This is a genomic window from Pseudoxanthomonas dokdonensis (genome assembly GCF_001431405.1).
Lineage (GTDB): Bacteria > Pseudomonadota > Gammaproteobacteria > Xanthomonadales > Xanthomonadaceae > Pseudoxanthomonas_A > Pseudoxanthomonas_A dokdonensis.
Map to the genome: position 1 here is coordinate 1 of NZ_LDJL01000007.1, position 230,686 is coordinate 230,686.

At 65.0% G+C, this 230,686-nt stretch carries 193 protein-coding genes, 1 tRNA gene, 1 other RNA gene and 3 pseudogenes (1 of these 198 cut by a window edge); 104 read left to right on the forward strand and 94 right to left on the reverse strand.

Translation table 11 applies throughout. The features are described from left to right. A partial coding sequence (locus ABB29_RS06750) for an NRDE family protein (RefSeq protein WP_057657864.1) occupies positions 1-770 on the reverse strand: 770 nt, incomplete at its 3' end. Between the two features lie 318 nt (positions 771-1,088). Here ABB29_RS06750 and mraZ point away from each other — a divergent pair. The 15 genes and pseudogenes from mraZ (at position 1,089) to lpxC (ending at position 17,952) form a co-directional block, all read left to right on the forward strand. Next, complete coding sequence (gene mraZ / locus ABB29_RS06755) at positions 1,089-1,535, forward strand: division/cell wall cluster transcriptional repressor MraZ (protein ID WP_057657865.1); 447 nt, start codon at positions 1,089-1,091, stop codon at positions 1,533-1,535. After that, a complete protein-coding gene (gene rsmH, locus ABB29_RS06760) occupies positions 1,532-2,506 on the forward strand; it encodes a 16S rRNA (cytosine(1402)-N(4))-methyltransferase RsmH (protein WP_281177428.1) in 975 nt (324 codons plus the stop codon). Before mraZ ends, rsmH begins: the two co-directional genes overlap by 4 nt. Next, positions 2,503-2,766, forward strand: a complete 264-nt coding sequence (gene ftsL / locus ABB29_RS06765) for a cell division protein FtsL (protein ID WP_057657867.1) — start codon at positions 2,503-2,505, stop codon at positions 2,764-2,766. Before rsmH ends, ftsL begins: the two co-directional genes overlap by 4 nt. Beyond that, a complete protein-coding gene (locus ABB29_RS06770; RefSeq protein ID WP_057657868.1) occupies positions 2,763-4,643 on the forward strand; it encodes a peptidoglycan D,D-transpeptidase FtsI family protein in 1,881 nt (626 codons plus the stop codon). The genes ftsL and ABB29_RS06770 overlap by 4 nt, the downstream gene beginning before the upstream one ends. Further along, positions 4,640-6,130: a UDP-N-acetylmuramoyl-L-alanyl-D-glutamate--2,6-diaminopimelate ligase gene (locus ABB29_RS06775; RefSeq protein ID WP_057657869.1), complete on the forward strand. Its 1,491-nt coding sequence runs from the start codon at positions 4,640-4,642 to the stop codon at positions 6,128-6,130. The genes ABB29_RS06770 and ABB29_RS06775 overlap by 4 nt, the downstream gene beginning before the upstream one ends. Continuing rightward, a complete protein-coding gene (locus ABB29_RS06780; protein WP_057657870.1) occupies positions 6,127-7,494 on the forward strand; it encodes a UDP-N-acetylmuramoyl-tripeptide--D-alanyl-D-alanine ligase in 1,368 nt (455 codons plus the stop codon). Before ABB29_RS06775 ends, ABB29_RS06780 begins: the two co-directional genes overlap by 4 nt. Continuing rightward, on the forward strand, positions 7,484-8,569 hold the full coding sequence (gene mraY / locus ABB29_RS06785; RefSeq protein WP_057657871.1) for a phospho-N-acetylmuramoyl-pentapeptide-transferase: 1,086 nt from the start codon (positions 7,484-7,486) through the stop codon (positions 8,567-8,569). Before ABB29_RS06780 ends, mraY begins: the two co-directional genes overlap by 11 nt. After that, on the forward strand, positions 8,569-9,885 hold the full coding sequence (ftsW, locus tag ABB29_RS06790) for a putative lipid II flippase FtsW (RefSeq protein ID WP_057657872.1): 1,317 nt from the start codon (positions 8,569-8,571) through the stop codon (positions 9,883-9,885). The genes mraY and ftsW overlap by 1 nt, the downstream gene beginning before the upstream one ends. Further along, positions 9,882-10,967 (forward strand): annotated as a pseudogene (gene murG, locus ABB29_RS06795) (undecaprenyldiphospho-muramoylpentapeptide beta-N-acetylglucosaminyltransferase); the annotation flags it as partial. The gene ftsW and the pseudogene murG, both read left to right, overlap by 4 nt. Before the next feature lie 20 nt (positions 10,968-10,987). Then, positions 10,988-12,439 (forward strand): UDP-N-acetylmuramate--L-alanine ligase, encoded by a 1,452-nt coding sequence (gene murC / locus ABB29_RS06800; RefSeq protein WP_057658123.1) that lies wholly within the window; start codon positions 10,988-10,990, stop codon positions 12,437-12,439. Beyond that, positions 12,436-13,404: a D-alanine--D-alanine ligase gene (locus ABB29_RS06805; RefSeq protein ID WP_057657873.1), complete on the forward strand. Its 969-nt coding sequence runs from the start codon at positions 12,436-12,438 to the stop codon at positions 13,402-13,404. Before murC ends, ABB29_RS06805 begins: the two co-directional genes overlap by 4 nt. Continuing rightward, positions 13,401-14,174 (forward strand): cell division protein FtsQ/DivIB, encoded by a 774-nt coding sequence (locus tag ABB29_RS06810; protein ID WP_057657874.1) that lies wholly within the window; start codon positions 13,401-13,403, stop codon positions 14,172-14,174. The genes ABB29_RS06805 and ABB29_RS06810 overlap by 4 nt, the downstream gene beginning before the upstream one ends. Beyond that, on the forward strand, positions 14,171-15,406 hold the full coding sequence (gene ftsA / locus ABB29_RS06815; RefSeq protein ID WP_057657875.1) for a cell division protein FtsA: 1,236 nt from the start codon (positions 14,171-14,173) through the stop codon (positions 15,404-15,406). Before ABB29_RS06810 ends, ftsA begins: the two co-directional genes overlap by 4 nt. Before the next feature lie 148 nt (positions 15,407-15,554). After that, positions 15,555-16,805 carry a cell division protein FtsZ gene (ftsZ, locus tag ABB29_RS06820; protein ID WP_057657876.1) on the forward strand — a complete coding sequence of 417 codons (1,251 nt, stop codon included), beginning with the start codon at positions 15,555-15,557 and terminating at the stop codon, positions 16,803-16,805. A gap of 232 nt (positions 16,806-17,037) precedes the next feature. Further along, the gene (lpxC, locus tag ABB29_RS06825; protein ID WP_057657877.1) at positions 17,038-17,952 is read left to right on the forward strand and encodes a UDP-3-O-acyl-N-acetylglucosamine deacetylase; all 915 of its coding nucleotides are present in this window, start codon (positions 17,038-17,040) and stop codon (positions 17,950-17,952) included. Between the two features lie 203 nt (positions 17,953-18,155). Here lpxC and ABB29_RS16090 read toward each other — a convergent pair whose 3' ends face one another. Continuing rightward, positions 18,156-18,635, reverse strand: coding sequence for a DciA family protein (locus ABB29_RS16090; protein ID WP_083487597.1), 480 nt, complete (start codon positions 18,633-18,635; stop codon positions 18,156-18,158). Between the two features lie 8 nt (positions 18,636-18,643). Between ABB29_RS16090 and ABB29_RS06830 the strand changes: the two genes are divergently transcribed. The 3 genes from ABB29_RS06830 to ABB29_RS06840 all read left to right on the forward strand — a co-directional run bounded on the left by ABB29_RS06830 (position 18,644) and on the right by ABB29_RS06840 (position 23,834). Beyond that, positions 18,644-19,594, forward strand: a complete 951-nt coding sequence (locus ABB29_RS06830) for a peptidoglycan DD-metalloendopeptidase family protein (RefSeq protein WP_057657878.1) — start codon at positions 18,644-18,646, stop codon at positions 19,592-19,594. A 264-nt stretch (positions 19,595-19,858) separates the two neighbouring features. Further along, positions 19,859-22,609 (forward strand): preprotein translocase subunit SecA, encoded by a 2,751-nt coding sequence (secA, locus tag ABB29_RS06835; RefSeq protein WP_057657879.1) that lies wholly within the window; start codon positions 19,859-19,861, stop codon positions 22,607-22,609. Between the two features lie 250 nt (positions 22,610-22,859). Then, complete coding sequence (locus tag ABB29_RS06840) at positions 22,860-23,834, forward strand: Nudix family hydrolase (protein ID WP_057657880.1); 975 nt, start codon at positions 22,860-22,862, stop codon at positions 23,832-23,834. 11 nt (positions 23,835-23,845) lie between these two features. On the opposite strand, the gene coaE is transcribed toward ABB29_RS06840, so the two are convergent. The 9 genes from coaE to ABB29_RS06890 form a co-directional block, all read right to left on the reverse strand. Beyond that, entirely contained in the window at positions 23,846-24,487 is a 642-nt protein-coding gene (gene coaE, locus ABB29_RS06845) for a dephospho-CoA kinase (RefSeq protein WP_057658124.1), read from the reverse strand. An 81-nt stretch (positions 24,488-24,568) separates the two neighbouring features. Next, the gene (locus tag ABB29_RS06850) at positions 24,569-25,432 is read right to left on the reverse strand and encodes a prepilin peptidase (protein ID WP_057657881.1); all 864 of its coding nucleotides are present in this window, start codon (positions 25,430-25,432) and stop codon (positions 24,569-24,571) included. A gap of 9 nt (positions 25,433-25,441) precedes the next feature. Further along, complete coding sequence (locus ABB29_RS06855; RefSeq protein WP_057657882.1) at positions 25,442-26,698, reverse strand: type II secretion system F family protein; 1,257 nt, start codon at positions 26,696-26,698, stop codon at positions 25,442-25,444. A gap of 637 nt (positions 26,699-27,335) precedes the next feature. After that, entirely contained in the window at positions 27,336-29,072 is a 1,737-nt protein-coding gene (gene pilB / locus ABB29_RS06865) for a type IV-A pilus assembly ATPase PilB (protein WP_057657884.1), read from the reverse strand. A 72-nt stretch (positions 29,073-29,144) separates the two neighbouring features. Further along, positions 29,145-30,854 carry an ArnT family glycosyltransferase gene (locus tag ABB29_RS06870; RefSeq protein WP_057657885.1) on the reverse strand — a complete coding sequence of 570 codons (1,710 nt, stop codon included), beginning with the start codon at positions 30,852-30,854 and terminating at the stop codon, positions 29,145-29,147. A 7-nt stretch (positions 30,855-30,861) separates the two neighbouring features. Further along, positions 30,862-32,772, reverse strand: a complete 1,911-nt coding sequence (locus ABB29_RS06875) for a sulfatase-like hydrolase/transferase (RefSeq protein ID WP_170185854.1) — start codon at positions 32,770-32,772, stop codon at positions 30,862-30,864. A gap of 175 nt (positions 32,773-32,947) precedes the next feature. Next, positions 32,948-33,340 carry a pilin gene (locus tag ABB29_RS06880; protein ID WP_057657887.1) on the reverse strand — a complete coding sequence of 131 codons (393 nt, stop codon included), beginning with the start codon at positions 33,338-33,340 and terminating at the stop codon, positions 32,948-32,950. Positions 33,341-33,853: 513 nt separating this feature from the next. Then, entirely contained in the window at positions 33,854-35,236 is a 1,383-nt protein-coding gene (locus tag ABB29_RS06885; RefSeq protein WP_057657888.1) for a sigma-54-dependent transcriptional regulator, read from the reverse strand. A gap of 419 nt (positions 35,237-35,655) precedes the next feature. Next, positions 35,656-37,281, reverse strand: a complete 1,626-nt coding sequence (locus tag ABB29_RS06890) for a sensor histidine kinase (RefSeq protein ID WP_057657889.1) — start codon at positions 37,279-37,281, stop codon at positions 35,656-35,658. Positions 37,282-37,460: 179 nt separating this feature from the next. Here ABB29_RS06890 and sucC point away from each other — a divergent pair, with 179 nt between their 5' ends. From sucC to ABB29_RS06905, 4 genes are all read left to right on the forward strand, one after another. After that, positions 37,461-38,621 carry an ADP-forming succinate--CoA ligase subunit beta gene (sucC, locus tag ABB29_RS06895; RefSeq protein WP_057657890.1) on the forward strand — a complete coding sequence of 387 codons (1,161 nt, stop codon included), beginning with the start codon at positions 37,461-37,463 and terminating at the stop codon, positions 38,619-38,621. Positions 38,622-38,643: 22 nt separating this feature from the next. Beyond that, complete coding sequence (sucD, locus tag ABB29_RS06900; RefSeq protein WP_057657891.1) at positions 38,644-39,519, forward strand: succinate--CoA ligase subunit alpha; 876 nt, start codon at positions 38,644-38,646, stop codon at positions 39,517-39,519. A gap of 189 nt (positions 39,520-39,708) precedes the next feature. Next, entirely contained in the window at positions 39,709-40,107 is a 399-nt protein-coding gene (locus tag ABB29_RS16095) for an endonuclease domain-containing protein (RefSeq protein WP_083487601.1), read from the forward strand. A 311-nt stretch (positions 40,108-40,418) separates the two neighbouring features. Then, positions 40,419-42,077, forward strand: coding sequence for an NAD+ synthase (locus ABB29_RS06905; RefSeq protein ID WP_057657892.1), 1,659 nt, complete (start codon positions 40,419-40,421; stop codon positions 42,075-42,077). Between the two features lie 90 nt (positions 42,078-42,167). On the opposite strand, the gene ABB29_RS06910 is transcribed toward ABB29_RS06905, so the two are convergent. The 4 genes from ABB29_RS06910 to ABB29_RS06925 all read right to left on the reverse strand — a co-directional run bounded on the left by ABB29_RS06910 (position 42,168) and on the right by ABB29_RS06925 (position 47,725). After that, positions 42,168-43,184, reverse strand: coding sequence for an HAD family hydrolase (locus tag ABB29_RS06910; protein ID WP_057657893.1), 1,017 nt, complete (start codon positions 43,182-43,184; stop codon positions 42,168-42,170). Positions 43,185-43,249: 65 nt separating this feature from the next. Then, a complete protein-coding gene (locus ABB29_RS06915; RefSeq protein ID WP_245622564.1) occupies positions 43,250-45,124 on the reverse strand; it encodes an arylsulfatase in 1,875 nt (624 codons plus the stop codon). 88 nt (positions 45,125-45,212) lie between these two features. Beyond that, positions 45,213-46,367: a formylglycine-generating enzyme family protein gene (locus tag ABB29_RS06920; RefSeq protein ID WP_211260700.1), complete on the reverse strand. Its 1,155-nt coding sequence runs from the start codon at positions 46,365-46,367 to the stop codon at positions 45,213-45,215. A 476-nt stretch (positions 46,368-46,843) separates the two neighbouring features. Then, a complete protein-coding gene (locus tag ABB29_RS06925) occupies positions 46,844-47,725 on the reverse strand; it encodes an outer membrane protein assembly factor BamD (protein WP_057657894.1) in 882 nt (293 codons plus the stop codon). A 97-nt stretch (positions 47,726-47,822) separates the two neighbouring features. On the opposite strand from ABB29_RS06925, the gene rluD reads away from it, so the two are divergent. Genes rluD through ABB29_RS06940 form a run of 3 tightly spaced genes read left to right on the forward strand, consistent with a single transcriptional unit; the run spans position 47,823 to position 50,430 of the window. Next, positions 47,823-48,815, forward strand: coding sequence for a 23S rRNA pseudouridine(1911/1915/1917) synthase RluD (rluD, locus tag ABB29_RS06930; protein ID WP_057657895.1), 993 nt, complete (start codon positions 47,823-47,825; stop codon positions 48,813-48,815). Then, positions 48,812-49,564: a peptidoglycan editing factor PgeF gene (pgeF, locus tag ABB29_RS06935; RefSeq protein ID WP_057657896.1), complete on the forward strand. Its 753-nt coding sequence runs from the start codon at positions 48,812-48,814 to the stop codon at positions 49,562-49,564. Before rluD ends, pgeF begins: the two co-directional genes overlap by 4 nt. Then, positions 49,564-50,430, forward strand: coding sequence for a PA3715 family protein (locus tag ABB29_RS06940; RefSeq protein ID WP_157062538.1), 867 nt, complete (start codon positions 49,564-49,566; stop codon positions 50,428-50,430). Before pgeF ends, ABB29_RS06940 begins: the two co-directional genes overlap by 1 nt. Positions 50,431-50,536: 106 nt before the next feature. On the opposite strand, the gene ABB29_RS06945 is transcribed toward ABB29_RS06940, so the two are convergent. Continuing rightward, a complete protein-coding gene (locus ABB29_RS06945) occupies positions 50,537-52,969 on the reverse strand; it encodes a TonB-dependent receptor plug domain-containing protein (protein WP_057657898.1) in 2,433 nt (810 codons plus the stop codon). 215 nt (positions 52,970-53,184) lie between these two features. Here ABB29_RS06945 and ABB29_RS06950 point away from each other — a divergent pair, with 215 nt between their 5' ends. The 4 genes from ABB29_RS06950 to ABB29_RS06965 all read left to right on the forward strand — a co-directional run bounded on the left by ABB29_RS06950 (position 53,185) and on the right by ABB29_RS06965 (position 60,468). Continuing rightward, on the forward strand, positions 53,185-53,646 hold the full coding sequence (locus ABB29_RS06950) for a DUF3574 domain-containing protein (protein WP_057657899.1): 462 nt from the start codon (positions 53,185-53,187) through the stop codon (positions 53,644-53,646). Positions 53,647-53,702: 56 nt separating this feature from the next. After that, the gene (locus ABB29_RS06955; protein WP_057657900.1) at positions 53,703-55,292 is read left to right on the forward strand and encodes a SulP family inorganic anion transporter; all 1,590 of its coding nucleotides are present in this window, start codon (positions 53,703-53,705) and stop codon (positions 55,290-55,292) included. 200 nt (positions 55,293-55,492) lie between these two features. After that, the gene (gene clpB, locus ABB29_RS06960; protein ID WP_057657901.1) at positions 55,493-58,084 is read left to right on the forward strand and encodes an ATP-dependent chaperone ClpB; all 2,592 of its coding nucleotides are present in this window, start codon (positions 55,493-55,495) and stop codon (positions 58,082-58,084) included. Between the two features lie 170 nt (positions 58,085-58,254). Further along, complete coding sequence (locus ABB29_RS06965; RefSeq protein ID WP_057657902.1) at positions 58,255-60,468, forward strand: EAL domain-containing protein; 2,214 nt, start codon at positions 58,255-58,257, stop codon at positions 60,466-60,468. Between the two features lie 18 nt (positions 60,469-60,486). On the opposite strand, the gene ABB29_RS06970 is transcribed toward ABB29_RS06965, so the two are convergent. From ABB29_RS06970 to ABB29_RS06985, 4 genes are all read right to left on the reverse strand, one after another. Further along, positions 60,487-62,205, reverse strand: a complete 1,719-nt coding sequence (locus ABB29_RS06970) for a cation:proton antiporter domain-containing protein (RefSeq protein WP_057657903.1) — start codon at positions 62,203-62,205, stop codon at positions 60,487-60,489. Between the two features lie 175 nt (positions 62,206-62,380). Then, the gene (ybaL, locus tag ABB29_RS06975) at positions 62,381-64,057 is read right to left on the reverse strand and encodes a YbaL family putative K(+) efflux transporter (RefSeq protein WP_057657904.1); all 1,677 of its coding nucleotides are present in this window, start codon (positions 64,055-64,057) and stop codon (positions 62,381-62,383) included. 101 nt (positions 64,058-64,158) lie between these two features. Continuing rightward, positions 64,159-64,701 carry an adenine phosphoribosyltransferase gene (locus ABB29_RS06980; RefSeq protein WP_057657905.1) on the reverse strand — a complete coding sequence of 181 codons (543 nt, stop codon included), beginning with the start codon at positions 64,699-64,701 and terminating at the stop codon, positions 64,159-64,161. A 19-nt stretch (positions 64,702-64,720) separates the two neighbouring features. After that, positions 64,721-66,250, reverse strand: coding sequence for a phospholipase D family protein (locus ABB29_RS06985; protein ID WP_057657906.1), 1,530 nt, complete (start codon positions 66,248-66,250; stop codon positions 64,721-64,723). A gap of 170 nt (positions 66,251-66,420) precedes the next feature. Between ABB29_RS06985 and ABB29_RS06990 the strand changes: the two genes are divergently transcribed. From ABB29_RS06990 to ABB29_RS07005, 4 genes are all read left to right on the forward strand, one after another. Further along, the gene (locus ABB29_RS06990) at positions 66,421-66,888 is read left to right on the forward strand and encodes a low affinity iron permease family protein (RefSeq protein ID WP_057657907.1); all 468 of its coding nucleotides are present in this window, start codon (positions 66,421-66,423) and stop codon (positions 66,886-66,888) included. 64 nt (positions 66,889-66,952) lie between these two features. Then, positions 66,953-67,858 (forward strand): phosphogluconate dehydrogenase (NAD(+)-dependent, decarboxylating), encoded by a 906-nt coding sequence (gnd, locus tag ABB29_RS06995; RefSeq protein WP_057657908.1) that lies wholly within the window; start codon positions 66,953-66,955, stop codon positions 67,856-67,858. Between the two features lie 175 nt (positions 67,859-68,033). After that, positions 68,034-68,723, forward strand: coding sequence for a type 1 glutamine amidotransferase domain-containing protein (locus ABB29_RS07000; protein ID WP_057657909.1), 690 nt, complete (start codon positions 68,034-68,036; stop codon positions 68,721-68,723). A gap of 68 nt (positions 68,724-68,791) precedes the next feature. Then, complete coding sequence (locus ABB29_RS07005) at positions 68,792-69,079, forward strand: DUF3247 family protein (protein WP_057657910.1); 288 nt, start codon at positions 68,792-68,794, stop codon at positions 69,077-69,079. Positions 69,080-69,125: 46 nt separating this feature from the next. On the opposite strand, the gene ABB29_RS07010 is transcribed toward ABB29_RS07005, so the two are convergent. Next, complete coding sequence (locus ABB29_RS07010; protein WP_083487607.1) at positions 69,126-71,066, reverse strand: prealbumin-like fold domain-containing protein; 1,941 nt, start codon at positions 71,064-71,066, stop codon at positions 69,126-69,128. Between the two features lie 231 nt (positions 71,067-71,297). On the opposite strand from ABB29_RS07010, the gene ABB29_RS07015 reads away from it, so the two are divergent. The 3 genes from ABB29_RS07015 (at position 71,298) to ABB29_RS07025 (ending at position 72,397) form a co-directional block, all read left to right on the forward strand. Then, positions 71,298-71,492 (forward strand): CPXCG motif-containing cysteine-rich protein, encoded by a 195-nt coding sequence (locus ABB29_RS07015; RefSeq protein WP_057657912.1) that lies wholly within the window; start codon positions 71,298-71,300, stop codon positions 71,490-71,492. Positions 71,493-71,572: 80 nt separating this feature from the next. Beyond that, positions 71,573-72,007: a hypothetical protein gene (locus ABB29_RS07020; protein WP_083487609.1), complete on the forward strand. Its 435-nt coding sequence runs from the start codon at positions 71,573-71,575 to the stop codon at positions 72,005-72,007. A 15-nt stretch (positions 72,008-72,022) separates the two neighbouring features. After that, positions 72,023-72,397, forward strand: coding sequence for an iron chaperone (locus tag ABB29_RS07025; RefSeq protein WP_057657913.1), 375 nt, complete (start codon positions 72,023-72,025; stop codon positions 72,395-72,397). A gap of 30 nt (positions 72,398-72,427) precedes the next feature. Here the strand turns inward: ABB29_RS07025 and ABB29_RS07030 are convergent, their stop codons facing one another. Further along, complete coding sequence (locus ABB29_RS07030) at positions 72,428-74,290, reverse strand: ABC transporter ATP-binding protein (protein ID WP_057657914.1); 1,863 nt, start codon at positions 74,288-74,290, stop codon at positions 72,428-72,430. 138 nt (positions 74,291-74,428) lie between these two features. On the opposite strand from ABB29_RS07030, the gene soxR reads away from it, so the two are divergent. Continuing rightward, positions 74,429-74,860 (forward strand): redox-sensitive transcriptional activator SoxR, encoded by a 432-nt coding sequence (soxR, locus tag ABB29_RS07035; RefSeq protein ID WP_281177429.1) that lies wholly within the window; start codon positions 74,429-74,431, stop codon positions 74,858-74,860. A gap of 9 nt (positions 74,861-74,869) precedes the next feature. Here the strand turns inward: soxR and ABB29_RS07040 are convergent, their stop codons facing one another. Beyond that, the gene (locus ABB29_RS07040) at positions 74,870-75,907 is read right to left on the reverse strand and encodes an oxidoreductase (protein WP_057657916.1); all 1,038 of its coding nucleotides are present in this window, start codon (positions 75,905-75,907) and stop codon (positions 74,870-74,872) included. Positions 75,908-76,055: 148 nt separating this feature from the next. On the opposite strand from ABB29_RS07040, the gene ABB29_RS07045 reads away from it, so the two are divergent. Continuing rightward, entirely contained in the window at positions 76,056-76,424 is a 369-nt protein-coding gene (locus tag ABB29_RS07045; RefSeq protein ID WP_057657917.1) for a BON domain-containing protein, read from the forward strand. A gap of 147 nt (positions 76,425-76,571) precedes the next feature. Further along, the gene (locus ABB29_RS07050; RefSeq protein WP_057657918.1) at positions 76,572-77,114 is read left to right on the forward strand and encodes a lipocalin family protein; all 543 of its coding nucleotides are present in this window, start codon (positions 76,572-76,574) and stop codon (positions 77,112-77,114) included. Positions 77,115-77,186: 72 nt separating this feature from the next. Here the strand turns inward: ABB29_RS07050 and ABB29_RS07055 are convergent, their stop codons facing one another. From ABB29_RS07055 to ABB29_RS07075, 5 genes are all read right to left on the reverse strand, one after another. Further along, positions 77,187-78,617, reverse strand: coding sequence for an efflux transporter outer membrane subunit (locus ABB29_RS07055; RefSeq protein WP_057657919.1), 1,431 nt, complete (start codon positions 78,615-78,617; stop codon positions 77,187-77,189). Further along, positions 78,611-79,345, reverse strand: coding sequence for an SDR family oxidoreductase (locus ABB29_RS07060; RefSeq protein WP_057657920.1), 735 nt, complete (start codon positions 79,343-79,345; stop codon positions 78,611-78,613). The genes ABB29_RS07055 and ABB29_RS07060 overlap by 7 nt, the downstream gene beginning before the upstream one ends. A 37-nt stretch (positions 79,346-79,382) precedes the next feature. Beyond that, positions 79,383-82,547 carry an efflux RND transporter permease subunit gene (locus ABB29_RS07065; RefSeq protein WP_057657921.1) on the reverse strand — a complete coding sequence of 1,055 codons (3,165 nt, stop codon included), beginning with the start codon at positions 82,545-82,547 and terminating at the stop codon, positions 79,383-79,385. A 117-nt stretch (positions 82,548-82,664) separates the two neighbouring features. Next, positions 82,665-83,867, reverse strand: coding sequence for an efflux RND transporter periplasmic adaptor subunit (locus ABB29_RS07070; RefSeq protein WP_057657922.1), 1,203 nt, complete (start codon positions 83,865-83,867; stop codon positions 82,665-82,667). Between the two features lie 174 nt (positions 83,868-84,041). Beyond that, positions 84,042-84,851, reverse strand: a complete 810-nt coding sequence (locus tag ABB29_RS07075) for an SDR family oxidoreductase (RefSeq protein WP_057657923.1) — start codon at positions 84,849-84,851, stop codon at positions 84,042-84,044. A 391-nt stretch (positions 84,852-85,242) separates the two neighbouring features. On the opposite strand from ABB29_RS07075, the gene ABB29_RS07085 reads away from it, so the two are divergent. Further along, positions 85,243-86,319, forward strand: coding sequence for a LysR family transcriptional regulator (locus ABB29_RS07085; protein WP_057657925.1), 1,077 nt, complete (start codon positions 85,243-85,245; stop codon positions 86,317-86,319). Between the two features lie 549 nt (positions 86,320-86,868). On the opposite strand, the gene ABB29_RS16655 is transcribed toward ABB29_RS07085, so the two are convergent. Together ABB29_RS16655 and ABB29_RS07090 are read right to left on the reverse strand one after the other, a co-directional pair. Continuing rightward, positions 86,869-87,270, reverse strand: coding sequence for an OmpA family protein (locus tag ABB29_RS16655; RefSeq protein ID WP_245622575.1), 402 nt, complete (start codon positions 87,268-87,270; stop codon positions 86,869-86,871). After that, positions 87,265-89,289, reverse strand: a pseudogene (locus ABB29_RS07090) (sodium-translocating pyrophosphatase); the annotation flags it as partial. The pseudogene ABB29_RS07090 and the gene ABB29_RS16655, both read right to left, overlap by 6 nt. 243 nt (positions 89,290-89,532) lie before the next feature. On the opposite strand from ABB29_RS07090, the gene ABB29_RS07095 reads away from it, so the two are divergent. Continuing rightward, on the forward strand, positions 89,533-90,066 hold the full coding sequence (locus tag ABB29_RS07095; protein WP_057657927.1) for a hypothetical protein: 534 nt from the start codon (positions 89,533-89,535) through the stop codon (positions 90,064-90,066). 454 nt (positions 90,067-90,520) lie between these two features. On the opposite strand, the gene ABB29_RS07100 is transcribed toward ABB29_RS07095, so the two are convergent. Both ABB29_RS07100 and ABB29_RS07105 read right to left on the reverse strand, forming a co-directional pair. Beyond that, complete coding sequence (locus tag ABB29_RS07100) at positions 90,521-90,988, reverse strand: GyrI-like domain-containing protein (RefSeq protein WP_057657928.1); 468 nt, start codon at positions 90,986-90,988, stop codon at positions 90,521-90,523. A gap of 93 nt (positions 90,989-91,081) precedes the next feature. Continuing rightward, a complete protein-coding gene (locus ABB29_RS07105; RefSeq protein WP_057657929.1) occupies positions 91,082-92,341 on the reverse strand; it encodes a 6-phosphofructokinase in 1,260 nt (419 codons plus the stop codon). Positions 92,342-92,463: 122 nt separating this feature from the next. Between ABB29_RS07105 and ABB29_RS07110 the strand changes: the two genes are divergently transcribed. From ABB29_RS07110 to ABB29_RS07125, 3 genes are all read left to right on the forward strand, one after another. Further along, positions 92,464-93,042, forward strand: coding sequence for an adenylate kinase (locus tag ABB29_RS07110; protein WP_057657930.1), 579 nt, complete (start codon positions 92,464-92,466; stop codon positions 93,040-93,042). Positions 93,043-93,587: 545 nt separating this feature from the next. Further along, complete coding sequence (mpl, locus tag ABB29_RS07120; protein WP_057657932.1) at positions 93,588-94,967, forward strand: UDP-N-acetylmuramate:L-alanyl-gamma-D-glutamyl-meso-diaminopimelate ligase; 1,380 nt, start codon at positions 93,588-93,590, stop codon at positions 94,965-94,967. A gap of 9 nt (positions 94,968-94,976) precedes the next feature. Next, the gene (locus ABB29_RS07125) at positions 94,977-95,561 is read left to right on the forward strand and encodes an LON peptidase substrate-binding domain-containing protein (RefSeq protein ID WP_057657933.1); all 585 of its coding nucleotides are present in this window, start codon (positions 94,977-94,979) and stop codon (positions 95,559-95,561) included. Here ABB29_RS07125 and ABB29_RS07130 read toward each other — a convergent pair. Further along, a complete protein-coding gene (locus ABB29_RS07130) occupies positions 95,550-97,592 on the reverse strand; it encodes a bifunctional DedA family/phosphatase PAP2 family protein (protein ID WP_057657934.1) in 2,043 nt (680 codons plus the stop codon). The genes ABB29_RS07125 and ABB29_RS07130 overlap by 12 nt on opposite strands. Before the next feature lie 102 nt (positions 97,593-97,694). Between ABB29_RS07130 and ABB29_RS07135 the strand changes: the two genes are divergently transcribed. The 3 genes from ABB29_RS07135 to ABB29_RS07145 are packed head-to-tail and all read left to right on the forward strand — an operon-like array spanning position 97,695 to position 99,594. Beyond that, complete coding sequence (locus ABB29_RS07135) at positions 97,695-98,513, forward strand: SDR family oxidoreductase (RefSeq protein WP_057657935.1); 819 nt, start codon at positions 97,695-97,697, stop codon at positions 98,511-98,513. A 46-nt stretch (positions 98,514-98,559) separates the two neighbouring features. Further along, entirely contained in the window at positions 98,560-98,997 is a 438-nt protein-coding gene (locus tag ABB29_RS07140) for a VOC family protein (RefSeq protein ID WP_057657936.1), read from the forward strand. A 27-nt stretch (positions 98,998-99,024) separates the two neighbouring features. After that, positions 99,025-99,594, forward strand: coding sequence for a cysteine hydrolase family protein (locus ABB29_RS07145; protein WP_057657937.1), 570 nt, complete (start codon positions 99,025-99,027; stop codon positions 99,592-99,594). A gap of 565 nt (positions 99,595-100,159) precedes the next feature. On the opposite strand, the gene ABB29_RS07150 is transcribed toward ABB29_RS07145, so the two are convergent. Then, positions 100,160-101,032: an ion transporter gene (locus ABB29_RS07150; RefSeq protein ID WP_057657938.1), complete on the reverse strand. Its 873-nt coding sequence runs from the start codon at positions 101,030-101,032 to the stop codon at positions 100,160-100,162. A gap of 85 nt (positions 101,033-101,117) precedes the next feature. On the opposite strand from ABB29_RS07150, the gene ABB29_RS07155 reads away from it, so the two are divergent. Further along, positions 101,118-102,350 carry an acetylornithine transaminase gene (locus ABB29_RS07155; protein ID WP_057657939.1) on the forward strand — a complete coding sequence of 411 codons (1,233 nt, stop codon included), beginning with the start codon at positions 101,118-101,120 and terminating at the stop codon, positions 102,348-102,350. A gap of 74 nt (positions 102,351-102,424) precedes the next feature. Here the strand turns inward: ABB29_RS07155 and hemL are convergent, their stop codons facing one another. Next, positions 102,425-103,717 carry a glutamate-1-semialdehyde 2,1-aminomutase gene (gene hemL, locus ABB29_RS07160; protein WP_057657940.1) on the reverse strand — a complete coding sequence of 431 codons (1,293 nt, stop codon included), beginning with the start codon at positions 103,715-103,717 and terminating at the stop codon, positions 102,425-102,427. Beyond that, positions 103,714-104,340 carry a thiamine phosphate synthase gene (gene thiE, locus ABB29_RS07165; protein ID WP_057657941.1) on the reverse strand — a complete coding sequence of 209 codons (627 nt, stop codon included), beginning with the start codon at positions 104,338-104,340 and terminating at the stop codon, positions 103,714-103,716. Before thiE ends, hemL begins: the two co-directional genes overlap by 4 nt. 63 nt (positions 104,341-104,403) lie before the next feature. On the opposite strand from thiE, the gene ABB29_RS07170 reads away from it, so the two are divergent. Continuing rightward, positions 104,404-104,592 (forward strand): rubredoxin, encoded by a 189-nt coding sequence (locus ABB29_RS07170; RefSeq protein ID WP_057657942.1) that lies wholly within the window; start codon positions 104,404-104,406, stop codon positions 104,590-104,592. Positions 104,593-104,673: 81 nt separating this feature from the next. On the opposite strand, the gene ABB29_RS07175 is transcribed toward ABB29_RS07170, so the two are convergent. The 3 genes from ABB29_RS07175 to ABB29_RS07185 all read right to left on the reverse strand — a co-directional run bounded on the left by ABB29_RS07175 (position 104,674) and on the right by ABB29_RS07185 (position 106,759). After that, complete coding sequence (locus tag ABB29_RS07175) at positions 104,674-105,519, reverse strand: SirB1 family protein (protein ID WP_057657943.1); 846 nt, start codon at positions 105,517-105,519, stop codon at positions 104,674-104,676. A gap of 304 nt (positions 105,520-105,823) precedes the next feature. After that, positions 105,824-106,279, reverse strand: coding sequence for a DUF192 domain-containing protein (locus ABB29_RS07180; RefSeq protein WP_057657944.1), 456 nt, complete (start codon positions 106,277-106,279; stop codon positions 105,824-105,826). Between the two features lie 66 nt (positions 106,280-106,345). Next, positions 106,346-106,759: a hypothetical protein gene (locus ABB29_RS07185; RefSeq protein ID WP_057657945.1), complete on the reverse strand. Its 414-nt coding sequence runs from the start codon at positions 106,757-106,759 to the stop codon at positions 106,346-106,348. A gap of 182 nt (positions 106,760-106,941) precedes the next feature. Here ABB29_RS07185 and ABB29_RS07190 point away from each other — a divergent pair, with 182 nt between their 5' ends. Beyond that, positions 106,942-107,328, forward strand: coding sequence for a hypothetical protein (locus ABB29_RS07190; RefSeq protein ID WP_057657946.1), 387 nt, complete (start codon positions 106,942-106,944; stop codon positions 107,326-107,328). 138 nt (positions 107,329-107,466) lie between these two features. Here the strand turns inward: ABB29_RS07190 and rpiA are convergent, their stop codons facing one another. From rpiA to ABB29_RS07205, 3 genes are all read right to left on the reverse strand, one after another. After that, complete coding sequence (rpiA, locus tag ABB29_RS07195; RefSeq protein WP_057657947.1) at positions 107,467-108,120, reverse strand: ribose-5-phosphate isomerase RpiA; 654 nt, start codon at positions 108,118-108,120, stop codon at positions 107,467-107,469. An 85-nt stretch (positions 108,121-108,205) separates the two neighbouring features. After that, entirely contained in the window at positions 108,206-108,676 is a 471-nt protein-coding gene (locus ABB29_RS07200) for an EVE domain-containing protein (protein WP_057657948.1), read from the reverse strand. Then, positions 108,673-109,266, reverse strand: a complete 594-nt coding sequence (locus ABB29_RS07205) for a 5-formyltetrahydrofolate cyclo-ligase (RefSeq protein ID WP_057657949.1) — start codon at positions 109,264-109,266, stop codon at positions 108,673-108,675. Before ABB29_RS07205 ends, ABB29_RS07200 begins: the two co-directional genes overlap by 4 nt. 215 nt (positions 109,267-109,481) lie before the next feature. Here ABB29_RS07205 and ABB29_RS07210 point away from each other — a divergent pair, with 215 nt between their 5' ends. Continuing rightward, positions 109,482-109,925, forward strand: coding sequence for a cupin domain-containing protein (locus ABB29_RS07210; protein WP_057657950.1), 444 nt, complete (start codon positions 109,482-109,484; stop codon positions 109,923-109,925). Positions 109,926-110,391: 466 nt separating this feature from the next. On the opposite strand, the gene ssrS is transcribed toward ABB29_RS07210, so the two are convergent. The 4 genes from ssrS to ABB29_RS07225 all read right to left on the reverse strand — a co-directional run bounded on the left by ssrS (position 110,392) and on the right by ABB29_RS07225 (position 113,599). After that, positions 110,392-110,576, reverse strand: a non-coding RNA gene (gene ssrS, locus ABB29_RS16100) — 6S RNA. A gap of 141 nt (positions 110,577-110,717) precedes the next feature. Continuing rightward, positions 110,718-111,014 carry a cell division protein ZapA gene (locus tag ABB29_RS07215; RefSeq protein ID WP_057657951.1) on the reverse strand — a complete coding sequence of 99 codons (297 nt, stop codon included), beginning with the start codon at positions 111,012-111,014 and terminating at the stop codon, positions 110,718-110,720. Next, positions 111,011-111,232 carry a TIGR02449 family protein gene (locus ABB29_RS07220; protein WP_057657952.1) on the reverse strand — a complete coding sequence of 74 codons (222 nt, stop codon included), beginning with the start codon at positions 111,230-111,232 and terminating at the stop codon, positions 111,011-111,013. The genes ABB29_RS07215 and ABB29_RS07220 overlap by 4 nt, the downstream gene beginning before the upstream one ends. A gap of 66 nt (positions 111,233-111,298) precedes the next feature. Further along, positions 111,299-113,599: a putative bifunctional diguanylate cyclase/phosphodiesterase gene (locus ABB29_RS07225; protein ID WP_057658128.1), complete on the reverse strand. Its 2,301-nt coding sequence runs from the start codon at positions 113,597-113,599 to the stop codon at positions 111,299-111,301. A gap of 145 nt (positions 113,600-113,744) precedes the next feature. Between ABB29_RS07225 and ABB29_RS07230 the strand changes: the two genes are divergently transcribed. Together ABB29_RS07230 and pepP are read left to right on the forward strand one after the other, a co-directional pair. Next, positions 113,745-114,293: a UPF0149 family protein gene (locus ABB29_RS07230; protein ID WP_057658129.1), complete on the forward strand. Its 549-nt coding sequence runs from the start codon at positions 113,745-113,747 to the stop codon at positions 114,291-114,293. Continuing rightward, entirely contained in the window at positions 114,293-115,615 is a 1,323-nt protein-coding gene (pepP, locus tag ABB29_RS07235) for a Xaa-Pro aminopeptidase (protein WP_057657953.1), read from the forward strand. The genes ABB29_RS07230 and pepP overlap by 1 nt, the downstream gene beginning before the upstream one ends. Positions 115,616-115,732: 117 nt before the next feature. On the opposite strand, the gene pepQ is transcribed toward pepP, so the two are convergent. From pepQ to rph, 6 genes are all read right to left on the reverse strand, one after another. Beyond that, the gene (gene pepQ / locus ABB29_RS07240) at positions 115,733-117,067 is read right to left on the reverse strand and encodes a Xaa-Pro dipeptidase (protein ID WP_057657954.1); all 1,335 of its coding nucleotides are present in this window, start codon (positions 117,065-117,067) and stop codon (positions 115,733-115,735) included. 95 nt (positions 117,068-117,162) lie between these two features. After that, positions 117,163-117,558: a PilZ domain-containing protein gene (locus ABB29_RS07245; protein ID WP_057657955.1), complete on the reverse strand. Its 396-nt coding sequence runs from the start codon at positions 117,556-117,558 to the stop codon at positions 117,163-117,165. Next, a complete protein-coding gene (locus tag ABB29_RS07250; protein ID WP_057657956.1) occupies positions 117,555-120,008 on the reverse strand; it encodes a DUF1631 domain-containing protein in 2,454 nt (817 codons plus the stop codon). The genes ABB29_RS07245 and ABB29_RS07250 overlap by 4 nt, the downstream gene beginning before the upstream one ends. 123 nt (positions 120,009-120,131) lie before the next feature. Continuing rightward, positions 120,132-121,292, reverse strand: coding sequence for a radical SAM family heme chaperone HemW (gene hemW / locus ABB29_RS07255; RefSeq protein ID WP_057658130.1), 1,161 nt, complete (start codon positions 121,290-121,292; stop codon positions 120,132-120,134). Positions 121,293-121,367: 75 nt separating this feature from the next. Beyond that, the gene (gene rdgB / locus ABB29_RS07260; RefSeq protein WP_057657957.1) at positions 121,368-121,961 is read right to left on the reverse strand and encodes an RdgB/HAM1 family non-canonical purine NTP pyrophosphatase; all 594 of its coding nucleotides are present in this window, start codon (positions 121,959-121,961) and stop codon (positions 121,368-121,370) included. A 49-nt stretch (positions 121,962-122,010) separates the two neighbouring features. Beyond that, positions 122,011-122,751 carry a ribonuclease PH gene (gene rph / locus ABB29_RS07265; protein ID WP_057657958.1) on the reverse strand — a complete coding sequence of 247 codons (741 nt, stop codon included), beginning with the start codon at positions 122,749-122,751 and terminating at the stop codon, positions 122,011-122,013. Between the two features lie 110 nt (positions 122,752-122,861). Between rph and ABB29_RS07270 the strand changes: the two genes are divergently transcribed. The 5 genes from ABB29_RS07270 to ABB29_RS07290 all read left to right on the forward strand — a co-directional run bounded on the left by ABB29_RS07270 (position 122,862) and on the right by ABB29_RS07290 (position 127,535). Continuing rightward, on the forward strand, positions 122,862-123,722 hold the full coding sequence (locus ABB29_RS07270) for a YicC/YloC family endoribonuclease (RefSeq protein WP_057657959.1): 861 nt from the start codon (positions 122,862-122,864) through the stop codon (positions 123,720-123,722). Next, entirely contained in the window at positions 123,715-124,335 is a 621-nt protein-coding gene (gene gmk, locus ABB29_RS07275) for a guanylate kinase (RefSeq protein WP_057657960.1), read from the forward strand. The genes ABB29_RS07270 and gmk overlap by 8 nt, the downstream gene beginning before the upstream one ends. Before the next feature lie 143 nt (positions 124,336-124,478). Further along, a complete protein-coding gene (gene rpoZ / locus ABB29_RS07280) occupies positions 124,479-124,778 on the forward strand; it encodes a DNA-directed RNA polymerase subunit omega (RefSeq protein ID WP_057657961.1) in 300 nt (99 codons plus the stop codon). A gap of 100 nt (positions 124,779-124,878) precedes the next feature. Beyond that, positions 124,879-127,050 carry a RelA/SpoT family protein gene (locus ABB29_RS07285; protein WP_057657962.1) on the forward strand — a complete coding sequence of 724 codons (2,172 nt, stop codon included), beginning with the start codon at positions 124,879-124,881 and terminating at the stop codon, positions 127,048-127,050. A 101-nt stretch (positions 127,051-127,151) separates the two neighbouring features. Beyond that, the gene (locus tag ABB29_RS07290) at positions 127,152-127,535 is read left to right on the forward strand and encodes a RidA family protein (RefSeq protein WP_057657963.1); all 384 of its coding nucleotides are present in this window, start codon (positions 127,152-127,154) and stop codon (positions 127,533-127,535) included. Between the two features lie 55 nt (positions 127,536-127,590). On the opposite strand, the gene ABB29_RS07295 is transcribed toward ABB29_RS07290, so the two are convergent. Further along, entirely contained in the window at positions 127,591-128,631 is a 1,041-nt protein-coding gene (locus tag ABB29_RS07295; RefSeq protein ID WP_083487616.1) for an AraC family transcriptional regulator, read from the reverse strand. A gap of 147 nt (positions 128,632-128,778) precedes the next feature. Here ABB29_RS07295 and ABB29_RS07300 point away from each other — a divergent pair, with 147 nt between their 5' ends. From ABB29_RS07300 to recG, 4 genes are all read left to right on the forward strand, one after another. Continuing rightward, positions 128,779-130,029, forward strand: coding sequence for a parallel beta-helix domain-containing protein (locus tag ABB29_RS07300; protein WP_083487618.1), 1,251 nt, complete (start codon positions 128,779-128,781; stop codon positions 130,027-130,029). A 5-nt stretch (positions 130,030-130,034) separates the two neighbouring features. Next, complete coding sequence (locus tag ABB29_RS07305; RefSeq protein ID WP_245622565.1) at positions 130,035-131,177, forward strand: SO2930 family diheme c-type cytochrome; 1,143 nt, start codon at positions 130,035-130,037, stop codon at positions 131,175-131,177. Positions 131,178-131,253: 76 nt separating this feature from the next. After that, positions 131,254-133,692 carry a TonB-dependent receptor gene (locus tag ABB29_RS07310; RefSeq protein WP_057657966.1) on the forward strand — a complete coding sequence of 813 codons (2,439 nt, stop codon included), beginning with the start codon at positions 131,254-131,256 and terminating at the stop codon, positions 133,690-133,692. 94 nt (positions 133,693-133,786) lie between these two features. Further along, a complete protein-coding gene (gene recG / locus ABB29_RS07315) occupies positions 133,787-135,889 on the forward strand; it encodes an ATP-dependent DNA helicase RecG (RefSeq protein WP_057657967.1) in 2,103 nt (700 codons plus the stop codon). Positions 135,890-135,919: 30 nt separating this feature from the next. On the opposite strand, the gene ABB29_RS16660 is transcribed toward recG, so the two are convergent. The 11 genes from ABB29_RS16660 to dgcN all read right to left on the reverse strand — a co-directional run bounded on the left by ABB29_RS16660 (position 135,920) and on the right by dgcN (position 149,990). After that, positions 135,920-136,486, reverse strand: coding sequence for a hypothetical protein (locus ABB29_RS16660; RefSeq protein ID WP_245622566.1), 567 nt, complete (start codon positions 136,484-136,486; stop codon positions 135,920-135,922). 27 nt (positions 136,487-136,513) lie between these two features. Next, on the reverse strand, positions 136,514-137,458 hold the full coding sequence (locus tag ABB29_RS16665; RefSeq protein WP_157062541.1) for a lytic enzyme: 945 nt from the start codon (positions 137,456-137,458) through the stop codon (positions 136,514-136,516). Beyond that, on the reverse strand, positions 137,458-138,108 hold the full coding sequence (locus ABB29_RS07330; RefSeq protein ID WP_157062542.1) for a hypothetical protein: 651 nt from the start codon (positions 138,106-138,108) through the stop codon (positions 137,458-137,460). The genes ABB29_RS16665 and ABB29_RS07330 overlap by 1 nt, the downstream gene beginning before the upstream one ends. 109 nt (positions 138,109-138,217) lie before the next feature. Continuing rightward, entirely contained in the window at positions 138,218-139,036 is an 819-nt protein-coding gene (locus tag ABB29_RS07335; protein ID WP_157062543.1) for a hypothetical protein, read from the reverse strand. A gap of 372 nt (positions 139,037-139,408) precedes the next feature. Then, a complete protein-coding gene (locus ABB29_RS07340) occupies positions 139,409-140,782 on the reverse strand; it encodes a serine hydrolase domain-containing protein (RefSeq protein ID WP_170185855.1) in 1,374 nt (457 codons plus the stop codon). A 60-nt stretch (positions 140,783-140,842) separates the two neighbouring features. Next, positions 140,843-143,674 (reverse strand): TonB-dependent receptor, encoded by a 2,832-nt coding sequence (locus tag ABB29_RS07345; protein ID WP_157062544.1) that lies wholly within the window; start codon positions 143,672-143,674, stop codon positions 140,843-140,845. Between the two features lie 308 nt (positions 143,675-143,982). Further along, positions 143,983-144,885 carry a LysR family transcriptional regulator gene (locus ABB29_RS07350; RefSeq protein ID WP_057657973.1) on the reverse strand — a complete coding sequence of 301 codons (903 nt, stop codon included), beginning with the start codon at positions 144,883-144,885 and terminating at the stop codon, positions 143,983-143,985. A 97-nt stretch (positions 144,886-144,982) separates the two neighbouring features. Further along, the gene (gene gltS / locus ABB29_RS07355) at positions 144,983-146,194 is read right to left on the reverse strand and encodes a sodium/glutamate symporter (protein WP_057657974.1); all 1,212 of its coding nucleotides are present in this window, start codon (positions 146,192-146,194) and stop codon (positions 144,983-144,985) included. Positions 146,195-146,251: 57 nt separating this feature from the next. Continuing rightward, positions 146,252-147,850, reverse strand: a complete 1,599-nt coding sequence (locus ABB29_RS07360; RefSeq protein ID WP_211260701.1) for an N-acyl-D-amino-acid deacylase family protein — start codon at positions 147,848-147,850, stop codon at positions 146,252-146,254. 92 nt (positions 147,851-147,942) lie between these two features. Then, the gene (dgcA, locus tag ABB29_RS07365) at positions 147,943-148,932 is read right to left on the reverse strand and encodes an N-acetyl-D-Glu racemase DgcA (RefSeq protein WP_057657975.1); all 990 of its coding nucleotides are present in this window, start codon (positions 148,930-148,932) and stop codon (positions 147,943-147,945) included. Next, positions 148,917-149,990: an N-acetyltransferase DgcN gene (dgcN, locus tag ABB29_RS07370; protein ID WP_083487620.1), complete on the reverse strand. Its 1,074-nt coding sequence runs from the start codon at positions 149,988-149,990 to the stop codon at positions 148,917-148,919. The genes dgcA and dgcN overlap by 16 nt, the downstream gene beginning before the upstream one ends. Positions 149,991-150,232: 242 nt before the next feature. Between dgcN and ABB29_RS07375 the strand changes: the two genes are divergently transcribed. The 3 genes from ABB29_RS07375 (at position 150,233) to ABB29_RS07385 (ending at position 153,045) form a co-directional block, all read left to right on the forward strand. Then, the gene (locus ABB29_RS07375) at positions 150,233-151,174 is read left to right on the forward strand and encodes a nucleoside hydrolase (RefSeq protein WP_057657976.1); all 942 of its coding nucleotides are present in this window, start codon (positions 150,233-150,235) and stop codon (positions 151,172-151,174) included. Between the two features lie 72 nt (positions 151,175-151,246). Then, the gene (locus ABB29_RS07380) at positions 151,247-151,489 is read left to right on the forward strand and encodes a type B 50S ribosomal protein L31 (RefSeq protein ID WP_057657977.1); all 243 of its coding nucleotides are present in this window, start codon (positions 151,247-151,249) and stop codon (positions 151,487-151,489) included. A 266-nt stretch (positions 151,490-151,755) separates the two neighbouring features. Beyond that, positions 151,756-153,045, forward strand: coding sequence for a citrate synthase (locus ABB29_RS07385; protein WP_057657978.1), 1,290 nt, complete (start codon positions 151,756-151,758; stop codon positions 153,043-153,045). A 423-nt stretch (positions 153,046-153,468) separates the two neighbouring features. On the opposite strand, the gene ABB29_RS07390 is transcribed toward ABB29_RS07385, so the two are convergent. Together ABB29_RS07390 and ABB29_RS07395 are read right to left on the reverse strand one after the other, a co-directional pair. Further along, a complete protein-coding gene (locus ABB29_RS07390; protein ID WP_157062564.1) occupies positions 153,469-154,095 on the reverse strand; it encodes a hypothetical protein in 627 nt (208 codons plus the stop codon). 71 nt (positions 154,096-154,166) lie between these two features. Then, on the reverse strand, positions 154,167-156,644 hold the full coding sequence (locus ABB29_RS07395; protein ID WP_057657980.1) for a penicillin-binding protein 1A: 2,478 nt from the start codon (positions 156,642-156,644) through the stop codon (positions 154,167-154,169). Between the two features lie 216 nt (positions 156,645-156,860). Between ABB29_RS07395 and ABB29_RS07400 the strand changes: the two genes are divergently transcribed. The 15 genes from ABB29_RS07400 (at position 156,861) to ABB29_RS07465 (ending at position 175,109) form a co-directional block, all read left to right on the forward strand. Continuing rightward, positions 156,861-157,919 carry a pilus assembly protein PilM gene (locus tag ABB29_RS07400; RefSeq protein ID WP_057657981.1) on the forward strand — a complete coding sequence of 353 codons (1,059 nt, stop codon included), beginning with the start codon at positions 156,861-156,863 and terminating at the stop codon, positions 157,917-157,919. Further along, the gene (locus ABB29_RS07405; RefSeq protein ID WP_057657982.1) at positions 157,919-158,779 is read left to right on the forward strand and encodes a PilN domain-containing protein; all 861 of its coding nucleotides are present in this window, start codon (positions 157,919-157,921) and stop codon (positions 158,777-158,779) included. The genes ABB29_RS07400 and ABB29_RS07405 overlap by 1 nt, the downstream gene beginning before the upstream one ends. Then, on the forward strand, positions 158,776-159,444 hold the full coding sequence (locus ABB29_RS07410; protein WP_057657983.1) for a type IV pilus inner membrane component PilO: 669 nt from the start codon (positions 158,776-158,778) through the stop codon (positions 159,442-159,444). Before ABB29_RS07405 ends, ABB29_RS07410 begins: the two co-directional genes overlap by 4 nt. Beyond that, positions 159,441-159,983: a pilus assembly protein PilP gene (locus tag ABB29_RS07415; protein WP_057657984.1), complete on the forward strand. Its 543-nt coding sequence runs from the start codon at positions 159,441-159,443 to the stop codon at positions 159,981-159,983. The genes ABB29_RS07410 and ABB29_RS07415 overlap by 4 nt, the downstream gene beginning before the upstream one ends. A 14-nt stretch (positions 159,984-159,997) precedes the next feature. Next, on the forward strand, positions 159,998-161,911 hold the full coding sequence (locus ABB29_RS07420) for a type IV pilus secretin PilQ (protein WP_057657985.1): 1,914 nt from the start codon (positions 159,998-160,000) through the stop codon (positions 161,909-161,911). Positions 161,912-162,064: 153 nt separating this feature from the next. Then, complete coding sequence (locus ABB29_RS07425) at positions 162,065-163,084, forward strand: AAA family ATPase (protein ID WP_057657986.1); 1,020 nt, start codon at positions 162,065-162,067, stop codon at positions 163,082-163,084. Between the two features lie 11 nt (positions 163,085-163,095). After that, positions 163,096-164,022, forward strand: a complete 927-nt coding sequence (locus tag ABB29_RS07430; RefSeq protein ID WP_057657987.1) for a DUF58 domain-containing protein — start codon at positions 163,096-163,098, stop codon at positions 164,020-164,022. A 2-nt stretch (positions 164,023-164,024) separates the two neighbouring features. Then, on the forward strand, positions 164,025-164,468 hold the full coding sequence (locus ABB29_RS07435; RefSeq protein WP_425414741.1) for a DUF4381 domain-containing protein: 444 nt from the start codon (positions 164,025-164,027) through the stop codon (positions 164,466-164,468). Positions 164,469-164,470: 2 nt separating this feature from the next. After that, complete coding sequence (locus tag ABB29_RS07440) at positions 164,471-165,484, forward strand: vWA domain-containing protein (RefSeq protein WP_425414742.1); 1,014 nt, start codon at positions 164,471-164,473, stop codon at positions 165,482-165,484. Further along, the gene (locus ABB29_RS07445) at positions 165,484-167,325 is read left to right on the forward strand and encodes a VWA domain-containing protein (RefSeq protein WP_057657990.1); all 1,842 of its coding nucleotides are present in this window, start codon (positions 165,484-165,486) and stop codon (positions 167,323-167,325) included. Before ABB29_RS07440 ends, ABB29_RS07445 begins: the two co-directional genes overlap by 1 nt. Then, entirely contained in the window at positions 167,322-169,022 is a 1,701-nt protein-coding gene (locus ABB29_RS07450; RefSeq protein ID WP_057657991.1) for a BatD family protein, read from the forward strand. Before ABB29_RS07445 ends, ABB29_RS07450 begins: the two co-directional genes overlap by 4 nt. Positions 169,023-169,077: 55 nt before the next feature. Further along, positions 169,078-170,385 carry a dicarboxylate/amino acid:cation symporter gene (locus ABB29_RS07455; RefSeq protein WP_057657992.1) on the forward strand — a complete coding sequence of 436 codons (1,308 nt, stop codon included), beginning with the start codon at positions 169,078-169,080 and terminating at the stop codon, positions 170,383-170,385. A 165-nt stretch (positions 170,386-170,550) separates the two neighbouring features. Then, entirely contained in the window at positions 170,551-172,557 is a 2,007-nt protein-coding gene (gene tkt / locus ABB29_RS07460; RefSeq protein ID WP_057657993.1) for a transketolase, read from the forward strand. Between the two features lie 56 nt (positions 172,558-172,613). Beyond that, positions 172,614-172,991: a hypothetical protein gene (locus ABB29_RS16335; protein ID WP_157062545.1), complete on the forward strand. Its 378-nt coding sequence runs from the start codon at positions 172,614-172,616 to the stop codon at positions 172,989-172,991. A gap of 162 nt (positions 172,992-173,153) precedes the next feature. Beyond that, positions 173,154-175,109, forward strand: a complete 1,956-nt coding sequence (locus tag ABB29_RS07465; RefSeq protein WP_057657994.1) for a hypothetical protein — start codon at positions 173,154-173,156, stop codon at positions 175,107-175,109. A 54-nt stretch (positions 175,110-175,163) separates the two neighbouring features. Here ABB29_RS07465 and ABB29_RS07470 read toward each other — a convergent pair whose 3' ends face one another. Then, positions 175,164-177,119 carry an acetyl-CoA hydrolase/transferase C-terminal domain-containing protein gene (locus tag ABB29_RS07470; RefSeq protein ID WP_057657995.1) on the reverse strand — a complete coding sequence of 652 codons (1,956 nt, stop codon included), beginning with the start codon at positions 177,117-177,119 and terminating at the stop codon, positions 175,164-175,166. Between the two features lie 195 nt (positions 177,120-177,314). On the opposite strand from ABB29_RS07470, the gene ABB29_RS07475 reads away from it, so the two are divergent. Genes ABB29_RS07475 through ABB29_RS07485 form a run of 3 tightly spaced genes read left to right on the forward strand, consistent with a single transcriptional unit; the run spans position 177,315 to position 179,600 of the window. Next, complete coding sequence (locus ABB29_RS07475) at positions 177,315-177,683, forward strand: BlaI/MecI/CopY family transcriptional regulator (protein ID WP_057657996.1); 369 nt, start codon at positions 177,315-177,317, stop codon at positions 177,681-177,683. Then, entirely contained in the window at positions 177,673-179,034 is a 1,362-nt protein-coding gene (locus tag ABB29_RS16745) for a TonB family protein (protein ID WP_057657997.1), read from the forward strand. The genes ABB29_RS07475 and ABB29_RS16745 overlap by 11 nt, the downstream gene beginning before the upstream one ends. Further along, positions 179,031-179,600 (forward strand): hypothetical protein, encoded by a 570-nt coding sequence (locus tag ABB29_RS07485; protein ID WP_057657998.1) that lies wholly within the window; start codon positions 179,031-179,033, stop codon positions 179,598-179,600. Before ABB29_RS16745 ends, ABB29_RS07485 begins: the two co-directional genes overlap by 4 nt. A gap of 23 nt (positions 179,601-179,623) precedes the next feature. Here the strand turns inward: ABB29_RS07485 and modC are convergent, their stop codons facing one another. The 5 genes from modC to ABB29_RS07510 form a co-directional block, all read right to left on the reverse strand. Beyond that, complete coding sequence (modC, locus tag ABB29_RS07490) at positions 179,624-180,241, reverse strand: molybdenum ABC transporter ATP-binding protein (RefSeq protein ID WP_057657999.1); 618 nt, start codon at positions 180,239-180,241, stop codon at positions 179,624-179,626. After that, positions 180,241-180,924, reverse strand: coding sequence for a molybdate ABC transporter permease subunit (gene modB / locus ABB29_RS07495; RefSeq protein WP_425414743.1), 684 nt, complete (start codon positions 180,922-180,924; stop codon positions 180,241-180,243). The genes modC and modB overlap by 1 nt, the downstream gene beginning before the upstream one ends. Before the next feature lie 37 nt (positions 180,925-180,961). Beyond that, positions 180,962-181,774, reverse strand: coding sequence for a molybdate ABC transporter substrate-binding protein (modA, locus tag ABB29_RS07500; protein ID WP_211260703.1), 813 nt, complete (start codon positions 181,772-181,774; stop codon positions 180,962-180,964). Positions 181,775-181,841: 67 nt separating this feature from the next. Beyond that, positions 181,842-182,666 (reverse strand): S1/P1 nuclease, encoded by an 825-nt coding sequence (locus ABB29_RS07505; protein ID WP_057658002.1) that lies wholly within the window; start codon positions 182,664-182,666, stop codon positions 181,842-181,844. Positions 182,667-182,721: 55 nt separating this feature from the next. Beyond that, positions 182,722-183,342, reverse strand: coding sequence for an OmpW/AlkL family protein (locus tag ABB29_RS07510; protein ID WP_057658003.1), 621 nt, complete (start codon positions 183,340-183,342; stop codon positions 182,722-182,724). A 158-nt stretch (positions 183,343-183,500) separates the two neighbouring features. Between ABB29_RS07510 and gap the strand changes: the two genes are divergently transcribed. Further along, a complete protein-coding gene (gap, locus tag ABB29_RS07515) occupies positions 183,501-184,505 on the forward strand; it encodes a type I glyceraldehyde-3-phosphate dehydrogenase (RefSeq protein WP_057658004.1) in 1,005 nt (334 codons plus the stop codon). Positions 184,506-184,603: 98 nt separating this feature from the next. Here the strand turns inward: gap and ABB29_RS07520 are convergent, their stop codons facing one another. Continuing rightward, complete coding sequence (locus tag ABB29_RS07520; RefSeq protein ID WP_083487621.1) at positions 184,604-185,761, reverse strand: cytochrome-c peroxidase; 1,158 nt, start codon at positions 185,759-185,761, stop codon at positions 184,604-184,606. Between the two features lie 168 nt (positions 185,762-185,929). Here ABB29_RS07520 and ABB29_RS07525 point away from each other — a divergent pair, with 168 nt between their 5' ends. The 3 genes from ABB29_RS07525 to pyk all read left to right on the forward strand — a co-directional run bounded on the left by ABB29_RS07525 (position 185,930) and on the right by pyk (position 189,464). Further along, a complete protein-coding gene (locus tag ABB29_RS07525; RefSeq protein ID WP_057658005.1) occupies positions 185,930-187,105 on the forward strand; it encodes a phosphoglycerate kinase in 1,176 nt (391 codons plus the stop codon). Continuing rightward, a complete protein-coding gene (locus tag ABB29_RS07530) occupies positions 187,102-187,746 on the forward strand; it encodes an HAD hydrolase-like protein (protein ID WP_057658006.1) in 645 nt (214 codons plus the stop codon). Before ABB29_RS07525 ends, ABB29_RS07530 begins: the two co-directional genes overlap by 4 nt. A 251-nt stretch (positions 187,747-187,997) precedes the next feature. Next, positions 187,998-189,464, forward strand: a complete 1,467-nt coding sequence (gene pyk, locus ABB29_RS07535; protein WP_057658007.1) for a pyruvate kinase — start codon at positions 187,998-188,000, stop codon at positions 189,462-189,464. Between the two features lie 162 nt (positions 189,465-189,626). On the opposite strand, the gene ABB29_RS07540 is transcribed toward pyk, so the two are convergent. After that, positions 189,627-189,968, reverse strand: coding sequence for a cupin domain-containing protein (locus ABB29_RS07540; protein ID WP_057658008.1), 342 nt, complete (start codon positions 189,966-189,968; stop codon positions 189,627-189,629). A 448-nt stretch (positions 189,969-190,416) separates the two neighbouring features. Here ABB29_RS07540 and ABB29_RS07545 point away from each other — a divergent pair, with 448 nt between their 5' ends. Beyond that, positions 190,417-191,421 (forward strand): class I fructose-bisphosphate aldolase, encoded by a 1,005-nt coding sequence (locus ABB29_RS07545; protein ID WP_057658009.1) that lies wholly within the window; start codon positions 190,417-190,419, stop codon positions 191,419-191,421. A 32-nt stretch (positions 191,422-191,453) separates the two neighbouring features. Beyond that, positions 191,454-193,790 carry a hypothetical protein gene (locus ABB29_RS07550; protein ID WP_157062547.1) on the forward strand — a complete coding sequence of 779 codons (2,337 nt, stop codon included), beginning with the start codon at positions 191,454-191,456 and terminating at the stop codon, positions 193,788-193,790. 193 nt (positions 193,791-193,983) lie between these two features. Here ABB29_RS07550 and ABB29_RS07555 read toward each other — a convergent pair whose 3' ends face one another. Further along, positions 193,984-195,261, reverse strand: coding sequence for a lactonase family protein (locus ABB29_RS07555; RefSeq protein WP_083487623.1), 1,278 nt, complete (start codon positions 195,259-195,261; stop codon positions 193,984-193,986). A 257-nt stretch (positions 195,262-195,518) separates the two neighbouring features. On the opposite strand from ABB29_RS07555, the gene gloA2 reads away from it, so the two are divergent. Further along, a complete protein-coding gene (gene gloA2 / locus ABB29_RS07560) occupies positions 195,519-195,914 on the forward strand; it encodes an SMU1112c/YaeR family gloxylase I-like metalloprotein (RefSeq protein ID WP_057658012.1) in 396 nt (131 codons plus the stop codon). A 69-nt stretch (positions 195,915-195,983) separates the two neighbouring features. On the opposite strand, the gene cysK is transcribed toward gloA2, so the two are convergent. Together cysK and cobA are read right to left on the reverse strand one after the other, a co-directional pair. Then, positions 195,984-196,943, reverse strand: a complete 960-nt coding sequence (cysK, locus tag ABB29_RS07565) for a cysteine synthase A (RefSeq protein ID WP_057658013.1) — start codon at positions 196,941-196,943, stop codon at positions 195,984-195,986. A 67-nt stretch (positions 196,944-197,010) separates the two neighbouring features. Next, the gene (gene cobA, locus ABB29_RS07570) at positions 197,011-198,192 is read right to left on the reverse strand and encodes a uroporphyrinogen-III C-methyltransferase (protein ID WP_083487625.1); all 1,182 of its coding nucleotides are present in this window, start codon (positions 198,190-198,192) and stop codon (positions 197,011-197,013) included. Positions 198,193-198,398: 206 nt separating this feature from the next. Here cobA and ABB29_RS07575 point away from each other — a divergent pair, with 206 nt between their 5' ends. From ABB29_RS07575 to ABB29_RS07585, 3 genes are all read left to right on the forward strand, one after another. Continuing rightward, on the forward strand, positions 198,399-199,385 hold the full coding sequence (locus ABB29_RS07575) for a LysR family transcriptional regulator (RefSeq protein ID WP_057658014.1): 987 nt from the start codon (positions 198,399-198,401) through the stop codon (positions 199,383-199,385). 19 nt (positions 199,386-199,404) lie between these two features. Further along, a complete protein-coding gene (locus ABB29_RS07580) occupies positions 199,405-200,115 on the forward strand; it encodes an aspartate/glutamate racemase family protein (protein WP_211260704.1) in 711 nt (236 codons plus the stop codon). 80 nt (positions 200,116-200,195) lie between these two features. Continuing rightward, a complete protein-coding gene (locus ABB29_RS07585) occupies positions 200,196-200,525 on the forward strand; it encodes a hypothetical protein (RefSeq protein WP_157062548.1) in 330 nt (109 codons plus the stop codon). 107 nt (positions 200,526-200,632) lie between these two features. Here the strand turns inward: ABB29_RS07585 and ABB29_RS07590 are convergent, their stop codons facing one another. From ABB29_RS07590 to ABB29_RS07620, 7 genes and pseudogenes are all read right to left on the reverse strand, one after another. After that, positions 200,633-200,851 carry a hypothetical protein gene (locus tag ABB29_RS07590; RefSeq protein WP_057658016.1) on the reverse strand — a complete coding sequence of 73 codons (219 nt, stop codon included), beginning with the start codon at positions 200,849-200,851 and terminating at the stop codon, positions 200,633-200,635. Between the two features lie 63 nt (positions 200,852-200,914). Continuing rightward, positions 200,915-201,295: a hypothetical protein gene (locus ABB29_RS07595; RefSeq protein ID WP_157062549.1), complete on the reverse strand. Its 381-nt coding sequence runs from the start codon at positions 201,293-201,295 to the stop codon at positions 200,915-200,917. 48 nt (positions 201,296-201,343) lie between these two features. Further along, the gene (locus ABB29_RS07600; RefSeq protein ID WP_057658018.1) at positions 201,344-202,114 is read right to left on the reverse strand and encodes a LytR/AlgR family response regulator transcription factor; all 771 of its coding nucleotides are present in this window, start codon (positions 202,112-202,114) and stop codon (positions 201,344-201,346) included. Next, entirely contained in the window at positions 202,107-203,396 is a 1,290-nt protein-coding gene (locus ABB29_RS07605; RefSeq protein WP_057658138.1) for a sensor histidine kinase, read from the reverse strand. Before ABB29_RS07605 ends, ABB29_RS07600 begins: the two co-directional genes overlap by 8 nt. Positions 203,397-204,166: 770 nt before the next feature. Next, positions 204,167-204,889 (reverse strand): phosphoadenylyl-sulfate reductase, encoded by a 723-nt coding sequence (locus ABB29_RS07610; RefSeq protein WP_057658019.1) that lies wholly within the window; start codon positions 204,887-204,889, stop codon positions 204,167-204,169. Next, a pseudogene (gene cysI / locus ABB29_RS07615) lies at positions 204,886-206,616 on the reverse strand (assimilatory sulfite reductase (NADPH) hemoprotein subunit); the annotation flags it as partial. The pseudogene cysI and the gene ABB29_RS07610, both read right to left, overlap by 4 nt. A 24-nt stretch (positions 206,617-206,640) precedes the next feature. Further along, positions 206,641-208,509, reverse strand: coding sequence for an assimilatory sulfite reductase (NADPH) flavoprotein subunit (locus ABB29_RS07620; protein ID WP_057658021.1), 1,869 nt, complete (start codon positions 208,507-208,509; stop codon positions 206,641-206,643). Positions 208,510-208,733: 224 nt separating this feature from the next. Here ABB29_RS07620 and cysD point away from each other — a divergent pair, with 224 nt between their 5' ends. The 7 genes from cysD to ABB29_RS07655 all read left to right on the forward strand — a co-directional run bounded on the left by cysD (position 208,734) and on the right by ABB29_RS07655 (position 219,087). Then, entirely contained in the window at positions 208,734-209,645 is a 912-nt protein-coding gene (gene cysD, locus ABB29_RS07625; protein WP_057658022.1) for a sulfate adenylyltransferase subunit CysD, read from the forward strand. Further along, positions 209,645-211,600 carry a sulfate adenylyltransferase subunit CysN gene (gene cysN, locus ABB29_RS07630; protein ID WP_057658023.1) on the forward strand — a complete coding sequence of 652 codons (1,956 nt, stop codon included), beginning with the start codon at positions 209,645-209,647 and terminating at the stop codon, positions 211,598-211,600. The genes cysD and cysN overlap by 1 nt, the downstream gene beginning before the upstream one ends. 264 nt (positions 211,601-211,864) lie before the next feature. After that, the gene (locus ABB29_RS07635) at positions 211,865-212,923 is read left to right on the forward strand and encodes an efflux RND transporter periplasmic adaptor subunit (RefSeq protein ID WP_057658139.1); all 1,059 of its coding nucleotides are present in this window, start codon (positions 211,865-211,867) and stop codon (positions 212,921-212,923) included. Continuing rightward, on the forward strand, positions 212,920-216,045 hold the full coding sequence (locus ABB29_RS07640; RefSeq protein ID WP_057658024.1) for an efflux RND transporter permease subunit: 3,126 nt from the start codon (positions 212,920-212,922) through the stop codon (positions 216,043-216,045). Before ABB29_RS07635 ends, ABB29_RS07640 begins: the two co-directional genes overlap by 4 nt. Beyond that, on the forward strand, positions 216,038-216,634 hold the full coding sequence (locus ABB29_RS07645) for a GNAT family N-acetyltransferase (protein WP_057658025.1): 597 nt from the start codon (positions 216,038-216,040) through the stop codon (positions 216,632-216,634). The genes ABB29_RS07640 and ABB29_RS07645 overlap by 8 nt, the downstream gene beginning before the upstream one ends. A 107-nt stretch (positions 216,635-216,741) precedes the next feature. Further along, entirely contained in the window at positions 216,742-218,190 is a 1,449-nt protein-coding gene (locus tag ABB29_RS07650; RefSeq protein WP_057658026.1) for an alanine/glycine:cation symporter family protein, read from the forward strand. 24 nt (positions 218,191-218,214) lie between these two features. Then, the gene (locus ABB29_RS07655; protein WP_083487629.1) at positions 218,215-219,087 is read left to right on the forward strand and encodes a TrmH family RNA methyltransferase; all 873 of its coding nucleotides are present in this window, start codon (positions 218,215-218,217) and stop codon (positions 219,085-219,087) included. Between the two features lie 225 nt (positions 219,088-219,312). Here the strand turns inward: ABB29_RS07655 and ABB29_RS07660 are convergent, their stop codons facing one another. The 6 genes from ABB29_RS07660 to ABB29_RS07685 all read right to left on the reverse strand — a co-directional run bounded on the left by ABB29_RS07660 (position 219,313) and on the right by ABB29_RS07685 (position 223,575). Then, on the reverse strand, positions 219,313-219,735 hold the full coding sequence (locus ABB29_RS07660) for a hypothetical protein (protein ID WP_057658027.1): 423 nt from the start codon (positions 219,733-219,735) through the stop codon (positions 219,313-219,315). After that, positions 219,732-220,370 carry a DUF5671 domain-containing protein gene (locus ABB29_RS07665; RefSeq protein ID WP_057658028.1) on the reverse strand — a complete coding sequence of 213 codons (639 nt, stop codon included), beginning with the start codon at positions 220,368-220,370 and terminating at the stop codon, positions 219,732-219,734. Before ABB29_RS07665 ends, ABB29_RS07660 begins: the two co-directional genes overlap by 4 nt. Positions 220,371-220,475: 105 nt before the next feature. After that, positions 220,476-221,903: a M28 family peptidase gene (locus ABB29_RS07670; RefSeq protein ID WP_425414744.1), complete on the reverse strand. Its 1,428-nt coding sequence runs from the start codon at positions 221,901-221,903 to the stop codon at positions 220,476-220,478. 90 nt (positions 221,904-221,993) lie between these two features. Continuing rightward, positions 221,994-222,401 carry a large-conductance mechanosensitive channel protein MscL gene (gene mscL, locus ABB29_RS07675; protein WP_057658030.1) on the reverse strand — a complete coding sequence of 136 codons (408 nt, stop codon included), beginning with the start codon at positions 222,399-222,401 and terminating at the stop codon, positions 221,994-221,996. A 94-nt stretch (positions 222,402-222,495) separates the two neighbouring features. Further along, positions 222,496-223,206 (reverse strand): fumarylacetoacetate hydrolase family protein, encoded by a 711-nt coding sequence (locus ABB29_RS07680; protein WP_057658031.1) that lies wholly within the window; start codon positions 223,204-223,206, stop codon positions 222,496-222,498. Between the two features lie 75 nt (positions 223,207-223,281). Then, on the reverse strand, positions 223,282-223,575 hold the full coding sequence (locus tag ABB29_RS07685) for a hypothetical protein (RefSeq protein ID WP_057658032.1): 294 nt from the start codon (positions 223,573-223,575) through the stop codon (positions 223,282-223,284). Positions 223,576-223,666: 91 nt separating this feature from the next. Here ABB29_RS07685 and ABB29_RS07690 point away from each other — a divergent pair, with 91 nt between their 5' ends. Beyond that, complete coding sequence (locus ABB29_RS07690; RefSeq protein ID WP_057658033.1) at positions 223,667-223,999, forward strand: Rieske (2Fe-2S) protein; 333 nt, start codon at positions 223,667-223,669, stop codon at positions 223,997-223,999. A 4-nt stretch (positions 224,000-224,003) separates the two neighbouring features. Here the strand turns inward: ABB29_RS07690 and ABB29_RS07695 are convergent, their stop codons facing one another. The 4 genes from ABB29_RS07695 to thiS all read right to left on the reverse strand — a co-directional run bounded on the left by ABB29_RS07695 (position 224,004) and on the right by thiS (position 227,807). Next, complete coding sequence (locus ABB29_RS07695) at positions 224,004-225,857, reverse strand: SLC13 family permease (protein ID WP_057658034.1); 1,854 nt, start codon at positions 225,855-225,857, stop codon at positions 224,004-224,006. 42 nt (positions 225,858-225,899) lie between these two features. Next, complete coding sequence (gene trmB / locus ABB29_RS07700) at positions 225,900-226,634, reverse strand: tRNA (guanosine(46)-N7)-methyltransferase TrmB (RefSeq protein ID WP_057658035.1); 735 nt, start codon at positions 226,632-226,634, stop codon at positions 225,900-225,902. 76 nt (positions 226,635-226,710) lie between these two features. After that, a complete protein-coding gene (locus tag ABB29_RS07705; protein WP_057658036.1) occupies positions 226,711-227,505 on the reverse strand; it encodes a thiazole synthase in 795 nt (264 codons plus the stop codon). Positions 227,506-227,606: 101 nt separating this feature from the next. Continuing rightward, positions 227,607-227,807 (reverse strand): sulfur carrier protein ThiS, encoded by a 201-nt coding sequence (thiS, locus tag ABB29_RS07710; RefSeq protein WP_057658037.1) that lies wholly within the window; start codon positions 227,805-227,807, stop codon positions 227,607-227,609. Positions 227,808-227,985: 178 nt separating this feature from the next. On the opposite strand from thiS, the gene ABB29_RS07715 reads away from it, so the two are divergent. The 3 genes from ABB29_RS07715 to rimK all read left to right on the forward strand — a co-directional run. After that, a complete protein-coding gene (locus ABB29_RS07715; RefSeq protein WP_057658038.1) occupies positions 227,986-229,806 on the forward strand; it encodes an autotransporter domain-containing esterase in 1,821 nt (606 codons plus the stop codon). Between the two features lie 104 nt (positions 229,807-229,910). Continuing rightward, a tRNA-Gly gene (locus ABB29_RS07720) sits at positions 229,911-229,984 on the forward strand. Positions 229,985-230,107: 123 nt separating this feature from the next. Next, positions 230,108-230,686, forward strand: partial view of a 30S ribosomal protein S6--L-glutamate ligase gene (gene rimK, locus ABB29_RS07725; RefSeq protein WP_057658039.1) — the 5' portion only. The gene runs 333 nt beyond the window's last position; 579 of the gene's 912 nt are visible here — the first part of the coding sequence; its start codon is at positions 230,108-230,110; its stop codon lies beyond the right edge, outside the window.

A 230,686-nucleotide genomic window follows, 5' to 3' on the forward strand; every position in this document is an offset into this window, starting at 1 on the left:
CGACTGGGGGGCGCTATCTCCAGCCTCGTCTCGCCCTCGAACACGCCATCCGGACCAAACCGGCGTTCGGCGATCCAGCCGTGGCCTTGCTGGTCGATGGCAATCAAGGTGCTGGTGCGGGTGCCGTAGTCGCGGCTGCGGATGAATGCCGGTGACAGCATGCGTTCCCATTCAAGGCTGACGCCGGTGCTGGGCAGATCCCGATCGCTGGCGGTGGTTTCATCGGCCAGCGCCTGCCACAACGGAGTTACATCTTCGTCACCGGCTTCAATCCAGGCATTCATTCGTGCCCGCAGCTGGCGGGTTTTCGGCCAGGGCTCATCCAGATCGCCATTCGACAGCGCATGCACACCCGGCAGGACTGGCCTTTGCCGGGGCCGCGGGTGGTTGCTGACAAACCGGCAAGCACCTGCATCGGCCAGGATCAGGTTGAACGGGGCATAGGCCGAGGCCCGCTCCAGCAGTTCCCGTGCGTGCGTGTCGGCATCGTTGCCGCCAGCCAGGAAGTCCACCGGCAGTCCGCCCCGACTGGGCGCAGCGGCCAGCGCAATCGAGGGGTCGCGGACGTTGGTGACCACCGCGACCCGGCCGTGTGCATCAACGCCCGCCCAGGTGCCGCCCGAACGCAGGTCGCGGCCGGCTACCAGAGCCGGACGATCAGCCCATTCCGCCAGCGCGGCGGTCGGCCGTTCATGGAACTCGTCGCGGTTGCCGGCCAACAGGAAACGCCAGCGCGGGTGGTGTTGGTGGGCGAAAGCGAGCAGACACATTGCGCAATTGTGCACCGTGACCACCATCACTGACTGCTTCCGTCTCACCTAAGCTTGAGAGAGTGTGAAGGTTCGCTCACACCGCTTAACGACGCCTCAATCTCAAATATTGAGACGAAACAGCAACTTGTGGATAAGCCTTGAACAAGTCTCTGAAGTTCGTTGCAACTTGTTGATACTTCGAATGATTTTCCTCTTATTTGCCTGTTGACAACCTTATGCGCGGTGCTAAGGTGGGTATCCGAGGGGAAACCCGGTTTTTCGTGGTTTTTCGTGGTTCAATTACCGCTCGAAGCAGATTGCAGGATGTAGCCGCCAGTGTTCCAGGGTGAGACCGCCATCACAGTTGACGACAAGGGCCGGTTAGCGGTGCCCACCGCTTATCGCGAGCTCGTCGTGCGTGAGTGCGACAACCGGCTGGTGATTACCTACAACCCGTTCGAGAGCGGTTGCCTGTACCTGTACCCGGAACGCGAATGGCAGCGGGTGCGCGACGAGGTCAACAAGCTGCCAAGCACCCAGCGCGCGCATCGCGCCATGCAGCTCAAGCTGGTGGGCGCGGCAACCCCGGTCGAGCTGGACGGCAACGGCCGCATCAGCGTGCCGGCCAGCATGCGCAGCGCGGTGGGCATCGAGAAGAAAGCGGTGCTGCTGGGGATGGGCGGGAAATTCGAACTGTGGAGCGAGCAGGCGCATCACGCGCAGATCCGTCAGACCCTGACTGACGAGGATCTGAGCGCGCAAATGCTCGAGTTGAGATTGTGAGGCAGGGTGACGGCACGCGGCAGTCCGCGCCGGCCGGTCACCTTCCCCCGCTGCATTTGCCGGTGATGTATGCGCAGGTCATGGAAGGGCTGCAGGTGAAGGCGAACGGATGCTACCTGGATGGCACGTTCGGGCGTGGAGGTCACGCGCGCGGCGTGTTGCAGCAACTGGGCCCGGGAGGTCGGCTACTGCTGATGGACAAGGATCCCGAAGCGATCACGCATGCCGGACAGATGTTCGCAGGCGATACGCGGGTGGCCATTCATCGTGGCAGCTTTGCCGACCTCGCTCGTTGGCAGCAGACCGCCGCCGGACTGGACGGCATCCTGCTGGATCTGGGGGTTTCATCGCCGCAACTGGACGTGGCCGAGCGTGGTTTCAGCTTCGGCAAGGACGGCCCGCTGGACATGCGCATGGATCCGGACAGCGGCCAGAGCGCGGCGCAATGGCTGGCCAGTGCCGACGAGGGCGAGATTGCCGACGTGTTGTGGACCTACGGCGAAGAACGCATGAGCCGGCGCATCGCCCGCGCCATCGTCGCCCGTCGCCAGGAACAGGCCCTGACCCGCACCGCGCAGCTGGCCGAGCTGATTGCCTCGGTGGTGCCGCGCGGCAAGAAACACGACATCAACCCGGCTACCCGCAGCTTCCAGGGCATCCGCATCCACATCAATCGCGAGCTGGCGGATCTGGAAGCCGGACTGGACGCGGCGCTGGCGCGCCTGAAGCCCGGTGGACGACTGGCGGTGATCAGCTTCCATTCGCTGGAAGACCGCATCGTCAAACGTTTCATCAGCAGCCACGCCAAGGCCCCGCCCGGCAACCGCCGGCTGCCCGAGGACACCAGCTTCGTGCCGGCGCTGAAGGCCATCGGCGGCGCCCAGCGCGCCGAGCCGGAGGAAACCGCCAGCAATCCGCGCGCGCGCAGCGCGGTGCTGCGGGTGGCCGAAAAGCTGGAGGTGGTGGCATGAGCCGGCTGTTGCTGGTGGTGTTGCTGCTGGCCAACGTCGGCACGGCGATCGGCGTGGTCTATGCACGCCATCTGCACCGGCAATCGTTCATCGAACTGGCGCGGCTGGAAAAAACCCGCGACGAACTGAACATTGAATTCGGCCGCCTGCAGCTGGAGCAGGCGACGGTGGCCGAAAGCAATCGCATCGACGCGATCGCGCGGACCCGGCTGGGAATGAAGTTCCCCGAAGCCAGCGACGTGGTGGTGATCCAGCCATGAACACGCGCAGCAACCCGATCAAGAACCGCAACCGCGCACGCTTCAACCTGCGCGGCCGGCTGGCGCTGGTGCTGGGCGCGCTCGGCTTGTGCTCGGTCACCCTGGTCGGTCGTGCCGCCTATGTACAGCTGATCGACAAGGACTTCTACCAGCGCCAGGGCGATGCGCGCTTCCTGCGCGAAATTCCGATTCCGACCTCGCGCGGCATGATCACCGACCGCAATGGCGAGCCGGTGGCGGTGTCCTCGCCGGTAGAGTCGGTCTGGGGCAATCCGCAGGAACTGCTGAAGTACCCCGAGCGCCTGCCGGAACTGGCCAAGCTGCTGGGGGTGCCGGTCGACCACCTGACCAATCGCCTGTCGCAGCGTGCCGACAAGGAGTTCCTGTACCTCAAGCGCCGGATCAACCCGGACGAAGCACGCGCCATCCTCGACCACAAGATCCCCGGGGTGTTCTCGCAGCGCGAGTTCCGTCGCTTCTACCCGCAGGGCGAAGCGATGGCGCACATCCTCGGCTTCACCAACATCGATGACCGCGGCCAGGAAGGACTGGAACTGACCTTCGACGAATGGCTGCGCGGCAAGCCCGGCGCCAAGAAGGTCATCCGTGACAACCGTGGCCGGATCGTCGAGAACGTCGACCTGGTGCGGTCGGCGCAGCCGGGCAAGGACCTGACCCTCAGCATCGATCGCCGGATCCAGTTCCTGGCCTATCGTGAGCTGAAGAACGCGATGGTCGTCAACGGCGCCGCCAGCGCTTCGATCGTGGTGCTGGACGTCGCCACCGGCGAAGTGCTGGCGATGGCCAACCTGCCGACCTTCAATCCCAACGCGGCCAACCTCGGCAAGCCCGACGCCCATCGCAACCGCGCGGTGACCGACGTGGTCGAACCGGGTTCGACGATGAAGCCGCTGACCGTTGCCACCGCGCTCAAGGCCGGCGTGGTCACCCCGGACACCGTCATCAATACCTCGCCCGGCTATCTCGGGCTGGGCAAGTACACCATTCGCGACCACCGCAACTACGGTGCGCTGACGGTCACCGGCATCATCACCAAGAGTTCCAACATCGGCTCGGTGAAGATTTCAGAGAAGCTGCCCAACGACTATTTCTACGAGTCGATCCGCAGCTTCGGCTACGGCCGCGCGCCGGGCAGTGGTTTTCCCGGTGAATCCTCTGGCGTGTTGATGCCGCCGGCTCGCTGGAATGGCCTGCAGAAGGCGACGATGGCCTACGGTTATGGCCTGTCGGCGACGCCGTTGCAGATCGCGCAGGCGTATGCCGCGCTCGGCAACAACGGCCTGCTGATCCCGCCGACCTTCGTCAAGGGCCAGCTCAACGAAGGCCAGCAGGTGGTGTCGCCGGACATCGCCCACGAAGTGGTGCGGATGATGGAAACCGTTACCCGTCCGGGCGGCACCGCCACCCAGGCGGCGATCCTCGGCTACAACGTCGCCGGCAAGACCGGCACCGCGCGCCAGGCCAGCGGTGGTGGCTATTCGCGCCGCTACATCTCGCTGTTTGCCGGGCTGGTACCGGCCGAACACCCGCGCTTTGCCACCGTCGTGGTCATCAATGATCCGCAGAATTCGATTTACGGCGGCGCGGTCGCCGCGCCGGTGTTCCACAACGTCATGGAAGGCGCGCTGCGCTTGATGGACGTGCCGCCGGACGACATCGAAACCTGGCTGGCCGCGCAGGCCGCCGCCGACAGGAAACATGCTGCCAGCCAACCGGCCCATGCCCCGGCCAAGGTACCGGCGCAACCGCAGCCGGCCGCATTGCCGGAACCGATTGACGAAGGCGACGACGAGGAAACCGTTGCCGTCTCGCGGCCGGTCAACATCAGCGCGCCACGACTGGCGGTGAAGCAATGAGGCGGATGATGTCGCTTGCCGAACTGCTGCCCGACGTGGACGTGCCGCGTGGCATCGTCGTGCGTGGACTGGTCCAGGACAGTCGCCAGATCGAAGCCGGCGACGCCTTTGTCGCCATCGCCGGATTTGGCGCGCATGGCCTGGGCTTCGTTGACCAGGCACGCCGGCAGGGCGCCAGTGCGATCCTGTTCGAGCCACCGGCACCGGCGGATCTGCCGGCGCCGGCCGACGCGATCGCGGTGCCAGGCCTGCGTGCACGCATGGGCGCGATGGCCGACCGTTTCCATGCCTACCCATCGCGCGACATGACCGTGGTCGGTGTCACCGGCACCAATGGCAAGACCTCGACCGTGCAACTGCTGTCGCAGGCCTGGCATATCCGCGGCACCCGCTGCGGCACCATCGGCACGCTCGGCGCCGGCATGTACGGCGAGATCCGCCACACCGGTTTCACCACCCCGCTGGTGCTGCAGATGCATGCCTTGCTGGCGCAGTTGCGCGACGCCGGCGCCAAGGCGGTGGCGATGGAAGTCAGCTCGCACGCCCTGGATCAGGGCCGGGTCGATGCGGTGCACTTCGATATCGGTGTGTTCACCAATCTGACCCGCGATCACCTCGACTACCACGGTGACATGGAAAGCTACGGCGCGGCCAAGGCCAAGCTGCTGGCATGGCCGGAACTGTCAGCCGCGGTGATCAACCTGGATGATGACTACGGTCGGCGCCTGTACCAACAGGTGCAGGGCCCGCGCAAAATCGGGGTCAGTTCGCGCGGTCAGGCGCAAGCCGACCTGCGTGCCGACGCGTTGCAGCTGGATGCCTCGGGCATTGGCATGCAGTTGACCGCCGAAGGCGAAAGCCATCCGGTGCAGTCGCGCCTGCTCGGTCGTTTCAACGTTGACAATCTGCTGGCCGTGGCCGGCACGCTGCATGCGCTCGGCGAACCGCTGCTGGAAATCGCCCGTACGCTGTCGCGGCTGCAACCGATCCCCGGCCGGATGAATCGCCTCGGCGGCGACGGTAGCCTGCCACTGGTGGTCATCGACTACGCCCATACCCCGGACGCGCTGGAACAGGCGCTGGCCAGCCTGCGTGATCACGCCCACGGCCAGGTCATCTGTGTGTTCGGCTGCGGCGGCGAGCGCGATGTCGGCAAGCGGCCGCAGATGGCCGCGTTGTCCCAGCGGCTGGCCGACCGCGTGATCGTCACCGACGACAATCCGCGCAATGAAGATGGTGACGCCATCGTCGCCGACATCCTTGCCGGTTTCAGCGACAGCGCCGCGGTCGAGGTCATGCGTGACCGCCAGCGTGCGATCCAGCACGCCATCGGCATCGCGCAGGCCAACGACATCGTGTTGATCGCGGGCAAGGGCCACGAGCCTTACCAGGAAATCATGGGCGTGCGCCATCCATTCGACGATACCGCCGTGGCCCGCGAAGCGCTCGAGGCAACGCGACCGCAACAACGGCAGGAGCAGGCATGAAAAGGTTGCCACTGTCACTGCTGGCGCACTGGGCCGAAGGCGAGCTGCACGGTGACGATGCCGTGGTCGGCGCACTGACCCAGGATACCCGTGCCTTGATGCCCGGCAGTCTGTACGTCGCCCTGCGCGGAGACCGCTTCGACGGTCACGACTTTGCCTACGACGCTGCCATGCGCGGCGCCAGCGCATTGCTGGTGGAACATCCGGTCGCGGTCGAGCTGCCACAGATCGTTGTCGCCAACAGCGAGCTGGCACTGGCGCGCATCGCCACCGCCATCCAGCTGGAGAACCAGGCCAAGGTGGTCGCGATCACCGGCAGCAATGGCAAGACCAGCGTCAAGACACTGGTGCTGTCGATCCTGCAGCGGGCCGGCGTGACCTATGCCAACCCGGGCAATCGCAACAACGAAATCGGCCTGCCGCTGGCGGTGATTGACGCCCCCGAGGATGCCGATTTCTGCATCTACGAGATGGGCGCTGGGAAGCCCGGCGACATCCGTTACCTGACCGACATCGTCAACCCCGACGTGGCACTGGTGAACAACGTGGCCGCCGCGCATCTGGAGCGCATGGGCAGCCTGCTCGGCGTGGCGACCACCAAGGGCGCCATCTATCAGGCACTGGGCGACAAGGGCGTGGCGATCATCAACGCCGACGATGCCTTTGGCGAGTTCTTCGCCGACATGGCTGGCGAGCGTCGCATCGTCCGCTTTGCCCTGGATGCCAGCGCCGACGTCAGTGCGCGCGACATCGAACTCGACCATGCCGGATCGCGGTTCACCCTGGTCACGCCGCAGGGCGAGAGCGTGGTGAACCTGCAGCTGCCGGGCCGGCACAGTGTGCTGAATGCATTGGCCGCCGCCGCGGTGGCGATGGCCTGCGGAGTTTCGCTGGTCACCATTGCCGAGGGCCTGGCCGCCGCGCAACCGGTGCCCGGTCGCCAGATCGCGCATCGGCTGGCCAATGGCGCGGTGCTGGTCGACGACAGCTACAACGCCAATCCGGGTTCGCTGCAGGCCGCCATTGGCACCCTCGCCAGCAGCGGGGCCGAGGCATGGCTGGTACTGGGTGACATGCGCGAGCTGGGCGATGACGCCATCGCCCTGCACGCGGAAGCCGGACGCCAGGCCAAGGCCGCTGGCTTACGCAGGCTGTATGCGCTGGGCGAATTGAGCGCACACGCGGCCCAGGCATTTGGCGAAGGCGGCCAGGTGTTCGACAGCCATCAATCATTGAGCCAGGCGCTGCGCGCGGATCTGCATGCCGGCGTGCGTTGCCTGGTCAAGGGTTCCCGTGGCAGCGCCATGGACCGCATCGTCGCCGCGCTGCTGGCGGAGAAGGAGAACAAACACCATGCTGCTTGAACTGACCCGCTGGCTGCAGCAACTGGAAAGCCTGTTCGGGCTGTTCGGTTATCTGACCTTCCGCGGCATCCTGGCGGCGTTGACGTCGTTGTTCCTGTCGCTGTGGCTGGGTCCGGCGCTGATCCGCCGGCTGGCCCAGTTCAAGGGTGGCCAGCCGATCCGCCAGGACGGTCCGCAGAGCCACTTCTCCAAGGCCGGCACGCCCACCATGGGCGGCGCGCTGATCCTGTTGACGGTGCTGCTGTCGGTGCTGCTGTGGGGCGACCTGCGCAACCGTTACGTGTGGCTGGTGCTGGCGGTCATGCTGTGCTTCGGCGCGATTGGCTGGTACGACGACTGGATCAAGATCGTGCGCCGCGATCCGAACGGCCTGAAGTCGCGCTGGAAATACCTGCTGCAGTCGATCTTCGGATTGGCGGCGGGCCTGTTCCTGTTCTACAGCGCCGACGTGCCGGCGGCGACCACCTTCTACATCCCGATGTTCAAGGCGATCGCGCTGCCACTGGTCGGTTTCAGCTTCGTCGCCCTGGCGTACTTCTGGATTGTCGGCTTTTCCAACGCGGTCAATCTGACTGATGGTCTGGACGGCCTGGCGATCATGCCGACCGTGCTGGTGGCCTGCGCGCTGGGCGTGTTCGCCTATGCCTCGGGCAATGCGGTGTTCTCCAGCTACCTGCAGATTCCGCAGATTCCCGGAGCCGGCGAACTGGTCATCATCTGCGCGGCGATTGCCGGCGCGGGCCTGGGCTTCCTCTGGTTCAACACCTATCCGGCAATGGTGTTCATGGGAGACATCGGCGCGCTGGCGCTGGGCGCGGTGCTGGGCACCATCGCGGTGATCGTGCGCCAGGAACTGGTGCTGGTGATCATGGGCGGCATCTTCGTCATCGAAACCCTGTCGGTGATGATCCAGGTCGCCTCGTTCAAGCTGACCGGCAAGCGGGTGTTCCGGATGGCGCCGATCCATCACCACTTCGAACTCAAGGGCTGGCCGGAGCCACGCGTGATCGTGCGCTTCTGGATCATCTCGGTGGTGCTGGTGCTGATCGGCCTGGCAACGTTGAAGGTGCGCTGATGAACGACTTCGCGTCCTCGCATACCCCCAGCCAGGCGACCCGCCTGGAAGCCATCGGCGGTCGTTTCGACCCCTGGTTGCTGGGTGCCTCGCTGGCGCTGGCCTGCCTGGGCGTGGTGATGGTCGCGTCGAGTTCGATCGCGCTCAGCAGCAGCCCGTTCTATTTCCTCAGCCGCCACGTCGTGTTCCTGCTGATGGGCCTGGGACTGGCGTACTGGATGATGCGCACCGAACTGAAAACGGTCGAGCGCTACAACCAGTGGCTGCTGCTCGGTTGCTTCGTGCTGCTGGCGCTGGTGTTCGTGCCGGTACTTGGCGTCAGCGTCAATGGCGCGCGCCGCTGGGTCAACCTGGGCGTGTCGCGCTTCCAGGCGGTGGAAGCGGTCAAGGTGCTGTACATCGTCTGGCTGGCCAGTTACCTGGTCCGCTTCCGCGATGAAGTCAACGCTACCTGGCCGGCCATGCTCAAGCCACTGGGTGTAGCCGTCCTGCTGGTCGGCATGCTGCTGTTGCAGCCGGACTTCGGTTCGTCGACGCTGATCCTGGCGATCACCGCCGGCATGCTGGTGCTGGGTGGGGTCAACCTGCCGCGGATGTCGATGCCGATTGTGTTCGGCCTGCCGATCTTCGCCTTCGTCGCCATCCTCGAACCATATCGCCTGCGCCGCATCACCTCGTTCGTGGATCCGTGGAAGGACCAGCTCGGTTCCGGCTATCAGCTCAGCAACGCGCTGATGGCGCTGGGGCGTGGCGAGTTGTCCGGCGTAGGACTTGGTGGATCAGTGCAGAAGCTGAGCTATCTGCCCGAAGCGCATACCGACTTCATCTTCTCGGTGATCGGCGAGGAACTTGGTTTCGTCGGCGTCTGCCTGGTGGTCGGCCTGTATGCGCTGCTGGTCGGACGCGCGTTCCAGATTGGCCTGCGCTGCGTCGAACTGCGCCGTCACTTCGCCGGCTACGTCGCCTTCGGTGTGGCCTTGTGGATCGGCATGCAGAGCTTTGTTTCGATGGGGGTCAACCTGGGCATGCTGCCGACCAAGGGACTGACCCTGCCGTTGATTTCGTCTGGCGGTTCCAGCGTGCTGATGACCTGCATGGCATTGGGCCTGCTGCTGCGCGTGTCGTATGAGCTCGAACGTACCCAGCGCCAGGTCGCCCTGCGTGGGGAAACCCTGCAGGCGCCCGTCGAGTCGAGCGCACCGGCCGCCGAAGCGGCGCCGGTGGCCAGCGTCAGCTCCGCCGGTATCGCCCGCAGCCTGCGCGGCACCAGCCGCCTGCAGGCACGGGTCGAACCGACTTTCGAGAGGCTGGCATGAGCGCGTCGGCATCCCGTCCGGTGATGATCCTGGCCGGTGGCACCGGCGGCCACATCTTCCCGGCGCTGGCTGTGGCCAAGGTGCTGCGTGCGCGCGACGTGCCGGTGGTGTGGCTGGGTGCCAGCAACGCAATGGAAACCCGGCTGGTGCCGCCGCATGGCATCGAACTGGACACCATCGCCATTTCCGGTCTGCGCGGCAAAGGCAAGCTGGCACTGCTCGCTGCGCCGTGGCGGGTGCTGCGCGCCATCGTCGCCGCGGTCTCGGTGCTGCGCCGGCAGCGACCGCGTGCGGTGATCAGCTTCGGTGGCTTCGCCGCCGGCCCCGGTGGCGTGGCCGCCAGGCTGCTGGGCAAGCCGCTGCTGGTGCACGAACAGAACCGCGCTCCGGGTTTCACCAACCGGGTGCTGGCGCGTTTCGCACGCCGCATCCTGACCGGTTTCCCGGGCAGCTTTGCCGAGCACGAAGAATGCGTCGGCAATCCGGTGCGCGGCGAAATCGCCGCCCTGCCATCGCCGCAGGAACGCCTGCAGCCGCTCGAAGAACACAGTGAACGCCTGCACCTGCTGGTGCTGGGTGGCAGCCAGGGCGCACGCGCGCTGAACCTGGCGGTGCCGCAGGCATTGGCCGGACTGGCCGATCCGGGCGTGATTGAAGTACGCCACCAGTGTGGCGAGAAAATGCTCGCCGAGACCCAGCAGGCTTACCAGCAGGCGAATATCGAAGGCCGCGTCGAGCCTTTCATCGCCGACATGGCCCAGGCCTATGCGTGGGCCGATCTGGTGGTCTGCCGCGCTGGCGCTTCGACCCTGGCCGAGTTGTGCGCGGTCGGCATCGGCAGCGTGCTGGTGCCGTTCCCGCAGGCGGTCGATGATCACCAGACCCGCAATGCGCAATACCTGATCGCCAGCGACGCGGCGGTGCTGCTGAAGCAGGACGACTTTCTCGATGAGCGCCTGCGCGGCGTGCTGGCCGACATGGCCGCGCATCCCGAAAAGCGCCTGGCGATGGCGCGTGCCGCCCGTTCGCTGGCCAAGCCCGATGCCGCCGAGCGCATCGCCGACATCATTCTTGAGGAATCAACCATGAAGGACCGGGCATGATGATGGCCGCCGCCCGCGAACGCCGACTGCGCCATACCGGCAACCTGGCCAATGAATTCCGCCGCGTGCATTTTGTCGGCATCGGTGGCTCCGGCATGAGCGGCATCGCCGAAGTGCTGTGCACGCTGGGCTACGAAGTTTCCGGTTCCGACAACGCCGATTCGGCCGCCACCCGCCGGCTGGCGTCGCTCGGTGCACGGGTCATGCGCGGCCACAACGCCGCCAACGTGCTCGGCACCGACTGCGTGGTCGTGTCCAGTGCGATCAAGCACGACAATCCGGAGCTGATGGAAGCGCGTTCGCAGCGCATTCCGATCGTGCCGCGGGCGGCGATGCTGGCCGAGCTGATGCGCTTCCGCCGCGGCATCGCGGTGGCCGGCACCCATGGCAAGACCACCACCACCAGCCTGACCGCGGCCGTGCTCAGCGAAGCCGGGCTCGACCCGACCTTCGTCATCGGTGGCCAGCTGCTGGCGGCCGGTGCCAACGCCAAGCTGGGCGACGGTCAATGGCTGGTCGCCGAAGCCGATGAAAGCGACGGCAGCTTCCTGCGCCTGAATCCGCTGGTGGCGATCGTCACCAATATCGATGCCGATCACCTGGAGAACTACGACAACGATTTCGAACGGGTCAAGGAAGCCTTCGCCGAGTTCATGCAGCGGCTGCCGTTCTATGGACTGGCGGTGTTGTGCATTGATGACCCCGAGGTCGCCGCGCTGGCCAGCACGACCCCGCGCCACGTGATGAGCTACGGCTTCGCCGACAATGCCGACGTGCGCGCGGAAAACGTCAGCCAGCAGGGCGGTCGGATGCATTTCACCCTGCGCCTGCCGGAAGACGTCAGCCTGCCGATCACGCTGGCCCTGCCGGGCCGCCACAACGTGCAGAACGCATTGGCGGCCGCCGCGGTCGGCTGGCAGCTGGGCGTGGCCCCGGAAGCGATCGCCACGGCACTGGAAAAATTCGAAGGCATTGGTCGTCGTTTCAACGATCTGGGCGAAGTGGCGTTGCCCGCTGGCGGCCACGTACGCGTGGTCGACGACTACGGCCATCACCCGCGCGAACTGGCCGCGGTGTTCGCCGCCGCGCGTGGCGGTTGGCCGGAAAAACGCCTGGTGGTGGCATTCCAGCCACATCGCTACAGCCGTACCCGCGATCAGTTCGATGCGTTCGCGGCGGTGCTGGCGGATGTCGACGCGCTGGTCCTGAGCGAGGTCTACCCGGCCGGCGAAGCGCCGATTGCCGGCGCCGACGCCAAGGCACTGGCACGCGCCATCCGCGCCCGCGGCCGCAATGAGCCGGTGGTGGTCAGCCAGGTCGCGGAACTGGCCAGCGTGTTGCCGGACGTATTGCAGGACGGCGACCTGTTGTTGCTGATGGGCGCCGGTGACATCGGCCAGGTGCCGCAGCAACTGGCAAGCAAGGGATTCGAAGGAAAGCCAAACGAATGAAAGCGTACTCGTTCCCGCCACCGCGCATCACCGACCCGCAGGCCTTTGGCCGGGTCGCGGTGCTGCTGGGCGGCACCTCCAGCGAAGCGGAAGTCTCGCGTGATTCGGGCCGCAACGTGCTCGAAGCACTGCGTGCGCGCGGCATCGATGCGACCGCCGTGGATGGCATCCCGGCACTGGCCGAGGCACTGGTGCAGCGTCGCTTCGACCGCGTGTTCAACATCCTCCACGGCCAGAAGGGCGGTGGCGAGGATGGCGTGGTGCAGGGCCTGATGGAAGCCTTCGGTACGCCTTACACCGGCTCGGACGTGCTCGGCTCGGCCTTGAGCATGGACAAGATCCGGACCAAGCAGGTGTGGCTGTCGATGGGCCTGCCGACGCCGCGCTACCTGCGCCTGCAGCGCGGTGCCGACGTCCATGCCGGCGCCCGTGAGCTGGGCCTGCCGGTGATCGTCAAGCCATCCTGCGAAGGTTCCAGTGTCGGCGTCACCCGGGTCCATGGCGAAGCCGACCTGGATGCCGCGCTGGCCCTGGCCGCACGCTACGAAGGCGAACTGCTGATGGAGCAGTTGATTGAAGGCGATGAACTGACCGTGGCCATCCTTGGTGATGTCGCGCTGCCGTCGATCCGGATCGTGCCGAAGGGGCAGTGGTACGACTATCACGCCAAATACGTCGCCGATGACACCCAGTACCTGTGTCCTGGCCTGGAAGGCGTCGACGAGGATGAAATCGGCCGCCTGGCGCTGGCCGCATTCCGCGCTGCCGGTTGCCGTGGCTGGGGCCGGGTCGATGTGATGCGTGACCGCGCCACGGGCGCGTTCCACCTGCTCGAAGTCAACACCGCCCCGGGCATGACCAGCCATTCGCTGGTACCCAAGTCCGCGGCCCAGGCCGGCATCGACTTCCAGCACCTGTGCTGGCGGATCCTGGAAACCACGCTGCCGGAGGTCCGCCACGGATGAACGCGGTGCTGCGCATCTTCGCCTGGTTGCTGGCCCTTGCCCTGGTGGCATTGCCGGTGGTGGCGGTGGTCAACGGCTGGATCGGCACCGAGCGCTGGCCGTTGTCGCGGCTGCGCGTGCAGGGCGAGTTCAAGCGCGTGGATACCGACAGGCTGCGCGCGGTGCTGTTGCCGTATGCGCAACGCGGCTTCTTCGCGGTGCGCCTGCAGGACGCGCAGGATGCGATCGAAAAACTGCCGTGGGTGGAGAAAGCCGAAGTCCGCAAGCGCTGGCCGGACGTGATGGAAGTGCAGGTGATCGAACACAAGCCGTTCGCGCGCTGGGGCAAGGATCGCCTGTTGTCCGAACAGGGCAGCCTGTTCCCGGTGCCGAAGGATCTGGACGCGCTGAGCCTGCCGCAGCTCGGTGGTCCCGACTCGCAGGTGCAGGCGGTGGTCAGCCTCTACAACGAATCCCGCCAGCTGTTCGCGCCGATGGGCCTGGATGTCGACAGCCTGGTGATGGATGCACGCGGCAGCTGGACGCTGCAGCTGGACAACGGCACCGAGGTGATTGTCGGCCGCAACGATGCCCGTCCGCGGCTGACCCGCTTCGCCCGGATGTTGCCGCAGCTGCTCGACAAGCAGGCGCAATGGCTGCAACGCGCCGACCTGCGCTACACCAACGGCTTCGCGCTGTCGTGGGGTGACCCCGTCGTGCAGCCGGCCCCTCTTACAAACCTGTATGCACCGGCCGTCGCCGGGGCAGGCATCACACGGAAAAACACATGAATCGCAAGGGCGATAAATCGCTGATCGTCGGGCTCGATATCGGCACCTCCAAGGTGACCGCGTTGGTCGGTGAGTATTCACCGGGCAGCCCGATTGAAGTCATCGGCATCGGCTCGCACGAATCGCGCGGGCTCAAGCGCGGCGTGGTCGTGGACATCGAATCGACGGTGCAGTCGATCCAGCGTGCGGTCGAGGAAGCCGAACTGATGGCCGGTTGCGAGATCCGCTCGGTGTATGCCTCGATTTCCGGCAACCACGTGCAGTGCAAGAATTCGCCCGGCATCGTGCCTATCCGCGACGGTGAAGTGACCTGGGGGGATCTGGACCGGGTGCTGGAAGCGGCCAAGGCAGTGGCAATTCCGGCCGACCAGCGCATCCTGCATGCGATTCCGCGGGAGTACGTGCTCGACGATTCGCAGGAGGGCATCCGCAATCCGGTCGGCATGACCGGCGTGCGCCTGGAGGTGCATGCGCACCTGGTGGTGTGCGCGCAGTCGGCCGCCGCCAACATCAGCAAGTGCGTGCAGCGCTGCGGCCTGCAGATCGATGACCTGATCCTGTCATCACTGGCCTCCAGCGTCGCCGTGCTGACCAGCGACGAGCGCGAACTGGGCGTGGTGCTGGTCGACATGGGCGCAGGCACCACCGATCTGGCGGTGTTCGTGCAGGGCGCGATCTGCCACACCGCATCGCTGCCGATTGCCGGCGACCACGTCACCAACGACATCGCCCACATGCTGCGCACGCCGACCCCGGAGGCCGAGCAGATCAAGGTGCGCTACGCGTGCGCGCTGGCGCAGCTGGCGACCGCCGAGGAAAGCATCCAGGTACCGAGCGTCGGCGACCGTCCGCCGCGGCGGATGCCGCGCCATTCACTGGCGCAGGCGGTGCAGGGACGCTACGAGGAAATTTTCGAAATGGTCCAGGCCGAGCTGCGCCGTTCCGGTTTCGAGGAACTGGTCCGCGCCGGCATGGTGCTGACCGGTGGCGCCTCGAAGATGGAAGGGGTGGTCGAACTGGCCGAGGAAATGCTGCAGATGCCGGTTCGCGTCGGCATCCCGCAGCACGTCACCGGCCTCGGCGAAGTGGTCGGCAATCCGGTCCATGCGACCGGCGTCGGCCTGTTGTTGATGGGCAGTCAGATTGAACACCCGCGCCGGCCGTCGCTGCCGACCGGCAAGGCGGGGAGTTTCTTCAAGAAATTGAAGAACTGGTATCGCGGCGAGTTTTGATGGCAGGCAGTAACAGCAACAAGTGGCAAACGCCTCGCGCAGGAAGCGATGGTGGATCGATGCAGGGCAGGCGGGCAGTAGGGCAGTAGAGCAGGCAGGCAAGCAGTAGTGCGGTAACCAACATAATTAAATAACGAGGACAACGGACATGGCACATTTTGAACTGGTAGAAAAGATGGCTCCGAACGCAGTGATCAAGGTCATCGGCGTCGGCGGCGGCGGCGGCAATGCAGTCGCGCACATGGTCAGCAGCAGCGTCGATGGCGTTGAGTTCGTCACCGCCAACACCGACAGCCAGGCGATCAAGAACTGCGGCGCCAAGCTGCAGTTGCAGCTGGGTGGCAACGTCACCAAGGGCCTGGGCGCAGGCGCCAATCCCGAAGTCGGCCGCCAGGCCGCGCTGGAAGATCGCGACCGCATCATCGAGGCCCTTGAAGGTGCCGACATGGTCTTCATCACCGCCGGCATGGGCGGTGGTACCGGTACTGGTGCGGCACCGGTGGTGGCCCAGCTGGCCAAGGAAATGGGCATCCTGACCGTGGCCGTGGTGACCAAGCCGTTCCCGTTCGAAGGCCGTCGCCGCATGCAGGTGGCACTGAAAGGCATCGAGGAACTGTCGGCGCACTGCGATTCGCTGATCACCATTCCCAACGAAAAACTGATCACCGTGCTCGGCCGCAACGCCACCATGATCCAGGCGTTCCGCGCCGCCAATGACGTGCTGCTGGGCGCGGTCCAGGGTATTGCCGATCTGATCGTGCGCCCGGGCCTGATCAACGTCGACTTCGCCGACGTGCGCACGGTGATGAGCGAGATGGGCCTGGCGATGATGGGCAGCGGCAGCGCCCGTGGCGACGACCGTGCCCAGGCCGCCGCCGAAGGCGCCATCCAGAACCCCCTGCTGGACGACGTCAACCTGGCCGGTGCCAACGGCATCCTGGTCAACATCACCGCCGGTCCGGACTTCACCATGTCCGAGTTCGACGAAGTCGGCCGCACCATCGAAGGCTTTGCTTCGGAAGACGCCACCGTGGTGGTCGGCACCGTGCTGGACCCGGACATGAAGGACGAAGTGCGGGTCACCGTGGTCGCCACCGGCCTCAACCGCGCCAGCGTCCGCGCCCCGGTGCGTGGCGATCTGGGTGGCAGCCAGCGCGAGCCGATGCGCGCGCCGATCAAGCTGGTGCGTGATGCCACCACCGGGTTGCCGATCGACGATGCAATCTCGACCCCGGTCAACCCGATTGCCGAAGCGGTCGGTGGCCTGGGCCTGCGCCGTCATGCCGCGGCATCCACCGCCCCGGCCAGCTCCAGCAACAGCAGCAACGCCACTCCGGCGGCGGAACTGCCCAGCGACTACCTGGACATCCCGGCGTTCCTGCGCCGCCAGGCGGACTGAGCAGACAGCAGTACGCCGGCCGCCCGCTGACCCGGGCGCCGGCAAAACGCGCACCGGCTGTGCGCGAGCAGCACCGTTGTCCTGTCCTTGGCTGCCGGGCTTGTCCGGCCCGGCAGCTTTTTCAGGGACTTGCAGCACCGGGAGGCGTGCAAGCTTCCGTTAAGATTCAGCAAAACGCGTGTTATTCTCCGTCCCCTTGCAGGTTCCCGCCGCCGGTTTCCCCATCCCATCCATGGTCCGACAACGCACACTGAAAAACGTCATGCGCGCTACCGGCGTGGGGCTGCACAGCGGCGAGAAGGTTTACATGACCTTGCGCCCGGCCCCGGTCGATACCGGCGTGGTGTTCCGTCGCGTGGATCTGGATCCGGTGGTCGAATTCGTCGGCGCCGCCGAACTGGTCACCGAAACCACGCTGTGCACCGGGCTGACCTGCGATGGTGCCAAGGTGCAGACGGTCGAGCATCTGATGTCGGCATTGGCCGGCCTGGGCATCGACAACATCTACGTCGAACTGTCATCGGCCGAGCTGCCGATCATGGATGGTTCGGCCGGACCGTTCGTATTCCTGCTGCAGTCGGCGGGCATCGTCGAACAGGACGCGGCCAAGCGTTTCATCCGCATCCTCAAGCCGATCCAGGTCAGTGAAGGCGACAAGGTCGCCGGCTTCACGCCCCATGACGGCTTCCGGGTCGGGTTCACGGTCAAGTTCGACCATCCGATGATTCCCGATTCGCAATCGCGGGCCGAGGTCGAGTTCTCCACCGCGACCTACATCAAGGAAGTCTCGCGTGCGCGCACGTTCGGCTTCATGCGGGATCTGGAATACATGCGTGACCTCAATCTGGGCCTCGGCGGTTCGATGGACAATGCCATCGTGCTGGACGAATTCCGGGTCCTGAACGAAGACGGCCTGCGCTACGCCGATGAATTCGTGCGTCACAAGATCCTCGACGCCATCGGCGATCTGTATCTGGCCGGGCATCCGATCCTGGGCGCCTACGAAGGCTACAAATCCGGCCATGCGCTCAACAACAAGCTGGTGCGTGCGTTGATGGCCCAGCCCGAGACCTGGGAACTGGTCACCTTTGAAGGCCAGAGCCAGCCGGCGCCCGTGAGCTATGGCTCGCCGCTGCTGGCGCATTGATTGCCTGCCGGCGGCCGGGTCAACGCCGCGGGTCAATGCCGGATATCCAGCCCAGCTGAACGGCTGATGCGCTCGCCGGCTGACGCCGGATGTTTTCAGATCTGTGAACCCCGCCTTCTGCCGGGCTCTCGCCTTAACTAATATTTAACGTTTGCCTAACGATTGGTCGGGCCGACGCCAGTACCATGCCTGAGGTTCGCGCGTCAGGGGTTGTCTTCTTCTCCGTCGCGGTGACTGCCAGGAGTGGTTCCCCGATCCAGGGAAGGGGGTTGGGTCAGGGATGCAAGGGCAGCCGCCAGCGCTTTGCGTGCGACTTCCGAAACAGGCTTTTCCGTACTTCTGGCTGGTCGACCGGCCTGCAGAGGTGCGGTCGTGATTTTCACGGTGACTTCGGTGACCGTGAGTCCGATGGATCGGGCAGCGTTGAGGAGTTCGGGTGCGGCCAGGCGGAGTTTCGCTTTCCACACCGGGGAATCGACGAGAAAAACGATCCGTTCGCCCGCCACGTTGGCCAACCGGCAATGTGGGGAAAGGGCGGGAGGAATACAGGGGCGAAGTTGTTGTTCCAGCGCGTCGAGCCACATGGCCCGGCGCACCGGGTCAGACGCGGCAGGTGTCATGGCGGCCTCCAGGGCCATCCGTGGAATGCCAGCGCGGCGCGGTTTGGACTTCGAATCAGACATCGGTATTTATGACCTTTCAAAACATCGTAAACAATTCACACGCCTGGCTGGCGAAAAAGCTGCAACGCAGCACGCAGTTGGCCGGCGACGCCCTCCATCATCGACCATTGACCAGCCTGGGTGTGGTTCTGGCCACCGGCCTGCTGCTGGGTGCCGGCGGCCGCAGTGCAGTAGGGCTGGCCGAAGTCTCGATGCTGCGCAGTGACGTGCAGCAGCAGAAGACCCAGCTGGCGGAAGTGCAGCGCGGCGCGCAGCAGGAAATCAACGCCATGGCCGCGCGCCTGGCCGAGCTGCAGGCACAGGCCAACCGGCTGAATGCGCTGGGCGAGCGGCTGACCCGGGTCGGCCAGCTGCAGGACGGCGAGTTCAATTTCGACGAACCGGTCGGCGTTGGCGGTGACGAAATCGCCCACGACATGTCGCCGGCCGATCTGGACGCTGGCATCGGCAAGATGTCGGCGCAGCTGGATGCTTCCGGCCAGCAGCTGTCGGTGCTGGAAGCGCTGCTGTTCAATCGCGCGCTGGACCAGAACGCGACACCTTCGCGGATGCCGATCGCCAACAGCTACATCACCTCCGGCTTCGGCGGTCGTGCCGATCCGTTCAGTGGCGGTGCGGCCAATCACAAGGGCATCGATTTCCACGCCCGCGTCGGTGACCCGGTACTGGCTGTGGCCGATGGCGTAGTCAGTTATGCCGGCGTCCGTGGCGGTTACGGCAACGTGGTCGAAGTCGACCACGGCAACGGTTACGTGACTCGCTACGCCCACAACTCAAAGCTGGTGGTCAAGCCCGGCGATCTGGTGCATGCCGGCCAGCAGGTGGCCAAGGCCGGTTCGACTGGCCGCTCGACCGGGGCCCATGTGCATTTCGAAGTCTGGGAACATGGCCGCGTGGTCAATCCGCGCAAGTTCCTCGGCACCGGCCCGACTCCGGTCAAGGCGGCCAAGCGCGGTTGAGTTGCAGCATCGGCGGTATCACTACCTGCTGGCGCCTGTCGCGGAACTTTTCGCGCCCGGCGCGGGTCAACCCTCGACGGTGACGCGGGGAGCCACCGGCCGTGCCGGCGATGTGGCCCGGGCAGCGACTTGATTCCGGGTGGGGCGCCCCAAGTTACAATATGCTGTTGCCAGACAGGGCGCGCCGCGCCCTGTTCTGTTTTTGTGCTGCGGAACTGCTCCAGCTGACCGCGCCCGACGCTCCTTCCAAATTCGGTTCCTTACATGATCAACAACTTGCTTACCCGTGTCTTTGGCAGTCGCAACGAACGCCTGCTCAAACAGCTCCAACGCAGCGTCAGCAAAATCAATGATTTGGAACCCCAGCTGCAGGCGCTGTCGGACGACGAGCTGAAAGCCAAGACCCCCGAATTCCAGCAGCGCATCCGCGATGGCGAGTCGCTGGACAAGATTCTTCCCGAAGCCTTCGCGGTCTGCCGCGAAGCCTCGCAGCGCGTGCTCGGCATGCGCCACTACGATGTCCAGCTGATCGGCGGCATGGTCCTGCACCTGGGCAAGATCGCCGAAATGCGCACCGGTGAAGGCAAGACCCTGGTCGGCACCCTGCCGGTGTACCTCAACGCGCTGGAAGGCAAGGGCGTGCACGTGGTCACCGTCAACGACTACCTGGCCCGCCGCGACGCCGCCTGGATGGGCCGGCTGTACAACTGGCTGGGGCTGAGCGTGGGCGTGGTCTATCCCAACATGCCGCACGGCGACAAGCACGCCGCCTATGCCGCCGACATCACCTACGGTACCAACAACGAATTCGGCTTCGACTACCTGCGCGACAACATGGCGATGTCGCAGCAGGACCGCTTCCAGCGCGGCCTCAACTACGCGATCGTCGACGAAGTCGACTCGATCCTGATCGACGAAGCGCGCACCCCGTTGATCATCTCCGGTCCGTCCGATGACTCGCCGGAGCTGTACGTCAAGGTCAACCGCATCGTGCCGTCGTTGGTCAAGCAGGAAACCGAGGAAGGCGAGGGCGACTACTGGGTCGACGAAAAGGGCAAGCAGGTGCATCTGTCCGAAGCCGGCCAGGAACACGCCGAGGCGCTGCTGCGCCAGGCCGGCATCCTCGAAAGCGAAGAAGACGAGCTGTACGCGCCGCAGAACCTGAGCGTGGTCCACCACCTCAACGCGGCGATGCGCGCGCATGCGATCTACCAGCGCGATGTCGATTACATCGTCCGCGATGGCGAAGTGATCATCGTTGATGAATTCACCGGCCGTACCCTCGCCGGCAGGCGCTGGTCCGATGGCCTGCACCAGGCGGTGGAAGCGAAGGAAGGCGTGCCGGTCCAGCGCGAAAACCAGACCCTGGCCAGCATCACCTTCCAGAACCTGTTCCGCATGTACAACAAGCTGTCCGGCATGACCGGTACGGCCGATACCGAAGCCTACGAGTTCCAGAGCATCTACGGCCTGGAAGTAGTGGTGATCCCGACCAATCGCCCGATCCAGCGCAAGGACACGCCCGACCAGGTGTTCCTCAACCGCAAGGGCAAGTTCAATGCGGTGCTGGCCGATATCCAGGATTGCTACGCGCGCGGCCAGCCGGCGCTGGTCGGCACCACCTCGATTGAAACCTCCGAACTGCTGTCCGAACACCTGCGCAAGGCCGGCGTGCCGCACGAAGTGCTCAATGCCAAGCAGCACGAACGCGAAGCGCACATCGTCGCCAACGCCGGTCGTCCGGGCGCGATCACCATCGCCACCAACATGGCCGGCCGCGGTACTGACATCGTGCTGGGTGGTTCGGTCGAAGCCGAACTGGCCGCGCTCGGCGAAGATGCCAGCGACGCCGACAAGGCCAAGGTCAAGGACGAATGGAAGCAGCGCCATGAAGCGGTCAAAGCCGCCGGCGGCCTGCACATCATCGGCACCGAACGCCACGAATCACGCCGCATCGACAACCAGCTGCGCGGCCGTTCCGGTCGCCAGGGCGATCCGGGTTCGTCGCGCTTCTACCTGTCGCTGGAAGACAACCTGATGCGCATCTTCGCCTCTGACTGGGTGCAGAAGGCGATGAAGATGATCGGCATGAAGGAAGACGACGTCATCGAAGACAAGCTGGTCAGCCGGCAGATCGAGAAAGCCCAGCGCAAGGTCGAAGCGCACAACTTCGACATCCGCAAGAACCTGCTCGATTTCGATGACGTCAACAACGACCAGCGCAAGGTGATCTACAGCCAGCGCGACGAACTGCTGGAAGCCGACTCGGTCAAGGACAACATCGACGGCATCCGCGGCGACGTGGTTGCCGACATCGTGCTGCGCCACGTGCCGGCCAACTCGATCGACGAGCAGTGGGACCTGCGTGGGCTGGAGGCCGAACTGGCCGAGGAAGCCGGGCTGGCACTGCCGGTCAGCCGCTGGCCGGAAGAAAGCACCGAACTGGACAGCGAGCAGATCGAACAACGCGTGCAGGAAGCGATGGACCAGCATTTCGCCGCCAAGGAAGCCGCCATCGGCGACGAAACCATGCGCGCGCTGGAAAAGCACATCATGCTGACCGTGCTCGACAAGAACTGGAAGGAACACCTGGCCCGCATGGATTACCTGCGCCAGGGCATCCACTTGCGCGGTTATGCCCAGAAGCAGCCGAAGCAGGAGTACAAGAAGGAAGCCTTCGAACTGTTCTCCAGCATGCTGGAAACGGTCAAGCGCGAAGTCATCACCCTGCTGGCCCGCGTCCGCATCCGCAGCGAAGAAGAAGTGGCCGCACTGGAAGCGCAGGAACGCGCCCAGGCCGAAGCCAAGGCCCGCCAGCTGCAGTTCCAGCACGAAAGCGCCGGCGGCTACAGCGCCGACGAGGAGGCCGAACAGGTCGCCGCCGCCCAAGCCGGTGGCTACATCCAGTCCGGCCCGCAACCGGTGCATCGCGAAGGCCCCAAGGTCGGCCGCAACGATCCCTGCCCGTGTGGCAGCGGCAAGAAGTTCAAGCACTGCCACGGCCAGCTGGAATAACAGCCGCCCCGGTCAACAGTAACGAAAACAGGACGGGGGAACCGTCCTGTTTTCATTTGTGGATCCGGCTTCCGGCCAGCCAGCCTGGGTCGAACCCCGCCAACCCACTTCCCCCGCCCGCGGGGGAAGGTGGCGCAAAGCGCCGGATGGGGGCCGCTCGTGCGTCGCCAACCTCGGCTCAACCAGCACCGCGCCAGAACATGACTTCGGTAATTTGCGTCGATGGCACATTTACCGGCAAGCTGGCCGCATGTCTTTCACTCCACAACGCTCCATCCATGTTGTCGCCGGTGTCATCACCGACGCCCGCGGACGGGTGCTGCTGACCCGGCGCACCGAGGGCCGCGACCTGGCCGGACGCTGGGAATTTCCCGGCGGCAAGCGCGAAGCCGACGAGTCCGCGGAAGCGGCGCTGGTTCGCGAGCTGCAGGAAGAACTGGGCATCAGCGCGGTGGTTGGCGAACCGGTCATCAACGTGCCGCAGCAATACCCGGACAAACGCCTGCGGCTGGACGTGCGGCAGGTGCCACGCTGGACCGGGCAGGCCAAAGGCCGCGAAGGGCAGGCGCTGGCCTGGGTGCTGCCGGAAAAACTGCCGCTGTACCTGATGCCGCCAGCCGACCGCCCGGTGGTGGCGGCGCTGCTGTATCCGGATCGCTATCTGGTGACGCCCGCACCGGGCAAGGACGACCACGCCTGGCTCGACGCGCTGGACGGCGCCCTGCGGCAGGGCGTGCGCCGGGTGCAGCTGCGCCTGCCCGACATCGAAACCAGCCGCCGCGAACGCCTGATACGCAGCGCGGTGCTGCAATGCCAGCGCGCCCACGCCGATGTCCTGATCAACGGCGACATCCGCCTGGCCCGCGAGCTTGGCGTTGGCGTGCATCTGCGGGCCGCGCAACTGCCGGAGCTGGAGCGACGACCGCTGCCGGACGGGCAGTGGGTCGGCGTCTCCTGCCACGGCGCCGAAGAATTACGCCACGCCGAAGACCTGGGATGCGATTTCGCGGTGCTTGGCAGCATCCACGACACCCCCAGCCATCCGGGCGGCACCACTCTGGGCTGGGATGCCTTTGCCCGCCTGCGCGAAGGGGTGTCGCTGCCGCTGTATGCCATCGGCGGGGTCGGCCCGGAGGATATAGGGCATGCCCGCCAACACGGTGCCCAGGGCATCGCCGCCATCCGCGCGCTGTGGCCGCAGGTGCGCACCGCGCAACCGGTCTAGTCCGGCCACCGCTAGCGAGGTGGCATGACCTCGGCGCCCGGGGCTGCGCCGGCGAGCTGCCGGTAAAGCCGGTCCAGATCGGCGACCAGCGCCGGCAGTTCCTCCAGTGAGCCATCATTGACGATGATGTCATCGGCCAGCGCCAGGCGTTGGTCACGACTGGCCTGTGCCGCCAGCATCCGTTCGGCCAGTGGCTGGTCGACCTCGTCGCGCTGCATCAGCCGCGCCAACTGGGTGGCCACCGGCACATCGACCACCAGGATGCGGTCCAGCCATGGATAGGCGCTGCGGCCGCCACCTTCGGTCAGCAGCGGAATCGTGGCGATGGCATAGGCGCCGGTCGCCGACTGGCAGGCCTGCCGAAGGCCCTGGCGGATCCGCGGATGCAGGATCGCTTCCAGCGCCTTGCGCTCGACCGGGTCGGCAAACACCCGCTGGCGCATCGCGGCGCGATCCAGCCGGCCATCGGCATCCAGCATCTGTGCGCCGAAGCGCTCGACCACCGAAAGCAACGCTGGCTGGCCGGGTTCGACGATGTCGCGGGCAATCAGGTCAGCGTCGGCAATCGCCACCCCAAGCGCGGCAAATGCGCGCTCGACCGTGCTCTTGCCCGACGCGACGCCACCAGTGAGTCCAATCAGAAAGTCGGCCATGGCGCCATTATCGCCGCAGCCATCGGGCGGGAAGCAAGCATCCTGCCCGCCGGGTGCAGCGCCGACCCGGCGCATCAGTGCCTAGCGCATGCCGGCAAAGCGCAGATAGGCATCAACGATGCCTTCGCCCCAGAAAAATACAATCCAGCCGGCAATTGCCAGATACGGGCCAAACGGAATCGGGGTGGCGCGGTCGCGGCCTTTCATCGCCAGCCAGATCGATCCGATGATGGCACCGACCAGCGATGAGAACAGGATGGTCGGCAGGATGCCTTTCAGGCCGGTCCAGGCACCGATCGCCGCCAACAGCTTGAAGTCGCCGTGGCCCATGCCTTCCTTGCCGGTGATCTGCTTGAACAGCCACCACACCACCCACAGCGACACATAGCCGGCAATCGCGCCCAGCACCGCCGGCTTGGCCGGCATGTACAGGCTGTCGAGGCTGCCAATCAGGCCCAGCCACATCAAGGGCAGGGTCAGCTGGTCCGGCAGCAGGCGGGTGCGCAGGTCGATGCCCGACAGCGCAATCAGGAAGCAACTGAACAGCGCCGCGCCAAAGCCCTGCCAGCCAAAGCCGAAGTGCCACACCGACACCAGCACCGCCAATGCGGTCAGCAGCTCGACCAGCGGATACTGCGGCGAAATCGGCGCGTGACAATGGCGGCACCTGCCGCGCAGCGCCAGCCAGCTGATGACCGGGATGTTCTCGAACCACGACAGCTTGTGCTTGCAATGCGGGCAGTGCGAACTCTCGACCACGATGCCGGGCGGTGGCGGGTCGTACATGTCGTCCTGCTCGAGGATTTCACGCGCGTCGCGCTTCCACTGCCATTCCAGCCGCCGCGGCAGGCGCAGGATGACCACGTTGAGGAAACTGCCTACCAGCAGGCCGAGCCCCGCGGCCAATGGATAGCCCAGGGCGGTGTGTTGATCGAGAAATGCCATGCCGACAGTCTAAACGGTCGCCGCCAGCTTGAAGATGGGCAGGTACATGCCGATCACCATGCCACCGACCAGAACGCCGATGACCACCATGATCATCGGTTCGATCAGGCTGGACAGCGCATCGACGGCGTTGTTGACCTCCTGCTCGTAGTACTCGGCGACCTTGAACAGCATGGTGTCCAGCGCGCCGGCTTCTTCGCCGATGGCGGTCATCTGGATCACCATGTGCGGGAATACCGCGGTCTGCTTCATCGCCATGTTGACCGGATAGCCGACTGCGACGTCATCACGCATCCGCAGCACCGCCTTCTCGTAGACCAGATTGCCGGTGGCGCCGGCAACGATGTCCAGCGCTTCGACCAGCGGCACACCGGCCTTGAAGGTCACCGCGGTGGTACGGGCAAAGCGGGCGATGGCACTGTTCTTCATGATCTCGCCAATCACCGGCACCTTCAGTATCCAGCGGTCCACGGTGTGCTGCAGTGCGGGCGAGCGCCTGAAGGCGAACATGAAGCCGAAGACGCTGCTCACCACCAGCAACAGGATCACCCACCAGTACGAGACCATGAACCGCGAGGCGCCGACAATCAGCTGGGTAAAGGCCGGCAGATCCGCGCCAAAGCCCTTGAAGGTCTCCTCGAACTGCGGCACCACGAAGATCAGCAGGATCGCGCTGACGATGATCGCCACCGCGATGGTCATCGCGGGGTAGAACATGGCCTTCTTGATCTTGCCCTTCAGGGTTTCCAGGTTCTCCTTGTAGTTGGCAATCGTCTCCAGCACGGTTTCCAGCACGCCGGCGCCTTCACCGGCCTTAACCAGGTTGCGGTACAGCTCATCGAACTGGACCGGGTGCTTGCTGATCGCCTCGGTCAGCGACGAGCCGCCCTCGATATCGAAGCGGATCTGCTGGACCATCTTCTGCATGCGCACGTTCTTCTGGCCGCCTTCGATGATCTCCAGCGCGCCGACGATCGGCACGCCCGATTTCATCATCGTCGCCATCTGCCGGCTGAAGAAAGCGATTTCCTTGGCCGTGATCGGTTTGCCGGCGCTGCCGAACAGCGGTTTGGGCTTGGCCTTGACCACCCCCGGGGTTATCCCCTGCTTGCGCAGTTCGGCGCGCAGCATGTTGACGTTCTTGGACGACTGCTCGCCCTTCATCTTCACGCCACGCTTGTCCACCCCCTCCCAGACAAACAGGCTGAGTGGATTCTCGCGTACGGGCGTAACAGTCTTTTTTGCAGCGGATCGGCTGATGGCCATAGTGGTTTCCCCGTCCGGCTTCCCCCACCGGACAACTCCTGCATGGTAGCGGTTTATCAGCGGAAGGGAACTCCCCCGGTGTGACGCCCGGCAGGGTTCGGCAATCAGCCCGTGTTTGCTGACCCGATGTGTCCGTCCCGGTCCCCGCATCGGCATGCCTTGCCTGGATGCAGGGGAAGGGCTCAGCAATGCGCACTGACAGGGCAGGGGCGGGGCTCGGCAATGCGCACCGACAGCTTCAACGACGTTACGGTTTACTACTCCCTCCCCGTTTACGGGGTAGAGCCCGCCCCGTACTTGATACGGGGGCCGGGGTGGGGGCAGCAAGCGTCAGTACTGCTCAGCCAAGCCCCCATCCCAACCCCCGTATCGAGTACGGGGCATGCCTACCCCGCAAGCAGGGGAAGGGCTCAGCAATGCGCACTGACAGGGCAGGGGCGGGGCTCAGCAACGCGCACCGACAGCTTCAACGACGATACGGTTTTCACTCCCTCCCCCGTTTACGGGGAAGAGCCTGCCCCGTACCTGATACGGGGGGCGGGGTGGGGGCAGGACGCGTCAGGACACTTCCAGTAACACCCATGCCAGTTCGCAGGACGCTGCCCGGCTGGACGCAGAGATCCCAGCACCCCCCCACTCAGTCCTTGGTGACGCGATTTATCTCGGCCAGGCTGGTCACGCCGTTGCGGACCTTCATCAGCGCGGACTGGCGCAGATCGCGGACACCGGCTTTCTGCGCCACTTCGGCAATCTGGATGGCGTTGCCGCCTTCCAGCACGATTTCGGCAATGGCGTCAGTCATCGGCATCACCTGGTAGATGCCGGTGCGGCCCTTGTAGCCTTCGGTGCATTCCTCGCAGCCGACCGGCTCGTACAAGACAAAGCCGGCATCGACCTCGGCCTGACTGAAGCCTTCGGCCAGCAGCGCATTGCCCGGCAGCTCGACCGGGCGCTTGCACTTGTTGCACAGGCGGCGGGCCAGGCGCTGGGCGATGACCAGGGTCACCGAGCTGGTGATGTTGTATGGCGCGATGCCCATGTTCATCAGGCGGGCGATGGTCTGCGGCGCGTCGTTGGTATGCAGCGTCGACAGCACCATGTGGCCGGTCTGGGCCGCCTTGATCGCGATTTCGGCGGTTTCCAGGTCGCGGATTTCGCCGACCATGATGATGTCCGGATCCTGGCGCAGGAAGCTGCGCAGCGCGGCGGCGAAGGTCATCCCGCGCTTGGTGTTCTGCTGCACCTGGTTGACCCCGGGCAGGCGGATTTCAACCGGGTCCTCGACCGTGGAGATGTTGCGCTGCTCGTCGTTGAGGATGCCCAGCGCGGTATACAGCGACACCGTTTTGCCCGAGCCGGTCGGGCCGGTAACCAGGACCATGCCGTAAGGCTTCTGGATCGCCTCTTCGAACAGCTTCTGCTGGTCCGGCTCATAGCCCAGCTTGTCGATGCCCAGCTTGGCGGCGCTACCGTCGAGGATGCGCAGCACCACTTTTTCACCGAACAGGGTCGGCAGGGTGCTGACGCGGAAGTCGATCTGCTTGGTCTTGGACAGGTTGAGCTTGATGCGGCCGTCCTGCGGTACCCGCTTTTCGGCGATGTCCAGCTGCGCCATCACCTTCAGGCGCGCGGCAATGCGCTGGCTCAGCTTGACCGGCGCCTTGGCGACCTGCTTGAGGATGCCGTCGATGCGCAGGCGCACCCGGTAGTCGGTTTCGTACGGTTCGAAATGGATATCCGACGAACCGCGCTTGATCGCATCCACCAGCACCTTGTTGACGAACTTGACCACCGGGGTGTCGTCGCCCTTGGAGTCCACACCGGTATCGCCGCTGCCGCCCAGATCCTCGTCGGTGCCGACCTCCAGGTTCTCCAGCCCGTCATCATCATCGCCAAACGCACCCGACAGATTGCTGTTGGCATTGAGCCACTGGTCCAGCGCACGCCGCAGCGAATCCTCGTCGACCAGGATCGGCTCGACCACCAGGTTGGTATGGAACTTGATTTCATCCAGTGCGTGGGTGCGGGTCGGGTCGGAGACGCCGACAAACAAGCGGTTGCCGCGCTTGAACAGCGGCAGCACCTGGTGCTTCTGGATCAATTCCTCGCTGACCAGCTTGATCGCACTCTGGTTGGCATCGAACGCGGTGACATCCAGCAGCGGCATGCCGAACTCGATGGCGTTGGCGGCGGCCAGCTGCGGCGGACTGACCAGCTTCTTCTCCGCCACCCACTGCGCCAGCGGCACCTTGGCGTCGGTGGCGTTGGCCATGGCGGTACGGGCGACGGTTTCATCCAGCGCCCCGTCCTGGACCAGGCGGCGGGCGATGCCGGTGATACCGACCAGATTGGTGTTGGTAAGTGCTGCGTTCATGAGGTCTACCTGCGGCAAGTCTACAGATGGCAGCAAGAATCAGGCCAGAGCCCTAGACTAACGAAACCGTCTTCAAAACAAAACATACGGAGCCTTGGTCGGCGGAGCCTGCGAAGGCGGCGGTCCGGCGGCGGCCCACATCAACTGCAACTCAAGCGCCCGGCCCTGGGATCCCGCGTCCAGCGGGGATATCGCCAGACGGGTGGCATCATCGGCGACTTCCAGAATGTCGCCAGTCTGGCGCTTTTCTCCATTCACCATGACGTCCTGATTGGTAGTCAGTCGGTAGCGTCCGCCAAATGGCAAGCGCAGTAAATGTTCATCCCGGTCGGTGACCCGTAACCGCCCCCCGGCAACGAAAATCGGCCCCCAGTAACGCAGATAGTGTTGCTGGATAAGAGCGCGATCCGCTGGCAGCAGCTGCTGGAATGCGGACTTGTCTGGATCCAGCAAGGGTCTGTTCGCAAGCAGAAGCGGCGGATGATATCGAGCCAGGGCCATCGGCATGAAGGGTTCACCGCGCGCGCGATAGTCCCCCATGCCCCATCGCGTCATAAAGAAATTGGCTTTGGAGAAAGAAGCGATCATGCCGCTGTGGTCGATGTAGCTGACGGTCTGCGGGAAGATCTGGTGCACAGCGCTGATCAACTGCCGTTGCCTGGCCAGGGTGTCTTGCTGCAATTGCAGATAGGTTCCCCGTGCCTGCAGCAACAAAGGAATCGCCAGCAGTAGCGGTAGCAGATATCCGAATCGTCCAAATTTGCTGACTGTGGTGCGGGTCAATGCATCGACCGCCAATGGAATCAACGCTGAAGCAGTCGCGAGCATGACGACAAAGTAGTAAGGAAATGCGTTGCGATATAACACGATTGGCAGCAACGAGAGTGCGCAGGCCAGAGCACTAGAATTACGGCGGATGACAGCTGCAACGGCACCAGCCAGGAGCAGCAGCCAGTAGAACCTGTTCTCGAACCACAGCCTGGTCAGATAGCGTGAGCCGGGCAGCGGCTCGGCCTCCAGCAGTGTCGTCGTGACCGCATTGTTGACGGTTGTGTGTGCCAGGGCGATATCGACGCCAAGCGATTGCGAATGGGCGGCCAGCAAGACCAGGAAAACACTGGCTGAAATCAGCCCCAGCAGAAACAATGCCTTTACCCTTCGCCACCAAGGTGTGCGTTGGCCGGGAGCCTCCGCTCCTTCGAAAAGGATGATTCCAGCGAGCACGGGGATGAGGAACGCCGCCTTGATCGTGATGGTCCCGGCGAGGCCCAGCAGTACGGCGGTGATCACCAGTCTGGCGGGTTTCACTCCTCGGGATATGACGCCCGTCGCAGCGCAACCCAGCAGTACCAGCATCGAATCTGATCGAAACGATGCACCATGCAGCATGACCGGTAGTGTCGATAGATACGCCAGGGGTGCGATGAGCGAGGTTGACCGACTGGCCCAGCGACACGCCAGATACCAGAGTGAGACACAGGTCAGCGCCAGCAGGCAGACCATGGCGACGCGGGCTGCAAGAATCTGTGCCACTTCATCGCCTTTGATATGGACCAGCCAACCAAAGAGATGCACGTACTGGGTCTGTAATGGACTGGACAACTCGTGTCGATGAAACTTCATCAGCTCGGACAGGAAGTAGAACTCGTCCCAGTTGATGTTGATGCGTGACAGCAGTACGGCCTTGGCTGCCAGTAAAAGCAGACACGCGACCAGCAGGCATGCAATGACAAGCCGTTGTAGCATCAGGTCTGAACGAAAGGCGTGCGACTTCAGGATCATTGCCCGCTCACTGGCAGAGTGCCGTCAGCGCGTGATCGTCCCGCCAGTGCAGGCATGCCTGTTGCTTGAGATACGCCACAGGCGCCTGGGTTGGTGCGTTCTTCACTGGCCACCAACGCAGCTGGCGTCGATCTATGATCAGCGGATGGCCGTCCTGTGAAGCACCGATAGCGAGGATCCAGTTATCGAGGTAAACAGCACGCTGGCGATACCTGATTCTTTCGGGCATGGACAACTCGTCGACAACGACGCGCCCCTCGTCGTCAAGCCTGAACATATGCATCATCTCGTTTGCCACTTGTCCTTCGTTGATGTCATCAGTGTTCAGGGACTTGGGGAAGTAGGATGACTCGACGAATCGAATGCGGTTCGGAGAGGACGTATCAGGCAACGCCGCCAGTTGTGGCGCCAGGGATACGCCATCAAAGCCCTGGGCACGCTCCGGCAGGCCGGCCAACTGGGCCAGCGTTGGCGCGACGTCGATCAGACTGGCCGGAAATTCCCGCTTGCCGCTGATCACCCTGGACCTGCCATATTGCCGAAACGCGAGCAGGACCTGGACTTGAGGGGCACGAAAAGCAGAGCCGCCGTGACCGTGCACTCTGTTTGTGGCCTCATCGCCGGAAGCATTGTGCAGTCGATCCTTGCGCATGCCAAAATCCTCGCCGTGGTCTGACAGCAAAACCATGATGGCGTTGTCCAGTCGACCCTGCTGCTTCAACGCGGCCAACAGCCGACCGATCTGGTCATCGACCTGGGCAAGCGCGTTGAGATAGTTGTTGCGACTGTCGCTGAATGCAGCGTGCCGGGTGCGGAAATCCCTGGCCGGGTGAAAAGGCGACTGGCGACGATAGGGCCAATGTGCGCCGCAGTAGTGGGCATAGAAGAACAACGGACGTTCACGATCCGCATCAGCCAACGCTTTGTCGATGCTGTCCGAGAAAGTTGCTGGCTGGTAAGCGTAGTCCAAGGCGCGATTGCCGCGAACAGCGGGAAACAGCCAGCCACCCACAGGCGTGCCGGCGATCAGATTGACCAGTACGTTGTCCGCGGCCAGCGACATGACAAAGTCGACAATGCCCATCGGCGGACCGATGACGCGGTCAAATCCGTAGCGCTGGTCGATATTGGCGAAGCGTGTTTCGTCCATGGCGAGCAGCGTGCGGTAACCCGCTGCGCGGAACTGATAGGCAACACTGTCCTGGGTGGCGACACGGGAGGGGGGATAGAGATTGTCGCGTCCGCCATGGTGGTTGGGCCAGCGACCGGTCAGTATGCTGACGGTCGCCGGGAATGTATGCGGCTGGGTGGTCAGTGTGTCGTTGAACACTACGCTGTCTTTCAACAGGCCTTCCAGATGCGGCATCAGATACAAGGGTGAGTCGAAAGCCTGGAGGTGGTCCGGCCTCAATGAATCCACCCCGATGACGATGATGTCAGGGCGATCACGTAGTGAGCCACGGCCGGATTTGCCCGCAAATACGGTCAGCGCTGTCATGACAGTCGCCCCCATGACCAGCGCGCCGAAGGTGTAGCGCTTGGCCCGGCGTGCTTGCTTCAACCAGAAAATCAATGCGATCAGCAGATAGCTGGTCACCGCGAACGCGAGCAGTGACCCGATAAGCCTGCCTGAGCCACGCGCCAGGACGGGTATCAACCAGTGGCCCGTGGTGGAATCAGGATATAGCCAGCTGTTGCCCAGATGAAGGATGGCCGTCACCAGAATAAGTTGGGCAAGCAGCACGGTTAACTGTATATCGCGGGAAATTCGCGGTGCGAGAAGCGCATTGAACGCAGCTGCGTTCAGTACAGCAAACAGCAGATGGACGGCGACCCATGCCAGGAAAAATAATCCAAGTTCCAGCCAGGCAGGGTTTGGCCGCAGGATGGCTTGCCATTGCTCAGTGGGTGCGGCCAACTCGCTCAGGACATGCGAGTGAAGTAACGCATAGCATTGCAGCGCCAGCCACAGGAGTGCCCACGTAAAGCAGATTGTGCGTGTGCGCAGGACTGGCATTGGAAAGGAATTTCAAGACGGTTTAAAAAAAAGAAACCCCGCAAATGCGGGGTTTCTTGTACGCATCTGTGCTTGCTTATTCGCGGCACTCAGACGGCACGTACTTAACGTCGCTGGGGTTATTACAATCCCAAGTGACGCCGGCGCTGGTTTCTGTGGGGACCAGGTCAAATGTCACCGGGGCATCCGCACCTGCCTCAACCGAGATGCCGATGGTGCCGGCATCGCAAGTAAGAGTCGTACGGCCGATCTCAGCTTCGTTCACGCCCAAGCAATCGTCACTTGCGTCGGAGGCCATGTTTTCTGCAACAGTCGCTTTGGCGCCGCTTGCAACAGCAACACCTTCACTGACACGTGCGCGGACGGTGTAGTCCTTGTAAGCCGGCAGTGCGATGGCGGCCAAGATGGCGATGATGGCGACCACGATCATCAGTTCGATGAGGGTGAAGCCCTGCATGTTCTTCTTCATTACGTTTTCCCCTTCAGGAGTGGCATGGTTGGTAGGTGACACAGGACCCGCGTGTGCACATGCAAGCCCCGTATCCCCGTGTACTGGAACCGTGGGCGCCGAGCTGTTGCCCTGCAACGGAGAGTGATGCATGTAACGTGCCAACTTGGTCACCGCTCGAGCCACCCTGTGTCCCCACGATGGCCGAGCGCTGTGTGACCGAAGTCGGGGCGAACTATGGCATCAAAATTTTGACTTGTGTATCGGGGAAACGGCCGTCAAACAGGTAAGTGGTCACAGTCCCGGCGATTGATGGATTTATCGCCAAGGTGGCGGAGTCAAGAAAATGACACCTTGGGTCAGAAAGTGACGCAGTGTGTCAGTTGGGCCGGCTGACATGGTGGCCAAAGCGGTGATGGTTGTTGTGGTTCGGATGCCCGAAGCGCGTTGAGAAGATCGTGAGCGTGCGACGGGGCAGCGGAGCAAGCTCCGCTCTACGTTTGGGGTTGGGATTGGGTGTGGCGGCGTTGCCGGTTATTCGATGCCGAGTTTCTTGAGCTTGTAGCGCAGGGCGCGGAAGGTGATGCCCAGTTGCGCGGCGGCCTTGGTCTTGTTCCAGCGGTTGTCTTCCAGCGCTTTGTGGATGGCGCTGCGCTCGAGCTGCTCGATGTAGGACGGCAATGGGCCGTCGGGGGCGTCATCGTTGATGTCGTGGACCACGCCGTTGCCGGCAGCCGTCGCCCTGGCGTGGCCGTTGGCCTGCGGCAGGTACAGATCATCGGCGTTGATGATGTCGCCATCGGCCATCGCCAGCGCGCGCTCGAGGATGTTTTCCAGCTCGCGCACGTTGCCGGGAAAGCCGTAGCCGGCCAGCGCCGCCATCGCCGCATCCGACAACGCCGGGGTGTCGCGGCCGTGCTGGGCGGCCAACCGCGCCAGGATCGCCTGGGTCAGTTGTGGCAGGTCGCCGGTGCGTTCGCGCAGCGGCGGCACCCGCAGCTCGATGACGTTGATGCGGTAGTACAGGTCGTGGCGGAAGCGGCCATCGGCGGCCAGTTCGCCCAGGTCCTTGTGGGTGGCCGAAAGGATGCGCACGTCGACCGGGATCTCGGCCGAGGCGCCGACCGGGCGCACGCTTTTTTCCTGGATCGCGCGCAGCAGCTTGACCTGCATCGGCAGCGGCAGTTCTGCCACCTCGTCGAGGAACAGGGTGCCACCGCTGGCGGCCTGGAACAGGCCCGGCTTGTCGGCATGGGCGCCGGTGAAGCTGCCTTTCCTGTGGCCGAAGAATTCGCTTTCCATCAGCTCGGCCGGGATCGCGCCGCAGTTGACCGGGATGAACGGCCCGGCCGCGCGTGCGCCCTGTTCGTGGATGGTGCGGGCCACCAGCTCCTTGCCGACGCCGGACTCGCCGAGGATGTAGACCGGGGCCTGGCTGCGGGCGACCTTGGCGATGGTCTCGCGCAGCACGCCCATCGCCGGCGACTGGCCGAGCAGGCGGCTGGCCTGTTCCGGCGGTGGCGGGGCAGGCGCGGGGCGTTCGGCATTGTTGAGCTCCAGCGCGTGCTTGACCAGCCCGCGCAGCACCGCGATGTCGACCGGCTTGCTGACGAAATCGAAGGCGCCGGCCTTCAGCGCCTCGACCGCCAGTTCGACATTGCCGAAGGCGGTGATCATGGCGACCGGGGTGCGCGGATGGTCGCGGGCGATCTCGGCAACCAGCTCGATGCCGTTGCCATCGGGCAGGCGCATGTCGGTGAAACACAGGTCGTAGCGGTTGCGGGCCAGTTGCTCGCGGGCATCGCCAAGATTGGCGGCGGTATCGATACGCAACCCCATGCGCCCCAGGGTCAGTACCAGCAATTCTCGGATGTCCCGCTCGTCGTCGACGACCAGGGCGCTACGGTTTTCGCTCATGAATCTCCCCTTGACCCCTGTGAGAACAGTGTAACGGGAGAATGTGAATGTGTTCCAGCCGCGCCGCATCATGGCATCGGCGACCATTGCGCTGAGGCTGCCGCCGCGGCGCGCCGCATGAAACCATCGGCGCCATTACGGTCATGCCGTCGCCCCGGCGCGGCGCAGGAAGGCACTGGTCACCATGACGCCTGGGCCGCCGCCGCGGCGCGCTGCATGAAACCATCGGCGCCATTACGGTCATGCCGTCGCCACGGCGCGGCGCAGGAAGGCACCGGTCACCATGACGCCTGGGCTGCCGCCGCGGCGCGCCGCAGGAAGGCATCGGTCAGGGTGACGTTTGGGCCGCCGCCGCGGCAGGCGGTAGTACGGCGTCGGTTGTACAACCACACAGACCGCCCGGATCAGCCGCGCGATAGCTACATCGGTGTGGACTGCAGCGCGTGCGGGCCGGGCAGGGTGATGCGGAAGCAGCTGCCGCCGCCGGGGACCGGTACGTATTCCAGCGTGGCCTGGTTGGCGCGGCACAACTCGCGGGCGATGTACAGGCCCAGCCCGGTGCCATGCTCGGAAGTGGTGAAGAACGGCCGGAACAACTGCGCCGCGACCGCCTCGGGGATGCCGGGGCCGCGATCCATCACATCGATGATCGGGTGGTGCTGGGCATGGGCCACACGCAGCCGCACCCGCGCCGACTCGCCCGGCAGCCGACCATAGTTGAGGGCGTTGTGGACCAGCACGGTGACGACCTGCTGCAGGTGGCGGAGGTCGGCCATCGCCGGCACCGCGCTGGCGCCGGTCACCGCTACCAGCGAATCGGTCTCGATCGACAGGCTCTGCTGGTAGTCCTCGACGAAACGGCGGGCAAAGCTGTTGAGCTCGATATGTTCGGGGCTGGCCCGCTCGCGCCGGGCCAGGCCGAGCACGCTTTCGACGATGCCGTTGGTGCGCTGGCATTGCTGGTGGATGATCTGCAGCAGGCGGCGGTCGCCATCGACAATCTGCTGCGACTCTTCCAGCAATTGCACCGCGTAGTTGATCGCGGCCAGCGGATTGCGGATTTCGTGGGCCAGGCTGGCCGAAAAGCGGCCGAGCGCGGCCAGGGTCAAGGACTCGGCGCGGCGCGAGACCACGGTGGCGTCGTCGAGGAATACCAGCGAGGTGTCGCTGTCGGCCAGCAGCCGGGCAAAACGCGGCTGCACTTCGGCCTGGTCCGGGCTCAGCTGCAGCGGGCTCTCGTCGTGGGTCCAGCCGTTGCGCCAGGCCTGCAGGCGGCGGTACAGCTCCGGCGCGGCATGGACCAGGCTGCTGGCCTGCGGGTCGCCTTCGGGCTCGCCCGAGTCACCGAGCAGCAGCGAGGCGGCTTCGTTGGCCAGCTTGATGTGGTTGTCGGCATCGACCACCAGCACGCCGGTACGCATGCGGCGGATGATCAGCTCGTTGATTTCATACAGGTTGGCGACCTCGGCGCCGCGCTGTTCGGCCAGCTCATGCCCGCGTCGGGCGCGGGTGCCGGCCCGGTGCGCCAGGTAGCCGACCGACAGATAGGCCACGCTGAACATGATCAGGTCGGGGATGGTGCGCTCGACGCTGCCATCCAGCTCGTCATGCCAGAAATACTCGCCAAACAGCACGCCGATGGCCAGCAGGGTGATCGCCAGCGACAGATTGGCCGACGGCAGCAGCAGCGAGGCGGCGGCGACGTTGAACAGCAGCATCATCGCCACCCCGGCGGCGGCGGCGGGCAGGGCATGGGTGATCAGCCCGGCGACGGCGATGTCGACGCAGACGCCGATCAGCACGATCGGCACCAGCCAGCGCACGTTGCGGCCAAACACGTACAGACCCAGCGCCAGCAGCAGGTAGCTGACGCTGGTGCAGATGGCCAGGTCCGGATGCGGTGGGTCGGCCAGCATGCTGGACAGTGGGCTGAAGATCAGCCCGGCCAGTACCCCGGCCTCCAGCAGGCGGAACAGGGCGAAGTAGTACAGCTCCCGGCGCGGGGCTGATTCCAGATGCGAAAGGATCGAAGGACCTGGCCGCAAGCGCTTGTTTCCCCTTGGCTGACTTAACAGTATAGGCACAGACCGGGGCCGCGGTTTTGCGCCACCCGCCGCTGTGCGCGACAATAGGGGGCTGGCTGACGCAGGAAGCGTACCTCGTACCCCCCACCCGGTACGCGACAGGCGCCAGCTTCTATTTTGTTCCCTACCCACGGTGACGCATGAATTTCCACGAATATCAGGCAAAACAGTTGTTTGCCGACTACGGCATCCCGGTGCCAGCCGGACGCGTTGCGTCCACTCCCGACGAAGCCGTCGAAGCGGCCCAGGCCCTCGGCAAAGGCCCCTGGATGGTCAAGGCCCAGATCCACGCGGGCGGCCGCGGCAAGGCCGGCGGGGTCAAGTTCTGCAAGACCACCGATGACGTCAAGACCGCTGCCGCCGGCATGCTGGGCACCAACATGGCGACCTACCAGTCCGCTGGCGTGGCCCTGCCGGTCAACCTGGTGCTGGTGACCGAGGCCGGTGAAATCGCCAAGGAACTGTACCTGTCGGTGCTGGTTGACCGTGGTACCAAGTCGATCACCTACATCGCGTCCAGCGAAGGTGGCGTCGACATCGAGCAGGTTGCCGCCGAGACCCCGGAAAAAATCCAGACCCTCAACGTCAGTTTCGTTGAAGGCCTGCAGCCCTACCAGGGCCGCGAAATCGGCTTCAAGCTGGGCCTGACCGCCAAGCAGTCCAACCAGTTGGCCAAGATCATGGGTGGCCTGTACACCCTGTTCAACGAAAAAGACCTGTCGCTGGTCGAACTGAACCCGCTGGCGATCCTGGACAGCGGCGACCTGTACGCGCTGGACGGCAAGGTCAATTCCGACGACAACGCCACCTTCCGCCACAAAGACCTGGCGGCGATGCGCGACACCTCGCAGGAAGACGAAACCGAAGTGCTGGCCTCCGAGCACGATCTCAACTACGTGACCATGGACGGCAACATCGGCTGCATGGTCAACGGCGCTGGTTTGGCGATGGCGACGATGGACGTGATCTCGCTCAACGGCGGCAGCCCGGCCAACTTCCTTGACGTCGGCGGCGGCGCCACCAAGGAACGCGTGACCACGGCGTTCAAGCTGATCCTGTCCAGCGACAAGGTCAAGGCGATCTTCGTCAACATCTTCGGCGGCATCGTCCGCTGCGACATGATTGCCGAAGGCATCATCGCCGCGGTCAAGGACGTCGGCGTCAAGGTGCCGGTGATCGTGCGGCTGGAAGGCACCAACGTGGAAGCCGGCAAGAAGCTGCTGGCCGAATCGGGCCTGGCCATCCAGTCCGCCGACGACATCAACGACGGCGCCAAGAAAGCCGTCGCTGCTGCCGCCTAATCACGAGATCCAAGGATTCCCAATGAGCGTTTTGATCAACAAGAACACCAAGGTGATCGTGCAGGGCTTCACCGGCCAGCAGGGCACCTTCCACGCCACCCAGATGGTGGAATACGGCACCCAGGTCGTCGGCGGCGTGACCCCCGGCAAGGGCGGCACCACCCATATCGAGCTGCCGGTGTTCAACACCGTCGCCGAAGCCGTTGAAGCCACCGGCGCCGACGCCTCGGTCATCTACGTGCCACCACCGTTTGCCGCCGATGCGATCCTGGAAGCGGCTGCTGCCGGCATCAAGGTCATCGTCTGCATCACCGAAGGCATCCCGGTGCTGGACATGCTGCGGGTCAAGAACGTGCTGAACGGCCATCCGGACGTGACCCTGATCGGTCCCAACTGCCCCGGCATCATCACCCCGGGCGAGTGCAAGATCGGCATCATGCCGGGCCACATCCACCAGCCGGGCAAGATCGGCATCGTCTCGCGCTCCGGCACCCTGACCTACGAAGCGGTCAAGCAGACCACCGACGTCGGCCTGGGCCAGAGCACCTGCATTGGTATTGGCGGTGACCCGATCAACGGCCTGAACTTCGTCGACTGCCTGAAGCTGTTCAACGAAGATCCGCAGACCGAAGGCATCATCATGGTCGGCGAAATCGGCGGCAGCGCCGAGGAAGAAGGCGCTGAGTACATCAAGAACCACGTCAAGAAGCCGGTCGTCGGCTTCATCGCCGGTGCCTCCGCCCCTCCGGGCAAGCGCATGGGCCATGCCGGTGCCATCGCCTCCGGTGGCCAGGGCACGGCCGAAGGCAAGTTCGCGGCGATGGAAGCCGCTGGCGTCACCACCGTCCGTTCACCGGGCGACCTGGGTGCCGCGATTGCTGCCCGCTTGAAGAAGTAAGCATTGGTCACCGGCGAGGTGTCGGTGATGTCGAGAAGAAAGCCGCCTTCGGGCGGCTTTTTTTTTGGCTGGATGTTGATGAAAGTCGCGTGACCTTGCCCCCACCCCGGCCCCCGTACCTGATACGGGGGCTGGGGTGGGGGCAAAATAGCGACAAACCAAGCAAGGCAAAGCACAGGAGGTGCAACGATGCGACAGGGACAGAAACGCGACCGCGCGCGGCAACTGCGCCGGGACATGACGACCGCGGAACGACGCTTATGGGGTGTGCTGCAGAAACGACAACTGGACGGATGCCGCTTCCGGCGCCAGCATCCGATTGGCCGGTACATCGCCGATTTCGCCTGTCTTGAGGTGGGGCTGATTGTGGAAGTCGACGGTGGCCAACATATGGACGCACGCAGCGATCGCGTGCGTGATGCATTCCTGCAAGAGCAGGGTTTCCAGGTTCTGCGCTTCTGGAATGACGAGGTGTTGACCAATCTGGATGGTGTGTATTGTCGATTGGAAGCGTGGTTGAACGAATATCGCGAGCGTTGCCCCCACCCCAACCCCCGTATCAGGTACGGGGCAGGTTCTACCCCGTAAACAGGGGAGGAAGCTAGGCGACAGGGCCAGGGAGTGGACCGCATAGTGTTTGAATTGTCGTGCATCTGTGACAGATAAAGATCTGTTTTTGCCCCCTCCTCCGCTTGCGGGGGAGGGTTGGGGTGGGGGCAGGCTCCTGGCCGTGAACAGCGACGCGGCTGGATTGGTGCCGGCACTGCACCGCAAATGAACGCCGCCGGACGCCTGTTGCGGCGCTTCTGGAATAATGGGCGCCAGCGATCCATACCGCGTCCGCGTACACGGACGTCGCCCAGCCGCCTGCCTCGCAGTGACAGATCCAAAGGACATCCATGCCAAGAACTCTTCGCATCGCCATGGCCCAGTTCGACTTTCCGGTCGGGGCGGTGGCTGGCAATCTCGAGCGCATCCAGCAGATGATCGCGCAGGCGCGGGATGAATACGGCGCCGACGTAGTGATGTTCCCGGAATTGGCCATCAGTGGTTATCCGCCGGAAGACCTGCTGATGCGGCCGCGCTTCCTGGCTGATTGCGAAAGCGCGTTGCGGCAGATTGCGGCGACCACCACCGGCATCGTCGCGGTGGTTGGCTGGCCGGAGTCGGCCGGCAGCGTGGTCTACAACTCCGCCAGCGTGCTGCGCGACGGGCGGCTGGAGCGGACCTACCGCAAGCGCGAGCTGCCCAACTACAACGTGTTCGACGAGCGCCGCTACTTCGACGTCGATCCCGATGGCGGCTCGTGCGTGTTCACGGTCAAGAGCGTGCAGGTCGGATTGCTGGTCTGTGAGGATCTGTGGTTTGCCGAGCCGATCCATGACACCGCGATGCAGGGCGCCGAAGTGGTGGTGGTGCCGAACGCCTCGCCGTTCGAGCGCGACAAGCACGCACAACGCGATGCGCTGATCAGCCAGCGGGTGGCCGATACCATGCTCGACGGCAGCCAGCTGGGCGTCGGCCTGGCATACCTGAACGTGGTCGGCGGCCAGGACGCGCTGGTGTTCGATGGCTCGTCGGTGGTTGCCGACGGCGATGGCAGCGTGCATCCGGCCGCAGCCGCGTTCAGCGACCAATGGCTGGTGGTGGACTTCGATGCCGATACGCGCCGGTTCTCGCCGGTGGTATGGATGGACGACGGTGATGAAAGCCGCGATGCCCTGGCCTGGCGGGCGATCGTGCGCGGGCTGCGCGACTACTGCGGCAAGAACGGCTTCAGCAAGGTCTGGCTGGGACTGTCAGGCGGCATCGATTCCTCGATCGTACTGGCGCTGGCGGTCGATGCGCTGGGCGCGGACAACGTCACCGCGGTGCGCCTGCCCTCGCGCTACACCGCCGAACTGTCCAATGATCTGGCCCAGGAACAATGCGATGCATTAGGCGTCAAGCTGCTGACGATTCCGATCGAGGCGCCGTTCAAGGGCTTCCTGGAGGCCCTTGGGCCGAGCTTCGAAGGCCTCGCCGCTGACACCACCGAAGAGAACCTGCAGTCGCGCAGCCGCGGCGTGATCCTGATGGCGTTGTCGAACAAGCTCGGTGGGCTGCTGCTGACCACCGGCAACAAGAGTGAATACGCGGTCGGCTACGCCACCATCTATGGCGACATGTGCGGCGGTTATGCGCCGATCAAGGATCTGTACAAGACCGAGGTGTTCGAGCTGGCCCAGTGGCGCAATACCGTTGGTGGCGCGCCGGTGATCCCGCCGGCGGTGATTTCGCGGCCGCCATCGGCGGAACTGCGGGAGAACCAGAAGGACCAGGATTCACTGCCGCCGTACGATGTGCTCGACGCGATCCTGTACCGCTACATCGATCAGGAGCAGTCGCGCGATGAAATCGTCGCCGCCGGTTTCAATGCTGAAACGGTCGACCGCATGCTGAAACTGGTACGCACGAATGAATGGAAGCGCCATCAATCGGCGCCGGGGCCGAAGATCTCCAAGCGCGCGTTCGGCCGCGAGCGACGGTACCCGATCAGCAACCGCTACGGCAGTTGACCCACTGCCCGGCGGATGCCCGTCTGGCGGCGTGAAGCGTAAAAAAAGGGCCCAGCGGGCCCTTTTTTCGTTTCAAGCATCTGACGGCGCTTACTTGCTCTGCTGGGCTTCGCACTCGAACTTCATCACGCATTTCCACTCCGACTTCATGCTGATGAGGCTCCAATTGCGTTCCTTGGACTCTTCGATACCGTGGTCGAGTTTGCCGAACGGCGACTTGCGGTCATAGGCGAATTCACGCTTGCCATCGTCGTGATGCAGCAGCATGCCCAGTCGCGGTCCGGCACCGGAAGTCGTCCATTCCAGCATCTGGATGTCGCCATCGGAATTGCCGAAGGCGGCGATCGGGCGGCGGCCAATGTGGTACTGGATCATCACCGGCTTGCCGGTCTTGTCATCCAGGAAGTTGAGCGCCGGCTGGCGTACCAGCGTGGGCTTGCCGTCCTTGAGCTGGTATTCGACCTTGATGGTGCTGCCGATCACCTGCTCCGGCGGGATGCCGTAGATCGACTCCGTCCACGGCCGCATGAAATCAATGCCACCGCCGGAGACGATGAAGGTCTTGAAGCCATTCTGGCGCAGGAAGTACAGCAGCTCCAGCATCGGCTGGTAGACCATTTCGGTATACGGCTGGCCGGTCTTGGGATGGCGTGCCGTGCGGATCCAGTCGCTGGCGATCTGGTTGAACTCATCGGTGCTCATGCCGGCATGGGTGACCATCACCATTTTCAGCAGGCCTTCCTCACCGGATTGTGCCAGCGCGGCCATGTCGTTCTCGAGCACGGCCTTGAACGGCTGCTCGGTTTTCCACTCTGGATGTTGCGCTGCCAGCGCCTTGACCCGATCCAGGGCAAAGGCCAGTTGCACGTACATCGGCTGTTCGGCCCAGAGGGTGCCGTCGTTGTCGAACACGGCAATCCGTTCGTCCGGGGCGACATAGTCCGCGCCACCCTGCTGGGTCACACGGTTGACGAAATCAATGATCGCGGTGCGGCTGGGGCCATCGTTCCATGATGGCAATGGCTCGGCGCCGAACGCCGCGCCGGCAGCCAGCGCCAGCGAGGTGGCCAGCAAGGCGCTGGCAAGAGGTTTGAAGACCAGGTTCATGGTGTCTCCTGCGCTTTAAGCGAGCCGCCCCGCATGATGCGGGGCGGCGTTGGGGTTGGCGTCAATCAGTTTCCGCTTGGCATCGGAATACTGAAGCCTTCTTTTTCCAGATTCTCTCGTACGTACTGGAACCGCTGGTACTGGCTCAACGTGATCGGTCCGGTATACGTCTCGCTCTGCAACTTGCGCGGCGGGTACTTGATGTAGCTCTTCATCTTCTCCTGGGTCGCGGCGTTGATTGCCACCAGCATCCAGGTACGTTCCGTGTAGTTGTTCATGAAGATGTCGTAGCGTTCCTGCGGGTCCTGCCAGAGATCGAAGATCTGCGGCACGGTCGCCACGTATTTCTCCGGACCCTTCCAGCCCTGGTTGGCATCCACGGCCAGGCCGCCGGTGGAAGCCCCGTTGTCACCGCGCAGGTTGAACACGGCCTTGTAGTTGCCTACGCGCACCGCACCCGGGGTCAGCTCGTTCTCGGTGAAGTAGAACCAGGAATTGCGCAGCGGCTTGCCGGTGGCGAACAGGACCGGCGACATGTCGATGCTGTCGAAGATGATCGGCTTGCCGTCGCGGTCGTTGCCCGGCAGTTCCACGCCGGCCACGTTGGCGAAGGTCGCCATCAGATCCAGGCCACCCATGACGTCGTGGTTCTTGACGCCGGCCTTGATCTTGCCGGGCATCCAGGCAATGGCCGGGACGCGGTTGCCGCCTTCACGCACGGTACCCTTGGTGCCCCGGAACGGGGTGTAGCCGGCGTCCGGATAGACGTCCTGCCATGCACCGTTGTCGGTGGTGTAGAACACCAGGGTGTTCTTGTCCAGGCCGGTCTCGCGCAGCTTGGCCATGATCGCGCCGATGCGTGCATCCAGTTCGACGATCGAGTCGGCGTACTTGGACTTGGACAGTGACTTGCCCTGGAATTCCGGGTCCGGCATGTTCGGCTGGTGGACCTTCATGAAGTTGATGTTCATGAAGAACGGTTCGGCCGGCTTGTCCCTGGCGACCTGGTCCAGATAGTCCAGCGAGGCTTTTTCGACATAGGCGTCGAAGAACGGGATACCGACCACGCCGGTCGGGTATTCCTCGCTGTTCTCGTCAGGCTTGTTGACGTACTGGCCGTTGATTGCGAAATCCTCGACGGCTTCCTCGCCGGCATTGGCCGACAGCGAACCGCGGGTGACCTTCTTGAACATGGCGCGCATTTCCGGCGTCATGTCCGGGAACCAGGTCGGGTCCGCGTAGGTGTAGGCATTGAGGTGGTACAGGCCGGCGTACTTCATGACGTCGTAGCCTTGTGCATTGGGCAACGCGTAATCGGATTCGCCAAGGTGCCACTTGCCGGTGAAGAACGTGTGGTAACCGGCCTTCTTCAGCATCGATGCCAACGTCCACTCGGCGGCCGGCAGACCGCCACCCTGACCCTGGAAGGCCACGGTGGTCATGCCGCTGCGGTTGGGGATGCGACCGGTCTGCATGGCGGCGCGGCCCGGGGTACAGCTGGCCTGCGCGTAGAACGAGAACATGGTCATGCCTTCGGCTGCCAGGCGGTCGATGTTGGGGGTCGGCATGCCCCGGCCTTCGCCGCCGCCGTATGGGCCCAGATCGCCGTAGCCGGTGTCATCGGAGACCAGCAGGATGATGTTCGGCTTGGAACCGGCGACCGCGGAGGCGGCCTGCGGATCGACCGGCACCGGGGTCGGGTTGGCATCCAGCGCGGCATGGATGCCGACACCGACCGCGCCGGTGGCGTCGGTCGATGGCGCCATGGCCGCGGAGCTGGGGCCAGCGGCGGCGACAGCGGCGGAACTGCCGCCTGCGGGAGTGTCGTCGGCGTTGTTGGCGACGGGGGCGTCACCCTTGCCGCACGCTCCCAGCATCGCTGCCATCGCGATCAGTGGTACGTACCTCGTGAGTATTTTTCTCTTTCGACTGCTGGACATGCCGTTCTCCTGTGACGTTTGGTTCCAACCTTGTGTGCGGAGCGTTTCCTGGCTCCGCGGGATTTCCCGGTCGATGCAACAGCCCGCGTCAGCGGCGCTGTCCCGCATCGGCCAGGGCAATGCTTCGGGCCGGCGGCGGTGCGTCCTCGACCAGCCGGAAGCCGACATGGCTCATGGCGTTCATCGGGTCGTTGCCGCGGCGCGCGCTGGGCCGGTAGCTCAAGCAATATTCGACATTGCAAAGAAATGAGCCGCCGCGGATGGTGCGGCGGGGAGCGGCAGGCACGGCGCCGCTGTCCAGCGGATCCCAGGAATCATCAGGGCCGGTCGGGTCGACGATGACCTGGTCCGGATGGGCCTTGGCCTGCAGTTCGAAATAGTCGGAGCGGTAGTTGTCGGCGGTCCACTGCCAGGCATTGCCGGTCATGTCGACCAGGCCATAACCGTTGGGCGGGAAGGTGCCGACGCGGACGGTGCCGACCGCGCCACCGGCCTGCGGGCTGACCACCGGGAAGCGGCCTTTCTGCTCCGAATCCCAGATCTCGGTCATCGACTTGCCGTCGGGCTTGAACTCGTCGCCCCAGGCATAGGTGGCCTGGTTGAGGCCGCCGCGGGCGGCGAATTCCCATTCGGCCTCGGTCGGCAGGCGCTTGCCGGCCCACTTGGCGTAGGCCAGGGCATCCTCGTAGCTGACCTGGACCACCGGATGGTTGTCCTTGCCCTCGATGCTGCTCTGCGGACCCTGCGGATGGCGCCAGTCGGCACCGGGCACGAAGCGCCACCACTGATTGACGTCGCGCAGGTCGACCGGGGCTTCGGTACCGACAAAGACCATCGCCCCGGGGACCAGGGCTTCTTCCGGCAGCGGCGGGGTGCCCGGCGGCAGTTGCACGGCCAGATCTTCCCAGCGCTGGCGCTGTTCGGCGGTGGTGACGTAACCGGTGGCCTTGATGAATTCGGCAAACTGGGCGTTGGTGACGTGGGTGCGATCCATCCAGAAGCCGTGCACCCGCACCTTGTGGGTCGGTTGTTCGTTGGGATGCGCCAGCTGGTGGTCGCTGCCCATCAGGAAGTCACCGCCCGGTATCCAGGCCATCTGCTGCGGGCCGCTCTGACCATCGCCGATGATCATCCGCGGTGCGCTGGGGGCGGCATCGGCGCTGCTGCTCGCGGTGGTCGTCGCCTGATCATCCTGAGAGGTGATCCAGACGGTGGCGGCACCGGCGGAAAACACGAACGCCACCAGGCCAGCCAGCCCAAGACGGACCGAATCGGAGAGCCGCCGGCGCGCAGGAGCCGCAGCTGCCTGCGCCGTGTTGGCGGGAGCCTTGCGTTGATTCCTGACCTGTCTGCTGCTCATCCGGTACTTTGCTCCGTGCTGTTGCAACTTGCTGTTGCCCTGCATATTCCTTGCCGCGAAGTCCGGCCAATGGCAGGACTGAACGCGGCCAAAAGTAACACTCGGTAACTGCAGTTACAAGACAAATCGCCCGAAGCAATGGTCCCGCAAAGACGCCTGCAGTGGTTATGAATGACCCATCGGCATGCGTTGCAAGGCCGTCGCACAGTGATCGACATCGCACGTGTTCGACGTGCCGACGTCGTGCCGGCGAGCGATGCCCGCATGGCAGCGATTGTCCTGCAGACAGGCCTGACGAACCGTCATCGAGCCAAAAAAAAAAAGACCCTTGCGGGTCTTTTTTTCTGTTGCCGTTGAAATCAATTCAAGCGTTCGGCATTGCGCTTGCCGGTCGGTGACTTCTCGCCGGCAAACGGATTGAGCTTGCGGATTGCCCAAGGGTACTTCGGCCAGTCGCCGGTCAGCCACGGATGGGTCGGATCGTTCAGTTCCAGCACCCGGCGGGCGTCGTTGGCCAATGCCTGGTTGCCCATTTCGGTGTAGGCGGCGCCGAGCAGGGCCACCGCATCGTACTGGTATTCGCTCTGCGGGTAGGTTTCCAGCAGGTATTTGGCGCGGTTGGCAGCCGATACCCACGCATCGCGACGCATGTAGTACAGCGCGGTATCCATTTCGTGCAGGGCGAACATGTTGCGCAGTTTGATCATGCGCAGGCGCGCATCCTCGGCATAGCGGCTGTTCGGATAACGCTCGGCGACGATGTTGAAATCGCTGTAGCCCTGCATCGGCGTGGCCAGGTCGCGACGGCTGGCATCCAGGCGCCAGGCGCGTTGCAGGAACACCGCATCGCGTTCGGAGTTGGACAGGCCGCGCAGGTAGTACATGTAAGGCACGTTGCGCTGGGTCGGATAGGTACGCAGGAAGCGGTCGATGCTGGAGATCGCGTCGTCCTGCTTGCCGGCCTTGAACTGGGCATAGGCCGATTCAACCATCGCCTGCTCGGTATACGGGCCGTAGGGATACTGCGCAATCAGCTTGCGGAAGTCGGTATCGGCCTTGGCCCAGTTGCCGCGCACCATCGAGGCATGGGCGGTGTCGTACAGGGTCTGGACCGGCACGCCTTCCAGGCTGTCCTTGTCGCCGCCCTTGGACTTGCAGCCGACGGCGGCCATGGCGATGACAAACAGCAGGATGAAGAGCCTGAAGGAGGCAAGGGAGCGTATTGGGGCAAGCTGGGTCATGGGCAGGCGGCGGGCCGCGGCAAGGAAACAAGGCGTCGATGATAGCCTAGGCGCTGCCCAAGCCATGAATATTCGGCCAATATGCCGTACATCCCCCATGAATGACACCTCCGAAGACCATCAGGACACTGACAGCCCGCGCACCGCCTTGGTTCCCGAGGGCGCAGGTGGCCGCCGCTTCGACGCGGTCCTGGCCGAACTGTTCCCCGAATTCTCACGCTCGCGGCTGAGCGAGTGGATCAAATCCGGCGATGCCCTGCTGGACGGCCAGAGCGTGCGCCCGCGCGACCCGGTGCGCGGCGGCCAGGTCGCCAGCCTGACCGTGGTGCTGGAGGAACAGACCCGCTCACTGCCCGAAGACATCCCGCTGGAGGTGCTGTACGAGGATGCCGACGTCATCGTCGTCAACAAGCCGGCCGGGCTGGTCGTACATCCGGGCGCCGGCAACCCGACCGGGACCCTGGTCAACGCGCTGCTGTTCCGCGACCCCAACCTGAACCTGCTGCCGCGTGCCGGCATCGTCCATCGCCTGGACAAGGACACGTCAGGGGTGATGGTGGTGGCGCGCACGCTGCCTGCGCATACCTCGCTGGTCGCGCAGCTGGCGGCCCGCGACGTGCACCGCCAGTACCTGGCAATCGTGGTCGGGGCGATGGTCTCCGGCGGCACCGCCAACGCGGCCATCGACCGGCATCCGCGCGACCGCCTGAAGATGGCGGTGCGCGATGACGGCCGCGACGCGGTCACCCATTACCGGCTGCGCGAACGTTTCCGCGCCCATACCGCGCTGGAATGCCGGCTGGAAACCGGCCGCACCCATCAGATCCGGGTGCATATGGCCCATCTCAAGTATCCGATCATCGGTGATCCGCTGTACGGCGGCCCGCTGAAGCTGCCGAAGGGCGCCAGCGACGAACTGGTCGCAGCGCTGCGCGGCTTCAAGCGCCAGGCGCTGCACGCCGAGACGCTGGAATTCATCCATCCGGTCAGCGGCCAGCCGATCCGCGCCAGCGCACCGGTGCCGGATGACATGCAGGCGCTGCTGAAGGCGTTGCGCGACGACAGCCTGGCACACAAGGTCAAGGCATGAGTCATCCGGTTGTCCAGCTGGAATGGCCGGCACCGGCCAACGTGCATGCATTCACCACGTTGCGCCATGGCGGCGGCAGCTCGGAGGCGCCATTCGACAGTTTCAACCTTGGCGCGCGCTGTGGCGACGACGCCCAGGCCTGGCGCGGCAATCGCGCCGAACTGATCGAACGCTACGCGTTGCCGTCGGCACCGCGCTGGCTGCAACAGGTGCATGGCACCCGGGTGCTGGTCGAGCCCGGCGATGACGAGCCCGAAGCCGACGCCGCGGTCACCCGTACCGCCGGTACGGTGCTGGCGATCCTGACCGCCGACTGCCTGCCGGTGGTGCTGGCCAGCGATGACGGTCGTGCGGTTGCCGCCGCCCATGCCGGCTGGCGCGGACTGGCCGCCGGCGTACTGGAAAACACGGTGGCGGCGATGGACTGTGATCCCGCCCATCAGTTGGCCTGGCTCGGCCCGGCCGCCGGCCCCGGCGCCTATGAAGTCGGCCAGGAGGTGCTGGATGCCTTCATCGCTGCCGCCTCGAACGACGACGCAGTCGACGCCGTGCGCGGTGCATTCGTGGCCACCCGTCCGGGCCACTGGCGGGTCGACCTGTACGCGCTGGCGCGGCAGCGGCTGGCACTGGCCGGGGTCACCCGGGTGTATGGCGGCGGTCTGTGCACCATCAGCCAGCCCGGGCGCTTCTTCTCGCATCGTCGCGATCAGCGTACTGGCCGCATGGCCACGCTGGTGTGGATGCAATGATGCTGGCCCGCCTGTCCGGTAAAAGCGTGGCCGTAGTTCTTATCTGCCTGCTTGCACTGTTGGCTTCGATGACTGCCACTGCACAGAGTTGCCAGCAACGGATGCCGGAATTGATCAGGTCAGCTTGGCCGCATGCCACCCAATTGGCCGACGGACGCTGGCAGATAGGGGGTGATGATCCACGTTGGCTGGATATCGGCAACAGCCAGTGCAAGGTCTGGCCAGCCCATCCGGAGTTGATCCTGTTGGCCGTGCAACTGGACAGCGCCGACATCGCACAACAGCAATTGACGATTGATGTGAGCGATGCGGATCTGGAAATGCTGGTGTTGCGCGGTGATGATGCCAACGTCGTCGCACGGCAACGCAGCTCTGGACTTTTGTCTTCCGATGCAATCAGCGTGAGCAGCTTTACACTTGATACTGCGCGCTATCATTTGGCTCCGGGGAACACCGCATTTGGTTTGCGTATCAGCAGGCATGGGGCATCGCGGGTCAATCCCATCGATGTCACCAGCTTGCGCCTATACGTTCTCGAAGGTGACCATCTGCGGACAGTACTGAGCAATCTGTTGATGGATCACAGCGGCGGCGAATGGGATGGCAACTGCGCTGGCAGCTTCTTCGAACGACATTGGATACTTGAGGTCCGTCCTGAGCGCCAGCATCGATGGGCGGACCTGCGGGTCACCAGCCGCGATATTGAAAGCGTTGCCACTACCGGTGGCAACGGTGACTGCCATGAATCGGAATCAACGCCGCAACGACACACTACTCGACTGCGTTACGACGGCCAGCACTATCCGATTCCAGAGCACCTGCGCGGCCTCGATGATGACTACGCCGATCCGCAGGAAAATGGCTGAAGCAGTTATTGGTTCTGCCACAGGCAAGGGCAGAGGGAGCGAGCCAGACCGTATGGATCATCGTTGGATGATTCTATCCCGCTGGCTTTGATGAGCGATCTCTTTATCAAAACGCATAGCGCACACGACCGTAGTAGTACGCGCCGTTGCTGCCAATCGGCGACAGCACGTCGTAGGGCAGGTTGCCGAAATAGCTGATGTCCTGGTTCGACAGGTCCGGATACTCGTCGGTCAGATTGTTGCCGCCCAGGGCGATGCTCCAACTGTCGCTCACCCGGTACTCCACTTCCGCGTCCAGCTGCCACTCGGCGCCATAGGTCTGAGTCGGGACAAAGCCGCCGCCGAAATCGAATACCCGGGTGGCGCTGCCGTGGCGGGTCAACCGGCCCAGCAGCGACCAGCGGTCGCTGTTCCAGTTGGCGCTGAACATCGCGCGGGTGCGCGGTGCGGCGTCGGTCAGCGTGTTGCTTTCCTCCAGCCCGAACAGCACGTAGTCCGGGTCGATCGCCAGCAGCTCGGCCGGGGTGGCGGCGACCCGCTTGATTTCGGTTTCGGCATAGCTGTAGGTGCCGGTCAGCAACAGCTCGCCGGCGCCCAGCGCCTGCCGCCAGTTGCCGACCAGCTCGGCGCCTTCGGTGCGGGTGTCGGCGGCGTTGATGAAGAAGTTGGCGCTCTGCACACCGGCGACGCCGAAGTTGTCGTCGATGAAGCTGGTCAATGCATCGCCGGTAATGCTTTCGGTCAGGGCGACACGGTCATCGATGTCGATGCGGAACACGTCCAGCGACAGATCGAAGTGCTCGCCAATGCGGCTGGTAAAACCCAGGCTCAGGTTCACCGACTTTTCCGGCTGCAACGGTTGCGCACCCAGGGCCTGGGCGATTGGATTGTTGACCGACAACAACCGGCCCTGCAGCAGGCGGCCGCTGGCATCGTAGCCGGTGGACGTCGCTTCATAGCCAATCTGGCTGAGTGACGGTGCGCGGAAGTTGTTCGACGCCGATGCACGCAAGGCGAAGGCCGGGGCGAACTGATAGCGCGCGGCCAGTTTGCCGGTCAGCTCGTTGCCGAAATCATCGTAATGCTCGTAGCGGGCGGCAACGTCAGTCGACAGCTTCTCGCCAAACTGGCTGCTGAGACTGGCATAGACGCTGGCCACATCGCGGCTGAGATCGGCGGTGTCCTGCGGCGTCAGGCCGCCACCGGCCTGCGAGCCGGTTGGGCGATCGGTGTAGGGGCCGGCGGCATACGCGGCTGGATCACCGGCGCCGGTCTGGTAGTTTTCGTGGCGCAGTTCCAGCCCGGCGGCAAACGTATGCGCGTCCCAGACCCGGCTCAAATCCAGATTGGCCAGCGTCTGCTGGAACTCATAGTCGCCGGTCTTGAAACGGGTCGGGCTGCCCGGGCCGAGCGAGGCGTTGAGTGAATTGCGCAGGCGATAGGTGAACGCATTGCGGCCATGGTTGAGGCTGGCGTCGTAGTCCCAGTCGCCCCATTGCCCGCGGACACCGGCGACGGCGGCCAGATCCTGGTTTTCGCCAATCGACACTGGCCGGTAGCCGTCGGGATAGACCTCTGTCCAGGTTGCCACGCTGTCCGGATAGCGAAAGTAATTGTCACCCTGGCTTTCGGTCTGGTGAAAGGTGCCGAACGCGTACAACAGCGCGCTGTCGCCGAGCGGGATTTCGCTGTTGAACCAGGTGTTGATGTCCTTGGAAGCGCCATCGCCAAGGGCGTAATTACGCTGGCCAGCCAGGGCCAGATTGGCCGGCGTCTGTTCCTCGAAGAATGGAATCTGGTCGAAGCCGGCGCGATTGGTGGCCTCGCGGTTGCGATATTCCAGGCCGCCGCGGACGAAGCCGCCATCGCCGACCGCGGTGCCGACCTGGCCACTGACAAAAGTGGTCTGGCCATCGGTCAGGGTCTGCCCAATCGGCGCCACGTCGGTGTGGTGGGCGCCATAGCTGACTTCCCAGCTGCCGCCTTCGCTGGCGTCATCGAGGATGATGTTGATGACCCCCGCCACCGCGTCGGAACCGTATTGCGCACCGGCACCATCGCGCAGTACTTCGATACGCTTGATTGCGCTGACCGGGATCGCGTTGAAATCGACCGGCGTGGTGCCCTTGCCGATCTTGCTGTCGGTGTTGACCAGCGAGGTGATGTGGCGCCGCTTGCCATTGACCAGTACCAGCACCTGATCCGGGCTCAGCCCACGCAGCTGGGCGGCGCGGATATGGTCGGCGCCGCCGGAGTTGGACTGGCGCGGGAAATTGAACGACGGCAACAGTGCCTGCAACGCGCTGCCGAGTTCGCCGTTGGCACTGGCCTTGCGGATGTCTTCGCCGGCGAGCAGGTCAATCGGCGACGTCGATTCCAGCACGGTGCGGTCACGCGCGCGGGTACCGGTGACGATGACGTTGTCCAGCTGCACCGGATCACTCGACGGCGCGGTGTCCTGCGCGCGCAGCGGCGACGCCGGCAGCGCCAGGACCAGGCTGATGGATAGGGCGAGGGGAGCGGCGGCGGGACGGCGCATGGACATTCCTGGGTAAACGAGGGGGCAGGGGAACGCCGGCGGGTGGCAGCCAGCGGGCGGCAAGTCTACAGCTATCCATCCATCCGGATAAAGCGATATATTAGCCGCCTGGCGGTGGCATGGGTGGCGGCTCGACAGTCGTTTTGCCCATGTCGCCATGTCGATTGGTCATGAGGTGCGGGGCGAGGCTCCGCGCCGTAGATGAGGAACCCCGGATGCGCCCGACCCTGTTCGCCCTGACATTGGCCGCCAGCCTGTCCGCCTGTGTCAGCCAACCTGCCGCCCCTGTCGCCAGCGCTCCGACCACCGCCACCATGCAGGGCGATGCCGCACGCCCGGCCGATGCGCCGGGCTGGATCCGCAGCGAACTGTACTTTGGCGTCGGCACCGAAGGCGACGCCGCCAGTACCATCAGCGAGGCGCAATGGCGTGCGTTCCTGGACCAGCAAGTGACGCCACGCTTCCCGGATGGGCTGACCGTGTTCGACGCCTACGGGCAGTGGCTGTTCCGCGGCGCCGACGGCCCCGAGCGCCTGAACTCGAAAGTGCTGGTCATCCTGCACGAGAACAGCCCGCAGCGGCGCGCCGACATCGAGGCGATCCGGCTGGCCTGGAAACAGCAGACCCATCACCAGTCGGTGCTGTGGTCGCAGCAGCCGGCCGACGTGTCATTCTGATCACTCGCCGGCTCTGATCAGCAGCCGCTTGTCGCCACGCTTCGTCGAGATCATCCATGTCCCATGCTCCGCAACGTCCACTGCGCTGGTTTGTCGCCGGTGACCTCAATGGGTTCTTCGGGCTGGTGGTCGACAACCTGTCGATCCTCGGTTTCATCGCCGCGGCGTTGATTGGCATCTTCCAGTTCCCGGCCGAAGTGGTGTTCACCCGCATGTTCCCGGGCACCGCGTTGGGCGTGCTGGTCGGCAATCTGATCTACACCTGGATGGCGCGGCGGCTGGCCGTGCGAAGCGGCCGCGACGATGTCACCGCGATGCCGCTGGGGCTGGATGCGCCAACCAGCATCGGCATGGCCCTGCTGGTGCTGGGACCGGCATTTGTCGCCTTCAAGCAGCAGGGACTGGATGAGAACGCCGCCGCACTGGCGACCTGGCAACTGGGCATGGCCTCGCTGGTGGTGATGGGCCTGTTGAAGCTGCTGTTGTCGTTCTTCGGTGACACCGTGACCCGGTTGGTGCCACGCGCCGGACTGCTGGGCTCGATTGGTGGCGCGGCGCTGACCTTGCTCGGTTTCCTGCCGCTGATCGAAACCCTGCGCAATCCGGTGGTCGGTTTTGTCACCCTCGGCCTGCTGCTGTATGTGCTGGTTGCCCGCGGCCGCCTGCCGGTGCGGCTGCCGGGCGTGCTGGTCGCCTTCATCGCGGGTACCACGCTGTATTACGGACTCGGCCTGGCCGGGCTGGGCGTGCCGGGCTTCGCGCTGCCGCAAGCGACGCCGCTGACGTTGGCATTGCCGCTGCCGAGCCTGGGCTTCGTGCAGGGTTTGCCGGCGACGGTGCCATACCTGCCGCTGCTGCTGCCTTTCGGGGTACTGATGATCGTCGGCGGCATCAACGTCAGCGAAAGCGCGCGCGCCGCCGGCGATGACTATCGCACCCGCGATGTGCTGCTGGCCGAAGCGATATCGACGCTGGTCGCCGGCGTCTGCGGTGGCGTCGCCCAGACCACGCCTTACATCGGTCAACCGGCCTACAAGCACATGGGTGCGCGTAGCGGTTACACCCTGCTGACTGGTATTTTCATCGGCCTCGGCGGGATGCTCGGCTATGTTTCGCTGATGGTGCAATGGCTGCCGGTGGCGGTGCTGGCGCCGATCATCGTCTACGTCGGCCTCGACATCACCGTGCAGGCCTTCCACGAAAGCCCGCGCAAGCACGCGATGGCGGTGGCGCTGGGATTCCTGCCGTCGATTGCCTATCTGCTCAACATCAAGCTCGGCAACCCGGCCTGGATTGCGCCGGAGACATTCGCCGCCTTGTATGCGGCCAGTGACGCACACGGCTTGCCGGATCTGGCGACGATTACCACCCTCGGCAATGGTTTCATCATCACCGCGATGATCTGGACCACCGCGCTGGTGGCGATGATCGATGAGCGCCCGCGGCACGCGGTGATCGCGTTGCTGCTGGCGGCGTTGTTGACTCTGTTCGGCCTGATCCATTCGGTCGACCCGCGCGGTGGCATCTACCTGCCGTGGCAGCTGCAAGGTCTGCGCGCGGCGATCATGTATCAGTTCGCCGGCGCCTATGCCGCATTGGCGGTGGTGTTGGCGCTGCTGTCGCTGCAACGCCCGCGCGTCAGATAGATTCGTGCGTCAGCTGGCCCAGTGTTGGCGCGGGATCGTGCCGGCAACGGGTACCTGCTGCAGCCATATCAGCGGCAGGGCAAGCCCGGCCAATGCCTGAATTGCAGTCTCACCGGGCCTTGAAACACGGGCCGTTAACCGCATCTGGTTAGCATTGGCTGGTATCGCCGGCCCCCTGTGTCATTTCGGAGGAAATCCCGATGCGGATGGACAAACTCACTTCGCGTTTCCAGCAGGCGCTGGCTGACGCGCAATCGCTGGCCGTGGGCCGCGACAACAACCTGATTGAACCGGTGCACGTGTTGACCGCGCTGCTTGAGCAGAGCGGCGGCAGTACCCGGCCATTGCTGGTCCAGGCCGGGGTCAACATCCCGGTGCTGCGCGAGCGTTTGAATGAAGCACTGGACAAGCTGCCGAAAGTCTCCGGCCAGGAAGGCAATCTGTCGATTGGCAACGACCTCAACCGCCTGCTCAACCTGACCGACAAGCTGGCCCAGCAACATGGCGATCAGTACATCGCCAGCGAGTGGTTCGTGCGTGCCGCGCTGGACGACAACGGTGTGGTCGGCCAGGAACTGCGCGCCTCCGGTGCCGACAAGCAGAAACTGGAAGCGGCGATCGAGAAAGTCCGTGGAGGTGAAAAAGTGCAATCGGAAAATGCCGAAGACCAGCGCCAGGCGCTGGAGAAGTACACCATCGACCTGACCGAGCGCGCCGAGAGCGGCAAGCTGGATCCGGTGATCGGGCGCGACGAGGAAATCCGCCGCACCATCCAGGTGTTGCAGCGCCGGACCAAGAACAATCCGGTGCTGATTGGCGAACCCGGCGTCGGCAAGACCGCGATTGTCGAAGGCCTGGCCCAGCGCATCATCAATGGCGAAGTGCCCGAAGGCCTGCGTGGCAAGCGGGTGTTGTCGCTGGACATGGGCTCGCTGATTGCCGGTGCCAAGTTCCGCGGTGAATTCGAGGAGCGGCTGAAAGCGGTACTGAGCGATCTGTCGAAGAACGAAGGCCAGATCATCCTGTTCATCGATGAGCTGCACACCATGGTTGGCGCCGGCAAGGCCGAGGGCGCGATGGACGCCGGCAACATGTTGAAGCCGGCGCTGGCGCGTGGCGAACTGCATTGCATCGGCGCGACCACGCTCGACGAATACCGGCAGTACGTGGAAAAGGACGCGGCGCTGGAACGTCGCTTCCAGAAAGTGCTGGTTGGCGAGCCGTCGGTGGAAGACACCATCGCCATCCTGCGCGGCCTGAAAGAAAAATACGCCGTCCACCATGGCGTTGAAATCACCGACCCGGCGATCGTCGCCGCGGCGACCCTGTCGCATCGCTACATCGCTGACCGCCAGTTGCCGGACAAGGCCATCGATCTGATGGATGAGGCGGCCAGCCGCATCCGCATGGAGATCGATTCCAAGCCCGAGGAAATGGATCGGATGGAACGGCGCCTGATCCAGCTCAAGATCCAGCGCGAAGCCTTGAAGAAAGAGAAGGATGCGCAGTCGAAGCAACGGCTGGCGGACCTGGAAAGCGAAATCGAAACGCTGCAGCGCGAGTTCAACGATCTGGAGGAAATCTGGAAGGCCGAGAAAGCGACCCTGACCGGTGCGACCCGGATCAAGGAGCAGATTGAACGGGCCAAGCTGGAACTGGAATCGGCGCAGCGCCGGCAGGATTACGCGCGCATGAGCGAAATCCAGTACGGCCAGCTGCCGACCCTGGAAAAGCAGCTGCAGGATGCGCAGGAAGCCGAACAGAAGGGCTTCACCCTGCTGCAGGACAAGGTCACCGACGAGGAAATCGCCGAAGTGGTCGCGCGCTGGACCGGCATACCGGTCAGCAAGATGCTGGAAGGCGAGCGCGAAAAACTGCTGAAGATGGAAGATGCGTTGCACGGCCGGGTGATCGGCCAGGACGAGGCGATCAAGGTCGTCTCCGATGCGGTGCGTCGTTCCCGCGCCGGTCTTTCTGATCCCAACCGTCCCAGTGGTTCATTCCTGTTCCTCGGCCCGACCGGGGTCGGCAAGACCGAGTTGTGCAAGGCCCTGGCCGAGTTCCTGTTCGACAGCGCCGACGCGATGATCCGGATCGACATGAGTGAGTTCATGGAGAAGCATTCCGTCGCGCGCCTGATTGGTGCGCCTCCCGGTTATGTCGGTTACGAGGAAGGCGGTTACCTGACCGAAGCGGTGCGCCGGCGTCCGTACAGCGTGATCCTGCTGGACGAGGTCGAGAAAGCCCATCCGGACGTGTTCAACATCCTGTTGCAGGTGCTCGATGATGGCCGTTTGACCGATGGTCAGGGACGTACGGTCGATTTCCGTAACGCGGTGATCGTGATGACCTCCAACCTCGGTTCCAACCTGATCCAGGAGCTGTCCGAGGATGATTCGGCGGAAAGCTACACGCAGATGAAGGCGGCGGTGATGGGCGTGGTGCAGGCGCACTTCCGGCCCGAGTTCATCAACCGGCTGGATGACATCGTGGTATTCCATCCGTTGGACAAGGCACAGATCCGCGACATCGCCCGCATCCAGACCCGTTACCTGGCCAAGCGGCTGGCCGAACGCCAGATCACGCTGGAGCTGGATGACTCGGCCTTGGCGCTGCTCGGCAATGTAGGCTTCGATCCGGTGTACGGGGCGCGACCGCTCAAGCGAGCGATCCAGACGCAACTGGAAAACCCGCTGGCGCAGAAGATCCTGTCGGGTGAATTCGGCAGTGGCGATACGGTAAATGTGACTGCAGAAGGTGGTCACCTGATGTTCGCCAAAAACGTGCGGTAACGCCGGATAGCAAAAAATCCCGGTAAAACACCTTGTTCGGGACCGGCAGCGGTCGCCACCGCCGCGCTTTGCCAGGCGGCGATGGCGGCCTGCACGACGGTCCGTGGCAGGATGCACCCCTCAGCCACCGGTGCGAAGGGGCGATGCCAACGCGGACTACCAGTAGACGATTGTTCACCGCACTCGGGCTTGGCCTGCTGTGCGTATTGCTGCAGCAGGTACCGGCGGGTTTCCGCTACTGGTCGGCCAACGTCGAACCGTTCCATGCCTCGCTGGTGCACCTGCATGTCGGCCTGCTGATGGCGCTGGTGATCCTGTGCCGCGACCGCTGGATCGTCGCCGGTGCATTCTTCGTGGTGTTCCTGGGCTGGTGCGTGCGCCAGTGGCTGCACGAGCCGGACCTGCCATTGCTGCTGGGTCTGGGATTGCCCAATCTGCTGTTTGGCTGGGCCTGGGCGATTGCCTGCGCGCACTGGGCCGGCTGGCCGAAGCCGCATCGGCTGCTGCGGATACGGCGCAGTGACCTGGGCCGGTTGGCGTTGTTCGTGTTGCTGCTGTATCCGCTGGGGTCGGCGCTGATCGCCTGGGCCAGCATGGCCGCGCTGCGGCCGGCGGTGGCGCATGAGGTCGGCGTGCTGGTGTTTTTCGCGCGCTATTTCGGCATCGCGATAGTGACCCTGCCGTTGATGGTGGCCTGGGCCGAGCGCCGGCAGCCGGCAGCGGATCGTCATCCGCGCTGGCGTGGCTGGCCGCTGCTGTTGCTGCTGGGCGTCGCGGTGATCGTGGCCAGCAACCAGTGGGTACAGTCGCATGGGCAGGGCACGCTGCTCGACTACCGTTTTGTACTGCTGGTGGTGTTGGCCATATTCGTATTGCGGTTGCGCCCGCTGTATTCGATGCCGCTGCTGTCGCTGGTGCTGTTTGCTCTGGTCGTGCTGATTGCGCGCCATGGCGCCGGTGACATCGGCCACAGCGTCGCGGCCATCGTCGCCCTTGGCCACAGTGCGCTGGAGGTGTTCGTGCTGTTGTTCGCGATGATCTATCTGCGCATCAGCAGCCGTGATCGCCGCGAGCTGGCGGCGTTGGTGCTTGAAGAAACCCTGCGCGATACGGTCACCGGCCTGCCCAATCTGCGCGCCCTGCGGCAAAGGGTTAACGAGATGCAGTCGCGAGGCCAGGAAGGCTGGCTGGGCTACCTGGTGCTGGACCATGCGGAATCGGTTGCGACCGGGGTCGGGCTGGATGCGCAGGCCACGGTCATCAGCACTGTCGCCAACCGGATTTCAAGCCTGGCCGGCATCCATCTGGTCGGGACCGGGCAACTGGCATTGCTGTGCCTGGAAGCGCCAGCCGACGGCTACTGGGAGCGCATCCTCAACCGGGTCAAGAACGCACGCATCGACGCCGGCGGCCATGAGGTCCATCTGCAACCGTATCTGGGCGTGTGTTCGACGCCGATCCGCTCGGTCGCGGATCTGGACGCCGGTTTGCTGGTCAGCTCCAGCCTGGCCTTCGACGCCCGCGGCCGTGGTGAGCTGGTACCCAATTACAGTGCCGATGGCGCTGTGCCGCGGCCCGACCCACGCAGCAGCATGCAGGCGGCGGCAGCGGCATTCGATGGCCTGCGCAACGAGCGCCTGTCGCTGTATTTCCAGCCGATTGCGCGGTTGCAGCCCGCGGCGGCTGACAGCGCCGGAATCCGTGGCGAAGTGTTGTGCCGCTTGTACGACATCCACGGACAGCTGATGCAGACACCGGCGTTCATGCCTTACATCGAAGCTGCCGGGCGCGGTGCCGAGTTGGACCTGGCGGTCATCCGGAGCCTGTTTCGGTTGCTGCGGCAGCATCCGCAGGCGCTGCCCGAAGTGCATCACCTGGGCATCAACATCACCGGCCAGAGCCTGAGCCTGGCCAGCTTCCGCAGCCAGTTGCTGGCGTTGCTGGCGGAGTCACCGCTACCGCTGGGGGCGTTGTGTTTCGAAGTGACCGAACGGGCCAGCATCGTTGATGTGCCGGCGGCCGGCCGCCTGCTGCAGGAACTGCGCGAAATGGGGGCGCGAATCGCCATTGATGATTTCGGCACCGGCATGCAGAGCTTTGACCGGCTCAAGCAGCTGCCGGTGGACATCATCAAGATTGATGGTTCGTTCGTCAGCCACATGGCCGGCAATCCCAGTGATCACGCGATCATCGAGGCGTCGGTGGCGATTGCGCATGCGTTCGGTGCATCGACGGTGGCTGAGTTCGTCGAAAGCCGGCAACTGGCCGAGCTGTTGTGCGGGCTGGGCGTGGATGAAGGCCAGGGCGACTTTTTCGGTGCTCCGCGCCCGCTGCCCGATGTGCTGACCGAATCGGCCCATGCGCTGGGCGCGCGGATGTCGTAGCAGCTGCTGGACCTGTTCTCAGCCGCCAGCGGCTGGCTTGCTGCGCAGGCCGCGATAGGGCGGCGTGGCCATGATCATCTCGTTCAACGAATGCGCCAGCTCGCGTTCTGCCAGCACCGCGCCATCGGCACCGTGTTGCAACAGGTGTCGCACTTCGCCTTCGCTGTGGGCACGCGCCAGCACCGTGATCGACGGGTTAAGTGCGCGCAGGCGGGCGATGGCCTCGCCGGCTTCCAGCGCACGCGGAATCGCGAATACCGCCAGCTGCGCGGTTTCCGGCCGCGCTTCCAGCAGGACTGGTTCGGAGGCCGTATTGCCACGCACGGTGACGATGCCGGCCAGCCGCGCGGCGCGCACGCGATCGTCGTCTTCCTCGATCACCACCACCGTCACCCCCTGCTGTTGCAGCAGGCCGGCCAGATGGCTGCCAACCCGGCCGTAACCGACCACGATGGTGTGATCGCCGGTGTCTTCCGGCACCCGGTACGCGCCATCGCCATCCGGTTGCAACGGTGCGTTGTCGATCGGTTTGGCGGTCAGTGCGTCCTTGTGGCGGCGATAGAAGAAGCTGAAGATGAAGGGATTGAAGATGATCGACAGCAGCGCGCCGGCCAGGATCAGGTCGTGGGTATCCTGCGGCAGGATCTTCAGCGAGACGCCAAGCCCGGCGAGGATGAAGGAGAACTCGCCGATCTGGGCCAGGCTGACCGCCACCAGCACCGCCTTGGACTTGGAATAGCCGAAACGGCGGACGATGAAATAGGTCAGCCATGCCTTGACCAGGACGATGATCAGGAACGTGCCCAGCACCTGCAGTGGTTGTTCAATCAGCACCGCCGGGTCGAACAGCATGCCGACCGCGACGAAGAACAGCACCGCGAACGCATCACGCAGCGGCAGCGAGTCGCTGGCGGCCTTCTGGCCGAATTCGGACTCGTGCAGCAGCATGCCGGCAAAGAACGAACCCAGCGCGAACGAGACGTCGAACATCGCCGCCGCGCCGTAGGCCACGCCCATTGCCACCGCCAGCACGCACAGGGTGAACAGCTCGCGCGAGCCGGTGCCGGCGACGCGTTCCAGCAACCATGGAATCACCCGCCGGCCGACCAGCAGCATCATCGCGATGAACGCACCGACCTTGCCGAAGGTCACCAGCATGGCGTTGCCGACGCTGCCGCTGTTGGCGGTGGCGCCGGTGGTGTCCTGTCCGCCCAGCGCGCTGGCCAGCGCCGGCAGCAACACCAGCGCCAGCACCATCGCCAGATCCTCGACCACCACCCAGCCGATGGCGATGCGGCCGATCTTGTTGTCCAGCAGCCGGTATTCCTCCAGCGTACGCAGCAGGACCACGGTACTGGCGATCGACAAGGCCAGGCCGAGCATGATGCCGACCCCGTCGGGCAGGTGGAAAAACCAGGCCAGCAGCCAGCCCAGCGCGGTAATAAGAACGATTCTGGAAATGGCGCCGATGAAGGCGATGGCGCGTACTTCCATCAGTTCCTTCAGCGAGAAATGCAGGCCAACGCCGAACATCAGCAGCATCACCCCGATTTCGGACAACTGGTTGGCCAGATCCTGATCAGCGGAAAAGCCCGGCGTATACGGCCCGACCACGATCCCGGCCAGCAGATAGCCGACCAGCGGTGACAGCCGCAGTTTCTGGGCCAGCAGGCCAAGCAGGAAGGCGATACCCAGGCCAACGGCTATCAGGCTGATGAGGTCGGTGTTGTGCGGCATGTACTCGGATCAAGGCAACGTGGGGTGGGGCGGGCTGACGTGCTTGCACGCAGGCCCGTGCCTGTTCAGGGTAGCGCACCCGGTGTAAACGCCGATAAAAGTTAACCGGTTGCCGGTTCCGCCAGGGCGTGCGACCGGCACCCGCCGCAGCAGCCTGGCTGCGCCGCCGCCGGGCTCAGCGCTTGTCGCGATAGGGAGGTGTGGCCAGCACCATTTCGCCGAGCGAAAAGGCCAGCTCGCGTTCGGCCAGCACCGCGCCGTCGGCGCCGTGGGCCAGCAGATGCCTGACCTCGCCATCGCTGTGGGCACGTGCCAGCAGGGTCAGCGACGGATTGATCGCGCGCAGCTTGGCCAGCACCTCGCCGGCTTCCAGCGGTTGCGGGATGGCCAGCACCGCGATGGTCGCCCGTTGCGGATGGGCTTCGGCCAGCACTTTATCGGCGGCGGCGCTGCCGCGGATGGCGGGTAGGCCGGCCGCATGCGCGCGGGCGACATGGTCGGCATTGTTGTCGATCACGATCAGCGGCACGTCGCGCTCGCGCAACACCTCGGCCAGTGCGCTGCCGACCCGGCCATAGCCGATGATGATGGCGTGGCCGCTGACATCCAGCGATGGCCCCGGTGCCGGATCCGGAGGCAGCGGCAGATCGTCCTGCTGGCGTTTGCGTTGCCAGTCATCCAGCCACGAGAACAGGAACGGATTGGCGATGATCGACAGCAGCGATCCGGCCAGGATCAGATCCCGGCCCTGCGCCGGCAGGATCTCCAGCGACACTCCAAGCGCGGCGAGGATGAAGGAAAATTCGCCGATCTGGGCCAGGCTGACCGAGATCGTCAGCGCGGTGCCGGTCGGGTGCTTGAACGCCTTGACGATGTAGAACGCGGCCAGCGACTTGCCAACCACGATGATCAGGAAGGTCGCCAGCACCTGCCACGGCTGCTGGATCAGGATCGCCGGGTTGAACAGCATGCCGACCGAGACGAAGAACAGCACCGCGAACGCATCGCGCAACGGCAATGAGTCGCTGGCCGCCTTGTGGCTGAGTTCGGATTTGTTGAGGAGCATGCCGGCAAAGAATGCGCCCAGCGCGAATGACACCCCGAACAGGCGCGCCGAACCGAACGCCACCCCCAGCGCTATCGCCAGCACCGACAGGGTGAACAATTCGCGCGAGCCGGTCGCGGCGATTTTTTCCAGCGTCCACGGGATCACCCGCTGTCCGACCAGCAGCATGAAGGTCACGAACGCGCCCAGCTTCAGCAGGGTCCAGGCGATCGCGCTGAGGAAGCCACCGATGCTGGCACCTTCGCCCGTGTCGCCGCCGCCAAAGGTTTCGGCCAGCACCGGCAGCAGCACCAGCGCCAGCACCATCACCAGATCCTCGACGATCAGCCAGCCGACCGCGATGCGGCCGCGGTGGGTCTCCAGCAGCCGCCGGTCCTCCATCGCCCGCAGCAGCACCACGGTGCTGGCGACCGACAACGCCAGGCCGAACACGAAGCCGTTCAATGGCGTCCAGCCCATGCCCCAGGCCAACGCCCAGCCCAGTCCGGTCGCCACCGCGATCTGGACGATGGCGCCGGGAATGGCGATGGCTTTGACTTCCAGCAGATCCTCAAGCGAGAAATGCAGGCCGACGCCGAACATCAGCAGCATCACGCCGAGCTCGGACAGCTGGTTGGCCAGATCCTGATCGGCGACGAAGCCGGGCGTGAACGGCCCGACCAGCACCCCCGCCAGCAGATAGCCCACCAATGGCGACAGCCGCAGTTTGTTGGCCAACGCACCCAGCACGAATGCCAGCGCCAGCCCTACCGCGATGATGTCGATCAGGTGGGTGTCATGGGGCATCGGTGGCAGGTCGTCGTTGAGTCACATTCGAGTGTCGCTGATCCCGCGCCGGGGCGGCAAATCCAAGCTGAGTGGCCGATTCAGCCGAGCCGCGGCAAGGCTCAGATCACCAGGCCGGCGAGCAGCGGTACCTGCGCATCCCAACGCTGGCGCGCCGACAGCGCCGACAATTCGATCAATACGCTGGCGGCGACCACATGCGCGCCCTGTTGCTGGAGCAGGGCAACCGCGGCTTGCAGGGTGCCGCCGGTGGCCAGCACGTCATCGACCAGCAGTACCGGCGCCCCGGCGGGCAGTGCATCGACATGCATCTCCAGCCGATCGCTGCCGTATTCCAGTGCGTAATCCAGCGCCAGCGTGGGCCCGGGCAGCTTGCCCGGCTTGCGTACCGGCACGAAGCCCACGCCCAGTGCCTGGGCCAGCGCCGCGCCGAGGATGAAGCCGCGTGACTCGATACCGACCACGGCGTGCGGCGGTGCCGCGCGCCACGGCGCGGCCAGGGTCGCGATGGCGGCGGCAAATCCATGCGCGTCAGCCAGCAGCGGGGTGATGTCCTTGAACAGGATGCCGGGCCGGGGAAAGTCGGCGACATCGCGCAGCAACGCCGGCCAGTCGGCCTGCACCGGTGCGGTGGCGTCCAGCATCCGCTTCACAGCTGCCGGCTCACAGCTGCGACTGCACCGGCAGTATTTTCATCAGCCAGGCCTGCATGCGCCGGCTGGCGCTGGCCTTGGGTTCCTTGTCGAAGGTTTCGCTGCCATCGCTCCAGCGCAGATCGCCATCGACCTGTTCGACTTTCCAGGCATGTGCCGGTGACACCTGGGTCTGGAAGATCTGCTCCAGCTGCGCTGCCAGTTGCGGGTCGCTGACCAGCACGCCCTGTTCGGAATTGAGCGAGGTCGAGCGCGGGTCCAGGTTGTACGAACCGACGAATATCTGCCGTTCGTCGATCACCAGTGCCTTGGTATGCAGGCTGGAGCCGGATGAGCCCTTGAGGCTGAAGTTGTCGTTGGCTTCGCCCAGCGGCTTCAGTTCCCAGATCTGCACGCCGCCTTCCAGCAGCGTCGGTCGATAGCGCGAGTAACCACCGTGCACGGCGGCAACGTCATTGGCCGCCAGCGAATTGGTCAGTATTTTGACGTCGCGCCCGGATTTGGCCAGATCGACCAGCAAGGCGGTGCCGCGATCGCCGGGCACGAAGTAGGGCGATATCAGGTGCGCGCGCTGCTGGGTCGACTGCAGCACCGGCAGCAGTGCGGCGGCGACGTTGGAGCGCTGATCGCCGTCGCCCATTTCCAGTTTCATCGGGTCGTCGCTGACGAAGCGCCATTGATCACTCCAGCGCAACTCGGTGCTGCCATCCATCCATGCCTGCACGCCGCTGTCATCCTGCACCGCGCGGGCGTAGGCGCTGTTGCGGATCGCGTCGATGCTGGCCAGCAGCTGCGGGCGCACCTTTTCCAGCGCCGCCGCATTGGCGTCGTCCGGCGACAGGGTGGCGATCGGGTAATTGGATGGCGCATTCCAGAAGCGGTCGAAGCTGGCGCTGATCTGGCCGACCACCGGTCCGGCCATCAGCAGGTCCAGATCGACGAAGTTGGTTTCCTCGCTGGCGCCGAAATATTCATCACCCAGGTTGCGCCCGCCGACCAGGGCGATGCGGTTGTCAGCGATCCAGCTCTTGTTGTGCATGCGGTGGTTGAGCCGCTTGAAGTCGGTGCCCAGGTCACTGACCTTGCCCCAGGTGCCTTTGCGCGAGGCAAACGGATTGAACATCCGCACTTCGATGTTGGGGTGCGCATCGAGCGCGGCGAAACCGCGGTTCTTGGCCCGTGCGTCCATGTCATCGACCAGGATGCGCACGCGCACCCCGCGGTCGGCCGCTTCCAGCGCACGCTGCGCCAGCAGCAGTCCGGTCATGTCGCCGTGCCAGATGTAGGTCTGGATATCCAGGCTGTCATGCGCCATCCGGGCGCTGCGGGCGCGCAGGGCAAAGGCTTCGACGCCGTTGCTGACCAGGCGGAAGCCGGCCTGGCCGGCATGTGCCTGTTCCTGCGGTCCGGTCCATTCCGACAGCGGGCCCTGGCTGGCCGGCGGCAGCGCAGTGGCGGGCGGCATCTCGGGACGGGTGGGCAGTTGACTGCAGGCGCTCAGCAGCGCGACCAGGGCCAGGACGAACAGGCGGCTATGCATGAGGTGAATCCCGCGGGTGGTGGACGGCGACGCCGTACTCAGGCGGCATCTTAGCGTATCGATCACGCCGGCCGGCGGGGCAGCCGCGCGCTGCCGGCCCGGGCGGCGAGCGCACGCCGTGTTCACGAGCGCTGCCGATAATCGGCTCACGCTTCCATCAGGGCACGCGCATGAACCGAACCGCAGCTCCATCCGTCGACAGCCAGTCCGGGCATGATCAGGACGGCAAACCCAAGGGCAACCTGTTCACCCGGCTGGCCAAGGCGGCGGCGGGTTTTACCGGACGTCCGCTGTGCTTCTGCCTGGCCCTGGGCACGGTGCTGGTGTGGGCGATTTCAGGCCCGCTGTTCAAGTTCAGCGATACCTGGCAACTGGTGATCAACACCGGCACCACCATCATCACCTTCCTGATGGTGTTCCTGATCCAGAACACCCAGAACCGCGACACCGCGGCCATGCAGATCAAACTCGACGAGTTGATCCACGTCACCGACGCGGCCCGGAACGAACTGCTGGATCTGGAAGAACTGGAAGAAGACGAACTGGAACGCCTGCGCACCCGTTACGAGGAGATGGCCAGGAAGGCCCGCCAGGCAAGCGACGCCCGCCGGGCGCACGGACGGGATTCGCAGCGCTAGCCGGAGCACGACCGCAAACCCGTATCATGGGGGTTCACTGCGCAAACGCTTCAGGTGGACGACGATGGAACTGGCAATGATTGGTCTGGGCCGCATGGGTGCCAATATGGCGCAGCGGCTGGTGCAGGGCGGGCATGTGGTGTCCGGCTACGATCCCGGCGAAGCGGCGCGTGAGGCGGCGGCCGCCAACGGCATCGCACCGAAGTCGTCGCTGGCGGAGCTGGTGGCCTCACTGCCGGCACCGCGGGTGCTGTGGATGATGGTGCCGGCCGGTGCCATCGTCGACGACACGCTGGCGCAGCTGCTGCCTCTGCTGGCGCCGGGTGACGTGGTCATCGACGGCGGCAACTCGATGTACAAGGACACCCAGCGTCGCGCCGCGATGATGGCTTCGCATCAGCTGGGTTACGTCGACTGCGGCACCAGCGGCGGCATCTGGGGCCTGGCCGAAGGCTACAGCCTGATGGTCGGTGGCGAGGCGGCGCTGGTGCAGCGCCTGCGGCCGCTGTTTGAAACCCTGGCACCGGCTGCCGACAAGGGTTGGGGCCACGTTGGCCCGGTTGGCGCCGGCCACTTCACCAAGATGGTCCACAACGGCATCGAATACGGAATGATGCAGGCCTATGCCGAAGGTTTTTCAATCCTCCAGCACAAGCAGGAGTTCGCGCTGGACCTGCCGCAGGTCGCCGACATCTGGCGCGACGGCAGCGTGGTCCGCAGCTGGCTGCTGGATCGGACCACCGATGCGCTGAAGGACAATCCCACGCTGGAGGGTATCGCCCCGTACGTCGAGGATTCCGGCGAAGGCCGCTGGACCGTCGCCGAAGCGATCGAGCTGGATGTGCCGGCGCCGGTGATCACCCTGTCGCTGATGGAACGGTTGCGTTCGCGCGACAAGGACTCGTTTGCCGACAAACTGCTGGCGGCGATGCGCAACGCGTTTGGCGGTCATCGCATCACCCGCCAGTAGCACGGCGTTTCCCTGCATCCGTGTGCGGATTACGCCGCCGGATGCTGTGGCGATCAGTTGCCGATGCTGCGCCGCTGCACGCAGCATTCGGCTATCCATTGGCAGGCACGCTGCATACCACGCTGTAACAACCCCGATGCTAGATTGATCGCTCCACCCGCAATGGAGTCCGGTCGTGAAGATATTGATGGTGCTGACGTCGCACGCCACCCTTGGCGACACCGGCAAGAAGACCGGTTTCTGGCTGGAGGAACTGGCCGCGCCGTATTACGCGTTCCGCGATGCCGGTGCCGAGGTCGAGCTGGCCTCGCCGGCTGGCGGCCAGCCGCCGCTGGACCCGAAGAGCGATGAGCCCGACGCGCAGACGCCGGCCACGGTGCGCTTCAATGGTGATGCCGATGCGCTGGCCGCGCTGGCCAATACCCACAAGCTGGCCGACGTGGTGGAGATGGAATTCGATGCGCTGTTCTATCCCGGTGGCCATGGCCCGATGTGGGACTTGGTAGAGGATCAGCATTCGATCACCTTGATCGAACATACCTTCTCGGCCGGCAAACCGGTGGCCGCGGTCTGTCACGGGCCGGCGGTGTTCCGCCACGCCAAAGGCACGATGAGCCAGCCACTGGTCAAGGGCAAGACCGTCACCGGCTTCAGCAACAGCGAGGAAGAAGCGGTCGGCTTGACCCATGTGGTGCCGTTCCTGCTGGAAGACATGCTGGCCGCCAATGGCGCCCATTACCGGCGCGGCCCGGACTGGCAGAGTTTCGTGCTGGCCGACGGCATGCTGGTGACCGGGCAGAACCCGGCCTCGTCCGAAGCCGCCGCCCACGAAGTGATCAAACTGCTGGGCGTGCGCGAGCACTGACGCCGCCACCGCGCCACCGCGTGCCGACCGGCAATGCCAGGCGCGAATGACTGGAGCTGGAGCATCACATGCACGAACGTCCCCAACAGATATACGCCGACCAGGCCGACATCGATCGCCTCGAAGCCTTGATCAGCAGCCTTGACGACGAAGCCATCGTCGCCTTGACCCTGCATGACGGCCGCCGCATCAAGGGCGTGGTGTCGGTGCGACCGACCCTGCAACTGTTCCGCGATGACGCCGGCCAGCAGGGTTTCAATTCGGTGTTGCGGCTGGATGATGCCGAGCAGCCGCAGCAGACACACTACCTGTGGCTGGACCAGATTGCCCAGGTCGATCACCTGGGCACGGACTGAAGCCAAAGCCGCGCCGCATCGAGCGACGCGTTACTGCCTGATGCCGCTACGGCACGCCGTCGGCGGTCACCGTGCACTGCATCGTCACCACCACCTGGCCACCGACCGGCATTGACGGCAGGGTGATGCCGGCACCGGTCAGATCCGACACCGCCACGGTCGCCGCCGGGCAGCTGGCACCGGCGCTGGCTTCGCAGGTGGCGGTGCCCGGTTGCGTGCAATCCAGGCCGGGGTCCGGGGTGTCGGTCAGGATCGCATTGCTGACCGCGGTCGGACCGGCATTGTTGACCGTCAACACGAAGGTGGCGGTGTCGCCAGTGACGGCGGTCGCCGGCCCGGTCTTGCTGATCTGCAGGTCAGTGACGTTGCGGATGTTGCTGAAGGTGCAACGGATCGGACCGGCAGTGGTCGTGGCCGCCGCGTCCAGTACCAGCGAGCGGCTGGCGGCGTCGAAAGTGGCGGTGCCATCGGTACCCAGCCCGGTGCAGCTGGCATCGGTCAGCTGGAAGAAATCCTGCGGTTCGGCTTCAACCAGGGTGGTGGCCACGCCTGCCGCCGCCAACGTCTGGGTAGCGCCATCGACCGGGGTCCCGGCGGTGACCGTGGTGATGTCATGCGCGGCCACGCCGTTGTCGCCGGTGAAGGAGAAGGTACCGACGCCGTTGCTCGTCACCTTGCTGATGATCAGGGTCGGGCAGACCACCTGGAAGGTCGCGGTGGCGGCATTGTTGGTTTCGTCCAGATCAGTGAAACCGGCGCTGGGATCGAATGCGGCGCTGGCGCTGTTGTCGATTTCGGCATCACAACTGGCGGTAGTGGCGACCGTGCTCTGCACGGTGAAGGTCAGCACCCCACCCGGCGCCAGGGTGTAGCCACCGGCAACGGCGATGCTGCCGGTGCCGCTGGCGGCCGGACAGGTGGAACCGGCACTGGCGGTGCAGGTCCAGGTCGCACCGGCCAGCAGTTCCGCCGGCAGGGTGTCGGTGATCGCCGGCGTATTGGCACTGTCGATCGTCGGTGACTGGTCGCCGGGGTCGACCTGGTTGATGTCGTTGTTGGTCACGGTCACCGTGTACGTCACCGGCTGGCCGCGCAGGACGGTGGTCGCGTCCACGGTCTTCTGGACCAGAATGTCGGCTGGCGCGGTCGCGATCAGATTGCGCACTTCGTGGATGTTGTTCAGGCCACCGGTCGATCCGGACAGGCCCAGGCGCAGATTGGCCGGTGCCGAGTAGGGAAAATTGAGTTCGTTCAGCAAATCCGGCGGTACCGCGCCGGCTGCACCGACGCCGACCGTGACCCGGTAACCGCCGCTGCCGTTGGGTACCAGCAACAGCCGGACCCGTTTCGGCGCCGGCCGCGAGGTGGCGCCCGGATTATCGATACCGCCCGCTACCGCGGCGCCACCGATATAGACGTTGGAAGCCGACTGCGGCGCACGTACCACCACCTGGTCGGGGCTGCTGCCAGGCCCATCCGCGCAGTCGGGATTAGTGGGGGTTCCCGAGTACAGGCCGTACTCGTCCAGGCCGACGCCGAGATAACCGCCGACGCCGCCGCAATAGCCGAGCGACGCGCCATTGCCGGCACCCGCCATGTCGGAGGCGGCGTCATACAGGAACATCGCGATGCCATCGGCACCGTTGCCGCCCCAGGCGACATATTCCATTTCGACCAGCACGCCCTGGCTGGAGGCGAAGCTGCCGCTGGTCAACAACGCCCGGCCGATGTGGGTATTGCTGTTGGTGGTCAGACGCAGCCAGCCATCGCCGTTGGCATCGTTGACGTTGTTCGGTATCGCGCCGTAACCGCCGGTCAGGATGCCGCTGTCGTTGTTGCTGGCACCGTCATCGGTGCCACTGATGCTCCAGCCCGGCTCGGTGCTGTTGCGGAAAGTGGCCTCGACCCGCAGCTGCGCCTGCGCGCTTACCGCGCTGACCAGCAGCAGCACGCCCAGCGCGCCCGCACCCATCCATTGTCTGTTCATTGCGTTTCCACCCCCTTGGCAACGGACTGGCGTCCGGTCATTCCATTTGTCGCATTCGCCGCCTCCCGGCGACACCCGGCGGTTGCATCCGGGTGCAAAGCAGATGGCGGAGTCTGGGATTGTTTGCTGCCGTTAGTCAACCGTCGCGGCCGCAAATGCGGGCAGGCTCGGCCGTGTTCGGCGACAATATGAAAGAAGCGGCCACCTCCCGGCCGCTGGAGAATCCTGCCAATGGACCTGTTGCCAAGCCTCGACATCCAGTGCCCTTATTGCGGCGAATACCAGAGCATCAGCATCGAGGTCAGCGCCGGCGACCAGCGCTACATCGAGGACTGCCAGATCTGCTGCCGACCGATGTCGATCGCGGCCGATGTCGACGAAGACGGGGTTGCCAGCGTCCGCGTACACGGCGCCGACGAGGCGTGACCGGCGGCGTCGGCGGCGGCTGAAAGCAGGGCCGGGTTGACGTATGCTGCCCGCCAGCACCGCCGCGCAAAGGAACCGCCATGCAAACCGTCACCCGCAGCCCCGGCCGCATGTTCATGATCGTGGCGATCATCGCCGTGCTCTGGAATCTGCTCGGCGTGTTCATGTTCATCATGCAGGTGACCCTGTCGCCTGCCGCGATTGCCAGCATGCCAGCGGCGCAGCAGGCGGTGTACCAAGCGATACCGGTCTGGACCAATATCGCCTTCGGGGTCGCGGTGCTGTCCGGCCTGGTTGGTTCGGTCGGGCTGCTGTTGAAGAAGCGCTGGGCGGTACCGGTGTTCGCGCTTTCGCTGTTGGCAGTGCTGGTGCAGGCCGCCGGCAATTACATGTCCACCCCGCTGTGGCAGGTGACCGGGCCCTCGGGCCTGGTAATGCCCTTGCTGGTCGCCGCCATCGCCCTGTACCTGTGGCGATACGCCGCCAATGCGGCGCGTCACGGCTGGCTGCACTGAAACGGGTAGGCGACGATGAGTGGCAAGCGTCCAGCAACCGTCGACGAATACATCCGTAACGCCCCCGATGCAGCGCAGCCGCATCTGCGCAGGCTGCGCGCGATCCTGCGCAAGGTGGCGCCGGCGGCCATTGAAACGTTGAAGTGGAACACCCCGTTCTTCGTCGAGCCGCGCTTCCTGTTCAGCTATTCGGCGCACAAGGCCCACCTGAGCTTCGCCGCCGGCGCGGATGCCATGCAGGCATTCGCCGATGAGCTGGCGCAGCAACAGACAACCACCCATTTCCTCAAGGTCGGCTACGACCAGCCGCTACCCGAAGATCTGATCCGGCGGATGGCCGAGTACCAGCTCCAGCAGGTCAGCCAGCGCAGCAGCGACAGCTTCTGGTAGCCGCCAGCGCGAAGCCTGCTCGGCCGCGGATCAGGCTTCGCTGCCGGCTTCGACTTCGACATCCACGTCGACGCCGATGAAGCCACCGGACTGCCGGCGCCACAACGCCGCGTACAGGCCGTCACGTTGCAGCAGCTGCTCATGGCTGCCGCTTTCGATGATCCGGCCCTGATCCATCACGATCAGCCGATCCAGCACGGCGATGGTCGACAGGCGATGGGCGATGGCGATCACGGTCTTGCCTTCCATCAGTGCGTACAACTGCTCCTGGATCGCGGCCTCGACTTCCGAGTCCAGCGCCGAGGTTGCCTCGTCGAGGACCAGGATCGGTGCGTCCTTCAGCAGTACCCGGGCAATCGCGACGCGCTGGCGTTGGCCGCCGGACAGCTTGACCCCGCGTTCGCCGACCTGGCTGTCGTAACCGCGATTGCCGTGCGGGTCGACCAGCTCGCGGATGAACTCGTCGGCATGCGCACGCCGCGCGGCCGCTTCCAGCATCGCCTCGTCGGCATCGGGACGCCCATAGCCGATGTTCTCGCGGATCGATCGGTGCAGCAGCGAGGTGTCCTGGGTGACCATGCCGATGTGCTGGCGCAGTGATTCCTGGCTGACCTGGGAGATGTCCTGGCCATCGATCAGGATGCGACCGCCGGGCAGGTCGTAGAAGCGCAGCAGCAGGTTGACCAGGGTCGATTTGCCGGCGCCGGAGCGGCCGACGATGCCGACTTTCTCGCCCGGCTTGATCAGCAGCGAGAGATCATCGATGACCCGGTTGCTTTCGCCGTACTGGAAATGCACGTGCTCGAAGCTGATCTCGCCGCGCTCGACCCGCAGCGCCGGCGCCTGCGCGGCGTCGGTGATGGCCAGCGGCCGCGCCAGCGTGCTGATGCCATCCTGCACGGTGCCGATGCTTTCGAACAGGCTGGCGACTTCCCACAGGATCCAGTTCGACATCGAGCGGATGCGCATCACCAGCGCAATCGCCACGGCGATCGCGCCGACCGTGATCGCCGACTGCTGCCAAGCGTAGATCGCGATGCCGGCGATGCCGGCCAGCAGCAGCGCGTTGAGCGTGTTGAGGCTGACCGTCAGCCAGGTGACCAGGCGCATCTGCCGGTGCACGGTCTGCATGAAGCCGTCCATCGCATCGCGCGCGTAGTCCTGCTCGCGCTGGGTATGGGCAAACAGCTTGATGGTCTGGATATTGGTGTAGCTGTCGACGATGCGGCCGGTCATCAGTGCGCGCGCATCGGCCTGCTCCATCGACACCTTCTGCAGGCGCGGCACGAAGTGGAACAGGATGCCGAGGTAACCGGCCAGCCACACCACCAGCGGCAAGGTCAGCCACAGGTCGGCGCGCCCAACCAGGATCACGGTGCCAACGAAATACACGACCACGTAGACGAACACGTCGAGCAGCTTGGTGACGGTTTCGCGCACCGCCAGCGCGCTCTGCATGACCTTCTGCGAAATGCGTCCGGCAAATTCGTCCTGGAAGAACGACAGGCTCTGCCGCAGCAGGTATCGATGCGACAGCCAGCGCCCTATCATCGGATAGTTGCCGAAAATGGTCTGGTGCATCAGCAATGACTGCATCAACACCAGCAGCGGGTACACCAGCAGCACCAGTCCGGCCATCCATGCCAGGCGGGTGCCGTGATCCTGCATGAAGGTCGCGGGCTCGGCCTTGCCCAGCCAATCCACCAGCTGGCCCATGTAGTCGAAGAAGGTCACCTCGACCACCGAGATCAGTGCGGTGAACAGCGACATCAGCAACAACCACGGCAGCAGCGGCCGCGAGTAGTGGTACAGGAAGGCCCGCAGCGTGCGCGGTGGCGTCTGCGGCTCACCCGGGGGATAGGGATTAACGCGGGTTTCGAAGAAGCGGAACATGGCTACCTGCTGTTGGCGCGGCCCGGCGCGGCTGCCAGGACTGGATTATTTTACGTCAGCGGCCATCGACGCGACCGCATTGTCGCCATCATCCAACCTCAAGTAATATTGAGGTCAAGCGATGAGTGGGGGACGCGCGTGGAATTGTCGGTGGGGCAGGTGGCGCAGCGCGCCGGAGTGGCGGTGTCGACGCTGCATTTCTACGAGGCCAAGGGCCTCATCCACAGTATCCGCAATGCCGGCAACCAGCGCCGCTATCCGCGCGAGGTCCTGCGCCGGGTGGCGGTCATCAAGGTCGCGCAGCGCGCCGGCATCCCGCTGGCCGAAATCGCCCAGGCATTGTCGGCGTTGCCCGAAAAGCGGACCCCGACCGCCCGCGACTGGCAGCGGCTGTCGACCCGCTGGCGGCAGCAACTGGACGAGCGCATCGAGCGTCTTACCCGCATGCGCGCGCAGATGGATCGCTGCATCGGTTGTGGCTGCCTGTCACTGAAGAACTGCCCGCTGCGCAACCCGGGTGACATTCTCGGCGAAGAAGGCGCCGGCCCGCGCTTGCTGGACCCGCTCTAGCGGCCGCGACTAGGCGACTGCGATCTCGCGACGCTGGTCGGCGCTTTGCTGGCCAAGCTCGATCAGCCGCATGACCTGCAGCGCCTGTTGCGCGGTCACCGGCGGCGCGTCACCGCTGGCAATGGCGTCGGCCAGGCCGGAATAGAACTGGCGGTAGTCGCCGGGAACCGCCGCTGCCGGGTGTGATTGCCGGCCGTCATCCTGCTGACGGATCACGCTGCCGGGCTGGCTGTCCACGCCCCAACCCGCACTGCCGGGCAAGATGCCGGCGCGCAGTTGGTTCTCCTGCGTATCCATGCCGTACTTGAGATAGCTGCCGGCGCGGCCATGCACGGCCATGCGCAGCGCGTTGGCATGCACCAGCGATCCTGCGTGCAACAGCACTCGCAGGCGCGGATAGCGCAGCGATGCATGGAAATAATCCGGTGCCTGGTCCGGCTGCCGCTGGCGGGCGATATCGACCAGGATCGCCTGTGGCATGCCGAACAACTGCAATGCCTGATCCAGCAGGTGCGGGCCGAGGTCGAACCACAGGCCGGCGCCGGCTTCGTCACGCTCGCGCCAGCGATCGCCTACCTGCGGGCGGAAGCGATCAAAGTGCGAATGGAACTCGGCGATCTCGCCCAGCACGCCACTTTCGACCAGTGCCCGCGCGCTGAGAAAATCCGAATCCCAGCGCCGGTTGTGGAACACGCTCAGCACCCGTCCGGCTTGCTGCGCGGCATCAATCATCGCCCCGGCTTCGGCAACGTCCAGTGCGAATGGTTTATCCACCACCACGTGCTTGCCATGCCGCAGGGCGCGGATGGCCAGTGGCGCGTGAGTATCATTGGGCGTGGCAACGACGACCAGATCCACCTCCGGATCGGCGATGGCCTGCTCGACTGTGCGCACATGCACGCCCGGCCAGTCAGCTTCGACAAGGCGGGTCTGGCTGCTGCCGATGCAGTGCAGTTGCAACCCGTGGCTGTGCGCAATCAGTGGCGCATGGAATACGCGCCCGGCGAAGCCATAACCCAACAGCGCAACCTTCAAAGGTGTATCCATCGCTCATTCCCGGTGGGTTGGCGGCACTCACGCTGTGTGCACGGCGGTGAATCGCCTGCAACACAACAATTTCTTCATGCCTGTCTTCACGGTCATTGTACTGGCCAGGGCCAACACTGGACCTCAATCCCAACACGGAGAGCCAGACATGAAAAGCAATGCCACGAAGACGATGTTGAGCAAGACGCTGCTGGTCCCGGCCCTGTGCCTGGGCATGATGACCGCCGGCGCTGCGATGGCGCAATCGCAGGGTCAGGAAATGGAAGAGCACGGCAGCGACTCGTCGCAGCCAGCCAGTGATACCTGGATCACCACCAAGGTCAAAGCCGATCTGCTGACCACCGACAACGTGTCCGGCACCGACGTCAGCGTCGAGACGGTCAATGGCGTGGTCACCCTGACCGGCACCGTTGCGACCCAGGCCGAGTTCGACCGCACGGTCAAGGTCGCGAAGGGCATCGAAGGTGTCACCCAGGTCAATACCGACGGCCTGAAAGTGGTGCCTTCGTCTGACTGACCGCGCCGCCCGCGGCAAGCCGCTTTGGTGCGGACCCGCATACCACCGGCAGCCCGTGTTGCCGGTGGTTTTTTTTGCCGGGGGCTTGATGGGTAGACCTGTGAATCAAGCTCCCGTCCTGATCCATCCACGAAAGGAGATCTGTTGATGAATCCATTGCCGCTGTTGCTGTTTGCCGTGGCCAGTGCCGCCAGTCCGGTGTCGACCGCCCAGACGCCGGTGAACTCGGTCGCGCAGCTGGATCTGAAGCGCTATGCGGGCGAATGGCACGAGATTGCGCGTTTGCCGATGCGTTATGAAAAAGATTGCGTCGGCGACATCACCGCCACCTATACGATCAACGCCGATGGCAGCATTGGTGTGCGCAACGCCTGCCGGATTGCTGGTGGCGAGACCAAGGTATCGGACGGCGAGGCGCGGGCAGTGGCCGGCCATCCGGGCCGGCTGCAGGTGCGTTTCGCCCCCAGCTGGTTGTCGTGGCTGCCGATGGTCTGGGCCGACTACTGGGTGCTGGCGATCGCCGATGATTATTCGTGGGCGCTGGTCGGTGAGCCGGACCGCAAGTACCTGTGGGTGCTGGCGCGGGACCCGGTGATGAGCCGACCGCTGCTTGATTCAATCACCGCGCGTGCCAGGGGCATGGGCTACAAGCTCGATGATCTGATCATCGCCGCGCCGGTACACGACTGAGTCACACCGGCGCTGACGTGGGCGCCGGCCTCGACCGGGCGCCCGCTCTCCAACGTTGGCCATTCGCGCGTGCTACGGATTGCTGGCAACCAGTTCGGATTCGCTCTCGCCCCAGCCACCCAGCGCCTTGTATACCGTCACCACGCCGACATTGACGTCGGCTTCGGCCTGGGCCAGCGCGTCGTCGGCGTCCAGCGCGGTGCGCTGCGCATCAAGCAGGGTCAGGAAATCCGATGCACCGTTGCGGTAGCGGACCTCGGCCAGTTCAGCGGCGCGGTTGGCGGCGGTCGCTTGTTCCATCACCCGCTTCAGCCTCACCTGCATGCGGGCGTAGGCGAACAACGCATTTTCAGTGTCTTCCAAAGCACCCAGCACGGTTTTCTCGTACTCGGCGGCGACGCCGTCGGCCTGGGCTTCGGTGGCCCGCAACCGCGCCCGCACGCTGCCGATGTCGAATGCCGCCCAGGTCACCGATGGCGTCACCGACCAGGCCTTGTTGTCGCCATTGACCAGGCCGCTGAAATCACCGGACACAAAGCCGATGAAGCCCTGCAGGCTGACCCGCGGGAACAGATCCGCGGTGGCTACGCCGATGCGTGCGGTCGCCGCGGCCAGGCGGCGCTCGGCTGCGCGCACGTCCGGTCGCTGGCGCAGCACCGCCGTGGTATCGCCAATCGGCAACGGCTGCGCGTAGGCCGGCGTCGGCTGCGACTGCAGCAGGGCATCCAGCGCGCCCGGGCGCTCGCCAGCCAGTACGCTCAAGCGGTTGCGGAACAACGCCTCGTTGGTTTCCAGCTGCGGGATGCTGGCGGCGATCGCCTTGATCCGGGCCAGGCTGCTCTGCACGTCCAGTTGGCTGCCGGCACCGAGTTGCCAGCGCGACTCGGTCAGGCGCTGGGTGCTGGCCAGGTTGTCCAGAGTGCGGCGGGCGACATCCAGCTGCTTCTGCGCGCCGCGCAGTTCGAAGTAGTTGCGCGCCACTTCGGCAGCCACCGACACCTGCACCGCCTGCAGGTCGTTGCGATTGGCTTGCAGGTCGGCGAATGCCGCTTCCTTGGAACGGCGGATGCGGCCGAACAGATCCAGCTCCCAGCCGACATCGAAGCCAACGCTGTCGATTTCGGTGATCGCGTGGCCATCGGGCAATGGCTCGCGGCTGCGGGTCTGTTGTGCGCCAGCGGTCACGTGCGGGCCCAGATCCAGGCGACGCTCGCTGAACACCGCACGCGCTTCGTCGATGCGCGCCGCCGCGATCCACAGGTCCGGGTTGGCTTCCAGCGAGCGCTGGATCAACTGGTCCAGCACCGGATCACCGAACTGCGCCCACCAACTGCTGACCGGGTGGCCGTCGCTGAACAGGCCGGCCGCCGCGGCGTCGTGGGTAGTGGCGTTGGCGCTTGGCAGTTGCGCCGGAGCCAGCTCCGCGGCCCGGTAATCCGGGCCGACGGTCACGCACGCGGCCAGCGCCATGGCCAGCGTGCTGGCAAGCAGTGGCCTCACCATGGCAGCACCTCGCCGAGGTGGAAGAAGCCGCCCTGCGGACCATCGTCTTCAATCAAGGCCAGCTGCACGCTGGTACGGGCACCGTCGACGATCTCGATTTCACCACCACCGGCGTTCATGTCGGTCTTGACGTAGCCCGGATGGATGCTGTTGACCTTGATCGTGCTGTCCTTGAGCTCGTACGCCAGCTGCACCGTCCAAGCGTTGAGCGCGCTCTTGGACACGTTGTAGGCGGGAATCTTGAAGTCGTAGATCGGCGAGGACGGATCCGAATGCAGCGCCAGCGAACCGAGGATGCTGGAGACGTTGACGATGCGGCCGTGCGCCGAGCGCCGCAGCAACGGCAGCATCGCCTGGGTCACGCCGATCACGCCGAACAGGTTGGTTTCGAAAGTCCTGCGCCAGGCATCCAGGCTTTGCGCCGACACCGGCAGTGACGGGTCATCGGCGATGATGCCGGCATTGTTGACCAGGATGTCCAGGCGACCGTGGCGCTGCTCTATTTCCCGCGCGGCGGCCTGGATGCTGGCCGTGTCGGTGACGTCGAGCTGGATCGCCTCGACCGGCAGGCCCTGCGATTGCAGTTCCAGTGCAGCCTGCACGGCGCCGTCGCGGTTGCGGCCGGCGAGCAGGGTATGGACGCCGGCTTCGGCCAGCTGGCGCACGGTTTCAAGACCGATGCCGCGGGTGGCGCCGGTGACCAGGGCGATGGTGGATGAGCTTGTCATGTCGAAGACCTCGTGGGGACAGGGTGGGTAAGGGCCATCAGTGGGTGGCCGCCGCGGGCACCGGTGCATGCGACACCAGCGGACGGTTGGACAGCTTGCGCAGTGCGACGTAGAACACCGGGGTCAGGAACAGGCCGAACAGGGTGACGCCAAGCATGCCGGCGAACACGGTGACGCCGGTAATCGAGCGTACCTCGGCGCCAGCGCCATGCGACAACACCAGCGGCACGGTGCCGGCGATGAAGGCGACCGAGGTCATCACGATCGGACGCAGGCGCAGGCGGCAGGCTTCCAGGGCCGACTCGACGATGCCCTTGCCCTGCATCTCCAGCTCGCGGGCGAACTCGACAATCAGGATCGCGTTCTTGCAGGCCAGGCCCATCAGCACCACCAGCCCGACCTGGACGAAGACGTTGTTGTCGCCGCCGACCAGCCATACCCCGAGCAACGCCGACAGCAGCGTCATCGGCACGATCAGGATCACCGCCAGCGGCAGGGTCCAGCTTTCATACAGCGCGGCCAGCACCAGGAACGCCAGCAGCACCGCCATCGGGAACACCACCAGCGCGGCCTTGCCCTGGGTTGCCTGCTGGTAGCTCAGGTCCGACCAGTCGATGCCCATCCCGGCCGGCAACACCTGCGCCGCCAGTTCGGTGACCTTGGCCATCGCTTCGCCGGACGACAGCACCCGCGGGTCGGCGTCGCCGAGCAGATCCGCGGCCGGATAGCCGTTGAAACGGATCACCGGGTCCGGACCGTAGGTCTGGCGGATGTCGACCATGCTGCCGATCGGCACCATTTCGCCATTGGCATTGCGGGTGCGCAGGTTGGCGATGTCCTCGACGTTGTCGCGGAATGGCGCGTCGGCCTGGGCGATCACCTGCCAGGTGCGGCCGAACATGTTGAAGTCGTTGACGTAGGCCGAACCCAGATAGGTCTGCAGGGTGTCGAACAGTTCGGTCAACGGCACGCCCTGGGCCTTGGCCTTGACCCGGTCGACGTCGGCATCCAGTTGCGGCACGTTGGCCTGGTAGCTGCTGATCGGGAAACCCAGCCCAGGCGTCTGCGCGGCCGCGCCCTGGAATGCCTGAACCGCATTCTGCAACTCGCCGTAGCCCAGCCGGGTGCGGTCCTCGACGAACAGCGACCAGCCCGAACCATTGCCCAGGCCCTGGATCGGCGGCGGCATGAAGGCGAATGTAAAGCCCTCGGAAATAGCGGCGAACTTCTGGTTCAACTCGGCGGTTATCTGCTCGGCGCTGCGATGCCGCTGGTCAAACGGATCCAGGGTGAAGAAGACCACGCCGTTGTTGGGCGTGTTGGTGAACTGCAACGGATTGAGGCCGGGGAAGGCCACTTCATGGGCCACCCCGTCAACTTCCATCGCCATCGCGGCCATCTTCTTCAGCACCGCGTCGGTGCGTGCAATCGAAGCACCCTCGGGCATCTTGACCCCGGCAATCAGGTACTGCTTGTCCTGTGCCGGAATGAAGCCGGCCGGCACCGCCTTGAACATCACCCCGGCGCCGACCAGCAGCAGCAGGTAGACCAGGAACACCGCGCCACGCTTGCCCAGCGCCCGCGACACCGCGCCTTCGTAGCGCTGTGAGTTGCGGTTGAAGAAGCGGTTGAACGGACGGAACAACCAGCCGAACAAGCGATCAATAAGCCGTGACGGTGCATCCTTGGCCGCGTCATGCGGCTTCAGCAGCTTGGCCGCCAGTGCCGGCGACAGGGTCAGCGAATTGATCGCCGAGATCACCGTGGAGATGGCGATCGTCACCGCGAACTGCTTGTAGAACTGGCCGGTGACGCCGGTCAGGAAGGCCATCGGCACGAACACCGCGCACAACACCAGGGCGATGGCGATGATCGGCCCGGACACCTCGCGCATGGCCAGGTGCGCGGCCTGCAACGGACTGGCTCCTTCCTCGATATGGCGTTCGACGTTCTCGACCACCACGATCGCATCGTCGACGACGATGCCGATCGCCAGCACCAGTCCGAACAGGGTCAGCGTGTTGATCGAGTAGCCCAGCAGGTACAGCACCGCGAAGGTGCCGACAATCGACACCGGTACCGCCAGCAGCGGGATGATCGAAGCGCGCCAGGTCTGCAGGAACAGGATCACCACCAGCACCACCAGCAGGGTGGCTTCGAGCAATGTGGTGATGACCGCTTTGATCGAATCGCGGACGAACACGGTGGTGTCGTAGATCGAGACGATGTCCACGCCCGGCGGCAGGGTCTTGCGGATCTGGTCCATCTTGCCGACCACCGCATCGCGGATATCAAGCGCGTTGGCGCCAGGGGCCTGGAAGATGCCGATCGCCGATGCATTCTGGCCATCCAGGCGCGCACGCAGGGTGTAGTCGCCGGCAGCCAGCTCGATGCGGGCGACGTCGGCCAGGCGCACGATTTCGCCATCGCTGCCGCTCTTGAGCACGATGTTGCCGAACTCCTCGGTGGTCTCCAGCCGGCCCTTGGCATTGATCGGCAGCAGGAAATCGCTGCCATTGGGCATCGGCTCGGCGCCGAGCTGGCCGGCCGACACCTGCACGTTCTGTTCGCGCACCGCGCGCAGCACGTCGCTGGCGGTCAGGCCACGCGCGGCGACCTTGTCCGGATCCAGCCACAGCCGCATCGCATAGTCGCCACCGCCGAACTGCTGCGCGTCGCCGACGCCGGGGATGCGCGCCAGTTCATCCTTGACGTGCAGGCGCATGTAGTTGCGCAGGTACAGCGAATCGTACTTGCCGTCCTTCGATACCAGATGCACCACCATCAGGAACACCGGTGACTGCTTCTGGGTGGTGATGCCCTGCCGGCGTACGTCCTCGGGCAAGCGCGCCTGGGCCTGGGCGACCCGGTTCTGTACCCGTACCGCGGCTTCGTCGGGATCGGTGCCCGGCTTGAAGGTCACCGTCAACGACAGCACGCCATCGGAGCCGGCGACCGACTTCACGTACATCATGTCCTCGACGCCGTTGATGGCTTCTTCCAGCGGGGTGGCGACGGTCTCGGAGATGACCTTGGGATTGGCGCCGGGATAGACCGTGCGCACCACCACCGACGGCGGCACCACTTCGGGATATTCGCCAATCGGCAGCAGCGGGATCGCGATCAGGCCGGCGGCGAAGATCACGATCGACAACACCGCGGCGAAGATCGGCCTGTCGATGAAGAATTTTGAAAAGTCCATGGGTGGATTTCCATGATAAGGAGAAAAAGAGCACCTGCTTCCCCCATCCGGGGGAAGAGCGTGGCCCCTGCCGGGCAACGCGTGCCCGGGGTGGGGAGTGTTGCCGGTGGTGAAGGCTTACTTCACTGCGACGGTCTTGGCCGGGCTGCCATCCACGCCCATCGCCACCGTCTTGGCATCGACCGGCATGCCGGGGAAGAACACCTTCTGCACGCCGCTGACAATCACCCGATCGTTGCCCGACAGGCCGCTGTTGACGATGCGCAGGCCACCGGCCATGCGGCCGATCTGCACATCGCGCCGCTGTGCCTTGCCGTCCTTGTCGACCACGTAGACGTACTTGCGATCCTGATCAGTCAGTACCGCCTTGTCGTCGACCAGCTTGGCCTCGAAGCGGCCACTGCCGAGCAGGCGCACGCGTGCATACAGGCCCGGCGTGAACAGGCGGTCGGCGTTGTCCAGCAGCGCCCGCGCGCGGATGGTGCCGGTGCCACGGTCGACCTGGTTGTCGAGGAAGTCGACCACGCCCTCATGCGGGAAGCCCTGTTCGTTGGCCAGGGCAATCTGTACCGGCACCTTGCCGCCGCGCTCGCTCGGCCGTTCGCCGTCACGCGCCATCTGCTCGTAACGCAGGAATGCGTGCTCGTCGGCATCGAAATGCACGTGCACCTTGTCGAGCGAGACCAGCGTGGTCAGCACGCTGGCGCCGTCACCGGCGGTGACCAGATTGCCGGCGGTCACCAGCGCGCGTCCGGCACGCCCGCTGATCGGCGCGCGCACCTGGGTGAACTCCAGGTTCAAACGCGCCGCATCGACCGCCGCCTGCGCGGCGGCGACGTTGGCGCTGGCCTGGGCAGCGTTGGCGCTGCGCTGCTCGTACTCTTCGGTCGACAACACCTGCATGTCGGCCAGCTTCCTGGCGCGTGCGGCTTCGCTGCGGCCCAGTTCGGCCTGGCTGCGGGCACGCGCCAGTTCGGCGTTGGCCTGCGCCAGCGCGGCGCGGTAGCTGCGCGAATCGATGGTGAACAACACGTCGCCCTTGTTGACTTCATCGCCTTCGACGTAGTTGACCTTGTCGATGTAGCCGGACACGCGTGGCCGCAGGTCGACGCTCTCGACCGCTTCGATGCGGCCGCTGAATTCATCCCACTGGGTAATCGGTTTGACCAGTACCTTGGCGGCGTTGACCGACGGCGGCGGCGGCGCGGCGGCTTCGCTGGCATTGCCGTTGCAACCGGCCAGCACGGCCAGCGCCAACAGGCTGAAAGCGCCGAGTGCAAGCGCGCGACGATGGAGGTGGAAGGGGGGGGTGGATGTCATGGCAGCGGTTCTCGTGGGGAGAGAAAGGAAAGTGGAGACAATGGATGGAAAGGTTCGGTGCATGGCCAGTCCTTGCTGTTGGACGCGTGGTTCCGTGGAGCACAACGTGCGTGGGTAGTGGGGTGGTCGCGACGGCGGCAGGCGCATAGCCTGCAACCTCAAGCAAACTTCAGGTCAAGCGCTATCGGTGTTGGAAAACGGCGGGCAGGCCGCGTCATGCGGCGCGGGAAAATCGGCGAACATCAGCCCGGCAGGTGCCGGTGGCGGCTGCTCGCCATTGAAAGAGACGATGGTCGGCAACGCGGATCTACATGGATTGAGCAGGCTGACCGCGCGCCGACCGACGGCCAGTGCGGTCGGCCATTGCGCACAGGCATGGCCGGCATTGGCCGGGGTCGACAACGGTTGGTCGATCGACAGCAACTGCACGCGCACGCCCAGGCTCAGGGCTTCCTCATGCAGCACCTGCACCAGCATCCGCATCGCCGCGGCGGTAATCGAACTGTGGCCATAGCCGGACCAGCCACGTTCGGCATAGGGCCCGCCGAGGATGATGTAGTGCGCCGGCCGCCCGTTGCGCTGGCGCGCCTGCGCCAGCAGCGGCAGCAGGTGACGTGCCGCGGCCAGGTGCGGCAGCAGATCCTGTTCCAGTTTCTGCTTCAGGAACGCGACCGGCTGATCCAGCAGGCGGCCCGCGTGCAGCGGTGTGGCGATGCTGGCGAACACGTGCTGGATGGTGCTGCCGTCGCGGCGCAGTTTCGCGGCCAGGCGCGCGGCGGCGCGATCGTCGCTGATGCAGCCCGACTCCAGGATCCGCAACGCCGGCTCGTCGGCATGGCGCTGGGCCAGCGCCTGCATGCGCGGACTGTCGCGGCCCACTGCCAGCACCGGGCAGCCGACTTCCAGCAACGCATCGACCACGCCCATGCCGGCGGTGCCACCGGCACCCAGGACCAGCGCGGCGGGATTGACTATCCCGCTCATGGGATTTTTCCTCCCGCGGTTGGGACAACCAGCGCGGTGGTGCTGGGCCGGAACCCGTGTTGGCGGGAATCGTGGCCGCCACTGCGCTGCCGCCTGGGGGAGGTGCTGAACTCGCGCACAGCCTTGGCCGGCCGTGCTTTCAGCGCCACCAGATCGGGCGCTGGCAGGGCGCGTGGCGATGGCACGGCGCGGAACAGAAGGGGCAGGAGCAGCAGCGGCGACATGATGGCGGCAACGTGGCGGGATTCGACGGCGGCCAAGGTATCGCTAAAAAAGGGACTTGATTAGTCCGGATTTAAGGGAATAATAATCCCGCAGACGGTCCAATGTGCTTTTTGTCTCTATCCAGCCGCGCCTTCTCCCGCCATTCCCCATTCCCCCCGGAGCCGTCATGAGCCACGATCTCAACGACACCCTGATTTTCGTCAAGGTGGTCGAGCAGGGCAGTTTCATCGCTGCTGCCAAAATCCTCGGCCAGCCCAAGACCACGGTCAGCCGCAAGGTGCAGGAACTCGAAGTGCGGCTGGGCGCGCAACTGCTCCATCGCACCACCCGCAAGCTGGGCCTGACCGAAGCCGGCAAGGTCTACTACGAACACTGCCAGCGCATCGCCAGCCATCTGAGCGAAGCCGAAAGCGCGGTCAGCCAGTTGCAGGCCGGTCCGCGTGGCTGGTTGCGGTTCACCGCGCCGTATTCCATCGGCATTGATCGGATCGCGCCATTGCTCGGCGAATTCCATGCCCGCTATCCGGAAATCCGCGTCGACATGCTGTTGACCAATGACACCCTGGATCTGGTCGGCAAGGAAATCGATGTCGCCCTGCGCCTGGGCAGCCTGCCCGATTCCAACCTGATTGCGCGCCGGCTGGCGGTGCTGCGCACCCAGGTCTATGCCAGCAGCAGTTACATCGAACAACACGGCGAACCTTTGACCCCGGATGACCTCAAGCACCATCGGGCATTGGCGATGTCCAAGCACCATCGCGGCGGCAGTTACGCCTGGGGCCTGCACGATGGCGAGCAGCTGGTCGAATTCCCGATCAATCCGATCCTGGTCGCCAACGATCCGGCTGCGCTGAAGGGCGCGTTGCTGTGCGGCGAAGGGCTGATGCTGACCGCCGACGTGATGGTGCGGCAGTATGCCGAACAGGGTTACGTGCGGCGCGTGCTGGCCGGCTGGACCGGTCCGGAATACGAATTGAACGCGGTGTTCCCGCAGGGCCACGTGCAATCGCCGAAGGTGCGCGCGTTCGTCGATTTCCTGGTCGAACGGGTCAACCTCGATGTCGACGTGATGGAAAACCTGTGCCCGAGCATGCAGGGCCGTTGTTACCGCAGCGACAGCGAAAGCGGCGAAGTGGTCAAGCAGGAAATGACCAAGATCCGCAAGGCCGTGGTCGATGGCGACCGCCCCTCGCCGTATGCACCAGTGCCGTCAGCCGTGCCGGTGGTAGCGGAGCGCGACTGACGGCACAGGCCGCGTGACACCGGCCTGCCCGCTCCTGATCCCTGCCTGCGGCGACTAACGCGTGCCAGCAAACGCGGCTGACACGAGACGGGAAAGTGCGGTCATCAAGCCCGACAACACCGCCGGGTCCTAGCCAATCGCTTTGCCAGGAAGCGCCAAGGTCGTCCGGCTTGCCAGAAAGCACCAATGTCGTCCGGCTTGCCAGGAAGCGCCAAGGTCGTCGGGCTTGCCAGAAAGCGCCAATGTCGTCCGGCTGCCAGAAAGCGCCAATATCGTCCGGCTGCCAGGAAGTGCCAAGGTCGTCCGGCTTGCCAGAAAGCACCAATGTCGTCCGGCTGCCAGGAAGCGCCAAGGTCGTCCGTTTTGCCAGGAAGCACCAATGTCGTCTGGCCCGCCAGGAATGGCCAACGTCATCCGTTTTGCCAGAAAGCACCAATGTCGTCATCCCGGCGAACGCCGGGATCCAGCCTTTGCCCACTGCTGAGCAAACACTGGAACCCTGCGAACGCCGCAATGACGATGACAGGCACGCTGCCGTGAGCGCGCTGCTTAGCGCACCTGCACCTCGACCCGGCGCGCTTCCATCGGATCACCGTCGCCGGTGGTTTCGACCGGTTTTTCCAGTGCGATCCGATCTTCGCTGACACCGTTGACCAGCAGCCACTGCGCGATTGCTTGCGCACGCTGCTTGGACAGTTCCTGGTTGAACGCGGCGTCACCACTGCGATCATGGAAGCCGGAGACACTGGCGCGACTGGCCGGATCGGTGTGCAGGCGGCCCAGCACAGCGCTCAGGCGGGTGCTGGCATCGGCCGGCACCACCGCCGAACCGACATCGAAGTAGACCTTGGCCAAGCGATCATCGACCGTACTGGCCGGCGCATGCGCGGCGCTCACTGCCGACGCCGACACCACGCCATCACCGCCCAGCCAACCATTGACCGGCAGCACCGGTACCAGCAGCAGGGCAACGATGTTGATGATCTTGATCAGTGGGTTGATCGCCGGACCGGCGGTGTCCTTGTACGGATCACCCACGGTGTCGCCGGTGACCGCGGCCTTGTGTGCTTCCGAACCTTTGCCACCGTGATGGCCATCTTCGATGTACTTCTTGGCGTTGTCCCAGGCACCGCCACCGGTGGTCATCGAAATCGCCACGAACAGGCCGGTGACGATGGTGCCGATCAGCAACCCCCCCAGCGCCTGCGGACCGAGCAGCAGACCGACGATCACCGGTACCACCACCGGCAACAGGGACGGCAGGATCATTTCCTTGATCGCCGACTTGGTCAGCAGATCCACCGCCTTGCTGTAATCGGGCTTGCCGGTGCCGGCCATGATGCCGGGGATCTCGCGGAACTGGCGGCGCACTTCCTCGACCACGCTGCCGGCGGCGCGGCCAACGGCTTCCATCGCCATCGCCCCGAACAGATACGGAATCAGGCCGCCAATCAGCAGGCCGATGATGACCATGTGGTTGGACAGGTCAAAGGTAAACACGGTGCCCGGATGGGCGGTCTGCAGGTTGTGGGTGTAGTCGGCAAACAGCACCAGCGCGGCCAACGCCGCCGAACCGATCGCGTAGCCTTTGGTTACCGCCTTGGTGGTGTTGCCGACCGCGTCCAGCGGATCGGTGATGTTGCGGATTTCCGGCGGCAACTCGGCCATCTCGGCGATCCCGCCGGCGTTGTCGGTGATCGGCCCGTAGGCATCGAGGGCGACGATCATGCCGGCCATCGACAGCATCGCGGTGGCGGCAATGGCAATCCCGTACAGGCCACCGAGTGCGTAGGAACCCCAGATCGCGATGCACACCGCAATCACCGGCCAGGCAGTGGATTTCATCGAGATGCCAAGGCCGGCGATGATGTTGGTGCCGTGGCCGGTGGTCGATGCCGCCGCCACATGCTGCACCGGCTTGTACTGGGTGCCGGTGTAGTACTCGGTGATCCAGACGATGACGCCGGTCAGCGCCAGCCCGATCAGCGCGCAGCCGTACAACGGCAGCGGGCCGTAACTGGAGTCGGCCATCAACTGGGTGGTGATCGGATAGAACGCGATCGCCGCCAGCACCGCCGACACCACCACGCCCTTGTACAGCGCGCCCATGATCGAGCCGCCTTCCTTGACCTTGACGAACAGCGCACCAATGATCGAAGCGATGATCGAGACCCCGCCCAGCACCAGCGGGTACAGCACCGCATTGCGGCCGACATCAGCCATCATCAGCCCGCCCAGCAGCATCGTGGCGATGACGGTGACCGCATAGGTTTCGAAAAGATCCGCGGCCATGCCGGCGCAGTCACCGACGTTGTCGCCGACGTTGTCGGCAATCACCGCCGGGTTGCGCGGGTCGTCCTCGGGGATGCCGGCTTCGACCTTGCCGACCAGATCCGCGCCGACGTCGGCACCCTTGGTGAAGATGCCGCCACCGAGGCGGGCGAAGATTGAGATCAGCGAACTGCCGAACGCCAGCCCGACCAGCGCATGCAGCGCGGGTTCGCCCTGGATGCCAAACCTGCCCAGCAGCAGATAGTAACCGGCCACCCCCAGCAGACCCAGCCCGACCACCAGCATGCCGGTGATGGCGCCGCCACGAAAGGCCACGTCCATGGCCGCGCCCATGCCTTTGCGGGCCGCTTCGGCGGTTCGTACGTTGGCCCGCACCGAGACATTCATGCCGATGTAGCCGGCGGCGCCGGACAGCACCGCACCGAGCAGGAAGCCGATCGCGGTCGGCCAGTTGAGGAAGATCCCGACCAGCACGAACAGGACCGCGCCGGCGATGGCGATGGTGGTGTATTGCCGGTTGAGATAGGCCTTGGCGCCTTCCTGTACCGCTGCTGCGATTTCCTGCATGCGGGCATTGCCGGCAGGTTGCCTGAGAATCCAGCGAGCGGAAAAAATACCGTAGATGATTGCGATTGCCGCGCATGCCAGCGCGAGCGCCAGACCATATTGTTCCAGCATGACCCCTCCCAGGTTGATGGATGTCGCCCCGCCAAAAGCAGGAAACGCCGAACCCAATCCCATGGAGCCTGTTGAACGATTGGGTACTTCCACCGCGGCCCGGCCGCGATGTCATCCGACGTGTTCACACAATCTCTGGAGCGCCTCGAGTATGCCCGCTGCGGTGGCGGCCCGCCAGCTGCGAAGGCGCTGTTCAGGCCGGTCGTGCCAGCCTTGTCCGCTGTTGTCTGCAGAGGTCAAACCATGCGAACCCCCATCGCTTTGTTGATGATCACCATGGCCGGCTGGTCGCTGTCGGCCAGCGCCGCGCAAGCCGCGGCCGAACCCCAGCCGGAAATCCAGCGCCCGGTCGGCAAAGCCCAGTCGGTGGGCCAGGTGCATACCATCCGCCAGATTCCCGAAGCCTGCGTGCGACTGGAAGGCGCCTTCACCGGCCAGGCCAGCCAGCCCTATCGCTATCACGTTACCCGCACCAGCGAGCAATGCCAGCCGCGCGCGCGACTGGTCGATTACGCCAAAGCGCGCCCGTCGGAAGCCAGCGGCTGGAAATTGAACGATGTGATCCGCATCCCCAGCGCGGCCTGCCCAAGCCAGCAGGCGGTGGTGCGGGTATGGCGGATGCCCGAAGCCAGCAACGCGCCGGCACCGGACGGCCAGGGCCAGACCCGCGTCTACCTGGAAGACGCCAAGAAGGACATCGCCTCCGGCAAGGTCGCCAACGCCCGGATTCCGCTGTACGCGGCCGGCATGAAACTGGAAGGCGACGCCTGCCCGTAGCGCGCAGCTCGCTCCGCTACCGAACCGCAGACGTCCCCCACGTAGAGCGGAGCTCGCTCCGCTACCCGAACCGCAAACGTCCTCACGTAGAGCGGAGCTCGCTCCGCTACCGAACCGCAAACGTCCCCCACGTAGAGCGGAGCTCGCTCCGCTACCGGAACCACAGACGTCCCCCACGTAGAGCGGAGCTCGCTCCGCTACCCGAACCGCAAACGTCCCTCGCGTAGAGCGGAGCTTGCTCCGCTACCCGAACCGCAAACGTCCTCACGTAGAGCGGAGCTCGCTCCTCTACCGAACCGCAGACGTCCCCCACGTAGAGCGGAGCTCGCTCCGCTACCGCAACCGCAAACGTCCTCACGTAGAGCGGAGCTTGCTCCGCTACCCGCACAGGCAGCCGAGCAAGCGCGTGCGTGGTCACACAATCCCAGCGCCATCAAGCGCAGCAAGCTGCGCTCTACCGAGATGCCAGCGGCCGGTTGAGCTGGGTCATCCAGTCGCGTGGTTCCAGACCCGATTCGGGGCCGGCATCGTAGACCTCCCACAGGCTGTCGGCAGCGCGGTGGCCGTTGGCCTGCATCCAGGTTTCGAACTCGGCCCACGCCGATGGCAGCCCGTCATACGGACCACGATGCCAGCCGCGGGCGATGGTGCCGCCGGGCAGCTCGCTGGCGCTCACCCGGCCACTGCTGGTGACCAGATTCTCGACCGGCAGGCCCAGTTCGAAATCGAACACATCCGGATGCAGGCGCAGGTGATGGGCGAACAACGGCCCGGTCGGCGCGATCTTCTGTTCGGCCAGCACCTGCAGCAATTCACTGACCGCCGGTGCAAACACCTCGGCCATCCGCGCGCGCGGCACGTTGATGCGGATCACCGCGGTCAACTGGCGCTGTACTTCGACGACTTCCGGATTTTCCAACATATGTTTCTCCTTGGCGCGTGATGCACCGGCGACGTGATCCGGGTGGATGCCTGCACCTTGCCGGTATCCGGCTTAGGCCGGCGTGATGGTGGCTCAGCCGGCGTCCCAGGCGGGCAGTTTCTGTTTGACCGCGATGTTCTTCAGGGTCACATACACCGGCAGTCCATTGCTGCCGTAGGGCAGCGGTGCCTGGCCGCGAATCAACGGTTGCAGATAACGGCGTGCGCTGGCGGTGATGCCGAAGCCATCCTTGCGGATGAAGCCGGCCGGCATCTTCTTTTCGTGGTTGGCGACTTTGCTCAGCGGCACGGCTTCGATCTTCCAGCGGTACGGCAGATCGGAACTGCGCACGATCACCGGCATCACCGCGTTGTCGCCCTTCAGCGCCATCTGCACCGCCGCTTTGCCGACCGCCTGTGCCTGTTTCCAGTCGGTCTCCGAGGCAATGTGGCGGGCCGATCGCTGCAGGTAGTCGGGCAGGGTCCAGTGCACCTTCATCCCCAGTTGATCCTTGACCCGTCCGGCCAGATAACTGGCGACGCCGCCCAGTTGGGTGTGGCCAAATGAATCCTTGCCGCCGCCGGCATCGGCGACGAAGCGGCCATCGGCATGCTGGATCCCTTCACTGGCCACCACCACGCACCAGCCGACCTTGTCGACCACTTTCCGCACCTGGGCCAGGAACGCCGCCTCGTCGTAGGCGCGTTCGGGAAACAGGATGATCTGCGGCGCCGCATCCGGATCCTCGCCGGCCAGGCCGGCGGCGGCGGCCAGCCAGCCGGCGTGGCGGCCCATCGCCTCGTAGACGAAGACCTTGGTCGAGGTCTCGGCCATCGCCGCCACGTCCAGCGCCGCTTCGCGCACCGAGACCGCGGTGAATTTGGCCGCCGAGCCGAAGCCGGGGCAGGTGTCGGTGACGGCCAGGTCGTTGTCGACCGTTTTCGGCACGCCGATGCAGGTCAGGGGGTAGTCGAACGCCTTGGCCAGCTGCGAAACCTTGAGCGCGGTGTCGGCCGAGTCGTTGCCGCCGTTGTAGAGGAAGTAGCGGATGTCGTGGGCCCGGAAAACCTCCAGCAGCCGCTCGTAGCGGGCACGGTCGGCCTCCAGCGACTTCAGCTTGAGCCGGCATGAGCCGAATGCGCCGCCAGGGGTGTGCGCCAGGGCGCGGATGGCCGCCGGCGACTCGCGGCTGGTGTCGATCAGCTCCTCGCGCAGGGCGCCGAGGATGCCGTTGCGGGCAGCCAGGACTTTGACCTTGCGGGCCCGGGCTTCGTCGATGACGGCGGCGGCGGTGGCGTTGATGACAGCGGTGACACCGCCGGACTGGGCGTAGAGCAGGTTACCTTGACGCATGGGGTTCGTTCCGAGTTGCCGGGATGCGGTAAGCTTCACATGGATGACGCAGTGCAGCGCTGGCGCGGCCCCTGGCCTGGACGCCGCTGCCGCGCAAAGAATTCTGGTTTGGGAGTGACACGATGCGATTGGTTCTACTGGGCCCACCCGGGTCGGGCAAGGGCACTCAGGCGGCCCGTTTGAAGGAATACCTGCAGGTTCCACACATTTCCACCGGCGATCTGCTGCGCGCCGAAGTGGCCGCCGGCAGCCCGCTGGGAATGCAGGCCAAGGAAATCATGGCACGTGGCGACTTCGTCAGCGACGAAATCCTGCTGGGCATGCTGGAGGACCGCTTCGCGCGTCCGGACACCGCCAATGGTTTCATCCTGGACGGCTATCCGCGCAACCAGGCCCAGGCCGATGCGCTCGGCCAGTTGCTGACCAGGCTCGGCCAGCCGATGGACATGGCCGTGCAGCTGGAAGTCCCCAGCGACCTGCTGGTTGAACGGATTGCCGGCCGCGCCGCCGCCGAAGGCCGTGACGACGACACCCCGGAAGTGGTCCGCAACCGCCTGGGCAAGTACGAAACCCAGACCGCGCCGGTGATCGATTATTACCGCCAGCATGGCCAGCTGGTGGTGGTCGATGGCGTCGGCAGCCTGGACCAGGTATTCACCCGCCTGCAGGAAGTGCTGTCACCGGCCAAGGAAGTAGGTTAAGGCCGTCCCCCGCGTAGATCGGAGCTTGCTCCGCTGCTTCCCCATCCGCGTAGATCGGAGCTTGCTCCGCTGCTTCCCCATCCGTGTAGAGCGGAGCTTGCTCCGCTGCTTCCCTATCCGCGTAGAGCGGAGCTTGCTCCGCTGCTCCCCTATCCGCGTAGAGCGGAGCTTGCTCCGCTGCTTCCCCATCCGCGTAGAGCGGAGCTTGCTCCGCTGCTTCCCCATCCGTGTAGAGCGGAGCTTGCTCCGCTGCTTCCCCGTCCGCGTAGAGCGGAGCTTGCTCCGCTGCTTCCCCGTCCGTGTAGAGCGGAGCTTGCTCCGCTGCTTCCCCGTCCGCGTAGAGCGGAGCTTGCTCCGCTGCTTCTCGCGCCGACAAGCAAAGCAGCCGAGCAAGCTCAGCTCTACGTAGCAGGCAAAGCAGCCGAGCAAGCTCGGCTCTACGGGGTAAGCAAAAACAGCCGAGCAAGCTCGGCTCTACCCGGCAGGTGAAAACAGCCGGCCAGACTCGGCTCTACATTACGCGCGAAACAGGCGACAATCGGGGCATGAGCAAACTGCATATCCTCGGTGTCGCCGGCACCTTCATGGGCGGCGTCGCCGCGTTGGCACGCGAAATGGGGCATCAGGTCGAAGGCAGCGATCAGGCCATCTATCCGCCAATGTCGACCCAGCTGGAAACCCTCGGCATCGACCTGCGCCAAGGCTACGACGCCGGCAATATTTCCGTCGACTGCGATGAGGTGATCATCGGCAACGCCCTTTCACGCGGCAATCCGGCGGTGGAAGCAGTGCTGGACGCTGGCCGCAGATACAACTCCGGCGCGCAATGGCTGTGCGAACAGGTGTTGCCCGGCCGTGACACCCTGGCCGTGGCCGGCACCCACGGCAAGACCACCACCACCACCATCCTGGCGTTCCTGCTGCAGGCCGCCGGCCGCGAGCCTGGGTTCCTGATTGGCGGCGTGGCCGAGGATTTCGGTGTCTCGGCACGGCTCGGCAGCGGCCGCGAATTCGTGGTCGAGGCCGACGAATACGACACCGCGTTCTTCGACAAGCGCAGCAAGTTCGTCCACTACCGGCCGCGGGTGGCGATCCTCAACAACCTGGAATACGACCACGCCGACATCTTTCCCGACATTGCCGCGATCCAGCGCCAGTTCCATCATCTGGTCCGGACCGTGCCGGGCAGCGGTCGCCTGATCGTCAATGGTGAGGACGCGCGCCTGCGCGAAGTGCTGGAGATGGGTTGCTGGACGCCGGTCGAACGCTTCGGTTTCGCCGACGGCCTGGAATGGCAGGCGCGCCTGCTGCATGAAGACGGCAGTGCCTTCGCGGTGATCCGCGAGGGCCGCGAACTGGGCCAGGTGCAATGGCCGTTGCTGGGGCGCCACAACGTGCTCAATGCGCTGGCGGCACTGGCCGCGGCGCATGCGGTCGGCGTGCAGCCGATCGCGGTGATGCCGGCGCTGGCGGTGTTCCGCAGCGTCAAGCGACGGCTGGAAGTGATCGGCGAAGCCAACGACATCACTGTCTACGACGATTTCGCCCATCACCCGACCGCGATCCAGACCACCCTGCAGGGCTTGCGCGCGCGGGTCGGCGAGGGCCGGATCGTGGTGGCGATGGAACCACGCAGCAACTCGATGCGTCTGGGCGCCCATGCCGATGCCTTGGCGCCGTCGTTGGCATTGGCCGACGAGGTGCTGTTCCTGCATCGCCCGGAACTGAGTTGGGACGCCGCCAGGGTCATCGCCGATGTCCGCGGCAAGGCCCGCACCGCCGCCGATGCCGACGGCCTGATTGCCGGCTTGCTGGAAGCGGTGCGCCCCGGTGACCATGTGGTGTTCATGTCCAACGGTGGCTTTGACGGGGCACCGCGCAGGTTCCTGTCGGCGTTGCAGGTTGGCCTGCCGCGACCGCTGTAGAGGACGACGATGTCGCCGTTCGAATCGCAGACACTGCCGCTGTTCCCGCTGTCTTCGGTGTTGTTGCCGGGGGCGGCACTGGGCCTGCGGATTTTCGAACGGCGCTACCTGGACCTGATCCGCGACTGTGGCCGCAGCGGTGGGGGATTCGGCGTCTGCCTGATCCTGGAAGGCAGCGAGGCTGGGCAACCGGCGATACCGGCGGCCTATGGCACCGAAGCCATCATCGAGGATTTCGACAACGGTCCCGACGGCCTGCTCAACCTGCAGGTGCGAGGCGCGCGGCGCTTCCATGTGCAACAGACCCGGGTCCGCGACAACGGACTGGTGGTCGGCCAGGTGCAGTGGCTGGCCGATGATGACCAGGCGCGCCTGCAGCCGCAGCACGCGCTGCTGGGCACGGTGCTGGAGAACATCCTCGAGCAGATGGCCGGCGCCGGTGCGTCATTGGGGCCGACCCACCTGCAGAGTGCGGCCTGGGTCGGCTGGCGACTGGCGCAGGTGTTGCCGTTGACCCCGCAGCAACGACTGGCGGTGCTGCAGGAAGACGACCCGCACGCGCGCCTGCAGATGTTGCTGCAGTCAATCGCCTGAGGATGGCGCGGCGGCCGCGCCACTGGCCGACGAAGCCGGTGCCAGCAGGCAGATGCGCAGCACCGGCAGGCCACTTTGCGGATGCACGCTGATCCGGTGATCGGTGTTGCCGAGGCTGTCAGCCAATGCCTGCAGGGCCGCCGGTGCTTGCGGCTGCGGCAGCCACATGTCGACCAGACCGAGCAGGGCTTTGTGGTGGACCACCTGGGCGCTGCCGATCCACAACGGCGTCGCCGCCGGTGCGCTCAACTGGGTATGCGAGCGCCATAACCGCAGCACGTACATTTCATCGGCGCGCGCACCGGGCCGCAGCATCAGCAGCGATTCGGCGCGGGTGTCGAGGGTGGCCGGCATCACCGGCTGCCGTGACGGCGGCAAGTCGCTGTCGAGCAGGTTCAGCGCCTGTTCCCAGCCCGCCTGCGGCTGCTGGTGCCAGCCATTGGCCTGCAACTGTTGCCGCAGGGCCGGCAGCGGTCCGGCGACCTGCACGTCCAGCGGCCAGCTCTGGTCATCGTCGAATTCGTTGCGGCGGGCCGGCTCGTCGCGCCAGCCGTCGTCCCACCATTGCGCCAGCGGCATGCTGCGTTCGATCACCGGGGCGTCGAAGCGGGCCAGCATCGGTTCGATGTGGCGCGGCGCATACCAGGCCGCGGCAGCAGCGAAGCTGCCGTAGAAAATCCAGGCCAGCGGTGTGATCCAGAACGAGCGTTGCATGCGCCGGCGATAGGCAATGCCGAGCACCAGCAGCCAGACGATGCCGAACAACATGCCGCCGATGATGTCGCTCAGCCAGTGCGCGCCCAGGTACAGGCGGGCAAATCCAATCAGCGCCACCACCACGCCCGACACCAGGTACGGCCACACCCGGGTGCGCCCCGGCAGTTCACGCGCAATCAGCACCGCGAAGAAACCAAACGTGATCGTGGTCATGGTCACCGCGATCGAGGGAAAGCCGAAGCCGCTGCTGACCAGCGGCGGCTTGGGAATATCCACCGAGGCGCCCAGCCACGCGGTCAGCGCCAGTCCGAACGCCAGCGCCGCCAACCAGTGCGCGGCCGCCATCCAGCGCCGGCGCCAGACCAGATAGGCCAGCACCAGCGCCGCGGCCGGGGTCAGCACCTGGGCATCGCCGAGCAAAGCGATCGCCGCCAGCGGATAGTCGGCCAGCGGATTGCGCAGGGCCAGCATCAGCTCGTGCACGGCCAGGTCCATCGACAATGGCTCGCCATGCCCGACCACGATGATCAGGAACGCGAAGAACACCCAGACCATCGCCAGCAGCAGGATCGCCAGCAACGCCAGTGGCACCGACTCGCGCCGGCGTGGATCGAACACCGCCGCCGAATAGCGGCCCAGCACCGGATGCGCGTGCGACCAGGCCAGTGCCCGCGCCAGCAGCGCGTCGGCATGCATGGCGAACCAGCGATAGGTGTACAGCACCAGCGCCCAGGCCAGCGCCAGCACGATGCCGAGCAGCCCCAGCACCAGCCCCAGCCGGCCGGCGACCGCGGCGACCGCGTCGTAGACCTGGCCCAGCAGCCAGCCCGGCAACAGGAACAGGAATGCCCAGGAAACCGCTGCGACGCCACTGGCCAGCAGATAACGCTTGAGCGGCATCCGCGACATCCCGGCGATGGCCGGCACGAACGGACGGATGGCGCCGACATAGCGGGCCACCAGGATGCTCTTGAAGGCGTTGCGGCGGAACAGCAGTTCGCCACGATCCAGCAGCTGCGGATATTTGCTGAAAGGCCAGTGGTGGCGCAGCTGATGGCCCCAGCGATGGCCGACCCAGTAACTGCAGGCATCACCCAGCAATGCGCCCAGTGCGGCGCAGACCATCGCGTAGGTACCGGAAATCTCGCCCAGCCCGATCAACACACCGACCGCCGTCATCAGCGGCAACGCCGGCACCACGATGCCCAGCACGATCAACGCATCGCAGAACGCGACCGCGAAGATCACGACCCCGGCGGCTACCGGATGCGTGCTGATCCAGGCCAGCAGGGAGTCGAACCAGGAAGAATTCATCGCCGTGATTATAAGCGGCTGGCATCGGCCGACGTGGCTTTACAATGGTGGCCCTGGCAGCAGCGTCAGCCGACGTTGGGCCGCCACTGCGGATCCGGAACCATGAGCCAGTTGCAAGGCAAAACCCTGTTCATCACCGGTGCTTCGCGTGGCATCGGACTTGCCATCGCATTGCGTGCGGCGCGCGATGGCGCCAACGTGGCGATCGCGGCCAAATCGGCGGTGCCCAACCCGAAGTTGCCCGGCACCATCCACAGCGCGGCGCAGGCGGTCAACGATGCCGGCGGCCAGGGCCTGGCGCTGAAGTGCGACATCCGCGAAGAAGACAGCGTGCGCGCCGCGGTCGCCGCCACCGTCGACACCTTCGGCGGCATCGACATCCTGGTCAACAATGCCAGCGCGATCTGGCTCAAGGGCACGCTGGACACCCCGATGAAGCGTTTCGACCTGATGAACCAGGTCAATGCGCGGGGCAGTTTCCTCTGCGCGCAGGCCTGTCTGCCGCATCTGCTGCAGGCCCCCAATCCGCACATCCTGACCCTGGCGCCGCCGCCGTCGCTGGACCCGAAATGGTGGGCGCCGCATACCGGCTACACCTTGGCCAAGATGGGCATGAGTTTCGTGACCCTCGGCCTGGCCGCCGAGTTCGGCCCGCAGGGCGTGGCGGTCAATGCGCTGTGGCCGCGCACCATCATCGCCACCGATGCCTTGAACATGATTCCCGGCGTCGACATCCCACGTTGCCGCACCCCGGCGATCGTCGCCGACGCGGCGCATGCGGTGCTGTCGCAACCGGCTGCCGGTTTCCACGGCCGCTTCCTGATCGACGAGGACGTGCTGCGCGAGCAGGGCGTCAGTGATTTTTCCGACTATGCGGTCGACGCCAGCCAACCATTGCTGCCCGATCTGTTCCTGGACTAAGCCACCGGCGCGGTCCCGACCTGTCCAACCTGCAAGGAAATCCCCCATGAAATACCTGCACAGCATGCTCCGCGTCCACGATCTGGAAGCCACCAGCCGTTTCTTCACCGAAGGCCTGGGCCTGCAACAGACCCGGCGCATGGACAGCGAGCAAGGGCGTTTTTCGCTGGTCTATTTCGCCGCGGCCGAATCGCCGGAAGCCGAAGTCGAACTGACCTACAACTGGCCGGCCGAAGACGGCAGCCCGGCCGAGGATTATGGCAACGCGCGCAACTTCGGCCACCTGGCGTTCGAGGTCGATGACATCTATGCGCTGTGCGCGCATCTGCAAGCCATGGGCGTGACCATCAACCGGCCGCCCCGCGACGGGCACATGGCATTCGTGTTGACACCGGACCGGATTTCCATCGAACTGCTGCAGAAAGGCCAGCGACTGCCAGCGCAGGAACCATGGGCGTCGATGGCCAATACCGGCAGTTGGTAAATCACAGCATTCGACAGGGAGGCAGCGATGACAGCAGCAGTGGGAGTGGAACCGGCCCCGGCGCGCGCCGCGCTGGTGATCGTGGACGTGCAATGCGGATTGTTCGACGTTGAACCAGCCCCGGCCGACGCCGATGCGGTGATAGAACGCATCAATCAGTTGTCGCGGCAGGCACGCCAGGCAGAGCTGCCAGTGATCGTGGTCCAGCACGAACAGGCCGAAGGCGCACTGGTACATGGCAGTGACGGCTGGCAACTGCAGCCGCAATTGCAGCTGGCCGATGGCGACCACCGGCTGCGCAAGACCACCCCGGATTCATTCCTGCGGACCGGGCTGGATGAAGTGCTGTCGCTGCTGGGCGTGGAAGAGCTGGTGATCTGCGGCTACGCCAGCGAGTTCTGCATCGACAGCACCAGCCGCAGCGCCGCCGCCCACGGCTATGCGGTCACCGTGGTCGCCGACGGCCACACCACCTGCGACAAACCGCATGCAAGCGCGGCGCAGATCCGCCAGCACCACAACGCCACCCTGTCCAACATCACCAGTTTCGGTGCCCGCATCCGCGCGCTGCCGGCAGCGGATATCCGCTTCGACTGACAGCCCCCGCACATGGCGGACGGTGTAGGCCCCGCCTGTAGAGCGCAGCTTGCTGCGCTGAACCCCCGACCGGTGCTACATGGCGGACGGTGCATGAAAAGCAGCGGAGCGAGCTCCGCTCTACAGAACAACCACCGAGCCCTTGAAACATGGCAGACGGTACAGGCCCCACCCGTAGAGCGCAGCTTGCTGCGCTGAACCCCGACCGGTGCTACATCGCGGACATTGCATGAGAGCAGCGGAGCGAGCTCCGCTCTACAAAACAACCACCGAGCCCTCCACACAGCGAGGACGGTGCACGCCGCCCGTAGAGCGCAGCTTGCTGCGCTGAACCCCTGACCGGTGCTACATCGCGGACGGTGCATGAAGAGCGGCGGAGCGAGCTCCGCTCTACAAAACAACCACCGAGCCCTCCACACAGCAAGGACGGTGCACGCCGCCCGTAGAGCGCAGCTTGCTGCGCTGAACCCCTGACCGGTGCTACATACCGGACATTGCATGAAAAGCAGCGGAGCGAGCTCCGCTCTACAGAGGGGTAGAGCCTTGGCTTTCCCTACGCCCCTGCTCAGCCGATCGGCGCCGGCAGCGGATGGCCGCAATGGCGGCAGTGCAGGGCGTCGGGGTCGTGGCCTTCCAGGCCGCATTCGGGACAGCCACGATGATCATGGCGGCTGATTTCATGGCTGGCTTCGCGGATGCTGCTGGCCAGCTCGGCGGTGTAGATGCCGGTCGGCACTGCAATCACGCTGTAACCAATCAATACCAGCAGGGCGGTGATGAAGCGGCCGAGCGAGGTCTGTGGCGCGATGTCGCCGAAGCCGACCGTGGACATGGTGACGATGGCCCAGTACATGCTGGTCGGGATGCTGGTGAAGCCGTGTTCCGGCCCCTCGACCACATACATCAGCCCGCCGAATACCACCACCACGGTCAGGATGCCGCTGATGAACACGAATATCTTGCGCCGGCTGCGCCACAGCGAGCCGACCAGGATGCCACCTTCCTCGACGTACTGGGTCAGGCGCAGGATCCGGAACAGACGCAGGATGCGCAGGATGCGCACGATCTGCAGGTACTGGCCGCCCGGCAGCAGCAGCGAGATGAAGGTTGGCAGGATCGACAGCAGATCGATGATGCCCCACGCGCTCAACGCGTAGCGCAGCGGACGGCGCACGGTCGCCAGCCGCAACAGGTATTCGAGGCTGAACAGAATGGTGAAGCCCCATTCGACGATGTAAAGCTCGCGCGCGTAGCGGGCGTGGAAACTGGCCACGCTGTCGAACATGATCACCACCACGCTGAGCAGGATGGTGGCAATCAGCAACAGATCGAAATTGCGCGACGGCACGGTGTCGTGGCGATAGATGATATCGAACCACCGGCGTCGCCAGCCGCTTTCCCTAGCCGGATTGAGTTGCGGATTTGAAAACAGTCGCATCTAGGATCCTCCGAACCCCTGGGTAGCGCCGCGCAGGCCGAATAATCGGCCACAATACGTCATCCGACCTTGTGACCGTGTTGCCATGACCACCCACGCCGACGCCGAACTCCTTGCCCTGGGCCAGCAGTACTACCTGCCGGTCTATCGCCAGCGCGAGCTGGTCCTGCAGCGCGGCCAGGGGGCCCGGGTCTGGGACAATCAAGGGCGCGAGTATATCGACTTGTCCGCAGGCATTGCCGTGTGTGGCCTGGGGCACAATGACCCGGATCTGACCGCCGCTTTGATCGAACAGGCCGGCAAGCTGTGGCACACCAGCAACATCTTCCACAGCGAGCCGCCGTTGCGCCTGGCCCAGGAACTGGTCGAGGCTTCGCGCTTTGCCAGCCGTGCTTTCCTGTGCAATTCCGGCGCCGAGGCCAACGAGGCGGCGATCAAGCTGGTGCGGCTGTGGGCCAGCCAGCAGGGACGCGGTCCTGACCGGCGTGTCATCGTCACCTTCCGCGGCAGTTTCCATGGCCGCACCCTGGCCACCGTCACCGCCACCGCGCAGCCCAAGTACCAGCAGGGCTATGAGCCGTTGCCGGCGGGTTTCCGCTATGTAGACTTCAACGACATGGCGCAGCTGCAGGCGGCGATGGCCAATGACGACGTGGCCGCGGTGATGCTGGAGCCGGTGCAGGGCGAGGGTGGAGTGATGCCGGCTGCCGAGGGTTTCCTGCAGCAGGTACGCGCGCTGTGCGATCAGCATGGGGCGTTGCTGGTGCTGGACGAGATCCAGGCCGGCATGGGCCGTACCGGTACCCTGTTCGCGCATTGGCAGGATCAGGTGAAGCCGGACATCGTGACGTTGGCCAAGGCCCTGGGCGGCGGCTTCCCGATTGGCGCGATGCTGGCCGGGCCGAAGGTCGCCGAAGTCATGCAGTTTGGCGCCCACGGCACCACCTTCGGCGGCAATCCGCTGGCCGCGGCGGTGGCGCGGGTGGCCCTGCGCAAGCTGGGCTCGGATGCCATCAGCCACAACGTCGCCCGCCAGTCCGCCGCGCTGCGGGATCGCCTGCAGGCGATCAATGCCGAGCTGGGCCTGTTTGAACAGCTGCGCGGACGCGGGTTGATGCTCGGCGCGGTGCTGGCGCCGGCGCATGCCGGCCGGGCTGGCGAGATCCTGGATCTAGCCGCGGCGCAGGGCGTGTTGCTGTTGCAGGCAGGTCCGGACGTACTGCGTTTCGTGCCGGCGCTGAACATCAGCGACGAAGAACTGGAACATGGCCTGTCACGACTGCACGCCGCGCTGCGGGAATTTGCCGGCCGTAGCTGACGGCCAGCTCGTGCCGCCCGCCGTGGCGGGCGGCGCAGGACGCGGCTTCGCGTCCGCGCCGATGTGTCCAGGGATCAGCCTTTGGCGACGACCGCGAATGCCTCGCGGGCGATGGCGATGGTCTGTTCGATCACGGCCGCATCGTGGGCGCTGGACATGAAGCCGGCCTCGAACGCCGACGGCGCCAGATACACGCCACGCTCGAGCATGGCATGGAAGAAACGATTGAAAGCGGCGGTATCGCAGGCCACTGCCTGGGCATAGGTATCGACCTGTTGATCGGTGAAGAACAGGCCGAACATGCCGCCGACACGGGTCGTGGTCAGGGCGACGCCGGCCTCGGCCGCGGCCGCTTGCAAGCCATCGCAAAGTGTGTTGCTGGCCGCTTCCAGCCGGTCATGGAAGCCCGGTGCCTGGACCAGCTCCAGCATCGCCAGCCCGGCCGCCATCGCCACCGGATTGCCGCTGAGGGTGCCTGCCTGGTAGATCGGACCGGCCGGTGCAATCTGCTGCATCAGGTCGCGACGGCCACCGTAGGCACCGACCGGCATGCCGCCACCGATGATCTTGCCGAAGGTGGTCAGATCCGGGGTGACCCCGTAGCGCGCCTGCGCGCCGCCCAGCGCCACCCGGAAACCGGTCATCACTTCGTCGAAAATCAGCAACGCGCCATATTGCGTGCACAGCTGGCGCAGGTGCTGCAGATAGCCTTCGCGTGGCGGCAGGCAGTTGGCGTTGCCGACCACCGGTTCGATGATCAGCGCGGCGATGTCATCGCCGGCTTCTTCGAACAGTCGGCTGGCGGCATCGAAATCGTTGTAGCTCAGGGTCAGGGTCAGCTCGCTCAGGCCGGCCGGCACTCCAGGCGAGGTCGGTACGCCCAGGGTCAGCATGCCGCTGCCGGCCTTGACCAGGAACGAGTCGCCATGGCCGTGGTAGCAGCCTTCGAACTTGACGATGCGGTTGCGGCCGGTGGCGCCGCGGGCCAGCCGGATCGCCGACAGGGTCGCCTCGGTGCCGGAGTTGACCATCCGCACCATTTCGCACGACGGCACCAGCCGGGTGATGGTTTCGGCCATGGTCACCTCGGCCGGGGTCGGGGTGCCGAATGACAGCCCGTTGTCGATCGCCAGGCGCACTGCCTCGCGCACCTGCGGGTGGTTGTGGCCGACCACCATCGGGCCCCAGGAACCGACATAGTCGATATAGCGGTTGCCATCGACGTCAAACAGATACGGGCCGTCGGCACGCTCGACGAAGAACGGCTCGCCACCGACCGACTTGAACGCGCGCACCGGCGAATTGACCCCGCCGGGCAGCAGCGACTGGGCGCGGGTGAACAGGGCGTGCGAGTGGTCGTGGTTCATGATTTACCTTGGAAGCAGGCCAGATAGGCGCGCGCGGAGGCGATCGGGTCCGGCGCATCGAACACGCCGGCAATGACCGCCACCAGATCCGCGCCCGCGGCGATGAGGGGACCGGTATTGTCCGGGCTTATCCCGCCAATCGCCACCCGCGGCACATTCAAGCTGGCGGCCTGGGTCAGTAGCTGCGGCGATGCGCGGCGAGTGGCCTGCTTGCTGCGGCTGGGAAAAAACGCTCCGAAGGCGACGTAGCTGGCACCGGCGGCCACCGCCTGCCGGGCCAGCTGCAGCTGGTCGTAGCAGGACGCGCCGATGATGGCGTCGGCGCCGAGCGCGGCGCGGGCGGCGGCGATGTCACCATCGTCCTCGCCCAGATGCACGCCGGCGGCACCCACATCCGCTGCCAGGGCCACGTCGTCATTGATGATCAGTGGCACCCCTGCGGCGGCGCAGGCGGTCTGCAAGGCGTGCGCCTGCTGCCGGCGCTGGCCGGCATCGGCGCGCTTGTTGCGGTACTGCAGCCAGCACACGTCCAGCGCCAGCAGCGGTGCGACCCGGGCCAGCAGGCGCTCGCTGTCGGTCTCGTCAGGCGTGATCAGGTACAGGCCACGGGGCGGCGCGGGCATCGGCAAACTTCCGGTCAGGGGCGGGGAGTGGGACAATCGGGTTTTCGCAGCGCTGATTATCCAATGACCGACCCCAATGCCGCCATTTTCCGCAGCTGGATGTGCGTGGTCTGTGGCTTCATCTACCACGAAGCGGACGGACTGCCTGAGGAAGGCATCGCTCCCGGCACCCGTTGGGAGGACATTCCCGATACCTGGACCTGCCCGGATTGCGGGGTGACCAAGGATGACTTCGAGATGGTCGAGGTCTGATCGGCAGCGCAGGCAAGGCCGGCGGCCTCAGCGCCTGATCGCTGGCGCTGGCCAGTACCGCTCAGTGACGGGCCGGGCGCTTCAATGCATGCGCCCGCTACGGCTGCTGGCCTCGATCAACTGCTCGCGGATGGCGACCGCATCGGCCGCATCAGGGGCCAGCTGCAGATAGCGCTGCAGGTCCTGGCGGGCACCGTGCTGGTAGTCCAGTTGCAGATAGGCCAGGCCGCGGTCACGCAGCGCTTCCGGTTGTTCGCTGGCCAGCTTGAGCACGCGATCGGCACTGCGCGCGGCGCGTTCCCAATCCTGCCGGTCCGCGTACAGGCCATGCAGGTTGCGCAGGGTCCGGATCAGGATGGCCCGGTGCGAGGCCGGGTCAAGGATGTGCAGCAGGGCATTGTCGTCCGGCACATCGCCGCCGAGGTGCGGCTTGGCCCGCTCGCGCAATTCGTCGACCCCCAGCGGGCGACCACCGTTGAATGGATCCATCACCAGCAGCCCGTCATCGACCGGCAGCCGGACCAGGAAATGGCCCGGGAACGAGACCCCGTCCAGTGGCACCCCCAGTCGCCGCGCCACTTCCATCTGCACCATCGCCAGTGAAATCGGATTGCCGAGCCGGCGCTCGAACACTTCGTTCAAATAACTGTTGCGCGGGTCGTAATACTCGTCATGGTTGCCGCTGTAGCCGAGTTCGTCGAACAGATGCCGGTTGATCGCCGCCATCTTCAGCGGCCAGGCCTGGATCGCATCGACCTCGGTCTGCAGATGGGCGACATGGCTTTGCAGCAGGGTGTCGTAGAGATCGGCATCCAGCTGCGGATATTCGTCGCGCGCAATCAGCAGCGCGGCTTCCAGCAACGGCACGTTGTCATCGGGATGAGCCGCCAGCTCGTTCCAGTCCGGTAGTCGCATTCGTGTCCGCATGGCCACAGACTGCGGCCATCGAGCGACACAATCAAGTCTTGGATGGGGAGCGGGTGATTGTTTCTATTGCTTGAAGCGGCCCCCACCCCAACCCTCCCCCGCAAACAGGGGAGGGGGCTGATCCGTACACCAGACAGTGGCAGTAGACGATGGCTATTCGCCTGACCAAGAGGCATGTCTGAAAAATGTGCGGTGCAATTTTCAGCACGGATGAACCCCCTCCCCCCGGTTTACGGGGGAGAGTCTGCCCCTACTTGATACGGGGGTTGGGGTGGGGGCAAACCGCAACAACAGCCAGCAGCAACTACTGCACCGGCGGCGCTTCGATGCCGTCACCGAAAGTGATGCTGGCGCCGTCTTCCAGCTTCAATGCGGCGGCCTGGCCGGCGTTGAGTTCCAGCACGTAGCGTGCGGGTGCATTGCTGGGATAGGCCGGGCAGCCGTCGCCGGCCGAGCACGGCGGTACGTCGCGCTGCTGGCTGACCAGTTTGCGATCATTGTCGAAGTACAGGATGTCCAGCGGGATATGGGTATTCTTCATCCAGTAGGCCTGCCGTTCCTGGCGGTCATGGATGAACAGCATGCCGGCGTCGGCGTCCATCTGGTCGCGGAACATCAGTCCGCGTGCGCGCTCGGCGTCATCATCGGCAATCTCCACCTGGTAGCGGTGGCCGCCCAGCTCGACCCATGGGCCCTTGGCATTGGCGCATGCGCTCAGCAGCACCAGGCAAGACAACAACGACACACGCTGGAACCACATGGCACGCTCTCCATCCTAAAGGGCGAACCATGCGCGAAGCCGTCGACAGCGTCAAGGTGACAGCGGTCAGCTGTTGCGGGTGAACCAGCAGGCAATCCGCTCGGCGACGCGTGGATGACGGCGATAGTAGCTGGCGTTGTCGGCCAGCGACTGCCAGCGCTGCTGATCGAGATAGCAGGCATGCTGCTGTCGCGACAGGCGCCGCAGCAGGTCCGGCGACTGCGGGGATGGTTCGTCCAGCAGCTGCTGCAGCAGCTCCATCATCAGCAATGTCGTTTCGCCACACTGGTCGGCCTGGCGCTGGGCCGACGCGCTGATCTGTTCGAGGCAGGGCCTGGACAACGCCGCCAGTCCCGGATCGGCGATGCTGCTGGATACACCGCCCTGGATCATGCGCAGAAGCTGGTCGAGTACGTGCGGACTAGCCGGCGGGCGCACGCCAGGACGATCAATGTGCGTGTTGAAAGCAGAATCGTTCATCAGTTCCCATCCATGACCAAGACGGAGCACCGCATCCGCCTGCGGGCTGTTCCTCAGCCCCGGTGACGGCCACGCGGCAGAGCCCGCGCGGCAAGCGTCATCACTGTATGCGCCTGAAAAGTTCATGTCAATGAACGTAGAATGTGAATTGGTGCCGGCGCGCTCCATTAACTTCTTCCGGCATGAACAACGAGCGCGAGAAATTTTCTCAACGACTGGCGCAGGCCATGCAGGACGCAGGATACGAGCCGCGGCCGGTGGTGTTGTTCCGCTTGTTCAACAGCAAGTATCGCGGTCGCTCGGTGAGCTTCCAGACGACTTCCCGCTGGCTGGGCGGGATGGGTATCCCGGCGCAGGACAAACTGCTGGTGATAGCGCAACTGCTCGGCGTCGAGCCGCACGCGCTGCGGTTCGGCAGCACCGGCAAGGGGCGCGTGGCCGAATCACGTCCGGCATGGCCGGCGATGAGCGGCAAGGACCGGCAGACCATCGACGCGCTGCTGAAACTGCCGCCGAAGCGGCGGGCGCTGGTCGCCGAGCTGGTCGAGGCGCTGTCGGAAAGCGATTGAGCCGGGCAGGCGCTGGACGCCTGCCCATGCCGTCGGGATGCTGTCAGGTTCGATGATGCCCGGGCAGCGGATGCCTGATTACGACACCCCTGGCGGCAGCGCGTCTGCTTACGGCGCGCTCACGGACGACAGCAGCGCTTACAGCACGATCGGCGGCTGTCCGCCGACGATGACCACGTCGGCCGGACGCCGCGCGAACAGTCCAACGCTGACCACGCCGGGGATCTGGTTCAAGGCCTGTTCCATGCCGACCGGATCGACGATGGACAGATTGTGGATGTCCAGGATCCAGTTGCCGTTGTCAGTGGTGACCCCATCGCGCCACACCGGCTGGCCGCCGGTCATCGCCAGGATTTCGCGCGCCACCAGGCTGCGTGCCATCGGGATCACTTCCACCGGCAACGGAAACCTGCCCAGCACCGGCACCTGTTTGGCCGGGTCGATGATGCAGACGAATTTTTCGCTGGCTTCGGCGATGATCTTCTCGCGGGTCAGCGCCGCGCCACCGCCCTTGATCAGGCGCTTGTTGCCATCGCATTCGTCGGCGCCGTCGACGTACAGCGACAATTTGCCGGTAGCGTTGAGATCCAGCACTTCGATGCCGTGCCCGCGCAGCTGCTGGGTACTCTGTTCGGAACTGGACACCGCGCCTTTGATGCGGTCCTTGACCGTGGCCAGTGCGTCGATGAAAAAGGCCACGGTCGAGCCGGTGCCGACGCCGACAATCATGCCGTCCTCGACGTAATCAATGGCTTTCTCGCCGGCCAGGCGCTTGGCTTCGTTCTGAGACATCGGGGTTACCTGCTGGAAAAAAAAAAGAGGGTGGGGCGGTGGCTGGACACCGCCAACCGACGCGGCGCGCTGGCCGCGAGGCGGATCATTCGAGCGCCAGCAGCAACTTCCATTGCGCCGCGGTGACCGGCAGCACCGACAGGCGGTTGCCGCGCTGGGTCAGGGCAAAGCCTTCGCCGAGTGCATCGGCGTGGGCCTTGATTTCGTCCAGCGCGATCGTCCGCGACAGTTTCCTGTCGAAGGCTACATCGACCAGCATCCAGCGTGGTTCCTGCGGGCTGCTCTTGGGGTCGTAGTAGTCGCTCTTGCGATCGAACTGGGTCGGGTCCGGGTAGGCCTTGCTGGCGACGGTGGCGGTGCCGACGATGCCCGGGACCTTGCAGTTGGAGTGATAGAACAGGATGCCATCGCCGACCTGCATGCCATCACGCATGAAGTTGCGGGCCTGGTAATTGCGCACCCCGTTCCAGGGTTCGACCTTGACCTTCTGCAGATCGTCGATCGAAAACGCGTCCGGTTCGGATTTCATCAGCCAATAGCGTTTGCGGGCGGTCATGGTGGTGCGGTTCCGTTCAAAATCAGGGTGTCGCGCTCGGTACAGATGGCATCGGCTCTGACATCCCACGGCTGCACCGGCAACGCCGGTACCGCCTGGGCGGCGAAGCCGACCCCGACCAGCCATGGCGGCGGCGGTTGCGACTGGCGCGATGCGAACGTGCGATCGTACCAGCCGCCGCCCATGCCGAGGCGGTTGCCGGCGGCGTCGAAGCCGACCAGTGGCATCAGCACCAGGGTCATGTCCCGTGCCGGCAGCGCCGACGACGGCGACACGTCCGGTTCGGGAATGCCGAACTGGTTGGTCACCAGCGGATCGCCCGAGCGCCACGGCGCAAACCGCAGTTGCTGGTCCTCGTGCAGGACCGGCAGGCAGTACACCAGATCCGCCGGCAACTGGACCTGCAACGCATGCAGGCCAATTTCGCCCTGCATCGACCAGTAGCCGGCGACATACCCGCGGGAGGGAAAGAACGGCAGTGAAAACACCTGCCGGGCCAGGCCATCGGCAGCAGCGATGCGTTCGGCGGCGGGCAGGGCCTGGCGGCGCTGGCGCAGCTGGCGACGCAGCGCGTCGCGATCCGGAGTCATGGGGCGGGCATCCGCGGGGCAAGGGAAGTCATCGGTCAATTCTAGAGGGTCAGGCGGTCTTTGGTCAGGCGCGGTCTGACCGACAGCTGCCAGGCAACGCGCGCCTCTGTGGCGTGGACGCCGGCGCGGCCAACCGCACTCTTTGTTAATTGACCGGTTTCACCGGCGATTGCTAGAACCGGGGTATCAGATTTTTCATCGCTCGAGGACCAATCATGCCGATCAAACCGATGATGCTCGCACCGTGCTTGCTGGCACTGGCCATGCCAGCGCTGGCGGTGCAGAAGATGGAGTGTGCAGCCGGCCAGGAGGGCGATGGCGGCTGGCAGCATCCGACCAAGGCGGTCGGAGAACACCCGGCGGTCATTCTCGGCGAGGTCGACCTGGGCCAGGAGAGCATCCAGCAGCCCGGCTATTTCCTGCGCATGCGCACGGTCACTGTCGAACCCGGTGGCGTGATCCCGTACCACTCGCATGGCAAACGCCCCGGGATATTTTTCATGAAGCACGGACAGATCAAGATCTACGTGGACGGTTGCAAGATGCCGCTGGTACTGAACGAAGGCGACAGCGTGGTCGAAGACCACCGGATCAAGCATTTCGCCCGCAACGAAACTGACGATGTCGCGATCCTGCTGGTGGCGGACATCCACCAGTAACGGCGCTGCGGCTCAGGCGTATGGATTACACATCCCCATCTTGTAGAGCGGAGCTTGCTCCGCTGCCTTTTCTCCGGACATTCGCATACGTCTTGTAGAGCGGAGCCTGCTCCGCTGCCCTTTCTCCGGACATTCGCATACGTCTTGTAGAGCGGAGCTCGCTCCGCTGCCCTTTCTCCGGACATTCGCATACGTCTTGTAGAGCGGAGCTCGCTCCGCTGCCCTTAGTCTCCGGACATTCGCATACGTCTTGTAGAGCGGAGCTTGCTCCGCTGCCCTTTCTCCGGACATCGCATACGTCTTGTAGGGCGGAGCCTGCTCCGCTGCCTTTTCTCCGGACATTCGCAGCGGAGCAAGCTCTGCTCTACGGTGTGCGATGTCGATAAGTCCGGCTGGGCGATGGGTGCTTCAGCGGAGCAAGCTCCGCTCTACGTGGGCGGGTCGAAGAATCCACGCAGGAAAAAATACGTCCTCCGCCATGGCGATGCTCGCGAAACGACCTTGAACCCGGGGTTCAAGTGGGAAGGCTTGGAGGCCATCGGGCTTTCCGCTCAAGGCAGACATGCACTCCCGGCTTCGGTTGCCTCCCCGCGGTCGCAATTAAGGGACAAGGCGAATGTTTGCGCGCGCTGTCGGACACAGCAGAGGACGCAGCGACAGTATAGCGGCAGGGCCCCCGATGCGCAGCCCGTTTGTCGGCCGATTTTCACTGCGATTCAGTTGCATCACGGTGCTGTCAGTGGCCACCGCGCTGGCGCGGCCCAGCCGGCCCGTTGCCGATGCCCGGATGACTCAGGCCGGCGTATCCAGCAGGTGGTCGAGCTTGCGGTTGAGTTCGGCCAGGGTGCGCGCCATTTCGCGTTCGCGGGCGAAGCCTTCATCGCGCAGCTGCTGCAGTTCGTGGGCCAGGTTGAGCGCGGCCAGCACGGCGACGCGATCAATGGCGGCCATCTTGTTGCCCCCGCGCACCTCGTGCATCTTGTTGTCCAGCAGTTTGGCCGCGGCCATCAGGCTGCTGCGCTCGCTGGGCTCGACGCCGACGGTGTATTCGCGGTCGAAGATATGGACGCTGACCGGCTCGTTGCTCACGTGTGCTGCTCCAGGGATTTGAGGCGGGTGATCATGGCTTCCACCCGTGATCGGGCCTGCTCATTCTTGGCCAGCAGCTGTGAACGTTCGCCCATCAGCTGTTCCTGCTGGTGGCGCAGGCTGCGGTTCTCCTCGCTGAGTCGATGGCAGCGGTCGGCCAGCTCCTGGATGCGCGAGGACAGGCGTTGCAGTTGGTCGCTGAAGTCGGGGCTGTCCATGGCACGCACGATAGGCACGAGCATGGCAGGTGGTCAAGCACCGCGGCTGTCGACGGCCGTGGCCGCTCAGCTCACCGCGTGCACGCCGGCCGATTGCGGGTAGTAGTCACGGATGAAGCGCAGGCACTGATCGGCCGACAGCGCCTGTGACACCCAGTGGCCCTGGACCTCGTCGCAGCCATGGCTGCGCAGGAACTCGTACTGGTCGAAGGTCTCCACGCCCTCGGCGATGACCTTCAGCGCTAGCGACTGGGCCATGGTGATGATGGTGCTGGTGATGGCCTCGTCGTCGCGGTCGTGGGTCAGATCGCTGATGAATTCGCGATCGATCTTCAGGGTCGTCAGCGGCAGCCGCTTGAGGTAGGCCAGCGATGAATAGCCGGTGCCGAAATCATCGATCGCCAGCCAGACGCCGAGCCGGCGGCAGGCGCGCAGGGTGTCCGCGTTCTGTTCCGGGTCGGTCATGATCACGCTTTCGGTCAACTCGATTTCCAGGCAGTCGGCCGGCACCCCGCTTTCGGCAAGCGCGCGTTCGACCACCTGCGACAGGTCACCGTGCTGCAGTTGCGCCGCCGACACGTTGACCGCCACCACCAGATGCTGCATGCCGGCGTCGCGCCATTGCCGCAGCGTGCGGCAGGCTTCCTGCATGGCCCAGGTGCCGATGTCCAGGATCAACCCCGACTCTTCGGCCAGCGGGATGAACTGGGCCGGCGAGACCATGCCGAACTCCAGGCTTTCCCAGCGCATCAGCGCCTCGACCCCGGTGATGCGCTGGCGGCTGATCGAGAACCGTGGCTGGAACACCAGCGACAACTCGTTGCGCTCCAGCGCCCGTCGCAGCGCGCTGGCCAGCACCGCGCGATGGCGGTTCTTCTCGTCCATCGACTCCGAATACACCTGGTAGGTGTGCCGGCCCATCGCCTTGGCCTGGTACATGGCGGTGTCGGCATGCTTCAGCAGGTCCGCCGGCGATTGTCCGTGATCCGGGTACAGGCTGATGCCGATCGACGGCGATACCGACAGTTCCAGTCGTTCGTCGAAACTCAACGGCAGCCGGAAAGCACGGATCAGATCCATCGCGAACTGTTCGGCATCGGCCTGCGAGCTGATGTCTTCCAGTACCACGGTGAACTCATCGCCGCTCAGGCGCGCGACGGTGTGGCGCGGGCCCACCGTCTGCTGCACGCGCGATGCCGCCGCGCGCAGGATGCGGTCGCCGGTGGCATGGCCCAGTGAATCGTTGATGTCCTTGAACCGGTCCAGGTCCAGGAACAGCACCGCCACGTAGCCCCCCTCGCGGCGGGCGCGGACGATCGCGCGCGAGAGCCGCTCGGACAGCAGCGACCGGTTGGGCAGGCTGGTCAGGGTGTCGTAGTTGGCCAGGTAGCGCAGTTCCTGTTCGGCGCGCTTCTGCTCGGTGATGTCGGTCAGCACCTGCACGTAGAGGTGCCGCTGGTCGTCCTCGGCGATGCGGTTGGTCTCGATCCGGCACAGGATCTCCTCGCCATCGCGGCGCACCTTCCAGACTTCGCCTGACCAGCGTCCGGCGTGTTCCAGTTCTTCGCGCATGCGCTGGAAAAACGCATCGTCGTGCTGCGAGCTGTCGAGCATGTGCACCGACTGGCCGATGACCTGGCTGGCTTCGAAGCCGGTCATGCGGGTGAAGGCGGGGTTGATGGTGACGAAATGCTGGTGGGCATCGAGCACCGCCACCGCTTCGTTCATGCTGCGCATGACTTCGCCGGTGATGCGCTGCTCATGGCGCGCATTGCGACTGGCGCTGATGTCGCGGGCGGTGCCGGCCAGGCGGATCGGCTGGCCGTGGTCGTCACGCTGGACCACCCGTCCGTGTGCCTCGATCCAGGTCCATTGGCCATCGTTGCGCAGATCCATGCGGTGCTCGGAGCGGAACATCGGCGCCTCGCCATCGAGATGCTCGCGCAAGCGCTGCATCACCCGCGGCAGGTCATCGGGATGGATGGTCGGCACCTCGCCGTCACGGGCGATGATACGGGTATGCAGGCCGGCAGCCGCCGCGGCGATCGGCGGCGCCGGTTCGGTTGCGCCGCTGGCGGGCGCCGGCAGGTCGCCGATATACAGATGCCTGATCCGGCGCTGGCGCAGGTCGTAATCCCAGAACCGCTCGCCGCTGGCCCACAGCGCCGAATTCAGGCGCGACATGTCGTCCACCGCCTCGGCCCGGTCGAACGGCGGCGATGTGCCGAGCCGGTCGCGACGCGTCCGCCGCTGCTCGCGCAACAGGTACCCGATCACCGCCACCAGCACGGCCATCGCCAGCAGCATGACGGCCACCCGGCCGCCGGCGGGTTCGGCGACAGCGACAGCGAAAACGGCGGGAAACATGCTCACGGCCATCAAGGACAAGACTTGCGAGCCAAGGGATGACGACGAGTGTAGACACGCCGGCAGCGCCAGAACAAGCGGCCAGGCGGGGATTCATTGCTACACTTCCACATTGTCCGGCTTCCCCCACGGAACGCGTTTGACCATGTCCGATATGCCCTCTATCGAAGAAATCTCGCTGGCCTCCGAGCAGTTGGGACTGGCCACCGATGCGTCCGAACTGCACGGTGCGCTGTGCGGCTGGCTGGCCGGTGGCGGCCTGGACACCGCCGCCTGGCCGGCCAAGGTGCTGGCCGACGACGTGCTGCAGACACCGGCGGCGGACAGTCCGCTCGACCGCCTGCGCCAGATCAGCGCGCAGCAGTTGGAAGACCGCGGCTTTGCTTTCGAACTGTTGCTGCCGGATGCCTCCGAATCGCTGTCGGACCGCGCCCAGGCGCTGTTTGCCTGGTGCCGGGGTTTCCTCGGTGGCTTCGGACTGGCCGCCGGCTCGGCACCGGCGTTGTCGGAGGAAGGCAATGAAGCGCTGCAGGATCTCGCGCGCCTGGCCCAGGCCGATCCCGACAGCGGCGACGGCGATGGCGAGGAAGAAGAAGACGCGCTGGCCGAAATCGAGGAATTCGTGCGCGTGGCGACCTTGCTGCTGCATGGCGACTGCGTGATGGCGCCCAGGCACCGCCAGAGCCTGAACTGATGAAGGCGTGGACCGGCATCGCGGCGGGCGAGTTCGCACGCAGGCGCAAGCAACTGATGCGGATGGCCGGACCCAACGCCATCCTGATCCTGCCGGCGGCGCCGGAGCGCGTGCGCAGCCACGATACCTTCCACCCGTATCGCCAGGACTCCGATTTCTGGTACCTCAGCGGCTTCAACGAGCCCGAAGCGGTGCTGGTGCTGGTGCCGGGCCGCAAGCACGGCGAGGTCATCCTGTTCTGCCGCGAGCGCGATCCGCAGCGTGAGCGCTGGGATGGTCCGCGTGCCGGCCAGGAAGGCGCGGTCGAGGTATATGGCGCCGACGATGCCTATCCGATCGAGGACGTCGACGACATCCTGCCGGGCCTGCTGGAAGGACGCTCGCGGGTCTATTACCACTTTGGCCGCGACGCCGATTTCGATCTCAAGCTGATTGGCTGGCTGCGCCACGTGCGCGGCCAGGTGCGGATGGGCGCGCAGCCGCCGCATGAGTTCCTCGAGCTGGGCCACCTGCTGCACGAACTGCGGCTGTTCAAGTCGAAGGCCGAGCTGGCGCTGATGCAGCAGGCCGCCGACATCAGCGTGCTGGCGCACCAGGCGGCGATGCGTGCCGCGCGCCCGGGCATCCGCGAATACGAATTGCAGGCGCAGCTGGAATGCGTGTTCCGCAGCCACGACGGCTGGCCGGCCTACAACAGCATCGTCGGTGCCGGCAGCAATGCCTGCGTACTGCATTACCGGGCCAACAATGCCGTCGCCCGCGATGGCGAGCTGGTACTGGTGGATGCGGGGGTGGAGTATCGCGGCTACGCCAGTGACATTACCCGCACATTCCCGGTCAACGGTCGTTTCAGCAAGGCGCAACGCGCGCTGCATGATCTGGTCGGCAAGGCGCAGGCGGCCGCGCTGCAACAAGCCAGACCGGGAGTGGCCTACGAAGCCGGCCACGAAGCAGCGGTGGCCACGCTTACCGAAGGCCTGCTGCAACTGGGCCTGCTGAAGGGCAAGCTGGAAAAGAACATTGCCGATGGCGAATACCGGCGCTTCTACCAGCACAAGACCGGGCACTGGATCGGTCTGGATGTGCACGACGTCGGCGAATACCGGCTCGGTGGTGAGTCACGGCTGCTGGAGCCGGGCATGGTGTTCACCATCGAACCAGGTCTGTACATCGCCGCCGACGACACCCGTGTTGCGGCGCAGTGGCGCGGCATCGGCATCCGTACCGAGGATGATGTGGTCATCACCGAAGACGGTCACCGGGTACTGACCGATGCGCTGGCCCGCAGCGCCGACGAGATAGAAGCGTTGATGGCGGCATAGCACCGCTTCAACACTGGCGCTGGCTGCCGTGCGTGTCAGCAGCGCCTGGCCTGGCTTGGCCCTCGGCTGTCGCGGCAAAAGCCCTCCATGCCAATCGCAGAAGGCTCGTAGTCGCTATCAATCCGCCTGTGCGAATGCTTCGCGGGTCAGATTGACCGCATCGCCATCGGTGCACAGCACTTCGTCTTCGATACGGATGCCGCCATACGGACGGAACTGCTCGACCCGCTGCCAGTTGATGCTGTCGCCGTGGCCGTTCTTCTTCACTTCTTCCAGCAGCATGTCGATGAAGTACAGGCCCGGTTCGATGGTCACCACCATGCCCGGCTCCAGTACCCGGGTCATGCGCAGGTAGGGGAAGCCCTCGGGCCTGGCGATGCTGCCGCCGCGGTCGCTTTCGGCGAAACCGGCGACATCATGCACCTGCAGGCCAATCGGATGGCCCAGCCCATGCGGCATGAAGGCAAAGCTGACGCCGCTGGCGACCGCCGCTTCCGGCGATACGTTGATGACGTCGAAGTCCTTGAGGATGGCCATCAGCATGTGATGCGCATCGATATGCAGCGCCTTGTAGTCCTTGCCGTCGCGGACCGCGTTGCACATCCGGATCTGCGCCTGGTCGACCGCATCGATCATTGCCTGGAACTCGCAGCCTGCATCGGCCGCGTAGCTGCGGGTGATGTCGCTGGCGTAGCCGGCGTGGCTGGCGCCGGCATCGATCAGGAAGCTGCGGGCATCGGCCGGCGCCTGCTGCGCCAGCTCGGTGTAATGGAGGATGGCGGTGTGCTCGTTGAGCGCGATGATGTTGTTGTACGGCAACGTGCCCAGATCCTGGCCGACCGCACGGCAATACGCCATGTGGATGCCGAACTCGCTTTCACCGGCGCGGAATGCCGCCTCGGCGGCCCGGTGGCCGCGGACACCCAGTTGCTGGGCGACCCGCATCAGGGTGATTTCGTACGGCGTCTTGTAGCTGCGGTGGTATTCCAGATAGTCCAGTACCGGCCGCGGATTGTTCGGCGCGTACTCCTCCAGCGCGCTCTGTGGTTCACCCAGGATCGCGCAGCGGGCGACGTTGGCAGGCAGCAACTTCCGTGCTTCCTCCGGCTTGCGGATGATGTGGATGTCGAAATGCTCCACCCACCAACCGCTCGGCGCGTCCGGCACCACGTGCCAGTAGTCGAATGGCTGGTAGAAAATCACCTGCGGGCGCTGGCCCGGCGTGTACACCAGCCAGCTGTAGGGCACGCGCGTCAGCGGCAGCCAGGCCTTGAATTGCGGATTGACCGCATACGGGTAGTCGCGGTCGTCGAACACCTGGTAGTGCAGGGTGCCGCTGGGGATCACCAGATGATCGAAACCACCCCGCAACAGCGCTTCATCGGCGCGCGCCTTCATCATGGCCAGGTGTCCGGCATACAAAGGGGCGATGTCGAGGGCGGCAGTGGTCATCGGCGGCTACTCTTGAGGAGAAGCCGCCTATTGTGCGGGAAAGCGCCTGTAGCGGCAGTGAAACAGGTCATGCGCGGCCACCGCCGCGCGGCTGATCAGCGCGCCGCGGTGCCGGCTGCGGCGACCCAGGCCGCCAGCGCTTCGCGCGCGGCCGAGTCCAGGGTCAGGAAGCGCAGACCGGCGAATGACTGCCCGGGCGTATTGGCCTGCGACAGCCACAGCAGGTGTGCGCCGACATTCATCGCCTGCTCGCGGCCACGTGCATCCCGGATCGAGAAACGCAGCTGGTACAGCGCATCCTCCACCAGCGGCACGCTCGCAATCAGCAGCATGCCGGTTTCGGACACATTGCCAACGCGGCCGATCACCTGCTCGGTCATGGTGTTGCTGACCTGCATCGGCTCGACCACGTGGCGGCGCGCGGCACGGCGCGCTTCGCGGCTGCCGGCGTCGTGTGCCGATGACGGCGGGTTTGAGTCGCGACGGCTCATGCGGGTTCTCCCGATGCGTCGGGGCCACGGCTGGTCAGGCCGCGCAGCGCCTTGAGGGTGGCATTCCAGGCGCGGTCAATCAGCCGGCCACGATCTTCGCTGACGATACGGACCTGGCCCTTGGCCATCAGGTGGGCAATGGTGTCCATCGAATGTTCGCCGACACGCTGTCCACGCTGGTTGACGAACAGCGCATTGCCGGTCACCGGGCTGAACCATGACAGGCGCTGGCGGCGGACGTCGCCCTGCTGGTTATGGGTGAATTCGAACCAGGTACCGAACGGCAGGCTGCGCAGGTGATCATAGGCCTGTTGTTCTTCCGGCGTGCGCTCGTGCGGCTTCTTGCGTGGCGTCGGCGTGCTGCTCTGGTCGCCGAGCCGGCTGCGCGCCTTGAGCCGTGCGGTCAGCTCGGTGCGCGAAGTCGTCTCATCGTCTTCACTGCTGGACAGGCGACGGGCAATCGCCGCCGCTTCATCGCCGTGGTAGCCGACCTGCAGCAATGACTGCTCGATCTTGCCGGCCAGCTCCGGATTGCCGTCGCTGGCTTCGCCGGCGCTGGTGGCGGCGACGATTTCCAGCGTGGTCTGCAGTTGTTCGTGCCACTCGTCGGAGTCCTCGCCGTTGCGCAGCAGGGCCAGGGTCAGGACATCGGCCCAGGCCTGGTTGAGCAGGGCCTGCACGAACTTCTGCGGCTGCTGGTCACGCAGCGCGGTATGGATGGTGTCGCTGGCCTTCTGCTTGGCGATCTCCAGCCTTTCCTTGCCACGTGCGGCCTCGATCTGCCGGCGTTCTGCGAGTTCGGCCTTGCGGGCCATCGCCTGCAGGTGCTGCTGCAGATCCTGGTTGGCGCGTTCGAACACGATGTCGTCGCCGTCGTAATCGGCGACCACGTTCTGCACCGCTTCCTGCAGCTTCTGCACCAGCTGCGGATCGACATCGTCGTCGCCCAGCCAGGTGGCGCCGGATTCGGCGACCGCGTTGAGCAGTTCGCGCGCAGGATGCTGCGGACGCAGGAAGAAGTTGCGGTCGCGCAGGGCGGCCTGGACCACCGGCACCTGCAGTGCCACCAGCAGGTCGGCGGCGGCCGCGTCCTGCTGCACCTCGCGATCGATTTCGTTGTACAGCAGGTCCAGCAACTCGAAGGTGTCCGAGTCGGCGCTGGCCAGCGCTGCCTGCGGGCCATGCTGTTGCCGCGCCTGCGCCAGCATCGCCTGCTGCAGGTCCTGCATGCTGCGCCGGCGCCCGTTGTGCGGGCGTTCGGGCAGATCGGCGGACTGCAGCGTCTTCAGGGTCTCGAGCACGTCGTGGGTGGGCAGCAGCTTCTTGCGGAACGCGGCTACTGCATTGGCGGCCTGCGGGGCAGGGTCTGGCAGCGCCGCGGCATCCTGCAACGGATTGGCGGCCAGGCCGGGATCGCCGGCATCGGCGGCGCCTGCCTGGGCGGCATCGTGCTGCTGGGCATTGCGGCGGATCGACAGCAGCTTCTGCAGGGTGGCAAACGAGGCGTCGGCGCTGGCGCTGTCGGCGGCGGCCGGCAACGGCGCTTGGCCGGGGGTTGCGGTCGCCGGCGCGGCGTTGCTGCTGGCCGGGCTGCCGCTGTTGACAGCCGACGCATCGGCCGCGGCCAGATCGGCGGCCGCCAGGGTCGCCCAGTTGGCGGGTGCAGCCTGGCCCTGCCAGGCCGTCATCGGCCGCGCCGAGGCCTGCGCCTGTCCTTGCGGGCGGCTGCCATCGCTGGCCGGTCGCACCCGCCGCGGCATGAACACCAGCCCCGGCAGCACCCCTTCACGGGACAGGAACTGGTTCAGCAGTTCGGCCCATTCGGCGTAGTTGTGCATGACCTTGTGATCGAACGTGCGATACAGCAGCAGTTGCGATTCGAGATTGATTTCCAGGGTTTCACCGGCCAGTTTCAGCATCCGGCACAGCGCTTGCGGGCCCACCGGCAGGCGGGTCAGATCGAACGCCGGTTGCCCTGCCAGTACGCCAAAGCGCTGGCCCAGCAACAGCAGCGGCCCGGCGGCGCGGATTTCGCTGCGGCGGGCGACTTCACGCAGCACGATTTCCTGATCCATCACCGCGTCTTCGACCAGGGTCAGGGTGCGGTATTCCACCCGTGGCGACTCGGCCGCTACCACTGCCGCGTGGCTGATTCCGGACAGTTCGGCTTCGAGCGCGAACACGAAATGCGGGATGAATTCGTCATGGTTGCGCTGGAACGTGCGCAGGTTGGCCAGTTGCTCGGCCTGGCGGTTATTGCTGTGCGAGCGGTCGGCCTGCTTGAACATCTGCTGCTCGAACTCCGGCAGCATCGCGGTCAGCGACGAGGCCAGATCTACCGATGCGTATTGCAGCAGGTTGCGCAGGATCGACCGCACCCGCGGGGGCAGGGGCGCGTTGGCGATGGTGGCCGAGGGTGCGGCCGCTAGCGGCGACTTGGGTGCTGGCATTGTGTTGGGTGACTCTCCCGCTTGAATTGAAGAAATATCACATTGGTCGGATGAAAGGCGAATCAGGTCACGCCAAGCCGTAGCCCACGGCGGCCCGGGCGCTCGCCACCCCGGCGGCGGTCCTCAACTGTCCAGGAACAGGCTGATGACGTCGTTGGTGAAGCGCCGGCCGAGCTCGGTCGGGCGCACGAGCGCGCCGTCGCTGACCAGCCAGCCACGCTCGAGCGCCTGTTGCAGGCCCGGCTGCAGCGATGCAAGTTCCAGGCCAGTACGCGCCTGGAAGTCGGCCAGGGCAAAGCCTTCGTGCAGGCGCAGGCTGTTCAGCAGGTACTCGAACGGCAGTCGCTGCGGGGCGATGCGTTCGTCGCCGCCGATTGCCGCCGCGCTGCCGGCGTGGGCCAGGTACTGGGCAGGGTGCTTGATCTTCCAGCGCCGCAGCACTGCCTGTTCGGCCCCCAGCGTCAGTTTTCCGTGGGCGCCTGCGCCGACCCCGAGATAATCGCCGAAACGCCAGTAATTGAGGTTATGCGCGCACTGCCGGCCCGGGCGCGCGTAGGCACTGACCTCGTAGTGGCCGTAGCCGGCGGCGGCCAGCAGGGCCTGGCAGCGTTCCTGCATGTCCCAGGCGTTGTCCTGGTCGGGGATGCCCTGCGGTGGCCGGGCGAAGAACACGGTGTTGGGTTCCAGGGTCAGCTGGTAGTGCGAGATGTGCGCCGGCTGCAGCTCGAAGGCCCGTTGCAGATCGTGTTCGGCCATGGCCAGGGTCTGCCCGGGCAGGGCGTACATCAGGTCCAGGTTGAGGTTGTCGTAACCGGCATCCTGGGCCAGTTTGACCGCACGTTCGGCTTCGCCACTGTCATGGATGCGGCCCAGCCGCTTGAGGCAGGCATCGTCGAAACTCTGGATGCCGAAACTGATGCGGTTGACACCGGCGGCGCGGTAGCGGTCGAAGCGGCCATGTTCGGTGGTACCCGGGTTGGTTTCCAGGGTGATTTCGCAGTCCGGCGCAAACCGCAGGCGGCTGCTGGCGGCCTGCAGGAAGCGATCAATCGCCTCCGCCGGGAACAGGCTGGGGGTGCCGCCACCGAAGAACACACTGTGGATGCTGCGTCCCCAGACCAGCGGCAGGTCCTGATCCAGGTCGCGGATCAATGCGTCGACGTAGTCTTCAAATGGCAGCGCACCTTTGCCTTCGTGCGAGTTGAAATCGCAGTACGGGCATTTGCGCACGCACCACGGCAGGTGTACGTACAACGACAGCGGCGGTGGAATCAGCATGGTCATGGCAGCAGGTTCGGTGAGGCGCGGGCCGATGCGCGATCTGCATGCGACACCGCGCATGCATGGCCGCTGGTCTGGTCAGAGGCCGGCGGCCAGGCGCTGTCGCAGCAGCGCCAGGGCCTGGCCACGGTGGCTGAGGCGATTCTTCAGCGACAGCTCCATTTCCGCCGCACTCTGCTGGTGGTCTTCATCGAAGAACACCGGGTCATAGCCATGGCCGCCGTCGCCGCGTCGCTGCCGCAGGATCCGCCCGCGCCAGAGGCCTTCGACGATCAGTGGTTGCGGATCCCGTTCATGCCGCAGCAGTACCAGCACGCAATAGAAGTGGGCGGCCCGGTGCTGGTCCGGTACGTCCTTCAACGCCTCCAGCAAGGTGTCGATGTTGCGGCTGGCATTGCCGTGCTCGCCGGCATAGCGGGCCGAATACAGGCCGGGTGCGCCATTCAGTGCATCCACGCAGATGCCCGAATCATCGGCCAGCGCCGGCAAACCGGTCAGGCGACTGGCATGGCGCGCCTTGATCAGGGCGTTCTCGACGAAGGTGGTGCCGGTTTCCTCGGCATCGTCCACGCCCAGCGCGGACTGGGCCAGCAGTTCGATGCCGCTGTCGGCCAGCAACGCGCCAAGCTCTTCCAGCTTGCCGGCATTGGAGGAGGCCAGGACCAGTTTCATCGGCTGGTTTCCCGCCTGCAGGGGATGTCGGTCATGGCGCCACGCCGCTTCATGCCAGGGCCAGTGCGTCCCGCTGCGCGGCGAACAATTCGCCGATGCCTTTCTCGCCCAGGGCCAGCAGCGCGTTGAGTTCGTCGCGACGGAAGGCATGGCCTTCGGCGGTACCCTGCAGTTCGATGAAACCGCCGCCATCGTTCATCACGATGTTCATGTCGGTGTCGCAGTCGCTGTCTTCGGCGTAATCCAGATCCAGCACCGGTACTCCGCGATAGATGCCGACCGACACCGCCGCCACCGCACCGTGGATCGGATCGCGCTTGATCTCGTTGCGGCCACGCAACCAGTTGACCGCATCGACCAGGGCCACGTATGCGCCGGTGATGGCGGCGGTGCGGGTGCCGCCATCGGCCTGCAGCACGTCGCAGTCCAGGGTGATGGTGCGCTCGCCGAGGGCGCCACGATCGACGCAGGCGCGCAGGCTGCGGCCAATCAGGCGCTGGATTTCCAGGGTCCGGCCACCCTGCTTACCGCGCGCGGCTTCGCGGTCGCCGCGGGTGTGGGTGGCGCGCGGCAGCATGCCGTACTCGGCGGTGACCCAGCCTTCGCCTTTGCCACGCAGGAAGCCGGGCACGCGATTCTCGACGCTGGCCGTGCACAGCACCTGGGTCTGGCCAAAGCTGACCAGCACCGAGCCCTCGGCATGGCAGGTGAAGCCGCGCTGGATACGCACCTCACGCATCTGTTCGGGCAGGCGCGCGCTGGGGCGGGCAAAAGGGGCGGCAGTCGACATGCGGGGATTCCATCGGAGTAGGGCCGGCGCCTGGAGATTCGAGCTGCCGGGGGGCGCTAGGGTACCATTCGCGCTTTCCTGTCGATGCAATCGCTCATGAGGAGCCCGCCATGATTCGCAGCATGACCGCATTCGCCGCGGTCGAACGCACCACCGAAGGTGGCACCCTGGCCGGCGAACTGCGCGCGGTCAATCACCGCTTCCTGGAAGTGGGCGTGCGCCTGCCCGACGAGCTGCGGGTGATGGAACCGGCGCTGCGCGAGCGCATCAGCGCCCGGATTTCGCGTGGCAAGCTCGATTTCAACCTGCGCCTGCGCAGCGCGGCCGGCGAAAACCAGCTGCAGCTCAACAGCGCGCTGGTCGCCCAGTTGTCGGAACTGTCGCTGGACATGTCCTCGCGGTTCCCGGCGCTGCGCACCGAGCTGACCCAGCTGCTGCAGTTCCCCGGCGTGCTGCAGAGCCGGGCGGTCGACCAGGCGGCCTTGCAGGCCGATGTGCTGTCGCTGCTGGACGAACTGCTGGATCAGTTCCTGGCCGCGCGCGAGCGCGAAGGCGACAAGCTGGCGCAGGCCATCCTCGAGCGCGTCGACGGCATCGCCGGGCTGGCCATGCAGGCGCGCGAACTGATGCCGGTGATCCGCGCTGGTCAGCGGCAGAAGCTGGAAACGCGGCTGGCCGATCTGGCGCAGCCGGCCGACCCGGGCCGGGTCGAGCAGGAACTGGTGATGTCATTGCAGAAGCTCGACGTCGACGAGGAACTGGACCGGCTGGACAGCCACGTCAAGGAAATCCGCCGGGTCTTCAAGCAGCCCGAGCCGGCCGGCCGGCGCCTGGATTTCCTGTTGCAGGAGTTCAACCGCGAAGCCAATACGCTGGGATCCAAGTCGGTCGACACCCGTACCACCAACCTGGCGGTCGAACTGAAAGTCCTGATTGACCAGATCCGCGAGCAGGTACAGAACATTGAGTAACCGCGGCACCCTCTACATCGTCGCCGCGCCCTCGGGTGCCGGCAAGAGCAGCATCGTCAACGCGGTCCTGCAGCGCGACAACGACATCGCCCTGTCGATCTCGTTCACCTCGCGCGCGCCGCGGCCGGGCGAGCGCCATGCCCAGCACTACCATTTCATCAACGCCGACGAGTTCAAGGCGATGATCGCCGCCGGTGACTTCTTCGAATACGCCAGCGTCCATGGTGACTGGAAAGGGACCGCCCGCCAGTCGGTCGAGCCGCAGCTCAGTGCCGGCAAGGACGTGCTGCTGGAAATCGACTGGCAGGGCGCGCGCCAGGTGCGCGAGAAAATCCCCGATGCGGTCAGCGTGTTCATCCTGCCGCCATCGGCCGATGCGTTGGAGCAGCGCATGCGCAGCCGCGGCCAGGACAGCGAGCAGGTCATCCAGCAGCGGCTGGCGGCGGCACGCGAGGAGATGTCGCACTACGACGAGTTCGACTACGTGATCGTCAACGACGTGTTCGATACCGCGGTCGCCGAGATGCATGCGATATTCACCGCCAGCCGCCTGCGCCGGCCGCAGCAGCAGGTCCGGCACCGCCAGCTGATCGGCGAGCTGTTGCGGGATTGACCGCGTCCACGACGATGCGTCGGCGGTTTCATGAACGTAAGTAATTGATTTGAAATGGCCTACTTGCGCCGCGGCGGGCATTTGCCTACAATCGCCAGCTCTTTTCCCACAGATTCGTGCGACCCAGGTCGCCGGGAGCCCGCATGGCCCGTATTACCGTAGAAGATTGCCTGCAAGTCGTCGACAACCGTTTCGACCTGGTCACCATGGCTGCCAAGCGCGCCCGCCAGCTCGCCAACGGCGTCGAGTCGACCATCGACAACAGCGAAAGCGCCGACAAGCCGACGGTGCTGGCACTGCGCGAAATCGCCGCCCGCCAGATTGACAACGATCTGATTGATCGCGTCGAGAAGGCCGAGCGCGAACGCGCCGAACGCGAAGCGCTGGAGTGGGCCGCCGCCGAAGTGGTCGCCGACGAAGACCTGGCCAAGGGCGACGACTGATCAGCCGCGCTTGCGCGACTGCAGGAAAAAGGCCCGCGCAAGCGGGCTTTTTTTTCGCTTGTTAATTGCCGTGGACAACGGTCTGGCATAGGCTGGCGACATGAACCCAGGTCGTCCCGCCAAGGCCATCAAAACGCGTCCGTCCGCCAATGCGGAAGGGGTGCCGGATTATGTCCTCCAGTTTGAAAAAGCCGCCTCCTACCTGCCGCCGGAACAACTGGCGATGCTGCGCAAGGCCTGGGTGGTCGGCGCCGCCGCGCACGAAGGCCAGATGCGCAAATCCGGCGAGGCCTACATCACCCATCCGGTGGCGGTTGCGCGGGTATTGGCCGACATGGGCATGGATACCGAGACCCTGATCGCGGCGATCCTGCACGACACCATCGAGGACACCCCGCTGACCGCGCAGGAGATCGCGCTGGAGTTCGGCGAGTCGGTGGCCGAGCTGGTCGAAGGCGTGACCAAGCTGGACAAGCTCAAGTTCCGCAACCGCAAGGAAGCGGCGGCCGAAAGCTTCCGCAAGATGCTGCTGGCGATGTCGCGCGATTTGCGCGTGATCATGATCAAGCTGGCCGACCGCCTGCACAACATGCGCACGCTGGGCGCGCAGAGCGCCGAGGCACGCGCGCGCATTGCCCGCGAAACCCTGGACATCTACGCCCCGATCGCGCAACGGCTGGGGATGAATCTGGTCAAGTCCGAGTTGCAGGACCTGGGTTTCCGGGCGATGTATCCGTGGCGGCATGCGGTAATCGAAAAACACATCAACAGCCGACCGGTGGTGCGTCGCGAATCGATGGCGCAGATCGAAGCGCACCTGGCCCAGCGCCTGACCCGCGACGACATCGAGCATCGCCTGGTCAGCCGGATCAAGACTCCGTGGAGCATCTACAACAAGATGCGCAACGAAGGCAAAAGCTTCGACCAGGTGATGGACGTGTTCGGCTTCCGGGTGGTGGTCGATTCGGTGCCGGCCTGTTATCACGCGCTGGGTGCGGTGCATTCGCAGTACAAGCCGCTGGATGGTCGCTTCCGTGATTTCATCGCCATTCCCAAGGCCAACGGCTACCAATCGCTGCACACGGTGTTGTTTGGTCCGTACGGCTCGCCGATTGAAGTGCAGATACGCACCCATGAAATGGATCTGGTCGCCGAACGCGGGATTGCCGCGCACTGGACCTACAAGTTCGGCGCGCAATCGCCGAACAGTGCGCAGAGCCGCGCCCATGCCTGGATCGTGGAGCTGATCGAGAACCAGCGCGCGGCGGGCTCCTCGCTGGAATTCCTCGACAACGTCAAGGTCGATCTGTTCCCGGACGAGGTGTATCTGTTCACCCCCAAGGGCAAGATCCTGGCGCTGCCGCGCAATTCGACCGCGCTGGATTTCGCCTATGCCGTGCATACCGATGTTGGCAACCAGGCGGTGGCCTCGCGGGTGGACAAGAAGCTGGTGCCGTTGCGGACCAAGCTGTCCAGTGGCCAGAGCGTGGAGATCATCACCGCCAAGTCGGCCGCGCCAAAGCCGCAATGGCTGGAATTCGTGGTCACCAGCAAGGCGCGGACCGCGATCCGCCACCAGTTGAAGCAGCTGGAGCACGAGGACGCGGTGCAACTCGGCCACCGGATGCTGGACCGGGCGCTGGAAGCGCTGGACAGTTCGCTGGAACGGCTGCCGCAGCAGCGCCTGGACGCATTCCTGGCCGAGCATCGTTACCCGCGGCTGGAAGCGCTGCTGGCCGATGTCGCGCTGGGCAACTGGATGCCGGCGCAGGCGGCGCAGTCGTTGATGGCGTTCGCCGAGTTGCGCAACGGCGGCCACTCGCGCCATTCGCAGGAAAAGATCCTGATCAACGGCACCGAGCGCGGGGTCATCAGCTTTGCCAACTGCTGCCAGCCGATCCCCGGCGATGACATCATGGGTTTCCACACCGCCGGCAAGGGCATCGTCGTGCACCGGCTGGACTGTCCGAATGTCAGTGAGTTCCGCAAGTCGCCCGAACGCTGGATACCGATCGACTGGGATGCCAACGTCAGCGGCGATTACGATGTGGCGATCCTGATCGATGTGGAGAACAGACCGGGCGTGCTGGCCCAGGTCGCCACCGCGGTGGCCAAGAGCCAGTCCAACATCGATCGCGTCGAATACCTGGAGCGCGACATCAACGTGGCATTGCTGCGGTTCTCGATCCAGGTCCGCGACCGCAACCATCTGGCCGAAGTCATGCGCCGCGTGCGCCGCCTGAACGTGGTCCATGGGGTGCGCCGGCAGTAGCCCACTGGCGGCCTGCGCCGGCCACGCCCGCGCGCCCACGATAACGATGCCGGTTGCCCGGATCGTTTAAAATCGCGGCTCTTTTTCCAGCAGGAGCCGCCATGAGCCGCCAAATCATCCAGACCGACCAGGCACCGGCCGCCATTGGTCCGTATTCGCAGGCCGTGCGTGCCGGCAACACGGTGTATTTTTCCGGCCAGATTCCGCTGGACCCGGCCACCGGCAACATTGTCGAAGGCGACATCGAAGCGCAGGCCAAGCGTTGCTTCGACAATCTGACCGCGGTGGCGACCGCCGCAGGCGGCTCGCTCGACAAGATCGTGCGCCTGGGCCTGTACCTGACCGACCTCAACCAGTTCGGCAAGGTCAACGCGGTGATGGAATCCTATTTCAAGGCGCCGTTCCCGGCGCGTTCGACCATCGAAGTCTCGGCACTGCCGAAAGGCGCGTCGTTTGAAGTCGACGCGGTGATGATCCTGGATTGATCGACAAGCTGGCCGGTGTCCGTCGCGCGGCGGACACCGGCCGCGCATACGGCCGCTAGCGACCGCGCGCCTGGCTGGGCGTGGTCCCGGTCCAGCGCTTGAAAGCGCGGCGGAATTCCCGCGCATCGTTGAAGCCCACCAGTACCCCGATGTGGGCAATCGAATCCTCGCTGTTCTGCAGCATCTGCAGCGCCTGTTCGGTGCGGATGCGATCGTGGACGGCGCTGAAGCGGGTGTCTTCGTTGCCCAGCCGCCGGCGCAGGTTGCGTTCGCTCAGGTGCAGGTGCGCGGCGACCTCCTGCATGGTTGGATTTTCGCGCAGGTGCCGGCGCAGGTAGCGCTCGACCGCGGTGGTGTATTCGCCGTCATGGCGGTCGCTGGGCTGGTGCGCGCGGCACATCGCCAGCGCGTGCTGCGAGGCCACCGGGTTGTAGCTGGGAAATTGCAGCGACAACCACTGGCGGTCCAGCAGCAGCGCATTGCGTGGCTGGTTGAATACCACTTCGCACTCGAACAATGCGGCGTATTTCTGCTGGTAGGGCGGCGCCGGATACGCCAGTTCGACCCGCTTGGGGGCGAGTCCGGGACCGGCCAGGTCGCGACCGAGCATCAGCAGGCTGGCGAACATCTCTTCGCACAGGAATGGCAGCAGGTCCTGCTGGGACTCCGGCGCGTGGGCGAGGATGGCGACGCTATCCGCGCCTGCATCGTGTTGCATCCGCAGTTCCATCAGCGGTCCCTGGTTACGCTGGAACTCCAGGCCGATGGCCACGGCCTGGGCGAAGTCGCGCGACGTCTTCATCGCCAGCCCGAGCAGGCCGAAGTTGCCGCCGTTCTGGCGCCTGCCCAGCTCCAGGCCGATGTCCTCGGGCAGCATGCGCACGGCCCGGCGCACGATTTCGCTGGCCTGGCGGTACGACACCCGCGCCCGTACGTCCTGGATCTCGGCGGCGCTGACGCGCAGGCCAGCGAACCACGGATCCGGGTTGATCCCGCGCAGCCGTGCTTCCTGCAGCAGGCCGCACAACATATTGGTCGGCAATGTGCCGGCGAACGCGCCGTCGTCGCTGGCAGCGCTGTTGTCTGACCCTGTCATGCCCCTTTTCCAAACCGTCCGGTTATCCCCCCCCAGTATGCCGGTTATGCCCTGCTTTGTGACACAGCTAACCGCAAGACTTCACTGATTGGTCTGCAAGAGGCGTGGTTCCGTCCGGAACACGCCAATCATCGGGGAGGAGGGGAAATGGAAGGTCGAAACAAGTGGCAACCAGGGCGGACGCTGGCGATGGCGGCGGCGTTGCTGGCGGTGGCAGGGTGTGGGCGCGAGCAACAGCCGCCGGCAGCGGCAAGCGGCGCTGACGCCGATTTCAGTCGCACCCTGCATCAGCGCCTGCTGGATGCCAAGCCAGGCGACGTCATCGAAATCCCGGCCGGGACCTTCCATTTCGACCGCAGTCTCAGCCTGCGTGCCGATGGCGTGACCATCCGCGGCGCCGGCATGGACCAGAGCGTGTTGTCGTTCAAGGGCCAGAAGGCCGGCGCGGAAGGACTGCTGGTCAACGGCAATGATTTCACCATCGAAAACCTGACCATCGAGGATTCCAAGGGCGATGGGCTGAAGGTCAGCGAGTCGGAGAACATCACCATCCGCAAGGTCAAGGTGCAATGGACCGGCGGTCCCAGCACCAAGAACGGCGGCTACGGTCTGTATCCGGTGTTGACCAAGAACGTGCTGATCGAGGATTCGGTGGCGATCGGCGCATCCGACGCCGGCATCTACGTTGGCCAGTCCGACGGCGTGATCGTGCGCCGCAGCCGCGCCGAGCAGAACGTCGCCGGCATCGAAGTCGAGAACACCATCAACGCTGATGTGTACGACAACATCGCCACCCACAACACCGGCGGCATCCTGGTCTTCAACATGCCGGGGCTGTCGCAGCAGGGCGGCAACATCCGGGTCTACAACAACCGGATCCTGGCCAACAACACCGGCAATTTCGGTGCCAAGGGCACTCCGGTGGCCAGCGTGCCGGCCGGTTCGGGCATCGTCGTCAACTCGAATGACGATATCGAAATCTTCGGCAACCAGATCGTCGACAACGATACCGCCAGCATCATCATTTCCAGTGTGTACTCCACCGGCTACAAGGACTCCAGCAAGTCGGAGACCTTCGATCCGTATCCGGAACGCATCTACATCCACGACAACACCATCAGCGGTGGCGGTGGCTCGCCCGACGGCATGGATCTGAAAGCCCTGAAGGTGGCGATGTACGGCTTGACCGGCAATCTGCCGGACGTGCTGTGGGATGGCTACCAGAACCCCGAACTGGCGCAGAAGGGCAAGCTCAACGCCGCCCAGATCTGCCTGAAGGGCGTCAATGGCGTGCTCAACGCCGACGGCCCCAACGGCTACAAGAATCCATCCAACGGGATGGCGCCATTCAACTGTGAACTGCCTGCGCTGCCGGCCATTGATCTGGGGCGGGGATGATTGCAATGCGGGGATGGAGGACGCTGGCGCTGGCCGGCTTGCTGATGGCTGCGTCGGGATGTGGCAAGGCACCACCGGTGACGTTCTTCGACCAGGGTCAGCCGCAGACGTTGAGCCAGTGGCATGTTCTGCAGGTCAGCGGCCGCACGCTGTCGCTCAACCAGGGCGTGATGCCGTATGACCTCAACACGCCGCTGTTCAGCGATTACGCGCACAAACTGCGCACGGTATGGATGCCGGCGGGCAGCCATGCGCAGTACCGCACCGGTGTCGGCCTGGATTTTCCGGTCGGCACCATCATCAGCAAGACGTTCTACTACCCGCTGGCGGAAGGCCGCGATGGCGACCGAAACATGGTGGCGCGGACCGACCCCTCGCAGAGCCTGTTGCGGGACGAGAAGCTGGATCTGGACAAGGTGCGCTTGATCGAGACCCGGCTGCTGGTGCATCGCAAGGATGGCTGGGTGGCGCTGCCCTATGTCTGGAACGAGGCTCAGACCGAGGCGGTGCTGCGTCGTGAAGGAGATCTGGTGGCGCTGACGCTGGTGTCGCCGCAGGCGCCGACCCGGGAAGAAGTCGCTTACCAGGTACCGGACCAGAACCAGTGCGCCGGCTGCCACGCGGTCAATAACCGGTCCCGGCACATCGCCCCGATTGGCCCCAAGGTACGGCACCTGAACCGTGACTTCGACTACGCCGACGGCAGCGAAAACCAGTTGGCCCACTGGGCCCGGATCGGCTACCTGCAGGGGGCGCCGGATCCGGCACGCGCGCCGCGTGACGCCAACAGTGGCGATGCCACCGCGAGTCTGGATGCGCGCGCACGCGCCTACCTGGACATCAACTGCGGCCATTGCCACAGCAATACCGGTGCGGCCATCACTTCAGGACTGCACCTGGACGCCGGTGGCCATGAGGGACTGGCGCGTGGATTCTGCAAGCAACCGATCGCCGCCGGCAAGGGCACCGGCAACCGGCCGTATGACATCGTGCCCGGTAAGCCGGACGAGTCGATCCTGCTGTTCCGCATGGACAGCGATGATCCGGCGGTGATGATGCCCGAGCTGGGGCGCTCGGTGGTCCATCGTGAAGGGGTGCAGCTGATCCGCGAATGGATTGCCTCGCAACACGGCAGCTGCGATGTCTAGGCGCTGTATCCAGACACAGAAGCCAGCGCGCACTCGCGCGCGAACATAATAACCAGACGGTTCAAGGGGAAGGGATATGAAACTGTTGCAAAGGACGTTGGTCACCGGTCTGCGCCGCGCCATGCTGGGCGGTTGCGTGCTCGCTTCAGGCGCGGGGGCTGCCTGGGCACAGGATGTCCAAGGCCAGGATGCCCAGAATGAGGCCATCCTGCTGGACACGGTGACGGTAACCGCACAAGGCCGCGAACAGGAACTGAAGGACGTGCCGATTGCGGTCAACGTGGTCAGCGAAGGTTTCATCGCGGACACGGCCGCCACCGATATCGGCGATCTGGACATGTTCGTGCCCGGCCTGCGGGTCGAAGATGGCAGCCCGACCCAGCCGCGCTACGCCATCCGTGGCATCAGTGCCGGCGATTTCGGCATCGGCACTGATCCGCCGGTCGGCGTCTACGTCGATGGCGTCTATTCGGCACGCACCGGTGGTGCGATGCTGGCATTCAACGATGTCGAACGCATCGAGGTGCTGAAGGGTCCGCAGGGTACCTTGTTCGGTCGCAACAGTGCCGCCGGTGCGGTATCGATCATCACCAACAAACCGTCCAGCGTATTCGAGGGCGATGCCACGGTGCGCCTTGGCAACGACGGCCGGCGCTATGTCTACGGCCTGCTCAACGCCCCGATCAGCGACAGCCATGCGCTGCGCATCAGCGCGATGTCCAACCAGAGCGATGGCTGGCTGCGTGATGCCGGCACTGGCGAAGATCTTGCCGGCGATGACAACTGGGCCGCGCGGATGGCATGGCGCTCTTGGATTGGCGAAGACACCACCCTGGACTTCACCTGGGATCACGAGGAAATCAGCCAGCTGGCACGTCCGGCGATTGGCCTGGTGGCGCTGGATTCGTATCCGGCCACCGCACCGTATCCGGCCGACCCGGCCAACTATCTGAACCCCATTGACGCACCTGTCTTCAATGACGTCATCGGCAACCGCGAATCGCGCCGCTTCGACGCGGCCACGGTCCAGGTCAACCACGCCTTCAGCTGGGGTAACCTGCTGTCGACCACCGCCTGGCGCGACTTCGACACGGTCAACCGCGAAGACGAAGACGGAACCAACCGCCCCAATCTGTACTTCGACACCGCCAACATCGAAAGCAACCGCAGTTACTACCAGGAGTTCAAGTTCAACGGCGTGGCCGGCGCGTTCGACTGGGTTGCCGGGGCCAGCTGGTTCAAGGAGGATGCGCAGCAGACCAGCGCCACCAACCTGCTGACCGACAGCCTGGGTACGGCAATGCAGAACCTGCCTGACTTCGGTGGCCTGAACGTGTTCGCCGCCATCGACCAGGTACTGGCGATGCAGGGCATTCCGTTCTACCTGCAAGGGCATACCTGGAACGAATCCATGCACAACCGCAGCCAGGCCGAAGCGCTGGCCGCGTTTGGCGATGTCATCTGGCACGCGACCGATCGCCTCAACCTGACCTTCGGCCTGCGCTACACCCACGACGCCAAGGAGTTCCAGTGGCTCAATGGCCCGCGGGTGGCGCCGGATCTGGACCAGAACGTGGCGGTGCTGGATTCGCTCGGCGTATTCGCCGCGCTGCAGCAGATGGGCTATCCGGTCAGTGCCGAGATGTTCCAGCAGGACTTCGTGTTCAATGTCGGCCCGCTGGAAGGGGTGACCTTCAAACGCAAGGACAGCTGGCAGGATCTGAGCCCACGCCTGGTCATCGACTACGCGCTCAACGACAACACCATGGTGTTCGGCTCGGTTGCCAAGGGCTACAAGGCTGGTGGCTACAACGCGCTGGAGATCAATTCGTACTTCGACAACGAGGAAGTCTGGAACAGCGAGCTGGGCCTGAAGATGGCGTTGCCGGACTACAAGCTGGCCTTCAATACCTCGGCGTACTACATGATCTACAAGGATCGCCAGTCAATCACGCTGGATTTGAACAGCCAGGGCTCCGGCGTGCCGCGTTACCTGGTCAGCACCGACGACACCCAGGCCTGGGGCGTGGATGCCGACCTGCACTGGCAGCCGCTGCAGGGACTGGACCTGATGCTGGGCATGGCCTACATCGATGCCACCTACAAGAATGGCGAGTCCAACGGTCGTGACCTGTCCGGCGATGCCACCGGTGAGCCCTATCTCAGTGCCACCGCCAGCGGCAGCTACACCTGGCTGCTGGACCGCCACGGCAGCCTGCGGATGTCGTTGATGCATGGCTATCGCGGCCAGACCCGCTGCAATGCCGATTCCAGCACCCAGGGCACCTGCCAGGTCAGCCCGGTGTTCCGCACCGGCGAGGCGCAGAACCGTACCGACATGCGGCTGCAGTGGACCTCGGTCGACGGCCAGTGGGGCGTGGGCGTCTACGCCAACAACCTGTTCGACAACCAGTACATCGGCGTCAACAACCTGACCACGTCGGTGCTGGGCACGCCGTTCGCTTCGGTTTCCGAACCACGCCAGTACGGGCTTGAACTGAACTACAGCTTCTGATCACCCATTGGGGAGGGTGTCCCGGGCGCCAGTGACATGGCTGGCGCCCGGGCATCGACTGGCAGTCGGCGCGGCAACCCGGCATGCTTGCCGGATGTCGCATGTTGTCAGCGGCGGTGACCTGATCGCCGCCACCTCCATCCAGACCCTCAAGGGCGTCGGCGAACGCGTCGCCGCCAAGCTGGCCGCGCGCGGCCTGCTGACGTTGCAGGATCTATGGTTCCATCTGCCGCTCCGTTACGAGGACCGCACCGCGATCCTGCCGATCCGGCAACTGCAGCCCGGCGTCCCGGCCCAGGTCGAAGGAACGGTCGAGGCGGTCGAGCGCGGGTTCCGGTTCCGGCCGGTGCTGCGGGTCGCCATTGGCGATGCGTCCGGCGCCACCCTGGTGCTGCGCTTCTTCCATTTCCGCGCCGCGCAGGTGGCGCAGTTCAAGGTCGGCAGCCGGGTGCGTTGCTACGGCACGCCGAAGCCGGGCCAGCACGGACTGGAAATCATCCACCCCAGCTACCGCCTGCTGGCCGATGGCGAGGCCGGCGTGCTCGGCGATTCGCTGGACCCGATCTACCCGGCGGTCGACGGCGTCGGCCCGGCGGTGCTGCGCAAGCTGATCATGCAGGCACTGGACCGCCTGCCCGCTGACGAGCGGCTGGAAATCCTGCCCGCCAGCTTGCTGCAGGAACAGCCGTGGCCGTCCCTGCGCGAGGCCCTGCTGACCCTGCACCGGCCGGGACCCGGCACCGATCTGGCGGCGCTGGCGGCCGGTCGCCATCCCGCCCAGCAGCGCCTGATCATCGAAGAACTGCTGGCCCATCACCTCAGCCTGCGCCGGCAACGCATCGCGCTGCAGCGGCATCGGGCGCCGGCGTTGCGTGGCAAAGGCACGCTGGCGGCAAAACTGCTGGCGACACTGCCTTTCCAGCTGACCGCAGCGCAGCAGCGCGTGTTCAAGCAGATCCAGCAGGATTTGAAACGGCCTTCGCCAATGTTGCGGCTGGTGCAGGGCGATGTCGGCAGCGGCAAGACAGTGGTCGCCGCGTTGGCGGCAATGCTTGCGGTGGAGGCAGGCAAGCAGGTGGCGCTGGCGGCGCCGACCGAACTGCTGGCCGAACAACACCTGGCCAACCTGCGCAACTGGCTGCAGCCGCTGGGCATCGAAGTGGCCTGGCTGGCCGGCAAGGTCACCGGCAAGGCGCGCACGCAGGTGCTGGAACAGGTGCGCAGCGGGCAAGTGCAGGTAGTGGTCGGCACCCATGCGCTGATGCAGGAGGCAGTGGTGTTCCATGATCTGGCATTGGCCATCGTCGACGAGCAGCACCGGTTTGGCGTGCAGCAACGGCTGGCCTTGCGCGACAAGGGCGCGCTGGCGGGCAGCGTGCCGCACCAGTTGGTGATGACCGCCACCCCGATTCCGCGCACGCTGGCGATGGCCGCCTATGCGGACCTGGATGTGTCGGCGATCGATGAGCTACCGCCCGGGCGCACACCTGTGCAGACGGTAGCCTTGAATGGCCAGCGCCGGCCGGAACTGGTCGAACGCATTCGCGCCGCCTGCGCTGAGGGCCGGCAGGCCTACTGGGTCTGCACCTTGATCGACGACAGCGACGAAGTCATCGCCCAGGCCGCGCAGACCACTTACGAACAACTGGCCGCGGCGCTGCCGGAGCTGCGCATCGCACTGGTCCACGGACGGATGAAGGCCAATGAAAAGCAGGCGACCATGCGCGCGTTCAAGCAGGGCGAGCACGATCTGCTGGTCGCCACGACGGTGATCGAAGTCGGCGTCGACGTGCCTAATGCGTCATTGATGATTGTCGAGAACGCCGAACGCCTCGGCCTGGCCCAGTTGCATCAGTTGCGTGGCCGGGTCGGTCGCGGCGCGGTGGCGTCGAACTGCGTGCTGCTGTACCAGTCGCCGTTGTCGATGATGGCCAAGCAACGATTGGCGACGATGCGGGAAACCAACGACGGTTTCATCATTGCCGAAAAAGATCTGGAACTGCGCGGTCCCGGCGAACTGCTCGGCACCCGCCAGACCGGGCTGGCCAGCCTGCGCGTGGCCGATCTGCAACGCGACGCCGGCTGGCTGCCACTGGTGCAGGCGTTGGCCGAACGCCTGCTGGCCGAATCCCCGCCACTGGCCGACCGCATCGTCGATCGCTGGGTCGGCAGCGCCGCCCGTTATGCCGCGGCGTGAGGCCCGGCAGCGGCGCACGCCAATGCCAGGCTAGGGCTGGGGACGCGACCTGACCGGCTGATACTGGCCTTTGTCGCCGCTTTTGTGTCCACGCGGGTCGACATTGGCGCAGAGGCGATCGCCGCAAAGCTCGATATCCGAGCCGTAGAAGGCTTTCACTATCGGCACCGCGTTTTCGTAGCGCTGCAGTTCTTCCTTGTTCGCGCTGATTTCGCGACGGTAGTAACCCAGCAGCGCCCATCCGACCAACAGCACCAGCAGCAGGGTACCGACAGCAGCGCCCAGCCACAGCCAGACCATCCTGCCGGCCTGCCGCAACTGATTGCAGGTCTCGGACACGCTGCGGCCATAGTCGGCGGCGACCGGGGCTATCGATTCCCGGGCCTGGCGCGCGATTTCGCTGCTGGCGTTGCGGGTGATGGCTTCAATCCGTTGCTGCGCCTGGCCGACTTCGTGCTGCAGTGACTGCATCCGCTGCTCGAACTCGGCCTGCATCCGGGCCTCGCGCTGTTCGGATTTGGCCAGCAGCATCGATTGCATCTTGATGGTGCCTTGCAGTGAGGACAGCAATTCGGTTGAAAGGGCAGAATCGTGCATGGGATCTTCCTTGAGAAAAAGAGGGAATCAGATACGCATCGCCGGCGTTTGTCGTTGCCGGCTCAGTTCCTGTTGCTGCAGTTCCTGCTGTTGCTGGCTGGTAAATTGTTCGCGGCCCCATTGCTCGACGGCCTGCATCTGCGGTGAGTTGGCGATAAGGGCAGCGGTCTGCGAGATTGCCCGGTCATTGTCAGCCAACAGGGCAGCGGCCAGGCGGTCCAGGTCCGGGTCGCCGGTGCGGAAGTGCTGACGCGGCTCTGGCGCATGCCGCTGCGGCGATGACGGCAGCGAGGTATCAGCCAAAGTCTGGTCTGCATCCGCGCGCGGGATGGTCGTAGGTACCTCATTGTCGGTCAGCAGCTTCTGCTTCCAGTCGCGGTCCTTGGGCAACGGCCGGCTGGATTCACTGTTGTACGGACTGTCCGGGTAAGGCGCCGGGATGCTGCGGATCATGTCCTTGTTGTCCAGTACCTTGAGCGTGCCGTCAAAGTTTTGCAGCGGGACGAGCGTATGCGGGTCATTGGGCAGCGGCAGATTCATCTGCGCGTGCAGGCCGGCACGATTCAATCCGGTCCAGACAAAATCGATGCAGCTGTTGCTGACGCCGTTGTAGTTGAGGTCGAAGTAGGTCTCGTTGCCGCGTCGGCCTGCTTCGCCGTAGCCCTTGAGTGTCCGGTATTGCTGCTCGCTAATCTCCAGCGTGCGGGTGTAGGTGGGGTTTTGGTAGAATTTTTGTTCATCCAATACAATCTGGCCCGGACCGCGGATACCGGTTTCGATGGGTGAGAAGCCATAGCCGACGGTTTTGGTTCCATTGCTGATGCTGTAGTAGGCGTGACCGGCCACTGAGCGGTGGTCGGGCTGGCCGGGATGTTTGACCACAGTGCCGGGCGCAGCCAGATAAATCGAGAGCGTATAGACGGGTACATTTGCATCGGCGTGCAAATCAGGGGCAGAGGTAAGACGGTTCATCAGCGGGCACCTATTTCAGACAGACCTATTTCAAAGTAGTGGCTGACCAGCAGCTCGAAATTCAGATGGGCGACCTGTGGATGGTCCTGGAGGCTCTCGATTTCGATGTGATAGCGACCGGGTGTCGGCGGCGTGATACGCGCGATATCCCAGATCAGGTAATTCAGATTGAAGTCGAACTGACCGATGGCGTAAAGTTCTTTGACATCCTGGCCGGCGCCGCCGTGATGTACGAAGGTGTTTACTGGATGGGCTTCATACCACACCCGTGGAGGCCGAACACTGGAGTCCTCCTGTAGCTCCGAAAGCACCACCGGGATGCGCTTGCCGGCTTCCAGTTTCCACAGGCGAATGCGAAACGGCATGGGTTGGGTGTCGAGATACTCCAGAACTCCTGGTCCGGCATCCGGCCGGCCTTTGGGTCCCGGACTACGAAAGCCAACGAACACCGGGCGCAGATAGCCGTTGTCGGTGGTGTTGGGCAAGCTGAAGTCCGCTTCGACCTTGGCCCCAGCACGGGTCAGATCAAATGGTTTGACCACCGGAAAACTACGGTCGGCAGTGGCGGGCGTCGGGGTGATGTTCTGCGCGCATCCTGCCAGCAGCATCAGGCATGCCAGCAGCCAACGCTGTCGTGGATTTGTTCTCATGGTTGATTACCTGTGTGATGCGCAGTTGAAAGGGAAGGATGAATGACGCTGATGCGGAAACGATGACCGATGCTGGCTTGCCGGTCATGGCAAGAGATTGGGTGATTCATCAGCGGATGCCTCTCGCGTTGTAATGGCTGACCAGCAGTTCAAAGTTCATCTGTGAAACCTGAGGGTGGTCCTGAAGGCTTTGTATTTCGATGTGGTAGCGGCCGGGCGTCGGCGGCGCGATACGCGCGATATCCCAGATTTGATAGTTCAGATTGAAATCGAACTGGCCGATGGCGATGAGCTCTTCGGCATCATCACCCGCGCCGCCGTGACGGATGAAGACATCGGCGGGGTGGGCTTCGTACCACACACGTGAAGGCCGAACACTAGAGTCCTCTTGAAGCTCGGAGAGCACGACCGGGATGCGTTTGCCGGCTTCCAGTTTCCACAGGTGAATGCGAACCGGGATGTCCTGGGTGTCTAGATACTCCAAACCTTTGGGCCCGGCATCCGGTCGTCCCTTTGGCCCTGGACTGCGGAAGCCAACGAACACCGGGCGCAGATAGCCGTTGTCGGTAGTGTTGGGCAAGCTGAAGTCGGCTTCGACCTTCGCACCAGCACGGGGCAGGTCGAATGGTTTGACCACCGGAAAACTGCGGTCGGCAGTGGCGGGCGTCGGGGTGATGTTCTGCGCGCATCCTGCCAGCAGCATCAGGCATGGCAACAGCCATTGCGCCCGGGCTTTTGCCTGTATGGCGGGTTGTCCAATGCTGGCGAGTGCGATCTTGCAAACGCGTTCGCCAGTGCCTGCTGATGAGCGGCCAGCACCGGCCCGCGCAATACGCCGCCATCGGACCGGCGTGCTCCATCGCAGACGGCTGTGGTCCTGGATTGCACCGTGCAACAATCGGATAACGTGATACGGGCCAGCGTCCATTCTTCTGCCATCTTCATGTCCTTGCGAAACTATACCGCTGGCCGTGCGCTTGCAATGCAACTTGTTTGAACGGATGCGACGCTGACTGCGTCGCGACGAGAACGGGCGTCCTGAGCTCCATTGCAAGTCACTTTCATCAAGCAGGCTCTGCTGTCAGACCGCCTATCCCAAGGCGATGGTCGATGAGGCGCGCGTCCATGTTGGTCATTGACACCCAATCTTGAGTACGGAATGCACTGACAAGCCGGATGCCATCCAGTGACGAGTGTCACCAGATGGGTGGGCAGGTGTCTTTGGCAACCATGGTCTCGATGACACTGAGCGTAAAGGGTTAACGCCGTGTGGAGTGTTCGGACGCGATGAGGTCCAACTTCAGCGCCTGCTGTCCGCCTCGGTCCTGTCGACACGGATGCCGCGGCTGCGGTCGCTGTCGAGCACGAATGATCGGTGATCGTCGGCGGGGGTGAGTGAGAAGGACTTGCCCTGGTACTGCTGCTGATCCTTCTGCAGCAGGAAGGTCACCGGCGCGGTGCCGGGCAGGCGTGACTGCACGACGACGGTCAGCACCTCGCCCTGCAGCGAAAGCTGATAGTCGGCTTGAAGCTCATCCGATCCGTAGCGGCCAGCCAGTGGTGGCGGAGCCGGTGCGGCGAAGCCATCGGGCAGAATGCGCGCGAGTGCGGCGTCGATCTTGCGACCGGCATTCCAGTCGGCGCGGTTGCACAGGATCGCCGCGCTGACGCCGGCATCGGGCAGATAGGCATAGAAGGCCTTGAAGGCTTCCGCCGAACCGCTGTGCTGGACCACCCGTTGACCATTGCGTTGGCCAACCAGCAGGCCGCCGGCGTACGCCAGCTGATCGGATGGATGGATGACCGGCCGGCCATCGCTGAGCCTGCCCGGGGTCAACATGATGCGGCGTACGTCATCGGTCCAGACCCGATGCTGCAAGGTCATGTCGCGCTGGTAGCGCGCAAGGTCATTGATGCTGGTCATCAGTCCGCCGGAGCCGCCGAAGTGCGGATAGCTGTCGCGCACGGCGAATTCACCATCCTGTTCGACGTAGCCGTGGGCCAGGTTCTGGACATCGGCCTGCCGGCCCTGCATGACGTAGCTGCGTGTCATGCCCATCGGTGCCAGTACGCGCGTGTTGACGTAATCCGCGAATGACATACCGCTGACCCGCGCGACGACTTCGGCCAGCAGCAGATAACCACCATTGGAATACAGATAGTCGGTGCCGGGGACGAAGTTGGTGCCGCGTTGACGCATGAGCAGGGCCAGCGCGGTGTCCCTGCTGTTGTCGGCACCGCTGCCGAGGCCGGCCATCCGCAACAGTGAAAGGAAATCACGGACCCCGGAACTGTGGTGCAACAGCATGTCCAGGGTTACCGGCGCGTCGTAGCGCGGAAGCTCCGGCAGATAGCGCTGGACCTCGTCATCGAGCGACAGCTGTCCTTGGCTGGCCAGCTGTGCGACGGCCAGCGCGGTGAACTGCTTGGATACCGACGCGGCGTAGAACAGGGTGTCGCCGTCAATCGGTTGGCGGCGGGCAATATCGGCATAGCCCGCCGCGGCGATCTGGTCGGCCTGGCCCTGGCGGAATACGCCCAACGCGCAGCCCGGTGCAATCGCCTGGTCGTTATCGGTGACCAGCACCTGCAACGGGTTTTCAGGCGACGGCGGAACCGCCTGCACCGGGCACGGTGCCAGGGCCAGCCACAACAGATACCTGTACTTGAACATCATCACAGCTGCTTCCCGCTTTGCCGCGCCGTGCCGTTGCCGGCAGGGCGCGCAGATACATCAGAAATTGAAACGCACGCCCACATTGTATTGGCGGCCGATGACGTCATACAGCGAACGCACCGTGGCGTAGCCACCCGTACCGGTGATTGCCGGATCCTTGTCGGCTACGTTGCGTACAGATGCGAACACGCTGACCGTGGCATCGTCTGCATGGTAGATGTCGTAGGAGCCGCCCAGATCGAAGTAGGTGCGACCGGAATGGCTGAGGACGTTGAGATCCTTGTAGGTGTAGCTGTTGTTGATGTTGCCGCCGCCGATGTAGCGCACCCCAGCATTGAAGCCCCAGGGCCCGATGCGGTAGTTGCCGGTCAGGTTGCCGGTCCAGCGGGGCTGGCCGCCGACACTGGCGATGGTTGGCTGGTCGGTGCTGCCGGCCAGCTGGGTGACGGTTTCACCGTCGTCCAGTTCCAGTGTATCCACGTAGGACACCAGGCTGCGCACGCCCAGCTCGCCATTGCCGAGCGGGGTGCTGTAGGAAAGTTCGAAGTCCGCGCCGCTGACCAGCATCGACTGCAGGTTCTGCGGCGATACTTCGACGTATGAAATCAGGCCGCTGTCGGGGTCGCGGACGATCAGATCGCACAGCTGCGGCTGGCCGCCGTAACAGCGGTCGACGATTGCCGATGCCTGGAAAGTGGTGATCGCCTTGTCAACGCTGATGCGGTAATAGTCCAGCGACATCATCAGGTTGGGCAACGGGCTCAACACGATGCCGGCGGTGGTGGTATCGGCTTCTTCCGGATCCAGCCCGGGATTGCCCGAAGACACCGACTGCACCAGGTACGTGGTCCCGGTGTCACGGTCGAACACATTGAAGTTGGCCGATGATGCACCGCTGTACAACTCGTCAAGCGAAGGCGCACGGATGTCGCGTGACTGGGTGGCACGCAGGCGCAACAGCTCATTGACCTGCCAGGAACCGCCGATCTTCCACGAGGCAACCGAACCGGACGTGCTGTAGTCGGTCAGACGCGCGGCCAGATCCAGATCCAGCGACTGCGCCCAGGCGGTATCGGCGGCCAACGGCAACACCCATTCGGTGAACAGCTCTCTGACCTCGACTTCACCGTCCCAGGGCACGGTATTGCCGGTATTGAAGTCACCGGCCATCGAGCGCGCGTCCGAAGTCACGTCGGCGCGTTCGCGACGCCACTCGACACCGGTCGCCATCGACACGGGACCGGCCCAGGTTTCGAAGGGTTCGCCGCGCACGGTTGCGGCAGCGGCATCCTGGACAATGCGCGAGTTGACCCAGGAGGTACCGGTCACGTAATCGCGCGCCGCCTGCGAGGGGGCACCGTCGCCGAACAGGTTGATCGCCTGGCAACCCGCGGCGCGCGCGTCGGCGTCGCGACAGACCGCCGCACCGGTGGCCGGGTCGATGATCGAATTCAGGGCATAGGCGAATTCACTGGTCAGGCGCTTGTCGTAGCTGCGCAGCATGGTCTCGCTTTCGCCATGGGTGTAATAGGCGTCCCAGCTCCAGTAGTTGTCCATCAGGCCTTCGAGCCCGGCCACCACTCGCTTGGTTTCCATCGTCTTGTCGTTTACTGCACGCGCGTAGTCGCGGTTGTAGCGGCCCATCTTGAAGCTGTCGATGCCGGCGTCGTCCATTGCCTGGCCAATGCTGGTCGGCAGGAATGCGTTGTCACGCTTGATGGTCAAGCCGCTGTCGGTGCGGGTGAGGCTGTTGTAGTAAAGGCTGGACTTGGCCCACGAAGCCTCGGCATAGCCAGTGACATTGGGAGTGAAGTCGAACGACAGGCGCCCATAGACGCTCTCGCGATCAATCGGCGTCTCCAGCACGAATTCGGCTGAGCCATCGGCGCCGTCGCCACCGACCATGCTGGAACTGCTGACCAGGTCGCCATACTCGAACGGTATCGGGGTGCCGTCGTCGGCAAACTGGATCCCTTTCAACGGACCCGCGTTGATCAGGCCACCGAAGGTCATGTTGGAACTACGGGTGTTGTCAATCAGCAGTTGCCGCGGCTCGTCGTTGTCGGCGGTATAGGCTGGATTGGCGATCTTGCCCCAGCTACGCGCGCCCCAGTCCCGGTCGGCCAGTCTTGGAATGCCGTCGTTGCTGGCTTTTTCCACCGCCAGCAGCAGGTGGCCGCGGTCGTCGGCAAAACGTTTGCCAAAGGCCAGCGAACCCAGTTGCGTATCACGGTCACCATGGCGGGTGGTGCCGGCCTGCAGCAGTCCCTTGACGCCTTCGAGTTCGCGGTCGAATTTGAAATTGACGACACCGGCGACGGCATCCGAACCCCATGCCGCCGACGCACCGCCGGTGACGATGTCGATGTTGCTGATCAACGTCTGCGGTATCGAATTGATGTCCACCGGGCCTTCGGTCTGGCTGGGTACCGAGCGTTTGCCATCCACCAGCACCAGCGTCCGGTTGAAACCCAGGCCACGCAGGTCAAGGTAATAGCCGCCGGCATAGGATGAGTTGTTGGTGGTGCTGGTCGGGGTCAGCGACGGGCGCACCGACGGCATCTGGTTGATGACCTCGGCGACGCTGATCGCCGCGGCGTTGCTGATCTCCTCGGCGCTGATCGCCGTTGTCGGCGTGGGTGCACTGAACCCACCACGCATCACCCGCGACGCGGTTACGCTGACCTTGTCCAGTTGTGTTGCGCTGCCAGGCGCTGCCGCGGTGTCGGGCTGCGACGATGTGGCCGGAACAGGCGCGGCCTGGGCCAGGACGCCAGCGCTGGGCAGCGACAACGCGGCGCAACAGGCCAGCGCCAACTGCCGCTGCCGGCAACCACGCGCACCGGGTTTGCCAAGGGATTGATGCGGGGAACAGGGATTGGCGCTCACGGTCTCTCTCTCTCTTGTAGGAAATCGGGGCAACAGCGGGTCGGCCACAAGCGCTGCATTCCCAACGCATGCTCGGTCTTGGCGAAAAAAACGATCGTCCGGTAACAACACTGCAATGACCGGTTCGTCCCAACCTTAGCCAGCGTTGCCGGCTTCGACCAATGAAAAGACCATGGCCGGGCATAACGTGGAGTTATCGCTGGCGCGATCGCCTGCAATTCCCGCAATGGCGTCCGATGCGCGAGTGGCCGGCGCTGCGCGACCATCTGGACAGGCACGCGGAGCGGTAGTTGGTTCTTGTGGCGCGCCTAGCGCAGTGCCTTCGGCGTCAGATCGGCAATGACACGGATGTGGTCGATGAAGGCTTGCTGGATTGGCGTTGGCTGCTCGCCGTTGCGCACAAGCAGGTACAGCGATACGTCCAGTTCGGGCTTCAAGGTGCGGATCTGGATGTTGTTGCCGCCGCCATAGGCGGTGAATGGATCGACGATGGCCAATCCATGTCCATCGACGACCAGCGCCCGTGCCAACTGGTAGGTCTGCACGTTGATGCGGGTCTGTGGTTCCGGTTGCAGATGTTGCAGGTGGGTGCGTACACGCCGGCCCAGTCCGTCATGCGACAGGATCCCGATCATCCGTTCGCCTGCCAGCTCACTGACCGGCAGCGGCTTGTCGAGCAGCGCAGGCTTCCACCAGCCGGCCGGCGCGATCACGCGCAGCTTGTCGCGATGCAGGCATTGCAGCTGTATGTCGGGGTGGCGTACTTCCTGCAGGGTCAGGCCGATGTCGCTTTCACGCAGCAGCAGCGAGCGCAGCATTTCTCGCGAATGTTCGGTCACCAGCTCGATCGGCGCCTCGGCGAACGCAGCCGACAGACCGGTAACGGCCTGTGGCACCAGCGCGCTGGCCAGCGTCGGGATGCTGACGACCCGCAATGGCCGATGGCCGGCATGTTTGATGCTGGCCGACAGCCGTTGCAGATCGCGCAGCTGATCGTGGATCTTCTCGATCCGCGCGCACAGCAGCTCACCCTCGGCGGTCAACTGCAATCGGCCGCGCACGCGGTTGAACAGGGCAAACCCGAGCTGCATTTCCGCATGCTGCAACAGCTTGGTCGCGGCCGGCTGCGAGACATTCAGCAGCTTGGCCGCTCCGGTCAACGTGCCGGCTTGCAGGACAGCCTGGAAAACCTCGATATGACGCAATCGCATGCTTGACTCTGGTCCAACCTTGTTTGGGGAACCGCGCACAGGTATTCGATCATGTCAGCCACGCGACCCTGGCGGACAGGTGCGTGCTGCCGCCGTGCTATTTCCAGAAGTTGAGGAAGCCGGTGATCACCAGCGCGTTGGCGAAGTCGATGAAGAACGCGCCCACCAGCGGCGCGACCAGGAAGGCTCGCGGGGCCATGCCGTAACGCTCCACCAGCGTCCGCATGACCGCCATCGCATTGGCCGTGGTCCCCAGCATGAAGCCGACGAAGCCACCGCCCATCACCGCGGCGTCGTAGTCGCGTCCCATCAACCGGTACACCACGATGAAAGCGAACAATCCGACCAGGGTCGCCTGCACGATCAGGATGGCGACCAGCGGCAGGGCCAGGCCCGCCAGCTCCCACAGTTTGAGGTTCATCAGTGCCAGTGCCAGGAACATCGACAGGCAGACATTGCCAATGACTTCGATGGTCGGCATCGACAATTTCAGCCAGCCGGTGCGGTCATCGAGATTGCGCATCGCCGCGCCCACCAGCATCGCTCCGATGTAGCTGGGCAGGGTGATGCCAAGCTGGCTGATGCCCTGGCTGATCCAGGAACCCAGCCACATCGCGATCAGCAGCAGCACGATGCTCTTGAGCGCGGTGAATTCGCGTTGGCTGTGGCTCTGGCCGTTGGCCTGCTGATAGCCCGGATCATTCAACTGGGCCGCCAACTCCGGGTCTCCGTGGTCCGGCGTGCGGATGCCCCAGCGCCGGATCAGCGCGGTCGCCAGGGGACCGCCCAGCAGGCCGCCGCAGATGATGCCGGCCATGGCCGCGGTGATCGCCACCGACTGCGCACCCTGCACGCCGGCCTGTTCGAACAGGGGCGCGAAGGCCAGGCCAGTGGCCGGACCGCCGGCCATGGTCGTGGAACCTGCCAGCACGCCGAACAGCGGATGCAGGCCAAACAGCTTGGCCACCATCACCCCGGCCAGGTTCTGCACGACGGTGAAGCCGGCGGCCAGGGCCAGGAAAATCGCCACCTGGCGGCCGCTGATGCGCAGCAGGCTGACGCTGGCGTTGGCGCCGATGGCGGTGAAGAAGGCAATCATCAGCGGCGTCTGCAGGCTGGTGTCCAGCGCGAACAGGGTCTGTCCACGGCCATGGGCCACCAGGCTGGCGAGTGCCAGCAGCAAACCGCCGACGACCGGCGCGGGAATGTTGTAGCGGCTGAGGATGGAAACGTGGCGGCACAGCCCGTAGCCAACCATCAGGCAGGCGCCGGCAAGGGCGAGGGTCTGGATGGCGTCCAGCTCAAACATCGATTTCTCCTGCGGTGGTGGGGACGACGCGCCCGCGGACAGGCACGCGTGGACCCATCACGGGCAGGAGCCCGCCGTGGGGACATGGTGCAGCAGCTTGCCGGCCAGCACGTCGGTGGCCTCGCCCTGGTCAATCGCAAGCCTGCCGTTCACCAGCAGCGACTGCACGCCTAGCGACAGTTCCTGTGGATGCAGGTAATCCGCACGCGGGGCATATTTGACAGGGTCGAAAACCACGATGTCGGCATGGTAACCCGGGCGCAGCAGTCCGCGCTTGTGCAGACCGAGCAGGCGCGCGCTCAGGCCGGTCGAACGATGGATGAATTCGCCCAGGCCCAGCAGCTGATCGCGCTGCACGTAATCGACGTATTTCTTCGGAAACGTGGCGTACTGGCGCGGGTGTCCGTCGGAACCGTCGGAGCTGGTGATGACCCAGGGCTGCCGCATCAGCAGGCGCACGTCGTCCTCGGCCATGTTGAACGAAGCCACCGAGCCAGCCGAACGGACGCCCGGTGGTCGGTCGTCGCCTTCGACGATGCGGATTGCGGCGTCAACCGCATCGATGCCCCATTCGCCGGCTACCTGGCTCAGGCGTTTGCCGGTCCAGGGATGGCCGGCGGCGGTCAGCAGCAGCGATTCGGCGCCGCCACGACGGCGCAGATTGTCCTGCATCTGCTGACCGATCCGTGCGCGCAGGGTCGGGTCGCGCAGGCGTTGCAGCAACGCGCTGCGGCCGCCATCCTGCGCCCACAGCGGAAACAACGCGGACTTGAGGTTGGTGCCGGACGCCAGCCACGGATACTGGTCGGCGCTGACCTGCTGGCCCTGTGTGCGAGCGTCATCAATGAGCCGGACAAGCGCGCCGGCCTGGCCCTGGACGTCGACGCCAAGCGCCTTGAGATGGGCGATGTGCACTGGCAGGCCGGCCCGGCGACCAATTTCCAGCGCTTCGCGGGTCGAGTCCAGCAGGCCAAGCGTGTACGAGGACTCATCGCGCTGATGGGTGTCGTAGATGCCGCCACGCAGTGCCGCCTCGTGCGCAAGGGCCACGACCTCGTCGGTATCGGCAAAGCTCTGTGGCGCATAGAACAGGCCAGTGGAGAAGCCGAAGGCACCCTCGCACATGCCGTTGGCGACCAGCTCGCGCATGGCCTGCAGTTCATCGGCATCGGGATGACGGTCATCTTCCCGCAGCACCGCCCGGCGCACCGGCCCGAAGCCGACGTAGGGTGCGAGGTTGGTGCCGACGCCATGGTTGTCGAACCAGCGCCGCTGTTCGGCCACCCGCGGGCTGCCGTCGCCGTCAACGCCGACCATCAGCGTGGTCACGCCCTGGTACAGCCAAGGCAGGTTGCGGCGGACCGAGGCATCAGGCGAGGTGATGTAGGTCTTGGGGTGGGCATGCGCGTCGATGAAACCCGGCGCCACCACCATGCCCTTCGCATCCAGCAGGCGCCGCGCTCGATAGTGCCGCGAGGCATCGTCGGTGAGCGCGACGATGCGGCCGTCGGACACCACCACGTCCTGCTGCCTGGGATCGCCACCACTGCCGTCATACACCGTGCCGCCGCGGATGACCACGTCCACCTGGGTGAGAGCGGCGACTGGCGCATCGCCCGCCGCCTGCCCGTTGTCGTGGCAGGCCGACAGACACAATGCCAGGCAGGCGATCGCAGGCCACCGGGCGGCGTTGAGAAGGCCTGCTCCGATGCCAGGGATCGTTGTCGTGGATGCTGTTCTCATGGTTTTCATCGTCCGCCCCAGAAGCCATCGGCGGGAGGTTGCAGGCGACCGTTTTCGAAACGCGATCCGTCCGCATGGTCGTGGCTGAGCCACCACGGTCCGTCCAGGTCGACGAAGTCGGCATGCCGGGCGATGTGCAGCGCTGGCGCAATCCCCAGCGAGGAGCAGATCATGCAGCCGACCATCACCTGCAGATTCCGTTCGCGGGCGGCTGCCAGCATCAGCAGTGCCTCGCTGAGCCCGCCACTCTTGTCCAGCTTGATGTTGACGGCCTGGTAGCGATCAACCAGCCGCGTCAGGTCGGCGGCGACATGGCAGGATTCGTCCGCGCAGATCGGTCGCTGCGGCTGGAAACCAAGCAGCGCAGCGTCATCGTCGCTGGGCAACGGTTGTTCCACCAGCGCCACATCGGTCTCCACCAGTACCGGCTGGATCCAGCGCAGCAATTCCAGATCCCAGCTCTCGTTGGGATCCACGATCAATCGTGCGCCCGGCGCTGCTGCGCGGACCGCGCGTATCTGCTCCGCCGGCTGTCGCGCATCGACCTTGATCTTGATCAGTGGCGCATCCGCCACCCGCGCGGCGGCCTTACCCATGATTGCTGGCGCATCCAGGCTGATGGTCAGCGCGCTGGTCATCACCGGCAGTGGACCATGGCCCAATGCGTCACTGACGGCTACGCCATCAAGCCGGGCCTGCAGGTCCCACAAGGCATCATCCAGTGCGTTGCGGGCGGCGCCGGCGGGCAGCAACGACGCCAGTTGCTGGCGATTGGCGCCTTGTTCGATTGGCGCGCGCACGCTTTCCAGTTGCGCGATCACCGACGCGACGCTTTCGCCGTAGCGCGCGTAGGGCACCGATTCGCCACGGCCGCGCATGCCGTCCTGCTGCAGTGACACTTCCACCACCTCGGCGGATGTCTTGACCCCACGCGAAATCCGGAACGGATGCGCCAGCGCCCAGCTGCGGTGGCTGGCGCTCAGCCGGCGAAGCATGACTGCAACCGATCGGCGATGCGGTCCATGCCCATCGTCACCGGGTCCTGGCAGGGCAGGTCGAGCTGGTTTTCGATGCTCTCGCAGGCGCGCTGCGCCTCATCGCGGTCCATGCCCGAGGTATTGAGTGCCACGCCAATGGCAAGCACGCCCGGACTGGTCAGGCGGGCGGCGGCCAGGTTGGCTTCCAGGCATGTGCGCAGGTGCGGAACCGGGTAGTGCGGCAGGCCACGCATGTGCTGGCGCGTCGGCTCATGACACAACAGCAATGCATCGGCTTGTGCACCGTGCAGCAGCCCCAGCGATACCCCGGCATAGGACGGGTGGAACAGCGAACCCTGGCCTTCGATGATGTCCCAGCCGCCATCCTCGCGTGCCGGTGAAATCCATTCGGCCGCGCCCGAAATGAAGTCCGCGATTACCGCGTCGATGGGCACGCCGCCGCCGGCAATGAAGATCCCGGTCTGGCCGGTGGCCCGGAAATCAGCGGCCAGGCCACGCGCCCGCAGCTCTTTTTCAAATGCCAGTGAAGCGTACATCTTGCCCACCGAGCAATCCGTGCCGACCGTCAGCAGCCGCTTGCCGGCGCGGCGCTGGCCATGGCCGACCTGCAGTGGCGGCGGATTGCGGGCATCGTAGAGATGGCGATCGTTGCGTTGTGCCGCAGCGACGATGGCCGGATGCGATGCCAGGCGCTGGTGCAGTCCGGATGCGACGTTGAGTCCGGCATCGAGTGCCGCCACCACCGCACGCACGGTTTCCTCGTCCATGACCCCACCGGCGTTGGCGACGCCGACGATCATCGTATTGGCACCGGCCAGGCGCGCCTGCCGGGCGTCCATGTCAGTCAGGCCGACGCTGGTCCGGCACTGGCTGCCGCGCAGTTGCCCGACGCACCATTGCGGACGCCAGTAGGCCAGCCCGCGGGCGGTCTTGGCCGCCAGATCATCGCGGGCGTTGCCCAGGTACAACAGATAGGGCGGCGCCCACTGCGCATTGGCTGCACCGGCAACGATGGCGGGGCCGGTGCTGTCTGGCGATGCGGAAGAGGAATTCATGCGAGTGCTCATGATGGAGAGATGCTGCCTGCGCAGTGACGGGAAAGTCCGGGGCGGCCCATGCGGGGGAGGAGGCATGGCCGCCACCGGGACCCATCCACGATAGGCAGCCAGCGATGCCTTTCCCAATGAAAAGACGCCGTCGATGCATAACCGGGGGTTATACGCGGAGGCGGGCGCCAGACTTTCATGGCCGCGCGTTGGGTGCCAGACTCGGGTGTCGACCGAACAGGAAGCAGAGCATGACCGACAAGATTCCCCTCGTCATCGATACCGATCCCGGGGTCGACGACGCGCTGGCGTTGTTGATGGCCTTCAATGACGACCGCCACCAGGTGGTCGGGCTGACGATTGCCGCCGGCAACGTCGGTCTCGAGCACACGGTCCGCAACGCGTTGAAGCTGTGCGAGGTGGCCGCAAGGGACGAGGTACCGGTGTTCGCCGGTTGCGCGCAGCCACTGCTGTACCCGGCCGAGGATGCCGCCTACGTGCATGGTCGTGATGGCTTTGGCGACGTAGGCCTGGCTGCGCCGGTGCGCCAGGCCGAGGCAGAACACGCGGCGCTGGCGCTGCTGCGGCTGTCGCATCAATATGCCGGCGAACTGCTGCTGGTGGCGCTGGGGCCGCTGACCAACATCGCGCTGGCACTGAAGCTCGATCCCACCCTGCCATCGCGGATCAAGCGGTTCGTGGTCATGGGCGGCGCCATCACCGCGCACGGCAACATGAGCGCCGCGGCCGAATTCAACATCGGCTTCGACCCGGAAGCCGCGCATATCGTGTTCGAGGCGTTTCCAGCCATCGACCTGGCTGACTGGGAGGCCACCCTCGCCCATGGCCTGCATCATCGCAAGGTCGAGCAGTGGCTGCAGGCGGACTCGCCACGGGCACGTTTCTATGAGCAGATCTCATTGCAGACCCGCAACTGGTCGGCCGACCGCCGTGGCGAGTACTGGCACAGCGCCGATGCGCTGGCCATGGCCTATGCGCTGGAACCCGACGGCGCCAGGCAACTGGTCGAGCGCCCGGTGGCGGTGGAAATGGCCGGCCGGCTGACCCGCGGGGCTACCGTGGTCGACTGGAACCGCCAGCATGGCCGGCCCGACAACTGCCGGGCACTGCTGGAATACGACCAGGACCGGTTCGAGGCGCTCATTCACCGGGCGTTGGCTGCCGGGGGCTGAGCGGGCTTGCGCGGGATTTTGCTTCGGGCTAAAATGCCGCTCTTCTATTCCCTGATACACGGTGTGCCCGCCATGAAGGCCGACATTCATCCCGAATACCGCGAAGTCGTCTTCCACGACGTGACCTCCGATTTCAAGATCCTGACCCGCTCGACCCTGAGCAGCAAGGAAACCACGAAATGGGAAGACGGTAACGAATACCCACTGGTCAAGATCGAAATTTCCTCGGCTTCGCATCCGTTCTACACGGGCAAGCACAAGGTCATCGACACCAGCGGTCGTATCGACAAGTTCCAGAAGCGCTACGCGCGCTGATCGGCAGCGGCGCCGAGGCGCCGTCCTGCTTGTCGCAAGGGCTTCGTGCCCGGTGGTAGCCAGCGGCCGCGCCTAGCGCGGCCGTTTGCGTTGGCGGCGTCCGGATTCGCAAAGCACTGTTGCGCGCACCACTGCGCGCTGGCTCATTTTTGAGGCGACGACCCCCATGCCATGTGCGATAATCATGGCATCCATGGCGTGCCGTGGAATCCCGTCACATGCCCACCGGTTTCCCGGCCGGCACCCCCCTTGAAGGAGCGCAAACTGTGTCCGAACTTGACCAGGTCACGCTGAATGCAGGCGACAAATCCGTCAACCTGCCAGTACTCAAACCCACGCTTGGCAACGACTGCGTCGATATTTCCAGGCTGACCAAGGAAACCGGTCTTTTTACCTACGACTCCGGTTTTACCGCCACCGCCAGCTGCAAGTCGGCCATCACCTACATCGATGGCGACAACGGCGTGCTGCTGTATCGCGGTTACCCGATTGAACAGTTGGCCAAGCATTCCAACTTCCTGGAAGTGGCCTACCTGCTGATGAACGGCGAGCTGCCGACCAAGGCCGAATTCGAAGCCTTCGATCACGAGGTCACGCATCACACGATGATGCATGAGTCGCTGAAGAACTTCCTCGGCGGCTTCCATTACGACGCCCACCCGATGGCCATGCTGGCCGGTACCGTCGCCTCGCTGTCGGCCTTCTATCACGACACCCTGGACCTGGAAGACCCGGAACAGCGCCGCCTGGCCGCCATCCGCCTGCTGGCCAAGATGCCGACCCTGGCCGCCGCCGCCTACCGTTATTCGATTGGCTGGCCGATCCGCTACCCGCGCAACAACCTGGGTTACGTCGACCGCTTCCTGCACATGATGTTCGAAGTGCCAAGCGAGCCGCTGGAAATGAACCCGGTCGTGGCCAAGGCGCTGGACCTGTTGTTCATCCTGCATGCCGATCACGAACAGAACGCCTCGACCTCGACCGTGCGTCTGGTCGGTTCCACCGGCGCCAACCCGTATGCATCCGTCGCCGCCGGCATCACCGCGTTGTGGGGTCCGGCCCACGGCGGTGCCAACGAAGCCGTACTGAAGATGCTCGAGGAAATCGGCGACGCCAAGAACGTCTCCTCGGCCGTGGCCAAGGCCAAGGACAAGGAATCGGGTTTCCGCCTGATGGGCTTCGGTCACCGCGTCTACAAGAACTTCGACCCGCGCGCCAAGATCATCCGCGAGATGACCCACGAAGTGCTGGGTGCGTTGAACATCGACGACCCGTTGCTGGAAGTAGCGATGCGGCTGGAAGAAGCTGCGTTGAAGGACGACTACTTCGTGCAGCGCAAGCTGTACCCGAACGTCGACTTCTACAGTGGCATCATCTACAAGGCACTGAAGATCCCGACCGAGATGTTCACCGTCATGTTCGCCATCGGCCGCACCGCCGGCTGGACCGCGCACTGGCTGGAACAGCAGATCGATCCGGAAGCCAAGATCGGCCGTCCGCGCCAGATCTACACCGGTCACGACGTGCGCGATTACAAGGGCTTCGACCAGCGCTGAGCGGGTTGAACCAGGTCGCACGGAAAAGGCCTCGAAAGAGGCCTTTTTTGTGCGCCGGTAACGCATTGCATCTGGAACCAACCATCGGCAGCCCCTTGTAGAGCGGAGCTTGCTCCGCTGCCGTTCGAGCAGCCTGCGCATTTTCGGGTGTTGTTGGTGTTTCCAGCGGAGCGAGCTCCGCTCTACGCAGGCGTTCCAATCATCGGCAGCCCTCTTGTAGAGCGGAGCTTGCTCCGCTGTGGGTAAAGTAGCCTGCGAAATTTCGGGTGTTGTTGATGTTTTCAGCGGAGCGAGCTCCGCTCTACGCGGGCGTTCCAGTCATCGCCAGCCCTCTTCTTGTAGAGCGGAGCTTGCTCCGCTGCGGGTAAAGCCGCCTGCGCATTTTCGGGTGTTGTTGATGTTTCCAGCGGAGTGAGTTCCGCTCTAAGCAGGCGGCTGGCTGGTCAACAATTGTTTGAGCTGGCTGCTACTCAATCGCCGCATCGGCTTTCCATCAACGGCCGACAGCGGTGCCTGGCGCAATGCGTCGTAGGGCAGCACGAGCAGTTCGAAGTCCACGCCATCGGCGTTGAATGACCAGACATCGACGGTGGCATCGCGCACGCGATCCATACGCAGCTGCTGGCTGCGCAGTTCGGCGGGGATGCCTTGTTCAAGCAGCAGGCGCTGGACCGCGTCGGCGTCATCGCTGTGCAGGTGCAGCTTCACTGGCGAGTGATCGTCGGCGGTGCCATCGGCGACCGCACCGGCCAGCCGCGGCGAGAACCGTTCGAAGAACTGCATCGCCGGCAGCGCCGCCTGCCGCCGCTGCAGCAATGCCGCCTGTTGGCCGGCACCGGCGAACAGGCGCTGGTGCTCGCGCAGGGCCTGTTCAATCTCGCTGTTGCTTGGCAGCAGCGCCTCGTCGTGGATGTGCAGGCGCTGGGCCGCCTTCGACTTGGCCTGCTGGTAGTCGCGCAGGCCGCTTTCGGCCATCAGCCGTGCGGCTTCCAGTGCCAGCCGGCGCCGCTCGCGGGTCTGGTGTTCGCTACGCTGCCTGGAGCTCTGGATGCGGCCGTGCGGCATGCTGACTTCCTGCGTTCCACCTGGAAGCGCGGCCACCGCGTGGCGGCCGCGCGCGATCAGAAGATGTCGTAGGCCGCTTCATCCGGTTCGGCCGATTCGTCGAACACATCGTATTCGTGGATCCGGTCCATGTCTTCGGTCTTGACCCATTCGGTGGCGCCATTGAGGCTGACCTGGACCATGCCTTCCGGCGGTTCGTTCTGCGCGATCGGCTGGTCCTTCAGCGCCACCCGCATGTAATCGATCCAGATCGGCAGCGCGGCCTTGCCACCGTATTCGCGGTAGCCCAGCGAACGGAAATTGTCGCGTCCGACCCACACCGAGGTCACCAGCGGGCCGCCGAAACCGGAGAACCAGGCATCGCGGTGATCGTTGGTCGAGCCGGTCTTGCCGCCGACATCCTCGCGACCCAGCACCTTGGCCGCGGTGCCGGTACCGCGTTGGACCACGTCACGCATCATCGAAACCAGCTGGTAGGCGGTGCGCGGGTCGATGGCGCGGGGGGCGTAGATGGTCGGCACCACCGGCTGGTCGGTGGCGGCGGCGCCGGGCGCGGCGATGGTCTCGGCCTGGGCGCTCTGCTGCCCGGCTGCGGGCTCGATCGAAGCCGGCAGCGCGGGCTTGGTCTCGGCCGGACCGAAATTGAAGCCATCGACGACGTTGCCGCCGCTGCCGGCCGCGGCACCATCACCGCTGCTGGTACCACGGCAGGTACGGCAGGCCACGGCAGGGTTTTCCTTGAAGATCACGGTGCCGTCGCGGTCGCTGACCTCATCGACCAGCCAGGGCGTGACCCGCGAGCCGCCATTGGCGAACACCGCATAGCCGCGGGCGATCGACAACGGGGTCAGCGAAGCGCTGCCGAGCGACATCGACAGGTTGGGCGGCAGCTCGGACTCGTCGAAGCCGAACTGGCTGATGTACTTGCGTGCATAGGGCACGCCGATGCTGTCCAGCAGGCGCACCGAAACCAGGTTGCGCGACTGCACCAGCGCCTCGCGCAGGCGCATCGGACCGCGGAAGCCGCCGCCATCGTTCTGCGGCCGCCACATGTGGCCGCGGCGGTCGCGGAACACCACCGGCGCATCCAGCACGATCGAGGCGGGGTTGAAGCCCTTGTCGAACGCCGCTGCGTAGACGAACGGTTTGAAGCTGGAGCCGGGTTGGCGGCGGGCCATGGTGGCGCGGTTGAATTTGTTGCCGGCGAAGCTGTAGCCGCCGATGATCGCCCGCATCGCGCCATTGTTGGCGTCCAGCGACACCAGCGCCGCCTGCGCCCGCGGGATCTCGTCGACCAGGTAGCTGCCGGGCTCCTTGCCCAGCTTGACCCGGGCCAGGTCGCCGCGCTTGAACAGCTTGGCCGGGGTCTTGCCGGTCCACTTGCTGGAGGCGGCCGGCAACACCACTTCGGTGGCGTCGGCCAGGACCACGGTGGCCGAGCCATCGTCGTGGGTTGTGGCCACGATAGACGGCATCAGAGTGCCCTGGGTCGGGATGCCGCTGAGCTGCGCGGCCAGTTGTTCGGCATCGGCATCGGCGCTGACTTCGAAATGCCGTTCGACCCCGTTCCAGCCATGGCGGTGGTCATACAGCGCCAGCCCGGAGCGCACCGCGGCATCGGCGGCATTCTGCAGGGTGCTGTCGATGGTGGTGCGGACGTGATAGCCCTTGGTCAGCACGTCGCCGCCGAATTTGGCAATCATTTCCTGACGGACCATCTCGGCCACGTAGGGCGCATAGACCTCGATCGGGCGGTCATGCGGCTTGGCGTGCATCGGCTCGGCGGTGGCGGCAGTGGCGTCCGCGGCGCTGACATAGCCGTCTTCGCGCATCCGCTCGATGACGTAGACGCTGCGCTGGTGGTTGCGGGCCGGGTTGCTGATCGGGTTGCCGCTGGACGGGAACTTGAGGGTGCTGACCAGGGTGGCGGTCTCGGCCAGGGTCAGCTGGTCCAGCGACTTGCCGTAGTAGAACTCGGCCGCCGCGGCCACGCCGTAGGCGCGATTGCCGAAGAAGCTCTTGTTGAGATACAGCTCGAGGATCTGGTCCTTGTCCAGCATCTTCTCGATGCGCATCGCCACCATCATCTCGACCAGCTTGCGGGTGTAGCTGTACTCGGAGCTGAGGAAGAACTGGCGGGCGACCTGCTGGGTGATGGTGCTGCCGCCGGCGACCCGGCCTTCCTTCATCGTCGCGGTCTGCCAGACCGCCCGGGCGATGCCCTTGGGGTCGACGCCGTGGTGCTGGTAGAAGTTGGCGTCCTCGGCGGCGATGAAGGCCTGTTTGACCTGATCCGGGACCTGCTCGATGTTGATGGGGTAGCGGCGGGTCTCGCCGAACAGGGCCATCAGCTTGCCGTCGCTGGTGTAGACGTACAGGGGCTCCTGCAGCTCCACGTTGCGCAGCGACTGGATGTTGTCGGGCACCTTGGCCGACACCACGTAGTAAAGGGCGCCCAGACCGGCCAGGCCGAGCAGGGTCAAGCCGAAGAACGCGACGAGCGTCCAGCGAAAAAGACGACGGAAGCGAGACATCCAGACTTTCCGATTGCAGAATTTATGACGGCAGAGTATAGAGTACGCATGGGGTCGCTCGTGGGGACTCTGGGGAAAACAGGGACTTGGGGAAGAACCTTCGTGAACCGTGACAAGGTGCACAGCCACGAACACAGAGGTTGCCAAGCGTAAAAACTTAGTTATTAATGTGTTCGATGTAACAATCGACCACTGCCCGTCGGAAGGGGAAAGACCGTGGGGCTCATCCCAAAAAGCCAGGCGCCGCTCATAGGCGTCGACATCAGTTCGACCGCAGTAAAGCTGCTTCAGCTTTCGCGGGTCGGTAACCGTTATCGCGTGGAACACTACGCGGTGGAGCCGTTGCCGCCCAATGCGGTGGTGGAAAAGAACATCGTGGAAGTCGAAGCGGTGGGCGAGGCCATCCGCCGCGCGGTGACCCGTGCCGGCAGCAAAGCCAGGCACGCCGCCGCCGCTGTCGCCGGCTCGGCGGTGATCACCAAGATCATCCCGATGCCCGCCGACCTGGACGAGAATGACCTGGAAGCCCAGGTCGAGCTTGAAGCGGTCAACTACATCCCGTACCCGATCGAGGAAGTTAACCTGGATTTCGAGGTGCTGGGCCCGATGCCCAACAACCCGGAAATGGTCCAGGTGCTGCTGGCGGCCTCGCGCTCGGAAAACGTCGAGCTGCGCCAGTCGGCGCTTGAGCTGGGCGGGCTGACCGCACGGGTCATGGACGTGGAAGCCTTCGCGGTCGAGAACAGCTTCGCGCTGATGGCCGCCGACCTGCCGATTCCGCAGGATGGCGTGGTCGCCCTGGTCGACATCGGCGCTACCATGACTACGCTCAACGTACTGCGCCGTGGCCGCAGCCTGTACAGCCGCGAACAGGTGTTCGGCGGCAAGCAGCTGACCGACGAAGTCATGCGCCGCTACGGCCTGACCTACGAGGAGGCCGGCCTGGCCAAGCGCCAGGGTGGCCTGCCCGAGAGCTATGACATCGAGGTGCTGGAGCCGTTCAAGGAAGCCACGGTGCAGCAGATCAGCCGCCTGCTGCAGTTCTTCTACGCCGGCAGCGAGTTCAACCGGGTCGACCAGGTGGTCCTGGCTGGTGGTTGCGCGGTACTGGCCGGCTTGCCGGAAATGGTCGAGGAGCAACTGGGCGTGGCGACCATGGTCGCCAATCCGTTGGCGCAGATGACGCTGGGTCCGCGGGTACAGGCGCATGCGCTGGCCCAGGATGCGCCGGCCCTGATGATTGCCACCGGCCTGGCCTTGAGGAGCTTTGACTGATGGCGAAAATCAACCTATTGCCCTGGCGTGCCGAACGCCGCGCGGCACGCCAGCGGGACTTCTACGCCATGCTGGGCGTGGCCGCCATCGGTGGCCTGCTGCTGTCCTTCATGATCTGGTTCTATTACGACCGCCAGATCAGCGGGCAGAACGACCGCAACCAGTTCCTGCAGACCGAGATCGACAAGGTCAAGGCGCAGAACGAGGAGATCAAGGCGCTCGACAAGCAGAAGGACCGCCTGCTGGCGCGCAAGAAGGTCATCGAGGAACTGCAGGCCAACCGCTCGCAGATGGTGCACCTGTTCGACTCGCTGGTACGCACCATTCCCGATGGCGTGGCGCTGTCCAACATCAAGCAGGAAGGCGAGATGCTGACCCTGGAAGGCCGCGCCCAGTCCAACGCCCGGGTCAGCGCCTACATGCGCAACCTGGAAGGCTCGGGCTGGATGACCAAGCCGGACCTGGCGATCATCGAGGCCAAGCCGCCGGAGAAGAATGCGGTGGTCAACGCCACCAGCCGCGAACTGCCGTACGTGTTCACGTTGCAGGTCAAGCTGGCCAATCCGAATGAGAACGAGGATGGTACCGCCAAGGTTGCGGACGCCGCCGACGTGGCGACCAGCGCCGCTGACGCGCCTGCGGTGAACGCCGCCGACACGCCGGCCGCCGCGGTGAGCAGCGATGCCGCCATCCCGGCAGCCACCAATCCCGCCCCGGTGGCAACGCCTGCCACCGAAACCGCCAACCCCGATGCAGCCAATCCGGCCAATCCGGTGCCGCAGCCGGCCGCGCCGGCGGCGACGCCCGCCGATGCCGAAGGCCCGTCCACGCCGGTCAACACCGGGGGCAACCAGTCATGAGCCAGAAAACCTCACTCAAGAACCTCGACTTCAACAACATCGGCAGCTGGCCGCGCAATGCCAAGATTGGTTTCTGCGCCCTGGTCGGCCTGCTGATCCTGTTCCTGGCCTATTTCCTGGTCATCAAGGGCAAGAGCGAAGAGCTGGCCAATCTGGAGAGCAAGGAAGCCAGCCTGCGCGGCGAGTTCGAGACCGAGCAGGGCAAGGCCGCCAACCTGGAGCCGTTGAAGCAGCAGCTGGCGCAGATGGAACAGGTACTGCAGCAGATGCTGCGGCAGCTGCCGAGCAAGACCGAGATGCCGGATCTGATCATCGACATCTCGCAGACCGCGTTGTCCAGCGGCCTGTCCAACGAGCTGTTCCAGCCGGGTCCGGAAACGCCGAAGGAGTTCTACGCCGAAAAGCCGATCGCCCTGCGCATGGTCGGCAGCTACCACCAGTTCGGCGCCTTCGTCAGCGGCGTGGCCTCGCTGCCACGCGTGGTCATCCTGACCATGCATGACATTTCGCTGCAGCCGCGTGGTGGCAAGGGGGCCATCACCAGCAGCGGCGCGCTTGAACTGTCCGGCACGGTCAAGACTTACCGCTACCTCGACGAACAGGAAATCGAGGATCAGGCCAAGGCCGCCGCCGCCGATGCCAGCAACAGCAAGAAGGGGGCATGAGGATGGCGATCAAGCCAATTACCCGCGCGTGTGTTGCCATCGGCGTGGTCCTGTTGATGGCCGGTTGCGCCCGCACCATCACCAGCTCGCCCGGCGATGCGCCCAACCTGCAGAAGTGGGTGGCCGACATCCGCGCCCGCCCGGCGCCGCCGCTGGAGCCGTTGCCGGTGATGCAGCAGTTTGAAACATTCGAATACGCCGCCCAGGCCATGCGTGATCCGTTCAGCGATGCCTGGAACAACCAGGACGCCAACAGCGGCCTGCGTCCGGACCCGAACCGGCGCAAGGAAACCTTGGAAGCGTATCCGCTGGACAGCCTGGACATGGTCGGTACGCTTGGCCAGGGCGGCAATCTGATTGCGTTGGTGATGGCGCCGGACAAGGTCACGTACCGGGTCCGGCCGGGGGCCTATCTGGGGCAGAGCGACGGTCGTGTGACCGCCGTTCGCGAAGATGGAATTGAACTAGTTGAATTAGTGCCGGACGGTGCGGGTGGCTGGCTGGAACGGCCTGCTTCGATTGCGCTTGAAGATCAATGATTAGGGGAAACACGATGACCGCAAACAATGCCCAAAGCCTGCGGCCGTTCCGGCGCTTGGCCACGCTCGGGGCCGGCACCTTCAAGGCGCGTTCGTTCAGGGCCTGCACCCTGGCGCTGGCAATCGGCCTGCTGGCCTGCGCCGGCACCGCGATGGCCGCGCCACCGGCTGCTTCGACGCCGGCCACCGCCGGCAAGGCCGCACAGGTGTCGGTATCCAATATCGACTTCCGCCGTGGCGAGGACGGCGCCGGCCGGCTGGTGCTCAGCTTCGACGGCAACGGCGCGGCGCCCGACCTGCGCAATCTCGGCTCTTCGGTGGTGGTGGACGTCGGCAACGCGGTGTTGCCTGCTTCGCTGCAGAAGCCGCTGAACGTGGTTGACTTCGCTACTCCGGTGCAGCGCATCGATGCCCATCCGCAGGGCAGCGGCACGCAACTGGTGCTGAGCACCAACGGTGCATTCGAATCGCTGGCTTACCAGACCGGCAACGAATACGTGGTCGAGATCGTGCCGAAGAGCGAGCGCGCGGCGATGGGCGCCACCGCGTCCACTTCGATCGCCACCGCGGCGGCCAGGATTGCCACCGCCAACGCCGAGCGCCAGTACAAGGGCCGCCCGGTGACCTTCAACTTCCAGGACGTGCCGGTGCGCACCGTGCTGCAGTTGATTGCCGAGGAGTCGAACCTCAACATCGTCGCCTCGGACACCGTCCAGGGCAACGTCACCCTGCGGCTGGTCAACGTGCCGTGGGATCAGGCCCTGGATATCGTGTTGCGGGCCAAGGGCCTGGACAAGCGCCGCGAAGGTGGCGTGGTCTGGGTGGCGCCGCAGCCGGAGCTGGCCAAGTTCGAGCAGGACAAGGAAGACGCCCGCATCGCGATTGAAAACCGCGAAGATCTGGTCACCGAGTACATCCAGATCAACTACCACAATGCCAACGCCATCTTCAAAGCACTGACCGAAGCCAAGGGCATCGGCAACAGTGGCAACAGCGGCGGTGGCGGTGGCAGCAACGATCAGGAAAACGGCTTCCTGTCGCAGCGTGGCCGCATCGTTGCCGACGAACGCACCAACACGCTGATGATCAGCGACATCCCGAAGAAGGTCGCGCAGATGCGTGAGCTGATTTCGGTGATCGACCGTCCGGTTGACCAGGTGCTGATCGAAGGCCGCATCGTCATCGCCACCGACACCTTCGCCCGCGATCTGGGCGCTCGTTTCGGTATAGGTGGTAGCCACGATTATGGGGACAATACCGCGAGTATTGGCAGCGGAGTACCGAGCGCCGGTAGCGGTGGCAACGCGACGCGCGGTTTGAACGTCAACTTGCCGGCCAAGAATTTCACCGAGGGTACGCCCGCCAGTCTCGCCTATACCTTGCTGGGCGCCAACTTCAATCTGGATCTGGAGCTGTCCGCGCTGCAGGAAGAAGGCCGTGGCGAGGTCATCTCCAACCCGCGCCTGGTCACCACCAACCAGCGTGAGGCCAGCATCAAGCAGGGTCGCGAAGTCGGCTACCTGACCGTGACCGGCAGCGGCACCGGCATCGCCACTCCGACCGTGCAGTTCAAGGAAGCGGTGCTGGAGCTGAAGGTGGTGCCGACCATCACCAGCGACAACCGGGTGTTCCTGTCGCTGAACGTCAAGAAGGACGAAGTGACCCAGTTCATCGACCTCGGCGATTTCGGTTCGGTGCCTGAACTGGCCAAGCGCGAAATCAACACCGCGGTGCTGGTCGACGATGGCCAGACCGTGGTCATCGGTGGCGTGTACGAGTTCACCGACCGCAGCAGCGTCTCCAAGGTACCGTTCCTGGGCGACGTGCCGTTCCTCGGCAACCTGTTCAAGAAGAAGGGCCGCAGCAAGGAAAAAGCCGAGCTGCTGATCTTCGTCACTCCCAAGATCCTGCGCGTGGCCAAGCAGTAACCACCACCGCGCCGGGAACACGACAAGGGACCTTCGGGTCCCTTGTTGTTTGCGGGGTTTGCTGTCTGCAAGCCGGCCGCGCGGCCGCCATGATTGAACCTTCGCCGGCGCTATCGGTCAGAATGGTCCCCACCCGGACCTGATCAGAGCCTGATGGACAGCCAACCCAGCCCCGCCCAGCTTGACCCACCCGATGTTGCCGGCAGCCGGCTGCACGATGTCTTCCACGGCCTGCGCGCGTCGCTGGCGCAGACCATCGTCGGTCAGTCGGAGCTGATCGAGCGTCTGCTGATCGCCTTGCTGGCCGATGGCCACCTGCTGGTCGAGGGCGCACCCGGACTGGCCAAGACCACCGCCATCCGCGCCCTGGCCGAGCGCCTGCAGGCCGAGTTCGCGCGGGTCCAGTTCACCCCGGACCTGTTGCCGGCGGATCTGACCGGCACCGAAGTCTGGCGTCCGCAGGACGGACGTTTCGAGTTCCAGGCCGGGCCGGTGTTCCACCCGATCCTGCTGGCCGATGAAATCAACCGCGCCCCGGCCAAGGTCCAGTCGGCATTGCTGGAAGCGATGGGCGAGCGCCAGGTCACCGTCGGCCGCCACACCTATCCGCTGCCGGCATTGTTCCTGGTCATGGCGACCCAGAACCCGATTGAACAGGAAGGCACATTCCCGTTGCCCGAGGCGCAGCTGGATCGCTTCCTGATGCACGTCCGCGTTGGTTATCCCGAAGCCGCCACCGAAGTGGAGATCCTGCGGCTGGCCCGCGAGCGCGCACGCAATGATCTGCAACCGCTGGCGCAGGCGCTGGACAGGATTCCGCTGGAAGACGTGTTCGCGGCACGCTCGGCAGTGCTTGACCTGCATCTGGCACCAGCGCTGGAGCGCTATCTGGTCGAACTGGTACTGGCTTCGCGTGATGCCGCCCGCTACGACCCGCAACTGGCGCGCCGGATTGCCTGGGGTGCCAGCCCGCGTGGTTCGATCGCGTTGGAGCGCTGTGCCCGTGCCCGCGCCTGGCTGGCCGGCCGCGATTACGTCACACCCGATGACATCCGCGCGATTGCCCCGGACGTACTGCGGCACCGGGTGCTGCCCAGTTACGAAGCGACCGCCGAAGGCTGGGACGGCGATCGTCTGGTCGCGGCCCTGCTTGACGTGGTCCCGCTGCCCTGAAGGCTGTGGCGATGCCTACCACCAGCATTTCCACCGATGGCGTCAGCCCGACGCTGGCCGAGTTGATCGGCCTGCGCTCGCTGGCGCAGCGGCGCAAGGGCGTGCGCAAGGGACGCTTCAACCTGGCCGGCAACGCCGCGTCCAGCCTGCGCGGCCGCGGCATGGAGTACGCCGAGTCGCGTGAATATGTCGCAGGCGACGATGTCCGCCATATCGACTGGCGGCTGACCGCGCGCAGTGGCCGCACCCATACCAAACTGTTCCAGGCCGAACGCGAACGGCTGACCCTGCTGGTGGCCGATACCAGTCCGCTGTTGTATTTCGGCACCCGGGTCCGTTTCAAATCGGTGCAGGCCGCGCGCGCCGGTGCGATCGCGGTGTGGACAGCGATCCGCGAGGGTGATCGGGTCGCCGCCCTGCGCGGTACCCACGCCGAGCCGCCGTTGTCACCGGCCGCCGGTACCCGTGGCGCATTGCGGGTGCTGGATGCACTGGTGCGCTGGTACACGCAGGCGCCGGCCGATGATCTGGGCCTGCCGGCGGCACTGGAAAGCGCCGGCCGGCTGCTGCGCCCGGGCTCGCGGCTGGTGGTGCTGGCCGAACCCCGCAGCGTATTGCAGGTCGAAGCCAGCCGCTGGTCAGCGCTGGCAGCGCATCACGAAGTGGTGGTGCTGCTGCTGGTCGATGCGCTGGAACAATCGCCGCCGAAGGCGCGATTGCCGTTTGCGAGCAGTGCCGCCGGCGCCGGCCAGCGCGTCGAAGTTGACATGACTTCGCCGTCGCACCAGCAGGCCTGGCAGCAGATGTTCGACGCGCCGCTGCAACAGGCACGACAGTCATTGGCGCAACGTGGCGTGCACGCGGTGGTGCTGGCCGCGCATGACAGCAGCGACGCATGGCTGGCCGGCGCCCATCGCAGCCAGTCGCAGGTGGCGTGATGATGGCGGCCCTGGTCCTGCGTGATGTGCATGTGCCGTCGGCACCGGCGTGGTGGCCGTTGGCGCCGGGCTGGTGGTTGCTGCTGGCTGCGCTGGTGCTGCTGCTGGCAGGGTGGGCGTTGATGGCCTGGCGGCGCAGCCGGCGCCGGCGACGCCATCGACAGTTGTTCGACGCCAGCCAGCGCGGCAGTCCCAGCGAACAGGTCGCGGCGATGTCCGAGCTGCTGCGACGTGCATCACGGCGTGCCGATGCCCGCGCCGACCGATTGCACGGCGAAGCCTGGCTGCGGTTTCTTGATGGCGACCACGGCCAGTCGTTCTCGCAGGGGCCGGGTCGCTTGCTGCTGGACGGCGGTTTCCAGCCCACGGTCGAGGCGGACGCGGTCGAACGCCTGCGGATGCTGGCGCGGCCGCGGTTCCTGGCGTTGATGGAAAAACGCCGATGAGCCTGGACTGGTCAATGCTGCCGTTCCTGCCGGATTCGTTTGCCGGTTTCGCCTGGCGCTGGTTGTGGCTGGCCTTCCCGTTGCCGTGGCTGGTGCAGTGGTCGCTGCCGGCGCGGCGCTCGCAGGCTGCCGCGTTGCGGGTGCCGTATGGCAGCGAGCTGCAATCGATCGCGGCACAGGGCGGCAGCGCGGTGCGCAGGCCGTCGTTGTGGCTGGCATGGCTGGCGTGGACCTTGCTGTGCGCGGCGGCGGCGCGGCCGCAGATGCTGGGCGAGCCGATCGTGCCGCCGCAGGACAGCCGCAACCTGATGCTGGCGGTGGATCTGTCCGGCAGCATGAGCGAGAACGACATGGTGCTGGGCGGCAACGTGGTCGACCGTCTGACCGCCGCCAAGGCGGTGCTGGCGGACTTCCTGGATCGCCGCGAAGGCGATCGCGTCGGCCTGCTCGTGTTTGGGCAGCACGCCTATGCATTGACGCCGCTGACCCGGGATCTGGGCAGTGTGCGTGATCAGCTGCGCGACAGTGTGGTGGGTCTGGCCGGACGCGAAACCGCGCTCGGTGATGCCATCGGCCTGGCGGTCAAGCGCCTGCGTGAGCAGCCGCGCGGGCAGCGGGTACTGGTGCTGCTCACCGATGGCGTCAATACCGCCGGCACCCTGGACCCGATCAAGGCCGCCGAACTGGCCCGGATCGAAGGCGTGCGCGTGCATACCATCGCCTTCGGCAGCGATGGCGGGATGATGTCGGTGTTCGGCATCAACATGCCGTTGCCCGGTGATGGCGAACAGATAGACGAACGTGGCCTGCGCCAGATTGCCGAGCAGACCGGTGGCCGTTTTTTCCGTGCCCGCGACATTGACGAACTGGCCGGCATCTATGCCGAGCTGGATCGGATAGAGCCGACCCGGCAGGCGGCGCAGGCGGTGCGCCCGATGATTGAATGCTATCGCTGGCCACTGGGTCTTGCCGCGGCGCTGGCGCTGTTGCTGCTGATCTGGCCGAGGCGCCGCTGATGATCGAGCAGGCCCTGTCGCTGCATTTCCTGCGCCCGCAATGGCTATGGGCGCTGGCGCTGCTGCCGTTGCTGTGGCTGTTCTGGCGGGTCCGTCATCGCCAGCGCAACATCTGGCGGCAACACGTCGATGCGCATCTTCTGCCGAGCTTGATGGTCGAAGGCCGCAGTGCTTACTGGTGGCCGTTGTTGGGGATGACGCTGGCGTGGCTGCTGGCGGTGCTGGCGATGGCCGGCCCCGCCTGGCGCCAGCAGGCGCAACCGCTATGGCAGAACCACGCGCCGCTGGTGATCGCGGTGGACATGTCCAGCCGCATGAACGCGACCGACCTGCCGCCGTCGCGGTTGTTGCAGGTGCGGGCCAAACTGGCGCGGCTGCTGTCGCAACGCAAGGACGGTGAAGTGGCGCTGCTGGCCTATGCCGACGACGCCTTCACCGTGGCCCCGTTGACTGACGATGGCGGTAACGTGGCCTTGTTTCTGGATGCGCTGTCGCCGGACGTCATGCCGGTGGACGGGCAGCGGCCACAGCGGGCAATAGAACAGGCCATCACCCTGTTGCAGCAGGCGGATTTCTCCAAGGGCCAGATTCTGCTGCTGACCGATCACGCGGGTCCGGCAGCCATTGCCAGCGCCGCCGCTGCCGCGGGGCAGGGCTGGCAGGTATCGGTGCTCGGTGTCGGTACCGCCAGTGGTTCCGCCTATCGCCAGCGCGATGGCAGCATCGCCCAGGCACGACTGGATGCCACCAGCCTGCAGCGACTGGCCGCCGCCGGTGGTGGCCAGTACGCGCGCCTGGGCAATGATGACGCAGACCTGCAATCACTGGGCGTGTTGAACGCCGCTGCGGCAGGCAGCGGGCAGGGCCAATCGCAACAACGGATCTGGCTGGATCAGGGCTACTGGCTGCTGTTGCCGCTGCTGTTGCTGGTCGCGTTGGCGTTCCGCCGTGGGGCATTGGCCGCGTGGCTGCTGGTGGCGGTCATGTTGCCAATGGCGGCGCCGTCGCCGGCCTTGGCGCAAGCGGCGGCGACTTCGGCCGGGGCCGGAAAGCCCGGCGGCGACTGGTGGCAGCGTGCGGACCAAAAACAGTACCAGCGCATCGAGCAGGGCGTGCAAGCGTACCGCAACGGGGATTTCAAACAGGCCGAGCAGGCGTTCGCTGGCATCGAGTCCAGCGAAGCCCTGTACAACTACGGCAATGCGCTGGCCAAGCAGGGGCAATACGACGCCGCCATCAAGGCCTATGATCGCGCGTTGCAGTTGAAACCCGGCGAGGCCGATACGCTGGCCAACCGTGCCGCGGTCGAAGCCGCGCGCAAACGACAGCCACCGTCCGGGCAGAAGCCGTCCGACAAGCAGGGCCAGGGTTCGCAGCAATCCGGCGCGGCGGGTGACAACGCATCGGCCGGCGACAGGCACCAGGATCAGGCATCCAAAAGCGATGCCAGGCCGGGCGATAACCAGCCGTCGCCGCCCCCTGCCTCCCGATCAACGTCGCCATCATCGGCCAGCGCCGATAACAACAAGGCAGCACCTGCCGGTAATCCGGCAAAGTCCAGCGCCGACACCGCGGCGCCGCCGCCAGGCGCCGAAGACAGTGCCGCCCAGCAGGCGGCCGATGCCGCGCAGAAACAGCGCATGCAGCAGGCACTGGAACAGGCGAACAAGGATGGCCAGGGCGAACAACAGAAAGCCGCGGTGGCCGGTGAAACCACCGAGCAGCGCGAGCAACGGCAGGCGGTTGATGCCTGGCTGCGAAGAGTGCCGGACGATCCCGGCGGACTGCTGAAAACCAAGTTCCGGCTGGAATACGAACGCCGGCAGAGGGAAGGACGATGAGCGTGCGTTTTCACCGATGGCTATGGACGTGGATGCTGCTGATCTGCGTGATTCCGCTGGCCCGGGCGGAGACCAGCGCCAGCCTGGACAGATCGAGCGTGGCGCTGGGTGAATCGGTGACCCTGACCGTGCAGACCGATCAGTTGCGCGGTTCGCCGGATCTGACCCCGTTGCTGGACGATTTCGCATTGCAGGATCAGTCCACCCGGCGCTCGGTACAGAACATCAACGGCAATTTCCGCAACAGCACCACCTATGAAATCGTGCTGGCACCCAAGCGCAGCGGTGAGCTGGTGGTGCCGGCGTTGACGCTCGGCAACCAGCGCACGGCGCCGCTGCGCCTGAAGGTGGGCGAAGGCCGCCCGGTGATCAGTGCCGATAGCGCCGCCCAGCGTGGCGACAGTACCTTCGTCGAAGTCGAGGTCGACGATCCGACACCCTATGTGCAGCAATCGGTGGGGGTGACATTGCGGCTGTACTACGCGGTACCGCTGGCGTCCGGACAACTCGAGCTGGATAGTCCGGATGGCGCGCTGTTGCAGAAAATCGGTGACGACGTGCAAAGCAGCCGCAACCTGGCCGGTCGCCATTACAACGTGGTCGAGCGACGGTTCCTGCTGGTTCCTGACCACAGCGGCAAGCTGGTGCTGCCGGCGGCACGCTTCAATGGCCGCGGCGCCGGTGGCTGGATGGATGATTTCTTCGGCGGCAACAGTCGCGACATCCGGGCGGCAGGAAGCGCGCAGACATTGCAGGTCAAGCCGTTGCCGGCCAACGCACCGCAACCGTGGTTGCCGTTGACGGATCTGAAACTGCGCTACCTCGACGCACCGCAGTCGCTGCGTGCCGGACAGGCGGCCAAGGTCACCATCGAAGCGGTTGCCAGCGGCGCGACCCAATCGCAGCTGCCCGAACTGTCGCTGCCGGCGCCGCCGGGAGCGCAGGTGTTCGCCGAGCCGCCGCAGTTCAACGAGCGCTTCATCGATGGCAGGCCGCAGGTCAGCATGACCCGCAGTTTCTCCATCGTGCCCAACCAGCCCGGCCGGCTGGACATTGCCGGCCTGCGGATCGGCTGGTGGCGGGTCGGCGATGACAGTCCGCAGCAGGCGGTGCTGCCCGATCTCACCCTCAAGGTTTTGCCGGGCAGTGGTGGATTCGCGACTCCGGCACCTGCCGCGACCACCGCTGACGTTGGTTCGAACGCTGCCTCGGCAGCGACCAGTGATGACCGGATACAGCTGCGGCAACCGGTATCGCGGGTCTGGATCTGGCTGTCCGCCGGCTTCGCCATCCTGTGGTTGCTGACGTTGCTGTGGGCGTTGCTGCGGCGGCCTGCGCCGGTGCTGGCCCACGGCGGCAAGTCATCCGCGGCCACTGCCCGCGTGCCCACCGCGCGGCCGCGCCATGCACTGGCGGATCTGAAGCGGGTGCTGGATACCGGTGATCTGGACGAGGTTGCCGAGGTGCTGAAAGGCATGGCCAGTCCGCCGCTGCGCGAACTCGACGCGTTGTCGGCACGTTTGTCCAGCCCCGACCAACGCGCGGCGATCGAAACCCTGCGCCGTGCGCGCTGGGCCGACGGCGACGCCGTCAGCGCCCGCCATGCGCTGCGCCAGGCATTCCGTGATGGTCCGCAGTGGCGTGTCGTGGACAACGAAGATCCATCGCCGTTGCCGCCGCTGTATCCGCAGCGGTGAAGTCGGCCTGGGGCGGGTTTGCTAAGCTCTGCGCAAACCTGCACCCGGACGCTACATGAGCGCGCAACACAACACCCGCGGAAAACTGCCGCTGCACTGGAAAATGGCCATCGGCTTCGCCGCCGGCCTGGTGCTTGGCCTGATCATCCATGCCAGCGTTGGTGCCGATGCCGGCTGGGTCAACTGGATCACCAGCCACATCACCCAGCCTGCCGGCACGCTGTTCCTGCGGCTGATCTTCATGCTGGTGATTCCGCTGCTGTTCTCGGCGCTGGTGGTCGGTGTGTCGGAAATGGGCGACATCCGTTCGCTGGGTCGCATCGGCTGGCGCACGCTCGGTTATACGGTGCTGATATCGGGCATCGCGGTCGCGCTGGGACTGCTGCTGGTCAACTGGCTCAAGCCCGGTGCCGGCGTCGATCAAGTGGTGGCGCAGCAGTTGCTGGCCGAAAGCGCAGGCCGCGCGCAGGCCATCGTCAGCTCAACCCACGAGCAGCCGGGCGGATTGAACATGCTGCTGTCGATCGTGCCGGACAACGTGGTCGGCGCCGCCTCCAACAACGAAATACTGGGAGTGATGTTCTTCGCGCTGATGATCGGCATCGGCCTGGTCATGACCAACACCCCGGCCACCGCCACCTTCAAGCGCGGCATCGAGGGTCTGTTCGAAGTCTCGATGACGCTGATCGGTCTGGTCATCCGGCTGGCGCCTTACGCGGTGTTCTGCTTCATGTTCAACCTGGCCGCGCAGTTCGGCTGGGATCTGCTGTACCGGCTGGGCGCCTACGTTGGCGTGGTGGTGCTGGCGCTGGCGCTGCACATGTTCGTGGTCTACTCGCTGGCGGTCAAGGTCATCGCCCATCGTTCACCGCTGGGCTTTTTCAAGGGCGTGCAGGAAGCGATGCTGATGGCGTTCTCCACCGCCTCCAGCAATGCCACGCTGCCGACCGCGTTGCGGGTAGCGGAAGACAACCTCAAGCTGCCGAACAAGGTCTCGCGCTTCGTGCTGACCGTCGGTGCCACCGCCAACCAGAATGGCACCGCGCTGTTCGAAGGGGTGACGGTGCTGTTCCTGGCCCAGTTCTTCGGCGTCGATCTCAGCCTGACCCAACAGCTGACGGTAATGTTTGTCTGCATTCTCGGCGGCATTGGTACCGCCGGCGTGCCGGCCGGCTCGCTGCCGGTGGTGGCGTTGATCTGCGGCATGGTCGGGGTGCCACCGGAAGGCATCGGCATCATCCTCGGCGTGGACCGCTTCCTCGACATGTGCCGGACCACGCTCAACGTCACCGGTGACCTGATGCTGGCCACGCTGGTCTCGGAGGGCGAAGAAGACGCCCCGGCCACGGCGATGGATGCCTGAGCGGTCGCCGCCGGGTCCGATTGCCGGCACGGCATCGGCATCAAGCGACTGAACTGCAAGGAATTTCCGCCACGCGGCGGCGGAGCCGGTTTCTAAATGATCGGCTGACTGTGGGACAATGGGCGGCCCGCACGTGGCGGGCCTCCCTTCGCTGCCGATAATCCCATGACGACGCCCGCCTCCAACCAGCCTGGCCGCCGCCAGCTTGCCAACGCCATTCGCTTCCTCGCCGCCGATGCGGTGCAACAAGCCAATTCCGGGCACCCCGGCATGCCGATGGGCATGGCCGACATCGCCGAGGTGCTGTGGAACGACTACCTGCGGCACAACCCGAAGAACCCGCGCTGGTTCAACCGCGATCGTTTCATCCTCTCCAACGGCCATGGCTCGATGCTGCAGTACGCGTTGCTGCACCTGAGCGGTTACGACCTGCCGATGGAAGAACTCAAGCGCTTCCGCCAGCTGCACAGCAAGACCGCCGGCCATCCCGAACGTGACGAAACCCCGGGGGTGGAAACCACCACCGGTCCGCTCGGCCAGGGTTTCGCCAATGCGGTCGGCTTCGCACTGGCGGAAAAGCTGCTGGCCCAGCGCTACAACCGTCCTGAATTCGACATCGTCGACCACCGTACCTGGGTGTTCATGGGCGATGGCTGCCTGATGGAAGGCATCTCCCACGAAGCCGCCTCGCTGGCCGGCACCTGGGGCCTGGGCAAGCTGATCTGCTTCTGGGATGACAACCATATTTCGATCGACGGCAACACCGATGGCTGGTTCACCGACGACACCCCGGCCCGTTTCGAAGCCTACGGCTGGCACGTGGTGCGTGACGTCGATGGCCATGATCCGGACTCGATCAAGGCCGGTATCGACGCCGCGCTGGCGCAGTCCGACAAGCCGACCCTGATCTGCTGCCGCACCATCATCGGCTTCGGTTCGCCGAACAAGGCCGGCAAGGAATCCTCGCACGGCGCCGCACTGGGCAAGGACGAACTGGAAGCCACCCGCAAGGCGCTGGACTGGCCGTATGGCCCGTTTGAAATCCCGCAGGAAATCTACGATGGCTGGCGTGCCGGCAACACCGGCGTGGTCCGTGAAGACCAGTGGAACACCCTGTTCGACAAATACGCCAGGCACTTTGCCGACGAGGCCGCCGAACTCAGCCGCCGCTCGCATGGTGAACTGCCCGAAGGATTTTCCGCCGCCGCCGATGCGTTCATCGCCAAGCTGCAGGCCGAAGGCCAGACCATCGCCTCGCGCAAGGCATCGCAACTGAGCATCGAAGCGTTCGCACCGCAGCTGCCGGAAATGGTCGGTGGTTCGGCGGATCTGGCCCACTCCAACCTGACCTTGTGGAAGGCCAGCAAGTCGGTTGCCAGCGACGATGCCGATGCCAACTACGTCTATTACGGCGTGCGCGAATTCGCGATGAGCGCGATCAGCAACGGCCTGGCCCTGCATGGCGGCTTCCTGCCGTTCGATGCCACCTTCCTGGTGTTCAGCGACTACGCCCGCAACGCGGTGCGGATGAGCGCGCTGATCCCGGCCCACGTCATCCACGTCTATACCCATGACTCGATCGGCCTGGGCGAGGACGGCCCGACCCATCAACCGGTCGAACACTTGGCCAGCCTGCGCTACATCCCCAACAACGACGTCTGGCGCCCGTGCGATGCGGTCGAATCGGCGGTGTCGTGGAAGGCGGCGATTGAACGCCGCAGCGGTCCCAGCTGCCTGGTGTTCAGCCGCCAGAACCTGCAGCACCAAACCCGCAGCGACGAACAGGTCGCGGCGATTGCCCGTGGCGGTTATGTGCTGAAGGACAGCAACGGCACGCCGGAAATCATTTTGCTGGCGACCGGTTCGGAAGTCGGCCTGGCGATGGAAGCCGCCGCGCAGCTGGGTGACAAGGTGCGGGTGGTGTCGATGCCGTCCACCGACGTGTTTGATCGCCAGAGCGCCGAGTATCGCGAATCGGTGCTGCCCAAGGCCGTGCGCAAGCGGGTGGCGGTGGAAGCGGCGATTGCCGATTTCTGGGGCAAGTACGTCGGCCTGGATGGCGCCGTGGTCGGCATGCACAGCTTCGGTGCCTCGGCCCCGGCCGACGAGCTGTACAAGCACTTCGGCATCACCGTCGAGGCGGTGGTCGAAGCCGCCCGATCGCTGGGCTGACCGGCGACAGTCAGCGGCGACCGCTGTCGCCGCCGACAAACAGGAAGAGCCGGTGCTTGCAACCGGCTCTTTTTTTTGCGCGCAGGGAAGCTGCCCGTAGTCGATACCGTCGACATGATCGGCATGCTTGCCATCATGATCAGGCGCACGTCTGCATCCTGCGCAACACGATCATCAGCGGCCAGTGCGTCACCGCCACCATGATCGAATGTGCATTTTCCTCACCGCTTGCTTACAGCGGATACGGTTTTCTATTCCGGTTCCGACCGCAGCCAATCCTGAAATTCCGCGCATGCGCCATGTTGCTGGCAGCGGGTGTTGCCGCCGGGCCGCTGCACATCGCTGTGGTAGTGGTCAGGCGATCAGGTGAAACGCAATCCGCGGTCAGCGCAGCGATGCGGTGGCGCGGGCTGATGCCGGCACGATCAGTTTGAAGTGATCACACAGGTCGGATCGTAGCGGTGGACTGCTATCGATGAGCTCGAAACGATGGGCTCGGAGCGACGTGACCGCGCGGCGCATCAAACCAGCATCGGGCCTTAGATCAAACAAGGAGAAACAGATTGTTCATCAGGAAGTGCAGGATCTCGTTGCTCATGATGCTGGCGATCGCCGGCTGCGGTGGTGGAGGTGAGCCGGATCCGCCGCCACCGCCGCCGCCACCGACTCCCGCGCCACCTCCGCCCGCGCCTGCGCCAGGAGCTGGCATAGCCCTGCAGGGCGACGTTGTCGACGTCAACGGCGACATCGTCGTTACGGCCTATCGCGAGATGGCGGCGAAATTGAGCACGGCCGACGGCATCGAATACCGCTACGGCCCATCCGCTGCTGCCTATGGCGCGACCGGCAACGAAGGTCGTCCCACCCTCAGCGCACGTCCCGATCATTCATTCGATCCCATTGCCTGGAGCGTGGGCGGCAAGCGCGGATGTCATGCAAGCCAGCACGGCGGCTTCTGCGGCACCTGGCAGCTGGGTGGTCCATTGCAGGCCAAGGTCGGTGATTATTCGTCCAGCATCGCGCACGCGGCCTATGTGGCCGATACGCCCGAGACATCGGTTGGCGTGGCCAGCTTCCAGGCGCTGGCGATGGCCAACAACACCTACAGCCAGAAGCCGGAGCCAAGCTGGACCACCTACTACGGCGACAATCGCGAGGGCTTCGATGACTTCCATGCGCTGGATTACGGTACGGACGCGCGCAAGGCGATCGCCATCGGCCGCTGCTATCGACAGGGCTGGTGCAGCAACAGCCTGATGGCATTCCAGAGTGGCTTGATCGGTGGCACCGGCAGCAACACCGCCTACAATCGCGCCAGCCTCAAGCTGCCAGCGGGCAAGGTGCCGACCGGCATCGTGCTGACCCACAGCAGTGAGTTCGCCCTGGTAACCATCTGGGACACGGTCAACATCCGCGGCCAGGTGGCGGTGATCGCGCTGGGCGGACAGACCGCGGCCTGCCGCGATGGCAATTGCCGCAGCGACTTCTGGGGCGAATGGCGGGGCTTCTATCCCGGCCTGCCCAACCTGGGCAACATCGGCTACATGAAGCTGCTGGGCTTCATCGACCTGCCGGACGAGATGCGTGCGCCGACCGAGATTTCCGCATCGACCGGACTCGATCACACCGACTACCTCTACATGCACAAGCCGCAGGACTTTCTGCTTGACGACGCCGCGGTGCGGCAGGCCTTCAACGATGGCGAGTACCGCGACCGCACCGCCCGCGCTGGCGTGGCAGTGGTGATTTCAAAATCGGAGCGACGCGCGGCCGTCATCGACCTGGGGCCGTTGTTCCGCTATTACCGTGCGCAGTATTTCGCTGCCAGCCAGGCCGATTTCGATCAGAGGCAGGCGTCCGCGGGCGAGGGGCCGGGGCAGTGGCCATACCGCTTCGAAGCGCAGCCATCACAGATGCCGACAGTGGCCAAAGTCATCGCCTTCGAGCACAAGCCGACCGCGGTCAACGTGCTTGCCAAGGGACCCGGCCGTGCATTCGTCGCCACCCAGCAGGGGCAGCTGCATATCTTCGACCTGGGCGGCTATCTGGATCCTGATCGCAAAGCCGGAGCCGAGCAGATTGCGCGTCTGTCGAGCGTCATGGTCGGGCGCAATCCGACCGGCATCACCTATCCCAAGATGCATGGCCTGGCCAGCGATTCGAGGCGGGTCTACAAGGACAGCTACAAGCGCGAAGTCATCGTCACCTCGCGCGGTGACCGGCGCATCGACTTCGTCAAGTTCGCCGCCGATTACAACAGTGGCGCGGTGCGGGGCGAGGCGACCATCGTCGATGCCGACCTGGTCGATCCCATCAGCAGCGAAGACGCCGACACCCATGGCACCGAGGGCTATGTGCTGTCGGTGGCCGACTACGGTGGACGCAGGGTCAGCAATTACCGCTATGGCCCGGTCATTTTCCATACCAACCCCGGCATGGCCTGCGCGGCACCGGCAGGCTGTCCGGTGCAGGGACCGTACCGTTATGAGCTGGGCGGCCGGCATCCGTTGCCCGGCGGCCCATTCCATATCAACGGCGCCAATATTCCCTAGCCCGGTGGTCATCACTGCGCCGGTGCTCGCACCGCACCGGCGCAGCGCTGGCGACTAAGGCGATGCGGCTGGCGTTGTCTGCCGCAACGCCAGCGCCAGCAGGCGGGCTTCGATACGCTCGCCAAGGGACTGGGGTGCCTGCAACTGCATGCGTTCGAAGGCTTCGTGATCCTGGCTGCGTGCGGTCAGCGCATGCAGCACGGTCTTGATTCTGGACGGCGTGCTGGCGGTGTTGGCCTTCAGCCATGCCAGTGCTTTGGCCAGGCGCTGTTCGACCGGAGTGAAATCACTGCCCAGCGGGTAGTCGGGCAGGCTGCCGTCGTGGCGGAACGGCCGCAGCTTTTCCTGCAGGCGCTGAAGCGTGTTGTCACACCAGTGCGCCGGTGCCTGGAAGTCGCTGCGCAGTTTCAGCGATTGCCTGGCCTGCTCCAGCAATGGGGCCTGGAAGCGTGCGTCGGTGATCGCCGCCATCGCGATCACGCACTCCTCGTCGTTGCGCGCCAGCAGATCGGCGATGCCGTATTCGTTGATGTACAGATCACGCAGATGCCGCGGGATGGTGGTGTGGCCGTAATTCCAGCGCACGTTCGACTGCTGTTTGCCGGCATGTTCACGGACGGCGCGGAACATCAGTGCCGAGCGTGCATCCGGCAGCGCGTGCGACATCGCCACGAAGTTGTACTGGCCACCCACCCCCGACACTACCCGCCCGTCCTCCAGCGCATCGGATACCGCCGCGCCGAGCGCGGTCGCCATCATGCATGAGTTGAAGAACCGGGCATCGCGCCGCTGCAGCCGCTCCAGGGTTTCGTGGCCACCGTACAGCTGGTTGATCTCGCTGATGCGGCGCATGCCGATGCCGCGCCGTTCGCTTTCGTCCAGCTGCCGCAACCAGTCGTAGAAGTCTGGCGAGCCCAGGTAGAACGCACCATGCAGATATTCGCCATCGCGATCCAGCCGGGCCAGGTCGCCGAGGTTGGCGGTGCCGGTGGCAATGCGTGTCATCAGTGCTTCGTCATCGACCACCTTGCGGCGGATGACGCCGGTTTCCACCAGCCGCTTGAAGCCCTCGTTGATCATCTCGCTGCAGCCGTACAGGCCATGCTCGAACGGATCCAGCCCGCCGTGCGAACGCACCACCGGGTGTTGCTCGAGCTGCGGATCCAGCGCCGCCAGCACCCGCCGGTAGGCCGCGTTGTCGGTATGCCGCAGCACCAGCGCATGGCACAAGGCATCGGCCAGCGCGCCAATGCCAATCTGCAGGGTGCCGCCATCGCGGACCAGCGCACTGGCATACAGGCCGATGGCGTAGTCGGCATCGCCAATCGGCTGGCGCGGCAAGCCGAACAACTTCGGGTACGGCGGCGGCGGGGTGATGACCAGATCGAAGTAATCGGCGGCCACGCTGGCGCTGCCGCCCATCCACGGCAACTGCGGATCGATCTCGGCCACCATCAACGGACGCGGCAGGCCGCGATCGAGCACCGCCTGCACGGTGTCCTGGGTCAGATCATTGTTGCTGGACAGCGACAGCCGGTCGCTACCGGCCTGTGCCGCTACCTTCTGCACGATGATGTTCACTTCGCGCTGGGCCAATGCCTCGGCCACATGGGTGTAGTTGAGGCTGGCATAGCCGCGCTGGGTCTGCCGCGAATTGAGCAGGGCCCCGGACTGCATGTAGAACTCTTCAACTTCGATGTTGGCCGGCAACGCATCGCGCTTCATTGCCTGCACGTAGTCCAGGCGCGGGAAGTCCTCGCCGAACTGGCGTTGCAGGAACGGTTTCAGGAAGCGGCCCTGCAGACCGCTGCCGGCGTCGGGTGGATCCAGTGACAATGCGGTGTACAACTGCCACCGGCGCTGGCGGTCGGCTTCGATGCGCTGGTACAACGCATTGAGCAGCCGATGTGGTTTGCCGATCCCCAGCGGCGCGCCCATCCGCAGCGTGCCGGCCACATGGCCGAGGATGTGTTCAACCGCCTGATCCAGGCTATCCAGGTAAATGGTCATCGGCATAGCTTAGAACGCGTCGTGTAGTTTTCGGTAATGGCGGCCGCTGGCTGGTTGCCGCCATCCCGATTCCCCGCGCGTGACCCGTGACCTCGCCAGCAGCCTGGATCACGTTGACGCGTCCGGCTGGCGGAAATGACTTGACAGCACAATTGTTTACGCGTGTAATCGATAAAAATTACAGGTGTAAACGCCATGCCGATCAGTGATGCCGAAGCGCAGGTGATGCAGGTGCTTTGGGACGCCAGTCCACGCACCGCCGAGGAGATCGTCGCCGCCCTGGCCAGCCGCCACGACTGGGCCGAAGCGACCATCAAGACCTTGATCAACCGGCTGCTCAACAAGGGCGCCATCGATGCCGAAAAGCAGGGCCGGCGCTATTGCTACCGGCCGCTGCTGCAGCGTGATGAATGGTTGTCGCAACAGAGCCAGGGGCTGGTCGACCGTCTGTTTGGCGGCCGGGTGGCGCCGCTGGTGGCGCATTTCAGCGAACAGGGCAGGCTGTCGGCCAAGGACATCGCCGAGCTTCGGCAGCTGATACAGGAGCTGGACGATGACAAGTGAACTGTTCTCGACGCTGTGGCAAAGCACCCTGGCCAGTACCGTCGCGATGCTGTGGGTGATGCTGTCGCGACCCTGGATGCGGCGCTGTTTCGGTGCCGGCATCGCCTATGCAAGCTGGTTGCTGGTGCCCATTGCCATGGTCGCGGTGATGCTGCCGGCGCCAGTGACCACCGTCGTTGTGGGCGCCAACGAAATGGCCATGGCGCCCATGCATGGTGTTGCCGCTGCGTCGGCTAACTGGACATCCGCGCAGATGCTGCTGCTGACCTGGTTCGCTGGTGCGCTGCTGATGGCGGCGACCCTGGCGGTACAGCAACGCCGCTTCGTGCAACGCCTGGGCCCACTGCAGACATGCGTCGACGGCAGCCAGCGCGCAGCCACCGCGGTCGGATTGCCGCTGGTCTACGGCCTGTGGCGACCACGCATCGTGTTGCCGCTGGATTTCGAACAGCGCTACAACCGCGACGAACAACAGCTGATCCTGGCCCATGAGCGCGCCCATCTGCGGGCGGGCGATATCCATGTCAACGCGTTGATCGCATGGCTGCGCTGCCTGTACTGGTTCAATCCGCTGCTGCATGTGGCCGCGAAACTGGTCCGCCAGGATCAGGAAATGGCGCGTGACCAGACCGTCGTCGCCTGCTTTCCGGGACAACGTCGCCGTTATGCCGAGACCATGCTGAAAACCCGGCTGGCCGCCGAGGCTGTCCCATTCGTCTGTCACTGGAGTGGCATCGGGCCACTGAAGGAGCGCATCGCCATGTTGAAGTATCCCGGTCCGTCGCGTCATCGTCGCATCGGCGGTATCGCCGTGCTCGGCCTGTCGCTGGTGTTGGCAGGCATCGCCGCATGGGCGGCGCAGCCGGCGCGGATGGTGGTATCGGTCGCGCCGGTCCTGCCGGATGCACCTGCCGCGCCGCCGGCACCGCTTGCACCGGCAGTGCCAGCGTCGTTGGCGGCGCCGGAAATGCCGGCAACGCCGGCAGTACCCCCGGCACCGCCAGCACCGCCAGTGGAAAGAACCTTCTCCGGGCGCTACGAGCACAGCCACATGCCGCCACCCCGCTATCCGGCACAGGCGGCCAAGGACAAGGTCAGCGGCGAAGTATTGCTGCGGGTCCTGGTCGGCAGCGATGGCAGCACCAAACAGGTCCAAGTGGAAAAATCCCGGCCGGCCGGTGTGTTCGATGCCGCTGTACTGGAAGCCGCCCGGCAATGGACGTTCGCGCCGAAAATCAGCCACGGCAAAGCAGTCGAAGAATGGATCCGGGTGCCGGTGACGTTTGCCATGGATCCTGAGAACGACGATGCAGACGATCCGGGCCGTGCCACTGCACCGGTGCGGATGTGAGCCATCGCCATCGTGCCTGCCATCGGCTGGCCTTGTATGTGCTGTCGGCGATGCTGACGGCCTGCGCCAGCCAAGCGCCAATCAGCGAACAACAACCCGCGCGGACTGCCGTTGATCAGCGGATGTTCTTGCCCGAAGGTGTCAATCAGTACCAGTTGCAGGACACTCAGCTCTTCGTCTATCCGCAACCACACGACAATCCGTCGCCAGGGTTCCCGGCGGATTTTCCCAATGTGGATTTGCCACCGACTTCGGTCTGCGTGTCGTTCGCGGTCGCGGTGGACGGCAGCGTGCAGCAGGTGGTGCCGGCACAGGCGCCGGACTGCGCACCGGCGGCCGAAGTGCCGGCTTTGCTGCGGGCCGCCATGCAGACGGTCAGTCAATGGTCGTTCGACAGTGCGATGTTATGCAGTTACCCGGATCTGGAAAGCAAACAGCGTGACCGCAACAACACGGGTTGCAATGGCGATGGCGTCAGTATCGAAAAAATTCCCGTGACGCTGTCCTACGCGTTCGTGTTTGCTTCGCAACAGGGCAAAACCACGGTGCGGATGCGGAAGCAGTGAGGCCGATCAGTGTTCGTGCCGGTTCATGAAAATTCATGCACCACGTCGGCGATGCGGCGTACCTCGTCGGCATGGTGGCTGACGTAGACGATTGGCAGGCGGGTGTGATCGCGCACCCGCTGCAGGTAGGGAATCAGTTCTTCGCGGCGGGCCTGATCCAGCGCCGACAGGGGTTCATCCATCAACAGCAGCGAAGGCTGCGACAGCAACGCGCGCCCGAGCGCCACCCGCTGTGCTTCGCCACCTGACAGATTGCGGGTGCGTCGCGCCAGCAGGCCGGCGATGCCGAGCAGTTCGACCACATCGTCCATCTCGAAGCCGGCCGCCGACGGATGCCGATGGCGTCCATACAGCAGGTTGCGGCGTACATCCAGGTGCGGGAACAGGCGCGCATCCTGGAATACATAACCGACCCGGCGCTGGTGCACCGGCAGATTGATGCCGGCGGCACTGTCGAACAGGCAGCGGCCATCGACTTCGATGCGCCCTGACTGCGGAGCCAGCAGGCCGGCGATGGCGTTGAGCACGGTGGTCTTGCCAGCGCCGGATGGGCCGAACAATGCGGTGACCCGTGCGTCGGTGGACAACTGCACATGGCGTTGGAAATGCCCGCGCCGCAGATGGATGTCCAGGCGCAGCATCAGCCGTCTTCCTCGCCGCGCTGGCGTCGCACCAGCCACTCCGACAGCAGCAATGCCAGCAGCGAAATCGCCACCGCGACCGCCGCCAGCCGCCAGATGCCGGCTTCGCTGCCCGGCACCTGCATCAGTCCGTAGATGGCTGACGACAGAGTCTGGGTTTCGCCAGGGATGTTGGAGACGAAGGTGATGGTGGCGCCGAATTCGCCCAGCGCCTTGGCAAACGCCAGCACCGTGCCGGCGACCACGCCGGGCCAGGCCAGCGGCAGGGTGATGGTGAAGAACACCCGCCATGGGCCGGCCCCCAGGGTTGACGCGGCCTGCTCCAGGCGGCGGTCGGTGGCTTCCAGCGATAACCGGATCGCGCGCACCATCAGTGGAAATCCCATCACCGCGCAGGCCAGCGCGGCGCCAGTCCAGCGGAACGCGAACACGATGCCGAACTGCTGCTGCAGCCAGCCGCCAATCGGTCCCTGCGTGCCCAGCAGCACCAGCAGCGCATAACCGGTGACCACCGGCGGCAGTACCAGCGGCAGATGAATCACCGCGTCCAGCAGGGCCTTGCCGGGAAAGCGCCGGCGCGCCAGCAGCCAGCCGACCGCGATGCCCAATGGCAGGCTGGCCAGCGCTGCCACCGATGCCACCTTCATGCTCAGGCCGATGGCGGTGAGCTCGTCGGGCGACAGCCAACTCACCTGAGGATGACCCGGCCAGCGGCAGCCATCACGGCTGCTCCAGCACGTCGAAGCCGCGGCGCAGGAAAATCGCCTGCGCCTGCGCTGAGCGCAGCCAGGCGACCAGTTGTCGCGCCGCGTCCTGGCGCGGCCCCTGCAGCGCAGCCACCGGGTAGATGATCGGCGCGTGGCTGTCGGCAGCGAAGGTGCCGGCGATACTGACCTCGGGCTGGGCCTTGGCATCGGAGGCATAGACGATGCCCAGTGGTACTTCGCCACGCGCGACCAGCATCAGCGCGGCGCGCACGTTTTCCGCCTCGGCCAGCTGATGCCTGACGCTGTCCCATTGACCCGTGGACTGCAATGCCTGGCGTGCGTACTTGCCGGCCGGCACGCTGCGGGTCAGGCCGACCGCCAGCCGTTGCCGGCCCAGCGCCGCGGCGATTGAGCCAGACAACGCCGGATCGACCTGCAGCGGCCGCGAGGCAGGCGCAACCAGCACCAGCTGGTTGCCAAGCAGCTCATGGCGGTCGCCGGCGCTGACCTTGCCGCGTTGTTGCAGGTAATCCATCCAGGCCAGATCCGCCGAGAAGAACACATCGGCCGGCGCACCCTGTTCAATCTGCCGCGCCAACGCGGAGCTGCCCGCATACGAAACCCGCAGCGGGGTGCCGGTAGCGGCTTGATAGGCGATCGCCACTTCATCCATCGATTCCTTCAGGCTGGCGGCGGCGAACACGGTCAGCGGTGGCCTGGTCTGGCGACTCTGGGCGCCTGCCTGTACGGACAACAGCAAGGCCATCAGCAGCATCGCCCAACGTGCGGCGGTGGCGTGTCGAGGTCGACGGTGCTGATGGTTCATCGCGGTTCCCTGGCGGTGACGGAAAAGTGGTGGTCGCAGGCGGTTACGTGTCGGCAGGTCCAGTCTGTCAGGGCTCACCCAGGCTCTGGTTCAACAGCGCCGCCAGGTGTTGGCCTCCGGCTTGCAGTTGCTGCTCCATCAGGGACAGATGCTGGTCGACATAGGTTTGTGGCAGGACGCCGGGTCTGGCCGGATAGAACCCCGGCTGCACGACCAGCGAGCATGAGTGCTCGGCCCACTGCACGGCGGTGTCGGCAGGCAGGCGGCCGGGCGCGGAAGGTTGCGCCGGCAACGCCTGCAGCCGCGTCAGCCATTGCGATTCGCGCAGGCCGGTGCTGTTCAACATTCCGCTGTCCCACAGGCTGTGCAGGTTGCTGCCCTTGTCGCGGTAGTTGATCTGGAAGGTGTTGCCGCCCTTGTCGGACAGATAGCCGGCATGCAGCGGCTGATGGATGTCGCCGGCAAAATGGACGACGAACTTCAGCGCCTGCAGGCGCTGCTCGCGCGGGAGCGAGCGGTCGGCCAGCAATGCAGTCTGCGCGCGCAGCGCCTTGACCACGTCGCCATGGGGGTCTTCGGGCCTGGGCGGATAGTGACAACCGTTCTCGGCGATATTGACGTAATGCCAGTGCGAGGTCTGTTTGAACAGTTCGGCGTTGGTATCGCGCAGATTGTCGGCCCAGTTGGCGATGCCGGCCAGGCTCGGCTCGGCTTCGCCGGCCAGCAGCGAATGGACCTGGGCCTGGGCCGCGGGCGTGAGCCGTGACTCAGCCAGCTCGGCCACCAGCCGGTGGCCGGTCGGGCCCCAGGCCAGTGCTGGCGCGGAGGCTGCCAACAGCGCGCCCGCTAGCAGGGCGCGCCGGTAAACAGTAACAAAAGCGGTCGGATTCATGCCGGCCACTTTAACCGACCTGATCCAACCGCGGCATGACGCCCGGGGCGTGGCTTCAGAACGTGATCACATAAGCGACGCCGTAAACCGTCGGGTCGACGTGGGCGGTACCGATGTTCTGGCCGTCAAGCTTGACGTCGGTGTCGATGTCGATCCAGCGCGCATCGATGCGGAAGGCGCTGTTGTCGTTGACCGCGATATCGACGCCGACGTGCGCCGCCGCGCCCCAGGAATCGCCCAGCTTCAGCTTCTGGCCGTCGAGCGGGCCGGCGGCGTCCTCGTCGAAGAAGGTGGTGTAGTTGAGGCCGACGCCGACGAAGGGCGAGAACCGGCCCAAATCATTGAAGTGGTATTGCAGGCTGAGCGTCGGCGGCAGCTGCTTGGCGGTCCCGATCCGGCCAAGTCCGCCGGCATTGATGGTGTGCTTGAACGGGGTCGAGGCCAGCAGTTCGATGCCCAGGTGGTCGGCGATGAAGTACTCGCCGGTGAAGGTCGGGCGTACCGAGCTTTCGATGTTGACCGGCAGGGTGCCGTTGACCAGCTTGCCGCTGTCGGCATCGGGGTTGACCGCGTGGATGCCCACGCCCAGGGTCCAGTCGCCCTTGGACTGGGCCATGGCGGGTGCGGCGGCACAGGCGGCGAGGACGAATGTGGACAGGAGCAGGGTGCTTTTCATCAGCGATTCCAATGGGGGAGACAAGCCGCGATCATCGGTCCGGAGCGATGGCCGCGCCTTGATCCGGATCAATCCGGCCGCCGCGGCGGGGCCCTGTTAGAATGAGCGCCCCTAACCCGCTAACCGGCCGCCGGGCGTGGCCGCAGGAGTCCGCTGAAATGTCGATCAAGGTTGGTATCAATGGCTTCGGCCGCATTGGCCGCAATGTGTTGCGCTCCGCCGTGCAGAATTTCGGCAACGACATCGAAATCGTCGCCATCAATGATCTGCTGGAGCCCGACTACCTGGCCTACATGCTCAACTACGACTCCGTGCATGGCCGTTTCAAGGGCGACGTGAAAGTCGAGGGCAACACCCTGGTCGTCAACGGCAAGAAGATCCGCCTGACCCAGGAGCGCGACCCGGCCAACCTGAAGTGGGACGAGGTCGGCGCCGAGGTGGTGATCGAATCGACCGGCCTGTTCCTGACCAAGGACACCGCGCAGAAGCATCTGGATGCCGGCGCCAGGAAGGTCATCCTGTCGGCCCCGTCCAAGGACGACACGCCGATGTTCGTCTATGGCGTCAACCACAAGACCTACAACGGTGAAGCGATTGTTTCCAACGCATCGTGCACCACCAACTGCCTGGCACCGATTGCCAAGGTGGTCAATGACAAGTGGGGCATCAAGCGCGGCCTGATGACCACCGTGCACGCCGCCACCGCCACCCAGAAGACCGTTGATGGTCCTTCCAACAAGGACTGGCGCGGTGGTCGCGGCATCCTCGAAAACATCATTCCCTCCAGCACCGGCGCGGCCAAGGCGGTCGGCGTGGTGATTCCGGAATTGAACAAGAAGCTGACCGGCATGGCGTTCCGGGTGCCGACCAGCGACGTGTCGGTGGTCGACCTGACCGTCGAGCTGGAAAAAGACGCCAGCTATGCCGAGATCTGCGCGGAAATGAAGGCGCAGAGCCAGGGCGCGCTGAAAGGCATCCTGGGCTATACCGAAGACAAGGTGGTGGCAACCGATTTCCGCGGCGAGACCTGCACCTCGGTGTTCGACGCCGAAGCCGGCATCGCCCTCGACGGCACCTTCGTCAAGCTGGTCAGCTGGTATGACAACGAATGGGGTTATTCCAACAAGTGCCTGGAAATGGTCAAGGTCGTGGCCGGCAAGTAAGCAGGCCAAAGTCCGCAGCAAACGAAAAGGCGCCCCGCAGGGCGCCTTTTCTATCGCCTGATTGGCAGCGCCGGAAGTTTGAACCAGGCGAGCACTGGTCAGGGCGCGGCAGGCGGATTGTCGCCGCCGGCATCCATCGCCTGCGCCGGTCGCGCCGAGGCCGGCAGTTCGCCGGTCAAGGCGTGCAGGAAGGCGACGATTGATGTCACCTGGGCGTCGGTCAACTCGCGATCCAGCTGGTATTTGCCCATCAGCTGCACGGTGCTGGCCAGACTGTCCTGCGAACCGTCGTGCAGATAGGGGGCGGTCAATGCGATGTTGCGCAGGGTCGGCACCTTGAACACATGCCGGTGCTGCTCTTCGCCGGTAACGTTGAATCGTCCCAGATCGGCATCGGTGAGGTTGCCGCGGTCGGCAAAATAGTCGTGATACACGCCCATCCGCTGATACTGGGTTCCGCCGACGTTGATGCCCTGGTGGCAGGTGGTGCAGCCAACGCTCTTGAAGGTCTGGTAGCCCTCGATTTCGACTGGCGACAGCGCGGTCGCGTCGCCATTGAGGTAATCATCGAATCGCGATGGCGTCACCAGCGATTTTTCGTATTCGACAATCGCGTCCAGGGTATTGGCCTGGGTGATGCCATCCGGGTACAGCGCGGCGAACGCCGCCGGGTAGTCGGCATCCTGTTGCAGGCGCGGCACGATCACCGACCAGTCGCCGCCCATTTCCACCGGATTGAGCACTGGCCCGGCGGCCTGTTCCAGCAGATCCGCGGCCCGTCCGTCCCAGAACTGGACGAAGTTGTGGCGGGCATTGAGCACGGTGGGCGAATTGATCGGCCCGATCTGGCCGTTGATGCCGATCGAAGTGACGCGTGGTTCGGCGCCGCCGTGATCCAGTGAATGGCAGCTGGCGCACGATAACGTGGCGTCGCCGGACAGCCGGGTGTCGTGGAACAGCTGTTTGCCGAGTTCGGCCCTGGCGACATCGAAATCAGCCGGTGGCAGCGGCTTGACCAGTTCGCTGCTCGCCGCTGGCGTCGGTTCGACCACCGCCGCGGCGCCGGCCTGCTCGCGTTTGCATGCCGGTGTCGTCGCCAGCGCTGCCAGCAGGACAGCGGCGATCGGCCATCGGCGGTGGACGAACAGGTGGCGGCTGACGCAGAGCAGGGTTGCATTGCACGCCGCTTGTGCCGCGCCGCGCTGCGGGATGCTGGTGGAATGGGAAAAGCGTACTGATGCGCCTGTCGTGTCCATGACATGTCCCGTGGGGCAGGAGAAACCGGACTCCCTTGCCTCACCGACCCTAACAGCATGCTTTCGCGAAAGCATTTTACATTTAGAATCGGAGCGGGCCGGATCGCCAGCCATCAGCCATGGTTGGCGTGGTCGCGGCTGCTCCCTATTTTTCTCAAAGGAAACCCGATGTCCATCGTCCGCATGACCGATCTCGACCTCACTGGCAAGCGTGTGTTGATCCGCCAGGATCTGAACGTGCCGATCGATGATGGCCGGATCACCTCCGAGCAGCGCATCAGCGCGTCGCTGCCGACGTTGCGGCTGGCGTTGGAGAAAGGTGCCGCGGTGATGGTCACCTCGCACCTGGGGCGGCCGAAGGAAGGCGTCTGGTCGCAGCAGGAATCACTGGCACCGGTGGCGACGCGCCTGTCGCAGCTGCTGGGCGTCGAGGTGCCGCTGATCAAGGATTGGGTCGACGGCGTCGAGGTGCAGCCGGGCCAGATCGTGCTGCTGGAAAACTGCCGGATGAATCCGGGCGAGGGCAAGGACGACGAGACGTTGGCGAAGAAGTACGCCGCCCTGTGCGACGTGTTCGTGATGGATGCCTTCGGCACCGCGCACCGCGCCCAGGCATCGACCCACGGCGTGATCCGCTTCGCCCCGGTCGCCGCCGGTGGTCCGCTGCTGATGGCTGAACTGGACGCGCTGGCCAAGGCGCTGGACAAGCCGGCGCGTCCGCTGCTGGCGATCGTCGCCGGCAGCAAGGTCTCGACCAAGCTCGAACTGCTGTCCAACCTGGTCGGCAAGGTCGACCAGTTGATTGTCGGCGGTGGCATCGCCAACACCTTCATCGCCGCGCAGGGCCACGGCGTCGGCAAATCTCTTTATGAAGCCGACCTCATCGATACCGCGAACAAGATTGATGCCGATGCCAAGGCACGGGGCGCCGACATCCCGGTGCCGACCGACGTGGTTGTCGCCAGCGAGTTCAAGGCCGATTCGCCGGCCAGCGTCAAGCCGGTCGATGCGGTGGCCGACGACGATCTGATTCTCGATATCGGTCCGGACACGGCCGCGCGCTATGCGGCGATGATCAAGGCGGCGGGGACCGTGGTCTGGAATGGACCGGTCGGCGTGTTCGAGTTCGATGCCTTCGGCCAGGGCACCGAAACCCTGGCGCGGGCCATCGCCGACTCGCCTGCGTTCTCCATCGCCGGTGGCGGCGACACCCTGGCCGCGGTCGACAAATACGGCATCGCCGATGAGGTCAGCTACATCTCCACCGGTGGCGGTGCGTTCCTGGAATTCCTGGAAGGCAAGACCCTGCCGGCGGTGGCGGCGCTGGAGGCACGCGGCAAGTGAGCACCGATGTGGTGTTCTTCGATCTGGACGGGACGTTGATCGATTCGGCCACCGGCATCACCCGTTGCGTCGCCCATGCGTTGACCCAACTGGGCGAGCCGGTACCGGAACAGCAGGTGCTGCTGGGCTGGATCGGGCCACCACTGCGGACCAGCTTCGCGCCGTTGCTGCAGGACGAGGAAAAAGTCGTGCGCGCGGTCGAGCATTACCGGAATCGTTTCGAAAGCCATGGCTGGGCCGAACACGAGATCTATCCAGGCATCGAGGTCTGCGTGCGCGCGCTGCATGATGCCGGCCACCGGTTGGCGGTGGTGACCGCCAAGAACGAACCGCATGCGCGCAGGATCGTCAGCCATCTGCCATTCGGCGAATGCTTTGAAGATGTCATCGGGGCGACCGCCGATGGCAGTCGCAGCCACAAGCCGGAGTTGATCAGCGAAGCGTTGCAGCGATTGTCACTGGCGGCGGAACAGTGCTGGATGATCGGTGACCGGCGGATGGATATCGAGGGCGCGCGCCACCACCGCATGCGCAACATCGGCGTGCTGTGGGGCTTCGGCGGCGAGCAGGAACTGCGCGATGCCGGTGCCATGCAGCTGGCGCAGACACCGCAACAACTGCCATCCATCATCGCCGCCTGAACGCCATCGGCCGGCTGACATTTTGCGCAATCCATGTGCAGACGCAGCAGCGGCGCGTGCTTTCTCAGACCAAAAAAATACCACTCGCCAATGGTTGCGGATGAGGCGGAAAACCGCTGTTTTACAGGGGTTTTCCGCACTTCCGAAGTCTTGTCCCGGGACAGCCGGAGTGACCGGCGGACGCATGCGTGCAACGCACGTTGCAGCGTCAAAACGGTGTGATAGCGTTGCTGGTTTAGAAGGACCCTGCCATGACCGAACGCCAACGCCGCACCAAGATCCTCGCCACCCTCGGACCGGCCACCGACCCGCCCGGCGTGCTCGACAATCTGTTCCGTGCTGGCGTCAACGTGGTCCGGCTGAACTTCTCCCACGGCGATCCGTCCGGCCAGGCCAAGCGTGCCGCGGCGGTGCGCGCCGCCGCCGCCCGTGTCGGCGCCGAAGTCGGCATTCTTGCCGATCTGCCGGGTCCCAAGATCCGCATCGAGAAGTTTGCCGCTGGCAAGGTACAGCTGAAGGCCGGTGATCGTTTTGATCTGGTGGCCAGCGCCGATGCGCCGCCCGGTGATACTGCCCAGGTTGGCGTCAGCTATCTCGGCCTGCCCGGCGACGTGCAGCCCGGCGACGTGTTGTTGCTGGATGATGGACTGATGCAGTTGCAGGTCGAAAAGGTCGAAGGCGATCGCATCATCAACACCGTGCTCAACGATGGCGCGCTGTCGGATCGCAAGGGCCTCAACAAGCAGGGCGGCGGGCTGTCGCTGGGCGCGCTGACCGAGCGCGACAAGGAACTGATCGGCATCGTCGCCCAGATTGGCGTCGACTTCATCGCGGTGTCGTTCTGCCGCAATGCCGAGGACATGAATGAAGCGCGCCGGATCGCCCGCGGACACGGCTGCGATGCGGCACTGGTATCGAAGATCGAGCGTACCGAAGCAATCGAGAACCTGGCCGAGATCGTCGATGCCAGCGACGTGGTGATGGTGGCGCGCGGCGATCTGGGCGTGGAAATCGGCGATGCCGAATTGCCCGGCCTGCAGAAGAAGATCATCCGCGAGTCACTGGCCCGCAACCGGGTGGTGATCACCGCCACCCAGATGCTGCAGTCAATGGTCGAAAGCCCGATCCCGACCCGCGCTGAAGTGCTGGACGTGGCCAATGCGGTCATCGATGGTACCGACGCGGTCATGCTGTCGGCCGAAACCGCTGCCGGTGCCTATCCGGTCAAGGCGGTCGAGGCGATGGCCCGGATCTGCCTGGGCGCGGAAAAGCAGTTCGAGATGGACACCGATTTCGAGAAAGCGCCGCGCAACCTGTCCCGTGCCGACCAGGCCATCGCGATGGCGGCGATGTTCCTCAGCGAGCATATCGGCGTGCGTGCGATCGTGGCGATGACCGAATCCGGTGGCACTGCCCGCTATCTGTCGCGGTTCCGTGCCAACGCGCCGATTTATGCGTTTTCGCGTCACGACGGTGCGCGCCGCAAGATGGCGATGATGCGCGATGTATTCCCGATTGCGTTCGACACCCGTGGCCTGGCGCCGCGCGAGGCCGCGCGGGAGTCGCTGCGCTGCCTGCGTGATCGCAACCTGATGGAGCCCGGTGACCGGGTGATCTTCACCAGCGGTGACCACATGGAGAAGCACGGCGCCACCAACACCATGCGCCTGCTGCAGATCGACTCCGACGGCAACGCCGAGGGCCTGGGCGAGCTCTAATAAAGCGCACTCTAATCAAGCGCGCTGTGTAAGCAGGCGAGCCGCAGGGCCACGCGCTTGAAGCCGGCCAGCGCCGGCGACAGTGCTGGCCGCCAGTGAGCGCCGGTTGCGATGGTGGGCCGCAGTCATCCAACCGCGGCATCACCCACGTCCCGGCCCGACTCAGTCAGCCAGTTCGGTGTACTTTTCGATAAGGTCCTGGCGTGCCGGGGTCCAGCTGGAAATCATCTCGCCGGTCGGGCTCAGGCAGATGGTGTTGTGCTCGACGTTGGCCGCCACCTGGGTCGCATCGCCCGGATACATGAGATGGCGATGCTCGCCGTTGACCGCTTCGAAACGGCCGGAAACGATCACGTCGGTTTCCTCGTTCGGATGATGATGGGTGGTCGGGAAGCCGGGTCCGGTGAACCAGAACTTGGCGATCATCAGTTGCTCGGTATAGGAGATGACCTGCATCGTGATGTGTTCGTTGAGCTGGTACTTCTTGTAGGTTTTCTGCGTCATTACTGGCTCCTTGAATGGCTGGGGCATGTGCCGCGCACGGCGGCGGCCCGGGCGGATCCGCTACCCATGGACCTGTGCCAACCTGGACAGGCCGACCCGCCGGGTCGGGCTGCTGGATGGCTTGCCCACCGGCGTCAGCATGGCTGGCGTGGCGGACCGGCGCTGAAAGCGCGGCCCAAGTATGGCCATGCCGATACGGACGGGGAATGCTCCGGCTGCATTACTTAGTCAGGTCACAATTGGCACGGCGCCCGGGCAGTGGCCGCAATCGCCGGATTGACGGGTCATCGATGCCGGGCGCGGTGGCGGACCGATCTTCAGCGCCGGCCCCCGCTGGCGGCATCGCGTCCCATAATAGGCAGGCATCGTTGCTGTCACCCATGTCGTGCCCGCTGTGAACTGGGCTACAATTGGTATCTTTTCTTCCCTCAGCCATCCAGGAAACCCCATGAGCATCGAACAGCTTGCCGAAACCGCCCAGGCGATGGTCGCCGCGGGCAAGGGCATCATCGCGATTGACGAGTCCACCGCCACCATCGCCAAGCGCTTCGCCGGCGTCGGCATCGAGAACACCGAGGAAAACCGCCGTGCCTACCGCGAGCTGCTGCTGACCACGCCCAGGCTGAGCGACTACATCTCCGGCGCCATCCTGTATGACGAAACCATCCGCCAGTCGACTCGCGACGGGGTGCCGTTCGCCAAGTACATGGCCGACAACGGCATCATCCCGGGGATCAAGGTCGACAAGGGCACCCACCCGCTGGCCGGCTGCCCGGGCGAAGTGGTCACCGAAGGCCTGGATGGCCTGCGCGACCGGCTCAAGGAGTACTACAAGCTGGGCGCACGCTTCGCCAAGTGGCGCGCGGTGATCAACATCGGCGAGGACATCCCGTCCGGTACCGCCATCGAAGCCAATGCCCACGCGCTGGCCCGTTATGCCGCGTTGTGCCAGGAATGCGGCCTGGTGCCGATGGTCGAGCCGGAAGTGCTGATGGATGGCGACCACGACATCCAGACCTGCTACGAAGTCACCGAAGCCACGCTGCGTTCGCTGTTCGGCGCACTGTACGAGCAGAACATCCTGCTGGAAGGCACCATCCTCAAGGCCTCGATGGTCGTGCCCGGCAAGGACTGCGAAGAGCAGGCCAGCATCGAGGAAGTCGCCGAGTCCACCATCATGTGCCTGAAGAGCACGGTGCCGGCGATCCTGCCGGGCGTGGTGTTCCTGTCCGGTGGCCAGAGCGACGACGATGCCACCGCCCATCTCGACGCCATGAACCGCATCGGCAACCTGCCGTGGCCGCTGTCGTTCTCGTATGGCCGCGCCATGCAGTCGGCGGCACTGGCGCTGTGGTCGAAGGATCTGAAGGGCAACTTCGCCAAGGCCCAGTCCACCGTCTACGAACGCGCCAAGGCCAATGGCCTGGCCGCACTGGGCAAGTGGGAAGGCTGATGGTCGCACCCGGCGGCTGACGTCGAGTGCCCATGGGCGACAACACCGGCTACGTGCCGGTGTTTTTTTTATTACTACAAGGAGCCGTGCGTATGGAACGCATCCGATTCCGCCGCTTGGCGGTCTACTTTCTTTCGTTCGGGCTGGCTCTGCCGGCATTGACCGGCACCGCCGCAGCTGCCAGCCATGACGATACCTACTTTGTCCGTCAGGAAGTCGGTCCGGTGGACGGGCCCGCACTGATCACCCAGCAGATGCTGATGCCGGTGACACTGGAAGCCGACGGTAAAGGCAGCCGCATGCGTGCAAGTACGGTCTGGTTCGAGCTGGATGCCGGCGCCGGTCAGCACGGTAGTTCCTACAAACTGGATGCCAGGTATGCGGACGATGCAGCGGTCGCGGCGTTCCTGGCCAGTGGCATCGAGACCCGGGTCGATGGCAAGGGTCGCGTGGTGTCGGTGGGCGCTGCCGACCCGCAGGCGCTGGAAGCGGTGGCCAGACACCGGCCAGGTGTGCGTGATGCACTGGCCCGTATTGGTGATGCGGTCGGCTTGCGTCCATTCGTGCTTCCACGACGCCTGCACGTCGGTCAGCGCCTGCACGAGAAGCAGCAGGTGCCGGGGATAGGCGAACTGGCCTGGACGATGCAGGTCATGGCGGTCGGCGCCGAACAGGTGGAACTTGAAATGCAGGCAACCGCGTCCGAGGGGACTTCACTGGCCGGCTATCAGATTCTGCGGCGGGATTCCGGCATGCCGGTGGAGGCGTGGTTGCAGATGTCATTGCCCGACGGGCTGGTGCCAGGCCATAGCGAGCCGATGCAACTGCGGATGCGGGTCATCAGCCAACATCATGCGAAGACGCTGAACGCGGTCCAGCAGGATGCGGAAACCTGGAAACGTTATGTCAATAACCTGCATGAGCTGGCAGCGTCACCTGAATTCCGTGGCGAAGTGGTGCCGACGGACGAGCTCAAGGATCTGGACGGCAACCTGGAACGGGAGTTGATACTTCCACAGCGTTCGGAAGCCGAGTTGGAGCGCTTCCGCAATGGCCTGGTCTTTGCGCTTGATGGAACAGGAGGCACTCCGCGCCCGGAGATCAGGCTGGGCGGGCAATACGATGTGTCCTTGCCGGGCGAGTGGCCAAAAATGCTCCGCATGCGTTTGAAGCGGGCCCGTTTGCTGGATGCGAACGGTGAGCAGCTGCCGGGTGTCAAGACGGTCGCCAATCGCCTGTTCGAAAACATGGCCGCCGCGGAGTGGGAATTGAAAGAGCGCGACGAGGAATTCCCGTTCCGCTTGCCACCGGCGCTGCCGGCCGCGGCACTGGAAGGGCTGGCTGCAATAACACTGGAGCTGGAACTGGGCGAGTACGTATTGCAGGACCGGACCGTGGTTGCCAATGGAAAACAGGCCGGATCATCGTCACCCGTTCTGGACTGGTCGACGCACTGGGTGGAGTTGAGGCAGCCCGAACCGACTGGTGCCGAGCTCTGGGTCATTGCGCCGATGGACAAGCGGGGCCTTCCTGTCCGACACGGAGTCATTGAATATGACGATAAGCTGCTGCGTCCGGAATCGGAAAACATGCGATGGCCACTTTACTCCTCGCAAGAGCATGACTGGCGCTACCGGGTACTGACCGCGGAACCCGTTGGTGCGGTCGAGCTGCGGCGTTACACGCTGAGGTGGCGGCCGACGACATGGACCTTCCGCAACGGCAAGGACATGCTGGACGGCGGCGCGCTGATAGGCGTCCGCCTTGCCGCTGAGCCGACAGGTTTGCCGTCATCAACAGTATCCGGGCAGGCGCTGTTGGATGCTTTCGGCACGCTGGTCGATAAAACCGATAGTGGGGTGCGGATACCGCTGCATGGGGATCTGCAGGATGTTGCCGTCAGGTTCTGCGAAGTGGGCGCATCGTCGTTGGCGAACGTGCCTGCGGTTGGATGGGACAAACGCAGCCGTGAAGATATTTTCTGGTCACCCGACCACGAGGATTGGGTTGGCTGGTCCATCAGTCGGTTCGCCTTGGGTGATCAACCGGTAACCGCCCGGGCAAACTGTCCGGAGCGGATCGAGCCGGCCGTCGAGCAGCTGCATCGTGGTAGTTGCTTCCAGGATCTCGGTAACGGTTACGTAGGCGTTGCCGCTGCCTGCAAGGCCGATGTGGATCGCGCACGCGAACAGGAGATGCTGGTGGCCCGCGATGCCCAGGGGCAACGATTGGCTGAACTTCCGGGCCCATCTGAAGAAGAGAATGAAGAGCGGCTACGCTTCTGGGGTCCGGTGGATACCATCGAGTACCTGCGGGTGGATGCATCGACGGTCCACCGCGACCTGCAGTTGCCGACAGCTGAACACTGATGACCGCGGCGAGCAGGCCTGCGGCAGGCGGACAGCGTGTCATCGCAAAAACCGGGCCTGGACCAGGCCCGACACGCGGCTCATGCCGGCGTAAGTAGCAGATGACAAACAGCGCTGACGGCCGCTACAAAAACAAAGCGGCGGGCATCATGCCCGCCGCTGGTTTGATTCAGGTTGCGGTTGCGCGGTCGAGCTAGTAACCGGTGATGCCAATGCTGCCGTTGTACGGAATGCTGACGCTGTCGACGGCTTCCAGCTCTTCACCGTTCATCCGATAGGCGACCAGTTTGCTGGCATTCGGATACATCTGGTACAGATAACCATCCTTGCTGGCCCAGGAGTCGACCGGGCCACTGGAAACCTTGCCGTCGGCGATGAAGGTGCCGTCGCCCTCGACCTTGCCAAGGCCATCGCGCGCGCCTGCGATGCTGTCGCCGTCGATCCGATAGCTGGTCAGGTCACCACGGACGAAATTGGTCGCGTAGGCAAACTTGTTGTCCGGGCTCAGCGATATCCAGCAGACGTCGGCCGGTGCTTCGGTGGTGTCGAGGGTGGCGCTGGCCAGCTTGGAGACGTTGACCGTGCCGTCGGCATGCAGCTTGCCGAGCACCACACCGTCGCTCTTGGCCAGGGTGTTGACGAAGGTATCGCTGCTGCCATTGAGGAACACCAGCGCGAACGGTTCGGCGCCGCCGGCGTCGTTGATCACCGGTGTGCCCAAGGTGCCGTCATCGGCAATCGGGAACACCATCAGCCCGTTGGTGTTGTCTTCGTTGGCCGATACCCGCACCTTCGGGGTCGTGCCCGGCGGCGAGAAGTCGTTGTACAGCACGTTGACCAGGACGAAGCGACCATCGGGCGAAACCGTGATCTGGACCGGAACGCGGCGTTGCAGTTGCCCGGTGTTGACCGTGGTGCTGATGCCGGTGTTGACGAGCTTGCCGGCGTCGACCTTGAATGAGCGGATGTGATTGGGGCCAAAGGTGTGCAGCACATACAACGTGTTGCTGTGATCGTCGTAGCTCAGCGAGCTGGGCCTGCCGGATTCGCCGGTCGGCTGCCGGTCGATCTGGGTCAGCTTGCCGTCGTCGGCGACGCTGAAACTGCTGACACTGTTGTCACCGGCATTGACGATGAACAACTGCCGCCAGTCGCGACTCATGGTGATTGCACCCGCGCTGGCCAGCGTGTCGGGTGCCGAAGCCTGGCCGCTGAGTGGCTTGAATTCGCCAGTGCCCGCGCCGCCGGTGGCGATTTTCTCGACCTCGACCAGGCTGCCGTCACTGCGCCGGGCGAAATGGATGACGTGATTGTTGACCTCGTTCGAACTCACGTAGACGTGCGAATTGAGCAGCGTTGGCGCGCTGGCCTGTTCCGCCGGATCGGAAGATGTGTTCGACGTACCTGGGTCGGCGCTGCATGCGGCCATCGCGACGGCCATCAGGATGCCGAGTAAACCTGTTCTGTTCATGTTTGATTCCCGGTGTTGACGCTCGCGCCATGGGGCGAGCCGGACTCATGAGTCTGCGGGATCAAAAAGCACGGGAACAGACGAATACGTGGAAAAACCTTAAAGACTGACTTGCGTGACATATGAGGTCGTGATGTTCCGCCGCCGGCAGATCAAGCGAACAGCTGCAAGGCGCGAAAACCGTAGTGAACTGCAGCATCATGCCGTTGCCTTGCGCGGATGTTTCGCCCGGCGGCAAACAATGGCATTGTGCGCGAATGAGACTGCAGGGCATCCATCACGTCGCCATCATCGCCGCGGACTACCCGCGCTCGCGGCACTTCTACACGCAGGTGCTGGGCCTGAAGATCATCGCCGAACACCATCGTGCCGAGCGCGACTCGTGGAAGCTGGATCTGCAGCTGCCCGATGGCAGCCAGATCGAGTTGTTTTCGTTTCCCTCGCCACCGCCACGGCCCTCGCGCCCGGAAGCCTGTGGCCTGCGTCACCTGAGTTTCGCGGTCGAGGATCTGGACGCGGCGGTGCAGGCACTGCAGGCAGCCGGGGTGGTCTGCGAGCCGTTGCGGGTGGATGAATATACCGGCGCCAGGTTCACCTTCTTTGCCGATCCGGATGGCCTGCCGCTGGAGTTGTACGAGCGACGCCCGATCTGATCCGGCAGCCGAATGGAAAAAGGCGGCCGGTGGCCGCCTTTTCCTGCACGTACAAGACCGTCTGGCCGGTCAGCCCAGTGATGCCAGCCAGTCTTCGTCGGAGCCTTCGTTGACGCCCTCGAACAGCGGCGTGGAGAAATAGCGCTCGCCGGTATCCGGCAGCATCGCCAGCAGCACCGAGCCCTCGTCGGCACTGGCCGCGACCTGCAGGGCCGCGGCGACGGTGGCGCCGGAGGAAATGCCGACGAAGATGCCTTCTTCCGCCGCCAACCGGCGTGCGGTCGCAATCGCCTCGTCGTCGCTGATCGGCAGGATCTGCTGTGCCACGTCGCGGTTGAGCACCTCCGGCACGAAGTCCGGGGTCCAGCCCTGGATCTTGTGCGGTTTCCATTCGGCACCGGACAACAGCGCCGCGGCGGCAGGCTCGGAAGCAATGATCCGCACCTCCGGTCGTGCCACCTTGAGGACTTCGCCGACGCCGGTCATGGTGCCGCCGGTGCCCCAGCCGGAAACGAAGTAATCCAGTCGCAGCCCGGCGAAGTCGCGCAGGATTTCGGCCGCGGTGGTCTGCCGGTGATAGGCCGGGTTGGCCGGGTTGGTGAACTGGCTGGCGAGGAACCAGCCGTGCTTCTTCGCCAGTTCCTCGGCCTTGCGGACCATGCCGCTGCCGCGCTCGGCGGCCGGGGTCAGGATGACCTTGGCACCGTAGGCGCGCATCAGCTTGCGGCGCTCGACCGAGAAGGTTTCGGTCATGGTGGCGACGAACCTGTAGCCGCGTGCGGCGGCGACCATCGCCAGGGCGATGCCGGTGTTGCCGGAGGTCGCCTCGATGATGGTGTCGCCGGGTTTCAGCAACCCCTTGGCTTCGGCATCGAGGATGATCGCCAACGCCAGCCGGTCCTTGACCGAACCGCCCGGGTTGAAGGATTCAACCTTGGCATAGACGCTGACGTGGGCCGGCGCGATGCGGGCGAGCTTGACCACCGGCGTGCGGCCGATGGTGTCCAGGATGTTGTCGTAGATGGCCATGCAGTTCTCCGGAAAACCATAGGGTGAGGAAGTCGGCCTGAAGGCGGTCGAGCGCCATCAGCAACGATCACGCCGCCCGCGACAGTATGCTCGCGTCGACGTTGCCAGAAGGTTGCGCCAGATCGGCCGCGCGCAACGGCGGGCTACCGAACCAGTGCAGGGATTCGGCCAGCGCGGTCACCTCTCCCAGCAGCAGCAGGGCCGGGGACTTCACTTGGTAGGCACGTGCTGTGCCGGGCAGATCGGCCAGGGTGCCGGTGATCACGCGCTGCTCCGGTCGCGAGCCGTTTTCGACCAGCGCGAACGGGGTCGCCGCGGCGCGGCCGGCATCGAGCATGCGGGTGCGGAAGTCCTCCAGCCCGGCCACCCCCATGTATACCGCCAGGGTCTGCCGCTCCTGCGCCAGCGCCTGCCAGTCGAGCGTGTCCAGCGAGTCCTTGCAGTGGGCGGTGACCAGTCGTACCGACTGGGCGTGGTCGCGATGGGTCAGCGGAATCCCGGCGTAGGCGGCGCAGGCCAGCGCGGCAGTGATGCCGGGGACCACATCGAAGGCAATGCCATGCTGGCGCAGGAACTCGAGTTCTTCGCCGCCACGGCCAAACACGAAGGCGTCGCCGCCCTTCAGCCGGACCACGCGCGCGCCATCACGGGCGTGCTGCAGCATCAGTGCGTGGATCGCCTGCTGCGACATGCTGTGCTGGCCGGCCGATTTGCCGACTTCGATGCGGCGGACATGGCGCGGCACCAGTTGCAGCACCGCCTCGCTGACCAGGCGGTCGTGCAGGACCACGTCGGCCTGCTGCAACGTGCGCAAGGCAGCCAGGGTCAGCAGGCCGGGATCACCGGAGCCGGCGCCGACCAGGGTCACGCGGCCAGCCCCGCTGCCATGCTGGGCATCAGCGGCCGGCGACCGCGGCGGCTGTCGCGCGGGGTCGACGGCATCGGTCAGGATGCGTCGCTCGGTGGCGGCAGTGGTGACCTCGCGGACCAGCCTGGGGTCGTCGCTGGCGAGCACCGCCAGCCAGGTTCCCTCCAGTGCCTCGGGCTGGAACCGGCGGGCTGTCCACGCAATCAATCCCTGCTGCAGCAACTGCTGCAGATACGGCGTCAGCTGTTCGGCGACCAGCCGGGGCAGGGCACCGGCCTGCAGCAGTGCATCGACCTTGCGTTCGGCCAGCGCGCCACCACCGACCACCAGCACCGGACGCTGGTCCAGATGGGCGAACAGAGCGAATGGCGGGGTGTCCACGGCAGGCGATGACCGGCAGCAAAGGGATGCTGACCGTAGCGCCCGCCCACAGCCGGCGGAAATGATTTGCCGCACAAGGCATATGCCTTGTAGTTATAAGCGCAGGCAGCTAACGTCTGGCGGATTGTTCTACAGTCTTGACCCGCATTGCGCGCCGCCCGCCGGCCGGGCTCCGGGCTGTCGCCGTCTCCAACAACCGAGTTGCCATGACCCTGATCCAGCTGCGCTATCTGGTGGCCATCGCCGACGCCGAGCTCAACATCACTCTGGCCGCGGCGCGCGTCCACGCGACCCAGCCCGGCCTGTCGAAACAGCTCAAGCAGCTGGAGGACGAGCTCGGCTTCCTGTTGTTCATGCGCAAGGGCCGCAGCCTGGAAGCGATCACCCCGGCCGGCGAGGAAGTCATCCAGCGCGCCCGCGCGGTGCTGGCGCAGGCCAACAACATCCGTACCTACGCTGCCAACCAGCGCCGCGAGAGCCAGGGCCAACTGGTGCTGGCGACCACCCATACCCAGGCGCGCTTCGTGCTGCCGCCGGCCATCGCCCGTATCAAGCAGGCCTATCCGCAGGTCAGCGTGCACCTGCAGCACGCCGCCGAAAGCCAGGCCCTGGACCTGCTGAGTGCCGGCGACGCCGACATCGCCATCATCAGCACCGCCGGTGATGCCCCGCAGGCCGGCATTGCGGTACCGCTGTACCGCTGGCGGCGGCTGGTGCTGGTGCAGCGCGGCCATCCACTTGACCGCGCCAACGGCGAGCGGCCGAAACTGGAGGATCTGGTCGGGCTGCCACTGATCAGCTACGAATCCTCGACCCGGCCCGAATCATCCCTGCAACGCGCCTTTGCCGGCGCCGGGCTGGAGGCGACCATCGCCCTGACCGCGCTGGATGCGGACTTGATCAAGACCTATGTACGCACCGGCATGGGCGTCGGCCTGCTGGCGGAAATGGCGGTCAACGCCAACGATGTCGATCTGCGCGCCTGGCCGGCACCGGTGGAAGTGCGCGAATGCATTGCCTGGGCCGTGTTGCCACGCGAACGGGTGCTGCGCGACTACGCGCTGGAACTGGTCCACGTGCTGGCGCCGCAGATTGATCGTCGTGACCTGCGGCGGGTGCTTGAGGGCAACCAGCAGGCCGACTGGCCATCGCCGCCAACGTGGGAAACCCTGACCCAGACCATTACCAGTTGAGCCGATAGCAGGGACAAGGATGGAGACGAATACGAAGTTGAAGACGCTCGGGCTGATCGGCGGGATGAGCTGGCAGTCGACGCTGCCGTACTACCGCATCATCAACCAGACCGTGGCCGACCGCCTGGGTGGCCTGCATTCGGCACGGCTGCTGCTGTACAGCGTAGATTTCCATGACATCGAACAATTGCAGCAACGGGGCGACTGGGTCGCCGCCGGGCATCTGCTGGCCGAGGCCGCGCGCTCGTTGCAACTGGCCGGCGCCCAGTCGATCGTGGTCTGCACCAACACCATGCACAAGGTGGCCGATGCCATCGAGGCCGCGATCGACATCCCGCTGCTGCATGTCGCTGACGCCACCGCGCTGGCACTGCGTGGCGATGGCCGCCGCAGGGTCGGTCTGCTTGGTACCCGTTTCACCATGGAGCAGGCGTTCTACCGCCAGCGCCTGGAACAGGGCCACGGCTTGCAGGTGATCGTCCCGGATGCGCAGGACCGCGACACGGTGCACCGGATCATCTACGACGAACTGTGTGTCGGCGTGGTCAAGGCTGACTCGCGGGCGGCGCTGCAGGCGGTGGCCGGGCAGCTGCTGGATGCGGGTGCCGAGGCGATCATCCTCGGCTGCACCGAGCTGTCATTGCTGCTGGGGCCGGAGGACACCGTCGCGCCGTTGTACGACACCACGCTCATTCACGCCCGTCACGCGGCCGACTGGTCGCTGGCCTGAGTGCTCCACGCGTGGTGGCCGCTTGACGATTGCCGCGTGCGAACGGCTACCATGGGCCCATCGATGGGGAGCACCGTGATATGCAGTTGATTACCAAGATTCTGCTGCGCCTGTACACGCCGGCCGCGCTGGTGGCGGTATCCGGCGTGGTCGTGGCCGAAGGCCTGGATCGGGCCGCCGATGGCATGGGCATGGTCAGTGCCGCGCACCTGGCATCGCTGTCGTTGTTGCTGGCGATTTTGATCAGCCTGGCGCTGGCCAGCTACTCGACCTGGCGTCTGTGGCGGTGGTTGAAGGGCATCGAGCAACGCTGTGATTGTGGCGGACTGCTGTCGCGACCACGCACCGACCACAACGGTCAGCGCTATCGCACCTGCGTGGTCTGCGGTGGCCGTGCCGAAATAGGCTGAGTAGAGCGGAGCCTGCTCCGCTGCGCGACAGCAAACGATGGAAGTGCGTAGAGCGGAGCTTGCTCCGCTACGCGATCGCAAAAGATGGATGGTGCGTAGAACGGAACTCAGGCTCTGGCCGGGTGCGCCGCGCCGCCCAGCAGCCGCGCAGGCAACATCAGCACCGCCGCCAGCAAGGCGAACAGCGCCGAAAAGGTGACGCCGACCAGCCGGAATGGCAACGACAGCAGCCATACCAGCGGCCACAACAACAACGCCAGCAGCGCCAGTGGCCAGCACAGCACAAACAGCAGGCACCAGATCAGCAGTACGCTCAGGGTTTTCATCAGGCTACTCCTCGCAATTCGGACATTGGAATCAGCGGCGATGTCGATGACGTGCACGGCCGCTCAGGTGGCACACGGTTGCGCCGCGCGTATTGGCTTGCGTTGCACGCAGACCTGGCTGTCGCGCTGCACCCGCGGCAGCCGCAAATGCTTGCCGGCGGCGACCGAAAACTGCTGTTGGCGTACCAGCGGACATTTCTGTCCCAGCACTTTCCGCAGCGGGTGATCGCATTGGCGGGCGAATACCGCGTAATGGCACTGGCCGCTGGCACTGGCCAGGCACTCGAAGTTGCCACCGTCGCTGGCCAGGGTGACCTTGCTGTACAGCAGATCGATGCCGTTGGCGCTGGACCGCGAGATGCTGGTGACCTTGCTTTCATCGCACCCGGCCAGCGCCAGCAACGTGGTCAGTGCGGAAGTAAATAAAGTCGTGAGCACACGCATGACGATTCCTTGTAGTGCAGAGTTGGATGCGGCAGGGGCAAAAAAGGTTTACATGCCGCGGAACAGACTCATGAAGGCCTGGCTGACGGTCAGGGTTTCCGGGCGGTTGCGCAGCCGGACCACGCCCTTGCCGCTGTCATCGCGGGTGATGCCGGCGATGGCCTTGAGATTGACGATGGTGGAACGATGGATCTGCTTGAACACGTTGCCGTCCAGTGACTGCAGCAGCTCGCGCAGCGGCGTGCGCAGCAGCGCTTCGCCTTCGGCGGTCAGCACCGCGGTGTACTTGTTGTCGGCGCGGAAGTAGGCCACATCCTCGACCGGTATCAGCCGGGTTTCCTTGCCGGTGCTGGCGGTGATCCATGCCAGTGGCTCATGCGATGGCGCCGGCATGTGCCGGGCCAGTCGCTTGGCCAGCGCATCCAGGGTCGACAGATCCGGATGGTTGCCACCGGCGACGCGCGATTGCAGGCGGCGGATGGTCGCGTCCAGTCGTTCACGGGTGATCGGCTTGAGCAGGTAGTCGATGGCGCCCTGCTCGAAGGCATCGACGGCGTACTGGTCGTAGGCGGTGACGAAAACGATCTGGGTATGCGGGCTGATGTCGGCGACCGCGGCTGCCACTTCCAGGCCGGTCAGGCCGGGCATGCGGATGTCCAGGAACGCCACGTCCGGTTGCTGTCCGGCGATCGCTTCGACCGCGCTGGCGCCGTCCTCGCATTCGGCGACGATGCGCAGCTCCGGCCAGCCGTCACGCAGCAGCGACGCCAGTGCGGTGCGCAGCAGTTCTTCGTCTTCGGCAATCACGCACTCAAGCACGGGCCTGCTCCTGCGGCGGTGGCGGTGGCGGTGTCGTTGCGGCGGCGGGCTGGCGCGGCAGGTTGATGGTGGCGGCCACGCCATGCGGGAAGTTGGAGACAATCGCGAACGAAGCCCGCTGGCCATAGGTCAGCCGCAAGCGCTCACGGACATTGTTGAGGCCGATGCCGGTGCCGGCGGTCTGGGTGTTGAAACCCATGCCGTCATCGGCGACGGTCACCGCGACCTGGTCGTCGTGGGTCCGCGCCAGCAGCCAGATGGTGCCACCGCCGGGCTTCGGTTCCAGGCCATGTTTGATCGCATTCTCGACCAGTGTCTGCAGCATCATCGACGGCATCGGCAGGTCCAGCAGTTCGGCCGGCACATTGACGTGGGTGGTCAGGCGGTTGCCCATCCGGATCTTGAGGATTTCCAGATAGGCCTGCGCGCGCTCCAGTTCTTCGCCCAGGGTCGATTGCGCATCGACGCTGCGCGGCAGCGAGCGCCGCAGATAGTCGATCAGATGTCCCAGCATCAGATCCGCGCGCGCCGGATCGGTGCGGGTCAGCACCTGTGCGCTGGCCAGGGTGTTGTACAGGAAGTGCGGTTCGACCTGCGCGTGCAGCATGTTGAGCTTGGCAACGGTCAGTTCCTTTTCGGTGACCGTCTGCTGCACGCTGTCGCGCTCGCCACGACGCAGCTCGCCGACCCGGCGGGTGATCGCGCGGCTGACCGCTTCAATGATTTCATGGTTGCTGCCGTCGTCGAGCAGCAGCAGGTCGGTCCACACCGGTGCGTTGGGGCCGCAGATAAGCATCACGCTGCTGCTGCTGCCACCGGGGCTGACCGTGGCCAGGATCTGGTCGTGCTTGACCGCCAGTCGTGCAAACACGTTGAAGCGCGACGGTGGCGCGTCACCGGCGATGTCGCGGCGGCGCACCAGTGCCCGTGCCTGCAGGCTGTCGCGGGCGCTCTCCAGCGCGGTGCTGCGCGGCAGTTCGCGCAGCGCGGCATCCAGCAGGTCGAAGGTCTGGCCGGCTTCCAGCGGTACTTCGATCTGGCGCCGCTGGCGGCTGGACAGGCTGGCGTGGTCCAGGCGCCCGGTCAGCAGCCATACTCGTCGCAGGTGCGAGACCAGACCGACCAGTACCGACACCATCAACAGCATCGCCAGCAGGCCGAACAACCAGCCCGGCCCTTCGTTCATCCCATAGAAGAAGCCGCTCCAGACAAAGCCGGCGACGAAGATCGCGGCCGCCCAGGCGGCAAGGGTACGGAGTATGAGGAACAGGCTGGCGAACACGGGAAGGGCCGGCAGGAAGGGATTGCCGGGCAGCATACCGACACATTCGGCGAGGGTGTGGATGCAGGCGACCAAACCCCGGATGACGCGATGAAACCGGTCTCCGCGGGGATGAAATCAGCTGTGCTGGAGTCTGTGGAAGGCCAGAACAAGCGTACAAGCAAAAAACTACCCATCGTCATCCCGGCGAGCGCCGGGCTTTTAGCCGACGGATGTTGGGTCATCCAGCCGCTTGGTCTCGGTGCCAGGCAACGGGCTGGATGACTGGAGATGGTCAGTTGAAAGCCCAGCGTTGGCTGCAATGACGGGTGTTTCGAGGGCGGAGGACTGACCTGCGGAGGTTACGCAAAGGCTGGATCCCGGCGTTCGCCGGGATGACGAGTATTTATCGGGCTGACGAGTATCTATCGGGATGACGAGCGTTTACCGGGATGACGAGCGTTTATCAGGATGACGAGTGTTTATCGGGATGACGAGCGTTTATCGGGATGACGAGTGTTTATCGGGATGACGAGTGTTTATCGGGATGACGAGTGTTTATCGGGATGACGAGTGTTTATCGGGATGACGAGCGTTTATCGGGATGACGAGTATCTATCGGGATGACGAGTGCTTATCGGGATGATGAGGATTTACAGGGAGGAGTGCTCGCCGGGATGACGAGTGCTCAACGGCGTTGGCGGGCAGAGAAGCTGAAAGCACTCATCCGCTGTCCGCTGTCGATGGTTGACCTCCGGTAGCGGGTGCGGAACAGATTCTCCGGCAGCTGGTCAGATCTCGGTGTGCAGGCCGCATTCGCGCTTGAGGCCGAAGAAGCGGGTGTCTTCTTCGCTCATGCCCGGTTCCCAGCGGGCGGTGGTGTGGATGTCGCCGATCGAGACGTAGCCCTGTTCCCACAATGGGTGATAGGGCAGCTCATGCGCTTTCAGGTACTGCCACACGTCGCGGTCGGTCCAGTCGGCGATCGGGTTGACCTTCAGGCGACCGTCGCGCTGCTGCAGGATCGGGGTGTTGGCACGGCTGCTGGCCTGGCTGCGGCGCAGCCCGGTGAACCAGGTGCCGACCTGCAGTTCCTGCAGGGCGCGTTTCATCGGTTCGACCTTGCGCAGGTTGTTGTACTGCTCGATGCCGACCAGACCCTGTTCCCACAGCCGGCCGTGGCGTGCTTCCATCCAGGCGCGGCTGACCAGTGGCCGGTACACCTGCAGGTTGAGCTTCAGGCGCTCGCTCAGCTGATCGGCAAAGCGATAGGTTTCCGGGAACAGGTAGCCGGTGTCGATCAGAATCACCGGGATGTCCGGCTGCTGCTCGGTCAGCATGTGCAGCAACACCGCCGCCTGCGCGCCGAAGCTGGAAGACAGCGCCGGCTTGCCGTGGCCATGTTGCAGCGCCCAGCGCACGCGTTCGGGCGCACTGGCGGCTTCCAGCATCTGGTTGTGGCTGGCGATGCTGTCCTGGAATGGCAGTATTGCAGCGCGGGACGGGGCATTCATGAGTGCAGCTCCAGGGAAATTTCCCGGTGTGTGGGGTAGCCGGGCAGGGTGATCACGCCACTGCGGTGGAGGAAATCGCCGAACGCTTCGCCGGCATGGCGCTGGGCGGCGTAACGTGCGAACAGCGCGTCCAGTTCGGCCAGGATCTCGGCTTCAGTGATGTTTTCGCGGTACAGCGTGTTCAGGCGCTGGCCGCGCAGGTCGCCGCCGAGCATCAGGTTGTAGCGGCCCGGTGCCTTGCCGACCAGAGCGATCTCGGCCAGGTAAGGGCGCGAGCAGCCATTCGGACAGCCACTGATGCGCAGCACCATGGGTTGTTCCTGCAGGCCATGCTGTTGCAGCAGCGGCTGCAGCGTGGCGATGAAATCCGGCAGGTAGCGCTCGGCCTCGGCCATCGCCAGGCCACAGGTTGGCAGTGCCACGCAGGCCATCGCCGCGCGTGCCAATGCGGTTTCCAGCTGCTGGCCGGTATCCAGGCCGTGCTCGCGGGCCAGTGCGTCGATGCTGGCCCGCTGCGCCGCTGGCACACCGGCGATGACCAGGTTCTGGTTGGCGGTCATCCGGAACTGCTGGCTGTCGCCATTCTGCTCCAGCAGTGCGGCAATCCGGCGCAGCCCGGTCAGGTGGCGCGCTGCGCCGCGATCGGCGATGCGGCCGGCGTACAGGTGCAGGGTCAGGTGCCAGCGTCCGTCTTCGCCCTCGACCCAGCCAAAGCGGTCGCCGTTGTGGTCGAAGGTGAAAGCACGCGCCGGTGAGAGAGTGAAGCCGGCGCGGCTTTCGATTTCACGGACAATGGTGTCCAGACCGTGATCGTCAATGGTGTATTTGAAGCGGGCGCGCTTGCGTTGTTCGCGATTGCCGAAATCGCGCTGGGTGGTGACCACTGCCGTGCCCAGGTCCAGCAGCTGCTCGGGGCGGATGAAGCCGATCACGTTGGCCACCCGCGGGTAGGTTTCGGCGTCGCCATGGGTCGCGCCCATGCCGCCGCCGATGCTGACGTTGAAGCCGGCCAGCACGCCGTCCTCGATCACCGCGATCAGGCCGAGGTCGTTGGCGAACACATCGACATCGTTGACCGGCGGCACCGCGAAGCCGATCTTGAACTTGCGCGGCAGATAGGTGTTGCCGTAGATCGGCTCCTGCTCCTGGCCACTGCCGGCCACCTGTTCTTCGTCCAGCCAGATTTCGTAATAGGCGCGGGTGTTGGGCAGCAGGTGCGCGGACAGCATTTCCGCCCACCCCTGCACCTGGGCGTGGGCGCGCGATTCCAGTGGGTTGGCTGCCACCAGCACGTTGCGGTTGACGTCGCCACAGGCAGCCAGGGTGTCGATCAGGGCGGCGTTGATCGCCTGCATGGTGGCCTTCAGCTCACGCTTGATCACGCCGTGGAACTGGAATGCCTGGCGGGTAGTGATGCGCAGCGAATGGTTGGCATAACGGCTGGCAATGGCATCCAGCTGCAGCCACTGGCGTGGACTGACCACGCCGCCCGGAGTGCGGGTGCGGATCATGAACTGGTAGGCCGGCTCCAGCTTCTGCCGGCGCCGCTCATCGCGCAGATCGCGATCGTCCTGCTGGTAGCTGCCGTGGTACTTGATCAGGGTCTGGTCCGATTCGCGCAGGGCGCCGGTGACCGGATCGGCCAGGCTGTCGAGCAGGCTGCCGCGAAGGCGCTTGCTGTCGGACTTGATGTCTTCTACTGAATGCGTGCTCATGGTCTTCCGTTGGCTGGATGCGCTGGCCGCCGTGGCTCAGTACACATCGCGGCTGTAGCGACCGCCGGTCTGCAGGCGGGTCAGGTAGTCGTTGGCGGCGTCGGCATCGACGCCGGCGTGTTCGATGACGATGTCGAGCAACGCGGCGTGCACGTCCTTGCCCATGCCGATTGCACCGCAGACGTACAGGTGAGCGCCGTTTTCCAGCCAGTCGTAGACGGCACGGCCGCTTTCGCGCAGCCGTTGCTGCACGTAGACCTTGTCGGCCTGATCACGCGAGAACGCCAGATCCAGCCGATGCAGTTCGCCATTGCGCAGCGCTTCCTGCCATTCGCTCTGGTAGAGGAAGTCCTGGTTGAAGTGCTGGGCACCGAAGAACAGCCAGTTACGGCCGCTGGCAGCGGTTTCGGCGCGCTCCTGGACAAAACCGCGGAACGGCGCCACGCCGGTGCCGGGGCCGATCATCAGGACGTCGCGCGCGCCGTCGGCCGGCAGCCGGAAGCGTTCGTTGGCTTCGATGTAGACCGGTGCGCTGTCGCCGTCCTGCAGCGATGACAGGAAGCCGCTGGCGGCGCCGAGATGGGCGTAGCCAAAGGCTTCGTAGTTCAGCACGTCGACGGTCAGATGCACTTCCTCGCCGACCCGCTTGCGACTGGAAGCGATGGAATACAAGCGTGGTGCTAATGGCCGCAATGCCGCGACCAGTTCTTGCGCGTCCCAATGCGCCGGCCAGCGCCGCAGCACATCGATCAATTGATGGGTGTTGAGCAACTCGGCCAGCGCCGCGTTGCGCCCCGGCGCCAGCAGGTCGTTGAGTTCGTCGCTGCGTGATTGCGCGGCATGCAGCGCCAGCAGCGGTCGCGCCAGCTTGTTGAGTTCGCGCTTGCCAGCCAGCCATTCACGCAGTGGCAGGGTCTGGCCGTCATGTGACACCGCTTGCTCGCCATCCAGTTGCAAGGTGCGCAGCACGCCTTCGACCAGTGGCGCCGGATTGCGCTGCCAGATGCCGAGTGCATCACCGGGTTCGTAATGCAGACCGCTGCCCTGCAACGACAGCTCGATATGGCGCACGTCCTTGCCGGCGGCACCGTACTGCAGGAAACCCGGGCCCTTGAAATTGCGACCACTCAGCGGCTGGTTGAGCAGCAGTTCGGCGGCGAATGGCCGGTCATGCGAATAGGCCGGCACGTTGGCCGGGCGCAGCGGGGTCACGGTCGCGCTGGGTACGGCAGCATGCTCGGAGGTGAGCAGCTCGCGCGCCTGCGCCAGTGCCTGTTCGCGCCACGGGGTGGCGACGGTGTCGATGTCCAGGTCGGCTTCGCCGACCGCGAACAGGCGGTTGGCGCCGAGCTCGGCCAGGCGCGCATCCAGTCGCCGGCTGATGCCGCAGAAATCGGCATAGCTGGAATCGCCGAGACCGAGCACCGCATATCTGAGTTCCGGCAGCCGTGGTGCGCGCTTGCCGCTGATGAATTCAACCAGGCCAATGGCGTCGTCGGGCGGGTCGCCTTCGCCCTGGGTGCTGATGACCACGTACAGCAGCCGCTCCCTGGCCAGCTCGCGGGTCGGATAGGCGTCGGCGCGCAGCAGTCGCACCCCCAGCCCGGCGGCTTCGGCGGCGGCAGCCAGCTGTTCGGCCTGGCGCTTGGCATTGCCGGTCTGGCTGCCATAGACGATGGTCAGGGTGCTGGTGGTGGCGCCAGCGGGCGCGGCCGATACGACCGCCGCGGGCGGCAGCAGGGCCAGCTGTGGGCTGGCTGGTCCGTGGGCCTGGGCCAGCCCAGCCGCATAGCCGGATACCCACCACAGGCTGGCGCCATCCAGGCCATCCACGACCTGGGCCAGCAGCCGCTTGCGCTCGTCGGGCAACGGGCTGGGGGCCAATGCAGGGGAGGTGGCGCTCATCGGCGGGACCTTGCAGGACGATCAGGCGTGCCCGATCAGGAGCACCGATGCTAGGGACATCCTGATCGCAGCAGAAAGGACATGTGGTTATGCGCTTATCGCTTTGGCTTATTTCACCGCGGTGGCGGCACGGCCAATACTGGGCGCCCTGGCCAGCCACGGTGGCGGGTAGCTGCTACCCTTCGCCGGTGTCCTGACCACCGCCTTTCATACCGCAGACCCTGATGACCGTCGCCCCGCGTTTGTCCCACCTGGATCGCCTGGAAGCCGAAAGCCTGCACATCCTGCGCGAGGTCGCGGCCGAGTTCCGCAACCCGGTCCTGCTGTACTCGGTGGGCAAGGACAGCTCGGTGCTGATGCACCTGCTGCTGAAGGCATTCGCCCCCGGCAAACCGCCGATCCCGCTGCTGCATGTCGATACCCGCTGGAAGTTCCGCGAGATGATCGCCTTCCGCGACCGGCGGGTGGCCGAGACCGGGCTGGAGCTGCGGGTGCACATCAATCCCGATGGCGTGGCCCAGGACATCGGACCGATCAGCCACGGTGCCACCGTGCACACCGACATCATGAAAACCCAGGGCCTCAAGCAGGCGCTGGATCAGCATGGTTTTGACGCCGCCATTGGCGGCGCCCGCCGCGACGAGGAGAAGTCGCGCGCCAAGGAACGTATTTTCTCGTTCCGCAACGAGCGTCACCGCTGGGATCCGAAAGCACAGCGGCCCGAGCTGTGGAACCTGTACAACGCCCGCATCCGCAAAGGCGAGAGCGTGCGCGTGTTCCCGTTGTCGAACTGGACCGAGCTGGATATCTGGCTGTACATCTATCGCGAGAACATTCCGGTGGTGCCGCTGTATTTCGCCGCGCCGCGACCGGTGGTCGAGCGCGATGGCGCGCTGATCATGGTCGATGACGAGCGCTTGCCACTGGCTGCTGGCGAAGAGCCGCGACAACGCCAGGTCCGGTTCCGCACGCTGGGCTGCTATCCGCTGACCGGCGCGATTGAATCCAACGCCGACTCGCTGGAGGCGATCATCCAGGAAATGCTGGTCACCCGCAGCTCGGAGCGGCAGGGACGGGTGATCGATCACGACCCCGGTGCATCGATGGAGAAAAAGAAGCTGGAGGGATACTTCTGATGCAGCAGGAAACAGATGCGGGATCGAAAAGCCGGGACGCGAAACCTGGTCATTCGAGTGTGGCGGCTGCCCGGTCCCCGGTCCCCGGTCCCCGGTCCCTGGACAGCTACCTCAAACAGCATGAGGAAAAACCGCTGCTGCGCTTTATCACCTGCGGCAGCGTCGATGACGGCAAGAGCACGCTGATCGGGCGGTTGCTGTTCGACAGCAAGCGCTTGTTCGACGATCAACTGGCGGCGCTGGCCAATGACAGTCGCCGTCACGGCACCCAGGGCGATAACATCGACTACGCGTTGTTGCTGGACGGCTTGGCCGCCGAACGCGAACAGGGCATCACCATCGATGTCGCCTATCGTTATTTCGATACCGAAAAGCGCAAGTTCATCGTCGCCGACTGCCCCGGCCACGAGCAGTACACCCGCAATATGGCGACCGGTGCCTCGACTGCGGACCTGGCGGTGGTACTGGTCGATGCGCGCAAGGGGCTGCTGACCCAGACCCACCGGCACAGCTATATCGTTTCGTTGCTGGGCATCCGCCAGGTGGTGCTGGCGGTCAACAAGATGGATCTGGTCGATTACGACCACGCCGTGTTCGAGCGCATTGCCGATGAATACCGGGCGCTGGCGCAACAGCTGGGGATTGCCCAGGTCAGCTGCATTCCGCTGTCGGCACTGAACGGCGACAATTTGTCGCAGCGTTCCGAGCGTATGCCCTGGTACGACTGCACCAGCCTGCTGCAGCATCTGGAAAGCGTGCCGTTGCTCGATAGCGACCAGCAAACCGGTTTGCGCCTGCCGGTGCAATGGGTCAATCGTCCGCACCAGAATTTCCGCGGCTTTGTCGGTACCATCGCCGCCGGCAGCGTCAAGCCTGGCGATGCGGTGGTGGTGTTGCCTTCCGGGCGCCGCTCGACCGTGGCGACGGTGCTGGATGGCAATGGTGAAGTGGCACAGGCGCATAGCGGCCAGGCGGTCACCCTGACCCTTGCCGATGAAATCGACATCAGCCGCGGTGACGTGATTGCCGCCGCCGATGATCCGGCCGAGGTTGCCGATCAGTTCGCCGCGCACCTGCTGTGGATGGACGAGGCCGCGTTGTTGCCAGGTCGCCCCTACCTGCTGAAGATCGGCACCCGCACCGTGTCGGCGACGATCAGCGAGATCAAGCACCGGGTCGACGTCAATACGCGCGAGCATCTGGCGGCCAAGCGGCTGGAGCTCAACGAAGTCGGTTACTGCAACCTGAGCCTGGATGAGCCGGTCGCGTTCGCCGCCTATGCAAGCAACCGGGTGCTGGGTGGTTTCATTCTGATTGACCGGCAAAGCAACGCCACGGTGGCGGCCGGCACGCTGGATTTCGCCTTGCGCCGCGCCGGCAACGTGCACTGGCAGCATCTGGACGTGGACAAGGCGGCGCGCGCGCGGGCCAAGGGCCAGCAGCCCAAGGTGCTGTGGTTCACCGGCCTGTCCGGTGCCGGCAAGTCGACGATTGCCAATCTGGTCGACAAGCGCCTGCATGCACTGGGCTATCACAGCTTCATCCTCGATGGCGACAACGTCCGCCACGGCCTCAACCGCGACCTCGGTTTCACCGACGAGGACCGGGTCGAGAACATCCGTCGCGTCGCCGAGGTCGCCAGGCTGATGACCGACGCCGGATTGATCGTGCTGGTCAGCTTCATCTCGCCGTTCAGGGCCGAGCGGCAGATGGCGCGCGAGCGTTTCGAGGACGGCGAGTTCATCGAGATCTTCGTCGACGTGCCGCTGGCACTGGCTGAACAGCGCGACGTCAAGGGCCTGTATCGCAAGGCCCGGGCCGGCCAGATCCCCAATTTCACCGGCATCGACTCGCCTTACGAGGCACCGACGGCAGCCGAACTGCATCTGCCGGCTGGCGAACAGTCGCCTGAACAGCTGGCCCAGCAGGTACTGAAGGCGCTGCGGCTGGATTGAGCCAGGCGGTGCTCGCCATGCAAAGGCCAGCGTGGCGAGCTTCGCCATGCGCTTGTTTCCGGCCAGCATGCAGCCTGCACCGGTAACCCGTGCAAGGGTCATCAGTCATGCTGTATCGGCGCTTTCGGCGGCCCTTTCGTTGATGGCCTGACTGTAAACTTCAAGGTGGTTTCAGGCCTTGGGATAAACATGTTGAACCGGTTTCCGGCGCGGGTGGACACAGAGTCCACCTCCCTCACGCGTACGGCACTGATCCGGCTGGCGATGCTGGCCGGCGTGGTGGTGCTGGTCGGCTGTGGTCGCGACGCGGCGGTCGATGGCGGCCACGACAAACCGGTGCCGGTGACCACCCAGGTCATCAAGTCGCGTGAGTGGAACGATTCGCTGAAGGCCTTGGGCACCGCCAAGGCGCATGAATCGGTGACCCTGACCGCCAAGGTCAGCGACATCATCGAAGGCGTGCATTTCGAAAGTGGCCAGCGCGTGGTTGCCGGCCAGCCGCTGGTGACGCTCAAGGAAGACGCCCAGCAGGCGGCACTGGCGCAGGCCGAGGCGACCTTCAACGAAGCCGACCAGTTGTACAAGCGGCAGCAGGAGCTGGCCGACCAGCAATTGATCGCGCGCTCGGCGATCGATGCGCAGCGGGCGTTACGCAATGCGGCGCAGGGGCGGGTGCGGCAGATGCGTTCGGACATCAGCGACCGCACCATCCGCGCACCGTTCTCAGGCGTGCTCGGCATCCGCCAGGTCAGCCCCGGTGCGCTGACCACGCCGACCACGGTCATCGCCACCCTCGACGACATCGAAAGCATGTACGTCGATTTCCAGGTGCCGGAAGTGGACCTGGCCTCGTTGCAGGTCGGTGACAAGGTGGTCGGCAGCACCTCGGCCTGGCCGGCGCTGAAGTTCGAAGGCCAGGTCGAGACCATCGACGCGCGGATCGACGCGCAGACCCGCGCGGTCACCGTGCGCGCGGTATTCGCCAACGCCGATCACAAGCTGCGCCCCGGCATGTTGATCGACGTCGAGCTGTACCAGCCGTCGCGACAGGCACTGGTGGTGCCGGAAATCGCCGTGGTCCAGGTCGGCCGCGAGTCGCATGTGTACCGGGTCAAGGCCGATGACACGGTCGAGCAGGTGCCGGTCGAACTGGGTGTCCGCCGCGATGGCGATGTCGAGGTGCGCGAAGGACTGGCCAGTGGCGATCGCATCGTGGTCGATGGCGTCGGCAAACTACGCAGCGGCCTGAAGATCGACGATGGCGCCAGCGCCGATGCCAAGCCGGGCGCCGCGGTACCGGCGGCACGGGCGGCCGCGCAATGAAACTCTCCAACATCTCGATTACCCGGCCGGTGTTTGCCGTGGTCATGAGCCTGTTGTTGATCGTGCTGGGGGTGATGTCGTTCACCCGCCTGACCCTGCGTGAACTGCCTGCCATCGATCCACCGATTGTCTCGGTGGAAGTGGAATACACCGGCGCCTCGGCGGCGGTGATCGAAACCCGCATCACCCAGGTGCTGGAAGACGCGTTGTCGGGCATCGAAGGCATCGAGACCATCAACGCGCGCAGCACCAACGGCGAGTCCGACGTCAGCATCGAGTTCAACGCCAAGCGCGATGTCGAGGCCGCCGCCAACGATGTCCGCGACGCGGTCAGCCGGGTCGCCGATCGCATGCCCGACGAGGCGCGGCCGCCGGAGATCTCCAAGGTCGAAAGCGACGCCGACGCGATCATCTGGTTCAACATGACCTCGTCGAGCATGGACACGCTGCAGCTCAGCGATTATGCCGACCGCTACGTCAAGGACCGTTTCTCGGCCATCGACGGCGTGGCCACCATCCGCATCGGCGGCAACCAGCGCTACGCGATGCGGATCTGGCTTGACCGCGATCAGCTGGCCGCGCGCAATCTGGTGGTCAGTGACGTCGAGGACGCGCTGCAGCGCGAGAACGTCGAGTTGCCGGCGGGGCGGCTGGAATCCGACACCCGCGATTTCACCCTGCGGGTCGAACGCAGTTACCTGAAACCGGAGGACTTCGCCCGCATCCCGCTCGGCAAGGGTCCGGATGGCTATGTGGTGCGATTGGGCGACGTGGCCCAGGTCGAGCTGGCCTCGGCCGAACGCCGCGCCTATTACCACAGCAATGGCGAGCCGGGCATCGGCCTGGGCATCGTCAAGACCTCCACCGCCAATGCGCTGGACGTGGCCCGCGCCGCGCGCGAGGTGGCCAAGAAGATCGAGACCACGCTGCCGAAGGGCACCCACATATTCGTCGCGTTCGACAACACCACCTTCATCGAGGCCTCGGTCGAGCGCGTGTACCACACCCTGGCCGAGGCCATCGTGCTGGTGCTGATCGTCATCTGGCTGTTCCTGGGCAGCGTGCGCGCGGCGTTGATTCCCGCGGTCACCGTGCCGGTCTGTCTGATCGCTTCGTTCATCGCGTTGTATGCATTCGGCTTTTCGATCAACCTGCTGACCCTGCTGGCACTGGTGCTGTCGATCGGCCTGGTGGTGGATGACGCCATCGTGGTGGTCGAGAACATCCAGCGCCGCGTTGATCTGGGCGAGCCGGCGCTGGTGGCGGCCAAGCGGGGATCGGCGCAGGTCGCGTTCGCGGTGATCGCGACCACCGCGGTGCTGGTGGCGGTGTTCCTGCCGGTCGGCTTCCTGGAAGGCAACACCGGCCGCCTGTTCCGCGAACTGGCGGTGGCACTGGCCGCGGCGGTGGCGATCTCGGCCTTCGTGGCGCTGTCGCTGACTCCGATGATGTCGTCCAAGCTGCTCAAACCGCACGCCAGGGAAAAACCCAACCGCATCCACGGCTGGGTCAACCGGCGGCTGGACTGGGTGACCGCCCGCTATCGAGGAACGCTGGACCGCAACGTCGATCGCACCTGGCTGTTCGGTGGCCTGATGGTATTGGCGCTGGCGGCCATCGGCGTACTGTTCCACTACCTGCCGTCAGAGTTGGCGCCGGCGGAGGATCGCGGCGTGTTCAACATCATCATCGATGGCCCTGAGGGCGCCGGTTTCGACTACACCGTGGCGCAAGTGAAGAAAGCCGAAGCGATCGTCAACGGCTTCGTCGGTCCGGACAAACCGCTGCAGCGGGCCAATCCGCGCGTTCCTGGCAGCTACGGATCCAGCGAGGAAATGCATACCGGCCGTATCAGCATCTTCCTGCAGGACTGGGACAAGCGCACCGTCACCACGCCGGAAGTAGCCGACCAGATGCAGCACGCGCTGGATGGCCTGCAGGGCGTGCGCGCGCGTACCCAGGTCGGCGGTGGGCTGGTGCGCAGTCGTGGCCAGCAGTTCCAGATGGTGCTGGGTGGGCCGGAGTACAGCGAGATCGCGCAGTGGCGTGATCGCATGCTGCGACGGATGGAACAGAATCCCGGCCTGGTGGGCCCGGATTCGGACTACAAGGAAACCCGGCCGCAGATGCGGGTCGACATCGACCACCAGCGCGCCGCTGATCTGGGCGTCGGCGTGACCGACATTGGTCGCGCGCTGGAAACGCTGATGGGTTCGCGCCGGGTCACCACCTTTGTCGACAACGGCGAGGAGTACGACGTCATCGTGCAGGCCAAGAAGCAGCTGCGGGCCTCGCCAGCCGATCTCGACGCGATCCGGGTCCGTTCGCGTTCGGGCGAACTGATTCCGCTGTCCAACCTGGTTACTCTGAGCGAGGTCGCCGAGCCGGGCACCTTGAACCGCTTCAACCGTTTGCGTTCGATCACCATCAGCGCCGGCCTGGCACCGGGCTACCGGCTGGGCGATGCGATTGCCTGGGCGCAGCAGACCGCGCGCGAGGAGTTGCCCGAGTACGCGCAGATCGACTGGAAGGGCGAGTCGCGCGAATACCAGCAATCCGGCGGTGCGGTACTGCTGACCTTCGCGATGGCGCTGTTGATCGTCTATCTGGTGCTGGCCGCGCAGTTCGAGAGTTTCCTGCATCCGCTGGTGATCATGCTGACCGTGCCACTGGGCGTGCTCGGCGCGCTGCTGGGCTTGTGGATCAGCGGCGGCACGTTGAATCTGTTCAGCCAGATCGGCATCGTCATGCTGGTCGGGCTGGCGGCCAAGAACGGCATCCTGATCGTCGAGTTCGCCAACCAGCTGCGTGACGAAGGCCGGGCCGTGCACGCGGCCATCGTCGAATCGGCCTCGGTGCGCCTGCGGCCGATCCTGATGACCTCGATCGCCACCGTGGTCGGCGCCATCCCGCTGGTGGTCGCCGGTGGCCCCGGTTCGGCCAGCCGCGCCACGATTGGCGTGGTGGTCATTGCCGGTGTTTCGTTCTCGACCCTGCTGTCACTGTTCGTGGTGCCGGCGTTCTATGCCCGTCTGGCGCCATACACCAGGTCGCCGGACTCGGTGGCGCACACGCTGCAGGATCTGGAACAGAAAACTCCTTCGGTCGGTGGCCATGCCTGAGTCCGATCCACTGCGACTGCAAGGGCAGGGATTCGTGCTGCGGCGCTGGTCGCCGCATGACCTGCGTTCGCTGGTCCGGCATGCCAACGATGCCGAGGTCGCCCGCGGGCTGAGTTCGCGCTTTCCACATCCGTACCGGCGCCTGGACGGGGTGCGTTTCCTGGCTGGCGAAGTGGTGGATCTGCGCGATCCGGTGTTGGCCATCGAGATTGACGGCGTTGCCTGTGGCGGTATCGGTGCGCATCCGGCCAGCGGCGAGCGCGCCGGCGTCGCCGAGCTGGGCTATTGGCTGGGACGTCGCTACTGGGGCCAGGGCATCATGACCCGGGTACTGGACTGCTACGTGCCGTGGGTCATGCGCGAGCTGTCCCTGCATCGCCTGCAGGCACAGGTGCTGGTGTCCAATCCGGCCTCGGCGGCGGTGCTGGCCAAGTGCGGCTTCGAGCAGGAAGGCATCCAGCGCCAGGCGGTGCTGCGCGCCGGCAAGCCGCAGGATCTGCGGCTGTTTTCGCTGATCCTGCCGCTGCCCGACGCCATCGCTGCCAACGCTCTGCCGGCAGTTTCATCCATGGCCATCGACCATGAGTGATTGACCGCCAGCGGCTTGTTTCGCCAAATGGGGCGCGATCGTGGACAATCGAACGCGTCGCGCGTCCTTGCCCCGTGATTACGCCCACCTCATTCCAGGAGTTTTGAATGGAAGCATTTTTCAGCAGCATCAACGACATTGTCTGGAGTACGCCGCTGATCGTGCTGTGCCTGGGGGCCGGCCTGTATTTCTCCATCCGTACCCGCTTCATGCAGCTGCGCGGCGTGCCGGAGATGATCCGGCTGATGCTGCGCGGCGAGAAGTCCGACGCCGGCGTGTCCTCGTTCCAGGCACTGGCGATTTCGCTGTCGGGGCGGGTCGGGGTCGGCAACATCGCTGGTGTCGCCACCGCCATCTATTACGGTGGCCCGGGCGCGGTGTTCTGGATGTGGGTGATGGCGTTCCTGGGCGCGTCCACCGCCTATGTCGAATCGACGCTGGCGCAGATCTACAAGGAGAAAGACGACGAAGGCCGTTACCGCGGTGGCCCGGCGTACTTCATCGAAAAAGCGATGGGCCAGCAGTGGTATGCATGGCTGTTCGCGATCGTCACCATCATCGCCTGCGGTTTCCTGCTGCCGGGCGTGCAGGCCAGCGAGATTTCCAAGGGCATGACCGGCGCCTGGGGCGTGGCACCGTGGATCACCGCCACCGGTCTGGTGGTGGCGCTGGCCTTCATCATCTTCGGTGGCGTCACCCGCATCGCCAGCTTCGCCCAGGTGGTGGTGCCGTTCATGGCGTTGGGTTATCTGCTGATGGCGCTGACCATCATGGTCATCGAAATCGATCAGGTGCCGGCGATGTTCGGCCTGATTTTCAAGAGTGCGTTCGGCGCCGAGGCGATATTCGGCGGGCTGATCGGCCTGGCCATCGAATGGGGCGTCAAGCGCGGCATCTATTCCAACGAGGCCGGCCAGGGCACCGGGCCGCATGCCGCCGCCGCTGCCGAAGTCTCGCACCCGGCCAAGCAGGGTTACGTGCAGGCGTTCTCGGTCTATGTCGATACCCTGCTGGTGTGCTCGGCCACCGCCTTCATGATTTTGTCGACCGGCATGTACAACGTGCAGGGCGCCGATCCCGCTGCCGGCCTGCTGGTCGAACACCTGCCGGGAGTGGCGACCGGTGCCAACTATGCACAGCAATCGGTGGAATCCCTGCTGCCCGGTTTCGGCGCTGCCTTCGTCGCCATCGCGCTGCTGTTCTTTGCCTTCACCACCATCATGGCCTACTACTACATGGCCGAAACCAACGTTGCCTACATCAACCGCAGGGTGCACCGGCCATGGCTGGTGCTGCTGCTGCGGGTGGCGATCCTGGCGGCGATCGGGGTGGGAATCCTGCGTGCCGGCGGCTCGGCCTGGACCCTGGGTGATATCGGCGTCGGCCTGATGGCATGGCTCAACATCATTGCCATCCTGATCCTGCAGCGGCCAGCGCTGCGCGCGTTGAAGGATTACGAGCAGCAGAAGAAAGCGGGCAAGGATCCGGTGTTCGATCCGGATGCGTTGGGCATCAAGCACGCCGATCTGTGGCGCGACATCAACAAACTGCCGTGACCGGCCCCTGATGAGCCTGTTTCGATGAATTCGCCCTGGAAGCCACACCCGCCGCGATCCGGCCGCAAGCCTGGTGGTCAGGAGCGTCCGCGCGCTTCGCAGCCGCGCGATGATCGCAGCGATCGCCAGCCAATGGACAATGACGCAATGCCGCCGGTACGGCCAGCCAATGAGCTGCGCCTCTACGGCTTCAACGCGGTGCAGGCGGTGTTCGCAAGGCAACCGCAGCGGATCCGCAAGCTATACCTGGCCGAGGCACGCATCCCGCAGTTGCAACCGCTGCTGGCCTGGTGCGTGAAGCATCGGGTCGGTTACCGGGTGGTGGCCGATGCCGACCTCAACAAGCTGGCGTCAAGCTCGCACCATGAGGGCGTGGTGGTCGATGTACTGAAAGCCGAACCGCTGTCGCTGGAGGCATGGCTGGGCCAGCTGCCAGCGGGTCCGGCGCTGGCGATCTGGCTGGATGGCGTCGGCAATCCGCACAACTTCGGCGCGATCCTGCGCTCGGCCGCGCACTTCGGCGTGGCCGGCATCCTGCAACCCGCCGATACCAGCCTGGCTCTGTCCGGCGCCGCGGCCCGGGTCGCCGAAGGCGGTGCCGAATCGGTGGCGCTGGTGCGGATGGGCGAGGCGGGTGATGCCATGACGCAACTGCGCGCCGCCGGGTTCCAGCTGGCCGCCACGGTGGTGCGTGGTGGCGCTGATGTGTTCACCAGGGAACTGCCACAACGGTTGATCTACGTGATGGGCGCTGAAGGCGAAGGCATGGCCCGGAACCTGGCCAAGGACTGCGACATGCAGTTGTCGATCCCCGGCAGCGGCGCGGTGGAAAGTCTGAACGTTGCCGCGGCCACCGCGGTGCTGCTGGCGCAGTGGCGGCTCAAGCACCGCCTCTAATCCCGTAGAGCGGAGCTCGCTCCGCTGACCAACCGATCAGCCGCCGACACGCAGATGCCGCACAGCGTAGAGCGGAGCTTGCTCCGCTGAACAAATCGATCACTCGCCGACACGCAGATGCCGCACAGCGTAGAGCGGAGCTTGCTCCGCTGCACAACTCGCCGACACGCAGATGTCGCTCGATGCAAAGCGGAGTCCCCGAAAGGGGATGCAAGCAACTCCGATCTACCGGGCAACCTCACCGGTTTCAAAGACAAAGCAATGACGGCCGGCCTGCGCGGGGCGCTGCTGGCCGTTGATCTCATCCCAACCGCCTTTGCGCCGCAACGGTGCGGTGAAGCTGGCGCACAGCCGGAAGCTGGCTGGATTGGTGGACGACGGCAGATATTCGTAGGGCTGGCCGGTGACCGGGTCGCGGAGAACGTCTTCGACCAGGTCCGATTGCGAGGTCGGCAGCCTGCCGTGCACTGTCTGGTACTTTTCCAGCTGGATCGACAAGCGATGCAGATCCTGCAGGCGCTGCTGGTCCTCGCGCTGCTGGCGCAGCAGTTGCGGTGAACCAATCGTCGCGAAGTAAATCGTCAGCGCCGCCACCACCACCAGTACCGCCGCGCCGAGCAGCCAGCTACCGGCACCCGGGCGCGTCATGGTTCCTGCTCCTCATGTCGCAGATCCCACAGATACCAGCCGAATATCGGCCCGGCGATGGCCAGGACCACAGCGCATTTCAACAGCAACGGCGTGGTCATGTCGCCATTGAGCACGCGGCTGATCAGGATGATCAGATCGGCCAGCACCACCATCGCGGCAATGAACAGGGTCAGGTAGGTCAGCCAGCGTCGTACCGGCGACAGTCGCTTGATTGGATGCCTGTGCAGATCCGCCGACAGCCGGTGGCTCAGCCAGATAAATACCGGCAGCGCGATCAGGATCGAGGCGACCGAGTTGGTCATGTCGCGCGACGAGCGCCGGTACAACGCGTTGTCAGTGGCGGGAGCGATGAACTGCTCGATCAGCTCGAACAACAGATCCGCCAGGTGATAGGCCCACAGATACAGGGTGGCGAACAGCACCAGGTAGAGGAAGGCTTCGCGTGCCGACAACTGCGCGCGTGGCCGTGGCACCGGCAGCGGGAAGTCGACTTCCGCATAGCGGTGCATGGCAACGGCCACGTGTTCCGGCGGCCAGCCTGCCTCGGCCAGTACCGCGGCGATATCGGCACGCGACTGGCCCTGGGCCAGCGCACGGCCGACAAACTGCTCGAGTTCCTGCTGCTCACTCATCACTGCGTCCTGGCTGTCCGGTCCACGCACTGTAGTGCATGGACCTTGCGGCTGCACAACGCATGTGATGCATCACGAGGCAGCGGTTCGAGTGAGTGGCGGGTACTACTCGGACGGCGGCGTCACTTCCTTCTTCTCGCTGCCAAAGCTGCCATCGGCGTCCGCGGCCAGATAGGCGAACACGGCATAGGCGGCGACGTTCTGCGCCAGTGCCTTGGGATCGATCTTGTCCAGCGTGTCGTCAGGCGTGTGATGCAGGTTGAAGTAGTCGGTACCGTCCTGCGCCAGCCAGGCCCAGGCCATGCCGTGGGCGGCAGAAGGGCCGATATCCGGACCGGGGCCGCCCTTGTCGGGCGCGTATTCGATGCCCAGCGGGGCCAGTACCTCGGCGATTTTCGCGGTAGCCGCGCGCGATGCCTCCGCTGCCGGCGAGCCGGTATTGAAGGCGTAGATGCGGCCGGCGCCAAAGTCGCTTTCGGCACCGATCTGGTGCAGTCGCACCTGATCCTTGTGCGCTTCGGCATAGGCCTTGCCGCCGTACAGACCCTGTTCTTCGTTGGCGAACGCGATCACCCGGATGCTGCGCTTGGGTGCGTGCTTGAGCTGGCCAATCAGATGGCCGGCGGCCATGGTGATGCCGACACCGGCGCCATCGTCGATGGCACCAGTACCCTGATCCCAGGAGTCCAGGTGGCCACCGATCACCACCACTTCATCCGGCAGGCTGCTGCCGGTGATTTCGCCGATGACGTTGTACGAGGTCGCCGTGCCGTCCCAGCCGCAGTCCAGATCCAGTTGCACCCGCACCGGCTTGCCCAGCGCCAGCAGCCGCGCCAGCTGATTGGCATCGGGCACGCTCAACGCCGCCGACGGCACGGGGGTCAGGCCCTCGTCGAAACGGGTGATGCCGGTGTGGGCGACGCGGTGGCTGTCGGTGCCGGCCGAGCGCATCAGGTACCCGATCGCGCCCTTGCGGATGGCCGCCGACGGTCCGCGCGAACGGATCCGGCTGCCGTTGCCGTAATCGCGGCCGTCGCGGGCGGCCACCATCTGGTAATCGACGAATGCAATCTTGCCCTTCAATGAACCTTCCGGCGCAGCCTCGAGCGCGGCCAGGTCGGCAAAGCGCACCACCTCGCCCTGTACGTTGCCGGCCGGGCTGCCGCCGAGGGCGGTCAGCGTCAGCGGCTGTGCATGCTCGCCGAGCACGGCGGCATGCTCGCTGCGGCGTTGCCACTTCGGAAACGTCACCGGTTCGGTCCAGACCTTGTCGAAGCCCAGCGCCTTGAACTTGGCCTGTGCCCAGGCGACGGCTTTCGGATCGGCTTCGCTGCCGGCCATGCGCGGACCGATTTCAGTGGTCAGCGATTCGACCACCTTCCAGCCGGTGTCATCGGCCAGCGCCTGCTCGCGCAACTGCGCGGCGGCATCCAGCGATTGCGCGGACAGACCAGTCGCCGCCGGCTGTGCGGCATGGGACAACGAGGGACAGGCCACGGCAAGGGCCAACACCAGGGGAGCTAGACGCATCAATCTGACCATAGGCAAAAGAGCCACGAGCGTAGCAGCCGGCGGCTCTTCCGGCATGTGAAACAAGTCCCGGGCCGGAGGCCGGGCGTGCTGTTATTTCTTCAACGAATCGCGTATTTCACGCAGCAGCAGCACGTCTTCAGGGACCGCGGCAGGAGCTTCATCCTTCGGCGCCTGCAGCCGGTTGTAGGCTTTCAGGAACAGGAAGATGACGAAGGCGATCAGCAGGAAATCAATGATGGTCTGGATGAAGCTGCCGTAGTTGAGCATCAATGCCGGGGTGATTTCCTTGCCGGCCGCGTCCATCTGCGCCTCGCGCAGGGTGATGGCCAGGCTGCCGAACTTCTGTCCGCCCAGCAGCAGACCCACCACCGGCATGATGATGCCGTCGACCAGGGCACTGACAATCTTGCCGAATGCAGCGCCGATGACCACACCCACCGCCAGGTCGACCACGTTGCCGCGGGCGATGAAGGCCTTGAACTCGCTGATCATTCCCATTCGCTGTCCTCGCAGAGATGACGCCAAGGCGTCCATTTGGCAGACACTACAACGCAGTGACCGAGGCGACAACCTCGGCCATCGCGTTTGATGTTCAGGATGCGACGATGCGGCCGGTCAGCTGCACCAGGTCAACCAGCTCGGCGACAAATTCATCGTCCGGTTGCAGCGCGGCCACACCCGCCGGCGTGCCCATGAAGACCAGATCGCCAGCGCGCAGCTGGTACAGCAACGACAGCTCGTGCAGGATGTCGGCCACGTCCCAGATCAGATCGGTCAGTGCACCGTGCTGGCGCAGCTGGCCGTTGACGGTCAGCCGCAGCTGGCGGTGTTCGAGATCGCCGGCCTCACTGGCCAGGACCAGCTCGCTGATCGGCGCCGAATGGTCGAAGCCCTTGCCGGTATCCCACGGCAGGCCCTTGGCCTTGGCTGCGGCCTGCAGGTCACGGCGGGTCAGGTCCAGGCCCACGCCGTAGGCCAGCACCAGCGCTGCGGCGTCCTCACGCGACAGCGCCCCGGCCGGCGCGTCCCTGCCCAGTGCCACCACCAGTTCCACTTCATGATGCAGATCGCTGGTGGCGGGTGGGTAGGGGACGTCGGCGTTGCCGGTGACGATGGCATCGGCCGGTTTATGGAAGAACACCGGCTGTCCGCGCTCGGCCCTGGAAGCAGGCGCGCTGGCGCCCATTTCCCTGGCGTGGTCGGCAAAATTGCGGCCGACGCAGAAAATGCGGCGGACCGGGAACGTCTGTCCGCCGCGGACGGGTACGCGCGGCAGTTCGGCGGCGGGAATGATGTCGGTCATGGCGTGCGGCCGAGCCGCTGGCGTCGTCGAGGGGACGCGTAGTTTAGAGCAGTACGCTGGTGGCCCGCATGCGGATCAGCGTGACAGCGGCAACACCGGTTTGCTGACCACGCGATATTCGCCATCCAGGGTCTGGCCACGACCATTGGCTTGCGGCTTGCCGCTCTGGCGCAGCAGTTTGTAGACGATGCCGACCGCGATCATGGCAGCGCCGACAAATACGCTGAAGAACACCAGCACGCACAACACGGCCAGGCCCAACAGGCCCAATGCCACCCGCAACAGCGGATGACGCGGCTTGCGCGGGGCAAAGGCGGCACGTGAAAGGCCGCCGCGGAACATATTGAATTGGAAGCTTCGTGCGAACATCTACCAGGGTCATGCATAGTGGCCGCGGACGGCCGATGCGTGCAGTATCGGATGACAGAAACGTGACTGTGTGAGGACTTCGTTAAACGCTATGGAACCGGATTCACTGATTGCGCTGGAAGCCTTGCCCGACGGGGAGTTCGTTGAACTCGAAGCCAGCCTGAATGGCGATGCCGAATCGTTGCTGCTCTATCGCCAGGGCGAGCAGGTGCGCGCCTGGCTCAACGTCTGCCCGCACGCGGGCCGGCGGCTGGACTGGGCGCCGGGCAAGTTCCTGAAAAGCAAGGATGGATTGCTGGTCTGTGCCGCCCATGGCGCCAGTTTCCAGCCGACCGACGGGCTCTGCGTGGCCGGCCCGTGCAAGGGTGATTCGCTGCGCGCGGTGGCACTGCGGATCGTCGACGGACAGGTGCAGCTGGGCTAGGGCGTCAGCTGCCCGAGACCCAGAACATGATGTTGATCACCAGCACGATGACCGCGGTGTAGATCAGCGACATCGGGCCGCCGACGCGCCACAGCTGGCGTGAGCTGTAGTTGGCCGGGCCGGTGATCATCGAGATCACCGGATTGGAGGCTGACATCAGGTTGTTGGATGCCGACAGCGCAACAATCAGTGCGAATGCGGTCGGGTTGCCACCGGCAGCCAGGGCCAGGTTGATCGCGATCGGCACCATCACGATGGTCGCGCCGACATGACTGATGACCAGTGAAAATGCAGTCGTCAGCAGGGCGATGGCGATTTCCAGCAGCCATACCGGGATGCCGTCGGGCAGCCGCTGTACGGTGTGCCCGGCGACCCAGGCCGCGGCGCCACTGCTGTCCATCGCCCAGCCCATCGGTATCAGCCCGGCCATCAGGAACACCGTCTTCCAGTTGATCGCCGCGTAGGCCTCGTCCATCCGCAGCACCCCGGTCAGCAGCATGCCGGCGACGCCGGTCATCAGGGTCAGTGCGACCGGCAGACGCGAGGTCAGTGCAATCAGGATGGTGATGGCGAAGATGCTCATCGCAATCTTGAACTTGTGCGGTCGCTGCTCGCTTTTGGGATAGTCGGTCACGACCACGAAGTCGCGACTCTCCGATGCCTGCTTGAGGTCCTGCCAGATGCTATGGAACACCAGCATGTCGCCGGCGCGCATCGGGATCCTGCGCACGTCCTCGCGCATCACCTTCTTGTCGCGGTTGATCGCCAGCAGGCTGATGCCTTCCTGTTTGCGCAGGCGCAGATCGGCGGCGGTCTTGCCGATGAACTTCGACGTCGGCGGCACCACCGCCTCGGAAATGCCGGCGCGGCTGGGATTGAACAGATCGCCAAAGTGGCGCAGCCGCGATGACATGCGCAGGAAATGGTTCTGGGCGAAGTCGGCAACTTCCTGCCGCGGCCCCATCACCCCGAGTACGCTGCCAACCCAGATGCGCATGTCGCCGGGCGGGGCCAGGCGGGTGTCGTTGGCGGTCTGCAGCGCCAGCATCAGCGGTGCCGCATGCATCGCCTCGGCTTCGCTCAACGACATCCCGACCAGCGGGCTTTCGGCGGTGACCAGCAACTCGAACACATCGCCTTCGATGCCGTAGCTCTGGGCGAAATAGCTTTCGGTGCGGGCCGGGGTGACGTTGCTTTCGGTCTCGGCCTTGAGCTTTTTGTCGCCGTAGAAATGGAAATACAGCAGCGCCGCGGCCAGCAACGACAGGCCAATCGGCAGCGGCGCGAACATCCGCAATGGTTCCAGCGTGGCCATGCCCGAAGGCAGGTTGTTGTTGGCCGAGACCAGCAGATCGTTGAGCAGGATCAGTGGCGAGTTGCCGACCATGGTCAGCGCCCCGCCCATCACGATCGCCGCTGCAATCGGCAGCAGCAGCCGTTGCAGCGACAGCCCGGTACGCGAGGACAGGCGCGAGGCGACCGGCATGAACAACGCCATCACCGAAGGGTTCTGCATGAACGAGGAATTGAGCCCGGCGATGGCCATGGTCATCATCAGCAGCCGTTGCTCGATGCCGTGGCCGCGTCGCAGCAGCCACGAGGCCAGCCGGTTGAGCGCACCGGTGCGGTCGAGGCCGGCGCCCAGGATCATGGTGGCGATGATGCTCATCACCGCGTTGCCGGAGAAGCCGCCGAAGATTTCTTCCGGTGCAATCAGTCCGGTCAGGCCCAGCACCACCAGCACCACCAGTGCGACCAGATCGGCGCGGATGCGTTCGAACAGGAACATCGCCATCGTGAACCCGACCAGCCCGAGGACGAGCTTCATGTCGTTGGTCAGCGTCAGCGCGTTTTCCATGGGTGTGCGGGGTTCCTTCGTTCTCGGGTTGCCGGCGACGGATCAGCCGCGCTCGTACAGCAGGTCCCAGACGCCGTGGCCGAGTTTCTGGCCGCGGGTCTCGAAATGGGTCTGTGGACGCCATGGCGGGCGTGGCACCTGTCCACGCGGACCAGCGCTGTTGTGCAGGCCGGGGGTGGCGTCGAGTACGTCCCACATCTGCTCGGCGTAGTCCTGCCAGTCGGTGGCGCAATGCAGGCGGCCACCGATGCGCAGTTTGCGCGCCAGTAGCTGTGCGAACGCCGGTTGTACCAGCCGGCGCTTGTTGTGGCGCTTCTTGTGCCACGGGTCGGGGAAATAGATGCGGACTTCGTCCAGCCCACCATCGGCGACCTCGTGCATCAGCACTTCAACCGCGTCGTGGTGATACAGGCGCACGTTGTCGGCGCTGTCTTCGGCCAGCGCATTGAGCAGGCGGCCGACGCCGGGCGCGTGCACTTCCAGGCCGATGTAGTTGCGGCTCGGATCCTGCTGAGCGGCGAAGCGCAGGGCCTGGCCATTGCCGAAACCGATTTCCATGACCAGCGGCGCGGCGCGACCGAAGGCGGCATCGAAATCACGTGGCTGGCCCAGGTAGTCCAGACCGAAACGCGGCCATTGCTGGTCGAACGCGCGTTGCTGCGCTTCGGTGAAGCGGCCCTGGCGCAGCACGAAACTGCGTACCTCACGGCGACCTTCGGTCACGGTGAAGGGTTTGGGCGGGGTCTTGGCACCGGGACTGGCGAAGGGGTCGGTCATGCTGTTTCCCGCTGCGACATCATCATCGCCGAACGGGGCCGGCAGCCGTCATCCCGACATGGGCGTGCGTGTCTGCTCACCCGATCAGCCCGTCAATCGGGCTGGACGCCGACGCATTGCGCTTGCGCGGGATGCGCCCGGCCAGAAAGGCCTCGCGCCCGGCCTCGACCGCTTTTCTCATCGCGCTGGCCATCAGCACCGGGTTGCGTGCACCGGCAATGGCGGTGTTCATCAGCACGCCGTCGCAGCCCAGTTCCATGGCGATGGCCGCGTCTGACGCGGTGCCGACGCCGGCATCGACCAGCACCGGGACCTTGGCGCTTTCAATGATTTCCAGCAGGTTGTACTTGTTCTGGATACCCAGGCCTGAGCCGATCGGCGCCGCCAGCGGCATCACCGCCACGCAGCCGATTTCCTCCAGCCGGCGCGCCAGGATCGGGTCGTCGCTGGTGTAGACCATGACCTGGAAGCCGTCGGCGACCAGTTGTTCGGCGGCGGTCAGGGTCTGCACCACGTCCGGATACAGGGTCTTCTGGTCGCCCAGCACTTCCAGCTTGACCAGGGTATGGCCGTCCAGCAGTTCGCGGGCCAGCCGGCAGGTGCGCACCGCGTCGGCGGCGGTATAGCAGCCAGCGGTGTTGGGCAGGATGGTGTAACGGTCCGGCGGCAGCACGTCGAGCAGGTTGGGCTCGTTGGGTGACTGGCCGAGGTTGGTGCGGCGGATGGCCACGGTGACGATTTCGGCGCCGGCCGCATCGGTGGCGATGCGGGTCTCTTCGAAATCCTTGAACTTGCCGGTGCCGGTCAACAGGCGCGAGCGATAGGTTTTTCCCGCAATCACCAGCGGGTCGGGCGTGGGGGATGCATTCATCGGTGAATTATGGCGCGTTGCGCCCTCGCCGTGTAGAGCGGCGCATGACTTATGACTGCCGCAGGCAGGCTGATGCCATGACAGGCGCTCGCGGGCAGCGCTCAGCCACCGCCCAATGCGTGGACGATCTCGACCCGGTCGCTGGCCTGCAGCGGCTGTTGCGCATGCTGGCTGCGGGGGATGATTTCGCCATTGATTTCCACCGCCACCCGGCGCTGGGCCAGGCCTTCGAGCTGCAGCAGCTCGGCCAGGGTGGCGTGGTCGGGCAGGGTGCGGGGCTGGCCGTTCAACAGAATATCCATGCGCATATTGTGGCCGCTCGCAGCGACGTATGCACGGCCGTCGGCCCTGCCTGCGCGCTTTGCCGCGTTGCAGCGTGAACCGCTTGGGGGTTGGTGGAACGATGCCTACCGTGCGTAACCGTACGGCAGAGCCGGTACGCAGGATGTTCCTCTATTGTTTAGCCCCGGAGAAAGACCCATGAAGATGCAGAAACGGCCCATGCGCCATGTCCTGGCGCTGGCCCTGGCGGTTGCCGCCGCGCCGGCGGTGGCCCAGAGCAGCCCCTTTTCGAACACGGTGTTTTTTGGCGACAGCCTGACCGATGCCGGTGCCTTCCGCCCCGGCCTGATCCAGGTCGGCGGACCGGGCGCGGCCATCGTCGGCCGCTTCAGCACCAACCCGGGACTGGTGTGGGCCGAATTCCTGGCTGACCAGTACGGTACCAATGCCACGCCGGTGAACCAGGGCGGCGACAACTACGCCGTCGGCGGCGCCCGCCTCGACGTCGATCGCAGCAGTCCGTTCGGCACGGTGCCGTCAGTGGCCAGCCAGGTCGGCAACTATCTGGCCGCCAATGGCGGCAGCGCCGACCCCAATGCCCTGTACACCGTCTGGGGCGGCGCCAATGATCTGTTCGCGGTGGCCGCTGGCGAGGAAACCCCGGCCACCATCGTCAATGCGGTGACCACCGAGATTGGCGTGGTTGCCGGCCTGCAACAGGCTGGCGCCCGCTACGTGCTGGTGCCGAATATCCCCAACCTCGGCATCACTCCGCAGTTCCGTGCCCAGGGTGCGGCCGGGATGGCCGGTGGTACCCAGTTGGCGACCGCCTACAACGACGCCCTGTACGGCGGCCTGGCCCAGGCCGGCTTGCGGGTGATTCCGCTGGATACCTTCGGTTTCCTGGGCGAAATCATCGCCTCGCCGGCCGAGTACGGTTTCAGCAACGTCACCGGTACCGCCTGCAACATCGAATCCTCGCTGACCTGCAGCCCGGCCGATTACGTCACCCCGGACGCGGCCGAGAGCTATGTGTTCGCCGACGGCGTGCACCCGACCACCGCCGCCCACCGGATGCTGGCCGAGTACGCGCAGTCGATCCTGGAAGCGCCACGCCAGAATGCGGTGCTGGCCTATACCGCGACCCTGGTCGGCCGTGCCCGCGCCGATCGCGTCGCCGCGCATGTCGGCCAGGCACCGGAGGCCGATGGCATGCGCTGGTGGGGCGACCTGCGCGCTGACACGCCGCGCTATGACGAAGGCGACTTCGATGGCACCAGCCCGGCCGGCACCTTCGGCATCGATTGGGCGCGCGGTGCCTGGGTGTTTGGCGGCTTCGGCGGTTATGGCAAGGCCAACATGGATTTCGGCGGGCGCGGCGGCAGCTTCGATGAAAGCGATGCCACCCTCGGTGGCTTTGCCGGCTGGTATGGCGAGCGCGCATGGGTCAATGGCCAGCTCAGCTACACCTGGTTGTCGTATGACGTCGACCGCAACGTCCACCTCGGCCCGGCCACCCGCACCCACAGCGGTTCGGCCGATGGCAGCAACCTGACCGCGGCGCTGAATGCCGGCTACGAATTCGGCGAAGGCAGCTTCCGCCATGGGCCGGTCGCCAGCGTCGTCTCGCAGACGGTGGAACTGGACGGTTACAGCGAAAACAACAGCAGCGCGACCGCACTGAGCTATCCGGATCAGGACTGGGATTCGCTGATTGGCAGCATCGGCTGGCAGATGTCGATCCAGGCCAACGACCATGTGCGTCCGTATGCACGCTTCACCTTCGATCATGAGTTCGAAGACGCCCCGGCCGAAGCCTTCGCGCAGTTGCAGAGCGTGCCCGGGCTGGTGCCGTACGCGGTCCCCGGCCTGCAGGTCGATCAGGACTTCGGCACCATGATGGTCGGCGTGCGCACCCGCTTGTTCGGCCTCGACGCCGACATCGGCGCCACCGCCACCGTCGAGCAGAAGGGCGGCAACAACGCCACCCTGTTCGCGACCCTGAGCGGCGGCTTCTGAGCGATGCGGCCGGCTTGAGCGGATGCGGCGCCTGCAATGGCGCCGCATCCTTCTGCCCGCGATTGCGCTGCCGCCACGCGCCGGCATAGACTTCCTCCACCGCAGCGGGTGTAGCTCAATGGTAGAGCTGTAGCTTCCCAAGCTACTGACGAGGGTTCGATTCCCTTCACCCGCTCCATCAATGCCCTTGGTTCCCCTAGAGTACTTCTAGGATGCGGCCACGACCGCGCGGCGCTCCGGCGCATACATGGACAAAACACCGGTCCGTGTCATGCTTTGCGCACTTTCCCCGGTCGTTGCCATGAAGCTCGCCATCCTGTCCCGCAACAGCAAGTTGTATTCGACCCGGCGGCTGGCCGAGGCGGCACGCCAGCGCGGCCACAGTGTGCGCGTGCTGGACCCGCTGCGCTGCTACATGCGGATTGCCTCGCAGGCGTTCGACATGCATTACCAGGGCAAGCCGATTGCCGGCTACCACGCGGTCATCCCGCGCATCGGCGCTTCGGTGACCCGTTACGGCACCGCGGTGCTGCGCCAGTTCGAGTTGATGGGCAGCTATTGCCCCAACCCTTCCGATGCCATCCTGCGCGCGCGCGACAAGCTGCGCGCGCACCAGTTGCTGGCTGCGCAGGGGATTGATTTCCCGGTCACGGTATTTGGCGACAACCCCGACGACACCACCGATCTGCTGTCGATGCTGGGGCCGCCGCCGCATGTCATCAAGCTCAACGAAGGCGCCCAGGGTGCCGGGGTGATGCTGACCGAGAAGCCGGCGGCTTCGCGCAGCGTGGTCGAGGCGCTGCGTGGCCTGTATGCCAATTTCGTGGTCCAGGAATTCATCGCCGAAGCCGAAGGCGCCGACCTGCGCTGTTTCGTGGTC

Excerpts from the sequence above, each read along its gene's own strand:
- ABB29_RS07140 (WP_057657936.1), top strand. The coding sequence starts at position 98,560 with ATGAAATACCTGCACAGCATGCTCCGCGTCCACGATCTGGAAGCCACC.
- ABB29_RS07395 (WP_057657980.1), bottom strand. The coding sequence starts at position 156,644 with ATGTCTCGCTTCCGTCGTCTTTTTCGCTGGACGCTCGTCGCGTTCTTC.
- ABB29_RS07645 (WP_057658025.1), top strand. The coding sequence starts at position 216,038 with ATGCCTGAGTCCGATCCACTGCGACTGCAAGGGCAGGGATTCGTGCTG.
- ABB29_RS06915 (WP_245622564.1), bottom strand. The coding sequence starts at position 45,124 with ATGTCCAGCAGTCGAAAGAGAAAAATACTCACGAGGTACGTACCACTG.
- ABB29_RS07635 (WP_057658139.1), top strand. The coding sequence starts at position 211,865 with ATGCTGGCCGGCGTGGTGGTGCTGGTCGGCTGTGGTCGCGACGCGGCG.
- ABB29_RS07175 (WP_057657943.1), bottom strand. The coding sequence starts at position 105,519 with ATGCGGACACGAATGCGACTACCGGACTGGAACGAGCTGGCGGCTCAT.
- secA (WP_057657879.1), top strand. The coding sequence starts at position 19,859 with ATGATCAACAACTTGCTTACCCGTGTCTTTGGCAGTCGCAACGAACGC.
- ABB29_RS07465 (WP_057657994.1), top strand. The coding sequence starts at position 173,154 with ATGATGCTGGCGATCGCCGGCTGCGGTGGTGGAGGTGAGCCGGATCCG.
- pepQ (WP_057657954.1), bottom strand. The coding sequence starts at position 117,067 with ATGACCACTGCCGCCCTCGACATCGCCCCTTTGTATGCCGGACACCTG.
- ABB29_RS06885 (WP_057657888.1), bottom strand. The coding sequence starts at position 35,236 with ATGAGCGAAAACCGTAGCGCCCTGGTCGTCGACGACGAGCGGGACATC.
- ABB29_RS07045 (WP_057657917.1), top strand. The coding sequence starts at position 76,056 with ATGAAAAGCAATGCCACGAAGACGATGTTGAGCAAGACGCTGCTGGTC.
- ABB29_RS07250 (WP_057657956.1), bottom strand. The coding sequence starts at position 120,008 with ATGCCAGCACCCAAGTCGCCGCTAGCGGCCGCACCCTCGGCCACCATC.
- ABB29_RS07230 (WP_057658129.1), top strand. The coding sequence starts at position 113,745 with ATGTCCGATATGCCCTCTATCGAAGAAATCTCGCTGGCCTCCGAGCAG.
- ftsL (WP_057657867.1), top strand. The coding sequence starts at position 2,503 with ATGAGCCGGCTGTTGCTGGTGGTGTTGCTGCTGGCCAACGTCGGCACG.
- ABB29_RS07585 (WP_157062548.1), top strand. The coding sequence starts at position 200,196 with ATGCAGTTGATTACCAAGATTCTGCTGCGCCTGTACACGCCGGCCGCG.
- ABB29_RS07545 (WP_057658009.1), top strand. The coding sequence starts at position 190,417 with ATGAGCATCGAACAGCTTGCCGAAACCGCCCAGGCGATGGTCGCCGCG.
- ABB29_RS07135 (WP_057657935.1), top strand. The coding sequence starts at position 97,695 with ATGAGCCAGTTGCAAGGCAAAACCCTGTTCATCACCGGTGCTTCGCGT.
- tkt (WP_057657993.1), top strand. The coding sequence starts at position 170,551 with ATGACGACGCCCGCCTCCAACCAGCCTGGCCGCCGCCAGCTTGCCAAC.
- ABB29_RS07405 (WP_057657982.1), top strand. The coding sequence starts at position 157,919 with ATGGCGAAAATCAACCTATTGCCCTGGCGTGCCGAACGCCGCGCGGCA.
- ABB29_RS07300 (WP_083487618.1), top strand. The coding sequence starts at position 128,779 with ATGGAAGGTCGAAACAAGTGGCAACCAGGGCGGACGCTGGCGATGGCG.
- ABB29_RS07020 (WP_083487609.1), top strand. The coding sequence starts at position 71,573 with ATGCAAACCGTCACCCGCAGCCCCGGCCGCATGTTCATGATCGTGGCG.
- ABB29_RS07520 (WP_083487621.1), bottom strand. The coding sequence starts at position 185,761 with ATGGACACGACAGGCGCATCAGTACGCTTTTCCCATTCCACCAGCATC.
- ABB29_RS07410 (WP_057657983.1), top strand. The coding sequence starts at position 158,776 with ATGAGCCAGAAAACCTCACTCAAGAACCTCGACTTCAACAACATCGGC.
- rpoZ (WP_057657961.1), top strand. The coding sequence starts at position 124,479 with ATGGCCCGTATTACCGTAGAAGATTGCCTGCAAGTCGTCGACAACCGT.
- ABB29_RS07350 (WP_057657973.1), bottom strand. The coding sequence starts at position 144,885 with ATGCGATTGCGTCATATCGAGGTTTTCCAGGCTGTCCTGCAAGCCGGC.
- ABB29_RS07095 (WP_057657927.1), top strand. The coding sequence starts at position 89,533 with ATGCGAACCCCCATCGCTTTGTTGATGATCACCATGGCCGGCTGGTCG.
- ABB29_RS07110 (WP_057657930.1), top strand. The coding sequence starts at position 92,464 with ATGCGATTGGTTCTACTGGGCCCACCCGGGTCGGGCAAGGGCACTCAG.
- ABB29_RS06850 (WP_057657881.1), bottom strand. The coding sequence starts at position 25,432 with ATGGCATTTCTCGATCAACACACCGCCCTGGGCTATCCATTGGCCGCG.
- mraY (WP_057657871.1), top strand. The coding sequence starts at position 7,484 with ATGCTGCTTGAACTGACCCGCTGGCTGCAGCAACTGGAAAGCCTGTTC.
- ABB29_RS06985 (WP_057657906.1), bottom strand. The coding sequence starts at position 66,250 with ATGCATAGCCGCCTGTTCGTCCTGGCCCTGGTCGCGCTGCTGAGCGCC.
- ABB29_RS07070 (WP_057657922.1), bottom strand. The coding sequence starts at position 83,867 with ATGACATCCACCCCCCCCTTCCACCTCCATCGTCGCGCGCTTGCACTC.
- ABB29_RS07555 (WP_083487623.1), bottom strand. The coding sequence starts at position 195,261 with ATGAACAGAACAGGTTTACTCGGCATCCTGATGGCCGTCGCGATGGCC.
- ftsA (WP_057657875.1), top strand. The coding sequence starts at position 14,171 with ATGAATCGCAAGGGCGATAAATCGCTGATCGTCGGGCTCGATATCGGC.
- ABB29_RS07505 (WP_057658002.1), bottom strand. The coding sequence starts at position 182,666 with ATGAATCCGACCGCTTTTGTTACTGTTTACCGGCGCGCCCTGCTAGCG.
- cysK (WP_057658013.1), bottom strand. The coding sequence starts at position 196,943 with ATGGCCATCTACGACAACATCCTGGACACCATCGGCCGCACGCCGGTG.
- ABB29_RS16095 (WP_083487601.1), top strand. The coding sequence starts at position 39,709 with ATGCGACAGGGACAGAAACGCGACCGCGCGCGGCAACTGCGCCGGGAC.
- ABB29_RS07715 (WP_057658038.1), top strand. The coding sequence starts at position 227,986 with ATGAAGATGCAGAAACGGCCCATGCGCCATGTCCTGGCGCTGGCCCTG.
- ABB29_RS07340 (WP_170185855.1), bottom strand. The coding sequence starts at position 140,782 with ATGTTCAAGTACAGGTATCTGTTGTGGCTGGCCCTGGCACCGTGCCCG.
- hemW (WP_057658130.1), bottom strand. The coding sequence starts at position 121,292 with ATGACCATGCTGATTCCACCGCCGCTGTCGTTGTACGTACACCTGCCG.
- gltS (WP_057657974.1), bottom strand. The coding sequence starts at position 146,194 with ATGTTTGAGCTGGACGCCATCCAGACCCTCGCCCTTGCCGGCGCCTGC.
- ABB29_RS07180 (WP_057657944.1), bottom strand. The coding sequence starts at position 106,279 with ATGTGGTTCCAGCGTGTGTCGTTGTTGTCTTGCCTGGTGCTGCTGAGC.
- ABB29_RS07185 (WP_057657945.1), bottom strand. The coding sequence starts at position 106,759 with ATGAACGATTCTGCTTTCAACACGCACATTGATCGTCCTGGCGTGCGC.
- ABB29_RS06950 (WP_057657899.1), top strand. The coding sequence starts at position 53,185 with ATGCGCCCGACCCTGTTCGCCCTGACATTGGCCGCCAGCCTGTCCGCC.
- ABB29_RS07540 (WP_057658008.1), bottom strand. The coding sequence starts at position 189,968 with ATGACGCAGAAAACCTACAAGAAGTACCAGCTCAACGAACACATCACG.
- ABB29_RS07305 (WP_245622565.1), top strand. The coding sequence starts at position 130,035 with ATGCGGGGATGGAGGACGCTGGCGCTGGCCGGCTTGCTGATGGCTGCG.
- ABB29_RS07655 (WP_083487629.1), top strand. The coding sequence starts at position 218,215 with ATGAATTCGCCCTGGAAGCCACACCCGCCGCGATCCGGCCGCAAGCCT.
- gloA2 (WP_057658012.1), top strand. The coding sequence starts at position 195,519 with ATGAGACTGCAGGGCATCCATCACGTCGCCATCATCGCCGCGGACTAC.
- ABB29_RS07295 (WP_083487616.1), bottom strand. The coding sequence starts at position 128,631 with ATGACAGGGTCAGACAACAGCGCTGCCAGCGACGACGGCGCGTTCGCC.
- ABB29_RS07190 (WP_057657946.1), top strand. The coding sequence starts at position 106,942 with ATGAACAACGAGCGCGAGAAATTTTCTCAACGACTGGCGCAGGCCATG.
- ABB29_RS07085 (WP_057657925.1), top strand. The coding sequence starts at position 85,243 with ATGAGCCACGATCTCAACGACACCCTGATTTTCGTCAAGGTGGTCGAG.
- ABB29_RS07455 (WP_057657992.1), top strand. The coding sequence starts at position 169,078 with ATGAGCGCGCAACACAACACCCGCGGAAAACTGCCGCTGCACTGGAAA.
- ABB29_RS07510 (WP_057658003.1), bottom strand. The coding sequence starts at position 183,342 with ATGAAAAGCACCCTGCTCCTGTCCACATTCGTCCTCGCCGCCTGTGCC.
- ABB29_RS07430 (WP_057657987.1), top strand. The coding sequence starts at position 163,096 with ATGCCTACCACCAGCATTTCCACCGATGGCGTCAGCCCGACGCTGGCC.
- ABB29_RS07170 (WP_057657942.1), top strand. The coding sequence starts at position 104,404 with ATGACCGACCCCAATGCCGCCATTTTCCGCAGCTGGATGTGCGTGGTC.
- gnd (WP_057657908.1), top strand. The coding sequence starts at position 66,953 with ATGGAACTGGCAATGATTGGTCTGGGCCGCATGGGTGCCAATATGGCG.
- ABB29_RS07445 (WP_057657990.1), top strand. The coding sequence starts at position 165,484 with ATGATCGAGCAGGCCCTGTCGCTGCATTTCCTGCGCCCGCAATGGCTA.
- cysN (WP_057658023.1), top strand. The coding sequence starts at position 209,645 with ATGCAGCAGGAAACAGATGCGGGATCGAAAAGCCGGGACGCGAAACCT.
- dgcA (WP_057657975.1), bottom strand. The coding sequence starts at position 148,932 with ATGCTTCGCCGGCTGAGCGCCAGCCACCGCAGCTGGGCGCTGGCGCAT.
- ABB29_RS06905 (WP_057657892.1), top strand. The coding sequence starts at position 40,419 with ATGCCAAGAACTCTTCGCATCGCCATGGCCCAGTTCGACTTTCCGGTC.
- ABB29_RS07105 (WP_057657929.1), bottom strand. The coding sequence starts at position 92,341 with ATGCGTCAAGGTAACCTGCTCTACGCCCAGTCCGGCGGTGTCACCGCT.
- ABB29_RS07130 (WP_057657934.1), bottom strand. The coding sequence starts at position 97,592 with ATGAATTCTTCCTGGTTCGACTCCCTGCTGGCCTGGATCAGCACGCAT.
- ABB29_RS07650 (WP_057658026.1), top strand. The coding sequence starts at position 216,742 with ATGGAAGCATTTTTCAGCAGCATCAACGACATTGTCTGGAGTACGCCG.
- ABB29_RS06810 (WP_057657874.1), top strand. The coding sequence starts at position 13,401 with ATGAACGCGGTGCTGCGCATCTTCGCCTGGTTGCTGGCCCTTGCCCTG.
- rdgB (WP_057657957.1), bottom strand. The coding sequence starts at position 121,961 with ATGAAACTGGTCCTGGCCTCCTCCAATGCCGGCAAGCTGGAAGAGCTT.
- ABB29_RS06830 (WP_057657878.1), top strand. The coding sequence starts at position 18,644 with ATGACCTTTCAAAACATCGTAAACAATTCACACGCCTGGCTGGCGAAA.
- ABB29_RS07335 (WP_157062543.1), bottom strand. The coding sequence starts at position 139,036 with ATGGACGCTGGCCCGTATCACGTTATCCGATTGTTGCACGGTGCAATC.
- ABB29_RS06775 (WP_057657869.1), top strand. The coding sequence starts at position 4,640 with ATGAGGCGGATGATGTCGCTTGCCGAACTGCTGCCCGACGTGGACGTG.
- ABB29_RS07155 (WP_057657939.1), top strand. The coding sequence starts at position 101,118 with ATGACCACCCACGCCGACGCCGAACTCCTTGCCCTGGGCCAGCAGTAC.
- ABB29_RS07040 (WP_057657916.1), bottom strand. The coding sequence starts at position 75,907 with ATGGATACACCTTTGAAGGTTGCGCTGTTGGGTTATGGCTTCGCCGGG.
- ABB29_RS06880 (WP_057657887.1), bottom strand. The coding sequence starts at position 33,340 with ATGAAGAAGAACATGCAGGGCTTCACCCTCATCGAACTGATGATCGTG.
- ABB29_RS07450 (WP_057657991.1), top strand. The coding sequence starts at position 167,322 with ATGAGCGTGCGTTTTCACCGATGGCTATGGACGTGGATGCTGCTGATC.
- modC (WP_057657999.1), bottom strand. The coding sequence starts at position 180,241 with ATGCTGCGCCTGGACATCCATCTGCGGCGCGGGCATTTCCAACGCCAT.
- ABB29_RS07690 (WP_057658033.1), top strand. The coding sequence starts at position 223,667 with ATGGAACCGGATTCACTGATTGCGCTGGAAGCCTTGCCCGACGGGGAG.
- ABB29_RS07470 (WP_057657995.1), bottom strand. The coding sequence starts at position 177,119 with ATGACCATTTACCTGGATAGCCTGGATCAGGCGGTTGAACACATCCTC.
- ABB29_RS07285 (WP_057657962.1), top strand. The coding sequence starts at position 124,879 with ATGAACCCAGGTCGTCCCGCCAAGGCCATCAAAACGCGTCCGTCCGCC.
- ABB29_RS07310 (WP_057657966.1), top strand. The coding sequence starts at position 131,254 with ATGAAACTGTTGCAAAGGACGTTGGTCACCGGTCTGCGCCGCGCCATG.
- lpxC (WP_057657877.1), top strand. The coding sequence starts at position 17,038 with ATGGTCCGACAACGCACACTGAAAAACGTCATGCGCGCTACCGGCGTG.
- ABB29_RS06940 (WP_157062538.1), top strand. The coding sequence starts at position 49,564 with ATGCTGGCCCGCCTGTCCGGTAAAAGCGTGGCCGTAGTTCTTATCTGC.
- ABB29_RS07210 (WP_057657950.1), top strand. The coding sequence starts at position 109,482 with ATGCCGATCAAACCGATGATGCTCGCACCGTGCTTGCTGGCACTGGCC.
- ABB29_RS07695 (WP_057658034.1), bottom strand. The coding sequence starts at position 225,857 with ATGGAAAACGCGCTGACGCTGACCAACGACATGAAGCTCGTCCTCGGG.
- pgeF (WP_057657896.1), top strand. The coding sequence starts at position 48,812 with ATGAGTCATCCGGTTGTCCAGCTGGAATGGCCGGCACCGGCCAACGTG.
- ABB29_RS06870 (WP_057657885.1), bottom strand. The coding sequence starts at position 30,854 with ATGATCCTGAAGTCGCACGCCTTTCGTTCAGACCTGATGCTACAACGG.
- pilB (WP_057657884.1), bottom strand. The coding sequence starts at position 29,072 with ATGAACGCAGCACTTACCAACACCAATCTGGTCGGTATCACCGGCATC.
- clpB (WP_057657901.1), top strand. The coding sequence starts at position 55,493 with ATGCGGATGGACAAACTCACTTCGCGTTTCCAGCAGGCGCTGGCTGAC.
- ABB29_RS16090 (WP_083487597.1), bottom strand. The coding sequence starts at position 18,635 with ATGTCTGATTCGAAGTCCAAACCGCGCCGCGCTGGCATTCCACGGATG.
- sucD (WP_057657891.1), top strand. The coding sequence starts at position 38,644 with ATGAGCGTTTTGATCAACAAGAACACCAAGGTGATCGTGCAGGGCTTC.
- coaE (WP_057658124.1), bottom strand. The coding sequence starts at position 24,487 with ATGGCCGACTTTCTGATTGGACTCACTGGTGGCGTCGCGTCGGGCAAG.
- ybaL (WP_057657904.1), bottom strand. The coding sequence starts at position 64,057 with ATGCCCCATGACACCCACCTGATCGACATCATCGCGGTAGGGCTGGCG.
- mpl (WP_057657932.1), top strand. The coding sequence starts at position 93,588 with ATGAGCAAACTGCATATCCTCGGTGTCGCCGGCACCTTCATGGGCGGC.
- ABB29_RS06910 (WP_057657893.1), bottom strand. The coding sequence starts at position 43,184 with ATGAACCTGGTCTTCAAACCTCTTGCCAGCGCCTTGCTGGCCACCTCG.
- ABB29_RS07420 (WP_057657985.1), top strand. The coding sequence starts at position 159,998 with ATGACCGCAAACAATGCCCAAAGCCTGCGGCCGTTCCGGCGCTTGGCC.
- ABB29_RS07475 (WP_057657996.1), top strand. The coding sequence starts at position 177,315 with ATGCCGATCAGTGATGCCGAAGCGCAGGTGATGCAGGTGCTTTGGGAC.
- ABB29_RS07015 (WP_057657912.1), top strand. The coding sequence starts at position 71,298 with ATGGACCTGTTGCCAAGCCTCGACATCCAGTGCCCTTATTGCGGCGAA.
- ABB29_RS07380 (WP_057657977.1), top strand. The coding sequence starts at position 151,247 with ATGAAGGCCGACATTCATCCCGAATACCGCGAAGTCGTCTTCCACGAC.
- ABB29_RS07610 (WP_057658019.1), bottom strand. The coding sequence starts at position 204,889 with ATGAATGCCCCGTCCCGCGCTGCAATACTGCCATTCCAGGACAGCATC.
- rluD (WP_057657895.1), top strand. The coding sequence starts at position 47,823 with ATGAATGACACCTCCGAAGACCATCAGGACACTGACAGCCCGCGCACC.
- ABB29_RS07685 (WP_057658032.1), bottom strand. The coding sequence starts at position 223,575 with ATGTTCGCACGAAGCTTCCAATTCAATATGTTCCGCGGCGGCCTTTCA.
- ABB29_RS07220 (WP_057657952.1), bottom strand. The coding sequence starts at position 111,232 with ATGGACAGCCCCGACTTCAGCGACCAACTGCAACGCCTGTCCTCGCGC.
- ftsZ (WP_057657876.1), top strand. The coding sequence starts at position 15,555 with ATGGCACATTTTGAACTGGTAGAAAAGATGGCTCCGAACGCAGTGATC.
- ABB29_RS06780 (WP_057657870.1), top strand. The coding sequence starts at position 6,127 with ATGAAAAGGTTGCCACTGTCACTGCTGGCGCACTGGGCCGAAGGCGAG.
- ABB29_RS07290 (WP_057657963.1), top strand. The coding sequence starts at position 127,152 with ATGAGCCGCCAAATCATCCAGACCGACCAGGCACCGGCCGCCATTGGT.
- ABB29_RS07205 (WP_057657949.1), bottom strand. The coding sequence starts at position 109,266 with ATGACTCCGGATCGCGACGCGCTGCGTCGCCAGCTGCGCCAGCGCCGC.
- cysD (WP_057658022.1), top strand. The coding sequence starts at position 208,734 with ATGACCGTCGCCCCGCGTTTGTCCCACCTGGATCGCCTGGAAGCCGAA.
- ABB29_RS07620 (WP_057658021.1), bottom strand. The coding sequence starts at position 208,509 with ATGAGCGCCACCTCCCCTGCATTGGCCCCCAGCCCGTTGCCCGACGAG.
- ABB29_RS07665 (WP_057658028.1), bottom strand. The coding sequence starts at position 220,370 with ATGAGTGAGCAGCAGGAACTCGAGCAGTTTGTCGGCCGTGCGCTGGCC.
- pepP (WP_057657953.1), top strand. The coding sequence starts at position 114,293 with ATGAAGGCGTGGACCGGCATCGCGGCGGGCGAGTTCGCACGCAGGCGC.
- ABB29_RS07425 (WP_057657986.1), top strand. The coding sequence starts at position 162,065 with ATGGACAGCCAACCCAGCCCCGCCCAGCTTGACCCACCCGATGTTGCC.
- ABB29_RS07150 (WP_057657938.1), bottom strand. The coding sequence starts at position 101,032 with ATGCGACTGTTTTCAAATCCGCAACTCAATCCGGCTAGGGAAAGCGGC.
- ABB29_RS06770 (WP_057657868.1), top strand. The coding sequence starts at position 2,763 with ATGAACACGCGCAGCAACCCGATCAAGAACCGCAACCGCGCACGCTTC.
- dgcN (WP_083487620.1), bottom strand. The coding sequence starts at position 149,990 with ATGAATTCCTCTTCCGCATCGCCAGACAGCACCGGCCCCGCCATCGTT.
- thiS (WP_057658037.1), bottom strand. The coding sequence starts at position 227,807 with ATGGATATTCTGTTGAACGGCCAGCCCCGCACCCTGCCCGACCACGCC.
- ABB29_RS07575 (WP_057658014.1), top strand. The coding sequence starts at position 198,399 with ATGACCCTGATCCAGCTGCGCTATCTGGTGGCCATCGCCGACGCCGAG.
- ABB29_RS07375 (WP_057657976.1), top strand. The coding sequence starts at position 150,233 with ATGACCGACAAGATTCCCCTCGTCATCGATACCGATCCCGGGGTCGAC.
- ABB29_RS07060 (WP_057657920.1), bottom strand. The coding sequence starts at position 79,345 with ATGACAAGCTCATCCACCATCGCCCTGGTCACCGGCGCCACCCGCGGC.
- ABB29_RS06970 (WP_057657903.1), bottom strand. The coding sequence starts at position 62,205 with ATGCCGCACAACACCGACCTCATCAGCCTGATAGCCGTTGGCCTGGGT.
- ABB29_RS06980 (WP_057657905.1), bottom strand. The coding sequence starts at position 64,701 with ATGCTGGACGCCACCGCACCGGTGCAGGCCGACTGGCCGGCGTTGCTG.
- ABB29_RS06925 (WP_057657894.1), bottom strand. The coding sequence starts at position 47,725 with ATGACCCAGCTTGCCCCAATACGCTCCCTTGCCTCCTTCAGGCTCTTC.
- ABB29_RS06955 (WP_057657900.1), top strand. The coding sequence starts at position 53,703 with ATGTCCCATGCTCCGCAACGTCCACTGCGCTGGTTTGTCGCCGGTGAC.
- ABB29_RS07050 (WP_057657918.1), top strand. The coding sequence starts at position 76,572 with ATGAATCCATTGCCGCTGTTGCTGTTTGCCGTGGCCAGTGCCGCCAGT.
- sucC (WP_057657890.1), top strand. The coding sequence starts at position 37,461 with ATGAATTTCCACGAATATCAGGCAAAACAGTTGTTTGCCGACTACGGC.
- ABB29_RS06945 (WP_057657898.1), bottom strand. The coding sequence starts at position 52,969 with ATGCGCCGTCCCGCCGCCGCTCCCCTCGCCCTATCCATCAGCCTGGTC.
- ABB29_RS07270 (WP_057657959.1), top strand. The coding sequence starts at position 122,862 with ATGATTCGCAGCATGACCGCATTCGCCGCGGTCGAACGCACCACCGAA.
- ABB29_RS07100 (WP_057657928.1), bottom strand. The coding sequence starts at position 90,988 with ATGTTGGAAAATCCGGAAGTCGTCGAAGTACAGCGCCAGTTGACCGCG.
- pyk (WP_057658007.1), top strand. The coding sequence starts at position 187,998 with ATGACCGAACGCCAACGCCGCACCAAGATCCTCGCCACCCTCGGACCG.
- ABB29_RS06855 (WP_057657882.1), bottom strand. The coding sequence starts at position 26,698 with ATGGCCATCAGCCGATCCGCTGCAAAAAAGACTGTTACGCCCGTACGC.
- ABB29_RS07065 (WP_057657921.1), bottom strand. The coding sequence starts at position 82,547 with ATGGACTTTTCAAAATTCTTCATCGACAGGCCGATCTTCGCCGCGGTG.
- ABB29_RS07435 (WP_425414741.1), top strand. The coding sequence starts at position 164,025 with ATGGCGGCCCTGGTCCTGCGTGATGTGCATGTGCCGTCGGCACCGGCG.
- mscL (WP_057658030.1), bottom strand. The coding sequence starts at position 222,401 with ATGGGAATGATCAGCGAGTTCAAGGCCTTCATCGCCCGCGGCAACGTG.
- ABB29_RS07005 (WP_057657910.1), top strand. The coding sequence starts at position 68,792 with ATGCACGAACGTCCCCAACAGATATACGCCGACCAGGCCGACATCGAT.
- ABB29_RS07580 (WP_211260704.1), top strand. The coding sequence starts at position 199,405 with ATGGAGACGAATACGAAGTTGAAGACGCTCGGGCTGATCGGCGGGATG.
- ABB29_RS07415 (WP_057657984.1), top strand. The coding sequence starts at position 159,441 with ATGAGGATGGCGATCAAGCCAATTACCCGCGCGTGTGTTGCCATCGGC.
- modA (WP_211260703.1), bottom strand. The coding sequence starts at position 181,774 with ATGAACCATCAGCACCGTCGACCTCGACACGCCACCGCCGCACGTTGG.
- ABB29_RS07075 (WP_057657923.1), bottom strand. The coding sequence starts at position 84,851 with ATGAGCGGGATAGTCAATCCCGCCGCGCTGGTCCTGGGTGCCGGTGGC.
- rph (WP_057657958.1), bottom strand. The coding sequence starts at position 122,751 with ATGTCGACTGCCGCCCCTTTTGCCCGCCCCAGCGCGCGCCTGCCCGAA.
- ABB29_RS07125 (WP_057657933.1), top strand. The coding sequence starts at position 94,977 with ATGTCGCCGTTCGAATCGCAGACACTGCCGCTGTTCCCGCTGTCTTCG.
- ABB29_RS07145 (WP_057657937.1), top strand. The coding sequence starts at position 99,025 with ATGACAGCAGCAGTGGGAGTGGAACCGGCCCCGGCGCGCGCCGCGCTG.
- ABB29_RS16660 (WP_245622566.1), bottom strand. The coding sequence starts at position 136,486 with ATGCACGATTCTGCCCTTTCAACCGAATTGCTGTCCTCACTGCAAGGC.
- murC (WP_057658123.1), top strand. The coding sequence starts at position 10,988 with ATGATGGCCGCCGCCCGCGAACGCCGACTGCGCCATACCGGCAACCTG.
- ABB29_RS07660 (WP_057658027.1), bottom strand. The coding sequence starts at position 219,735 with ATGACGCGCCCGGGTGCCGGTAGCTGGCTGCTCGGCGCGGCGGTACTG.
- ABB29_RS07595 (WP_157062549.1), bottom strand. The coding sequence starts at position 201,295 with ATGCGTGTGCTCACGACTTTATTTACTTCCGCACTGACCACGTTGCTG.
- ABB29_RS07525 (WP_057658005.1), top strand. The coding sequence starts at position 185,930 with ATGTCCATCGTCCGCATGACCGATCTCGACCTCACTGGCAAGCGTGTG.
- ABB29_RS07705 (WP_057658036.1), bottom strand. The coding sequence starts at position 227,505 with ATGAATGCATCCCCCACGCCCGACCCGCTGGTGATTGCGGGAAAAACC.
- ABB29_RS07055 (WP_057657919.1), bottom strand. The coding sequence starts at position 78,617 with ATGGTGAGGCCACTGCTTGCCAGCACGCTGGCCATGGCGCTGGCCGCG.
- ABB29_RS07245 (WP_057657955.1), bottom strand. The coding sequence starts at position 117,558 with ATGAGCCGTCGCGACTCAAACCCGCCGTCATCGGCACACGACGCCGGC.
- ABB29_RS06990 (WP_057657907.1), top strand. The coding sequence starts at position 66,421 with ATGAACCGAACCGCAGCTCCATCCGTCGACAGCCAGTCCGGGCATGAT.
- thiE (WP_057657941.1), bottom strand. The coding sequence starts at position 104,340 with ATGCCCGCGCCGCCCCGTGGCCTGTACCTGATCACGCCTGACGAGACC.
- ABB29_RS07330 (WP_157062542.1), bottom strand. The coding sequence starts at position 138,108 with ATGAGAACAAATCCACGACAGCGTTGGCTGCTGGCATGCCTGATGCTG.
- ABB29_RS07680 (WP_057658031.1), bottom strand. The coding sequence starts at position 223,206 with ATGACCGACATCATTCCCGCCGCCGAACTGCCGCGCGTACCCGTCCGC.
- ABB29_RS16745 (WP_057657997.1), top strand. The coding sequence starts at position 177,673 with ATGACAAGTGAACTGTTCTCGACGCTGTGGCAAAGCACCCTGGCCAGT.
- ABB29_RS07640 (WP_057658024.1), top strand. The coding sequence starts at position 212,920 with ATGAAACTCTCCAACATCTCGATTACCCGGCCGGTGTTTGCCGTGGTC.
- ABB29_RS07025 (WP_057657913.1), top strand. The coding sequence starts at position 72,023 with ATGAGTGGCAAGCGTCCAGCAACCGTCGACGAATACATCCGTAACGCC.
- ABB29_RS06840 (WP_057657880.1), top strand. The coding sequence starts at position 22,860 with ATGTCTTTCACTCCACAACGCTCCATCCATGTTGTCGCCGGTGTCATC.
- rpiA (WP_057657947.1), bottom strand. The coding sequence starts at position 108,120 with ATGTCTCAGAACGAAGCCAAGCGCCTGGCCGGCGAGAAAGCCATTGAT.
- ABB29_RS06805 (WP_057657873.1), top strand. The coding sequence starts at position 12,436 with ATGAAAGCGTACTCGTTCCCGCCACCGCGCATCACCGACCCGCAGGCC.
- trmB (WP_057658035.1), bottom strand. The coding sequence starts at position 226,634 with ATGACCGACCCCTTCGCCAGTCCCGGTGCCAAGACCCCGCCCAAACCC.
- ABB29_RS07010 (WP_083487607.1), bottom strand. The coding sequence starts at position 71,066 with ATGAACAGACAATGGATGGGTGCGGGCGCGCTGGGCGTGCTGCTGCTG.
- ABB29_RS07225 (WP_057658128.1), bottom strand. The coding sequence starts at position 113,599 with ATGTTTCCCGCCGTTTTCGCTGTCGCTGTCGCCGAACCCGCCGGCGGC.
- gap (WP_057658004.1), top strand. The coding sequence starts at position 183,501 with ATGTCGATCAAGGTTGGTATCAATGGCTTCGGCCGCATTGGCCGCAAT.
- ABB29_RS07200 (WP_057657948.1), bottom strand. The coding sequence starts at position 108,676 with ATGACCGCCCGCAAACGCTATTGGCTGATGAAATCCGAACCGGACGCG.
- recG (WP_057657967.1), top strand. The coding sequence starts at position 133,787 with ATGTCGCATGTTGTCAGCGGCGGTGACCTGATCGCCGCCACCTCCATC.
- ABB29_RS07590 (WP_057658016.1), bottom strand. The coding sequence starts at position 200,851 with ATGAAAACCCTGAGCGTACTGCTGATCTGGTGCCTGCTGTTTGTGCTG.
- ABB29_RS07550 (WP_157062547.1), top strand. The coding sequence starts at position 191,454 with ATGGGCGACAACACCGGCTACGTGCCGGTGTTTTTTTTATTACTACAA.
- ftsW (WP_057657872.1), top strand. The coding sequence starts at position 8,569 with ATGAACGACTTCGCGTCCTCGCATACCCCCAGCCAGGCGACCCGCCTG.
- hemL (WP_057657940.1), bottom strand. The coding sequence starts at position 103,717 with ATGAACCACGACCACTCGCACGCCCTGTTCACCCGCGCCCAGTCGCTG.
- ABB29_RS16665 (WP_157062541.1), bottom strand. The coding sequence starts at position 137,458 with ATGAACCGTCTTACCTCTGCCCCTGATTTGCACGCCGATGCAAATGTA.
- ABB29_RS07030 (WP_057657914.1), bottom strand. The coding sequence starts at position 74,290 with ATGTTCCGCTTCTTCGAAACCCGCGTTAATCCCTATCCCCCGGGTGAG.